222 protein-coding genes, 7 tRNA genes and 1 pseudogene (2 of these 230 running past the window's edge) are annotated in these 226,131 nt (G+C 70.0%); 126 read left to right on the top strand and 104 right to left on the bottom strand.

What is annotated here, in order from left to right; genetic code table 11:
- The 6 genes in view from IPM43_08585 to IPM43_08560 are tightly spaced (at most 56 nt apart) and all read left to right on the top strand, a layout consistent with a single transcriptional unit that may run on beyond the window.
- Positions 1 to 1,250, top strand: the 3' portion of a protein-coding gene (locus IPM43_08585; GenBank protein ID QQS23527.1) for a hypothetical protein. It extends 148 nt beyond the left edge of the window; the window shows 1,250 of its 1,398 coding nt (coding positions 149-1,398); the start codon falls outside the window, past its left edge; it ends in the stop codon at positions 1,248 to 1,250.
- A gap of 56 nt (positions 1,251 to 1,306) precedes the next feature.
- Complete coding sequence (locus IPM43_08580) at positions 1,307 to 3,076, top strand: type II/IV secretion system protein (protein ID QQS23526.1); 1,770 nt, start codon at positions 1,307 to 1,309, stop codon at positions 3,074 to 3,076.
- Positions 3,077 to 3,085: 9 nt separating this feature from the next.
- A complete protein-coding gene (locus IPM43_08575) occupies positions 3,086 to 4,297 on the top strand; it encodes a type II secretion system F family protein (protein QQS23525.1) in 1,212 nt (403 codons plus the stop codon).
- Positions 4,294 to 4,758: a type II secretion system protein gene (locus tag IPM43_08570; GenBank protein QQS23524.1), complete on the top strand. Its 465-nt coding sequence runs from the start codon at positions 4,294 to 4,296 to the stop codon at positions 4,756 to 4,758. The genes IPM43_08575 and IPM43_08570 overlap by 4 nt, the downstream gene beginning before the upstream one ends.
- Positions 4,751 to 5,884, top strand: coding sequence for a prepilin-type N-terminal cleavage/methylation domain-containing protein (locus tag IPM43_08565; GenBank protein ID QQS23523.1), 1,134 nt, complete (start codon positions 4,751 to 4,753; stop codon positions 5,882 to 5,884). The genes IPM43_08570 and IPM43_08565 overlap by 8 nt, the downstream gene beginning before the upstream one ends.
- A gap of 10 nt (positions 5,885 to 5,894) precedes the next feature.
- A complete protein-coding gene (locus IPM43_08560) occupies positions 5,895 to 7,358 on the top strand; it encodes a hypothetical protein (GenBank protein ID QQS23522.1) in 1,464 nt (487 codons plus the stop codon).
- 14 nt (positions 7,359 to 7,372) lie between these two features.
- On the opposite strand, the gene IPM43_08555 is transcribed toward IPM43_08560, so the two are convergent.
- Positions 7,373 to 8,134 (bottom strand): prepilin peptidase, encoded by a 762-nt coding sequence (locus tag IPM43_08555; protein QQS23521.1) that lies wholly within the window; start codon positions 8,132 to 8,134, stop codon positions 7,373 to 7,375.
- Positions 8,135 to 8,154: 20 nt separating this feature from the next.
- Here IPM43_08555 and IPM43_08550 point away from each other — a divergent pair, with 20 nt between their 5' ends.
- Both IPM43_08550 and IPM43_08545 read left to right on the top strand, forming a co-directional pair.
- Complete coding sequence (locus IPM43_08550; GenBank protein QQS23520.1) at positions 8,155 to 9,303, top strand: type IV pilus twitching motility protein PilT; 1,149 nt, start codon at positions 8,155 to 8,157, stop codon at positions 9,301 to 9,303.
- A gap of 27 nt (positions 9,304 to 9,330) precedes the next feature.
- A complete protein-coding gene (locus IPM43_08545) occupies positions 9,331 to 10,050 on the top strand; it encodes a DUF429 domain-containing protein (protein QQS23519.1) in 720 nt (239 codons plus the stop codon).
- A 128-nt stretch (positions 10,051 to 10,178) separates the two neighbouring features.
- Here the strand turns inward: IPM43_08545 and IPM43_08540 are convergent, their stop codons facing one another.
- Complete coding sequence (locus IPM43_08540; GenBank protein QQS23518.1) at positions 10,179 to 10,523, bottom strand: prepilin-type N-terminal cleavage/methylation domain-containing protein; 345 nt, start codon at positions 10,521 to 10,523, stop codon at positions 10,179 to 10,181.
- Between the two features lie 159 nt (positions 10,524 to 10,682).
- On the opposite strand from IPM43_08540, the gene IPM43_08535 reads away from it, so the two are divergent.
- A complete protein-coding gene (locus IPM43_08535; protein ID QQS23517.1) occupies positions 10,683 to 11,861 on the top strand; it encodes a class I SAM-dependent rRNA methyltransferase in 1,179 nt (392 codons plus the stop codon).
- 12 nt (positions 11,862 to 11,873) lie between these two features.
- Here the strand turns inward: IPM43_08535 and rsgA are convergent, their stop codons facing one another.
- The gene (gene rsgA, locus IPM43_08530) at positions 11,874 to 12,935 is read right to left on the bottom strand and encodes a ribosome small subunit-dependent GTPase A (GenBank protein QQS23516.1); all 1,062 of its coding nucleotides are present in this window, start codon (positions 12,933 to 12,935) and stop codon (positions 11,874 to 11,876) included.
- A gap of 122 nt (positions 12,936 to 13,057) precedes the next feature.
- Between rsgA and topA the strand changes: the two genes are divergently transcribed.
- The 6 genes from topA (at position 13,058) to IPM43_08500 (ending at position 19,926) form a co-directional block, all read left to right on the top strand.
- Entirely contained in the window at positions 13,058 to 15,754 is a 2,697-nt protein-coding gene (topA, locus tag IPM43_08525) for a type I DNA topoisomerase (GenBank protein ID QQS23515.1), read from the top strand.
- Positions 15,754 to 16,359, top strand: a complete 606-nt coding sequence (gene tmk, locus IPM43_08520; GenBank protein QQS23514.1) for a dTMP kinase — start codon at positions 15,754 to 15,756, stop codon at positions 16,357 to 16,359. Before topA ends, tmk begins: the two co-directional genes overlap by 1 nt.
- The gene (locus IPM43_08515) at positions 16,356 to 17,420 is read left to right on the top strand and encodes a hypothetical protein (protein ID QQS23513.1); all 1,065 of its coding nucleotides are present in this window, start codon (positions 16,356 to 16,358) and stop codon (positions 17,418 to 17,420) included. Before tmk ends, IPM43_08515 begins: the two co-directional genes overlap by 4 nt.
- Positions 17,421 to 17,482: 62 nt before the next feature.
- Positions 17,483 to 17,558 (top strand) — tRNA-Thr (locus IPM43_08510).
- A 20-nt stretch (positions 17,559 to 17,578) separates the two neighbouring features.
- A complete protein-coding gene (locus IPM43_08505) occupies positions 17,579 to 18,115 on the top strand; it encodes a DinB family protein (GenBank protein QQS23512.1) in 537 nt (178 codons plus the stop codon).
- A 32-nt stretch (positions 18,116 to 18,147) separates the two neighbouring features.
- Positions 18,148 to 19,926, top strand: a complete 1,779-nt coding sequence (locus tag IPM43_08500) for an ABC-F family ATP-binding cassette domain-containing protein (protein ID QQS23511.1) — start codon at positions 18,148 to 18,150, stop codon at positions 19,924 to 19,926.
- Positions 19,927 to 19,937: 11 nt separating this feature from the next.
- Here the strand turns inward: IPM43_08500 and IPM43_08495 are convergent, their stop codons facing one another.
- Positions 19,938 to 22,739, bottom strand: coding sequence for an adenylate/guanylate cyclase domain-containing protein (locus tag IPM43_08495; protein QQS23510.1), 2,802 nt, complete (start codon positions 22,737 to 22,739; stop codon positions 19,938 to 19,940).
- A gap of 57 nt (positions 22,740 to 22,796) precedes the next feature.
- Between IPM43_08495 and IPM43_08490 the strand changes: the two genes are divergently transcribed.
- Positions 22,797 to 23,948: a DUF2236 domain-containing protein gene (locus IPM43_08490; GenBank protein ID QQS23509.1), complete on the top strand. Its 1,152-nt coding sequence runs from the start codon at positions 22,797 to 22,799 to the stop codon at positions 23,946 to 23,948.
- 42 nt (positions 23,949 to 23,990) lie between these two features.
- On the top strand, positions 23,991 to 24,668 hold the full coding sequence (locus IPM43_08485; protein QQS23508.1) for a hypothetical protein: 678 nt from the start codon (positions 23,991 to 23,993) through the stop codon (positions 24,666 to 24,668).
- Here IPM43_08485 and IPM43_08480 read toward each other — a convergent pair.
- Positions 24,625 to 25,188: a two pore domain potassium channel family protein gene (locus IPM43_08480; protein ID QQS23507.1), complete on the bottom strand. Its 564-nt coding sequence runs from the start codon at positions 25,186 to 25,188 to the stop codon at positions 24,625 to 24,627. The two genes, IPM43_08485 and IPM43_08480, sit on opposite strands and share 44 nt — an antisense overlap.
- Positions 25,189 to 25,233: 45 nt before the next feature.
- Here IPM43_08480 and IPM43_08475 point away from each other — a divergent pair, with 45 nt between their 5' ends.
- From IPM43_08475 to IPM43_08420, 12 genes are all read left to right on the top strand, one after another.
- A complete protein-coding gene (locus tag IPM43_08475; GenBank protein QQS23506.1) occupies positions 25,234 to 26,769 on the top strand; it encodes an ATP-binding protein in 1,536 nt (511 codons plus the stop codon).
- A gap of 186 nt (positions 26,770 to 26,955) precedes the next feature.
- Complete coding sequence (locus IPM43_08470) at positions 26,956 to 27,483, top strand: MarR family transcriptional regulator (protein QQS23505.1); 528 nt, start codon at positions 26,956 to 26,958, stop codon at positions 27,481 to 27,483.
- 44 nt (positions 27,484 to 27,527) lie between these two features.
- The gene (locus IPM43_08465) at positions 27,528 to 28,106 is read left to right on the top strand and encodes a sigma-70 family RNA polymerase sigma factor (GenBank protein ID QQS26391.1); all 579 of its coding nucleotides are present in this window, start codon (positions 27,528 to 27,530) and stop codon (positions 28,104 to 28,106) included.
- Entirely contained in the window at positions 28,099 to 28,350 is a 252-nt protein-coding gene (locus tag IPM43_08460) for a zf-HC2 domain-containing protein (protein ID QQS23504.1), read from the top strand. Before IPM43_08465 ends, IPM43_08460 begins: the two co-directional genes overlap by 8 nt.
- 48 nt (positions 28,351 to 28,398) lie before the next feature.
- Entirely contained in the window at positions 28,399 to 28,554 is a 156-nt protein-coding gene (locus IPM43_08455) for a hypothetical protein (protein QQS23503.1), read from the top strand.
- A gap of 28 nt (positions 28,555 to 28,582) precedes the next feature.
- A complete protein-coding gene (locus IPM43_08450; GenBank protein QQS23502.1) occupies positions 28,583 to 29,665 on the top strand; it encodes a zinc-dependent metalloprotease in 1,083 nt (360 codons plus the stop codon).
- Complete coding sequence (gene tilS, locus IPM43_08445; GenBank protein ID QQS23501.1) at positions 29,662 to 30,612, top strand: tRNA lysidine(34) synthetase TilS; 951 nt, start codon at positions 29,662 to 29,664, stop codon at positions 30,610 to 30,612. Before IPM43_08450 ends, tilS begins: the two co-directional genes overlap by 4 nt.
- Before the next feature lie 11 nt (positions 30,613 to 30,623).
- Complete coding sequence (locus IPM43_08440; GenBank protein QQS23500.1) at positions 30,624 to 31,145, top strand: hypothetical protein; 522 nt, start codon at positions 30,624 to 30,626, stop codon at positions 31,143 to 31,145.
- Complete coding sequence (locus IPM43_08435; GenBank protein ID QQS23499.1) at positions 31,145 to 31,783, top strand: SIMPL domain-containing protein; 639 nt, start codon at positions 31,145 to 31,147, stop codon at positions 31,781 to 31,783. Before IPM43_08440 ends, IPM43_08435 begins: the two co-directional genes overlap by 1 nt.
- A 93-nt stretch (positions 31,784 to 31,876) precedes the next feature.
- On the top strand, positions 31,877 to 32,800 hold the full coding sequence (locus IPM43_08430; protein QQS23498.1) for an NAD-dependent epimerase/dehydratase family protein: 924 nt from the start codon (positions 31,877 to 31,879) through the stop codon (positions 32,798 to 32,800).
- Positions 32,800 to 33,576 (top strand): hypothetical protein, encoded by a 777-nt coding sequence (locus IPM43_08425; GenBank protein ID QQS23497.1) that lies wholly within the window; start codon positions 32,800 to 32,802, stop codon positions 33,574 to 33,576. The genes IPM43_08430 and IPM43_08425 overlap by 1 nt, the downstream gene beginning before the upstream one ends.
- Positions 33,577 to 33,599: 23 nt before the next feature.
- Positions 33,600 to 34,451 (top strand): alpha/beta fold hydrolase, encoded by an 852-nt coding sequence (locus IPM43_08420; protein ID QQS23496.1) that lies wholly within the window; start codon positions 33,600 to 33,602, stop codon positions 34,449 to 34,451.
- A 4-nt stretch (positions 34,452 to 34,455) separates the two neighbouring features.
- On the opposite strand, the gene IPM43_08415 is transcribed toward IPM43_08420, so the two are convergent.
- The gene (locus tag IPM43_08415; GenBank protein ID QQS23495.1) at positions 34,456 to 35,463 is read right to left on the bottom strand and encodes a polyprenyl synthetase family protein; all 1,008 of its coding nucleotides are present in this window, start codon (positions 35,461 to 35,463) and stop codon (positions 34,456 to 34,458) included.
- 106 nt (positions 35,464 to 35,569) lie between these two features.
- Here IPM43_08415 and IPM43_08410 point away from each other — a divergent pair, with 106 nt between their 5' ends.
- The 3 genes from IPM43_08410 to IPM43_08400 all read left to right on the top strand — a co-directional run bounded on the left by IPM43_08410 (position 35,570) and on the right by IPM43_08400 (position 40,993).
- Positions 35,570 to 38,146, top strand: coding sequence for an ATP-dependent Clp protease ATP-binding subunit (locus tag IPM43_08410; protein QQS23494.1), 2,577 nt, complete (start codon positions 35,570 to 35,572; stop codon positions 38,144 to 38,146).
- A gap of 89 nt (positions 38,147 to 38,235) precedes the next feature.
- Positions 38,236 to 39,303, top strand: coding sequence for an iron ABC transporter substrate-binding protein (locus IPM43_08405; protein ID QQS23493.1), 1,068 nt, complete (start codon positions 38,236 to 38,238; stop codon positions 39,301 to 39,303).
- A gap of 19 nt (positions 39,304 to 39,322) precedes the next feature.
- Entirely contained in the window at positions 39,323 to 40,993 is a 1,671-nt protein-coding gene (locus tag IPM43_08400; protein QQS26390.1) for an iron ABC transporter permease, read from the top strand.
- On the opposite strand, the gene IPM43_08395 is transcribed toward IPM43_08400, so the two are convergent.
- Positions 40,936 to 41,958 (bottom strand): ABC transporter ATP-binding protein, encoded by a 1,023-nt coding sequence (locus IPM43_08395; protein QQS26389.1) that lies wholly within the window; start codon positions 41,956 to 41,958, stop codon positions 40,936 to 40,938. The genes IPM43_08400 and IPM43_08395 overlap by 58 nt on opposite strands.
- A gap of 118 nt (positions 41,959 to 42,076) precedes the next feature.
- On the opposite strand from IPM43_08395, the gene IPM43_08390 reads away from it, so the two are divergent.
- Positions 42,077 to 42,862, top strand: a complete 786-nt coding sequence (locus IPM43_08390; protein QQS23492.1) for a hypothetical protein — start codon at positions 42,077 to 42,079, stop codon at positions 42,860 to 42,862.
- On the opposite strand, the gene IPM43_08385 is transcribed toward IPM43_08390, so the two are convergent.
- Positions 42,859 to 44,349: a catalase gene (locus IPM43_08385; GenBank protein QQS26388.1), complete on the bottom strand. Its 1,491-nt coding sequence runs from the start codon at positions 44,347 to 44,349 to the stop codon at positions 42,859 to 42,861. The genes IPM43_08390 and IPM43_08385 overlap by 4 nt on opposite strands.
- Before the next feature lie 59 nt (positions 44,350 to 44,408).
- Complete coding sequence (locus tag IPM43_08380; GenBank protein ID QQS26387.1) at positions 44,409 to 44,891, bottom strand: transcriptional repressor; 483 nt, start codon at positions 44,889 to 44,891, stop codon at positions 44,409 to 44,411.
- Positions 44,892 to 45,108: 217 nt separating this feature from the next.
- Between IPM43_08380 and radA the strand changes: the two genes are divergently transcribed.
- On the top strand, positions 45,109 to 46,500 hold the full coding sequence (radA, locus tag IPM43_08375; GenBank protein QQS23491.1) for a DNA repair protein RadA: 1,392 nt from the start codon (positions 45,109 to 45,111) through the stop codon (positions 46,498 to 46,500).
- Here the strand turns inward: radA and IPM43_08370 are convergent.
- On the bottom strand, positions 46,497 to 47,015 hold the full coding sequence (locus IPM43_08370) for a 2'-5' RNA ligase family protein (GenBank protein ID QQS23490.1): 519 nt from the start codon (positions 47,013 to 47,015) through the stop codon (positions 46,497 to 46,499). The two genes, radA and IPM43_08370, sit on opposite strands and share 4 nt — an antisense overlap.
- A 287-nt stretch (positions 47,016 to 47,302) precedes the next feature.
- Here IPM43_08370 and disA point away from each other — a divergent pair, with 287 nt between their 5' ends.
- Complete coding sequence (gene disA / locus IPM43_08365; GenBank protein QQS23489.1) at positions 47,303 to 48,391, top strand: DNA integrity scanning protein DisA; 1,089 nt, start codon at positions 47,303 to 47,305, stop codon at positions 48,389 to 48,391.
- Here disA and IPM43_08360 read toward each other — a convergent pair.
- From IPM43_08360 to IPM43_08315, 10 genes are read right to left on the bottom strand one after another with little or no spacing between them, the layout of a single operon-like run.
- The gene (locus IPM43_08360; GenBank protein QQS23488.1) at positions 48,348 to 51,287 is read right to left on the bottom strand and encodes a LysM peptidoglycan-binding domain-containing protein; all 2,940 of its coding nucleotides are present in this window, start codon (positions 51,285 to 51,287) and stop codon (positions 48,348 to 48,350) included. The genes disA and IPM43_08360 overlap by 44 nt on opposite strands.
- Positions 51,284 to 51,703 (bottom strand): hypothetical protein, encoded by a 420-nt coding sequence (locus IPM43_08355; protein QQS23487.1) that lies wholly within the window; start codon positions 51,701 to 51,703, stop codon positions 51,284 to 51,286. The genes IPM43_08360 and IPM43_08355 overlap by 4 nt, the downstream gene beginning before the upstream one ends.
- Complete coding sequence (locus IPM43_08350) at positions 51,700 to 52,152, bottom strand: pilus assembly protein (GenBank protein QQS23486.1); 453 nt, start codon at positions 52,150 to 52,152, stop codon at positions 51,700 to 51,702. The genes IPM43_08355 and IPM43_08350 overlap by 4 nt, the downstream gene beginning before the upstream one ends.
- Positions 52,149 to 52,541 (bottom strand): pilus assembly protein, encoded by a 393-nt coding sequence (locus tag IPM43_08345; protein ID QQS23485.1) that lies wholly within the window; start codon positions 52,539 to 52,541, stop codon positions 52,149 to 52,151. The genes IPM43_08350 and IPM43_08345 overlap by 4 nt, the downstream gene beginning before the upstream one ends.
- Positions 52,538 to 52,732 (bottom strand): hypothetical protein, encoded by a 195-nt coding sequence (locus IPM43_08340; GenBank protein ID QQS23484.1) that lies wholly within the window; start codon positions 52,730 to 52,732, stop codon positions 52,538 to 52,540. The genes IPM43_08345 and IPM43_08340 overlap by 4 nt, the downstream gene beginning before the upstream one ends.
- Before the next feature lie 46 nt (positions 52,733 to 52,778).
- Positions 52,779 to 53,645 carry a type II secretion system F family protein gene (locus IPM43_08335; GenBank protein QQS23483.1) on the bottom strand — a complete coding sequence of 289 codons (867 nt, stop codon included), beginning with the start codon at positions 53,643 to 53,645 and terminating at the stop codon, positions 52,779 to 52,781.
- Between the two features lie 2 nt (positions 53,646 to 53,647).
- The gene (locus tag IPM43_08330; GenBank protein ID QQS23482.1) at positions 53,648 to 54,526 is read right to left on the bottom strand and encodes a hypothetical protein; all 879 of its coding nucleotides are present in this window, start codon (positions 54,524 to 54,526) and stop codon (positions 53,648 to 53,650) included.
- Positions 54,523 to 55,833, bottom strand: coding sequence for a CpaF family protein (locus IPM43_08325; GenBank protein ID QQS23481.1), 1,311 nt, complete (start codon positions 55,831 to 55,833; stop codon positions 54,523 to 54,525). The genes IPM43_08330 and IPM43_08325 overlap by 4 nt, the downstream gene beginning before the upstream one ends.
- On the bottom strand, positions 55,833 to 56,561 hold the full coding sequence (locus IPM43_08320) for a hypothetical protein (GenBank protein QQS23480.1): 729 nt from the start codon (positions 56,559 to 56,561) through the stop codon (positions 55,833 to 55,835). Before IPM43_08320 ends, IPM43_08325 begins: the two co-directional genes overlap by 1 nt.
- A gap of 2 nt (positions 56,562 to 56,563) precedes the next feature.
- Positions 56,564 to 57,136 (bottom strand): SAF domain-containing protein, encoded by a 573-nt coding sequence (locus IPM43_08315; protein ID QQS23479.1) that lies wholly within the window; start codon positions 57,134 to 57,136, stop codon positions 56,564 to 56,566.
- Between the two features lie 317 nt (positions 57,137 to 57,453).
- On the opposite strand from IPM43_08315, the gene map reads away from it, so the two are divergent.
- Positions 57,454 to 58,446 (top strand): type I methionyl aminopeptidase, encoded by a 993-nt coding sequence (gene map, locus IPM43_08310; protein QQS23478.1) that lies wholly within the window; start codon positions 57,454 to 57,456, stop codon positions 58,444 to 58,446.
- A gap of 677 nt (positions 58,447 to 59,123) precedes the next feature.
- On the opposite strand, the gene IPM43_08305 is transcribed toward map, so the two are convergent.
- Positions 59,124 to 59,582: a hypothetical protein gene (locus IPM43_08305; protein QQS23477.1), complete on the bottom strand. Its 459-nt coding sequence runs from the start codon at positions 59,580 to 59,582 to the stop codon at positions 59,124 to 59,126.
- A 199-nt stretch (positions 59,583 to 59,781) separates the two neighbouring features.
- The gene (locus tag IPM43_08300; protein ID QQS23476.1) at positions 59,782 to 61,293 is read right to left on the bottom strand and encodes an N-6 DNA methylase; all 1,512 of its coding nucleotides are present in this window, start codon (positions 61,291 to 61,293) and stop codon (positions 59,782 to 59,784) included.
- A 37-nt stretch (positions 61,294 to 61,330) separates the two neighbouring features.
- Here IPM43_08300 and IPM43_08295 point away from each other — a divergent pair, with 37 nt between their 5' ends.
- Entirely contained in the window at positions 61,331 to 62,278 is a 948-nt protein-coding gene (locus IPM43_08295) for a type I pantothenate kinase (protein ID QQS23475.1), read from the top strand.
- Positions 62,279 to 62,323: 45 nt separating this feature from the next.
- Positions 62,324 to 63,064, top strand: coding sequence for a hypothetical protein (locus tag IPM43_08290; GenBank protein ID QQS23474.1), 741 nt, complete (start codon positions 62,324 to 62,326; stop codon positions 63,062 to 63,064).
- On the opposite strand, the gene IPM43_08285 is transcribed toward IPM43_08290, so the two are convergent.
- The 5 genes from IPM43_08285 to IPM43_08265 all read right to left on the bottom strand — a co-directional run bounded on the left by IPM43_08285 (position 63,036) and on the right by IPM43_08265 (position 65,249).
- Positions 63,036 to 63,752: an HAD family hydrolase gene (locus IPM43_08285; protein ID QQS23473.1), complete on the bottom strand. Its 717-nt coding sequence runs from the start codon at positions 63,750 to 63,752 to the stop codon at positions 63,036 to 63,038. The two genes, IPM43_08290 and IPM43_08285, sit on opposite strands and share 29 nt — an antisense overlap.
- On the bottom strand, positions 63,749 to 64,114 hold the full coding sequence (locus tag IPM43_08280; GenBank protein QQS23472.1) for a helix-turn-helix domain-containing protein: 366 nt from the start codon (positions 64,112 to 64,114) through the stop codon (positions 63,749 to 63,751). The genes IPM43_08285 and IPM43_08280 overlap by 4 nt, the downstream gene beginning before the upstream one ends.
- Positions 64,111 to 64,347, bottom strand: coding sequence for a hypothetical protein (locus IPM43_08275; GenBank protein ID QQS23471.1), 237 nt, complete (start codon positions 64,345 to 64,347; stop codon positions 64,111 to 64,113). The genes IPM43_08280 and IPM43_08275 overlap by 4 nt, the downstream gene beginning before the upstream one ends.
- Before the next feature lie 67 nt (positions 64,348 to 64,414).
- Positions 64,415 to 64,681, bottom strand: a complete 267-nt coding sequence (locus IPM43_08270; GenBank protein QQS23470.1) for a WXG100 family type VII secretion target — start codon at positions 64,679 to 64,681, stop codon at positions 64,415 to 64,417.
- Positions 64,682 to 64,721: 40 nt separating this feature from the next.
- A complete protein-coding gene (locus tag IPM43_08265) occupies positions 64,722 to 65,249 on the bottom strand; it encodes an NUDIX domain-containing protein (protein ID QQS23469.1) in 528 nt (175 codons plus the stop codon).
- A gap of 34 nt (positions 65,250 to 65,283) precedes the next feature.
- Here IPM43_08265 and IPM43_08260 point away from each other — a divergent pair, with 34 nt between their 5' ends.
- From IPM43_08260 to IPM43_08250, 3 genes are read left to right on the top strand one after another with little or no spacing between them, the layout of a single operon-like run.
- Positions 65,284 to 66,516 (top strand): amidohydrolase, encoded by a 1,233-nt coding sequence (locus IPM43_08260; protein ID QQS23468.1) that lies wholly within the window; start codon positions 65,284 to 65,286, stop codon positions 66,514 to 66,516.
- A 12-nt stretch (positions 66,517 to 66,528) separates the two neighbouring features.
- The gene (locus IPM43_08255; protein QQS23467.1) at positions 66,529 to 67,803 is read left to right on the top strand and encodes a CoA transferase; all 1,275 of its coding nucleotides are present in this window, start codon (positions 66,529 to 66,531) and stop codon (positions 67,801 to 67,803) included.
- A gap of 34 nt (positions 67,804 to 67,837) precedes the next feature.
- Positions 67,838 to 69,007, top strand: a complete 1,170-nt coding sequence (locus IPM43_08250; protein ID QQS23466.1) for an aminotransferase class V-fold PLP-dependent enzyme — start codon at positions 67,838 to 67,840, stop codon at positions 69,005 to 69,007.
- On the opposite strand, the gene IPM43_08245 is transcribed toward IPM43_08250, so the two are convergent.
- A complete protein-coding gene (locus IPM43_08245; GenBank protein ID QQS23465.1) occupies positions 68,995 to 70,290 on the bottom strand; it encodes a DUF222 domain-containing protein in 1,296 nt (431 codons plus the stop codon). The two genes, IPM43_08250 and IPM43_08245, sit on opposite strands and share 13 nt — an antisense overlap.
- A 95-nt stretch (positions 70,291 to 70,385) precedes the next feature.
- Between IPM43_08245 and IPM43_08240 the strand changes: the two genes are divergently transcribed.
- From IPM43_08240 to IPM43_08225, 4 genes are read left to right on the top strand one after another with little or no spacing between them, the layout of a single operon-like run.
- The gene (locus IPM43_08240) at positions 70,386 to 71,126 is read left to right on the top strand and encodes a CoA pyrophosphatase (GenBank protein QQS23464.1); all 741 of its coding nucleotides are present in this window, start codon (positions 70,386 to 70,388) and stop codon (positions 71,124 to 71,126) included.
- 39 nt (positions 71,127 to 71,165) lie between these two features.
- A complete protein-coding gene (gene msrB, locus IPM43_08235) occupies positions 71,166 to 71,579 on the top strand; it encodes a peptide-methionine (R)-S-oxide reductase MsrB (protein ID QQS23463.1) in 414 nt (137 codons plus the stop codon).
- Between the two features lie 5 nt (positions 71,580 to 71,584).
- Positions 71,585 to 72,487, top strand: a complete 903-nt coding sequence (locus IPM43_08230) for an MBL fold metallo-hydrolase (protein ID QQS26386.1) — start codon at positions 71,585 to 71,587, stop codon at positions 72,485 to 72,487.
- Positions 72,488 to 72,514: 27 nt separating this feature from the next.
- Complete coding sequence (locus tag IPM43_08225; protein QQS23462.1) at positions 72,515 to 73,024, top strand: hypothetical protein; 510 nt, start codon at positions 72,515 to 72,517, stop codon at positions 73,022 to 73,024.
- A 19-nt stretch (positions 73,025 to 73,043) separates the two neighbouring features.
- Here the strand turns inward: IPM43_08225 and IPM43_08220 are convergent, their stop codons facing one another.
- From IPM43_08220 to ccrA, 3 genes are read right to left on the bottom strand one after another with little or no spacing between them, the layout of a single operon-like run.
- The gene (locus IPM43_08220) at positions 73,044 to 74,303 is read right to left on the bottom strand and encodes an acyl-CoA dehydrogenase family protein (protein QQS23461.1); all 1,260 of its coding nucleotides are present in this window, start codon (positions 74,301 to 74,303) and stop codon (positions 73,044 to 73,046) included.
- Positions 74,304 to 74,331: 28 nt separating this feature from the next.
- Positions 74,332 to 74,730 carry a methylmalonyl-CoA epimerase gene (gene mce / locus IPM43_08215; protein ID QQS26385.1) on the bottom strand — a complete coding sequence of 133 codons (399 nt, stop codon included), beginning with the start codon at positions 74,728 to 74,730 and terminating at the stop codon, positions 74,332 to 74,334.
- Between the two features lie 50 nt (positions 74,731 to 74,780).
- Positions 74,781 to 76,115, bottom strand: a complete 1,335-nt coding sequence (gene ccrA / locus IPM43_08210) for a crotonyl-CoA carboxylase/reductase (protein QQS23460.1) — start codon at positions 76,113 to 76,115, stop codon at positions 74,781 to 74,783.
- Positions 76,116 to 76,191: 76 nt separating this feature from the next.
- On the opposite strand from ccrA, the gene IPM43_08205 reads away from it, so the two are divergent.
- Positions 76,192 to 77,373: an acetyl-CoA C-acetyltransferase gene (locus IPM43_08205; protein ID QQS23459.1), complete on the top strand. Its 1,182-nt coding sequence runs from the start codon at positions 76,192 to 76,194 to the stop codon at positions 77,371 to 77,373.
- A 189-nt stretch (positions 77,374 to 77,562) separates the two neighbouring features.
- Here IPM43_08205 and recR read toward each other — a convergent pair whose 3' ends face one another.
- Together recR and dnaX are read right to left on the bottom strand one after the other, a co-directional pair.
- Complete coding sequence (recR, locus tag IPM43_08200) at positions 77,563 to 78,171, bottom strand: recombination protein RecR (GenBank protein ID QQS23458.1); 609 nt, start codon at positions 78,169 to 78,171, stop codon at positions 77,563 to 77,565.
- Positions 78,168 to 79,955: a DNA polymerase III subunit gamma/tau gene (dnaX, locus tag IPM43_08195; GenBank protein QQS23457.1), complete on the bottom strand. Its 1,788-nt coding sequence runs from the start codon at positions 79,953 to 79,955 to the stop codon at positions 78,168 to 78,170. The genes recR and dnaX overlap by 4 nt, the downstream gene beginning before the upstream one ends.
- An 87-nt stretch (positions 79,956 to 80,042) precedes the next feature.
- On the opposite strand from dnaX, the gene IPM43_08190 reads away from it, so the two are divergent.
- On the top strand, positions 80,043 to 81,896 hold the full coding sequence (locus tag IPM43_08190; GenBank protein QQS23456.1) for a copper resistance protein CopC/CopD: 1,854 nt from the start codon (positions 80,043 to 80,045) through the stop codon (positions 81,894 to 81,896).
- Between the two features lie 28 nt (positions 81,897 to 81,924).
- On the opposite strand, the gene IPM43_08185 is transcribed toward IPM43_08190, so the two are convergent.
- Positions 81,925 to 83,010 (bottom strand): ATP-dependent DNA ligase, encoded by a 1,086-nt coding sequence (locus IPM43_08185; protein QQS23455.1) that lies wholly within the window; start codon positions 83,008 to 83,010, stop codon positions 81,925 to 81,927.
- A gap of 99 nt (positions 83,011 to 83,109) precedes the next feature.
- Between IPM43_08185 and IPM43_08180 the strand changes: the two genes are divergently transcribed.
- The 4 genes from IPM43_08180 (at position 83,110) to IPM43_08165 (ending at position 86,345) form a co-directional block, all read left to right on the top strand.
- A complete protein-coding gene (locus IPM43_08180; protein QQS23454.1) occupies positions 83,110 to 83,919 on the top strand; it encodes an SIMPL domain-containing protein in 810 nt (269 codons plus the stop codon).
- A 41-nt stretch (positions 83,920 to 83,960) separates the two neighbouring features.
- A complete protein-coding gene (locus tag IPM43_08175) occupies positions 83,961 to 85,502 on the top strand; it encodes an acyl-CoA carboxylase subunit beta (protein ID QQS26384.1) in 1,542 nt (513 codons plus the stop codon).
- 220 nt (positions 85,503 to 85,722) lie between these two features.
- The gene (locus IPM43_08170; protein QQS23453.1) at positions 85,723 to 86,157 is read left to right on the top strand and encodes an RDD family protein; all 435 of its coding nucleotides are present in this window, start codon (positions 85,723 to 85,725) and stop codon (positions 86,155 to 86,157) included.
- Between the two features lie 5 nt (positions 86,158 to 86,162).
- Complete coding sequence (locus tag IPM43_08165) at positions 86,163 to 86,345, top strand: hypothetical protein (GenBank protein QQS23452.1); 183 nt, start codon at positions 86,163 to 86,165, stop codon at positions 86,343 to 86,345.
- Positions 86,346 to 86,514: 169 nt separating this feature from the next.
- Here IPM43_08165 and IPM43_08160 read toward each other — a convergent pair whose 3' ends face one another.
- Positions 86,515 to 87,444 carry a nucleoside hydrolase gene (locus IPM43_08160; GenBank protein QQS23451.1) on the bottom strand — a complete coding sequence of 310 codons (930 nt, stop codon included), beginning with the start codon at positions 87,442 to 87,444 and terminating at the stop codon, positions 86,515 to 86,517.
- Positions 87,445 to 87,484: 40 nt separating this feature from the next.
- Here IPM43_08160 and IPM43_08155 point away from each other — a divergent pair, with 40 nt between their 5' ends.
- The 3 genes from IPM43_08155 (at position 87,485) to IPM43_08145 (ending at position 90,890) form a co-directional block, all read left to right on the top strand.
- Complete coding sequence (locus IPM43_08155) at positions 87,485 to 88,504, top strand: metallophosphoesterase (GenBank protein QQS23450.1); 1,020 nt, start codon at positions 87,485 to 87,487, stop codon at positions 88,502 to 88,504.
- A 122-nt stretch (positions 88,505 to 88,626) separates the two neighbouring features.
- Positions 88,627 to 89,742: an aminotransferase class I/II-fold pyridoxal phosphate-dependent enzyme gene (locus IPM43_08150; protein ID QQS26383.1), complete on the top strand. Its 1,116-nt coding sequence runs from the start codon at positions 88,627 to 88,629 to the stop codon at positions 89,740 to 89,742.
- Entirely contained in the window at positions 89,730 to 90,890 is a 1,161-nt protein-coding gene (locus IPM43_08145) for a CoA transferase (protein QQS23449.1), read from the top strand. The genes IPM43_08150 and IPM43_08145 overlap by 13 nt, the downstream gene beginning before the upstream one ends.
- Before the next feature lie 18 nt (positions 90,891 to 90,908).
- Here IPM43_08145 and msrA read toward each other — a convergent pair whose 3' ends face one another.
- The 4 genes from msrA to IPM43_08125 all read right to left on the bottom strand — a co-directional run bounded on the left by msrA (position 90,909) and on the right by IPM43_08125 (position 94,112).
- A complete protein-coding gene (msrA, locus tag IPM43_08140) occupies positions 90,909 to 91,565 on the bottom strand; it encodes a peptide-methionine (S)-S-oxide reductase MsrA (GenBank protein ID QQS23448.1) in 657 nt (218 codons plus the stop codon).
- A gap of 18 nt (positions 91,566 to 91,583) precedes the next feature.
- Positions 91,584 to 92,321: an ABC transporter permease gene (locus IPM43_08135; protein QQS26382.1), complete on the bottom strand. Its 738-nt coding sequence runs from the start codon at positions 92,319 to 92,321 to the stop codon at positions 91,584 to 91,586.
- Between the two features lie 71 nt (positions 92,322 to 92,392).
- Positions 92,393 to 93,175 (bottom strand): ABC transporter permease, encoded by a 783-nt coding sequence (locus IPM43_08130; protein QQS23447.1) that lies wholly within the window; start codon positions 93,173 to 93,175, stop codon positions 92,393 to 92,395.
- Positions 93,176 to 93,185: 10 nt separating this feature from the next.
- Positions 93,186 to 94,112 carry an ABC transporter ATP-binding protein gene (locus IPM43_08125; protein QQS23446.1) on the bottom strand — a complete coding sequence of 309 codons (927 nt, stop codon included), beginning with the start codon at positions 94,110 to 94,112 and terminating at the stop codon, positions 93,186 to 93,188.
- Between the two features lie 36 nt (positions 94,113 to 94,148).
- On the opposite strand from IPM43_08125, the gene IPM43_08120 reads away from it, so the two are divergent.
- Positions 94,149 to 94,688, top strand: a complete 540-nt coding sequence (locus IPM43_08120; protein ID QQS23445.1) for a GNAT family N-acetyltransferase — start codon at positions 94,149 to 94,151, stop codon at positions 94,686 to 94,688.
- Here the strand turns inward: IPM43_08120 and IPM43_08115 are convergent.
- The 4 genes from IPM43_08115 to IPM43_08100 are packed head-to-tail and all read right to left on the bottom strand — an operon-like array spanning position 94,676 to position 97,284.
- Positions 94,676 to 95,077: a type II toxin-antitoxin system VapC family toxin gene (locus tag IPM43_08115; protein ID QQS23444.1), complete on the bottom strand. Its 402-nt coding sequence runs from the start codon at positions 95,075 to 95,077 to the stop codon at positions 94,676 to 94,678. The genes IPM43_08120 and IPM43_08115 overlap by 13 nt on opposite strands.
- Before the next feature lie 3 nt (positions 95,078 to 95,080).
- Positions 95,081 to 95,317 carry a type II toxin-antitoxin system prevent-host-death family antitoxin gene (locus IPM43_08110; protein ID QQS23443.1) on the bottom strand — a complete coding sequence of 79 codons (237 nt, stop codon included), beginning with the start codon at positions 95,315 to 95,317 and terminating at the stop codon, positions 95,081 to 95,083.
- Between the two features lie 33 nt (positions 95,318 to 95,350).
- The gene (locus tag IPM43_08105) at positions 95,351 to 96,109 is read right to left on the bottom strand and encodes a carbon-nitrogen family hydrolase (protein ID QQS23442.1); all 759 of its coding nucleotides are present in this window, start codon (positions 96,107 to 96,109) and stop codon (positions 95,351 to 95,353) included.
- Entirely contained in the window at positions 96,109 to 97,284 is a 1,176-nt protein-coding gene (locus IPM43_08100; protein ID QQS23441.1) for a pyridoxal phosphate-dependent aminotransferase, read from the bottom strand. Before IPM43_08100 ends, IPM43_08105 begins: the two co-directional genes overlap by 1 nt.
- A gap of 26 nt (positions 97,285 to 97,310) precedes the next feature.
- Here IPM43_08100 and IPM43_08095 point away from each other — a divergent pair, with 26 nt between their 5' ends.
- Positions 97,311 to 98,444 carry a beta-lactamase family protein gene (locus tag IPM43_08095; protein ID QQS23440.1) on the top strand — a complete coding sequence of 378 codons (1,134 nt, stop codon included), beginning with the start codon at positions 97,311 to 97,313 and terminating at the stop codon, positions 98,442 to 98,444.
- Between the two features lies 1 nt (position 98,445).
- Here the strand turns inward: IPM43_08095 and IPM43_08090 are convergent, their stop codons facing one another.
- Both IPM43_08090 and IPM43_08085 read right to left on the bottom strand, forming a co-directional pair.
- Positions 98,446 to 99,855, bottom strand: a complete 1,410-nt coding sequence (locus IPM43_08090) for an MBL fold metallo-hydrolase (protein QQS23439.1) — start codon at positions 99,853 to 99,855, stop codon at positions 98,446 to 98,448.
- Complete coding sequence (locus IPM43_08085; protein ID QQS26381.1) at positions 99,852 to 100,850, bottom strand: zinc-binding alcohol dehydrogenase family protein; 999 nt, start codon at positions 100,848 to 100,850, stop codon at positions 99,852 to 99,854. The genes IPM43_08090 and IPM43_08085 overlap by 4 nt, the downstream gene beginning before the upstream one ends.
- Positions 100,851 to 101,015: 165 nt before the next feature.
- On the opposite strand from IPM43_08085, the gene IPM43_08080 reads away from it, so the two are divergent.
- Positions 101,016 to 102,863 (top strand): GNAT family N-acetyltransferase, encoded by a 1,848-nt coding sequence (locus IPM43_08080; GenBank protein ID QQS23438.1) that lies wholly within the window; start codon positions 101,016 to 101,018, stop codon positions 102,861 to 102,863.
- Here IPM43_08080 and deoA read toward each other — a convergent pair.
- From deoA to cdd, 3 genes are read right to left on the bottom strand one after another with little or no spacing between them, the layout of a single operon-like run.
- On the bottom strand, positions 102,860 to 104,200 hold the full coding sequence (gene deoA / locus IPM43_08075; protein QQS23437.1) for a thymidine phosphorylase: 1,341 nt from the start codon (positions 104,198 to 104,200) through the stop codon (positions 102,860 to 102,862). The two genes, IPM43_08080 and deoA, sit on opposite strands and share 4 nt — an antisense overlap.
- A gap of 22 nt (positions 104,201 to 104,222) precedes the next feature.
- Positions 104,223 to 104,996, bottom strand: a complete 774-nt coding sequence (deoC, locus tag IPM43_08070) for a deoxyribose-phosphate aldolase (GenBank protein QQS23436.1) — start codon at positions 104,994 to 104,996, stop codon at positions 104,223 to 104,225.
- On the bottom strand, positions 104,993 to 105,433 hold the full coding sequence (gene cdd, locus IPM43_08065; protein QQS23435.1) for a cytidine deaminase: 441 nt from the start codon (positions 105,431 to 105,433) through the stop codon (positions 104,993 to 104,995). The genes deoC and cdd overlap by 4 nt, the downstream gene beginning before the upstream one ends.
- Before the next feature lie 36 nt (positions 105,434 to 105,469).
- Between cdd and IPM43_08060 the strand changes: the two genes are divergently transcribed.
- From IPM43_08060 to IPM43_08045, 4 genes are all read left to right on the top strand, one after another.
- Positions 105,470 to 106,594: a hypothetical protein gene (locus IPM43_08060; GenBank protein ID QQS23434.1), complete on the top strand. Its 1,125-nt coding sequence runs from the start codon at positions 105,470 to 105,472 to the stop codon at positions 106,592 to 106,594.
- Positions 106,595 to 106,708: 114 nt separating this feature from the next.
- Positions 106,709 to 107,434, top strand: coding sequence for a 1-acyl-sn-glycerol-3-phosphate acyltransferase (locus tag IPM43_08055; GenBank protein QQS26380.1), 726 nt, complete (start codon positions 106,709 to 106,711; stop codon positions 107,432 to 107,434).
- A gap of 48 nt (positions 107,435 to 107,482) precedes the next feature.
- A complete protein-coding gene (locus tag IPM43_08050; protein ID QQS23433.1) occupies positions 107,483 to 108,463 on the top strand; it encodes an alpha/beta hydrolase in 981 nt (326 codons plus the stop codon).
- A gap of 82 nt (positions 108,464 to 108,545) precedes the next feature.
- A complete protein-coding gene (locus IPM43_08045; protein QQS23432.1) occupies positions 108,546 to 109,802 on the top strand; it encodes a DUF222 domain-containing protein in 1,257 nt (418 codons plus the stop codon).
- Here IPM43_08045 and IPM43_08040 read toward each other — a convergent pair.
- On the bottom strand, positions 109,799 to 109,996 hold the full coding sequence (locus IPM43_08040) for a DUF1918 domain-containing protein (protein ID QQS26379.1): 198 nt from the start codon (positions 109,994 to 109,996) through the stop codon (positions 109,799 to 109,801). The genes IPM43_08045 and IPM43_08040 overlap by 4 nt on opposite strands.
- A gap of 179 nt (positions 109,997 to 110,175) precedes the next feature.
- Between IPM43_08040 and IPM43_08035 the strand changes: the two genes are divergently transcribed.
- On the top strand, positions 110,176 to 110,694 hold the full coding sequence (locus IPM43_08035; GenBank protein ID QQS23431.1) for an Hsp20/alpha crystallin family protein: 519 nt from the start codon (positions 110,176 to 110,178) through the stop codon (positions 110,692 to 110,694).
- Between the two features lie 13 nt (positions 110,695 to 110,707).
- On the opposite strand, the gene IPM43_08030 is transcribed toward IPM43_08035, so the two are convergent.
- The 3 genes from IPM43_08030 to IPM43_08020 form a co-directional block, all read right to left on the bottom strand.
- A tRNA-Arg gene (locus IPM43_08030) sits at positions 110,708 to 110,783 on the bottom strand.
- A gap of 64 nt (positions 110,784 to 110,847) precedes the next feature.
- On the bottom strand, positions 110,848 to 111,819 hold the full coding sequence (locus IPM43_08025; protein QQS23430.1) for a LysM peptidoglycan-binding domain-containing protein: 972 nt from the start codon (positions 111,817 to 111,819) through the stop codon (positions 110,848 to 110,850).
- A 344-nt stretch (positions 111,820 to 112,163) separates the two neighbouring features.
- Positions 112,164 to 112,257: transfer RNA gene (locus IPM43_08020), tRNA-Ser, on the bottom strand.
- Between the two features lie 117 nt (positions 112,258 to 112,374).
- On the opposite strand from IPM43_08020, the gene IPM43_08015 reads away from it, so the two are divergent.
- The 6 genes from IPM43_08015 (at position 112,375) to IPM43_07990 (ending at position 119,896) form a co-directional block, all read left to right on the top strand.
- Positions 112,375 to 113,961, top strand: coding sequence for an ABC-F family ATP-binding cassette domain-containing protein (locus tag IPM43_08015; protein QQS23429.1), 1,587 nt, complete (start codon positions 112,375 to 112,377; stop codon positions 113,959 to 113,961).
- Between the two features lie 32 nt (positions 113,962 to 113,993).
- On the top strand, positions 113,994 to 115,367 hold the full coding sequence (locus tag IPM43_08010) for an alpha-L-fucosidase (GenBank protein QQS26266.1): 1,374 nt from the start codon (positions 113,994 to 113,996) through the stop codon (positions 115,365 to 115,367).
- Positions 115,368 to 115,384: 17 nt separating this feature from the next.
- Positions 115,385 to 116,749, top strand: a complete 1,365-nt coding sequence (locus tag IPM43_08005) for an alpha-L-fucosidase (GenBank protein QQS26265.1) — start codon at positions 115,385 to 115,387, stop codon at positions 116,747 to 116,749.
- 66 nt (positions 116,750 to 116,815) lie between these two features.
- Complete coding sequence (locus IPM43_08000; GenBank protein QQS26264.1) at positions 116,816 to 118,798, top strand: murein L,D-transpeptidase; 1,983 nt, start codon at positions 116,816 to 116,818, stop codon at positions 118,796 to 118,798.
- Positions 118,799 to 118,862: 64 nt separating this feature from the next.
- Complete coding sequence (locus IPM43_07995; GenBank protein QQS26263.1) at positions 118,863 to 119,771, top strand: cation transporter; 909 nt, start codon at positions 118,863 to 118,865, stop codon at positions 119,769 to 119,771.
- A gap of 40 nt (positions 119,772 to 119,811) precedes the next feature.
- Positions 119,812 to 119,896: transfer RNA gene (locus IPM43_07990), tRNA-Ser, on the top strand.
- Positions 119,897 to 120,037: 141 nt separating this feature from the next.
- Here the strand turns inward: IPM43_07990 and IPM43_07985 are convergent.
- The 3 genes from IPM43_07985 to IPM43_07975 all read right to left on the bottom strand — a co-directional run bounded on the left by IPM43_07985 (position 120,038) and on the right by IPM43_07975 (position 123,209).
- On the bottom strand, positions 120,038 to 121,207 hold the full coding sequence (locus tag IPM43_07985; protein QQS26262.1) for an ATP-binding protein: 1,170 nt from the start codon (positions 121,205 to 121,207) through the stop codon (positions 120,038 to 120,040).
- A 102-nt stretch (positions 121,208 to 121,309) separates the two neighbouring features.
- The gene (locus IPM43_07980) at positions 121,310 to 122,581 is read right to left on the bottom strand and encodes an ATP-binding protein (protein ID QQS26261.1); all 1,272 of its coding nucleotides are present in this window, start codon (positions 122,579 to 122,581) and stop codon (positions 121,310 to 121,312) included.
- 118 nt (positions 122,582 to 122,699) lie between these two features.
- Positions 122,700 to 123,209: a hypothetical protein gene (locus tag IPM43_07975; GenBank protein QQS26260.1), complete on the bottom strand. Its 510-nt coding sequence runs from the start codon at positions 123,207 to 123,209 to the stop codon at positions 122,700 to 122,702.
- Positions 123,210 to 123,389: 180 nt separating this feature from the next.
- Between IPM43_07975 and IPM43_07970 the strand changes: the two genes are divergently transcribed.
- The 5 genes from IPM43_07970 (at position 123,390) to IPM43_07950 (ending at position 128,791) form a co-directional block, all read left to right on the top strand.
- Entirely contained in the window at positions 123,390 to 124,790 is a 1,401-nt protein-coding gene (locus IPM43_07970; GenBank protein ID QQS26259.1) for an FAD-binding oxidoreductase, read from the top strand.
- Between the two features lie 79 nt (positions 124,791 to 124,869).
- Positions 124,870 to 126,288, top strand: coding sequence for a site-specific DNA-methyltransferase (locus tag IPM43_07965; GenBank protein ID QQS26258.1), 1,419 nt, complete (start codon positions 124,870 to 124,872; stop codon positions 126,286 to 126,288).
- A gap of 2 nt (positions 126,289 to 126,290) precedes the next feature.
- Complete coding sequence (locus IPM43_07960; protein ID QQS26257.1) at positions 126,291 to 127,292, top strand: hypothetical protein; 1,002 nt, start codon at positions 126,291 to 126,293, stop codon at positions 127,290 to 127,292.
- Positions 127,293 to 127,346: 54 nt separating this feature from the next.
- Complete coding sequence (locus tag IPM43_07955) at positions 127,347 to 128,255, top strand: diacylglycerol kinase (GenBank protein QQS26256.1); 909 nt, start codon at positions 127,347 to 127,349, stop codon at positions 128,253 to 128,255.
- Positions 128,252 to 128,791: a DinB family protein gene (locus tag IPM43_07950; protein ID QQS26255.1), complete on the top strand. Its 540-nt coding sequence runs from the start codon at positions 128,252 to 128,254 to the stop codon at positions 128,789 to 128,791. The genes IPM43_07955 and IPM43_07950 overlap by 4 nt, the downstream gene beginning before the upstream one ends.
- Before the next feature lie 27 nt (positions 128,792 to 128,818).
- Here the strand turns inward: IPM43_07950 and IPM43_07945 are convergent, their stop codons facing one another.
- Positions 128,819 to 129,814 carry a magnesium transporter gene (locus IPM43_07945; GenBank protein ID QQS26254.1) on the bottom strand — a complete coding sequence of 332 codons (996 nt, stop codon included), beginning with the start codon at positions 129,812 to 129,814 and terminating at the stop codon, positions 128,819 to 128,821.
- A 127-nt stretch (positions 129,815 to 129,941) separates the two neighbouring features.
- Here IPM43_07945 and IPM43_07940 point away from each other — a divergent pair, with 127 nt between their 5' ends.
- The 3 genes from IPM43_07940 to IPM43_07930 all read left to right on the top strand — a co-directional run bounded on the left by IPM43_07940 (position 129,942) and on the right by IPM43_07930 (position 131,501).
- Positions 129,942 to 130,532 (top strand): DinB family protein, encoded by a 591-nt coding sequence (locus tag IPM43_07940; GenBank protein QQS26253.1) that lies wholly within the window; start codon positions 129,942 to 129,944, stop codon positions 130,530 to 130,532.
- 82 nt (positions 130,533 to 130,614) lie between these two features.
- Positions 130,615 to 131,007, top strand: a complete 393-nt coding sequence (locus tag IPM43_07935; protein QQS26252.1) for an SHOCT domain-containing protein — start codon at positions 130,615 to 130,617, stop codon at positions 131,005 to 131,007.
- A gap of 41 nt (positions 131,008 to 131,048) precedes the next feature.
- Positions 131,049 to 131,501 (top strand): SRPBCC family protein, encoded by a 453-nt coding sequence (locus IPM43_07930; protein QQS26251.1) that lies wholly within the window; start codon positions 131,049 to 131,051, stop codon positions 131,499 to 131,501.
- 3 nt (positions 131,502 to 131,504) lie between these two features.
- Here IPM43_07930 and IPM43_07925 read toward each other — a convergent pair whose 3' ends face one another.
- Entirely contained in the window at positions 131,505 to 133,628 is a 2,124-nt protein-coding gene (locus tag IPM43_07925; protein ID QQS26250.1) for an acyltransferase, read from the bottom strand.
- A gap of 79 nt (positions 133,629 to 133,707) precedes the next feature.
- Between IPM43_07925 and IPM43_07920 the strand changes: the two genes are divergently transcribed.
- Positions 133,708 to 133,884, top strand: coding sequence for an antitoxin (locus tag IPM43_07920; protein ID QQS26249.1), 177 nt, complete (start codon positions 133,708 to 133,710; stop codon positions 133,882 to 133,884).
- 43 nt (positions 133,885 to 133,927) lie between these two features.
- On the opposite strand, the gene pheA is transcribed toward IPM43_07920, so the two are convergent.
- Positions 133,928 to 134,890 (bottom strand): prephenate dehydratase, encoded by a 963-nt coding sequence (gene pheA, locus IPM43_07915; protein QQS26248.1) that lies wholly within the window; start codon positions 134,888 to 134,890, stop codon positions 133,928 to 133,930.
- A gap of 153 nt (positions 134,891 to 135,043) precedes the next feature.
- On the opposite strand from pheA, the gene larB reads away from it, so the two are divergent.
- Positions 135,044 to 135,715 carry a nickel pincer cofactor biosynthesis protein LarB gene (larB, locus tag IPM43_07910; GenBank protein QQS26378.1) on the top strand — a complete coding sequence of 224 codons (672 nt, stop codon included), beginning with the start codon at positions 135,044 to 135,046 and terminating at the stop codon, positions 135,713 to 135,715.
- Entirely contained in the window at positions 135,712 to 136,905 is a 1,194-nt protein-coding gene (gene larC / locus IPM43_07905; GenBank protein ID QQS26247.1) for a nickel pincer cofactor biosynthesis protein LarC, read from the top strand. The genes larB and larC overlap by 4 nt, the downstream gene beginning before the upstream one ends.
- On the opposite strand, the gene IPM43_07900 is transcribed toward larC, so the two are convergent.
- Complete coding sequence (locus IPM43_07900) at positions 136,887 to 137,606, bottom strand: TlpA family protein disulfide reductase (GenBank protein ID QQS26246.1); 720 nt, start codon at positions 137,604 to 137,606, stop codon at positions 136,887 to 136,889. The genes larC and IPM43_07900 overlap by 19 nt on opposite strands.
- A gap of 5 nt (positions 137,607 to 137,611) precedes the next feature.
- Positions 137,612 to 138,160, bottom strand: coding sequence for a disulfide bond formation protein B (locus tag IPM43_07895; GenBank protein ID QQS26245.1), 549 nt, complete (start codon positions 138,158 to 138,160; stop codon positions 137,612 to 137,614).
- A gap of 40 nt (positions 138,161 to 138,200) precedes the next feature.
- Here IPM43_07895 and IPM43_07890 point away from each other — a divergent pair, with 40 nt between their 5' ends.
- The 4 genes from IPM43_07890 to IPM43_07875 all read left to right on the top strand — a co-directional run bounded on the left by IPM43_07890 (position 138,201) and on the right by IPM43_07875 (position 142,953).
- On the top strand, positions 138,201 to 139,898 hold the full coding sequence (locus tag IPM43_07890; GenBank protein ID QQS26244.1) for a hypothetical protein: 1,698 nt from the start codon (positions 138,201 to 138,203) through the stop codon (positions 139,896 to 139,898).
- Complete coding sequence (locus tag IPM43_07885; GenBank protein QQS26243.1) at positions 139,895 to 140,641, top strand: ABC transporter ATP-binding protein; 747 nt, start codon at positions 139,895 to 139,897, stop codon at positions 140,639 to 140,641. The genes IPM43_07890 and IPM43_07885 overlap by 4 nt, the downstream gene beginning before the upstream one ends.
- A gap of 10 nt (positions 140,642 to 140,651) precedes the next feature.
- Positions 140,652 to 141,299: a DUF2510 domain-containing protein gene (locus IPM43_07880; protein ID QQS26242.1), complete on the top strand. Its 648-nt coding sequence runs from the start codon at positions 140,652 to 140,654 to the stop codon at positions 141,297 to 141,299.
- 82 nt (positions 141,300 to 141,381) lie between these two features.
- Complete coding sequence (locus IPM43_07875; protein QQS26241.1) at positions 141,382 to 142,953, top strand: Rieske 2Fe-2S domain-containing protein; 1,572 nt, start codon at positions 141,382 to 141,384, stop codon at positions 142,951 to 142,953.
- A 15-nt stretch (positions 142,954 to 142,968) separates the two neighbouring features.
- On the opposite strand, the gene IPM43_07870 is transcribed toward IPM43_07875, so the two are convergent.
- A complete protein-coding gene (locus IPM43_07870) occupies positions 142,969 to 143,625 on the bottom strand; it encodes a murein L,D-transpeptidase (protein ID QQS26240.1) in 657 nt (218 codons plus the stop codon).
- A 4-nt stretch (positions 143,626 to 143,629) separates the two neighbouring features.
- Here IPM43_07870 and IPM43_07865 point away from each other — a divergent pair, with 4 nt between their 5' ends.
- Positions 143,630 to 143,809, top strand: a complete 180-nt coding sequence (locus IPM43_07865) for a hypothetical protein (GenBank protein ID QQS26239.1) — start codon at positions 143,630 to 143,632, stop codon at positions 143,807 to 143,809.
- A gap of 210 nt (positions 143,810 to 144,019) precedes the next feature.
- On the opposite strand, the gene gluQRS is transcribed toward IPM43_07865, so the two are convergent.
- Complete coding sequence (gluQRS, locus tag IPM43_07860) at positions 144,020 to 144,952, bottom strand: tRNA glutamyl-Q(34) synthetase GluQRS (GenBank protein ID QQS26238.1); 933 nt, start codon at positions 144,950 to 144,952, stop codon at positions 144,020 to 144,022.
- A gap of 109 nt (positions 144,953 to 145,061) precedes the next feature.
- Here gluQRS and IPM43_07855 point away from each other — a divergent pair, with 109 nt between their 5' ends.
- Both IPM43_07855 and IPM43_07850 read left to right on the top strand, forming a co-directional pair.
- Positions 145,062 to 147,074 carry an EAL domain-containing protein gene (locus IPM43_07855; GenBank protein QQS26237.1) on the top strand — a complete coding sequence of 671 codons (2,013 nt, stop codon included), beginning with the start codon at positions 145,062 to 145,064 and terminating at the stop codon, positions 147,072 to 147,074.
- Between the two features lie 114 nt (positions 147,075 to 147,188).
- On the top strand, positions 147,189 to 148,934 hold the full coding sequence (locus IPM43_07850) for an EAL domain-containing protein (GenBank protein QQS26236.1): 1,746 nt from the start codon (positions 147,189 to 147,191) through the stop codon (positions 148,932 to 148,934).
- Here IPM43_07850 and IPM43_07845 read toward each other — a convergent pair.
- A complete protein-coding gene (locus tag IPM43_07845) occupies positions 148,922 to 150,148 on the bottom strand; it encodes a hypothetical protein (protein QQS26235.1) in 1,227 nt (408 codons plus the stop codon). The two genes, IPM43_07850 and IPM43_07845, sit on opposite strands and share 13 nt — an antisense overlap.
- An 11-nt stretch (positions 150,149 to 150,159) precedes the next feature.
- Entirely contained in the window at positions 150,160 to 150,849 is a 690-nt protein-coding gene (locus tag IPM43_07840) for an HAD family phosphatase (GenBank protein ID QQS26234.1), read from the bottom strand.
- A gap of 86 nt (positions 150,850 to 150,935) precedes the next feature.
- On the opposite strand from IPM43_07840, the gene IPM43_07835 reads away from it, so the two are divergent.
- Entirely contained in the window at positions 150,936 to 152,588 is a 1,653-nt protein-coding gene (locus IPM43_07835) for an AMP-binding protein (protein ID QQS26233.1), read from the top strand.
- Between the two features lie 42 nt (positions 152,589 to 152,630).
- Here the strand turns inward: IPM43_07835 and IPM43_07830 are convergent, their stop codons facing one another.
- On the bottom strand, positions 152,631 to 153,659 hold the full coding sequence (locus IPM43_07830; protein ID QQS26232.1) for a hypothetical protein: 1,029 nt from the start codon (positions 153,657 to 153,659) through the stop codon (positions 152,631 to 152,633).
- Positions 153,660 to 153,846: 187 nt separating this feature from the next.
- Between IPM43_07830 and IPM43_07825 the strand changes: the two genes are divergently transcribed.
- The 3 genes from IPM43_07825 to IPM43_07815 are packed head-to-tail and all read left to right on the top strand — an operon-like array spanning position 153,847 to position 155,777.
- Entirely contained in the window at positions 153,847 to 154,221 is a 375-nt protein-coding gene (locus IPM43_07825; protein QQS26231.1) for a hypothetical protein, read from the top strand.
- 32 nt (positions 154,222 to 154,253) lie between these two features.
- Entirely contained in the window at positions 154,254 to 155,180 is a 927-nt protein-coding gene (locus IPM43_07820) for an alpha/beta hydrolase (protein QQS26230.1), read from the top strand.
- Positions 155,181 to 155,210: 30 nt separating this feature from the next.
- Positions 155,211 to 155,777 (top strand): dihydrofolate reductase family protein, encoded by a 567-nt coding sequence (locus IPM43_07815; protein ID QQS26229.1) that lies wholly within the window; start codon positions 155,211 to 155,213, stop codon positions 155,775 to 155,777.
- A gap of 65 nt (positions 155,778 to 155,842) precedes the next feature.
- On the opposite strand, the gene IPM43_07810 is transcribed toward IPM43_07815, so the two are convergent.
- Both IPM43_07810 and IPM43_07805 read right to left on the bottom strand, forming a co-directional pair.
- A complete protein-coding gene (locus tag IPM43_07810) occupies positions 155,843 to 156,214 on the bottom strand; it encodes a PIN domain nuclease (GenBank protein QQS26228.1) in 372 nt (123 codons plus the stop codon).
- Positions 156,215 to 156,265: 51 nt separating this feature from the next.
- Entirely contained in the window at positions 156,266 to 156,427 is a 162-nt protein-coding gene (locus IPM43_07805; GenBank protein ID QQS26227.1) for a hypothetical protein, read from the bottom strand.
- Between the two features lie 225 nt (positions 156,428 to 156,652).
- Here IPM43_07805 and IPM43_07800 point away from each other — a divergent pair, with 225 nt between their 5' ends.
- Both IPM43_07800 and IPM43_07795 read left to right on the top strand, forming a co-directional pair.
- A complete protein-coding gene (locus IPM43_07800; GenBank protein QQS26226.1) occupies positions 156,653 to 156,856 on the top strand; it encodes a hypothetical protein in 204 nt (67 codons plus the stop codon).
- Positions 156,856 to 158,013, top strand: coding sequence for an Arm DNA-binding domain-containing protein (locus IPM43_07795; protein ID QQS26225.1), 1,158 nt, complete (start codon positions 156,856 to 156,858; stop codon positions 158,011 to 158,013). The genes IPM43_07800 and IPM43_07795 overlap by 1 nt, the downstream gene beginning before the upstream one ends.
- A gap of 285 nt (positions 158,014 to 158,298) precedes the next feature.
- Here the strand turns inward: IPM43_07795 and IPM43_07790 are convergent, their stop codons facing one another.
- Together IPM43_07790 and IPM43_07785 are read right to left on the bottom strand one after the other, a co-directional pair.
- On the bottom strand, positions 158,299 to 161,181 hold the full coding sequence (locus IPM43_07790; GenBank protein QQS26224.1) for an AAA family ATPase: 2,883 nt from the start codon (positions 161,179 to 161,181) through the stop codon (positions 158,299 to 158,301).
- Positions 161,182 to 161,228: 47 nt separating this feature from the next.
- Positions 161,229 to 161,759 (bottom strand): OsmC family protein, encoded by a 531-nt coding sequence (locus IPM43_07785; protein QQS26223.1) that lies wholly within the window; start codon positions 161,757 to 161,759, stop codon positions 161,229 to 161,231.
- Positions 161,760 to 161,907: 148 nt separating this feature from the next.
- Here IPM43_07785 and IPM43_07780 point away from each other — a divergent pair, with 148 nt between their 5' ends.
- Positions 161,908 to 162,180, top strand: coding sequence for a hypothetical protein (locus IPM43_07780; GenBank protein QQS26222.1), 273 nt, complete (start codon positions 161,908 to 161,910; stop codon positions 162,178 to 162,180).
- Positions 162,181 to 162,240: 60 nt separating this feature from the next.
- A pseudogene (locus IPM43_07775) lies at positions 162,241 to 162,318 on the top strand (hypothetical protein).
- A 439-nt stretch (positions 162,319 to 162,757) separates the two neighbouring features.
- On the opposite strand, the gene IPM43_07770 reads toward IPM43_07775, so the two are convergent.
- Positions 162,758 to 162,840 (bottom strand) — tRNA-Leu (locus IPM43_07770).
- A gap of 155 nt (positions 162,841 to 162,995) precedes the next feature.
- On the opposite strand from IPM43_07770, the gene IPM43_07765 reads away from it, so the two are divergent.
- The 6 genes from IPM43_07765 (at position 162,996) to pknB (ending at position 170,408) form a co-directional block, all read left to right on the top strand.
- On the top strand, positions 162,996 to 163,622 hold the full coding sequence (locus IPM43_07765; protein ID QQS26221.1) for an FHA domain-containing protein: 627 nt from the start codon (positions 162,996 to 162,998) through the stop codon (positions 163,620 to 163,622).
- A 19-nt stretch (positions 163,623 to 163,641) separates the two neighbouring features.
- On the top strand, positions 163,642 to 164,148 hold the full coding sequence (locus IPM43_07760) for an FHA domain-containing protein (GenBank protein QQS26220.1): 507 nt from the start codon (positions 163,642 to 163,644) through the stop codon (positions 164,146 to 164,148).
- Complete coding sequence (locus tag IPM43_07755; GenBank protein QQS26219.1) at positions 164,148 to 165,335, top strand: Stp1/IreP family PP2C-type Ser/Thr phosphatase; 1,188 nt, start codon at positions 164,148 to 164,150, stop codon at positions 165,333 to 165,335. Before IPM43_07760 ends, IPM43_07755 begins: the two co-directional genes overlap by 1 nt.
- A complete protein-coding gene (locus tag IPM43_07750; protein ID QQS26218.1) occupies positions 165,332 to 166,744 on the top strand; it encodes an FtsW/RodA/SpoVE family cell cycle protein in 1,413 nt (470 codons plus the stop codon). The genes IPM43_07755 and IPM43_07750 overlap by 4 nt, the downstream gene beginning before the upstream one ends.
- Positions 166,741 to 168,225 (top strand): penicillin-binding protein 2, encoded by a 1,485-nt coding sequence (locus tag IPM43_07745; protein ID QQS26217.1) that lies wholly within the window; start codon positions 166,741 to 166,743, stop codon positions 168,223 to 168,225. Before IPM43_07750 ends, IPM43_07745 begins: the two co-directional genes overlap by 4 nt.
- A gap of 65 nt (positions 168,226 to 168,290) precedes the next feature.
- Positions 168,291 to 170,408, top strand: coding sequence for a Stk1 family PASTA domain-containing Ser/Thr kinase (gene pknB, locus IPM43_07740; protein QQS26216.1), 2,118 nt, complete (start codon positions 168,291 to 168,293; stop codon positions 170,406 to 170,408).
- A 10-nt stretch (positions 170,409 to 170,418) separates the two neighbouring features.
- On the opposite strand, the gene IPM43_07735 is transcribed toward pknB, so the two are convergent.
- The gene (locus IPM43_07735; GenBank protein QQS26215.1) at positions 170,419 to 171,012 is read right to left on the bottom strand and encodes an aminodeoxychorismate/anthranilate synthase component II; all 594 of its coding nucleotides are present in this window, start codon (positions 171,010 to 171,012) and stop codon (positions 170,419 to 170,421) included.
- Positions 171,013 to 171,130: 118 nt separating this feature from the next.
- Here IPM43_07735 and IPM43_07730 point away from each other — a divergent pair, with 118 nt between their 5' ends.
- Positions 171,131 to 171,463 carry a cell division protein CrgA gene (locus IPM43_07730; protein QQS26214.1) on the top strand — a complete coding sequence of 111 codons (333 nt, stop codon included), beginning with the start codon at positions 171,131 to 171,133 and terminating at the stop codon, positions 171,461 to 171,463.
- A 90-nt stretch (positions 171,464 to 171,553) separates the two neighbouring features.
- Here the strand turns inward: IPM43_07730 and IPM43_07725 are convergent, their stop codons facing one another.
- Complete coding sequence (locus tag IPM43_07725; GenBank protein ID QQS26213.1) at positions 171,554 to 171,817, bottom strand: hypothetical protein; 264 nt, start codon at positions 171,815 to 171,817, stop codon at positions 171,554 to 171,556.
- A gap of 173 nt (positions 171,818 to 171,990) precedes the next feature.
- Here IPM43_07725 and IPM43_07720 point away from each other — a divergent pair, with 173 nt between their 5' ends.
- Positions 171,991 to 172,968: a hypothetical protein gene (locus IPM43_07720; GenBank protein QQS26212.1), complete on the top strand. Its 978-nt coding sequence runs from the start codon at positions 171,991 to 171,993 to the stop codon at positions 172,966 to 172,968.
- A 161-nt stretch (positions 172,969 to 173,129) separates the two neighbouring features.
- On the opposite strand, the gene IPM43_07715 is transcribed toward IPM43_07720, so the two are convergent.
- The gene (locus IPM43_07715; protein ID QQS26211.1) at positions 173,130 to 174,299 is read right to left on the bottom strand and encodes an acetyl-CoA C-acyltransferase; all 1,170 of its coding nucleotides are present in this window, start codon (positions 174,297 to 174,299) and stop codon (positions 173,130 to 173,132) included.
- A 187-nt stretch (positions 174,300 to 174,486) separates the two neighbouring features.
- On the opposite strand from IPM43_07715, the gene IPM43_07710 reads away from it, so the two are divergent.
- Positions 174,487 to 176,307, top strand: coding sequence for a long-chain fatty acid--CoA ligase (locus tag IPM43_07710; GenBank protein QQS26210.1), 1,821 nt, complete (start codon positions 174,487 to 174,489; stop codon positions 176,305 to 176,307).
- A gap of 15 nt (positions 176,308 to 176,322) precedes the next feature.
- Here IPM43_07710 and IPM43_07705 read toward each other — a convergent pair whose 3' ends face one another.
- The 6 genes from IPM43_07705 to IPM43_07680 form a co-directional block, all read right to left on the bottom strand.
- The gene (locus IPM43_07705; GenBank protein ID QQS26209.1) at positions 176,323 to 176,769 is read right to left on the bottom strand and encodes a MarR family transcriptional regulator; all 447 of its coding nucleotides are present in this window, start codon (positions 176,767 to 176,769) and stop codon (positions 176,323 to 176,325) included.
- Position 176,770: 1 nt separating this feature from the next.
- Positions 176,771 to 178,003, bottom strand: a complete 1,233-nt coding sequence (locus tag IPM43_07700) for an aminotransferase class III-fold pyridoxal phosphate-dependent enzyme (GenBank protein QQS26208.1) — start codon at positions 178,001 to 178,003, stop codon at positions 176,771 to 176,773.
- 33 nt (positions 178,004 to 178,036) lie between these two features.
- Positions 178,037 to 178,588, bottom strand: a complete 552-nt coding sequence (locus IPM43_07695) for a VOC family protein (GenBank protein ID QQS26207.1) — start codon at positions 178,586 to 178,588, stop codon at positions 178,037 to 178,039.
- A 29-nt stretch (positions 178,589 to 178,617) separates the two neighbouring features.
- Entirely contained in the window at positions 178,618 to 179,439 is an 822-nt protein-coding gene (locus IPM43_07690; GenBank protein ID QQS26206.1) for a hypothetical protein, read from the bottom strand.
- A gap of 280 nt (positions 179,440 to 179,719) precedes the next feature.
- Complete coding sequence (locus IPM43_07685; GenBank protein QQS26377.1) at positions 179,720 to 180,949, bottom strand: FAD-dependent oxidoreductase; 1,230 nt, start codon at positions 180,947 to 180,949, stop codon at positions 179,720 to 179,722.
- Between the two features lie 2 nt (positions 180,950 to 180,951).
- Positions 180,952 to 182,235, bottom strand: a complete 1,284-nt coding sequence (locus IPM43_07680; GenBank protein QQS26205.1) for an aspartate aminotransferase family protein — start codon at positions 182,233 to 182,235, stop codon at positions 180,952 to 180,954.
- Positions 182,236 to 182,453: 218 nt separating this feature from the next.
- On the opposite strand from IPM43_07680, the gene IPM43_07675 reads away from it, so the two are divergent.
- From IPM43_07675 to IPM43_07665, 3 genes are read left to right on the top strand one after another with little or no spacing between them, the layout of a single operon-like run.
- Positions 182,454 to 182,849 carry a hypothetical protein gene (locus IPM43_07675; GenBank protein ID QQS26204.1) on the top strand — a complete coding sequence of 132 codons (396 nt, stop codon included), beginning with the start codon at positions 182,454 to 182,456 and terminating at the stop codon, positions 182,847 to 182,849.
- Between the two features lie 32 nt (positions 182,850 to 182,881).
- Entirely contained in the window at positions 182,882 to 183,598 is a 717-nt protein-coding gene (locus IPM43_07670) for a hypothetical protein (protein ID QQS26203.1), read from the top strand.
- Positions 183,595 to 184,377, top strand: coding sequence for a signal peptidase I (locus IPM43_07665; protein QQS26202.1), 783 nt, complete (start codon positions 183,595 to 183,597; stop codon positions 184,375 to 184,377). Before IPM43_07670 ends, IPM43_07665 begins: the two co-directional genes overlap by 4 nt.
- A gap of 95 nt (positions 184,378 to 184,472) precedes the next feature.
- Here IPM43_07665 and IPM43_07660 read toward each other — a convergent pair whose 3' ends face one another.
- Together IPM43_07660 and IPM43_07655 are read right to left on the bottom strand one after the other, a co-directional pair.
- Positions 184,473 to 185,129 carry a DUF4352 domain-containing protein gene (locus IPM43_07660; protein ID QQS26201.1) on the bottom strand — a complete coding sequence of 219 codons (657 nt, stop codon included), beginning with the start codon at positions 185,127 to 185,129 and terminating at the stop codon, positions 184,473 to 184,475.
- A gap of 151 nt (positions 185,130 to 185,280) precedes the next feature.
- Positions 185,281 to 185,354 (bottom strand) — tRNA-Ala (locus tag IPM43_07655).
- A 143-nt stretch (positions 185,355 to 185,497) separates the two neighbouring features.
- On the opposite strand from IPM43_07655, the gene IPM43_07650 reads away from it, so the two are divergent.
- A complete protein-coding gene (locus IPM43_07650; GenBank protein QQS26376.1) occupies positions 185,498 to 186,769 on the top strand; it encodes an LLM class flavin-dependent oxidoreductase in 1,272 nt (423 codons plus the stop codon).
- A gap of 24 nt (positions 186,770 to 186,793) precedes the next feature.
- On the opposite strand, the gene IPM43_07645 is transcribed toward IPM43_07650, so the two are convergent.
- Positions 186,794 to 186,988, bottom strand: a complete 195-nt coding sequence (locus tag IPM43_07645; protein ID QQS26200.1) for a hypothetical protein — start codon at positions 186,986 to 186,988, stop codon at positions 186,794 to 186,796.
- Between the two features lie 21 nt (positions 186,989 to 187,009).
- Between IPM43_07645 and IPM43_07640 the strand changes: the two genes are divergently transcribed.
- Genes IPM43_07640 through IPM43_07630 form a run of 3 tightly spaced genes read left to right on the top strand, consistent with a single transcriptional unit; the run spans position 187,010 to position 189,907 of the window.
- The gene (locus IPM43_07640; GenBank protein QQS26199.1) at positions 187,010 to 188,059 is read left to right on the top strand and encodes a TIGR03617 family F420-dependent LLM class oxidoreductase; all 1,050 of its coding nucleotides are present in this window, start codon (positions 187,010 to 187,012) and stop codon (positions 188,057 to 188,059) included.
- Positions 188,060 to 188,085: 26 nt separating this feature from the next.
- Positions 188,086 to 189,315 (top strand): magnesium transporter, encoded by a 1,230-nt coding sequence (locus tag IPM43_07635; protein ID QQS26198.1) that lies wholly within the window; start codon positions 188,086 to 188,088, stop codon positions 189,313 to 189,315.
- Between the two features lie 40 nt (positions 189,316 to 189,355).
- Positions 189,356 to 189,907, top strand: a complete 552-nt coding sequence (locus IPM43_07630; GenBank protein ID QQS26197.1) for a DUF1003 domain-containing protein — start codon at positions 189,356 to 189,358, stop codon at positions 189,905 to 189,907.
- Between the two features lie 121 nt (positions 189,908 to 190,028).
- Here IPM43_07630 and IPM43_07625 read toward each other — a convergent pair whose 3' ends face one another.
- From IPM43_07625 to dnaA, 11 genes are all read right to left on the bottom strand, one after another.
- On the bottom strand, positions 190,029 to 190,493 hold the full coding sequence (locus tag IPM43_07625; protein QQS26196.1) for a transcriptional repressor: 465 nt from the start codon (positions 190,491 to 190,493) through the stop codon (positions 190,029 to 190,031).
- On the bottom strand, positions 190,490 to 191,503 hold the full coding sequence (locus IPM43_07620) for a hypothetical protein (GenBank protein QQS26195.1): 1,014 nt from the start codon (positions 191,501 to 191,503) through the stop codon (positions 190,490 to 190,492). Before IPM43_07620 ends, IPM43_07625 begins: the two co-directional genes overlap by 4 nt.
- Before the next feature lie 145 nt (positions 191,504 to 191,648).
- Positions 191,649 to 191,722, bottom strand: a tRNA-Ile gene (locus IPM43_07615).
- 38 nt (positions 191,723 to 191,760) lie between these two features.
- Complete coding sequence (locus IPM43_07610; protein QQS26194.1) at positions 191,761 to 192,825, bottom strand: DUF3566 domain-containing protein; 1,065 nt, start codon at positions 192,823 to 192,825, stop codon at positions 191,761 to 191,763.
- A 62-nt stretch (positions 192,826 to 192,887) separates the two neighbouring features.
- The gene (locus tag IPM43_07605; protein QQS26193.1) at positions 192,888 to 193,205 is read right to left on the bottom strand and encodes a hypothetical protein; all 318 of its coding nucleotides are present in this window, start codon (positions 193,203 to 193,205) and stop codon (positions 192,888 to 192,890) included.
- Between the two features lie 7 nt (positions 193,206 to 193,212).
- On the bottom strand, positions 193,213 to 195,672 hold the full coding sequence (gene gyrA, locus IPM43_07600; protein QQS26192.1) for a DNA gyrase subunit A: 2,460 nt from the start codon (positions 195,670 to 195,672) through the stop codon (positions 193,213 to 193,215).
- A gap of 5 nt (positions 195,673 to 195,677) precedes the next feature.
- Entirely contained in the window at positions 195,678 to 197,636 is a 1,959-nt protein-coding gene (locus IPM43_07595) for a type IIA DNA topoisomerase subunit B (GenBank protein QQS26191.1), read from the bottom strand.
- A gap of 223 nt (positions 197,637 to 197,859) precedes the next feature.
- Positions 197,860 to 198,156: a DUF721 domain-containing protein gene (locus IPM43_07590; protein QQS26190.1), complete on the bottom strand. Its 297-nt coding sequence runs from the start codon at positions 198,154 to 198,156 to the stop codon at positions 197,860 to 197,862.
- On the bottom strand, positions 198,132 to 199,271 hold the full coding sequence (locus tag IPM43_07585) for a DNA replication/repair protein RecF (GenBank protein ID QQS26189.1): 1,140 nt from the start codon (positions 199,269 to 199,271) through the stop codon (positions 198,132 to 198,134). Before IPM43_07585 ends, IPM43_07590 begins: the two co-directional genes overlap by 25 nt.
- Before the next feature lie 25 nt (positions 199,272 to 199,296).
- Positions 199,297 to 200,391, bottom strand: coding sequence for a DNA polymerase III subunit beta (gene dnaN, locus IPM43_07580; protein ID QQS26188.1), 1,095 nt, complete (start codon positions 200,389 to 200,391; stop codon positions 199,297 to 199,299).
- Positions 200,392 to 200,649: 258 nt separating this feature from the next.
- Positions 200,650 to 202,068 carry a chromosomal replication initiator protein DnaA gene (dnaA, locus tag IPM43_07575; GenBank protein QQS26375.1) on the bottom strand — a complete coding sequence of 473 codons (1,419 nt, stop codon included), beginning with the start codon at positions 202,066 to 202,068 and terminating at the stop codon, positions 200,650 to 200,652.
- A gap of 312 nt (positions 202,069 to 202,380) precedes the next feature.
- Between dnaA and rpmH the strand changes: the two genes are divergently transcribed.
- The 8 genes from rpmH (at position 202,381) to IPM43_07535 (ending at position 207,703) form a co-directional block, all read left to right on the top strand.
- Complete coding sequence (gene rpmH, locus IPM43_07570; GenBank protein ID QQS26187.1) at positions 202,381 to 202,515, top strand: 50S ribosomal protein L34; 135 nt, start codon at positions 202,381 to 202,383, stop codon at positions 202,513 to 202,515.
- A 48-nt stretch (positions 202,516 to 202,563) separates the two neighbouring features.
- Complete coding sequence (locus IPM43_07565; protein QQS26186.1) at positions 202,564 to 202,872, top strand: ribonuclease P protein component; 309 nt, start codon at positions 202,564 to 202,566, stop codon at positions 202,870 to 202,872.
- The gene (gene yidD / locus IPM43_07560; protein ID QQS26185.1) at positions 202,872 to 203,147 is read left to right on the top strand and encodes a membrane protein insertion efficiency factor YidD; all 276 of its coding nucleotides are present in this window, start codon (positions 202,872 to 202,874) and stop codon (positions 203,145 to 203,147) included. Before IPM43_07565 ends, yidD begins: the two co-directional genes overlap by 1 nt.
- Positions 203,148 to 203,153: 6 nt before the next feature.
- On the top strand, positions 203,154 to 204,194 hold the full coding sequence (yidC, locus tag IPM43_07555; protein QQS26184.1) for a membrane protein insertase YidC: 1,041 nt from the start codon (positions 203,154 to 203,156) through the stop codon (positions 204,192 to 204,194).
- 46 nt (positions 204,195 to 204,240) lie between these two features.
- The gene (locus tag IPM43_07550; GenBank protein ID QQS26183.1) at positions 204,241 to 205,182 is read left to right on the top strand and encodes a Jag N-terminal domain-containing protein; all 942 of its coding nucleotides are present in this window, start codon (positions 204,241 to 204,243) and stop codon (positions 205,180 to 205,182) included.
- On the top strand, positions 205,172 to 205,726 hold the full coding sequence (locus IPM43_07545; protein ID QQS26182.1) for a class I SAM-dependent methyltransferase: 555 nt from the start codon (positions 205,172 to 205,174) through the stop codon (positions 205,724 to 205,726). The genes IPM43_07550 and IPM43_07545 overlap by 11 nt, the downstream gene beginning before the upstream one ends.
- Before the next feature lie 305 nt (positions 205,727 to 206,031).
- Complete coding sequence (locus IPM43_07540) at positions 206,032 to 206,808, top strand: ParA family protein (protein QQS26374.1); 777 nt, start codon at positions 206,032 to 206,034, stop codon at positions 206,806 to 206,808.
- Complete coding sequence (locus tag IPM43_07535; protein QQS26181.1) at positions 206,783 to 207,703, top strand: ParB/RepB/Spo0J family partition protein; 921 nt, start codon at positions 206,783 to 206,785, stop codon at positions 207,701 to 207,703. The genes IPM43_07540 and IPM43_07535 overlap by 26 nt, the downstream gene beginning before the upstream one ends.
- 196 nt (positions 207,704 to 207,899) lie before the next feature.
- Here IPM43_07535 and IPM43_07530 read toward each other — a convergent pair whose 3' ends face one another.
- The 10 genes from IPM43_07530 to IPM43_07485 all read right to left on the bottom strand — a co-directional run bounded on the left by IPM43_07530 (position 207,900) and on the right by IPM43_07485 (position 217,323).
- A complete protein-coding gene (locus IPM43_07530; GenBank protein QQS26180.1) occupies positions 207,900 to 208,778 on the bottom strand; it encodes a peptidoglycan-binding protein in 879 nt (292 codons plus the stop codon).
- A 119-nt stretch (positions 208,779 to 208,897) separates the two neighbouring features.
- Positions 208,898 to 209,236, bottom strand: coding sequence for a thioredoxin (gene trxA, locus IPM43_07525; protein QQS26179.1), 339 nt, complete (start codon positions 209,234 to 209,236; stop codon positions 208,898 to 208,900).
- Between the two features lie 51 nt (positions 209,237 to 209,287).
- Complete coding sequence (gene trxB, locus IPM43_07520; protein ID QQS26178.1) at positions 209,288 to 210,238, bottom strand: thioredoxin-disulfide reductase; 951 nt, start codon at positions 210,236 to 210,238, stop codon at positions 209,288 to 209,290.
- Between the two features lie 37 nt (positions 210,239 to 210,275).
- Positions 210,276 to 210,605, bottom strand: coding sequence for a hypothetical protein (locus IPM43_07515; protein ID QQS26177.1), 330 nt, complete (start codon positions 210,603 to 210,605; stop codon positions 210,276 to 210,278).
- Between the two features lie 29 nt (positions 210,606 to 210,634).
- On the bottom strand, positions 210,635 to 211,549 hold the full coding sequence (locus IPM43_07510; protein ID QQS26176.1) for a hypothetical protein: 915 nt from the start codon (positions 211,547 to 211,549) through the stop codon (positions 210,635 to 210,637).
- The gene (locus tag IPM43_07505) at positions 211,542 to 212,129 is read right to left on the bottom strand and encodes a sigma-70 family RNA polymerase sigma factor (protein QQS26175.1); all 588 of its coding nucleotides are present in this window, start codon (positions 212,127 to 212,129) and stop codon (positions 211,542 to 211,544) included. Before IPM43_07505 ends, IPM43_07510 begins: the two co-directional genes overlap by 8 nt.
- 22 nt (positions 212,130 to 212,151) lie before the next feature.
- Positions 212,152 to 213,768: a serine/threonine protein kinase gene (locus IPM43_07500; GenBank protein QQS26174.1), complete on the bottom strand. Its 1,617-nt coding sequence runs from the start codon at positions 213,766 to 213,768 to the stop codon at positions 212,152 to 212,154.
- Between the two features lie 130 nt (positions 213,769 to 213,898).
- Positions 213,899 to 214,732, bottom strand: coding sequence for a DegV family protein (locus IPM43_07495; protein ID QQS26173.1), 834 nt, complete (start codon positions 214,730 to 214,732; stop codon positions 213,899 to 213,901).
- Positions 214,729 to 216,888, bottom strand: a complete 2,160-nt coding sequence (locus IPM43_07490) for a hypothetical protein (protein QQS26172.1) — start codon at positions 216,886 to 216,888, stop codon at positions 214,729 to 214,731. Before IPM43_07490 ends, IPM43_07495 begins: the two co-directional genes overlap by 4 nt.
- A gap of 3 nt (positions 216,889 to 216,891) precedes the next feature.
- Positions 216,892 to 217,323, bottom strand: a complete 432-nt coding sequence (locus IPM43_07485; protein ID QQS26373.1) for a GNAT family N-acetyltransferase — start codon at positions 217,321 to 217,323, stop codon at positions 216,892 to 216,894.
- Between the two features lie 366 nt (positions 217,324 to 217,689).
- On the opposite strand from IPM43_07485, the gene IPM43_07480 reads away from it, so the two are divergent.
- The 3 genes from IPM43_07480 to IPM43_07470 are packed head-to-tail and all read left to right on the top strand — an operon-like array spanning position 217,690 to position 223,249.
- Positions 217,690 to 218,697, top strand: a complete 1,008-nt coding sequence (locus IPM43_07480) for a histone deacetylase (GenBank protein QQS26372.1) — start codon at positions 217,690 to 217,692, stop codon at positions 218,695 to 218,697.
- The gene (locus tag IPM43_07475) at positions 218,694 to 220,124 is read left to right on the top strand and encodes a CCA tRNA nucleotidyltransferase (GenBank protein QQS26171.1); all 1,431 of its coding nucleotides are present in this window, start codon (positions 218,694 to 218,696) and stop codon (positions 220,122 to 220,124) included. Before IPM43_07480 ends, IPM43_07475 begins: the two co-directional genes overlap by 4 nt.
- Before the next feature lie 56 nt (positions 220,125 to 220,180).
- Positions 220,181 to 223,249 (top strand): EAL domain-containing protein, encoded by a 3,069-nt coding sequence (locus IPM43_07470; GenBank protein ID QQS26170.1) that lies wholly within the window; start codon positions 220,181 to 220,183, stop codon positions 223,247 to 223,249.
- A gap of 13 nt (positions 223,250 to 223,262) precedes the next feature.
- On the opposite strand, the gene IPM43_07465 is transcribed toward IPM43_07470, so the two are convergent.
- On the bottom strand, positions 223,263 to 223,859 hold the full coding sequence (locus IPM43_07465) for a class I SAM-dependent methyltransferase (GenBank protein ID QQS26169.1): 597 nt from the start codon (positions 223,857 to 223,859) through the stop codon (positions 223,263 to 223,265).
- A gap of 59 nt (positions 223,860 to 223,918) precedes the next feature.
- On the opposite strand from IPM43_07465, the gene IPM43_07460 reads away from it, so the two are divergent.
- From IPM43_07460 to ssb, 5 genes are all read left to right on the top strand, one after another.
- The gene (locus IPM43_07460; protein ID QQS26168.1) at positions 223,919 to 224,335 is read left to right on the top strand and encodes a DUF5318 family protein; all 417 of its coding nucleotides are present in this window, start codon (positions 223,919 to 223,921) and stop codon (positions 224,333 to 224,335) included.
- A 31-nt stretch (positions 224,336 to 224,366) separates the two neighbouring features.
- The gene (locus tag IPM43_07455) at positions 224,367 to 224,987 is read left to right on the top strand and encodes a hypothetical protein (protein ID QQS26167.1); all 621 of its coding nucleotides are present in this window, start codon (positions 224,367 to 224,369) and stop codon (positions 224,985 to 224,987) included.
- Positions 224,984 to 225,571: a DUF192 domain-containing protein gene (locus tag IPM43_07450; GenBank protein QQS26166.1), complete on the top strand. Its 588-nt coding sequence runs from the start codon at positions 224,984 to 224,986 to the stop codon at positions 225,569 to 225,571. The genes IPM43_07455 and IPM43_07450 overlap by 4 nt, the downstream gene beginning before the upstream one ends.
- A 159-nt stretch (positions 225,572 to 225,730) precedes the next feature.
- Positions 225,731 to 226,060, top strand: coding sequence for a 30S ribosomal protein S6 (rpsF, locus tag IPM43_07445; GenBank protein QQS26371.1), 330 nt, complete (start codon positions 225,731 to 225,733; stop codon positions 226,058 to 226,060).
- Between the two features lie 33 nt (positions 226,061 to 226,093).
- Positions 226,094 to 226,131: the 5' portion of a single-stranded DNA-binding protein gene (gene ssb, locus IPM43_07440; protein QQS26165.1), read on the top strand. Its footprint extends 409 nt past the window's final position; only the first 38 of its 447 coding nucleotides appear in the window; it begins with the start codon at positions 226,094 to 226,096; the stop codon falls past the right edge of the window.

Below are 226,131 nucleotides of genomic sequence, written 5' to 3'. Positions count from 1 at the left end.
CGGCGATGGAGGAACAGCTCACCTCGTACTTCGCGGCGATGGCCGCGCAGGCGAATGCCGCCAGGCTCGCGGCCGAGACCGCCCGCAACGACGGCAAGGCCGACATGGACCAGCTCTCCGTGCAGCTGCGTGACCTGCTCGACAGGCTGGCGGACCAGCACGACGCCGAGCAGCGTTCGCTGCGCACCGCGCTCGACCAACGTCTCGCCGATTACGGCTCGCACCAGGACTGGCGCGTAACCGAGCTGGAAGCTCGGCTGGAGCGTCTCGCAGACGACATGACCCTCGGCCTCGACGCCCGAGTGGAGTCGGCGGCGCAGGCGCTGCAGCTTCGGCTCGACCAGGCGACTTCTGCGCTGACCAGCCGCGTCGCGGAGACCGAAGCTGCGGCCGCGCGGGCCGCCGAGCAGGACGTGGCGTTGAAGCGTCGCCTCGACGAGGCGACCTCGGCGATCGGCCAGCGCATCGAGGAGTCGCTCACCGCGTTGGCGGCGCGCATGGACGAGCGCAACGTGGCGCTGTCGAAGCGGATCGAGGAGAACACCGTTGCTCTGCAGCGCCAGCTCCAGCAGGCCGACGAGGTGCATGCGAAGGAGCTCGAGCGACTGAGCAACTCGTACGACGACCGCCTCAGCGCGCTGGAGCTGCGCGTCGGCGAGGAGGTCGGTACCCGCGTCGCTGCGCTGGAGGCGACCATCGGACGGGTGTCGAGCAGCGTCGACGAGGCGATGGTGTCGCTCTCCCAGCGTCTGGCCGACGCCGAGGCCTCCGCGATCGATTTCGAGGAGCGGCTGGCCAAGGTCACCGCGATCGCCGAGAAGGTCGACGAAGAGGCGATCGAGCAACTGAAGGAGAAGCTGTCCAACGCCATCGGCGAGGCCACGCTCGTGCGCATCGAGATGGACCGCCTGACAGAGAATCTCGACGAGCGCTTCGACCGCGTGCAAGTACGCATGGCCGAGGTCGAGTCCAAGGTGGCCGACAGCATGGACGTGTCCACCGCCGTGCAGCTCGAGCGACTCGAAGAGCTCGAGCGCGCCGTCGCCGAGCTCGACCCGTCGAGGCTCGTCGGTGGCCCGGACCCTGGTGCGCTGCGCGGTCCGCTGCTGCCGCCGCCCGGTCACGACGCCCGCACCAACCACCAGTTCCCCGCCCCCGACAGCACCCGGCCCGAGATCGACGCGGCCTCGGTCGAGGCGGCGAACAGCTACTACTCCACCGACGGCGAGATCAGCCTCACGTCGTGGTGACCGACCAACGCTGACCCCTCCCCACGCCCACATCCGAGCACGAAGGACCGACCTTCATGGCCCTCTTCCGAGCCAAGACCGACGACAGCGAAGCGGCAAGTGAACCTGCCGCCGCGTCCGAGGCTGTGCGCAACGAGGCAGATGCTGCCGAGTGCATGAAGGTCGGCCAGGCGCTCGTCGACGTCGGCGGCCTGACGGCCGAGACGCTCGCTACGGCGCTGCGCTCGGCCAACGGTGACCTACTCCAGTTCGTCGACATCGTGCTCGGCCGCTTCGGCGCCGGGCGCGCCGAAGTGGCGCAGGCCGTCGCCGTCGCGTTCGGGATGCCGGTCGCCGACACCCGCACCCTCCAGATCAACGCCGAGGTGCTGGGGGCGATCGACGAGAAGCTGATCCGCTCCCACATGGCGCTGCCGATCCACGACGACGGTGATGCCCTCGTCGTGCTGAGCCCGGCTCCTTCCCCTGCCCGGCGGGCAGCGGTGGAAGCCGCCGTCAAGCGCCCCGTGAAGTGGGTGGTCGCCGACCCCGCGACCGTGCGCACGCTGATCGACCGCAACCTGCGGGCAGACGCCGACATCGAGCGGCTGGTCAAGTCGTTCGAAAGCGTCGGCGACCAGAAGACCGTGACCACCGCCGCGGCCGAGGCAGCGCTCGACGACGCGGCGCCGGTCGTGCAGCTCGTCAACCAGGTGGTCGGACAGGCGCTGCGCGACAGGGCATCGGACATCCACATCGAGCCCCTCGACGACAAGCTCCGCGTCAGGTACCGCATCGACGGCCATCTCGTCGAGTCGTTCACCCTCCCCCTCGGCGTCCACGCCTCGCTGATCAGCCGCCTGAAGATCATGAGCGGGATGAACATCGTCGAGCGGCGCCGTCCCCAGGACGGGCAGTTCTCCACGTCGGTCGACGGCCGCGACGTCGACGTGCGCGTCGCGAGCGTCTCGACGGTGTTCGGCGAGAAGATCGTCATGCGACTGCTCGACAAGAACCGGTCGATGATCGGTCTGTCCGAGCTCGGCTTCCCCCGCGACACCTACCAGATGTATTCGAAGATGGTCCACGCCCCGTTCGGGATGGTCATCTGCGCCGGCCCGACCGGCGCCGGCAAGACGACGACGCTCTACGCGACCTTGCTCGAGATCAACTCCACCGGCAAGAACGTGACCACCGTCGAAGACCCGGTCGAGTACGTCTTCCCCGGCATCAACCAGGTGCAGACGAACGACCAGGCCGGCCTGACGTTCGCCACCGGCTTGAAGGCCCTCCTGCGCCAAGACCCCGACGTGATCCTCGTCGGCGAGATCCGTGACGCCGACACGGCGAGGATCGCCATCCAGTCCGCGCTCACCGGCCACTTCGTGCTGTCCTCGCTGCACGGCACCGACTCCGTCGCGGCCCTGCACCGCTTCTTGGACATGGGCATCGAGGCCTTCCTGATCGCCTCGTCCGTGGTCGGGGTGATCGGCCAGCGCTTGCTGCGCCGTGTGTGCGACTCCTGCAAGGAGCCGTACACGCCGAGCTCGGACGAGCTCGCCTTCTTCCGCCAGCACACCGGCGGCAGCGACAAGACCACCTTCTACCGCGGCGCCGGGTGCACCTACTGCGCCGGCACCGGCTACCGCGACCGCATCGGCGTCTACGAGCTGCTGCGGATCACGCCCGAGCTGCGCCGCCTGATCGTCGGTTGGGCGACCACCGAGGAGCTGCGCCGGCTGGCCGTCGCCCAAGGCATGCGCACGATGCTGCGCGAAGCGATGGCGCTCGTCGAGAGCGACGTGACGACCATTCCCGAAGTCATCCGAACCCTGTTCTCCGCGTAGGAGTCGCCAATGCCGAAGTTCGCGTACGCCGCCATCGATCCGAGTGGAGCCTCCATCGAGGGGATCACCAAGGCCGACACCATCGGCGAAGCGCGCACCGCGTTGATGGGGCTCAACTTGTATCCGGTGAAGATCGAAGAGCGCCGCGGCGCGCTGCAGTTCGAGCTCACCAAGGAGAAGGTGAAGAAGAAGGAGCTGATGCACTTCACGCGTCAGCTCGCCGTGTTCGTGAAGGCCGGCATTCCGATCACCACCGCCCTAGAGACGATCGGCGACGAGGTGTCGGACGTGGCGCTGCGCCGCACGATCAGCCACATGGTGGAGAGCCTGCGCAACGGCGGGACGCTCTCCAAGGCGGCTGCGGCTCACCCGGAGGCCTTCCCTCCGTATTACGTCGGCATCTTGCAGTCCGCGGAGATGACCGGACGTCTCGACGAGACGCTCGACCAGCTCGCCGACTACATCGACCGTGAGCTCGAAACGCGCTCCAAGGTGGTGTCGGCCCTGTCGTACCCCTGCATCGTCATGGCCCTCGCGGTGGTGACGGTGGTGATCCTCGCCGGCTATGTGCTGCCCCAGTTCAAGCCGCTGTTCGAGGAGCTGAACGCCGACCTGCCGCTACCCACTCGGATGCTCCTCGCCGTGGCGACGCTGTTCAGCGACCTGCTGATCATCCCCGTGATCTTCACCCTGTTGTTCTTCGCCACGCTCATCTGGCTGTTCAAGTTCCAGCGCGGCAGGCAGGTGAAGGACCGCCTTGTCCTGAAGCTGCCGATGATCAAGGGCATCGTCGAGTACGCGATCCTCGAACGCTTCTGCCGGATCCTCGGCGCGATGGTGCGTGCCGGTGTGCCGCTGCCCGACGGGATGCGGACCACCACCGAGGCGACGAGCAACGTCGTGTTCCGCGAACGGCTCGAGATCGCCCAAGCGGCGATGCTCGAAGGCGGCGGCTTCGCCAAGCCGCTCGCCGAGACCGACCTGTTCCCCGGCGCCGCCCGGCAGATGTTCAAGGTGGGCGAAGAGACAGGCACCTTGGAGGACCAGCTCGCAGTCGCTGGCGAGTACTTCAACCGCGAGCTCGAGTCGCGGATCAAGCGCTTCACGACGATGTTCGAACCGCTGATGATCGTCTTCGTCGGCGTGCTCGTCGGCTTCGTCGCCGTCGCTCTCGTCTCCGCGATGTACGGCGTGCTCGGCAACATGAAAGAAGTGCAGTGACGGAGACCCATCGCCGCGACGCGGGCATTTCGCTCGTCGAGGTGCTCGTCGCCATCGTGCTGCTCGGCTTCGCCGCGGCCGGGACGTTGTCGACCATGGCGATGGCGATGCGCGGTTCGGAGTGGCACCGCCAGCACGCCGCCGCTCAGGCATGGCTGCAGAACGCGAGCGACGCGGTCAACGCCACCCCGCGGATGCCGTGCACGTTCGGCGAGGCGGCGATGCGCAGCTTCTACGTGGGGGTGGCACGAGCCGTACCTCCGCCCAACAACTGGGCGACGTCGCAGATCAGCATCGAGCGCTCGATCGAGTTCTGGAACGGATACGACTACGGAGCCATCTGTTACGAGGAGATCGGCCTCAAGCTGCAGAAGGTGACGCTCACCGTGAAGAGCCCCGACCCCCCCTTCGAGATCATCAAGCAACTCGAGATGGTGAAGGGAGTGGACCAAGGTGAGTAAGCGTCATGACTCCGCCGCGTCCGGCTCACGGGGTGACCGCGGCTTCTCCCTCGTCGAGCTCGTCCTCGTCATCTCTGTCGTGGGTGTGATCGCGGGCACGATCATGGCCGGCGTCTCCGCGGTGCTCGGCAACGAGAAGAGCACGATGGCGAGGCTGTCCGAGCAGCGCACGATCCAGGGATTCGCCACCTGGTTGCCTGCCGACGTCGCCTCCACCCCTCCCGGTGGGCTCACCGTCGGCGGCAGCCCGGTGTGCGGATCGGGCGGCACCCAGGTGCTCGGCATGCAATGGTCGGAGAACGTCGACGGCTCGGTGACGACGTACCGCGTCAGCTACCAGGCCGTCGACGTCAACGGCGAGACGCACGTGCGGCGCCACGTGTGCGCCGGGGGCACGACCACGACGTCGACCCTGGCCACGGATCTGCCGGCGATGGGCGGAGGATGGACACCGACGTCACCACCGATCCAGATCTCCTACGACGCCGCCGCGCGGACGGTCACCGTCGTGCTCACCCAGCGCAACGGCGACACCGTGAGCCTGCGCGCAGACCAGTACAACCCCGCCGAGACGCTGCCCCCGCCACCGCCGCCGGTGGTGCTGCCCCCGCCCCCGCACACCGGCCCGGCGACGACGAGCACCACGACCCCTCCCACCACCACGACGACGTCGACGACGATCGCCCCGACGACCACCGTCGGCGGCCCGACGACCACCGATGGCGGCCCGACGACCACCGTCGAAGGAACGACGCTGCCGCCGACGACCACATTGGCACCGACGACGACGCTGCCGCCGACCACCACCACCACCATCCCCCCGTGCGCCGTGACGAGCTTGGTCGTGGTGCCCAATCCGGTGCAGAAGAAGTCGAACGACCAGTTGAAGGACAGCGCGACCGTGACGGTGACCACCACCGGACCGTGCGTCGGCCTGGTGCTGCGCTACACACCGGGCTCACCGGCGTTGAAGAACATCACCATGTCCGGCGGCCCGAACACCTGGACGGCAGTCCTGCCGAAGAACTCCGATCGCTGGTACGGCGTCGGCCCCCAGGAGCTGCGGGTGATGATGGGCACGCTCACCGTGCTGTGGTCCTACAACGCGTTCGAGATCACGCAGTGAGGGCGACGCCATGAAGACACTCAGGTCCCAGATTCACCGCCGGCGGCGCTCCGCTGAATCTCGCCGGCGCGACGAGGGGTTCGTGCTGCCGAGCGCGATCGTGCTCAGCGTCACGCTCGCGCTCGTCGCCTCGGCCGTCGCCGGGTACGCCGCGGTGTCGCTGCGCTACACCGTCGTCGTCGACCAGCGCGCCGACCGCCTGGCCGCGGCCGAGGGCGGGATGAGGTACGCGATCGAGAAGATGAAGCTGTTCCAGACGCTCTGCACCACCGGCGCCGCCGACGGCGACCTGTCCACTGCGGTGCCGCCGGTGTTGAACGGGGCGAACGTCACCGTCACCTGCCGGCGGATGGGCAACGGCGCGGCCGACATCCGCGGCTGGGCAGCGGTCGTCACCGGCGCCGGACTCGGTGCCGGCGGGAAGGGGCTGATCTCGCGCGGCTCCAACGCCACGCCGAAGACCTTCGGCGGCCCCGTCTACCTGTTCTCCCACACCGGCCTCGACCTGAGCGCGCCGATCGAGATCAAGAACGGAGACCTGTGGTTCAAGGCGGGGAGCTGCACCCCCACCCCAGTGGTCAGCGACTCCGACCTCCGCTTCACGCCGGCCTTCCTGCGCGGCCCGCTGTGCACGACGCTCACGTGGAAGGACCTGTTCCCCACGTCGCCGCCGCTGCCGCCGATGCCGACGGCGGTCAACCCGCCGTTCAACGACACGTTCGTACCCGGCTGCCGGGTGTTCTTCCCCGGCAAGTACACCACCGCACCCAACCTCGCCTCGGACAACTACTTCGTCTCCGGCGACTACTACTTCGAGAACGTCAACTTCGAGGTCAAGCAGGCCCAGATAGTGGGGGGCCAGTCCGGCGGACCCGCTTACGGTGACACGCCGTACATCCACTCGCCCGACTGCAGCAACGCTCCCCAGACGTCGCGCGACGTCTACGACGCCGAGGCCGCCAACGGCTTCTTCGGGGTGACGTTCGTGCTCGGCGGCAGCAGCAAGATCTACATCGACACCCAGGGCGAGATGGAGCTGTTCCGGCGCCGGCAGGGCAACGGCGTGGTGAGCGTGATCGCCGTCGACAGCGAGAACGCCACGGGTGGCTACCTGCCGAGCACGCACACGGCGACCGGCAGCGAGTGGCTGATCGACTCGAAGTCCGGCAACGGCCAGGACCTCGTGCTCCACGGCCAGGTCTACGCGCCCTACGGCAAGGTGAGGCTGAACAACATCACCAACTCGGCCAACGGCCAGATGCTCGGTGGTGTCGTCTCCGCGGTGCTCGACGTACAGGCCTCGGCGTCGGCGAGCAACTTCCTCATCCGCGTGGAGACCGACCCGACGACGTTCAAGCTGCTGCTCGTGTCGTCGGCCACCGACAGCAGGGGCGGGGTCACCCGCGTGCGCACCGTGGTCGACATGAACCCCGACTCCGGCGCGCTGGCGGTCAACTCGTGGCGGGTGGAGTAGCTCCGATGAGGTGGTCAGCGGCGGAGCAAGAAATCGATCAGGGCCTGGCCGACCAGGATCCCGACGATGCAACCGAGAGCGAGGAACGGGCCGAACGGAAGAGCGGTCTTGCGTCCGGCGCGCCCGGCGACGATCATCGCCAACCCGGCGACGGCGCCGAACAGGAACCCGAGGAAGAGCCCCACCGGCACGTGGCCGAGGCCGGTCCAGCCGAGGTACATGCCGAGCAACGGGCTGAGCCGCACGTCGCCGTCACCGAGGCCTCCCCGGCTCAGCAGGTAGAGCCCACCCATCAGCACGACGGCGAGGAGCGCACCGCCGGCGGCGGTGGCGATGCGCTCCGGTTCGCCCTCGACGAGTGCTGCGGCGGCGAGCAGCGGCGCGCCCAGCGCGATCGTGGTGTACGTGACCTCACGGGGCAGGCGCCTGGTGCGCAGGTCGATCCAGGTGAGCGCGACGAGCCCCGCGCCGAGCACGCAGTGAGCGGCGATGGTGACGATGCGCTCGAAGTTCGCCGCGAAGACGGCGAACACGACCGCGGTGGACAGCTCCACGATCAGCGGCTCGACGCCGATGGATGCCCGGCAGCGCCGGCAGCGGCCGCGCAGTGCCAGCCACGACAGCACGGGCACCAGGTCGAGCGGGCCGAGGCGCATGCCGCAAGCACCGCACGTCGAACCCGGTGCCACCACCGACGCACCGCGGGGCACCCGATCGACGACCACCGTCAGGAACGAACCGATGAACAGCCCGGCGACGAAGGCGAGCACCGGCACGAGCGGGAGGTTAGCTAGCGATGAAGTCACCGGACCGGAACCTGGTCACCTTGCTGCGCGCCACCGTCGCGAGCGGTGCATCCGACCTTCACCTGACGGTCGGGCGGCCACCGACGGCGCGGCGCGACGGCGTGCTGGTGCACTTCGAGAACGTCGGGCTCCTGACGAGCACCGAGATCGAGCGGATGGTGATGAGCCTGCTCGACGAGTTCAAGACGGCTGAACTGCACGAGCAGCACCAGGTGGACTTCTCGTTCGGCTTGGAGGGCATCGGGCGCTTCCGCGCGAACGCGTTCCGCCAGCGCGGCTCGTTCGCGCTCGCTCTGCGCGTCGTGCCGTTCCGCATCCGTTCCCTGCAAGAGCTCGGCGCACCCGCCGGCTGCGAGGTCCTGCTGAACCGGCCTTACGGTCTCGTCCTCGTCGTCGGCCCGACCGGCTCGGGCAAGAGCACCACCCTCGCCGCGATGATCGACGAGATCAACGCGAACAACCCGTGCCACATCCTCACCATCGAAGACCCGGTGGAGTTCTTGCACAACCACAAGATGGCGATGGTCAACCAGCGTGAGGTCGGCACCGACGTGCACACCTTCGAGGCCGGCCTGCGCAGCGCCCTTCGTGAGGACCCCGACGTCATCCTCCTCGGCGAGATGCGCGACCTCGAGTCGATCTCCATCGCTTTGACGCTGGCCGAGACCGGTCACCTGGTGTTCGCCACCTTGCACACCAACGACGCGTCCCAAGCGCTCGACCGCATCATCGACGTGTTCCCCTCGGAGCGGCGCGACCAGATCCAGATCCAGCTCGCCAGCTCGCTGCAGGGTGTGATCAGCCAACGGCTGATCCCGGTCGACGGCGGCGGGCGAGTGGCGGCGTACGAGGTGCTGATGGGCACCGACCCGGTGCGCAACCTCGTTCGCGAAGGCAAGAGCCGCCACCTGCGCAACGTGATCACGACGAGCCAGCAGGACGGGATGCAGACGATCGAGATGGATCTCGCGCGGCTGGTGGCTGCGGGCCTGATCGACCTCGAGGCGGCCTACAGCGTGAGCGCGTACCCGAAGGAGATCCTGGCGCACGCGACGACGATGCGCGCCGTGAGCCAGGCCCAGGCCACCGTCGACGCCGGGCAGATGGCGACGACCGGCGCCGGTACGCCGGCGGGCTAGCACCGCCGCCCTTCGAAGGAGCCTGCCGTGGCAATGACCCCCCGCCAGTACCAGTACCTCGGTGGTGTCGTCCCGTGTCCGGGAGGCTGGGTGGTGGTATCGGGGCGCCTGGCCGGGGTGACGATGGTCGTCGAAGAGGCGATGGTGCTGCCGAACCTGCTCGAGGTGCTCGACCACCGCCCGAAGTTCGACGCGGGTGCGATCTACGCCCCGATCGGCCTTGCCGACCAGCCCTGCTCGCGGTTCCGTCCGTGCGACGAGGAGGCCCGCCAGCTTCTCGGCTGGCCGCGCAGCGTCGGGATTCGCCCCGTGCCGTCCCGGGCCGCGCTGAACGCGCCGAGCCACGCCGCGGCACGGGAGCTGGAGCCGTGGCTGACGAACGACGACCTGCGGCGCTTCCCCCGCTACCGCGAGGTGGAGGACCTGTTCCAGCCGTTCCACCAACGGATGTGGGTGTCGGCTCACCCGGACCTGAGCTTCTACATGCTGAACGGCGACCGGCCGTTGAAGAGCTCGCCGTTCCACGGCGAGGGGATCGTCGAGCGGATCGAGTTGATCCGCGCCAAGGTGCCCGGCATCGAGGACCTGCTGAACGCCTCACCGCCAGAAGGCGCCGGCCAGATCCACATCGTGCAGGCCGCGGCGCTGCTGTGGACGGCGCGGCGCGGCGCCGGGCGGGCGATCAACCGCCTGCCGATGGACCCCACCTGGGATTCGAACGGCCTGCGCACCGAGCTCGTCCGCTGAGCCTCGGCTCGGTGTTGTCGCACTTCCCCGTCTGGTGCCTCGATCGATCCGAAAACGCGAAGAGGGGCCGACCCGATGGGCCGGCCCCTCTTCGTTGTCACTGTCGTTCAGAGATAACTGCCGTTACGTCAGGGGCAACTACCAGTCGCCACGCCGTTGGCGTCGATGCCCGTCACATAGCCGGCGTCCTTGGCGAGGAAGCCCGCCGTCACCATGGCGGCGACGCTGCCCGGGTAGCTGCCGTTCTGCGCGTAGTACGCCTGGGCAGCGGCCGTGACCGTCTGATGTTCTGCTTCGCAGGCGCTCTGGTCGCCACGGTCGGTGATACCACGGACCGCGAAGACGGTGACCGCCGACAAGATGCCGAGGATCACGATCACGATCAGCAGCTCGACCAGGGTGAATCCCTTGTCCCGCTTGGTTTCGACCTCGGTCGCGATGCCGGTCTCGTCAATCTCGATGTGGGTTTCCATGTGTGTGTGTTCCTTCCGCCTGTTCGTCCCACTTGACTTCCGCCTCGACCGGCACCAGACCGTCCGCTGCGTCGAAGGTGGTATCGGCCGGATTCGCGGCGGACTTGAGCAGAACTTCGCGGAAACTTTGCGAAGCGTCCGGCGGCGTACGGTGGCGCCGTGGAGGCTTCGATCACCCTGCGAACCGGGCGCGAGCGCAGCGTCTCCCGAGCACACCCGTGGATCTTCAGCGGATCGATCGCCGCAGTCGGCGGCGAGCCGGCACCAGGTGAGACGGTCGTGGTGCGTGCGGCGGACGGCACCTCACTCGGCCGAGCGGCGTACAACGCCGCGTCCAAGCTGCGGGCGCGGATGTGGACCACCGATCCCGGCCAGCGCGTCGACGCGGACTTCGTCAGGGGGCGCATCGAACGTGCCGTCGCGCGCCGCCGGCACGTCGTCTCCGGCACCGACGCGGTGCGTCTCGTGTACAGCGAGGCCGACGGCGTGCCAGGTGTCGTCGCCGACCGCTACGCCGACACCGTGGTGGTGCAGCTCACCACCGCCGCGGCCGACCTGTGGAGCGACGTCGTCCTCGACGCCCTCGCCGACCTGCCCGGGGTCGCGCGGGTGCACGAGCGCAGCGACACCGAGTCACGCCACCGCGAGGGCCTGCTCGACCGTGACGGTCCCCGCCGCGGCGACGCGCCGCCGGCCGAGATCATGATCTCCGAAGGCCCTTGGCGCTTCGCGGTGAACGTCGCCACCGGCCACAAGACCGGCTTCTACCTCGACCAGCGCCGAGCAAGGTCGTGCCTTGGCAGCTTGGCAGCCGGGCGCTCGGTGCTGAACGTGTTCGGCTACACCGGGGCGTTCACGGTGGTCGCGGCTGGCAGCGGCGCGACACGCGTGACCACGGTCGACTCGTCGGGGCCGGCCCTCGCGATGGCCCACCGCAACGCCGAGCTGAACGGGGTCGAGGTGGGCGAGCTGGTGGAGGCCGATGCGTTCTCCGAGCTGCGGCGCCTGCGCGACCGCGGGTCGAGCTTCGACCTGATCGTGCTCGACCCGCCCAAGCTCGCGCCGTCGCCGGCTCAGGTCTCCAAGGCCACCCGCGCCTACAAAGACCTCAACCTGCTCGCCGCCAAGCTGCTCAGCCCCGGCGGGATCCTGATGACGTTCTCGTGCTCGGGCGCGGTGTCCGCCGAGTTGTTCCAGAAGGTGGTCGCCGGCGCCGCCCTCGACGCCAGGCGCGAGCTGCGCATCGTGGAGCGGCTCGGCCAGCCCGGTGACCACCCGGTGCCCCTCCACTTTCCCGAGGCCGAGTACCTGACCGGGCTCGTGCTGCAGGCCGACTGAGCGAGCTCGGGTTCACGGCCGCGGACGCGGCCGGCGGAAGCCGCGGCGGTCTTCCACCTTCAGGCGGGCCCGCTGCTCGTCCTCGAGCGCGGCCTCCTCGGCGACCAGGCGCTCCATCGCGACGAGGCGTGTCGCGTCGAGCTCGCCCCGCTCGATCGCCCCACGCACCGCGCAACCCGGCTCCTGGTCGTGCTTGCAGTCGCGAAAGCGGCAGTCGTCGGTGAGGTCGAACACGTCGGCGAACGCCTGCTCGATGCCATGGCCGCTCGACCACAGGCTCACCGCCCGCAGACCGGGGGTGTCGATCAGCCACCCTCGCTGCACGCTCTCCGCCGCCGGCAAGCGCACGAGCTGGACCGCCGTCGTCGTGTGCCGGCCGCGCTGGTCGCCGGCGCGCACGTCGCTGACCAGTTGCACCTCGCCGCCGACGAGCTTGTTGACGATGGTGCTCTTGCCGACCCCGCTCGCCCCCAGCAGCGCGATGGTGCGGTTGCCCGCCGCGTAGGCACGCAGCTCTTCGAGGCCGTCGCCGCGCATGCCGCTGACGACGTGCACGGGCACTCCCGCGGCCACCGACGTGATCGCGGCGACGCTCTGCGCGACGAGAGCAGCGTCGTCGACGAGGTCGAGCTTGGTCAGCACGACCGCCGGGCGTGCCCCGCTGTCGAAGGCGAGGACGAGCTCGCGCTCCAGGCGTCGCTCGTTGGGGGGCGACACCAGCGCGTGGACGAGCAGCACGACGTCGATGTTGGCCGCGATGGTGTGCGCCTCGGCCCGCTGGCCTTCGAAGGACGCCCGGCGGACGAACGCGCTGCGGCGGGGCAGCACGCTCTCGACGCGCTCGCCGTCGCCGGACGGCACCACCCAGTCGCCCACCGCGACATCGGCGCCGATGTTGCGCAACCTGACCGGCTCGGCGCCGCGCGGCTCGCCCGAGTCGGGCGCGGCGAACCACACCGTGCTCCAGCCGCGGTCCAGCCGGGCGATCCGCCCGGGTGCACCCGGAGACCCCGCCGCGCGCCAGGCCGCGTCGGTGTGTTCGTCCCATCCGAGCGCGACCAGACCTGGCTCCATTTCGGCTCCGACGGTAGGGACGCGACGACGCACCGTCAACGTCGGCGAGGCACCCGCCACCGGACCGTGCGGCCGGGCGTGCCTTGACAACAGCCCGGCGAGTGTCGTAGCGAAGGAGGGGTATGCCCGGCAAGCCCCTAGTCATCGTCGAGTCGCCAGCGAAGGCGAAGACCATCGGCGCGTTCCTCGGAGGGGCCTACGACGTGCGGGCGTCGGTGGGTCACGTCGCCGACCTGCCGTCGAAGGGGCTCGCCGTCGACGTCGACAACCACTTCAAGCCCACTTACGAGCTCACCGACCGCGGCAAGCAGGTGATCAAGGAGCTGAAGGTGCTGCTGAAGGACGCCACCGAGCTGTTCCTCGCGACCGACGAGGACCGCGAGGGCGAGGCGATCAGCTGGCATCTGCTCGAAGCGCTGAAGCCGAAGGTTCCGGTCAAGCGGATGGTGTTCCACGAGATCAACAAGGCCGCGATCGACCACGCGGTGGCCAACCCGCGCGGCCTCGACGACGGCCTCGTCGACGCGGCCGAGACCCGCCGCATCCTCGACCGCCTATACGGGTACGAGGTCTCGCCGGTGCTGTGGCGTCGTGTCAACCGTGGCTTGTCCGCCGGGCGGGTGCAGAGCCCGACCGTGCGCCTGGTGGTGGAGCGCGAGCGCGAGCGGATCGCCTTCGTCGTGGCCGGCTACTGGGGCCTCGAGCTGCACACCGCCACGGCTCCCCCGTTCACGGCCAACCTCGTCACCCTCGACGGCACCCGCGTCGCCACCGGCAAGGACTTCACGAGCGACGGCCGGGCCGGCTCGAGCGTCACCGTGGTCGACGAGCGCCGCGCCCGAGGGCTGGCCGACGGCCTCGCCGGCGCCGAGTTCACGGTGCGCTCGGTGGAGGACAAGCCCTACCGCTCGTCGCCGAAGGCACCGTTCATGACGAGCACGCTCCAACAGGAGGGCAGCCGCAGGCTGCGCCTGTCCGCGGCCCAGGTGATGCGCGTCGCGCAGGGCCTGTACGAGCGTGGCTACATCACGTACATGCGCACCGACTCGGTGGAGCTGTCCGACGAAGCGCTCACCGCGGTCAGAGCCGAGGTGCAGCGGGCGTACGGAGCGTCGTTCCTGCCCGGGTCGCCAAGGCGCTATGCGAGCAAGGTGAAGAACGCGCAGGAGGCCCACGAGGCCATCCGGCCGACCACGCCGCTGCGCAGCCCCGACGCGGTTGCTGCCGAGCTGAACCGCCAGGAGCTCGCCCTCTACCGGCTGGTCTGGCAGCGCACACTCGCCTCGCAGATGGTCGACGCCACGGGGACGACGGTCAGCGTGCGCCTCGGCGCGACCTGCGGCCAGCCAGAAGCCGGGGTCGACTGCGAGTTCGCGGCCAGCGGCACGACGATCACCTTCGCCGGCTACCGCCAGGCGTACGTCGAGTCGAGCGACGACGACGCCGTCGACGGGACCGCCGCGGAGGCAGCCGAGCGGGAGGCGCTGCTGCCGCCGCTCGCCGTCGCCGATCCGGTGCCCGTCGAGTCGATCGAGCCGAGCGGCCACTCGACCAGCCCACCTGCGCGCTACACCGAGGCGTCGATCGTGAAGCGCCTGGAGGAGCTCGGCATCGGGCGACCCTCGACGTGGGCCTCGATCATCCAGACGGTGCAGGACCGCGGCTACGTGTGGAAGAAGGGCCAGGCGCTGGTGCCGACGTGGACGGCGTTCGCGGTGGTGGGCTTGATGGAGCAGCACTTCGGCGAGCTCGTCGACTACGAGTTCACCGCCCGGGTCGAAGAAGACCTCGACGCCATCGCCCGCAAGGAGCAGGCCAAGGAGCGCTGGCTCCACGAGTTCTACTTCGGTGACGTCGACCTGCCCGGTCTGAAGCGCCTGGTGGAGCAGAACCTGGGCGAGATCGACGCCGCTCAGGTGAACACGTTCCCGCTGGGGCTCGACCCCGAGACCGGTGCCGAGATCGTCGTCAAGCCGGGCAAGTTCGGGCCTTACGTGAAGCGCGGCGACGACACGGCGAGCGTGCCCGACGACATGGCCCCCGACGAGCTCACCGTCGACAAGGCCGTGGCGCTGCTCGCCCAGCCGAGCAGCGACGAGCCGATCGGCATGCTCGACGGGCTGCCGGTGTTCGCGAAGAGCGGGCGCTACGGGCCCTACGTCCAGTGGGGCACTGCCGATTCCCCGCCGCCCGGGTTCGACAAGCCGAAGATGTCGAGCCTGTTCAAGACGATGGTGCTCGAGCGCATGACGATGGACGAGGCCGAGGCACTGCTCAGCCTGCCGCGGACGCTCGGCGCCGATCCCGCCGACGGTGAAGAGGTGCTCGCCAACAACGGCCGCTACGGCCCTTACGTGGTGAAGGGCAAGGACTTCCGCTCGATCGACAACGAGGAGCGGCTGCTGACGATCACCCTCGACGAGGCGGTCGCCATCCTCGCTCAGCCCAAGGTGTACCGCCGCGACGGCAAGAACATGGCGGCGAAGGGGCCGCTGCGTGAGTTCGGCACCGACCCGGCAAGCGAGCGCCCGGTCGTCGCGAAGGACGGCAAGTTCGGCATCTACGTCACCGACGGCGAGACGAACGCGTCGCTCGGCAAGGGCGACCGGCTCGACGCGATGACGCCGGAGCGGGCGTTCGAGTTGCTCGCCATCCGCCGCGAGCAGATCGTCGCGAAAGGCGGTGCGCCGGCGAAGCGGGCGGGCTCGGCCCGCGCCGCGGCGAAGAAGTCGCCGGCGAAGAAGTCACCGGCGAGGAAGGCGGCGGCGAAGCGCTCGCCGGCCAAGCGTTCCGCGGCGAAGCGCTCTCCCGAGAGCTGATGCCGGGTCGGTACATCGCGCTGGAAGGGGTCGAGGGCTGCGGCAAGAGCACGCAGGCCGCACTGCTCGCCGCCGACCTCGGCGCGGTGCTCACCAGGGAGACCGGCGGCACGGCGATCGGCGACCGCATCCGCTCGGTGCTGCACGACCCCGGCAACGTGCACCTCGACCCGATCGCCGAGGCGCTGCTGATCGCGGGCGACCGCGCCCAGCACCGGGCCGAGGTGGTCGCGCCGGCCCTGGCCGCCGGGCGCGACGTGGTCAGCGACCGCAGCGTCTGGTCGAGCGTCGCCTACCAGGGCTACGGGCGTGAGCTGCCCGTCGACGTGGTGCGCGAGGTGAACGACTGGGCGCTCGCCGGGCGCTGGCCGGACCTCGTGGTGCTGCTCCGGCTCGCTCCCGACGACGTCGAACGGCGCCTCGCCGGGCGCAGCCTCGACCGCTTCGAGCGCGAGGACGCGGCGTTCTTCCAGCGGGTGGCGAGCGGTTTCGACGCTCTGGCCGCCGCCGACCCGCAGCACTGGATCGTCGTCGAGGCCGGCGGCACCGTCGACGAGGTGTTCGCCGAGCTCCGCCTCGCGGTGCGGGAGCGCCTTTCCCGATGAGCGCCGCGTGGAACGCCGTCGTCGGTCAGGCACATGCCGTCGCCGTGCTGCGCGGCGCGCTCACCCGCCCGGTACACGCCTACCTGTTCGTCGGGCCACCGGGCTGCACGAAGAGCCAGGCGGCGAGAGCCTTCGCGGCGTCGCTGCTGCACCCCGAGACGGGGGTCGAAGACGCCGACGACGCCGGCGACCGCGACGCGCGCCTCGCCGCCAGCGGCGAGCACCCCGACGTGACCGAGGTGCAGCGCGTGGGCGCGGCGATCTCCGTCGACCAGGCGCGCGAGATCGTCAAGCTCGCGCACCGTTCCCCGGTCGAGGCGGAGCGCAAGGTGCTGATCCTGCACGAGTTCCACCTGCTGCAGGCCGAGGCCGCGGCGGTGCTGCTGAAGACGGTCGAGGAGCCGCCGCCGTCGACCACCTTCCTCGTGCTCGCCGAGGACGTGCCTCCCGAGCTGGTCACGATCGCCTCTCGCTGTGTCCGCGTGGATTTCCGCGCGATCCCCGACGCGCTGGTCGAGGCCGCCCTCGTGCGGGAGGGGGTGGAACCGGCGGCCGCGGCCGACGCGGCCCGCTCCTGCGGCGGCGACCTCGACCGCGCCCGCCTGCTGGCCGCCGACCCGCACCTGGTGCACCGGCGGCGTACGTTCGCCGAGCTGCCCCGCCGACTCGACGGCACCGGGGCGACGGTGCACGCCGTCACCGCCGAGGTGCTCGGCTTGATCGACGAGGCGATGGGCCCGCTCGTCGAGAGCCAGGCCGAGGAGGCCGCGCGGCTGGAGGAGCGCGTGAAGGCAGCCGGTGAGCGTGGCAGCGGCCGCAAGGAGCTGGAGGAGCGCCACAAGCGCGAACGCCGGCGGTTCCGCACCGACGAGCTGAGGTCCGGCCTCGCCCTCGTCGCCGCCACGTACCGCGACGCGCTCGTCGAGCAGCCCGGACACCGCCCCGACGCGTACGTGCATGCCGTGCACGACCTGCACCAGGTGATCGAGGCCCTCGACCGCAACCCGAACGAGGTGCTCCAACTGCAGCACCTGCTGCTGAGCCTGCCGTCGCTCGCCTGAGCCTGCACCCCGTTCGTGCTTGCCCCGAGCGCAGGGCGGCCCGCTACCATCTTCGACTCGCCGCCCAGATAGCTCAGTCGGCAGAGCAACGCACTCGTAATGCGTAGGTCGTGGGTTCAATTCCCACTCTGGGCTCCAGAACGCCGGAATGGAGGGGGATGCCCGAAGAGTCCGAGGGTGACCTCGCCGAGACGGTGTTCAGCGCTCCAGACCCCGATGGCATGCGTGCCGGTTGGGCCGCGTTGCGTGAGGCGCGGGCGGCCATGGTCGACCGGGCACGACGGCTCCCCGACGAGGACCTGCACGCATCGGTCGACGGCGAGTGGTCCTTCGTCCAGACACTGCGGCACCTGCTGTTCGGGACGGACAAGTGGTTCGCGGTACCGATCCTCGGCCAAGCGGGATTCCATCCGCTCGGCCTGCCCAACAGCGGGTCCGCGGACTTCCCCTGGCCGGGCCTCGACGACGACGCGTCGCCGTCGCTGGCCGAGGTCCTCGCCGCACGCGCCGATCAGACGACACGTCTCGGTGACTACCTCTCGTCCCTGACCGAAGGCGATCTCACGAGAACCGTCGACGTGCTCGAGAACGGTCCCCACCTGGTGCGCGACTGCATCTCGACCGTGCTGGAGGAGGAGTACTGGCACCTCGGCTACGCCGACCGAGACCTCGCCCATCTCGAAGCCCGCAGGTGAGCAGGCAACGACGGCGGCCGTAGCGTCGTGGCGTGATCTGTGTCGACCTCGCCGATGTGACGGTGACGCAACCGGACAAGGTGCTGTTCGCCGATCTCTCGGTGACCGTGGCCAGCGGTGATCGCGTGGCCGTGGTCGGGGTCAACGGTTCTGGCAAGACGACGCTGCTTCGGTTGATGACCGGCGCGCTGGCGCCCGATGCCGGCGCCGTGCGCTTCGGCCGGGGTGTGCGGATCGCGTCGCTCGAACAGGACCCGGTACTGCCGCCCGGCACGGTGGGCGACTTCCTCGGCGACTCGTGGGAGGTGGCGGCGGTGGCCACGCGGCTCGGCGTGCAGCCGCTCCTCGATCGACGAACCGACGAGCTGTCGGGCGGGCAGGCCAAGCGGGTGGCGCTCGCCCGCGTGCTGGCCGAGGACGAGCACGGCGATCACGACATGGTCGTGCTGGATGAGCCGACCAACCACCTCGACCTCGAGGCGATCGAGTGGCTCGAGGCGCGCCTGGTGGTGATGACCTCGGCGCTCGTGCTCGTCACCCACGACCGCCACGCGCTCGATCGGCTGACGAGCGCTGTCGGGCCGAGCAAGGTGGTCGAGCTCGACGGCGGACGGTGCTTCGTGCATCAGGCGGCGGCGGGGTCGAGTGCCTACGCCACGTACCTCGAGGCGCGCGCCGAGCGCATCGAGCGCGAGGCGCAGGAGGAGTCGACGCGCAAGATCCTCGCCCGCAAGGAGCTCGCCTGGCTGCGCCGGGGCGCTCCGGCACGATCGACCAAACCGAAGGCCCGCCTGCGCTCCGCTCGCGAGATCGTCGCTGGCGGGCCGGCGCCGGCCGGCGTTCGCGATCAGGGCCTGCAGCTGGGTGGCGGCACGACTCGGCTCGGCAACCAGGTCGTCGAGCTGGAAGGCGTGGCCCAGCGGTTCACCACGGCAGACGGCGCGACGCTGACGGTGTTCGAGAACGTCGATCTCCTGATCGAACCCGGAGCGCGGCTGGCGGTGGTCGGCCCGAACGGGTCGGGAAAGACGACGCTGCTCGACATCGTCGCCGGTCGGGCCGTACCGGCAGCGGGCACGGTGACCCGCGGCAAGACGGTCGTGGTCGGGTTCGCCGACCAGCACGCTGGAGATCTCGACCCCGACGCGATCGTCCGCAAGCTGGTTGCCGGGCCGTACCGCGAGCCAGATCACCGTGACCGGGCGCTGCTGGAACGGTTCTGGTTCGACACGACGGCGCAGTACGCGCCGGTGCGGATGCTGTCGGGAGGGGAGCGTCGGCGCCTGCAACTGGTGATGGTGCTGGCCACCGAGCCCAACCTGTTGATCCTCGACGAGCCGACCAACGACCTCGACCTCGACACGCTGCGATCGCTCGAGGCGTACCTCGACGACTGGCCGGGAGCGCTCGTCGTCGCCAGCCACGACCGGGCGTTCCTCGATCGCGTCGCCGACCACGTGTTGGCGATCGACCCCGAGGGTGCGGTGCGCAGGGTGCCCGGCGGGGTCTCGGGGTGGCTCGCCGAGCGGGCGTCGCCGCGCTCCCCGGCCAAGCGACCGTCGGCTGTGCCCGCGGCGGCGGGACGGGTGGCCAAGGGGCGCAGCGGGCCGAGCCCGTCGACGATCGGGCGGCAACTGCGCGAGACCGAGCAGGCGATGGCCAAGGCGCAAGCGCGAGTGGACCGGCTCAGCGAGCGTCTGGCGGCGACGACCGAGCACGGCGAGCTCGTCACCCTCGGCACCGAACTCGCCGCCGCCCACGCCGACCTCGACGCCCTCGAGTCCCGCTGGCTCACCCTCGCCGACCACTAGCGCGGTCGGTGTCATGTCGCCGCGCTGATGCGCAGCCCGGCCACCGCGGATTGGAGCGCTTCTTGCACGTAGCGCCCCCGCTCGGCGTGGTCCATGGCGGCGCCGACCACCATCAGCTCGTCGAGCTCGTCGGCGCCGATCCGCTCGCGCAACGTGTTCAATGCCTCGGCGATGCGCCGGGCATCCCCCGGCGACGGCGGGAGACTGAGTTGCGCCTTGCGCTCCGCACCGAACAGCACCGCGGCGGCCCTGTACTGCCCCGAGCGCATCAGAGCCAGGGCCACCTTGCGGGCGACGTACCAGTGAACAGGTGTGGATCCGCCCCGATGCCAGTACTCCCAACGATCCCGCAGGTAGACGAGCTCGTCGAGCGCGGACCTCGACCTGTCGTGGACCCCGAGCGCGCTGGATTCAGCGGACACCTCGTTGAGCGTCGACCCGGCCGCGCGGGCGAGCTCGGCCGAGCGGGAGAAGCAGCGCAGGGCGCGCGCCGGGTCTGGCGCCATCGCTGCGGTTCCGAGCGCCCACAGCGCGGTCGAGAGCGCGGTCGGATTGCCGAGGCTCTCGGCGAGCTCGACCGCGTGTTCGCCGGCTGCCGTCCCTTCGGGTCTGAGGAGGAGGGCCTTCGCGAAGGCGACCTGTCCGGAGATGAGCGCTGTGCGGAAGGCGTCGCCGTCGGCCTCGGCGATCTCACGACAGCGCTCGTATCTCGCGAGCTGCTGCTCGGGTTGAGAGCGGAACGCGGCGATCAAGCCGTGGGCGAACTCCGGCAGGTAGCACGCCGTCGCGGATGCGGCGGAGTCGAGGGCTGCGAGATGACGCTCCGCCTGCGACCAGTCTCCCTTCACCCAGGCGAGCATGGCCGCGACGGCGGTCGCGTCGGCCCACTCCGGCGAATCCGGCGCTCCCTCGGCCGCGAGCGCGGCCGCTGCCCAGTCGCCGATCTCGGGGCGGAGCGAGAAGAACGCGTACTCGAACAGGGTGACCGGCAGGCGCAGTGCACCGTCTACGTCGCCCGCGTCGAGCAGCAGACCGTGGGCGGCACGGAGGTTGTTCAGCTCGGCGCCGACTGCGTCGCGCCAGTAGGCCTCCTCGCGACCACGGACTCCGGCGCGAGCAGCGCCGGCGAACTCGACCCAGTGTGCGACGAAGCGCTGCTCCACCGCTTGCCGCTGCCCGCCGACGTCGAGGCGCAGGCGGCCGAACTCGCGCATCATGTCGAACATCCGATAGGGGGAGCTACTCCCGACATCGGCGACGAGCATCGAGTGGTCGACGAGCTCGTCGACGCGGTCGACGACGTCGGCCGCCTCCACGGTGCCACCTGTGGCGACGCTCTCCGCGGCGGCGAGGTCGAAGCTGGCGGGGAACACCGCGAGCCGGTCGAAGACCTCGCGCGCCGCCGGTGTCAACAGGTCGTACGACCACTCGAGGACGCGGGTCATGCTCTGGTGACGGTCGTCGTCGTGGCGCCGGCTCGAATCGAGAAGGCGGAAGCGGTCCGTGAGCCGGGTGAGGATCTGCGACGCCCCGAGCGAGCGAGCCTTGGACGCGGCGAGCTCGATCGCCAAGGGCACTCCGTCGAGTCGGCGGCAGATCTCCGCCACAGTCTCGAGGGTTGCGGCATCTGCCTCGAACGTGCCCGACGCGGCACGGGCCCGCTCGACGAAGAGCCGCACCGCCGCCGACGGCCCGCCCGACGACCCGCCCGACGACTGCGCATCGACGGCGAGTGGCTCGAGCATCACCACTTGTTCGGCGGCCAGCCCGATCGGGACGAGGCTCGTCGCGAGGAACCGGACGCGGCCGCAGCGCTGGAGCAGCGTGCGCACGAGGCGGGCCACCTCGGCCACGACGTGCTCGCAGTTGTCGAGCACGACCAGGGCTTCGCGGTCGACATAGCTGTCGATCACGCCGTCCAGCGGGTCCCGGTTGGGGGTAGCCATCACGTCGAGGGCAGACGAGAGCGTGTGCACGACGGAGTCGGCGCTGCCCGCCGGGGCGAGGTCCACCCACCACACCCCGTCGACGCACCGGGACCGGATCGTTGTGGCGACCTCGACCGCCAGCCGGGTCTTGCCCACGCCGCCGGTACCGACGATCGTCACCAGTCGGTCGGCCTCCAACAGCCCTACGACGCGGTCGATCTCGGCCTGCCGGCCGATCATCGCCGCCATCGGAACCGGCACGAACCCGGTCTGCTCGCTCGGTGCTGCGGCCTGACGCGGGAAGTCGACCTGCAGCCCGCTGCACTGCACTTGGGTCGGATGCTCGGTGCGGGCGACACCTTTCAGCGCGACGGCGCCGATCTCCGTCAACCGGCGGCCGTGACGCAGGCCAGCCTCGGACGCGAGTCGCGATGACACCTCCGACACGAGGATCTGTCCACCGCAGGCGACACCCATCAGCCGTGCCGCGTGGGTGACCGCCATGCCGAAGTAGTCGCCGGCTCTCGAATCTGCCTCGCCGGTGTGGATGCCCATCCGCACGACGAGCGGCACTGCTCCCGCGGTGTCCCACTCCGTGCCGCTGAGCGCGAGCTGCGCGGCGACCGATGCGTCGATGGCGTCGACGACGCTGCCGAACACGGCCATCACCCCGTCGCCGGTGTGCTTCACGACCGTGCCGTGCCACCGGCGGATGATCTCGTGCAACAACTCGTCGTGGCGGGCCAGGGAGACCCGCATCGAGGCCGGTGCGGCATCCCAATGGCGACTGCTGTCGACGATGTCGGTGAACAGGAACGTCAACGCGGCGGCGGACGGTTCCGCCGCCCCGTCGGAGAGGGCCGCTCCACCATCAGGATCAGCCACGAAGATGGAGAGTACGTCGTGAATCGGACATCGGTCGAGCGATGAGAGGATGCTGCGATGGTGCCGAGCGATGCAGAGCTGGAAGCGCTGCGTCTCGTCGGCGACCCGCTCGCCGACGACGTGGTCGGCGCACTGTTCCGTAAAGGCGAGATCAGGCGAGTCAACGAGCTGATGCGCGCGCTCGTCGAGAACGGCGCGCCGGTACCGGCCGGGCTTCCCGAGGAGGTGCGCGACTACCTCGCCCGCGACCCACTGCCCGCCGACGTCGATCGGGCACGCATCGAACGGTCCGAGAGGTTTTTCCAGGTGTGGGGGATGCAGATCTCGATGTCGCTGTTCTGCGCGTCGCTGCCGTCGGCATACGCGGCCGCGAAGGGCGTCAAGGTGCTGTTCGAGACGGCCAGGCTCCAGACCGACACGCGGCGGCGCATCTTCGAGACGGGGCAGTTCCTGATGGACGTCATGGCCCCCGGCGGGCTCGGTCCTGGCGGGGCAGGGGTCCGTTCCGCTCAACGGGTGAGGTTGATGCACGCCGCCGTGCGTCACCTCCTGCTGGCCGACGGCAACTGGGACGAAGCCAAGTGGGGTCTCCCGATCAACCAGGAGGATCTCGCCGGCACGCTGCTGTCGTTCTCCTACGTACCGATCGAGCCGCTCGCCCGGCTGGGCATCGCGGTCAGCCGGTCGGAGCAGGAGGACTACCTCTACACCTGGAGCGTGATCGGCGAGATGCTCGGCGTCCGAACGCATGTGCGCCCGACGACGGTCGAGGATGCGACCGCGCTGGTGACGGCGATCCGCCGGCGGCAGTACGACTCCTCGCCGGAGGGCATCGCGATGACCGACGCCCTGGTCACGACGATGGAGCAGATGACCCCGCACCTCGGGTCGCGACCGGGTCGACCGGCGCACGTGCGCGGGCTCGGGCGGCTGGTGCCGGTGATGATCCGCCACCTGATCGGCGACGACGTCGCGAACATGGTCGCCGTGCCCCCCGGGCGGCCCGGCTGGTTTCGGCTGCTCGAACCTCTGCTCGGGCTGCTGCGCCTCGTCGAGTCCGACATCGAGCACGATGCCCATGTGAAGCGGATGATCGAACCGTTCGCCCGTGCCGTCCTGCTCGGGATGTTCGACCACGAGCGCGGCGGAACGCGCCCACCGTTCGCCATTCCCGACGAGCTCGCGCGCACGTGGGAGTTGTCCTCGTGACCACCGCCTCCAGCTTGTCGCCGAGGCGATAGGACCCCGCCCGTGCCGTACTCGAACTGGGAGACCTTCTGGTACGTCGGTGGCTTCTTGATGTGGGCACCGGCGTACGTGGCCGTCGTGCTCATCGCCGTGCGCCACCGATACCTGGAGATCCCGATCCTCGCGGCGACGTCGAACGTGACCTGGGAGTTCATGTGGGGCTTCGTGTTCACCCAGGACATGGGACCGGGGCTGCAGACGATCTACCGCGGCGCCTTCATCCTCGACCTGTTCATCTTGTTCAACGTGTTCCGCTACGGCGCGAAGCAGACGACCGCACCGGCGCTCAAGCAACATCACGTCCTGCTCGTCGTGCTCTTGCTGATCGGCTGGGGTCTCTTCTTCTGGTCGCTGCGGGATTCCGGCTACGACCTGCCCCTCGGGAGCGTGTCCGCCTACCTCGACAACCTGCTGATGTCGGGGTTGTACATCTGGTTCCTGCTCACCCGGATCGAACCGCACGGCCTGTCGTTCACCGTGGCGTGGTCGAAGGGCCTAGGGACAGGCATGGTGACCGTCTTCGTGTTCTTGCGCTATCCCGACAACTCGTTCGTGATCACGCTCGCGCTCATGGTCGGTGCGCTGGACCTCGCATACATCACGATGCTCGGCCTGCAGAAGCTCCGCGGCCGGCGGATCAGCCGGCATGCACTGATTGGACCCGCTGACGGGCCGCGCTGATGATCAACTTGATGACGGCACCTACCACCACCACGTTGAACAGCATCTGCACCATCACTGCAATCCGGGCCCCGTCAGTGCGCGCGTAGATGTCGCCGTAACCGGTGGTGGTCAAGGTCGTCATCGTGAAGTACAGCGCCCCGGTCGGTTCGAGCGGTTCGCTGAACGCATTCACGTCACGCGCCGACAGGCAGAGGAACGCCGTCGCGAACACGCAGACCATGAACGACACTGCGACGGTCAAGGCTTCGAACCCGCGCACGATGGGGTACTTCGAGTGCTGGATCCCGCGAAGCTGCCAGACGACTACGGCCGCGATTGCCACAGCAGCGACGAGGGCGCGAATCCCGATCCCTCCCGGCTGCGACGAGCTCACCGGCAGCACGTGGTACGCCACGGCGATCACCGTCACCTGTGCCATGGTGCGCACCAGACTGATCGCCACGAATCGCCAGAATTCGCTCGAATCGAACTCGCCGAGCCCGTGGCCAACCGCCCGCGCGTCGGGTGTGTTCGTCACCCGACCAGCATGGCAGGCTCGACGAGTCGACGCACAGGAGGCCATATGGATGAGCACGAGGTGCTGCGGCTTCGCCGTGAGCTCTACGGCCGTTTGCCGGTAGCCGCGGTCGGCTACTCGGCCGACGGGCGCCACGTCAACTTCGCCGGGCCGGTCGAGCTCGGGCTGCGCGTCGGCGACCTCGCCGTAGTCGAGCGTGTCGACGACTCGTCTGTGGTGGTGCAGGTGCACGACGCGGAGACCGTTGAGCGTGAAGGAGCGCAGGTAGATCTCGCCACCGAGCATGGCGGTCAGTTCGACTCGATGCGGGCCCGGTTACGCCTACGCGCGGTGAATGGCGATGCGGTGGTACTCGGACGGCTGGCGGGCGAGACGTACGAACCAGTCGCGTCCGTCGATGCCTTCGGTGAGTGCGCGATCCGTTCCGCCACGGCCGCCGAGGTCGGCGTCATCGCCACCGCAACCGACGCCGGGATGGACACCATGGAGATCGGCTCGTGGCGTCAGGCGCCGACGGTGCCAGCGCGCCTGCGCAGCAAAGGCTTCGCCCGGCACACCTTCATGTGCGGGCAGTCGGGCTCGGGCAAGACCTACACGACGGGAGTGCTGTTCGAGCGCCTCCTTGCCGCCACGACGCTGCCGATCGTCGTGCTCGACCCCAACTCCGACCACGTCTTGCTCGGCGACATGCGCGACCACGACGACCCGTCGCCGGCAGGGCAGCGCTACCGCGCGGTGGCCGGCGACGTCCGCACCGTGCGCAGCCGGGGTCACGACGCCAGCTACACGCTGTGTGCCGACTTCAGCGACCTACCGATCGGCATCCAGGCGCATCTGTTGCGGCTCCACCCCCTGCGCGACCTCGAGGGCTACGCCGCCCTGCGGCAGGTGAGGGCCAGGCTGACGGCTCCGTACTCGGTCGCCGACGTCGCGTCGGCCGCTGCCGCAGACGTAGAGACCGCGCCGCTGGCGTTGCGCATCGAGAACCTGGGCATCGACGAGTGGACCCTCTGGCGCCGGCCCGGCGAGATCTCGCTCAGCTCCGTCGGGCTGCGCGACGAGCGCTGCGTCGTCGTCGATCTCGGCAGCCTGCCCGAGCCCGACTCGCGCACCGCTGTCGCCTTCGTCATGCTCGCCAACCGGTGGTCCCACCGGCACGAGCGCCGGCCCTCACTGATCGCCATCGACGAAGCCCACAACATCCTCCCCGCCGTCACCGACGACGCGCTGCTCGCGGCGACCAACGACCTCGGCGTGTTGATCGCCGGCGAAGGCCGCAAGTTCGGCCTGCACCTGTTCGTGGCCACGCAGCGACCGGACAAGGTGCACCCGAACGTCGTGTCGCAGTGCGACAACCTGGTGCTGATGCGCATGAACGGCCAGGCCGACGTCGAAGACCTGGTCGGCGTGTTCTCCCATGTGCCCGCCGGCCTGCTTCGCCAGGCCAGCGGGTTCGGGCTGGGCCAGGCACTCGTCGCCGGTCCGATCTCGCCGCTTCCCCAACTCGTGCAGATCGGCAATCGCCTCACCGCCGAGGGCGGCGCCGACGTACCGACGACGTGGACCAACCCACCAACCTGACTCCCTGACCCCCTGACTCCCTGACCCCCTGACCCCCTGACCCAAACCGCAGCTTCCGCGCCAATGTGTCAACGAACCTGCGCCAGACGCAGGTATCGCGCCAGATTGGCGCGAGGGCCGCGGTTTTAGGCGGGCGAGGGCCGCGGCTTCAGGCGGGCGATGGGTCGTTTGTATTGTGCAACTGCCATGTCGGACGCCAGCACGACTCCGCGATCGGCGGTCGACCTCGCCGACCCCGCCCAGTTCGAGTTGGCGCTTCGCGTCGGTTACGCATGGAGGGAGATGCGCCGCGGCGCGGCCGCCGGGGCGTTGCGTGACCACTTCTTCGGCGTCGGCGCCGAAGCCCTCGAACCCGGCCAGATGGACGCCCTCGACCTGCTCGTCCAGCGGACGTGGCGCATGGGCGACCTCGCCGACGCGCTGCACATCGACCCCTCCAGCGCCACGCGGGCGGTGCAGCGACTTGCGCGTGCGGGGCTCGTCGAGCGATTCGCGGACCCCGACGACAGGCGGGTGGTGGTGGTGTCGGTGACCGACGCCGGACGCAGCCGCCACGAGAGCGCGGCGGCTCGACGCACGAGCGCACTCGCTCGGATCCTCGCGGAGTACGAGACCGACGAGCTGGGCACACTCGTCGACATGATGGAGCGCTTCGTAGCTGCCCTGGAGCATCTCGTCGCCGAGCTGGGTGCCGACAAGTCCGTCGAAGCGTAGGGTCCTCGGTCGTGGCAGAACGCGCGACGTTCCAGGCCGAGGCGATGCAGTACGCGCCCCAGCTCTACTCCGCCGCGTTGCGGATGACGCGCAACTCGGCCGACGCCGAGGACCTCGTGCAGGAGACCTTCTTGAAGGCCTACCGCAGCTTCCACACCTTCGCAGAGGGCTCCAACCTGCGCGCCTGGCTCTACAGGATCCTCACCAACACCTTCATCAACACGTATCGCTCCAAGCAGCGCCGCCCCGACGAGAGCGACATCGCCGACATCGAGGACCTCTACCTGTACCGCCGCCTGCCGGCGATGGAGTCCGCGATCGCCAGCCGCAGCGCGGAGGACCAGCTCTTCGACCTGTTCACCGACGGCGAGGTGAAGGGCGCGCTCGAGGCGCTCCCGGAGAACTTCCGCCTGCCTGTACTGCTCGCCGACGTCGAGGGTTTCTCCTACAAGGAGATCGCCGAGATGCTCGACATCCCGATCGGCACCGTGATGAGTCGACTGCATCGGGGAAGAAAGGCGATGCAGAAGTCGTTGTTCGACTACGGACGGGCCAAAGGGCTCGTCGACGACGAACACGCCTCGGTCCCTGCCGACGCGACGAGGGAGCCCTCCGGTGGCTGACTGCAACGAGACGCTCCACGAGCTCCACGCATTCCTCGACGACGAGCTGACCACCGACACGCGCCAGGCGATCGAGCACCACCTGAACGGCTGCACGGACTGCCTGCAGGCGTTCGACTTCCATGCCGAGCTGAAGCTCGTCATCCGCCAGAAGTGCCACGAAGACGCGATGCCCCCGGAGCTGGTCGCCAAGCTGGAGCGCTGCTTCGACACCGACTTCGACCTCGACGGCGAGATCGGGTGACGCCCCGGGGAGTGGGTGGGCGCTCGATCAGGTGGGTACGATCGGCACATGCTCGGCTTGCTCGCTGCGAACGTGTGGCACTGGTGGATCGGCGTCGGACTCTCGGCGTTGTTGATCCTCACGGTCGTCGGCCTCGGCGCCAGTTACCTGAGGTCGGTCTCCGCCACGCGCTACCCGGGCAAGCGGCACCACGGCGAGGGCTGAGCGCGCGCTAGCGCGCACCAAAGGCGAGATGGCCAGCCCCGACCTGCCCTCGCCGATCGACTGGGCTCTTGCCGAGCGGGTCGCCATCCGCGTCAGCTCCCGCTCGCCGGCACCGACCACCGACCTGCCCACCGATGCCGACCTGGCCGGCGTCGTCGCCGAGGCCGAAGAGCTCGTCGCGGCCGAGACCGGTCTGCGCCCGCCCACCCCGGCGCACATCTCGGTGATCGACCGACCGGAGTGGATCCGAGCGAACCTGGCGTCGTTCCGGCGCCTTCTCGAGCCCACCTTCGAGCACTGGATCGACACGTTCGCCAAGCGCCGACCCGACAAGCCGGCACCGCGCCCGGGTGGGGCCACCGCCCGCATCGCGGCGATCGAGCTGGGGGCGATGCTCGGCTGGGTGTCGGGCCGCGTGCTCGGCCAGTACGACCTGCTCGTCGCCGGTGACACGGTCGACGGACAAGACGCGGTGTACCTCGTCGCTCCCAACATGGCGATGCTGGAGCAGAAGTTCGGGTTCGACCGCGAGCAGTTCCGCTTCTGGGTCGCGCTGCACGAGTTGACCCACCGCGCCCAGTTCCGCGGCGTGCCGTGGATGCACGACTACTACCAGGGTCTGGTGAAGGAGGCGCTGGCCGCGGCCAACCCCGACCCCGGTCACCTCGCCCGGTCGTTGCGCGACGCGGCGCGTGACCCTGCGGCGGCGAAGGCCCGTCTCGACGAAGGCGGCGCGCTGGCCCTCGTCGCCACGCCCGAACAGCGCGAGTTGCTCGGGCGCATCGGCGGGCTGATGGCGCTGCTCGAAGGCCACGGTGACCAGACGATGGACCGCGCCGCCAGCCGCGAGCGTCTGCCCGAGGCTCCCCGATTCGCGCTCGTGCTGCGTGAGCGGCGCAAGCGGGCGACGCCGGTCGCCCGGCTGGTGCAGCGCCTCATCGGCCTCGAAGCCAAGCTCAACCAGTACGCCGCCGGTGCCCGCTTCCTCGACGCGATCGAGACGGTCGAGGGCCGCGGCGCGGTCGAGCTCTGCTGGCAGGCGCCGCAGAACCTGCCGACGCTCGACGAGGTGAAAGACCCCGGGCTCTGGCTGCAGCGAGTCGCCTGGTGAGCACGGTGGGCACGGCGAGCATCGCTTTCGACGTGGGCGACTCGCTGCTCGCCCGCTGCAACTTCCCACCGCCGGGCACCGCCGTCACCTGCGCCGTGTCGGGAGGCGCCGACTCGATGGCGCTGCTCGTCCTCGCCGTCCACGCCCGATGCCAGGTGGAGGCGGTGCACGTCGACCACGGCCTGCGCCCCGGAGGCGAGGCCGAGGCCGCAGCCGTCCGGCGCGTCGCCACCGGGCTCGGGGCGGCGTTTCGCGCCGAGCGAGTCGACGTCGGCGCCGGGCCGAACCTAGAGGCGCGTGCCCGCGCCGCGCGATACGCCGTGCTGCCGCCCGGCGTCCTGACTGGCCACACCGCCGACGACCAGGCGGAGACGGTGCTGATCAACGTCTTGCGCGGCGCGGGTCTCGACGGTCTGGCCGGCATCCGGGCGAGCAGGCCCGCAGGCCCGAGCCGCCCGCTGCTCGCCCTGCGCCGGTCCGAGACGCGCGGGCTGTGCGCGCACATGGGCATCGTGGCCGTGGACGACCCCTCCAACGACGACCGGTCGCTCCTGCGCAACCGGATCCGCCACGAGCTGCTCCCGCTGCTGTCGACGGCCGCCAACCGTGACCTCGTCCCGGTGCTGGCGCGCCAGGCGGCATTGGCGGCCGACGAGGCCGATCTGCTCGACGACCTCGCCGCCGCGCTCGACCCCACCGATGCCCGCGCGTTGGTCGACGCCCCTGCCCCCCTGGCCAGGCGCGCGGTTCGTGGCTGGTTGCGCGCCGTGCAAGGTGGCGGCCTACCGCCGGATTCGGCCAGCGTCGAGCGCGTGCTGGCGGTCGCTCGCGGCGACCGCCTGGCGACCGAAGTGGCCGGCGGGTGGCGGGTGCGCCGGTCGGCACAGCGGCTCTCGCTCGTTCCGCCGCCTCCGGAGGCGAGGCCCATTGGCCTTCGCAGCGAGTAGATTTCCTCGCTGTGCCTCCGAAGCTGCGTGGGAAGTGGGCCCTCGGAATCACCCCCCGCAACTTCACCTGGATCCTGAAGGACAAGCTCGCCGTCTGCGAGCGACCCGGCGGGTACGGCGGCAACCACCGCCGCGTCCGGCGCCAGGAGGAGATCATCTGGCTGCGTGAGGGTGGCTTCGGAGTGGTGATCTCGATCATCCCTGCCCCCCACAACCTGCACAACTACGACGAGCTGTCGATGCCCTATCGCCACCGTCCCTTCGACGCGGAACACGTCGACGAGTGGTTGAAGGCGTTCTACGCGGAGCTGGCCGAACTGCTCGACCAGCATGTGAAGGTCGTCGTCCACGGCGAGGAGGTGGGCGACCGGATCATGGGGATCATGGGCGGCTACATCCGCTGGTCGGGCCTCGTCGACGACCCCAGCAAGGCCATCACCATCACCGAGCGCCTGGCCGGACACCAGCTCGATCCCTTCGCCCGCGGCGTGATCCTGCGCGCCCACACCCTGCGCCAGCGAGGGCGGGGCTGATGGCCACGGTCACCGTCGTCGGCTCGGCCACCGCCACCGTGCGACCCGACCGCGTCGTCGCCCGCCTGCAGCTGAGCAGTCTCGCCGCCCAGCCCGCCGACGCGATCGACGCCGTCGCCGCCAGCTCGCGCCGGCTCGAGGCGCTGCTCGCCGACCTCGGCATCGCGGCCGAGGCCTCCGCCACGAGCGGCATCGAGATCGGCGAGGAGTGGCAGCACCGTCGTGACGAGAACGTCCTCGTCGGCTACCGGGCGAGCGTCCGGGTGGCGGTGACGGTGACCGATCTGGAAGTGCTCGGACGCCTGGTGCGTGATGCTGTCGCGCACGTCGGTGCCCAGGTCCAGGGCCTCGACTGGAGCGTCGACGCCACCAACCCGGTGCGCCGTGAGCTGCTCGGCCAGGCAGCGGTCGACGCCCGCGCCCGGGCCGACGCCTACGCGACGGCGCTCGGGCTCACCGTGAGCGCCGTCGATGCCGTCAGCGAACTGCCGCTCTCCGCTCCTCCCGAGCCGATGCCCCGGGGCGGCGCGGCGTTCGCGATGAAGATGGCGTCGGCCGAGATGGACCAGCTCGCCACCAGTCCCGGGCAGGTCGAGATAACTGCAAGGGTGCACGTGAGGTTCAACGTCTTGCCGTGAATCGTGCCCGGCGGGTGCCCGCGCAGTAGCGTTTCGGTTGTGGCAGGAAGGCGGGTACTGGTCAGTGGTGCGGGGGGCCAGCTCGGCTCTCTCGTGACGTCGCTGCTCGAGGCCGAACCGTGGGTGGGCGAGATCGCCGGCATCGACGTCGACCCTCCGCGGCGGCGCCTGCGCAAGGCGGCGTTCCACCGGATCGACCCCCACGATCGCCACAAGGTGGTCGAGGTCGTCACCGCGTTCAACCCCCACGTGCTCGTCCACCTCTCCGTGTGGGAGCCCGACGCCCGCGCCAGCCCCGCCAGCGCGAAGCATCTCACCGACGCCAGCGCAGTCGGCGTCCTCGGCGGAGCCGCCGAGTGCCCGGCGCTCGAGCACATCGTCGTGCGCTCCGGCATCGAGCTCTACGGCCGCAGCCGCGACAGCCTCACCCGCCCGGCCGAAGACGCGCCCATCCGGCCGACGACGATGTTCGGCGAGATGGTCGCGAACATCGAGCACGTCGCTGCCGACGCGGCCAGCAGGGCCGGTGTCGCGCTCACCGCACTGCGCCTCGCGCCGGTGCTCGGGCCGCATGTACCGAGCCCCCTTGGACGCCTGCTGCGGCTGCCGGTGGTGCCGTTCAGCCTGCTCGCCGACCCGGCGTTCGCAGTGGTGCTCGAAGCCGACGCGGCGCACGCCTTCGTGAGGGCGGCCAAGGACACCGTCGACGGACCGCTCAACATCGTCGGACCGGGCGCGATCACCGCGCTCCAGGCGATCGTGCGCGGACGGCGCATCCCGCTGCCCCTCTTCGGACCGGAGTGGGAGATCACCCGTCGGTTGACCCACGCCCTCGGCGCCCCCGTGCCCGAGCACGTGATGGAGGCGCTGCACCGCGGCCGCCTCGCCGACGGCGAGCGCTGCAAGCAGGTGCTCGGCTGGTCGCCGCCGACGACCACCAGCCAGATCATCGATCGGCTCTACGAGTGGCCGAGCATCGTGCGCGTGCCGCCCCAGCACCAGTGGGAGGTGGCGTGATGGCGAGCACGAACAGCTCGGCCCGACCCACGAGGCGGCGCAACCCGCGCCCGGCTCGCACTGCCGGCACGACCTCGCCCGCCCAGGCCAACGTCGTCGCGCTGTCGGTGGCCGAACCGGAGCTGCTGCCGCTGGCGATGCACCGGATCACAGCGCGGTTCGAGGTGGACGACTGGGGGCGCGACCCCGAGCTGGTGCGCATCTTGGGCGGCGTCGCCGGCCTCCGCTGGCACCCGACCGTCGGCGGAGTGAGGCACCTGCCCGCCCATGCCGGGGCGTTGCTCGTCACGAACGCCCGCCGCTACGCGCTCACCCCTTTGCTCGTCGCCTGGTCGGTGGGACTCGCCACCAAGCGACCGGTGCGCTTCGTCGGCCGTCCCGACGTCGCCCCGGCAGGACCGCTGCTGCGACGCCTGGGCGGGCTGCTCGACCAACCACTCGAGGTCCAGGCGGCGCTGCGCGACGGTGAGCTGGTCGTAGTCGGAACCGAGCCCTCGCGCAGCTCCCGCCAGGCGGGGATCGTGCCGGTCGAGCATGTCGGTGCGGCGCTGAAGGCCGGCGTCGGGATCTACCCCGTTGCCGCGCTCAGCTCACCCTTCATGCGCCGCAGCCGCGTCGAGGTGGGCACGCTCGTGCGTGAACGGCTGAAGCGGCGCGGCCCGCTTGCCGAGGTGGAGCTGGCCGAACACGCGCAACATCGATTGCAGCAGCGCCTCGACGAGATCGGCGGCCTCCAGGGAATAGAGAAGTTCCTCGATCTGCGACGCGAGGGCTAGGGAGAGAGAAGGACACCACCGACATGGCCTACGCACGTGCAGAAGACGGCACCCGGCTGCACTACAAGGTCGTCGGGCGCAAGAGCGGCCAGCCGGTGCTCTTGATCCAAGGCCTCGGCGCCGACAAGTCCGGATGGATCCTGCAGCGCCTGGCGCTGGCCCCCTTCTACCGGGTGATCGCCCACGACAACCGCGGCGCTGGTCGCAGCGACAAGCCGTTCGGCACGTACACCCTCGAGCAGATGGCCGACGACGCGATGGCGGTGCTCGACCACGCCGGCATCGAGACCGCTCACGTCGTCGGGGCATCGATGGGCGGGGCGATCAGCCAGCTCGTCGCGTACAAGTACCCAGAGCGGGTCCGCTCGCTGACGCTCGCCTGCACCGCGTGCCGCAATCACGCCTGGCGGCGCGACCTGCTGTCGTCGTGGGGCTCGATCGCCGCCGAGCGCGGCATGGGCGAGCTCGCCAACCAGGCCGGTCGCTGGGTGATCGGACCGCGCTCGTTCCGCCGCCTGTTCCCCGCCGTCGGCTGGTTGGGGCCGATCGCGCTCAGCCGTCCGAGCCACGGCTTCGTCGCCCAGGTGCGCGCGATCCTGTCGGCCGACGAGTCGCTCGCCGCCGAGCTCGCCACGTTCGACAAGCCGACGCTCGTCATCGTCGGCAACCAGGACATCCTCACCCCCCGCGGTGACTCCGAGGAGATCGCCGAGCGCATCCCGACCGCCGAGCTCGTGGTGCTGTCCGGCGCCGCCCACGGCTTGATGATCGAGCACGGGTCGACGTTCAACAAGGTGTTGCTCGACTTCCTCGGACGAGCCTCCAAGGCCTGGAACGCCCGTGAGGCCGCGGCCGAGATGACCGAGGTCGCGTAGGGGCTCAGCCCCAGACGGTGGCGAGCAGCGCGGCGGGGGCGTCGCGCAACGCGTCGGTGGCCGGGCCGGGCGGCAGCTCGGCACAGAGCTCCTCGGCCCTCTGCACGTAAGTGCCGGCGGTCTCGACGGCGGAGGCGACGCCGTGGTTGCTGCGCACGATGCCGAGCACCTTCTCGCGCTCGGCGGCTTCGAGCGGCTTGCCGAGCAGATCGCCGAGCTCGTCGGCGGCGGCACCGCCCTCGGCGAGCGTACGCAGCACCGGCAGCGTGTAGACGCCCTCGACCATGTCGTGGCCGGCTGGCTTGCCGAGGCGCTCGTCGCTCGCGGTGACGTCGAGGATGTCGTCGACGATCTGGAACACCATCCCGTAGGCGTCGCCGTAGCGCGTCAGCACCTCGATCAACGGGCGATCGAGGCCGGCGACGATGCCGCCGATGCGGGCCGACGTGGCGTAGAGCGACGCCGTCTTGCCCCCGATCGAGGTGATGTAGCTGAGCTCGCTGCGGGTCACGTCGTAGGTGTGGCGCAGCTCTTCGATCTGCCCCTCGCACAGGCGGCCGATGGTGCGCGCGAGGAGCACCGCTACCTCGGTGCCGAGCGAGGCGGCGATCTCGGAGGCCTTGCTGAGCAAGAAGTCGCCGGCGAGGATCGCCTGCAGGTTGCCCCACTTCGCGTTCACCGTGTCGACTCCGCGGCGCACATCGGCCTCGTCCATCACGTCGTCGTGATAGAGCGACCCGAGGTGCACCAGCTCACAAGCGACCCCGCCTTGGACCGCGTCCTCGACGATGCCGAGCCGCGCTGGCGCACCGTGGCCGCCGTCGGCCATCGCCACCTGGGAGGCGACGACCGCGACCATCGGCCGCAGACGCTTGCCACCGGCGACGATGAGGTGGGAGGCGATCTCGGTGAGGTACGGATCGTCGGTCTGCACCGCGGCCCGCAGCGCCTCTTCCACGAGCTCGAGCTCCGCGCCGGCACGCGTCCGATCGGTGAGCGGCGAGCTGGACATCGCCGGCCAGGTTACGCGGTGGGGCGCCAGGGTTAACACCTCCGCCCGGGGGTAGAGTGACGTCACCCTCTCCGTCTACATCCGCCCCTTTCCGGAAAGGATGGGCATGTTCGAACGCTTCACGGATCGAGCCCGCAGGGTCGTGGTGCTCGCGCAGGAAGAGGCGCGTCTGCTCAACCACTCCTACATCGGCACCGAGCACATCCTGCTCGGGCTGATCCACGAGGGAGAGGGCGTCGCCGCAAAGGCCTTGGAGAGCCTCGGCATCTCGCTCGAGGCCGTGCGCGCCCAGGTGGAAGAGATCATCGGCCAGGGCGGCTCGTCGCCGTCCGGGCACATCCCGTTCACCCCGCGAGCGAAGAAGGTGCTCGAGCTGTCGCTGCGCGAGGCGCTACAGCTCGGTCACAACTACATCGGCACCGAGCACATCCTGCTCGGGCTGATCCGCGAAGGCGAAGGCGTCGCCGCGCAGGTACTCGTCAAGCTCGGCGCCGACCTGTCGCGCGTGCGCCAGCAGGTCATCCAGCTGCTCTCCGGCTACCAGGGGCCGCCGGCCAAGGGCGAGACGCAGGGTGCTGCGTCGGGCCCGGGCGCCGGTCCCGAGCGCTCCGGCAAGGGCGAAGAGGGCGATAAGGGCGGCAGCCAGATCCTCGACCAGTTCGGGCGCAACCTCACCCAGCTCGCCCGCGAGAAGAAGCTCGACCCCGTCATCGGGCGTACGCGCGAGATGGAGCGCGTGATGCAGATCCTCTCCCGGCGCACCAAGAACAACCCGGTGCTGATCGGTGAGCCCGGCGTCGGCAAGACCGCCATCGTCGAGGGCCTCGCGCAGAAGATCGTCGCCGACGACGTGCCCGACACGTTGCGCAACAAGCAGCTCTACACGCTCGACCTCGGCGCGCTCGTCGCCGGGTCGCGCTACCGCGGCGACTTCGAGGAGCGCCTGAAGAAGGTGCTGAAAGAGATCAAGACCCGCGGCGACATCATCTTGTTCATCGACGAGATCCACACGCTCGTCGGGGCCGGTGCGGCCGAGGGCGCAATCGACGCCGCGAGCATCTTGAAGCCGATGCTCGCCCGCGGCGAGCTGCAGACCGTCGGGGCGACCACGCTCGACGAGTACCGCAAGCACCTCGAAAAGGACGCCGCGCTCGAGCGCCGCTTCCAGCCGGTGAAGGTCGACGAGCCGACGCTCGCCCACACGATCGAGATCCTGAAGGGCATCCGCGAGAAGTACGAGGCCCATCACCGGGTGACGATCACCGACCAGGCCCTCGTCGCCGCCGCGAACCTCGCCGATCGCTACATCAGCGACCGCCACCTGCCCGACAAGGCGATCGACCTCATCGACGAGGCAGGTAGCCGGCTGCGGATCAAGCGCATGCAGACCCCGCCCGACCTGAAAGACATCGAGAGCCGCCTCACCGAGGTGCAAGAGGCCAAGAAGCGCGCCGTCGAGGAGCAGCAGTACGAACAGGCGGGCCAGCTGCGCGACACCGAGAAGCAGCTGCTCGAGGAAAAGGGCCGCAAGGAGCAAGAGGTCAAGGCCAAGGGCGTCGACCTGTTCGACGAGGTCGACGAAGAGGCCATCGCCGAGGTGCTCTCCATCTGGACGGGCATCCCCGTCTACAAGCTCACCGAGGAAGAGACCCAAAAGCTGCTCAACATGGAGTCCGAGCTCCACAAGCGGATCATCGGCCAGCAGGACGCGATCAAGGCCGTCTCCCAGAGCATCCGGCGCACCCGGGCCGGGCTGAAGGACCCCAAGCGCCCGAGTGGGTCGTTCATCTTCCTCGGCCCGACCGGCGTCGGCAAGACCGAGCTCGCGAAGACGCTCGCCGAGTTCCTCTTCGGCGACGACGACGCGCTGATCACGCTCGACATGAGCGAGTACATGGAAAAGCACACCGTCAGCCGCCTGGTGGGCTCGCCCCCCGGCTACGTCGGCTACGAAGAGGGCGGCCAGCTCACCGAGGCGGTGCGCCGCAAGCCGTTCAGCGTCGTGCTGTTCGACGAGATCGAAAAGGCCCATCCCGACGTGTTCAACACGTTGCTCCAGATCCTGGAAGAGGGCCGCCTCACCGACAGCCAGGGACGCACCGTAGACTTCCGCAACACGGTGCTGATCATGACCTCCAACCTCGGCAGCCAAGACCTGCGCAAGGCGAACGTCGGCTTCACGAAGGTCGACGAGGCGATGAGCTACGCGCGCATGCGTGACAAGGTGATGGACGCGCTGAAGATCCACTTCCGCCCCGAGTTCATCAACCGCATCGACGAGGTCATCGTCTTCCACGAGCTCGCCCGGGAAGAGGTCGTCGAGATGGTCGACCTCATGATCAAGCGCCTCGTCGGCCAACTCGAGGCCCAAGGTCTCGGCATCGAGCTCACCCAGGCGGCCAAGCTGCTGCTGGCCGAGCGGGGCTACGACCCCCAGCTCGGGGCCAGGCCGCTGCGGCGCGCGATCCAGCGCATGGTCGAAGACGCGCTCAGCGAGCGGATCCTGTACAAGCAGTTCCGCGCCGGCGAGATCGTGGTCGTCGACGTCGAGGACGACCCCGACCGCCCCGGCGAGCAGCGGCTCGCGTTCCGCTCGGTGGAGGGCTTCAAGCCCCCCGCCGGTGTCGACCTCGCCGGTGCCGGCTCCGGCAACGCCACCGAGACCGAGACGCCGACCGAGTAGGTCCGACGTCTCGCGGCATTTGACAGCAGGCTCACTGGTCTTCCATTGTTAGGATTCCCTAACACCGACCGACAGGAGCCTCACCTCAGATGCGACGGCCCCCGAGACCGATCTTCGCGGCGCCCATCCTGCTCGCGCTCGCCGGCCTGCTGGCGGCGTGCGGTTCCGACGACGGTTCTACCACCGACACCGGACCGACGACCGGGCCGACGACCGGGCCGATCGAGGGCGCCGGCAAGCTGACCATCTACTCGGGCCGCGGCGAGGATCTCGTCCAGCCGATCATCGACCGCTTCACCGAGGTGACCGGCATCGAGACCGAGGTGCGTTACGGCGACTCGGCCGAGATGCTGCTGCTGATCCAGGAGGAGGGCGAGAACTCGCCCGCCGACGTCTACTACTCCCAGGGCGCCGGATTCCTGGGTGAGCTATCGGCCAATGGTGATCTCGCGCAGCTCGACGACGAGCTCCTCGCCGAAGTGCCCGAGGCTCTCCGTTCACCTGCGGGCGACTGGGTGGGGCTGTCCGGGCGTGCCCGGGTCGTCGTCTACAACACCGGCGAGCTCACCGAGGACGACGTGCCGGATTCGATCCTCGACCTCGTCGACCCCGAGTGGGAGGGACGCATCGGCTGGGCCCCGACGAACGCGTCGTTCCAGGACTTCGTCACCGCGCTGCGCGCGCTCGAGGGCGAGGACGCCGCGCGGTCGTGGCTGGAGGGCATCATCGCCAACGGCGCGGTGCCCTACGAGAACAACGTCGCCATCGTGGAAGCTGTCGCCGCCGGCGAGATCTCGGTCGGGCTGGTCAACCACTACTACCTCTACCGCTTCCTGGCCGAAGACGCCGACTACCCCGCCGCGAACAAGTACTTCGCCGACGGCGACCCCGGCGCGCTCGTCAACATCGCCGGCGCCGGGGTGCTCGCCACCACCGACCAGCCCGACGCGGCGGGCGCTTTGCTCGACTTCCTGCTCTCCCCGGAGGCCCAGGAGTACTTCGCGCAAGAGACGTTCGAGATCCCCGTCGTGGAAGGCACGCCGACGGCGGCGGAGCTGCCGACCCTCGACTCGCTGACCCTGCCGGAGTTCGACCTGAACCTGCTCGCCGACCTCGAGGGCACGATCGAGCTGCTCACCGACCTCGGCGCGCTGTGACGCCGGTGAGACCGGTGAGATTCGGGTGACCGCAACGACCGCGTCGCGGGCGCGGTCCTCCACGGTTCAGGCCGACACCGCGCTGGTCGGCTTGCTCGGCCTGCTCGTCGGTGCGGCGGCGGCGCTGCCGCTCGGCTACCTCGTCTGGCGAGCGTTCGAGTTCGGCTGGGACGAGACGCGCGCCGTTCTCGTCTCCGCGCGGACGTGGAAGCTCCTCGCGAACACGCTGCGTCTCGCCGTCGCCGTCACCGCCGCGGCCGTCGCGATCTCGCTTCCCCTTGCATGGCTGACGACGCGCACCGACGTCGCCGGCCGGCGCGCGTTCGTGATCCTCACCGCCTTGCCGCTCGCCATCCCTACCTACGTGGGGAGCTTCGCGATGATCGGCGCGCTCGGACCGCGGGGGATGGTCCAGGGTTGGCTGGAGCCCCTCGGTGTGGAGCGGGTGCCTTCGATCTACGGCTTCTGGGGCGCGTTCGCGGTGCTGACGCTGTTCACGTACCCGTACGTGCTGCTGCCCGTGCGCGCCGCCTACCGCAACCTGGACCCGAGCCTCGAAGAGGCCAGCCGCACCCTAGGGCGAGGTTCGTTCACGACGTTCCTGCGCGTCGTCGTGCCCCAGCTCCGCCCGTCGATCGTCGCCGGGTCGCTGCTCGTCGGTCTCTACACGCTGTCGGACTTCGGGGCGGTGTCGATGCTGCGCTACGACACGTTCACCCGCGCCATCTACACCCAGTACCGCGGGGCGCTGAACCGCGGCTCGGCGGCAGTGCTCGGGCTCGTGCTCGTCACCTTGACGATCGCCGTCTTGACCGCCGAGCAGCGCTTCCGGGGCCGCGAGCACGTCCATCGCTTGCACGGCGGCGGCGCCCGCACCCCCGCGATCGTGCACCTCGGCCGCTGGCGGTGGGTGGCGTCGACGGCATGTGGGCTGCTGGTCGTCGCCGCTCTAGTGGTGCCGATGACGGTGATCGGCTACTGGCTCTGGCGCGGGGCCCAGGCGGGCGAGGCAGTGCTGCCCGGCTGGTCGCTCGTCACCAACAGCCTGCTCGCCTCAGCGCTCGGTGCCGTCGTCAGCGTGCTCGCCGCGTGGCCCGTGGCACTGCTCGCTGTGCGCCATCCGGGCCGCCTGGCACGCGTCGTGGAACGGCTGTCGTGGGCCGGGCACGCGCTGCCCGGCATCGTCGTCGCGCTCGCTCTCGTGTTCTTCGGCGCTCAGCGCGTCCCCTTCGCGTACCAGACACTCGGCATGCTCGTCTTCGCGTACATGATCCTGTTCCTGCCGCATGCTGTCGGGCCGATGCGCGCGTCGCTGCTGCAGGTCACACCGTCGCTGGAAGAGGCATCGCGCCTGCTCGGCTCTGGCCCGGCGACCACGTTCTGGCGCGTCGTCGTACCCCTCACCCGCCCCGGCGTGGTGGCCGGCGCGGCACTCGTGTTCCTCACCTGCATGAAAGAGCTGCCGGCCACACTGCTCCTCGCGCCGACCGAGTTCGACACGCTCGCGACACGCGTGTGGACGGCCTCGTCGGAGGGGTTCTTGGCCCGCGCGGCGTCCCCCGCGCTCGCCCTCGTGCTGCTGTCCTCGCTGCCGATGGCGGTGCTGGTGCTGCGTGAGAACGAGCGGCGCGCTCAGGTGGACGCGAACGCGACGGAGCCCGAGCCGTCGGCGCTCACCCCGACGCGCTGACCGCGGCGCACCTGCGGAGGCCCTGGGGCCCGGCTGGCCAGGCGGGAGTCGTCGTCGAGCACGACGATCGCGACGTGGTCGTGGCCGTAGTACTCGACGAGCTCGACGTTGCCGACGCCGCCGTTGCCGTCGGCCGTGGCGTGCACGGCGACCTGTTCCGGGCGCACGAGAACCTCGACCGGGCCGAAGTGCTCTTCGCGCAACGTGAGATCGCCGAACCAGGTGGAGGCGACCAAGCCGTGCGCAGTCGCGGCCACGAAGTTCGCCTCGCCGACGAAGTCCGCCACCCATCGCGTCGCGGGCGCGGTGTACACCGCGGCCGGTGTCGCGTGCTGCTCGATCACCCCCGCGCGCATCACCGCCACGCGGTCGCCGAGCACGAAGGCCTCCTGCTGGTCGTGGGTGACGAACACGGTCGTGACGCCGAGCTCGCTCAGCAGGCGGTGGACCTCGGTGCGCACCTGCACCCGCAGCGCGGAGTCGAGGTTGGAGAACGGCTCGTCGAGCAGGATCGCCTGCGGGCGCGGGGCGAGCGCCCTCGCGAGCGCGACGCGTTGCTGCTGGCCGCCCGAGAGCGTCGACGGCATCCGCGGCCCGAGCCTGCCGAGGCCGACCATCTCGAGTGCCTCTGCCACGCGGGTCGACCGGCGCTCGTCACGGCTCAGCCCGTAGCCGACGTTCTCGGCCACCGTCATGTGCGGGAACAACGCCCAGTCCTGGAACACCATGCCGATGTTGCGTTCCTCGGGGCGCACGTGCACGCCGGGCCCGCTGACGAGCGTGCCGTCGATCGAGATCGATCCGGAGTGGATGCGCTCCAACCCGGCGACGGAGCGCAACAACGTCGTCTTGCCGCAGCCACTCGGGCCGAGCAGGGCGACCGTCTCGCAGGGCTCTACGTCTAGGGAGACCTCGTGCAGCACGTCGACGGCGCCGAAGCGCTTGTCGACACCGCGGATCTCGATGCGGCCCGAGCCTCGCTCCACCGGCTCAGGCTAACGGTGCCCGATCTGGGAAGATCGTGCCCGCATGGGTGCCCGGCTTTCACGCAGCTCTCCGCGCGCGCTCCCACGGCGAGCGGCCTTGGCCGCAGTGCTGGTCGCGGTCGTCGTCCCCTTTCTCGGCGCGTGCCGTGTCGATGTCGCCGTCGACGTCGTCGTCGACGAGGCGGGAGCCGGCACGGTCACCGTGACCGTCACGGCCGACGCCGACGTCGTCGCCGCGGCACCCCTTCTGGCAGAGGACCTGCGCACCGAAGACCTGGTCGCCGCCGGCTGGGAGGTCGACGGCCCGAGCCCGAGCGCCGACGGAGGCTTGGAGGTGATCCTGACCACCGACTTCGCTTCGCCCGAAGAGGCGAACGTCGCGCTCGCCCAGCTCTCCGGGCCTGGCGGCCCGTTCGTCGATCCCGTGCTCAGCCGGCTGGTCGAGGGACGAGGGGTGACGTACAGCCTCGACGGCAGCCTCGCGCTGCCGAACGGGCTCGAGGCCTTCGTCGACGCCGAGGTGGTGTCGCTGGTCGGCGGTGTTCCGTACGCCGAGGCGCTCGCCGACCGGGGGCTCACCCTCGAAGAGGCGGTAGGGGTCTCCTTGACGGTCTCTCTGCCCGGAGAAGTGCGCAAGACCACCGCCGTCGAGCAGGACGGCCTGCTCCACTGGACGGTGGCCACCGACGGGTCCGCGCAGTCGCTCGTCACGAGCAGCGTCGACGAGGGCCCGAGCGACTCGTGGGGTCTCCTCGCCACCGGCGCGCTCGTAGCAGCGGTGGCCTGGCTGGTGCTGGCCGGGGCGTTCGTCGCCTATGTGGTGAGGGCCCGCCGGCAGCGATCCACTCGCCGCCGCACGGGCACTCCACTTACGCGCGACTAGTCCTCGACGAGGATCGCGGACGCGGTGACGCCCTCGTCCATGCCGGGCAGCGCCGGAGCATCGGCGGCGGCGCGCACCTTGTCCTCGATGCGCTTGCCGATCGTCTCGTCGACGTTGCGCCAGTACTTGAACGCACGCTCGCGGACGTCGGGGCGGACGGTCTCGAGCGTCCCGGCGACGGTGTCGACGAAGCGGTCACGCTGAGCGTCGTCGAACACCTCACGCACGAGGATCCCGGCCTGGGTCCAGTCGTCGTCTTCGGCGTGGAGCACGTACGCCTGGCGCACCATCTCGCCGTCGGCCTCCCAACCCTCGGCCACCGGCCCTTCGAGGTCGGCGAATCCCCGCCCGAAGCTGTTCGGCGCATAGACCGGTGCCGCACCGCTGTGGTCGAAGGCCATGTTGCCGTCGAACATGTACGGATCGGGAGCACCGTTGACCGGCTTGTTCACCGGGAGCTGGTGGAAGTTCGTGCCGATGCGGGCACGGTGGGCGTCGGCGTAGGCGAAGACCCTCCCGAGCAGCATCTTGTCCGGCGAGAAGCCGATGCCGGGCACGACGTTGCTCGGCGCGAACGCGGCCTGCTCGATCTGCGCGAAGAAGTTCTCCGGGTTCTCGTTCAAGGTCATCGTGCCCACCGGGATCAGCGGGTAGTCCGAGTGCGGCCACACCTTGGTGAGATCGAACGGGTTGTAGCGGTAGGTCTTCGCCTCGTCGTAGGGCATCACCTGCACCGACAACTTCCAGCTCGGGAAGTCGCCGCGGGCGATCGCGTCGAACAGGTCGCGGCGGTGGAAGTCGGCGTCGGCTCCGGCGATGCGTTCGGCCTCCTCGCTCGTCACGCTCTGCACACCCTGGTTCGTGTGGAAGTGGTACTTCACCCAGAACCTCTCGCCCGCCGCGTTGACCCACATGTAGGTGTGTGAGCCGTAGCCGTTCATGTGCCGCCACGTCCGGGGCAAACCGCGGTCGCCCATCAGGTACGTGACCTGGTGCGCCGATTCGGGGGTGTGCGACCAGAAGTCCCACTGCATGGTTCCGTCGCGCAGCCCGGAGTCGGGGAGCCGCTTCTGCGAGCGGATGAAGTGCGGGAACTTCATCGGGTCACGCAGGAAGAAGACCGGCGTGTTGTTGCCGACGAGGTCGTAGTTGCCCTCCGACGTGTAGAACTTGAGCGAGAACCCGCGCACGTCGCGCCAGGTGTCCGGTGAGCCGAGCTCGCCGGCGACGGTGGAGAAGCGAAGCAGCAACCGGGTGTTCACTCCCGGCTGGAACAGCGCCGCCTTGGTGTAGCGGCTGACGTCTTCGGTGACCTCGAACGTGCCGAATGCGCCGGAACCCTTCGCGTGCGGGCGCCGCTCCGGGACGTTCTCGCGGTTGAAGTGGGCCAGGGTCTCGACGAGGTGGACGTCGTGCAGCAGCAGCGGCCCGTTCGGCGAGATGCTGAGGCTGTTGCGGTCGCTCTCGGACGGCGCGCCGTTGGACATCGCCGATCCCGTCGGTGAAGACCCTTCGTAGATGAGCTCGTTGCTGTCGTTGGACACGATCACTCCTTCGATTCGGTTGGTTCGGGCTTGTCGGTTGATTCGGGCTCGTCGGTCGGCTGAGGCTGGTCGGTCGGCTGAGCGTGCTGACACGAGGGGCACAGGCCCCAGTAGATGACGTCGGCCTCGTCGATGACGTAGCCGTGGGAGTCGGCCGGCGTGAGGCACGGCACCTGGCCGACCGCGCAGTCGACGTCGGCCATAGCTCCGCAGACTCGGCAGGTCACATGGTGGTGGTTGTCGCCGACTCGCGTCTCGTAGCGCGCCGGTGAGCCGGCCGGGGCAATGCGCCGCAGCAGCCCCTCCGCGCTGAACAGCGCCAGCGTGTCGTACACCGCCTGGGTCGACACGGTCCCGAGGCGCTCACGCACCGCGCGCGCCACGGCGTCGGCATCGCTGTGCGGGCGCTCGGCGACGGCGCTCAGCACCGCCAGCCGGGGAGCCGTCACCCTGATCCCGAGCTCGAGCAGTCGCGCCCGGCCCACATCGGGGTCCGCGAAGGCGTCAGGTGCCACGGAAACCACGAGACGACCCTACGCCCTTTATTGGAATCAGTCAAATTCTTGGATTCATCCACACCGACCGGGCAGCCCCCCCAACTTCTCGGTCGGATTTGTGACACATAGCGCGACTCATCCGACCGAGAACGCGAGGGGGGACAGCACGCCTTCGTGTCACACCCGCCGCGTAGGGTCGAGAGCCATGGGTGCTGCAGGTGCTGCCAAGAGCGTGAAGTTCGTCCACAGATGTACCGAATGCTCGGCGGCACACCCGAAGTGGGCCGGGCGGTGTCCGGCATGTGGGGCCTGGAACAGCCTCGTCGAAGATGTCGAGGTGCCCGCCGCGGCGGGCACCTCCAGCACGGCCGCGGCACCCGCCCGCCAGATCAGCGACGTCGACGCCGACGTCGCGCAGGCTCAACCGAGCGGCATCGGAGAGCTCGACCGCGTGCTCGGCGGCGGTCTCGTGCCCGGGTCGGTGACCCTGCTGGGGGGCGAGCCGGGCATCGGCAAGAGCACGCTGCTGCTGCAGCTCCTCGCGTGGTGGCCGGGGCGTGCCCTGTACGTGTCCGCCGAGGAGAGCGCCCAGCAGGTGCGCCTGCGCGCCGAGCGCTTGAGCGCGGTGCGCGACGACCTCTGGGTGCTGGCCGAGACCGATCTCGGGCGCATCGTCGCGGCGATCGACGAGCTCGCGCCGTCGCTCGTCATCGTCGACAGCATCCAGACGGTCGCCGACGCCAGCCTCGGGTCGTCGCCGGGCACGGTTGTGCAGGTGCGCGGCTGTGCGCAACAGCTGGTACAGGTGGCCAAGCTGCGCCACCTGCCGATCGTGCTGGTCGGCCATGTCACCAAGGACGGCTCTCTGGCGGGCCCACGCGCGCTCGAACACGTCGTCGACACCGTGCTCGCGTTCGAGGGCGAGCGCCACCACTCCTTGCGCCTGCTGCGCGCCACCAAGCACCGCTACGGCCCCACCGACGATCTGGGGTTGTTCGAGATGCGTCCTCGCGGGCTGCAGGGGGTTCCCGACGCGAGTTGGCTCTTCCTCGCCGACCGCCACCAGGGGGTGCCCGGCAGCGTCGTCGTGCCGACCCTCGACGGCCAGCGCCCGCTGCTGCTCGAGGTCCAGGCGCTCACCAACCTGACGACGAACGCGGTCCCCCCGCGGCGAACAGCCCTTGGCCTCGACCCCGGGCGTCTCGCGCTGCTGCTCGCCGTGCTCGAGCGCCGCGCCGGCATGCCCGTCGGCGCGCACGAGGTCTACACCTCCGTCGTCGGCGGGGTGCGCCTCACCGAGCCAGGAGCCGACCTCGGCCTCTGCTGCGCCATCGTCTCGGCGATCAGTGACCGTCCGCTGCCCGCGGATCTGGTGATCTTCGGCGAGGTCGGCCTCGCCGGGGAGCTGCGCCAGGTGACGCACAGCGCGAGGAGGCTCGCCGAAGCCGCCCGGCTGGGCTTCACGCGAGCGCTCGTGCCGGCGAGTGCCCCCGACGGCATCGCCGGCATCCACCTCGAGCGCGCCACCACCCTCGCCGAGGCCCTCTCCGCCGCGGGGCTGGCGAGGGTCCAGGGGACCCCGCCGCCGAGGTACTAGCCGCCAAGTGGGGCCTCGGCCACCACCTGCCACTCCTGGTGCTCGTCCTCGGCCAGCACGGTGACGTGGGTGACGGTGTGCACGATCGGCGCCATCGCGCCCAGCGCGGCGAGCGCCTCCCGCAAGGGCTGCGGCGCCAGTCCGAAGGCGACGGTGAGGTGGGGCTTGACCAGCTCGACGGGCACCTCCCCGGCGTACGGCGGATGGTCCGGGAAGCGCTCGGTCAGCTCACGCGTGAGCGCGAGGAACGGCTCGGACGGATCCGGCTCCAGGTAGAGCAAGCGCTCGGCGAAGACCCCGGTGCGCCAGAAGGTGACCTCGAACACCGGGCGCCGCACCACGGTCGCGGCCACCGTGGCGAGCAACGCTTCGCCGAGCGGGGGCATCGCGAACGGATAGAGCACGGTCACATGGGCGGGCACGCTGCGTGGGGCCACCAACTCACCCAGCGCGCGCCACGGCGCCACCACCGCCTCGGCTTCGGGCACGACGACCACGAGGGCTGACCGTCTCACCCCGCGAGCCTACGAAACGGCTGCATCGTCGCATCCAACGGCGATGTTTGGGACCTTGGTCCCTGTCGTCAGATCGTTCGTGTCCGTACGATCTCGTCACCCACGGACGTGGAGAGGTGCTCGATCCGGCCCAGCCCCCTTGGCCCCGAGCACCGAAGCGTTGGTGTCAGCGAGCCGGACCGGGGAGGGGATCGGCTCGCTGACCCACGCGCCCGGGCACCGACACCGATGCCGCCCCACCCGTGTCCTCACCGGAGCTGGTCCTGGCCGTCCTCTAGACTCCCGTCGTGCACGGGCGTACCCTTTCCGTCGAGCGCAACGAGCTGTGGCTCGCCGCGTTGTCGAAGGTGGCCCCCGGCACTCGCCTGCGTGACGGCCTCGACCGCATCGTGAGGGCGAAGATGGGTGCGCTCGTGGTGCTCGGCGACGACCCCGACGTGCTCGCCATCTGCTCGGGTGGCTTCTTGCTAGACGCGCCGTTCACCCCTCAGCGCCTCTCGGAGCTGGCCAAGATGGACGGGGCGATCATCCTCGCCGCCGACGGCCAGCGCATCGCCCGGGCCAACGTGCACCTCGTGCCCGACCCGAGCGTCCCGACGAGCGAGACGGGTACCCGGCACCGCACCGCCGAGCGCGTCGCCCGCTCCATCCGCGTGCCGGTGGTGAGCGTCAGCGAGGAGATGAGCGTCATCGCCGTCTACGTCGCCGAGACCAAGCACCAGCTGCAAGAGGTCGGCAGGCTGCTCGACCGCGCGAACCAGGCCCTCCAGACCCTGGAGCGCTATCGGGCCCGGCTCGACGACGCGATGGCGAACCTCACCACGCTCGAGCTCGAAGACGTCGTCACCTTGCGCGACGTGGCCACGGTCATCCAGCGCGCCGAGATGGTGCACCGCATCGCAGATGAGATCGAGACGATGATCGTCGAGCTCGGCGTCGACGCCCGGCTGCTGCGCCTGCAGCTCGACGAGGTGTACAGCGACGTCGCCCCCGATCTCGACCTGGTGATCAAGGACTACCTCAGCCCCGGCTGCGAACGCACCGTGCCCGAAGTGCTCACGTCTCTCGCGGTGCTCGACGACGACGACGTGCTCGAGCTGCGCAAGGCTGCCGCCACTTTGCAGCTCCCCTGCGGCACCGCCGACCTCGACCACCCCCTGTCGCCGCGCGGTGAGCGCCTGCTCAACCGGGTGCCGCGGCTCGGCAAGGGAGTGGCCGCGGCCGTGGCCGAGCACTTCGGCGATCTGTCCAAGCTGCTGCGGGCGACGGTTGGCGACCTGTGCAAGGTGGACGGCGTCAACGAGGTGCGCGCCGTCGCCATCAAGGACGCGCTCAGCCGGTTGACGGAGGAGTCGATCCTCGATCAGTACAGCTGAGCAGCTGGCGACGAAGCCGCACGAGCTTCGGGCTGGCCTCGCTGTCACCCCAGGGATCGACGAGCGAGCGCTCGTACTCGGCCCACACCGCCCGCACGCCGGCGTAGTCCCCGGCCGCGCCGTGGGCCTGCATCCGCAACCCGACCAGCTCCTCGTGACCGGGCAGCACCGCCAAACCCTGCCCCGTGGCCCAGAACACCCCTTCGATGTCGCCGCGCTCGAGGCAGCGTGAAGCCAGCTCTGTCGCCGCGCTCACCACGAGCAGCACCAGCTCCGACGTCAGCCCGGAGGTGTCCGGCCAGAGGAAGCCGGTGCCACTGAACACCTGTCCCCTGACGAGCGCGAGGCCCTCGCGCAGCTCGGCGACGGCTTCGTCTCCGCTCGCCGCCCGAGCCCGGCGAAGACGCGCCCGCAGCAACTCGACGTCGGAGACCACGAGCGGGTGCAGCGGGAGCTGGTCAGTCAACGTGCGTCCGATCCACTCCTCTCCCGGAGGCGGGGCGACCGAACGGGCCAGCGACCGCCTGGCGTCGGAGACGACGTTCGCGAACGTCGCGTCGCGCACGTCGAGGTCCCACAGCGCAGTGCGCGCGCCGGAGCGGGTGGCGCGCTCGCGGTGCAGCCCGAGCCAGGCGACGAGCTCGAGCGCCTTCGATCGCTCGAACACCGCGGCCCGACCCGTCGACGCGACGACCTCGAGCGGCCCGAGCACGCGGATGAGCAGTTCCCACGCGGGCACGGGCTCGCTGCGGGCCGGCGGGGCATCCTCTTCGACCAGTGATTCGCTGCGCGCCTCGTCGAGCAGTTGCTCGATCGCGTCGGCCTCTTCGATCTCCAGCCCCACCGGGAAGAGCTCGATCCCGAACGGGTCGAGCGTCCAGACGTCGCCAGCGCCGACGTGCAGCAGCGCTCCACCCTCCACGCCGGGCACGTCGGTGACCACCGCCACCCCCGCACCCCCGCCGGCCGCGATCGCGCTGAGCATTTGGACCTCCCCGGCGCCCACGTCACCGCGCCGCAGGACGACGATGGTCGGTTCCCACGCTTCGGCCCCACTCGCCGCCCGAGCGGTGAACGTGGAGCCGGAGTGCCCGAGCCTGGCACCGAGCCCGCTGGTGCAGGCGGCGGCGAGCTCCACCGCCTCGTCGACGCTCTCGACCACCTGCCAGGCGCGCCCCCCGCGCCAGCGTGCGGCGCCACCGGCAGTGCCGACGAGCGAGGCCGACAGCGAGAACGGTGACAGCGCGAGACCGAGCGCGACCGCGCGCAGGATCGGCGCGGTGTCGTCGTCGTCACCCTCGATGCGCAGCACTCCCACGGCCTCGACGTCGAGGTAGACCTCACCCGCGGAGCTGCGCCCGACATGGGCGAGGGCCTGGCAGGGCATCGCCCGGTCACCGCCGAGGACGGCAAGCTCCTCCACCGTCACGCCCGCAGGTAGCTCCCACGACCGCTCGCCGGTCGCCCGCCACGGTGGCGGCGCTTCGACAGCACGATCGAGGTGGATCTCGATCGCCCCCGTCGGGGCGACGATGGCGAGCAACACCCGGGCACCTTCGAGACCGAGCTGACCAGGCGGTGCCAGGCGTCCGGCCGCAGCGCGCAGCGCAAGGTCGAGCCGGACGAGCTGTTCGGAGCGTTCCAGCGCCCGCAACGCCAGCTCGGTCTGTTCGGCTGTGCTGCTCGGGGCGGGAAGGCGCGTATGGGCCGGGGCCGAGCGCAGCCGGCGACGGCGGCTGAGCTCGACCATCACCATCGCTCCGGAGGCGACGAGGGCGGCGCCGGCGAGCCCACGGCCCTCACGAGACGACGCCGGCAGCGCCACGACGACGGCGCACTCGTCGTCGGGCACGGTCGCCGACGGCGGCACCGCCGACGCGGGCTCCCCCTGCGGCGGCGCCAACGTGGCGAGAGCCGGCGTCTGCGGCGGTTCCGGGGGCACCACCTCGACCGCGTCGACCACTTCCACCTGGGCGAACGCGTCGTGCGCGGCGACGACGCGTCTCGGTGCGACGACGGTGGTGGTCGGCATCTCCAACCGCCACCCGGGGAGGATCAGGTTCGGGTCCTCGAACACCCGCCCGTCGAAGCTGTCTCCCCCGTTCACTTCCCAGATCTCGGGCCAGGCAACGGCGTCGCCCAGGGTCTCCCGCGCGATCGCGCTCAGCGTGTCACCGGGTTCCACGGTCACCACGGGAGCCGCCGGCAGTAGTACCAGCCATCCGGGCTCCACCGACTCGGCGGCGGCATCGAGGACGACACCGGGGGCAACCTCACGCCCGACGTTCAGCTCGTGGATCTCCCGCCACCGGGCACCGTCTTCGAACAGGGTCTCCGCGAGTCCCCACCACGAGTCGTGCTGGCGGACCGTCCATCCGATCGTGGTCGTCCCTCCCGTTCCGCCGTCTTGGACCACCGCTCCTTGCTCGGGCACCGTCCACGGTGCACCGAACACCAATTCCTCGCGCCCGCCTGTCGGAGCCGAGTCGGGCATCAACCGCGCCAGCACCTCCGACACGGACGCCGCGTCGGCTGCGGCGCCGCGGGTCGCGACTCCCCCGAGCAACGAGAGACTGGAGACGAGCAACGCCGCCAACCGTTGCGTTCCCGCCCCGAGCACGAGGACACGCGGCACCTCACGGCCGCGGCGAACGTGCCACATCTCGACCAAGAGGCTCACCACCAGCCGCGCCCACGCCACCCACAGCAGCGCGGCAAGTACGGCGACGACGACGCCGGCGTCGATCCGACCATCGCGCAGCGAGTCGACCGCACCGGACGGGTTCGGCATCGTGTCCGGCCACGGGGCGCCCGCCACGCGAACCAGCAGTAGGGGGATGCCGAACACGACGAACGCGAGTGCGACGAGCGCCACCAACCCCCGCAAGCGCCTCACGGGACACCCGCCGCGTCGGAGTACGGCTCTGCGGAGCGCGTCGCGGTGACGCGGCGCTCGCCGACGCCTGCCAGGCGGAGCAGCGTCGGATGGAACACCATCACCACGGTCACCGTCACCGTCGTCGCGGAGACGACCACGTCGCCCGCCAGCCCGTGGGACCCCAAGTACCGGTCGACGGCACGGCGCGCCCGTGCCGGGTCGAGCATCCGCGCGCCCGAGCGCAGCCCGGACACCTCCTGGGCACCGACGCGCGCGGCGTTCTCGGCGTGATCGGCGGCAGCGATGCGGGACGCGACGAGTCGCCCACCGTCGACGGCGAGCGCGGCGCACAACACGAAGGCGACGACGAGACAGACGACGAACGCGGTCACCGTGCCCTCGTCTCGTGGGTGAAGCGAGGCTCGCTCGGTCACGGCTCGCCTCGATAGCGATCGATCGCCTCGGTGGACGACGCGGTGACCACCTGACCGGAGGCCGCCAGCGGAGCCAGACCGTCCACCGGCACCCGGCAGGTGACGGTCACGGTGACCGCCGGCGCCGACGCCCCTCCCGCCGTCGTCACGACCGACGCGCCAGTGCACGGCACACCGCTCGCCGCGAGGTCGTCGAGCGCCGCACGGCGGGCGGCGGCGGCCATCGCCGGGCGACTCACCAGTGATGCGGCTCGCGCTCCCTGGTCGGCAGCGTGGCGGACCTGCTCCACCGTCTGTCCTGCACGTCCGGCGAGCACGATCAACAGCACCATCAGCACCAGGGCGGGAGCGAGCAGTACCAGTTCGGTGCTGACACTGCCCGTGTCCGATCTCTTCGACTTCCACGTCCGTATGTGGGCGCGGGCGCCGGCGGAACGGCAGGTCGTCACCGCTCGGCCTCCGTCGTGAAGCGCTCCTTCGGTTCGCGGGCCGTGCGGCCCACCGAGGTCGGGAAGAACGGCACGATGCGAGGTACCCGCACCTCCACCGTCACGCTCACCACCGACGCGTCGACGAAGGCCTCGGGTGAGGAGGCCAGCTCTCCGCCGAGTTCGTCGACGAGACGGCGCGCGGAGTCGGCGGCCGCGGCCGGCGTCCCCTGCACCGTCGAGCCGACGCTCGCGCCCTCGCCCGCCCCCGCCGCGGCGACGTGGGCGGCGTGGAAGTACACCGTCACCTGCACCGCGAGGAGCAGCAGCAGCATGACGACCGGCACGAGGATCACGAGCTGCGTGGTCGACTCGCCCCGATCGGTGGGCGCGTCGACGGTGCGACTCATCCGAGATCCAGGTCGTTCGCCTTGTCGGTGACCTTGCTGGTGATGATCACGCCGACCGCGATCGCGAGCGCGATCAGCGCCGCGGCCAGCACGACCGTCGTCGCGCTGATCTCACCGCGGTCGCGGTCGGCCTCGGCCGAAGCCGCGAGCCGGATGCGGTAGTAGAGCCAGAGCTGCTGGAACGTCGTCATCGGGTTCTCTCCTTAGGTGTTGGTCGGTCATCAGGTGTTGGTTGGGTCATCCGAAGCCTTCGAGGACGAGGTGCATCGCCGGGTAGCCGAGCAGCGCGAGAAAACCGAGGAACAACATCACCGTCGGCAAGCTCATCTGCTCGGTTGCGGCGTTGGCCTCGGCCTCGGCGCGGGCGAGCTGGGCAGCTCGCATCGCCGACGCCTTCGCGGTGAGCGTCGCGGTCACCCGCGCGCCTTGCTCGCCCGCGAGCTGCACGGTGGAGGCGATCTCGACCAGTTCGTCGACAGCGATCTCCTCGCCGAGCGCGGCGAGGCCTTGCCACGGGGAACGCCGAGTGGTGCGAGCGACGGTGAGCGCGTCGCGGATGCGCTGGAAGGTCCACGAATCACCCGCTTCGGCCGCCGCCGTGAGCGCGGTCTCCGTACCCGTGCCGCCGGCGAGCAACACCGCGACGAGGTCGAGGTAGCTCGACAGCGAGGTGACCACTGCCTGGCGGCGGGCCGCGGCCTGGGAGCGCACCGTCAGCTCCGGCAACCAGTATCCGACCGGCACCGCGACCAGGGCAGCCACGATCGCCGGGCCTGCGGCCCCGTGCACCCCGGCGGCAGTGACGGCTACGGCGACGAGCAGCACCAGCGTGCCGAAGACGACTGCTACGCCCAGGCGCTCCACCGCGTGGCGCTCGGGTGAGCGGTCGAGCACGGCGAGGTCATGGGCGCGCCTGCCCAACCCGGCACCGGCGACCTTGCCCACCAGTCGCTGCCACGGTGACGACGACACCGACTCCGAGGCGGCCAAACGCGGCCGCTCGATGCCGGCGATGAGCGCGACGAGGGGCCTCTCCGGTCCGAAGAACGCGCGCCCGACGAGCGCGAGGCCGATGCCCATCGCGGTCCCGACGAGCAGCGCCATGGTCATCGATCGACTCCGGTCGACACCTGCGCCCGGAGCTCGGGCCTGCCCACCACGAAGCGCTCGGGAACCGCCACCCTCCCCACTCGCTCGAAAAGCACGAAGGCCGCGGCGAAGGTGGCGAGCACCCCAGCCAGCACCACCTGGCCGGCAGGTTCGTCGTAGGGCGCCAGGTACTCGCGGTCGAGCACCATCAGCCCGAGTACGAACACGACGACGACGACCGCGATGATCCGCACCGCGCTGCGCGTCCTTGCGCGCCCGACCCAGACGCGGGTGCGCATCGAAGCGTCGTCGCGCGCGGCGGTGGCCAACTCGCCGAGCAGCCCGACCAGGTCCCGAGCCTGGTGCTCGGAAGCGACGACCAGCGCGGCCACGACGAAGTCGGCAAGGGGGTGGTCGACGTCGTCGGCCAGACGCCGCAGCGCCGTCGGCAGGGGCTCGTACCCGACGCGCGAGGCGAGCGACCCGACAGCACCCGCCAGCGGTGCCGGAGCCAGCGGCGCTGTGGCGACGATCGCCTGCTCCAGGCCGGCCGCGCCGGCGATCGTGTCGCGCAACTGCTCTGTCCAGCCGGCGATCGCCTCGACGACGGCCAGCTCGCGGCGGTGACGGCCTGCGGCGCGCAGCGCGGCCGGCACGCTCCACGCGAGCACACCGACGGCTACGGCGGCCACCGGCCAGCCGGTGAGCGACAGGGTGAGGATGAAGCCGAGCAGCGCTGCCGCGGATCGCGCGAGCAGCAGGTCTACCCGGGCGGTGGTGGAGTACAGAGCCCGTGCTCGCGTCCCGAGCACCGGTCGCCCCGCCAGCCCGAGCCAGGCAACGAATGCACCGATGCCGATCAAGCCCCCGACCGAAGCAGCGAGAAGAGGTCTCATCGACGCCCCCACCGCCGCGCGTCGGCGAAGGCGTCGGCATCGAAGCCGTGGCGCTCCAGCAAGGCGACCGTGCCCTGGCGCAACGGGTAGCCCGGCATCGCCCCACCTCCCGGGTGCGGGCGCACGACCTCGTTCGACACGATGCGGGCGCCGTCGGAGTCCACCACCTCGCGCACGCTCGTCACCCGGCGCAGCCCGTCGACCTGCTCCAGGTGGACGACGAAGTGGACGGCGTTCGCGACGAGCAGGTTGACCGTCTCCACCGGCAGGCCGGTGCCCGCCATCGCCACGTAGGCCGCGAGCTTGGGAAACACCGACGCGGTGGAGTCGGCGTGCATCGTGCACATCGACCCGTCGTTGCCCTGGCTCATCGCCATCAGCATCGAGAACGCCTCGGCGCCCCTCACCTCGCCGACGATCACCCGGTCGGGGTCCATCCGCAACGCCATGCGGGCGAGCTCGGCGATCGGGACCTCGCCCCTGCCCTCGGTGTTCGGAGGACGGGCCTGCAACGCGTCGTGGTCCGGGTGCAGGTCGGCGAAGCGCTCGATGCCCAGCTCGTACGAGTCCTCGATGGTGACGATCCGCTCCCCTCGGGGGACCTCGTTCATCAGCCCGCGCAGCAACGTCGTCTTGCCGGTGCCCGTACCACCGGCGACGATCAGGTTCCGCCGCGCCTTGACGGCGGCGGCGAGCAGCGAGGCCAGTGGCGGATCGACCATCTCGCGCCGGACCAGCTCTTCGAGCGACGACAGCTCGAAACGGTGCTTGCGCACGACGACCGTCGGGTGCGACGAAACCTCCATCGCCGCGAAGAGCCGTGAGCCGTCGGGAAGCTGCAGGTTGAGCTCCGGGTGGGCGGTGTCGAAGCGGCGCTCGCTGCGCCCGAGCCTCGTCGCGACGAGCCGCACCAGCTGGACCAGCTCGTCGTCGCTGCGCACGACGGGCTCCATCTCCCGGCGGCTCCCGTCACGCAGCTTCACCCAGGCCGAGGCGGTGCCCCGGACGTGGATGTCGGTGATGTCCGCGTCGTCGAGCATCGGCTGGATGCGACCGAGGCCGAGCACCGCGGCAAGCACCGAATCGATCACGTCGCGCTCGTCGGCCGACTCGAGCGGAGCCTTCCCGAGTGCGATCGTCTCGGCCGCGTGCGACTCGAGCTCACGCACCGCCACGGCGCGGGCGAGCTGGCGCTCGTCGTCGGTGGCGAGGCCGAGTTGGCCGGAGCGGCGTCGGCGCACGCGTTCGGTCGCCAACGCGTCGGCCACCGTCGAGGCCACACGCTCGACGAGTGCCGGCGAACCCATCAGCGCTCCGCCGCGGCAGGTTCACGCGCCTCGGCGGCATCCGCGCCACGATCGGCGGTGGCATCCGGGGCGATATCTGCGGCGAGATCGGCGGCGAGGCGCCGGACCGCCCGCCGCCTGGCACGGGCGCTGCCGCGCCCGGCTCCGATCGCGGCGACCACCGGCCACGGGAGTGCATCGGCCACCTCACGCGGTGCGTAGGCACCGCGCACCAGCACCACCTCGACGCCGCCGAGTGCCGTGAGCAGCTCGCGGCGGTGGACCAGCGCCACCACGTCCTCGGCTTCGGCGCGTACGACCACCAGCCGCCGGTGTGCCGCCCGAACGATCGCGGCCGCCGGGCTACCCGGCCGCAGGCGGCCGACGTCGGCGATCACATCGTGGGCCCGGCACGTCACGCACCAGTTCGCCAACGGTTCGGCCGCGCCGCGCAGGAGTGCCTGCACCTGATCGGCACCGGGATGGCTCGGCACGACGACCACGCCGGCGGAACTCCGCTGCGCGAACCGCCACAGTGCATCCTCGGGGACCTCACCACCCTTGCGGCACGCGGCACCGAGGTCGGTGAGCCCCGGCCTGACGCCGAGCTCGAGCCGAGCCGCGAGGCGCCCCCCGTCCGGGTCGGCCTCGACCACGACGCACTCGCGCGGCCACTGCGCGGCGAGTGCGGTGCAGAGCGTCGTCACACCGGGTGATCCACCGATCGAGCCGACAGCGACGAGCACCATGTTCAGCTCCCCACCCCGAGCAGCCGCACGTCCTCCGCCGCCGCCACGAGCGCCGCCTCGTCGAGGGACAGCCGCAGCGTGACCACGGTGTCGTTGCCGAGCTCTCCCGGCGCGATGACGTCCCACACCACAGCCACCCTCGGGCGCAGGTCGGCTCGAGACTGCGCCTCGCCGGTGTCGGCCCTCACCACGACGACACGCACCGAGTCGCCCGCGACCAGTCCGGGCGGGACCTCCCCGGGCGCGAGGGCCACCGCGACGAGTCCGTCACCCGTGGTCAGCGGGGCGACGGCGCTGACCAGTGCCGGCGACCACGGCGTGCCGACGCCGACATCAACTACGGCAACCGTGCCCACCAACGACGCCGCATCGCTGCTCGCGACCAGCTCCACCTCCTGGCCGCCGGACACCTCGACGATGGCGAGATCGTCGGCGGTCACAACCGCGCCACGGGGCACGTCGCGCGCGGCCACGACGACGCCACGTCCACTGGTGACGGACTGCTGCCAGACGACCGCAGCCAGCGCCGAGCCGGCGACGAGGAGCACGCCGACGACGAGCTCGGGTAGCCGCACTTTGCGGCGCGGCGCCGCCGCGCCGGGCCCACCTCTTGAACTACTGCTTGCCCTGCTGCTGGTCGTACTGCCAGCAGGACTGCTTCTGGTATTGCGCCCGAGCACGCCGATCGACAGATGCTCCGCCACGCATCCTCCTCCCCGCCCGCGAACGGGAGTCCCCGCCCTGGTCGATCGATCGCGACCCCCTCTGCCGGAGGGACGACCGGGTTCCCTGGCCCGGTCGCAAGGTATGTGTGCGCCGGCAGTCTGTGACCGGCGCGCCTTGACGATGAATGGGCCGAATGGCCCATCGGGAGCCGTAGCCTGGATGCCACATGCGTGCCTCCCCGACGCCCCCCGCAGTGCTACCCCAGGCGAACGAACCGTGCTGGTGCGGCAGCGGGCGCAAGTACAAGCGCTGCCACAAGCCGACCGAGGGACGCGTGCTGCCCGGGGTGGTGTCGCCGATGCTGGCGGTGCCCGAGGGCATCGAGCGGCCTTCGTACGCCGACTCCGGCGTCGTCGCCCGCTGGGCGGAGCCGCGGGTGAAGTCCGAGGACGTGATCGAGCGCATGCGCGACACGTCGCGCATCGCGGCCGAGGTGTTGCGTCTGGCCGGTGAGTACGTCCGCCCGGGCATCACCACCGACGAGCTCGATCGCTACGTGCACCAGCTCTACATCGAGCGTGGCTCCTACCCGAGCACGGTCAACTACCACGGCTATCCGAAGAGCATCTGCACCTCTGTCAACGAGGTGATCTGCCACGGCATCCCCGACAGCCGGGTGCTGCTCGAAGGCGACATCGTCAACATCGACGTCACCGCCTACAAGCACGGGGTGCACGGCGACACGAACGCCACCTTCTTCGTGGGCGAGGTCGATCCCGCCAGCCGCAAGCTGGTGGCGGTCACCGAGGAGTGCATGTGGTACGGCATCGAGGCAGTCCGCCCGGGCCGGCCGCTGGCCGACATCGGCAAGGCGATCGAGACTCACGCCAAGGCACACCGCTACGGCGTCGTGAGGGCGTTCATCGGCCACGGCATCGGCGAGCAGTTCCACACCGACATCCAAGTGCTGCACTACTACGACGCGCGATCGACCATGGTCATGCGCCCGGGGATGACGTTCACGATCGAGCCGATGATCGCCGCCGGCACGTGGCAGCACCGGATGTGGGACGACGACTGGACCGCGGTCACCGCCGACGGCAAGCGCACGGCCCAGTTCGAGCACACCGTGCTCGTCACCGACGACGGCGTCGACGTGCTCACCGCCGGGGAGGGAGCCGTCTCCCCAGTCGCTCCCTGGCAGCGCTCCGGCGCCTGATCTCGGCCGTCCACCACGCGACGACCGCTGCCGCCTCACCTACGTGGGGTTGCAGGCCGTAGGCGCGGGTCACCTCGACCCCGCACTCCTCGACGCATCCAGCGCGCAACGCCCGCGCCGCCCGATCGAGCTGCGTCAGCCAGGTGCAGCGGGAGTCACGGCGTCACGGCGCGAAGGGTCCCCTGACCTTGCTTTGATAGCCATAGACGCAGTCGTCGGCGGGCACGCAGAAGCCACCTTTAAACCAGTAAGACCTGTGCACTGACGTACGGCCATAGCCCGAACATAATGGCGACCAATAGACCCTAACCCAGATATCGGCTGTAGTGGAATTCACGTCCGAAGCCCAGGCGCATTCAACGCCATAACTCCGAAGGCTCAAGGATGCTACGAGCCGATCAGCGTCGACGGGCGATGGGCTCCCTCCCGGAGGACAGTATGCGGATGACGCTACAGATGTGCCATTGTGTGCATATGTGTTGGTATTGACCGCCTGCTGGCATCGGTAACCGTAGACATTCGAACCACCAGAGCCAAACGCGCCGTTGTCGATCACGGTCCAGTCGTACCCGACCCAGCCTGGCCCGCCAGCGAGCACCCTCGCTGTCGAACCGACAGTGATCGCGAACAGAAGTGCGACGCCACACTTAATCGTCGACCTCGAGGTCCATCGCATCTCAGCCAGCTCCCTGCGCGGGCTCAAACCGCAGACTCGTTAGCACATGGTTCTCGACCACCGCAGTCCTGACTCCCACTGCAGTGACACCGTCCGCAGCAAGAATGGCTTCCACGTTCGGTCGGACCGAATGGTAGTAATCCTGCTTCCGGATGAATCCAATTACTGTATCTGAGCCATTCGGATCAAGCACCGGAATTAGATCCGGTGCCGCATGCTCCTCGCGCTCAATCTCGCCCTCCGGAACTTCTGGTATGACTCCGTATGTAAGACCAGTTGGGCCGACTCTAAATCCATTCTCGGTCATTGCGACGAAATGTTGAAAGTTGATGCGCTCGCCGGGCCGAACGATCTGATCCACCAGCACATACTCGTAACCAAGATCATCAATGAGGACTTCCGTCGCTTCGGACGCTTGTCCTTCGGGCAGGGCGGACCTCTTCAACTCCGTGACAGTCACCGGGGGACCCGAGATTCTGCCACTTCCGACGTCCGGCTGCGACGCGCAGGAAAGCACAACCGTTACAGACGTCGCGGCGACCAACCTCGAGCAACGCAGCCTCGAAGACATCGGAAGCAACCTCCCTCCTACGACACTCAAGCGCGTATCCCAACACGGTCAAGCGGCAGAAGCAAGAGCATCCGTGCGGTTCCCGTGCTCACCGCCGGGGAGGGAGCCGTCTCACCAGTCGCTCCCTGGCAGCGCTCCGGCGCCTGATCTCGGCCGTCCACCACGAGACGACCGCTGCCGCCTCACCTACGTGGGGTTGCAGGCCGTAGGCGCGGGTCACCTCGACCCCACACTCCTCGACGCATTCAGCGCGCAAGGCCCGCGTCGCCCGATCGAGCTCACCGGCAGGCCACGGGAGCTGGCCGAGAGTGCTCACGCTCACGCGTACCGCGCTGGCGGCAAGTCCACTGCCGGCACCGCGTGCCGCGACCCAAGCGCTCGCCACCGGCGAGGTGAGCACCGCGGCGACCGGCCACAAGTCCTGTCCGTCCAGGGGAACGGCGGTGATCACGGGGACGCCCGGCAGCCACGCTCCTGCGGGATCGGCGACCGCTTCGAGCACCCGCGTCTGCGTGGCGACGAGGACCTTGCCCACCAACTTGCGCGCCGCCCAGGCCGACATGCGCTCGTCGAGGAGTGACAGATCGACGACCGGGCACAGGAACTGGCGCTTGGCGAAGCGCACCGGGACCTCGCCCCACATGCAGGAGCCGGGATCGATCAGCCCGGAAGTCACGAGGCGGGGCGCATCGTCGTCGGGACCCTCACGCTCACGCACCGCCTTGGTCAACGCGTAGTACTCGTCGCGGAAGTTCGCGTTCAGCGCCGCATGGTCGACGAGCTCGCCGCACTCGGCCAGGTCGCCGAGCGGGGGCACGCCGAGCGCGTCCGCGACCCACTTCCCCCAATGCTCCACGGCCGACGCCACCGAGCGGGCCAGCGGGTCGGCCGGCGCGAAGTCCGGGCCGACGGTACGCGGCACCTCTTCCGCCGCCGCGCCGCCGTTCTCGAACCCGAGCGCGCAAGTGCGCACCGCCGCGTCGAACACCGGCGAGGGCGACCACCACAGCCAGCGCAGCTCGGCGCGGCTGCGCACGTCACGGCGCACGGGTGCCGCGTCGCGCGACGACAGCACCGACAGCGGCAACACGAGCCCGACTCGGCCGCCGCGCTCGCGGGCCAGCCGCGCGGCAAGCGCCAGGAACTCGACCGCGGCATTCGCGTACGGCCCGCCGCCGTGCCGGCTCGCGCCGCCGCGGGTTGTCGCCGCGGCGAGCTGCGACAAGAAAGGCGGGTTGCCGACGACGACGTCGAACCGCTGCCGGCCCCACTGCCGCGTGAGGGCGTCGTCTGGGAACACGGTCGCGTCCTCGCCGCGCAGCGCGCGCCGGGCCGCCTGCACCGCACCCCGGTCGACGTCCACACCGACCAGCACGGGCACCCCGCCGAGCGAGCGCACCCGGCGGGCGGCGCTGAGCAAGAACCTGCCGTCGCCGCAGGCCGGATCCAGCACGGACACCCGCTCGCCCCCGAGAGGGACAGCCGGGATCGCCGCCGCGACCACGTGGTCGACGAGCGTCGGCGGGGTGTACCAGGCGCCCAGGCGGCGACGGCGCTCGGCGGCGTCGACGGACGAGCTCGGTCCCGGCTCAGACGGCATGGGCGCTCTCTAGCACCCGCGACCTAGGGTTCGCGCCGTGCCCGCCGCCCACGAGTGCGACAGCCGGTTCCAGGTGTTCCTGCGCGAGGAGTGGGCGGCACTCCGCGCGGCCACGCCGCTGACCCTGGAAGACGACGACCTCGATCGGCTGCGGGGCATCGCCGAGCGCGTCGACCTCGACGAGGTCACCGCGATCTACCTGCCCCTCACCCGCCTGCTGAACCTGTACGTCAAGGCCACCCAGAACCTGCACCAGGTCGCGGTGACGTTCCTCGGCACCATGGCGCCGAAGGTGCCGTACGTCATCGGGATCGCCGGCAGCGTCGCGGTGGGCAAGAGCACGTTCGCCCGCATCCTGCAGGCACTGCTCGCGAGGTGGCCCGACCACCCGAAGGTCGACCTCGTCACCACCGACGGGTTCTTGTACCCGAACGCCGTGCTCGAAGAGCGCGGGATCATGAATCGCAAGGGCTTCCCGGAGAGCTACGACACGCGTCGACTGCTCGACTTCCTCCGCCGGTTGAAGAGCGGCGAGGACTGCGTGACGGCTCCCGTCTACAGCCACGTCGTCTACGACATCGTCTCCGATGCCGAGGTCACCGTGCGCCGCCCGGACATCTGCATCATCGAGGGCCTGAACGTGTTGCAGGTGGGTTCGTCGTCGCCGGGCGACTCGACCGAGTTCGTCAGCGACTACTTCGACTTCTCGATCTTCATCGACGCCGACGAGCACCACATCGAGCGGTGGTACGTCGACCGTTTCCTACAGCTGCGCGAGACCGTGTTCCAGGACTCCTCCAGCTTCTTCAGCTTCTACGCCGATCTCAGCCACGACGAAGCGGTGGAGACGGCGAGGGGCATCTGGCGGGCGATCAACGGCAAGAACCTGCGCGAGAACATCCAGCCCACCCGCGGACGGGCATCGCTCGTGCTGCGCAAGGGCGCAGACCACCACGTCTCCGAGGTGCAGCTGCGCAAGCTCTGAGCGCTTGCCGACCCGTGCCGTCCGTCGGGCGCGAAGATCGCTTCCATGAACAGACCACAAGTCGTCGCGCGCTCGATCTCGGCTCTCTTCGCCCTCGTCGTGCTCGGCGCGTGCGGTGGCGACGACGCCGACGGCCCGGTGGCGAGCGAGCCGGCGGCGACAACGACCGAATCTCCGACGACCGAGCCCCCGACGACCGAACCGGCTTCGACGACCGAACCGGCTTCGACGACCGAGGTGAGCGCGCCCACCACCGACGACGCGCCGACGACGACCTCGCGGACCCGGTTGTGGGCCGAGGTCGAGCCGCCGGCCGTCAACCCGCAAGGCGGGGGCAGCACCGACCCGATCGACCCGGCGTGGCTGGAGGAGAGCGGCGAGACGCTGGGCACGGACGTGGCCGACGGGGTGTACTGGGCGAAGCTGGTCGGACCGCTGGAGGGCGTCGGCGGACGAGGGCTCTCCCTGGACTTCTCCCAGGCCTTCTTCGGCGAGGCGTGCTACGAGCAGTTCGGCTCGGGTGACGACGCGTGCATGAACGACTACGACGTGCTCGCCGACCCTCACGGCGAGTTCCCCGCCTGGATCGACCAGCTCCAGTACGTCACGGTGACCAACCTCCCGGGCGTGAGCTACCTGATCGACGGTGAGGAGCTGTTCGCGCTCGCGAGCGGAGAGCCGCCTTCGGCGGGCGCCCCCGACGGTTGGGTGCTGACGGCACTTCCGTACCTGGCCACCGTGAGTGGCGGTGCGGTGGTCAGCCTGGACCAGGTCTGGTTGCCCTGAGCCAGCCGGGCAGTTCGGCCAGCGCCGACAGCTCGACGAACGCATCGCCGTCGTTCGGGCCTCTGTCGACGTGCTCCAGCTCCCACAGCAGCGGGTAGGGCACGTGCACGGCGTGCCCGCCCAACGCGAGTACGGGGAGGCAGTCGCTCTTCAGCGAGTTACCGACCATGCAGAACCGCTCCGGCCGGACACCGAGCTCGCCGATCACCCGCGCGTACGTGGCCGGGTCCTTCTCGAGCACGATCTCGACGTGGGCGAAGTGGTGTTGCAGGCCGCTCGTCGAGACCTTGCGCGTCTGGTGGATGAGGTCGCCCTTCGTGATCAGCACCAGCCGATGATCCTCGGCCACCGCCTCCAGCACCTCGGGCACGTCGTCGAGCAGGCGAACGGGCTCGAGCAGCAGGTCACGGGCGGTCTCCAGCAGCGCCTCGACCACCGACGAGGGGACGCCGTGCTGGGTGATCGTGAGCGCGGCCTCGATCATCGACAACCCGAACGCCTTCACGCCGTAGCCGTACACCGCGAGGTTCGCCCGCTCCGTCGCGGTGAGCGCCGCCATCACGTCGACGCCGTGGGGTGCGTAGGGCGTGACGAGTTGCACGAACCGCTCCTCGCCGCGCCGGAAGCCGTCCTCTGAGTGCCACAAGGTGTCGTCGGCGTCGAACGCCACCACGTCGAAACCGCTCATCGATGGATCGCGTTCAGGTAGTTGTAGACGGTGATCCGGCTGACGCCCATCGCGTCGGCCACGTCTTCCACCGCGCGGCGAAGGATGAACGCCCCGCGATCGTCGAGTAGGCGGATGGCCTGCTGCTTGCGCTCACGGCTCAGCTCCGGGAGGCTCCCACCGAGCTCCCGCTCGACGGCATCGATCAGCCGGTCAAGCGCGCCGTGCAGGGCGGGCAGGCGCACCGCGGCGACCACCTCTCCCTCCCACAGCAGCGGGATGTCCGCCGGATCGCGCTGGTCAGCCGGTACGAGTGTGCTGCCGGTGGCCGCGAGCAGGGGCTCGACCGCGGCGAGCAGGGGATGGTCCGACTTCGGGCTCATCCGGGCACCAGCGCGGAGTGGACGCTGACATGCGTCGCGCCGTTGGCGTAAGAGGCGTCGAGGAGCGCCTGCACGGAGCGGCCGGCGTCGGCCACGGCGACGTCGAACGACGAGCCGAACGGGCCGAAGTCGACGACGATGCCGAGGGCCTCGACGGCCCGCACCGCGGCAAGCACGTGCTGGCCCGGTCGACCCTCCACGAACGGTTCCACCGTGAACTCGACGTGCAACACCGGGCCAGCGTACGCGGCGAGGCCCACCGCCCAAACGGCCGACGGGCCCTTGCCCGGCGACCTGGCTTCAGACGCCCATCACCCTGCGCAGCTCCTGCCCCCGGGCGACGCAGTCGCGCCCGGCTGCGTCGAACGCCTCGGTGAGCCGGCTCATCGCCTGGCGGAACGAGCCCTGCCATTCGGCCTCGAACCGGTCACGGGCGGGGCCCATCCACGTGGTGCCGCCGAGCACACCCCCGACGGCGGCCACGATCCCGTCGACGGCCTCGCGTTGGCGCTGCAAGGTGGTGCCGAGGTGTTCGAGCTGGTCTGGGTTCGCGCCGTAGAGGCTCATCGGGTTCCTCCCGTTCCTGCCGGGCCGGGATGGCGCGGCGTCACCCGGTGTGTGGGCGAAAGCCGGGCAGGAGCGGCAGCAGCAGCGCCGTGCTGTCCGGCAGGAACCGCTCACGCCGCAGCAGTGCCCCGAGACCGGCGCTGTCGACGAAGTGGGCCTGCAGCACCTCGCCGTCGGCGAAGTGGAACGGCCCGTCGTGCACGACGCGAAAGCAGCGTCCGACGAGGGCGACGGTGGCATCCTCGAAGCCCCGGACGACTCCACCGTCGATCGCCTCCGGGGCAACCCCGACCACACCGACCTCCTCGGCCAGCTCACGCACGGCCGCGTCCTCCCACGACTCACCGGCGGCGACCACCCCACCGACGGCGCAGTCCCACCAGCCGGGCCAGACGTCCTTCTCGTGGCTGCGCTGGTGCACGAGCAGGCGGCCGTCACGGGAGACGACGGCGACGAACACCGCCCTGTGCCGCAGCCGTTCGGCGCGCATCCGCGCCCTGCTGACCACGTCGACCACCCGACCGTCGGCGTCGACCACCTCTACCGGTTCGTCCGCTGCGTCTGCCACCACGGCCCCTCCCTAGCACCACCTACGATGCGGCATGGCTGAAATGGAAGACGGCACCGACATCTCGACGCTGGCCGAGGAGTCCCGCGACCTGCTCGACGACGCGGTGGCGATGCGGCGCGTGCTGCACCAGTGGCCCGAGCTGGGCAACGATCTGCCGATCACCCGCGAGCAGGTGCTCGGCTCGCTGGAGGGGCTGCCGCTAGAGGTGACCCTGCACGACTCCACCTCCGGGATCGTGGCCGTGCTCGACGGCGCGGCGCCGGGGCCGACGATCCTGCTGCGCGGCGACATGGACGCGCTGGAGATGCCCGAGGACACCGGGCTCGAGTACGGCTCGAAGGTGGACGGGTCGATGCACGCCTGCGGGCACGACACGCACACCGCGATGCTCGCCGGGGCCGCGCGGCTGCTGTCGACGCACCGCGACCAGCTCGCCGGTCGGGTGCTGTTCATGTTCCAGCCGGGCGAGGAGGGCCACCACGGCGCGAAGTTCATGCTCGAAGAGGGCCTGCTCGACGTGCCGGCCCTCGCCGACGGCTCGCCCTCCCCGGTCGACGCCGCCTTCGCGTTGCACATCACGTCGTCCCTGCCGACGGGTTGGGTGGCGACGAAGGGCGGCCCGGTGATGGCGTCGAGCGACCGTCTCACCATCCGCCTCAGCGGCAAGGGCGGGCATGCGAGCGAGCCCCACCGCACCCTCGACCCGATCCCGGTCGCGTGTGAGGTGGTGCAGGCGCTGCAGACGATGGTCACCCGCCGCATCGACGTCTTCGATCCGGCGGTCGTCACCGTCGCCCGCATCACGGCCGGGACGACCTCGAACGTGATCCCCGAGTCGGCGCTCATCGAGGGCACCATTCGCGCGGTCAGCGAGTCCACCCGGCGCAAGGTGCACGACGGCATCAGACGCGTCGCCGAAGGCATCGCCGCCGCGCACGAGATCGAGGTCGAGGTCGAGGTCGTCGACGGTTACCCGGTCACCTCGAACAACTCCGACTTCGCGACGTTCGCGAGCTCGGTCGCCGGGGAGCTGATCGGCGCCGGACAGGTGGTGCAGCTCCCCCACCCGGTGATGGGGGCGGAGGACTTCAGCTACGTGCTCGACCGGGTGCCGGGCACGATGATGTTCCTCGGCGGTACGCCGCACGGCCGCGACCCGTCCACCGCTCCGCCCAACCATTCCAACCGCGTCACCTTCGACGAGTCGGCGATGGCCACGGGCATCTCGATCTACACCGCGGTCGCCCTCCGCCACTTGCAGTAGAGGCCGAACCCCGTGGACGAACCGCCGGCCGCAGCAGCGGGCGCGCCCGCCGGCAGGCCGCTCGAGGGCGTGCGCGTGCTCGACTTCACCCGGGTCCTGTCGGGCCCGCATGCGACTCGGATGATGGCCGACCTCGGCGCGGACGTCGTCAAGGTGGAGCCCCCCGCCGGCGACCTGACCCGCTTCTCCAACCCGCGGGTGGGCTCGCTCGCCACGTACTTCATCCAGCAGAACGTCGGCAAGCGCAACATCAGCCTCGACCTGTCCCGCGAAGAAGCTGTCGGGCTGCTCCACCGGCTGGCCGAACGCTGCGACGTGCTGGTCGAGAACTTCCGTCCCGGGGTGATGGAACGCATGGGGCTCGGCTACGCGGCGCTGACCGCCGACAACCCGCGCCTCGTCTACGCGTCGATCAGCGGCTACGGCGCCACCGGCCCCTGGGTGCACCGGCGCGCTTACGCGCCGGTCGTCGGGGCCGAGACCGGCGTGACGCGCATGCAAGGTGACGCGCGCGGCCACGGCGGCGGCGGGCGCGGCCACTACTCCAACGATCCCTTGTCCCATGCCGACGTCTACGCCTCGTTGGAGTGCATCACCGCCGTGCTGGCCGCGCTCTACATGCGCGAGCGCACCGGGCGTGGCCAGCACATCGACGTTTCGATGGCACAGACGATGCTCTACGTGAACGAACACGTCCACGACCAACTCTTCGACGGCGACGTCCCGCCGGACTGGATCCGCAGCTTCCAGCCCGGCGACTACCCGGTGCTGACCGTGGCCGACGGGACGACAGTGGTGATCTCCGGGCACCCCGCCGAGCGCGGCACCTTCGACCGCTTCGTGGCCGCGATCGGCAGACCCGAGCTGGCCGACGAGCCGCGCTTTGCCGACGTACCCACCCGACTCGCGCACCTCGACGAGCTGCTCGCCGAGCTGCAGGCGTCGGCGACCACGTTCGCTTCCGCCGACGAGCTCGAGGCGAGCCTGGCTGAGCAGGGGCTGGCGATGGGGGTGCTGCGCAGCGTGCGTGAGCTGGCCGACAGCACCTGGGCCGCCGAGCGCGGGTCGATCGTCGAGGTGAGCGACCGCAGCGGCGGTCACGTTCGCGTCCCTGCCGCCCCGTGGCGCTTCAGCGAGGGATTGGTCGGCGTGCGCGGCGAGCCGAAGTACCGCGGGGAGGACAACCGCGAGGTGCTCTCCGAGCTGCTCGGGCTCGACGAGACCGAGCTCGACCGGCTTGAGGAAGCCGGCGTGCTCACCAGCCGCGTCCCACCGCCGCCCGCCTGAACCCGCGGCGGTGACGCTCGGCCAGACTGCACATGTGCCGATCAGCCGCGACGACGCCGCCGCCCTCGACGCCGACGATCCCCTCGCTCCTTGGCGCGACGAGTTCTTGGTGCCCGACGCGCAGCTGATCTACCTGGACGGGAACTCGCTCGGCAGGCCACCACGGCGCAGCGTGGAGCGCATCGAACGAGTGCTGCGCGACGAGTGGGCGGGCGAGCTGATCGCAGGCTGGCATCACTGGTTGCACGAACCGTCACGAGTCGGCGAGATGCTCGCTCCGCTGATCGGCGCCCGTCCCGGCGAAGTCGTGGTCCACGATTCCACCACCGTCAACCTGTACCAGCTGGTCCACGCCGGCCTGGCGATGCATCCCGAGCGACGCACGGTGCTCGTCGCCGACGGGGAGTTCCCCACCGATCGCTATGTGGTCCACGGCGTTGCCGCGGCCACCGGGCACCGGGTGGGCGATCTGTCCGAGGGCCTGCACGACGACGTCGCGCTCGTCGTGCGCTCGCTCGTCGACTACCGCACCGCGGAGCTGGCCGACCTGGCCGGGTTCACCGCCTCGGCCCGCGCGGCGGGTGCGACCGTGCTGTGGGACCTGTCCCACGCCGCCGGCGCAGTGGAGCTCGATCTTCATGGCGCCGGCGCAGAGCTGGCCGTCGGCTGCACGTACAAGTACCTCAACGGAGGCCCAGGATCACCGGCGTGGAGCTACGTCGCCGCCCACCTGCAGCCCGTGCTCGACCAGCCGATGTGGGGCTGGTTCGCCCAGCAGGATCAGTTCGAGATGGAGCGCCCGTTCGATCCCCATCCCGACATTCGGCGGTTGCTGCTCGGCACGCCGGCGATCCTGTCGCTCGCTGGTGCCGAAGGAGGAATCGCCCTCACGGCAGAGGTCGGCATGCCCGCGATCGCCGCCAAGGGCCGCGCGCTGACGGGCCTGCTGCTGGAGCTCTGCGACGAGCTGGGGTTGCCGACGTCGACCCCGCGTGACGCATACCGCCGCGGAGCTCACGTCGCCGTGCTCCACCCTCGGGCGGGCGAACTCGTGCAACGCCTCGCCTCCGAGCGCAACATCGTCGCCGACTACCGGCCTCCCGATGTGATCCGTCTCGGTTGCAGCGCACTCACCACCAGGTACGTCGACGTGTGGGACGCAGCCCACGCCGTCGCCGAAGCCGGACGAGGTCACTTGCCATAGCCATCGCCGTCTCCGTCGTTGTCGTCGTCCTTCGCTTCTTCGTTGGCTGCGTCTTCGGCGGCTTGTGCTTGTTGGTTGCGCCAGCGGATGAGGGCGCGGAGGCGGTCGAGGTCGTCGATCGGTCTCACGGGTTGGGGTTTGACCTGGTGGTGGTCGCTGACGTCGGGGTGGCGGTTGTGGAAGGCGCACAGCAGTCGTCCGTTGAACTGGCTGGTCGGCCCGCCGTCGCGCCAGGGCGTGATGTGGTCGACGTCGCAACGCTCGACGCTCTGGTAGCAGCCGGAGGAGTGTTGGCAGCGGCGGTCGCGGACTTCGATCGCGCGCCGTAAAGCCCCGGTGAAGCGGCGTTTGTGGGTGACGGCGATGACGGTGGTCTTACCGTCGAAGATCACCGATTCCACCAGTGCGTCGTTGACCAGTCCGGCTGCTTGGCCGGGGGTGATCACCGTGCCGTTGGACAACTCACACATGTGCCGCAGTGTTTCGTCGCCGACGAGCACGGTGATCAGTGGTCGTTGGCGGCCGGTCTTGGACGCGGCTGAGCGTTTGGCCATCTCCACCAACGCCGCCGCCCGCCGCTGCGTGACGGTTCTCACCGTCAACGAAGCCTTGTCGGCCAGCAGCAACTGCCGTTCCAATCTCTGTAGTTCGTTGGTGAACACCGCGCCCGATATCGCGTCGAGTTGGCCGTTGATCACCACGGTGCCGTCCAAGGTCGCGGACGCGTGCAACGTGTTCGCGCTCACATTGCGTTCGGCTTCCTCCTCCGCGGCGGCGGCGTCGGCGCGTTGACGCCAGTACCTGACCAGCCGTTCAGCGTCTTGGAACGGCAACCGCGCGCATTGATCGACCAGCCATTCCTCGCTGTCGGTGAACGCGGCCTGGCAGGGTTCCTTGCGCGCCCTGGCGAACAAGTACACGTGATCCAGGGACAGCCGACCAGCCTCGATCCCCGCGGCAACACGAGACATCACCGCGAGATCCCGCGCCCTGGCGATTTCCACCCTGGCCGAGTGCGTTGACGTGTTCGTCTCCCGGGCGAGGCGGTGGGCGGGGCTGCGCGACCCGTCGCCGGCCCACACCCCCCGCGTATCCCAGCGCCAAACGACAGCGGCGCGGGCCACCCCCAACCGCGCCGTGCAGCGCTGCACGGCGATCGTCAACGCGTGCAGCCTGTCGTCAGACAGAGCGACGAGGTCGAGCCGAGAGAGGGCATCGACACCGGCGTTCAAAGCTGCCAGCGCCTGTTCCTCGACCCCTACAACCCCGGTTACGGGTTCCATCAGCCCAGTATACGAACATATGTTCGTATCGTCAACCCTACAAGGAAGGAATCCGCGATCCGCCGTCGGCCGGGCAGGCGCGCCAGACTCGGCCCGTGAGCCGCGCCCCGCAACCTGTCGCCCACGACACCGGGCTGCGGGAGCGCATCGTGCAACACCTCACCGCTCACGAGCGGCGTTCGCACCCGCTGGAGGGCCGCCGTCACGCCGCGGTGGCGATCGTCGTCGTCGACAGCGACGCCGATGCCGACGACCACGACCCGGCCGAGCTCGGCGAGGACCCGCTCCACATGGTGCCCGGCGACACCAGCGGCCTCGACGGGCGCATGGTCGGGGTCACCGGAGGTGCGGCGTTCGTGCTCTGCCGCCGGTCCGCCAGCATGAACAGCCACGCCGCGCAGTGGGCCCTGCCCGGCGGCCGGCTCGACCCCGGCGAGTCCCCGCAGCAGGCCGCGCTGCGGGAGCTGGACGAGGAGCTCGGCCTGGCGCTGCCCGTCGAGGCGGTGCTCGGCTGTCTGGACGACTACCCGACCAGATCGGGCTACGTGATCACACCGGTCGTGGTGTGGGCCGAGGGCCACGTGGTGCTGACGCCCCACCCGGGCGAGGTGGCCCACGCCTACCGCATCGGCCTGCACGAGCTGGTGAGGGACGACTCACCGCGTTTCGTCACCATCCCCGAGAGCGACCGACCGGTGGTGCAGGTCCCCCTCGGCGGCGACCTCATCCATGCTCCGACCGGAGCAGTGCTGGTGCAGTTCCGTTGGGTGGCACTCGAAGGCCGCCTCGGCGAGCGCGTCGATCACCTGGAGCAACCCGTCTTCGCCTGGCGCTGACCCGTAGGCGGGCGCGTTCGAGCACGCCAGAATGGGGCGATGGCAGACCAGGCGCTCCCCTCCGACGACGAACGGCGTGACCGCCTCACCCCGCTGCAGTACCAGGTCACCCAGCACGCCGGCACCGAGGCGCCGTTCACCGGCGAGTACTGGGACGCCTGGGACCCCGGCACCTATCGCTGCATCGTTTGCGACGAGGCGCTCTTCGAGAGCGAGACCAAGTTCGACGCCGGGTGTGGCTGGCCGAGCTTCTGGGAGGCGCTCGACCCCTCCAAGGTGGAGCTCACCGTCGACCGCTCCCACGGGATGGTCCGCACCGAGGTCACCTGTGCCCGCTGCGGTGCCCACCTCGGTCATGTGTTCCCCGACGGGCCGGCCCCCACCGGCGACCGGTTCTGCATCAACTCCGCCTCACTCCACCTCGCGCGCGCTCAGACCGACGAGCAGAGTTGAGCGCCATCGCCGACTGGACTGGTGACGAGCGGCGCCTGACGAGCGCGGTCAGCCTGCTGCCCGGCGCCGACAACGGCGCCTACCCGTCGGGCAACACCCTCTACGTGCGCGGTGCGGGCGAATCGGTGGTGATCGATCCTTCGATCACGGTCGTCGCGCGCGGCGGCCTGCCGAACCGGGTCGACGCGGTGCTCAACAGCCACAGCCACGAGGACCACGTCGCCGGCAACGGGTTGTTTCCCCGCGCCCGTGTCCACGTCCACGACGCCGACCTGCCCGGCGTGCGCAGTCTCGACGGCTTGATGGACGTCTACGGCCTCGCCGGCGAGGCCCGCGAGGCGTTCGCGGCCGTCGTCGTCGACCAGTTCCACTTCGCCCCCCGGCCCGACGCGCAGGGCTTCACCGACGGCCACGTCTTCGACCTCGGCGGGGTGACGGTGGAGGCCGTCCACCTGCCCGGGCACACGAGGGGCCACAGCGGGTTTCGCATCTCGGGGGGCGTGTTCTTCCTCTCGGACATCGACCTCACCGGCTTCGGGCCCTACTACGGCGACGCGTGGAGCGACCTCGAGGACTTCGAGGCCAGCCTCGGGAAGGTGCGTGACGAGGAGGCCGACTGGTACGTCACGTTCCACCACAAGGGCGTGATCGGGAGCCGAGAGACGTTCGTGCAGATGATCGACGCGTTCACGGCCGTGATCGGGCGCCGCCACGAGGCGATGCTCGACTTCCTCGGCGAGCCTCACACGCTGGAAGAGATGGTGCGGCACCGCTTCGTCTACCGGCCCCACGTCGAACACGTCTTCGCGGACTCGGTCGAACGCCGCAGCGCTCGGTTGCACCTGCAGCGCATGATCGGCCGCGGCGAGGCGGCCGAGGTGTCCAGTGGTGTGTACCGGCGAACCTGACCCAACCCCAGGTCTACCCTCGCGGTGATGGCCGCCGACCCGCCGCCCGACAACCCCGACACCGCCGAGGCCGACACCGCCGAGGCCGAGCTGCATCGGCGGCTCGCGATCGACGCCAACAACTCGGTGTGGGAGCTGCTCGGTGGCGAGGGCCGCCCCGTCGGCGCAGCCGCCGACGAGCTGCTCGAGCGTGCGTACGCCGCCGCGTATCACTGGCGCCGCGCCGCCCGCCGGGGGCCGGAGAACGCGGCGCGGGCGTCGTGGCTGCTGTCGAGGGTCCATGCCGTGCTCGGCCACGGTGACCTCGCGCTCCACCATGCCGATCGCTCTGCAGCAGCCGTCGCAGCCGGCGGACTGGTCGACTTCGACCTCGCTTACGCCCACGAGGCGCGCGCTCGCAGCCTCGCCTGTCTCGGCCGCCTCGACGACGCCGCCGCCGAGCGCGCAGCGGCGGGTGCAGTGCCGATCGCCGACGACGAGGACCGCGCGATCTTCGAGTCCGACCTGGCCGCCGAGCCGTGGTTCGGGTCCGCGTGATCGCTGCCTGAGTCGACCCTCAGCCGCGGCCACCCCCAGGGGCGATCGTGCTTGCGCCGTCGGTGCGGAAGGCGGGATCGTGACGGCGCAGCTCGGCCCGGGCGATGGTCATCTTGTGCACCTCGTCGGGTCCGTCCGCGAGGCGCAGCGTGCGGATCCCGGCGTACATCGCGGCCAGGGGGAAGTCCTGGCTGACGCCACCTCCGCCGTGCACCTGGATCGCGCGGTCGATGATCCGCAGCGCCACGTTGGGTGCGGCCACCTTGATCGCGGCGATCTCCGTACGCGCACCCTTGTTGCCCACGGTGTCCATCAGCCAGGCCGTCTTCAGCGTCAGCAGCCTGATCATCTCCAGCTCGATGCGCGCCTCGGCAATCCAGTCCTGGATGTTGGAGCGGTCGGCGAGCCGCTTGCCGAACGTGGTGCGTTGTAGCGCCCGCTGGCAGGTCAGCTCGAGGGCCCGCTCGGCGGCACCGATCGTGCGCATGCAGTGGTGGATGCGGCCGGGGCCGAGGCGGGCCTGGCTGATCATGAAGCCGTCGCCCTCCTGCGCGATCAGGTTCGACGCCGGCACGCGCACGTTGTCGAAGACCGTCTCGGCATGGCCCTCGTTGTCGGTGTAGCCGAACACCGACAAGTTGCGCGCCACCGTGACGCCGGGGGTGTCGATCGGCACCAGGATCTGGCTCTGCTGGCGGTGAGGGGAGGCACCGGGGTCGGTCTTGCCCATCACGATCATGATCCTGCAGTTCTTGTGGAACGCGTTCGAGGTCCACCACTTGCGGCCGTTCAGCACGTAGTGGTCGCCGTCACGCTCGATCCGCAGCGAGATGTTCGTCGCGTCGGAGGAAGCCACGTCTGGCTCGGTCATCCCGAAGGCAGACCTGATCTCGCCGTCGAGCAGCGGCCGCAGCCACACGTCCTGCTGCTCGGGAGTGCCGAACATCGTCAGCACCTCCATGTTGCCGGTGTCGGGTGCCGAGCAGTTGCAGGCCTCCGACGCGATCGTCGAGCGGCCCATGATCTCGGCCAGCGGCGCGTAGTCGAGGTTGCTGAAGCCTTCACCCCACCAGCCGGCATGGGGCTGGAACAGGTTCCACAGCCCGCGCCGGCGCGCCTCGGCCTTCAGGGTCTCCATGATCGGCGGGTAGAAGTGCGGGTCGCCGGAGTCGTGCACCTGCTGCTCGTGGACGGACTCGTTCGGGTAGACCCATTCGTCCATGAACGCGAGGAGCTTCTCGCGGTACTCGAGGCAGCGGTCGGAAAAGGCGAAGTCCATGCACGCGGACCGTAGTCCGGCGCGCCGGTCACTCCTCGACGAGCTCGATCAGCGTGCCGAAGCTGCCCTTCGGGTGGATGAAGGCCACGGTCGTCCCCCGACTACCCGGCCGCGGCGCCTTGTCGATCGGCGTGGCTCCGGCGGCGACCATTGCCGCCAATGCTTCGGCGCAGTCGGCGACCCGGTACCCGATGTGGTGCAGTCCCTCGCCACGCTTCTCGATCGCCTTGGCCACCGGGCTGTCCTCACGGGTCGGGGTGAGCAACTGGACGTAGCTCTCGGCCACCTTCAAGAGGGCCTCCTCGACGCCGTCGGATTCGACCACCTCGCGGTGGTCGACCTCGGCACCAAAGGCCCGCTGGTAGTAGTCGATCGCCGCTTCGAGGTCGCGTACGGCGATGGCGACGTGGTCGATCTCGGTCAGCAGCATGGGCATATCCTGCCCGCGCCGAAGAGGGAGCGGGCAAGCCGTCCGGGTCAGGCGCGGCGGAACCGGCGCAGGTTGTCCTCGCCGACCTTGGCCCGCAGCTCGGGGTCGTCAATGCCGAGGCCCTCGCCCGGAGCCAGGCAGAGCACGGCGAGCTTGCCCTCGTGCATGTTGTGGTGCACCTGGTACGCGGCCTCGCCGGTCTGGTCGAGGGGGAACACCTGCGACAACACCGGGTGGATCATGCCCTTCGAGATCAGCCGGTTCGCCTCCCAGGCCTCGCGGTAGTTGGCGAAGTGGCTGCCGATCAGCCGCTTCAGGCGCATCCAGAAGTGGCGGTTGTCGAACTCGAGCATGAACCCGCTCGTCGCCGCGCACGTGACGACCGTGCCGCCGCGCTTCGCGACGTACATCGACGCGCCGAACGTGGAGCGGCCCGGGTGCTCGAAGACGATGTCGGGGTCCTCGCCCACCAGGGCGCGGATGTCCTTGCCGAGTCGCCGCCACTCCTTCTCGTCGTGCACCCCGTTCTCGTCGTAGAAGTTGTAGCCGGCCGAGCGGCGGTCGATGATCGCCTCTACGCCCATGTTGCGCAGGATCTGGGCCTTGTCCTCACTCGACACCACGCACACGGGGATGCCGCCGCCGTTCAACACGTACTGGGTGGCGTACGCGCCGATCCCGCCCGTGGCGCCCCAGATCAGCACGACGTCGCCCTGCTTCATCGACGCGGCGTTGGGTGACACCAGCATGCGGTAGCTCGTCGAGTTGCACAGCGCGTTGACCGCGGCCTCTTCCCATGACAGGTGCGCGGGCTTGGGCATCAGCTGGTTGGCCTTCACGATCGCCATGTCGGCAAGACCGCCGAAGTTCGTCTCGTAGCCCCAGATGCGCTGGTTCGCGGCCATCATCGAGTCGTCGTGGGCGGTCGGGTCCTGGTCGTCGACGTGGTTGCAGTGCACGGTCACCCGGTCGCCCGGCTTCCAGTTGCGCACCGCGGAGCCCACCTTCAGCACCACTCCGGCGGCGTCACTGCCGATCACCTGGTACGGCTGCGCGTGGCGCTTGGCCCACTCGCTCTCGCGGGCGAGGCGCTCCATCGGGCCGAACGTGTCGACCGGCTCGAAGATGCTCGACCACACCGTGTTGAAGTTGATGCTCGACGCCATCACCGCGACGTAGGCCTCGTCGGGGGCGATCTCGGGCGTCGGGACGTCGCCGACGTGGATGCTGCGGCGGGGGTCCTTCTGGTCGGAGGTGAGGCCCTCGAACATCTTGATCTCGGACTTCAAGACGTGCGCCCCGCGATAGCTCTCGGGGACTGCGAGGGCGGCGAACTCCTCGCTGGACGCGCCTGCCTGGATGGCCTCGAGGACGTGCTGCATGGGCGCCGACGTTACCGCGCGGTAGGTTCGCCCACCTAGGCTGTCGGAGTCGGAGCTTGCCCAGGAGGAGCGCAAAATGGCTGGTTCGTACATCGTCGCCGGAGCCCGTACGCCGATCGGCAAGATGAGTGGGGCACTCGCCCCGTTCAGCGCCGCCGACCTCGGCGGCTTCGCGATCAAGGCGGCGCTAGAGCGCGCCGGTGTCTCCCCCGAAGAGGTGGAGCACGTCTTCATGGGCCAGGTGCTGATGGCCGGCCAGGGTCAGGTCCCGAGCCGTCAGGCGGCGGTCAAGGCCGGCATCCCGATGAGCGTGCCGTCCGTGAACGTCAACAAGGTGTGCCTCTCGGGGCTCAATTCGATCTATCTCGCCAACCAGATGATCATGGCCGGTGAGGCCGACATCGTCGTGGCCGGCGGTATGGAGTCGATGACGAACGCGCCCTACATCGCCGCCGGGGCCCGAGCCGGGTTCCGCTACGGACACACCGAGTTGCAGGACGCGATCATCGCCGACGGTCTGTGGTGCGCGTTCGACAACTGCGCGATGGGTCTCGGTACCGAGCGCTACGCGGCCGGCAACATCAGCCGCCAGGCGCAAGACGAGGCCGCCGTGGCCTCCCACGAGCGTGCCGCGAACGCCATCAAGGACGGACGCTTCGCCGACGAGATCGTCCCGGTGGCGATCCCCCAGCGCAAGGGTGAGCCGATCCTCGTCGAGACCGACGAGGGCGTGCGCCCGGGCACGACGCTCGAGAGCCTCGGGGGGCTTCGCCCGGCGTTCGACAAGGAAGGCACGATCACCGCCGGCAACGCGTCGCAGATCTCCGACGGCGGTTCGGCGATCGTGATGATGAGCGAGCGCGCGGTGCAGAGCCGCGGCGTCAGCCCGCTCGGGCGCTTCGTCGGCTACGGGATGGTCGCCGGGCCGGACTCGGCCTCACTGCTGCACCAGCCGAGCGCGGCCATCCGCAAGGCGCTGTCGCGCGCGGGGCGCGAGCAGAGCGAGATCGCCCTCTACGAGATCAACGAGGCGTTCGCCGCGGTCGGCATCGCGTCGATGGCTGATCTCGGCGTCACCGACGAGGTGGTCAACGTAAACGGGGGCGCAATCGCACTCGGCCACCCGATCGGCATGAGCGGCAACCGTCTGGCGCTGACGGTGCTGCACGAACTGCGCCGCCGGGGCGGCGGGCTCGCCGCAGCGGCGCTGTGCGGGGGCGGCGGGCAGGGCGACGCGCTCTTGGTGGAGACGGTCTGAAATCTGTGGTTGACATTCATCCGTCATCTTTGTAATGTAACCGCAACAGATAGCACCGCTTCGGTGGTGCCATCGGAACACACGGGGTACCACCTCTGGAGCTGGCTCATCCGCCCGCTGCCAGTTGCAGGGGCGGTACCCCTTGTGCCGTTTTCGGCCCCGCTTTGGCCGTAGCTCTCGCTGTAGGTATCAGGCTTCGAGCTCCCGGCGCGCTTCGAGCGCCCGCCCGAGGGTCAGCTCGTCGGCGTACTCGAGGTCGCCCCCCACCGGCAGCCCACTCGCGATGCGGGTCACCCTCAGCCCGAGCGGCTTCAGCAGCCGTGCCAGGTACATCGCGGTGACCTCGCCCTCGGTGTTCGGGTTGGTGCAGATGATCACCTCTTGCACGACTTCGTCGCGCAGGCGCTTGACCAACTCGGCGACCTTCAGGTGCTCGGGGCCGATCCCTTCGAGCGGGTTCATCGCCCCGAGCAGCACGTGGTAGCGCCCGCGGAACTCGCCGGTCTTTTCGATCGCGACGATGTCACGGCTCTCCTCGACGACACAGAGCATCGTCGGGTCACGGCGGTCGTCGGCACAGATCGGGCACAGCTCGGCGTCGGCGACGTTGAAGCACTCGACGCAGAAGCGCACCTTGGCCTTGGCCTCGCTGATCGCGTGGGCGAGACGCTCGGCGTCGTCGACGGGGATCTTCAACAGGTGGAACGCGATGCGCTGAGCCGACTTCGGCCCGATGCCCGGCAGGCGGCCGAGCTCGTCGATCAGCGCTTGTACGGGCGCGGTGTAGGTGGTGTTCACCGACCGTCCTCGTCGATCACTTCGGACCCGGGGAACGCCTGCGCCAAGCGGTCGAGCGGGCTGACGACCGGCACGCTCGGGGCGTCGAGCAGCTCGGAGGGGTCGACGTCTTCGTCGTCGACGACGGTCTGACCCGGCTGGGTCGCAGAAGCTGGCGACGTGCCGGAGGCCGTGGACGAGTCGTCGACTTCGAGCACCACGGTCACGGCCGTACCGGCCACCTTCGCCAAGGCCTCTTCGACCTCGCCGCGGTGGCGCTCGGCCCGCGCCCGGTGATGCTCGTTCGGGAACGAGATCTTCAGCGCGCCGTCGTGCAGACCACCGACATGGCCCGCCGCGTACAACGCCCGGACCAACGGCTTCAGCGCGGTGAGCACGTCGGTGCCCCACATCGCGACGGCTCGCGCGGGATCGGCACCCACCTGCTGCGACGGCGGCGACGTCGGCGAAGGCCCCTGCGCGGGCGCGGGCGGGGCGCCAGGTACCGACGGCTCGGGGCGCTCGATCGGCTCCGAGTACTCGGCAGGCTCGGTCTGCTCGGAGCGCTCGGCAGGTTTGGTCTGCTCGACGGGCACCGGGCGCGGGATGGAGCCGGTGACGTCTCGGCCCGAGCGTGAGCCGAGGAGGGCCCGACCCGTGGTGGGGTCGCGTTCGGCTGCGGGACTCGCCGGCGCGGCGCTCATCTGCGCGACGGCGCGCTCGAGCTGCTCGATTCGATGGAGCAGGGCTTCGACTCCCGTCTCGAGCTCACGGTGGGTGAGCCGCACCAGCGCCACCTCGACGAGCACTCGCGGGTCGGGTGCGTGACGGACCTCGAGCAACACCTCGCCGAGGGTCTCCATCGCCTTGACAAGCTGGCCGGCGCCGAGGCGGCGGGCCTGCTCGGCCACCTGCTCGGCCCGAGCCTCGGTGAGCTGCAGCAGTTCGGGGGCCATCAGAGCAAGGAAGCAGTCACGCATGTGACGCACCAGGTCCTCGGCCAAGGTGCGCGCGTCACGGCCCTGCTGCACGGCGTGGGCGACAGCCGCGAGCACGCGGCCGGTGTCGGACTCGATCAAGGCCTCGATGAACTCGTCGACGGGCGTCGCCTCGTCGAGCAAGCCCTCCGACATAGCCGCGAGCTCGAGTGCCGACAGCGCGTCGCGTGCCGATCCCGCGCCTTGGCGCAGTACCGCCTGCACCATCTCGTCGTCGATCGGGATTCCGGCGTCTTCGGCCACCCACCGCACGTGGGCCTCTAGCTCGTCGATCGGCAACAAGTGGAACTGCAGGTGCTGGGTACGGCTGCGGATGGTCTCGAGCACCTTCTGCGGGTCGGTCGTGGCGAGCACGAACACGACATGTGGCGGCGGTTCCTCGAGCGTCTTCAACAGCGCCGCCGAAGCGGCCTTGGAGAGCATGTGGACCTCGTCGAGGATGTACACCTTGTGCCTGCCCGGCGTGCCGAGCGAAGCGCGGTCGACGAGGTCGCGGATGTTCTCGACGCCGTTGTTCGACGCCGCGTCGAGCTCGAACACGTCGTAGCTGTTGCCGGCCTCGACCGCGAGGCAGGACGCACACTGGCAGCACGGCTCGCCGTCTTCTGGGTGCTCGCAGTTCAACACCTTGGCGAGGATGCGTGCCGAGGTGGTCTTGCCCGTGCCTCGCGGACCGGAGAACAGGTACGCCTGCCCCTCGCGGTGGTTGCGGACGGCGTTGCGCAGCGCCCGTACCACGTGCTCTTGCCCCTTCACCTCGGCGAAGCGACGTGGCCGGTAGCGGCGATAGAGCGACTGGACGGCCATTGCGACGAGCCTACCCAGGGGGTGACGCGGGGCCCGGGGCGTGGTGTCGTCACCTCGCCACGGTGGCTGGCTAGCTTGGGTCGACACATGCCCCACGACTCCGCCGTCCCGAGGCGTCTGGCCGCCGCGATCGGCGGGCTGGCCGCCGGGCTCGCCTTCTTCGCGCTCAGTTTCGCAGCAGCGTCGGCGGCCACGGAGACCACCCTCGAAAGCTCGAGTCCCGCAGCCGACGAGCAGGTGGCGACGTCACCGACCCAGCTGCAGCTCGTCTTCAACGAGCCGGTGCCGATCGAAACCGTCGTCGAGGTGGTGTGCGGCGGGCAACCGGCACCGCTCGGGCCCTCGCGGATCGAGGCCGACCAGCGCACGGTCACCGTGCCGGTGATCTCGGCATTGCCGAAGGGGACGTGCAACGTGCTCTGGCAGGTCCCTCAGGTGGACGGCTCGGCGAACCAGGGCAACTACAGCTTCGACATCCTCGCCGACTCCGTCCCCGTCACCGACGCCAGCGCGCCGGGTTCGACCGACTCGAACGACTCGACCGACTCAACGGACTCCACCGATCCCGAAGCCGGCACCGACACCGACACCGAGGCAGGTGGCACCGCCTCCGAGCCGCCGCGCGTGGGCGGCCTGCTCGCGCTGTCCCGCCTGGTCACCTACGTCGCCCTCGCTGCGCTGTTCGGCGGTCTCGTGCTCATCACGACGTCGTGGCCAGAAGGCGTCGACTACCTGATCACACTGAGGTTCATCCGCCTGGCTTGGTTCCTGGCGCTCGCCGGAACCCTCGGCACCGTCGTCTTCATGACAGCTCGCGTCACCGGTGAAAGCGTCGGGTCATCGCTCAGCCCGGCGGCCTGGGGAGACCTGATCGACTCGACGGACGGCAAGGTGCTGCTCGCCAGACTCGCGCTGGTGGCCGCCTCCGGCTGGGTGGCGATGCGACCCGAGCGCGTGCTCGATCCGGCCTCGCAGCTGCTCGCTCTTGGCATCCCGGGACTCGCCGTGGCCACTCTCGGCGTGAGCCACACCGACGCCAAGCTCGCCGCAGCCGGCGTGCTGGCCGGCATCGTCCACGCGTTGGCGGTGAGCGTGTGGTTCGGTGGGCTGTTGCTGCTCAGCCGCGTCGTGCTCGTCGGCCCCGGTGAGGAAGACCTGGTGCACGCCGTGCGCGGCTACAGCCGCAGCTCGGTCACGTTGCTCGTCATCGCGCTCGTCACGGGCCTGTTCCAGGTCTTCCGTCTGGACGGCGGTGCCCTGCTCTCCAGCACCCACGGTCGCCTGGTGGTGCTGAAGGTGGCCGGTGTGGCGGCGATGACGTACGTGGGCACCGTCTTTCGCCACTTCGTCCTCAGCCGCCTCGCGCGCCACGACCACCTCGACGAGCGGACCGCTTTCCGCCTGCGCCGCGCTGTCGGAACCGAAGCCCTCATCGGGTTGATCGTGCTCGCCCTCACCTCGTGGCTCGTCGCCACCCGACCGGCGAACATCGATCCCCCGGGCACCGACCGCACCGACTACGCCTACGTCAGCGAGCGCTCCGCGGGCGAGCTCGCCGTGCGGCTGCTCGTGCACCCCGCCCGCGTGGGAACGAACCAGGTGCGCCTGGAGCTGTTCGAGCCGCCCACCGGGGTGAGCGGGCTCACCGTGCGCTTCAACCCCCCGGTGTCCTCGACCGGCGTGTCGGCCGTGGTGCTCACGGTGCCCCTCGACGGCGCCGGTGCCGCGCTGTTGCCGCTCGACCAGGGCATCCCGCTCGGGACGGCCGGGACGTGGACGGTAGAGGTGAGCGCCGACGGCCCGAACGGCCGCCTGCCGACGGCGACCTTCGCGATGGGGATCTCCGCAGACGCCGGGTCCACCACCACCTCCAGCTCCTCGATACCTGGCTCGTCGGTGGTCCCGCTGCAGACGACCAGCTCCTCGTCCGCGCCACCGTGACCTTCGGCCACGACAGCGCGCGAGACCTCTAGGCGAACACTTCGTCGAAGGGCACCGGCTCGGCGACGTCGAGCTGGTCGTAAGTGCAGCTCTGCGGGGTGCGGTCCGGGCGCCACCGGACGAGCGTCACGCCGTGGCGGAAGCGGCCGTTCTGCAGTTGGCCGAAGGTCACCTCGACCACCCGCTCGATGCGCACCGGTACCCAGCTCGGGTCCTTCCCCTTGCCCGCGGTCCAGCGGCTCGGCGCGCCCGGCATCCGTGCCGATTCCTGGGCGACCGCGTCGGCCCACTCCCGCCACGGGTGGTTCGTGAGCGCATCCTGCGTGAGCGGGGTCATCTCGGCCAGCAGCTCGGCACGGTAGGTCGTGGTGAACGCGGCGGTGACCCCGACGTGGTGCAGCTGTCCGGCGTCGTCGTACAGCCCGAGCAGCAACGAGCCGACCCCGCGGCCGTCCTTGTGGATGCGGTAGCCGGCGACCACGCACTCGGCGGTGCGCTGGTGCTTCACCTTCACCATCGTGCGCTTATCGGGGGTGTAGGGCAGGTCGAGTCGCTTGGCGACGACGCCGTCCAGCCCGGCACCCTCGAAGCGCTCGAACCAGCCGCGCGCGAGGTTCGGGTCGGCGGTGATCGGCGTGCGGTGGATCGGCGACTCCGCCTGGCCGAGGACGTCGTCGAGGCGGGCGCGCCGTTCGGCGAACGGCGCGGCCATCAGCGAGCCACCCGGCGCGGCCAACATGTCGAACGCGACGAACGACGCCGGCGTCTCCGCGGCCAACCGGCGCACCCTCGACTCGGCCGGATGGATGCGCTGTAGCAGGGCGTCGAAGTCGAGCCCCCCGTGGGCAGCGGGGATGACGATCTCGCCGTCGACCACCGCGCCAGAAGGCAGCGCGGCGGCCAGCGGAGCGAGCAGCTCGGGGAAGTAGCGGTTGAACGGGCGCTCGTTGCGGCTGCTCAGCTCGACCTCGGGCTCACCGTCGCCGTCACCGCGGAACACGATGCATCTGAAGCCGTCCCACTTCGGCTCGTAGACCCATTGGTCGCCTTCGGGAACCACCTCGGCGAGCTTGGCCAGCATCGGCGCGATCGGCGGCCGCACGGAGAGCACCATCGCCCCAGCCTGTCACGGGAACCCGGGAGGCCGCGGCGGCGTCCAAGGGGTTGCACCGTCTCTGGTGCACCGAAGTCGGATCCGCGAGGAGGATGCGCGATGGCAACCGCACGCTGGGTGGGATTGGTGGTAGGTGGTGTTGCGCTCGGCGCCGCCGCGGTCGGCATCGTCGCCGCCGTCGACGACGGGCCGGAATCGAGCGACGCCTCGACGCCGGCCACCGCAGGGGCGAACCAGGTGGCCGAAAGCCCTGCCGGCACGGGAGACTCGGGCGACAGCACGAGCCGTCCGCTGCGCACGATCACCGTCAGCGGGGTCGGCACGGCGACGGGCACCCCGGACACCGCGCGGGTCTGGCTCGGGGTCGAGGTGCAGGCGTCGTCCGCGAACGAGGCCCTCGACGGCGCGAACGAGAAGGCCGCCGCGTTGCTCGCCGTACTCGAAGGCTCGGGCATCGAAGCCGCCGACGTGCAGACGTCGAACGTTTCGCTGTACCCGCGCTACGACAACAACGGCCGCAACATCCTCGGCTACGTCGCGTCGAACGATCTCACGGTCGTGGTGCGTGATCTCGACCGCCTCGGTGGTGTGCTCGACGCCGCCGCCGGGCTGATCGGCAACGAGATCCGCTTCGGAGGGATCTCGCTGTACGTCGACGACACCGACGCCCTGGAGAGCGAGGCCCGGGGGGCTGCCGTAGCCGACGCCCGCGCAGCTGCCGACGAGTACGCCACCGCGGCCGGCGTCGAGCTCGGCCAGGTGATCTCGATCTCGGAGGTCTCCACACCGACGCCGAGCCCGATCTTCGTGGACGAGGCCGCGGGGGCGGACAGCGCGGAGTCCGTGCCGATCGCGGCCGGCAGCCAGGAGTACTCGATGACGATCACCGTCGTCTACGAGATCGCCTGAGGGCAGGAGTAGCGTCGGGCGACGTGAGTGGCACGAACCCGATGCACGAAAAGCTCGAGGATCTGCGCCAGCGCAAGGAGCAGGCGTTCAACGCCGGCTCCGCGCGCGCAGTCGAGCGCCAGCACGCCAAGGGCAAGCTGCTCGCCCGGGAGCGGATCGAGTACCTGCTCGACCCCGACAGCTTCCACGAGCTCGACCTGCTCGCGCGGCACAGGGCGCATGCCGCCGGCCTGGAGGAGCGGCCATACACCGACGGCGTGCTCACCGGGTGGGGCACGGTCGAGGGCCGCAAGGTGTTCGTCTTCTCGCAGGACTTCACCGTGTTCGGCGGCGCCCTCGGCGAGGTGTTCGCCGAGAAGATCCACAAGCTGATGGACCTCGCGCTGAAGGTCGGCGCACCGGTCGTCGGCCTGAACGACGGCGCCGGCGCGCGCATCCAAGAAGGCGTCGTGTCGCTCGCCAGCTACGGCGGCATCTTCTACCGCAACGTGCTGTCGTCGGGCGTCGTCCCGCAGATCTCGGTGATCCTCGGCCCGTGTGCCGGCGGCGCCGTCTACTCGCCGGCGATGACCGACTTCATCTTCATGGTGCGCGAGTCGAGCCACATGTTCATCACCGGTCCCGACGTGGTGAAGACCGTCACCGGCGAAGAGGTCACGCTCGAAGAGCTGGGCGGCGCGATGAGCCACGCGTCGAAGAGCGGCGTCGCCACGTTCGTGTCGGCCGACGAGAAGGCCTGCCTCGACGACGTCCGCTACCTGCTCTCGTTCCTGCCCCAGAACAACCTCGACGTGCCCCCGACGGTGGCCACCGACGACGACCCGGACCGGCTCTGCGAAGACCTCCGCGAAATCCTGCCCCCCTCGGCGAACCAGCCGTACGACATGAAGAAGGTCATCGCCTCGGTGGTCGACGACGGTGACTTCTTCGAGTACTTCCCCCACTGGGCGAAGAACATCGTGTGCGGATTCTCCCGCCTGAACGGCGAGACGGTCGGCATCGTCGGCAACCAGCCGATGGTGCTGGCCGGCGTGCTCGACATCGAGAGCTCGGAGAAGGCGGCGCGCTTCGTGCGTTCCTGCGACGCGTTCAACGTGCCGCTGCTCACGTTCGTCGACGTACCCGGCTTCCTGCCCGGAGTCGACCAGGAGTACGGCGGGATCATCCGCCACGGCGCCAAGCTGTTGTACGCGTACTGCGAGTCGACCGTGCCGCGCATCCAGGTGATCACCCGCAAGGCCTACGGCGGCGCGTACGTGGTGATGAACTCGAAGTCGATCGGCGCCGACCTCGCCTACGCGTGGCCCACCGCCGAGCTAGCGGTGATGGGCCCGCAGGGGGCGGTCGAGATCGTCTACCGCCGTGAGCTGCAACAAGCGGCCGACCCCATCGCCCGGCGGGCCGAGCTCGTCAACGAGTACACCGAGCGGTACGCCAACCCGTACGCCGCGGCCGAGCGGGGCTACGTCGACGACGTCATCGACCCCGCCGAGACCCGCCGCAAGGTGATCGCCGGGTTCGAGATGCTGCGCACCAAGCGCGAGGAGCTGCCGCGCCGCAAGCACGGCAACATGCCCCTGTAGGTGCACGCATCTGGGAGACTCGTCCCGTGACGAACTTGCCGCCGCCTCCGCCCGACGGAGGGTTCCCCCTGCTCCGCCTCCCGGCTACGGCGCGCCGCCTTCTGGCTACGGTGCCCCCCCGCCTCCCGGCTACGGATCGCCGCCCTATGGCTACGGGACGCCTGCTCCGCCTGCCGGCGGTGCCGAGCTGGCCGGTTTCGGCGCGCGCCTCCTCGGCTACGTGCTCGACAGCATCCTGTACGGCTTGCTGGCGGCGGTGTTCCTGGTGCCCGCCTTCGTGCTCGGCGTGCGCTCGCTCGACGACTGCGACTGGCGCGGCGACGAGATCGAGTGCCGGTCGGGCGACATCAACGGCGGGCTACTCCTCGCTGCCGTGGCCCTCTGGCTGCTCGCCATCGTCGTCGTGGCAGTCCTCTACATCCGAGCACTCGGACGCACAGGCCAGACCTGGGGCAAGCGCATCGCCGGAGTCAAGGTGGTGTCGAGCGACACCGGGCAGCCGATCGGCATCGGACGAGCCGTCGGGCGCACGTTCTTCGCCGGGTTCATCTCGGCCAACCTCTGCTACCTCGGCTACTTGTGGATGCTGTGGCAGCCCCAGAAGCAGACCTGGCACGACATGGTCGTCAGCAGCGTCGTCATCCGGCAGCGGTGACGTCGATGGACGTCCTTCCGGTACCGACCGACGAGGAGGCGGCGGTGATCACCGCCGCGATCGAGGCAGCCTGGCCGCGGTCGGTCGTCGTCGCCGCCGCACCCCGGATCGAGCGCGAGTCGGTGTGGCGGTTCAGCGGCCGCTGGTGGGCCAAGCCCATCGCCGCCCGCCGCGAACGCCCCTTCTGACCCCACCAGGACTCCGCCAGAACCCCGACTGGACTCCGGCCGGACTCCAACTGAGTCGCAATCTCGACATCGAACCGCAGCTCTCGCGCCAATCTGGCGCGATACCTGCGGCTGGAGTAGTTCCGTTGACAGATTGGCGCGATACCTGCGGTTTTCGGGTGGGGGTCAGTCAGGTGAGCGATGACTTGAGCAGGTCGAGGAAGCGGTCGCGGTCGGCGGCGGTCACGACGTGCGCGTTCGGCTGCTGACCGGTGAACCCGAGCAGGTCGATCACCACCATCCCCTCGGTCAGCGGGCTCTCGGTCTCGACGGCGCAGTGCAGGTGGCGCACATCGGTCGCGATCTCGGGATCGATCGCGATCGCCATCGCGATCGGGTCGGGCAGGTCGAAGCCGGCGAGCTTCGTCTGGTCGTGGCAGAACGCGGCGACGGCCACCTGGATGTCCATGCAGAACCGGGCGAGGGGGGTGTCGAGGGCACGGATCTCGTCGGCCTCCGCCTCGTCGATGACCGCGAACCGCCGGGAGATGTCCCAGCCGACGAACGTGATCGGCAGGCCGCCGGCGAGCACCACCTCGACCGCGTGGGGGTCGACCCACATGTTGAACTCGGCCACCGGGGTCATGTTGCCGACGTGGTCGGCCACCGCCCCCATCACCACGCACCTGCGCACCTTTGCCGCGAGCGACGGGTCACGCTGTAGGGCAAGGGCGACGTTGGTGAGCGGCCCGAGGGTGACGAGCGTCAGCTCACCGGCGTGAGCGTCCGCGGCGGCGAGGAGGGCGTCGACGGCGTGTCCCGGCGTGGGACTGCGCCCGCCGAGCGGCAGGCCGATGTCGCCCATCCCGTCGCTCCCGTGCACCACCTCGGCCGTACGTAACGTGCGCACCAGCGGCCGCTCGGCGCCGGCGTACACCGGCACGGTCGAGTCGCACAGTTCCAGCGTGTACAGCGCGTTCTGCACGGCCTGGTCGAGCGGTACGTTGCCCGCGACCACACCGATGCCGACCACCTCGACGTCGGCATTGCGCAACGCCATCACCAGAGCGACCGCGTCGTCGCTCGCGGTATCGGTGTCGACGAAGAACGGGCGGGCCATGAGGCAGCGCACTGTACCGCCGGCAGTTACCGTGATCGCCGTGACTGCGCCCGAGGGATTCCGCGTCGACGTGACGACGGTGGCCGACGATCTCGTCGTGCTGCACGCGGGCACCGAAGTGCGCCGCTACCAGGGCCTTGCCCCCGGCAGCGAGCACGACCTCGACGGTGTCGTCGTGCGCACGGCGACCACGCCCGGCGGCGAGCTGCTGTGCCGCTTCGCGACGGTCAACGACGTGCACTTCGGGGAGGTGGAGTGCGGCCGCATCGACGACCACCCGATCGGGCCGATCCTGCGCGCGGCACCGGGCGAAGAGCCGTACCCCGAGACGATGAACCGCTCCGCGGTGGCCGAGATCACCGAGCTGGCCCCGCAAGCGGTGTTCGTGAAGGGCGACCTCACCAACGACGGCACCGACGAGCAGTTCGCCGCGTTCGAGGCGTGCTACCGGAACGCGTTCGGCGAACGCCTGCACGTCGTGCGCGGCAACCACGACTCCTACGAGGGCCAGCAGCGCTACCACGGCGACACGCGCGTCGACCTTCCCGGCGTCACCATCGCGCTGCTGGACACCGCGATCCCGACCGAGACCACGGGCACGATCCGTCCCGAGCAGACCGCTTGGCTCGACGAGCTCGCCGCGTCGGCGGACCGGCCGGTAGTCGTGATGGGCCACCACCAGCAATGGGTCGGTGGCGAGCGCAGCGACGACTACTTCGGGCTGCATCCCGACGCCAGCGACGCGCTCACCGAGGTCGTCGCGCGGCGAGCCAGCATCGTCGCGTACACGGCCGGCCACACGCATCGCCACCGCGTGAGGCCGATGGCTTGTGGCGTGCCGAGCGTCGAGATCGGCTGCGTGAAGGACTTCCCCGGCACGTGGGCCGAGTACCGCGTGTACGAAGGCGGGATCATGCAGGTGGTGCACCGCATCTCCAGCCCCGAGGCGTTGGCGTGGAGCGAGCGCTGCCGTGGGCTGTACAGCGACTTCGGCATCGACTACCAGACGTACGCGCTCGGCTCGCTCGACCAGCGCTGCTTCACGATCCCGCGGCGCTGAAACCGCGGGGGCAAGGTCCCGGCACGAAGCGCTGATCTACCCTCGTCACCGTGAACCCGAACGGTGGGCGACACATCGGCGCAGAGGCGCTGCGGGCAGCTCGGGTGCCGCCGTTCCACGCGATGGCGATGGCCCGATTGGCGAGCGAGCACGAGGCGAGTGGCCGACGGGTGCTGCACCTCGAGGTCGGCCAGCCGGCCACGCCCGCACCGTCGCTCGCCCGCCGAGCCGCCGTGGAGGCGATCGAGTCCGAGAACGCCCTCGGCTACACGAACGCTCCCGGGCTCCAGTCGCTGCGCAGGCGCATTGCGGCGCACTATGCCGAGCGTTACTCCGCTGCAGTCGACGCGGAAGCGGTACAGGTCGTCGCCGGTGCCTCGGCCGGGTTCACGCTCGCCTTCTTGGCCTGCTTCGACGCCGGCCAGCGCGTCGGGGTGGTCGAGCCCGGTTACCCCTGCTACCGCAACACGCTGATCGCGCTCGGCATCGAGGCAGTGCCGGTACCCGTCGGTGCGCCGACGCGGTGGGCGCCGACGGCCGAGCTGCTCGACGACGCCGGCCACCTCGACGGACTAATCGTCGCCTCGCCCTCCAACCCGACGGGCACGGTGCTGGACGATGCCGCGCTCTCGGCGCTGGTGCTGTACTGCGATCAGCGCGGCATCCGCCTGATCGCCGACGAGATCTACCACGGGATCACGTACGGCGGCCCTGCCCCCTCGGTGCTCTCCCACACCGCCGACGCGGTGGTGATCAACAGCTTCTCGAAGTACTACTCGATGACCGGCTGGCGGCTCGGGTGGATGGTCGTGCCCGACGGGCTGCACGACGCGGTCGAGCGGCTGCAGCAGAACTTGTTCATCTGCGCTCCCCACGTCAGCCAGGTCGCCGGGCTCGCGGCGTTCGAGTGCCGCGCCGAGCTGGACGCCCACGTCGAGCGCTACGCCCGCCACCGCCGGCTCCTGATCGACGGGCTCGCGGCGGCGGGCATCGCCGACATCGCCGAAGCCGACGGCGCGTTCTACGTGTACGCCGACGTCGCTGCCGTACTGGCGGCGCGAGGCGTCGACACGTCGATGGCGCTGTGCCGCACCTGGCTGGACGAGCTCGGCGTGGCGAGCACGCCCGGGCTCGACTTCGACCTCGCCCGCGGCAACGACTTCGTGCGCTTCTCCTACGCCGGTGATCCCGCCGACATCGCGCAGGCCTGCACCCTCCTCGGCGGATGGCTGGCGTGAACGACCGCTCGGGCGGGCCGGAGTCGAAGCCACCGCTCGCCGGCATGCACGTGATCGATCTGTCGACGGTGCTCGCCGGCCCCAACGCCGCGCGCTACCTGGCCGACTTCGGCGCCGACGTGGTGAAGGTGGAGCGCCCCGAGGGCGACAGCCTGCGCAACATGGCCTGGCGCGACCCACGCGACGGCACCGGGCTGTGGTGGAAGCTGGTCAACAGGGGCAAGCGCACCATCGCGCTCGACCTGAAGGACGAGGCCGATCGTGAGCTGTTGCTCGGCCTCGTCGACGACGCCGACGTGCTGATCGAGAACTTCCGTCCCGGCGCGCTCGAACGCCTCGGCCTCGCCCCCGACGTGCTGCTCGCGCGGCGCCCGTCACTGGTGATCACGCGCGTCAGCGGCTTCGGCCAGACCGGGCCGTATGCGTCACGGCCGGGCTTCGCCACCATCGCCGAATCGATGAGCGGTCTGGCCGCGCTGAGCGGGGAGCCGGACGGGCAGCCTCTGCTGCCCCCGATCGCCCTGACCGACGAGGTGACCGGCATCGTCGCCGCCTTCGCGACGATGGTCGCCCTGCACAGCGGCGTCGGCCAGGTTGTCGACGTCAGCCTGCTGGAGAGCATGTTCCAGATCATGGGACCACTCGTCTCGCTGTACGCCGTCACCGGCGAGCAGCAGCCGCGTCTCGGCGCCGGCCTGCCCTACACGGTGCCGCGCGGCACCTACCGCTGCGCTGACGGCCGCTGGGTCGGCATCTCGACTTCGTCGGACTCGGTTGCCGAGCGGGTGATGCGCGTGCTCGGGGTGCAAGGCGACTTGCGGTTCACGACGTTCGCCGCGCGAACCGCGAACCGCGAACCGTTGGAGCAGCTCACCATCTCGTGGTGCGCAGCTCGCTCGAGCACCGACGTCGTCGCGGCCTTCGAGGCTGCGGAAGCGGCGATCGGGCCGGTGATGGACATGGCCGACATCGCTGCCGACCCGCACTACGCGGCGCGCGACGCGATCGTCGACGTCGGTGGCACCCCGATGCAGGGCTTGATCGCCAAGCTCTCGGCCACCCCCGGTGTCCTGCGCTTCGCGGGGCGCCCGATCGACGCCGACGGCGCCGAGATCCGGGCGTCGGGATGGGGCCACTCGGCCCGCTGAGCGGCCCGGCAGGTGGTGCTACTGCTCGCCGCCTACGCCGACCGGGCAGGAGACGCCCGTGCCGCCGAGGCCGCAGTAGCCGTTGGGGTTCTTGCCCAGGTACTGCTGGTGGTACGGCTCAGCGTAGAAGAAGGTGCCGAGCGGGGCGATCTCGGTGCTGATCTCGCCGTAGCCGGCCTGGCGCAGCTGCTCCGCGTAACGGTCGCGGCTCGCCTCGGCGGCGGCGCGCTGGGCATCGTCGGCGAAGTAGATGCCGCTGCGGTACTGCGTGCCGACGTCGTTGCCCTGGCGCATCCCCTGCGTCGGGTCGTGGTGCTCCCAGAACACCCGCAGCAGCTCGTCGTAGCCGACGCGTGAGGGGTCGAACGCGACGAGCACCGCCTCCGCGTGGCCGGTGCGCCCTGTACAGGTCTCTTCGTAGGTGGGGTTCGGCGTGAACCCGCCGGCGTAGCCGACAGCGGTGGAGTAGACGCCCGGAAGCTGCCAGAAGACGCGCTCGGCGCCCCAGAAGCAGCCCATCGCGAACACCGCGGTCTCGATCCCCGCCGGCCACGGGCCCTGCAACGGCGCGTCGAGCACGAAGTGCTCCACCGGCACCGGCATCGTCTGGTCGGTTCGCCCTGCCAGCGCGGTGTCAGCGGTGACCATCTCCACGTGCTTGCGTCCGAAAACCATGGCCCCAGGCTAGGACCGCTACTTGAGCAGCAATGCGTCGATGCGCCGGGCGGCGACGGTCAGCCCGGCGAAGGCGAGGGCAACGAGCACCGCGACGTGCAGGAACATCGCCCACGTCGGCTCGCCGAGGCTGAACCCGCGCACCAGCGCGACCCCGTGGTAGAGCGGGCTGAACTGCAGCAGCCACCCCCAGCCCCCGTAGCTGGCCACCGGGTAGAACGTGGCCGAGAACAGGAAGAGCGGCAACGTCACCGTCGGCACGTACTCGAAGTCGGACCAGGTCCGCATGAACGTCGTCGCCGCCATGCCCACCGAAGCGAACGCGAACCCGATCAGCACGCACGCCGGCAGGGTGAACACCACGAGCGGCGACGGCGCCATCCCGAGGGCGACGAGGCACACGAGGAACGCCGTCGAGTACAGCATCCCGCGCAGCACGGCCCAGCCGATCTCGCCGAGGGCGACGTCCGCGGAACCCATCGGGGTGGCCAGCACCGCCTCGTACAGCTTCGCTTGCTTCAACTTGAAGAACACGTTCATCGTCGAGTCGTACACCGCGCCGTTCATCGCCGATGCCGCCATCAGTGCCGGCGCGACGAACTCTGCGTATGGGATCGTCCGCCCGGCGAACTCGACGTCGCCGACGAGCTTGCCGAAGCCGATGCGGATCGAGAACAGGTAGAAGAGCGGCTCGAAGAAGCCCGACACGAGGATCAGCCACGTGCGTCGGTAGACCATGACGCTGCGCTCGACCATCCGCTGCGGCCTGCGCGCGGCACGCCAGATCGGTGGCGTGATCCGTGTGATCGCGACTGTCGAGGCGGCGTTCACGTATGCAGCTTCCGACCGAAGGCCGCGTACGCCGCGGCCCAGCCGAGTGCGATGTAGGCGCCGAGCACGCCGAAGTGCACCGCGGCTTCGACACCGCCGAGCGTGTGCAGCGAGGCGCCGCGGCACAGCTCGACGCCGTGCCACAGCGGCGTCACGTACGCGATCGGACGCAGCCCGGCAGGGAGCTGCTCGATCGGGTAGAAGGCACCGCCGAACAAGAACAGCGGGGTGACGATGAAGCGCTGGATGGCCGGGAACGAGATGTCGCTCTCGCGCGTCGCCGCCCAAGCGGCGATCGGGAGCGCGAACGAGAGCCCGGTGAGCACTGCCGCCGGCACGCCGACGACGAGCCCGATCGAACGCGTTTCGGACATCAGCGCGAGCACGGTGGCAACTGCGATCGAGCTGAGCAGCAGCCGCGTGGCCCACCACAGCACCTGACCACCCAGCACGTCGCCGATGCCGAGGGGTGTGGCCGCCTGGCTCTCGTAGCCCCGGTTCCACTTGAAGCCGTCCATCACCGGCCACGACGCCTCACTGCTGCCGATCAGCATCGCCGTCGTCGCCAGCAGGCCGGGCGCGAGGAAGGCGACGTACGGAAGGTCGCCGAGCACCGCCTCGGAGGACTCGTTCGCGTTGATCAGCGAGCCGACACCCGCACCCATCGCGAGCATGAACGCCAGCGGCTGCAGGAACGAGGAGGGCAACTGGCTGCGCCAGATGCGCTTGTAGAGCGCGAGGTGGCTCTCCCACACACGCACGGTCGCCGGTGTGCTCATCGTGGACCCCTCACTCCACCAACGAGCGCCCGGTCAGGTGCAAGAACACGTCTTCGAGGGTGCTGCGCCGCACGAGCGCGCTCTCCGGCTCGGCGCCTCGCCCGTGAGCCTCGGCCAACACCGCGTCGCCGTCGTGCGCGTACACGAGCACCCGGTCGGGCAGCTCTTCCTGGCGCTCACCGAGGCCGCCGAGCATCGGCGCCCAGTCGCCGTTGGTGCCGGCGGGGAAGCGCAGCTCGAGCACCTCGCGGGTGGAGTAGCGCTCGATCAAGCTGCGCGGTGAGCCCTCGGCCACGATGCGCCCGGCGTCCATCACCACCAACCGGTCGCAGAGCTGTTCGGCCTCGTCCATGTAGTGAGTGGTGAGCACGAGCGTGACACCCTGCTGCTTCAGCCTGTACAGGCGGTCCCACAAGATGTGGCGGGCCTGGGGGTCGAGGCCCGTCGTCGGCTCGTCGAGCAGCAGCAGCTCGGGTTCGTTGATCAGCGAGCGGGCGATGGTCAGCCGACGTTTCATGCCCCCCGACAACGGGTCGACGCGGCTCTCCGCGCGCTCGGTGAGCTGCACGAAGTCGAGCAGCTCCGCCGCCCGGCGCCGGCACTCGGCCCGGGGGATGTCGAAGTAGCGCCCGTAGATGACGAGGTTCTCGGTGAGCGTCAGCTCGGAGTCGAGGTTGTCGGTCTGGGGCACCACCCCCATCCGGGCGCGGATCTCGCGGCCGTGGCGTGTCGGGTCCTGGTCGAAGACGCGCAGCGTGCCACTCGTCGGCGGCGACACGCATCCGATCATGCGCATCGTGCTGCTCTTGCCGGCACCGTTCGGGCCGAGGAAGCCGAACGCCTCTCCCTGCTGCACGTCGAAGTCGACGCCGTCGACGGCGGTGAAGTCCCCGAACTGCTTCACCAAGCCGCGCGCGTGGATCAGGGGGGTGGCCATCGACGCCACGGTACCGGCCCGTTACCGTGCATTTCGATGGAGTTCGGCGACCGGCCCGAAGTCGTGGTGCGCGACCTGACCGAGGCCGATTTCGGCGCCGTGCATGCCCTCAACCAGGCGAACGTCCCGGCCGTCGGCGACGCGACGCGCCAGCTGCTGAGCGACATCGTCGACGAGTCGCTGCACGCGCTGGTCGCGGCGGTGCCCGACCCGTCCGGGCAGGCAGGCAGCGAGGTGGCCGGCTTCTGCCTGGTCATCGCCCCCGGCGCCGACTACGGGAGCGTCAACTTCAGGTGGTTCACCGAGCGCTACCGCGAGTTCGTGTACCTCGACCGCGTCGCCGTCGACGCGCGGTTCCGCGGCAGGGGCATCGGAGCTGCGCTCTACGCCGAGGTGGAACGGCGCTCGGCAGGGAGGGAGTGGTTCACGCTCGAGGTGAACCTGCGCCCCCGCAACGACGGCTCGCTCGCCTTCCACGAACGCCTCGGCTTCACCGAGGTCGGCCAGCAGGAGACGCCGGGGGGGTTCCTCGTCAGCCTGCAGGCGAGACCGATCGACGGCGGTCAGGCAGGATGAGGGATCGCCACCAGTTCGAGACCCTCGATGCCTGCGTAGTCACGCGGGTTGCAGGTGTACAGCGGGAGGTGGTTGGCGATGGCCGTCGCGGCGATGAGCGCATCGAACGCCCGCGCCGACGGCTTGCGCCCGGAGCGACGCAGCGCTGCGGCGACGCCGCCGAAGGTACGCGCGGCCGCCGCGTCGAACGGCAGCGGTTCGAACGCCGCCTCGACCTCCTGAAGCCGGGCCTGACGGGCAGCACGCTCTCTGCTGCTCGTCGCCACGAGGGGACCGACCGACAGCTCGGCAAGCGTCACCGCGGTGATCACCGGCTCGGACGGGAGGTCGTCGGCGTCGAGGTGCTCGAGCAGGATGATCGCGTTCGTGTCGAGGATCCCTGCCGCCATGGCTCAGATGCTCTGGTCGATGACGGCGTCGACATCGGTGCGGAAGCGCTTGGGGTCGACGTGAGGCAGCCGCCGGAACCGCTCCAGGAGCGCTTCGGCCGACAGCCGGCCGCCAGGTAGGGGTCGAAGCTCGGCCACGGGCTTGCCATCGCGAGTCACCGTGATGCGCTCCCCCGCAAGCACGCGGTCGAGCACCTCGCCGCCCTTGTTCCGCAGCTCCCGAACCGTCGCCTCAGCCACGACGTGACTGTATCACCCGTGAGACATGAATGATCAGCGGCGGTCGGGCAGGAACCTGAACTTGTCGCGCACGCTCGCGACGTGTTCGGCCGTGACGTCGGCGGTGAGGATCGTCTCGGTGCGGGCGGCGGTGGCAAGCAGTTCACCGAGGGGGTCGACGATGCGGCTGTCGCCGGTGTAGTCGAGGCCGCCTCCAGAGCCCACCCGGTTGCAGCCGACGACGTACGCCTGGTTCTCGATCGCCCGGGCCTGCAGCAGCGCCTGCCAGTGCAGGCGACGGCTCTCCGGCCAGTTGGCAGGCACCAGGTAGACGTCGGTGTCCGCGGCGAGCTGCCAGAACTCGTCGGCGAAGCGGAGGTCGTAGCAGACGAACAGGCTGACGCGCAGCCCTTCGACATCGACCGTCACCAGCTGGTCGCCGGCGCGGAAGTGCTCGTGCTCGCCGGCGAACGTGAACGGGTGGATCTTGCGGTACCGGTGCAAGGTGCCGTCGGGCGCGGCGAGCACGAAGCTGTTGTACGGCCGCGGGTCGTCGCCGGGGGGCACCTCGGGGCACGAGCCGCCGATCCACAGCCCGTGCTCGCGGGCCTGGTCGCGCAGGAACTGCGCGGAGGGCCCGTCCTCGGGCTCGGCGATCTGGCCGCCGACGGAGAAGCCGGTGGAGAACATCTCGGTCAGCAGGACGAGACGCGCCCCGAGATCGGCCGCGCCGGCAACCATCGGCGCGAGGTGCTCGAAGTTCGCGGCGCGGTCGTCCCAGCGCGTGTCGTGCTGGATCGCAGCGATGCGCATCAGGCCAGCGCCTTCAGGCGGGACACGGCCTCGTCGATCAGCTCGTGACGCTTGCAGAACGCGAACCGCACCAGGTGGCGGCCCTCCGCCTGGTAAGCCCGGTCGTAGAAGACGACGTTCGGCACGCCGACCACACCGCAGCTCTCCGGGAGCCGGCGGCAGAACGCGAACCCGTCCCCGTCGGGGGCGAGCGGGCGGATGTCGACGGTGACGAAGTAGGTGCCCTGGGGCTCGAACACGACGAATCCGGCCTCGTCGAGCCCGCGCACCAGGCGGTCGCGCTTCGACTGCAGATCGGCGGCGAGCTCCCCGAAGTAGGCGTCGGGCAGCTTCAGACCCGCGGCGATCGCCGGCTGGAACGGCCCCGCCGAGACGTACGTGAGGAACTGCTTGGTCGTTCGCGCAGCGGCGACAAGCGCTGCCGGGCCGCAGATCCAACCGACCTTCCACCCCGTAGTGTTGAAGGTCTTGCCGCCGCTCGAGATGACGAGGGTGCGCTCACGCATGCCGGGCAGCGTGGCGAGGGGCACGTGGCGCACGCCGTCGAAGGTGATGTGCTCGTACACCTCGTCGGTTACGACGATCAGGTCGTGCTCCACCGCCAGGTCGGCTACCGCCTGCAGCTCGTCCGTGGACAGCACCGAGCCCGTCGGGTTGTGGGGGCTGTTGAGCAGGATCAGCTTCGTCTTCGGAGTGATCGCCGCGCGCAGCTCGTCGGGGTCGAGCGCGTACGCGGGCGGCCGCAAGGTGACCGGCCGGGTGAGCGCACCCGCGAGCGCGATGCACGCCTGGTAGCTGTCGTACATCGGCTGCAGCAGGACGACCTCGTCACCGGTGTCGAGCAGGCCGAGCAACGCGCCCGCCAGTGCCTCGGTGGCGCCGGTGGTGACGAGCACCTCGGTGTCGGCGTCGTAGGTGAGGCCGTAGAAGCGCTGCTGGTGCTCGCAGATGGCCTCGCGCAGCACCGGCACGCCGATGCCGGGCGGGTACTGGTTCTGGCCTTCGGAGATGGCGGCGATGGCGGCGTCGAGCACCTCGCGCGGGCCGTCGTAGTCGGGGAATCCCTGGCCGAGGTTGACCGCACCCGTCGAGGCGGCGAGCGCGGACATCTCGGCGAAGATCGTCGTGCCGAAGCCCTGCAGCTTGGCGGTGAGGTGAGGCGCGCGCAGCGACATCGCGATGCGAGCGTACTGTCGCGCCGATGACAGAGATCCACGGGTTCTGCAGCGACCGCTTCTCCGCCGTGCGCGACGCCTTCCACGCCAACTTCGAGTTCCAAGGCGACGTCGGCGCGAGCGTCGCGATCACCCTCGACGGCGAGCTCGTCGTCGACATCTGGGGCGGGCACACCACCCCCGAGCGCACGACGGAATGGCAAGAGGACACCCTCGTCAACGTGTGGTCGACGACGAAGACGATGGCTGCGCTGTGCATGCTGGTGCTCGCCGACCGTGGCCAGATCGACCTCGACGCCCCGGTCGCGAAGTACTGGCCGGAGTTCGCGGCGAACGGCAAGGACGGGGTGCTCGTGCGTCACGTGATGGCCCACACCGCGGGGTTGTCGGGCTGGGAACAGCCGATGGCCACGACCGACCTATTCGACTGGGAGCTCGCCACGTCACGGCTCGCCGCACAGGCTCCGTGGTGGGAACCCGGCACGCAGAGCGGCTACCACGCCATCACCCAGGGCTACTTGGAGGGTGAGATCTTGCGCCGGGTCACCGGGACCAGCCTGGGGAAGTTCTTCGCGGCCGAGATCGCCGGCCCGCTCGGCGCCGACTTCTACATCGGGCTGCCCGAGTCCGAGGACCACCGCGTCGCCCCGGTGATCCCGCCCGCGCAGGCGCTTCCGCCCGAGATCGACCCGGAGAGCGTCGCCTGGCGCAGCTTCTCCAACCCGATGATGAGCGCCGAGATGGCCCTCGAGCCGGGATGGCGGCGGGCCGAGATCCCTGCGGCGAACGGCCAGGGCAACGCGCGCTCGGTGGCCACCGTCCAATCGGTGATCGCCGGCGGGGGTGAGGCCCGCGGCGTACGGCTGCTGTCGGAGGCCACCGTGGCCCGGATCTTCGAGGAGCAGTCGTTCGCCACCGACCTCGTGCTCGGCCTGCCGGTGCGCCTCGGCATCGGTTACGGCCTGAACTCGTCGGCCACGCCGCTCAGCCCCAACGAGAGGACATGTTTCTGGGGCGGCTGGGGCGGCTCGATCGTGGTCAACGACCTCGACGCCAAGATGACCGTCGCTTACATGATGAACCGCATGGGCGACGGCACCCTCGGCGACCTGCGCGGCGCCGCGATCGTGTTCGCGGCCCACGCCTCGCTCGCCGGCTGAACTACAACCGCACCAGCTCGTCGTGCTTGGCCACGACCGCCGTCCAGTCCAGCTCACCCTCGATGCGGTCGTGCAGCGCCCTCGCCGCCGCGTGTTCGCCGTGCACGATGAACACCCCTCGCGGCGGGCGCTCGGCCGTCCGCAACCACGCGACGAGCTCGGCTGCGTCGGCGTGCACGGAGAACGAGGGCAGCGACGCCACCTCGGCGCGCACCCTCACGTACTGGCCGAAGATCTTCAGCTCGCGGGCACCGTCGACGAGAGCCCTCCCCCGCGTGCCCTCGGCCTGGAAGCCGACGAGGACGACGCTGTTCGCCGGATCGGACAGGAAGCGGGCCAGGTGGTGCACCACCCGGCCACCAGCGGCCATTCCCGAGGCGGAGACGATGATCTTCGGTTCGGCCGAGGCCGTCACCCGCTTCGACGCCTCGGGGTCGAACACCTCGGTCACGCGGTCCTCTAGGAACGGCGTCGGGTCGTCGAGGATCTCCGGGCGCAGCTCGTCCGAGCGCGCGGCGATCGCTTCGCGATAGACGCCGAGCGCGGCCAGCGCCATCGGGCTGTCCACGTAGACCGGCACCGGCGGTAGCTCTCCTTCGTCGTGGAGACGGCCGAGGTGGTGCAACAGCACCTCGGTGCGGTCCACCGCGAACGCCGGGATGACCACCGTGCCGCCGCGGTCGACGGTGCGACGCAGCACGTCGCGCAGCTCGGTGAGCGCGTGCTGCTCATCGTGCAGTCGGTCGCCGTAGGTGGACTCGACGACGATCCAGTCGGTGTCGCCGATCGGCTCCGGCGGCAGCAGCAGCGGATGGGAAGGACGGCCGAGGTCACCGCTGAACGTGATCGTCGTGTCGCCGATCTGTACACGCGCGATCGACGAGCCGAGGATGTGCCCCGCCCGCAACAACTCGACCGTCACCCCTTGCGCCACCTCGCGCCTCGTGTGCAACGGCAGCTCGCGCAGCAGCCCGAGCGACTCGATCGCCTCCTGCTCGGTGTACAGCGGAAGCGCCGGGCGGTGTTTGGACCACCCGTAGCGGTTGGCGTGCCCGGCCTCCTCCTCCGACAGATGGCCGGAGTCGGGCAGCACGATCGACGCGAGCTCGATGCTCGCGTCCGTGGCGTGGACGTCACCCGCGAAGCCGTCATGATGCAGCCGCGGCAGGTAGCCACAGTGGTCGAGGTGGGCGTGCGTGAGCACGACCGCGTCCACCGTGGCGGCGTGGACGCCGAGCGGCTCCCAGTTGCGCAGGCGCAGCTCCTTACTGCCTTGGAACAGCCCGGCGTCGACGAGCACCGCGCTGCCGTCGAGCTCCAGCAGCAGCTTGCTGCCGGTCACGGTGCCCGCCGCGCCGAGAAAGCGCAGGCTCGGAACCTGGCGGGGGCGTGACAAGCCGGGCGTCGTCATCGCCCCACCTTCAGCACGACGGCTCCGGACACGTGGCCGGCGGCCAGCCGGTCGAGCGCCTCGTTGGCGTCGTCGAGCGCCAGCACGTCGACCTCGGGCCTTACGCCGATCTCGTCGGCGAGGCGCAGCATCTCGCGCACGTCGTCACGGGTGACGTTGGCCACCGAGCGCAGGCTGCGTTCCCACCACAGCGAGTCGTAGCGCAGCTCGGGGACCCGGTCGAGGTGGATGGCGTTGATCGCCACCGTGCCACCCCGGTCGACGGCTTCGAGCGCGCGCACCACCACCTCACCCGCAGGCGCGAACGTGATCGCGGCGTCCAGCGGGGCGGGCGGCACCTCGTCGTAGCTACCCGCCCACACCGCCCCCAGCCGCCGCGCACGCTGCTGCTCGCGCTCGGAGCGGGTGGCCACGAACACGTCCCATCCCCAGTGGCAGGCGATCTGGATGACGAGGGTGGCCGATGCCCCGAACCCGTAGAGGCCGAGTCGTCCGCCGCGACCCGGCCCCACTCCGGCCACGCCGAGCGACCGGTACCCGATCGCTCCGCCGCACAGCAGCGGTGCCACGGCCAGGTCGTCGAAGCTGTCCGGCAGCCGGTGGGCGAACGCGGCGTCGACCGTGAGGTGCGTGGCAAAGCCACCGTCGCGGTCCCACCCGGTGAACCGCGCCGCCACGCACAGGTTCTCCCGCCCACTGGTGCAGAACCGGCACGTCCCGCACGTGCCGGCGATCCACGCCACGCCGACACGGTCGCCGCGGTCCCAGCCGCTCACTCCCTCGCCGGCCTCCACCACGACGCCGGCCACCTGGTGCCCGGGTACCACCGGCAGGTGGCGAGCGGCGAGATCGCCTCGGCACAGCTGCAGGTCGGTGCGGCACACACCGCAAGCGGTCACCGCGACGAGGAGCTCGCCCTCGCCGGCTCTCGGCGGGGTGCGTTCCTCCGCCAGCAATGCCCGGGTGGTGCCGACGCTCTGGCGGTCGAGCACCATCGCTCGCCCGATCGGCAGCGCCGAACCGGCGGGTGCAGCCTTGGCGGACATCGGCCTCCTCTCCCTGGCCCTACCCAGGTAACGGCACGAACTCCTTGCCGCCAAGGGTCGAACGACCCCTCCGCCAGAGGTCGCCCCAGCCCGAAAGCCCGTACGCTCTCGGTCGTGACTGCGTGGGACGTCGATGCACTGCTCGCCGACGGACAGGCGGTGCGGATCCGCCCGATCCTGCCCTCCGACGCCGAGGAGCTGGCGCAATTCCACTCCGAGCTCAGCGTCGAGAGCCGGCTGATGCGGTTCTTCACACCGCTGCCCCGGCTGACACCGGAGATGGTGACCAAGTTCACCAACGTCGACGGCGTCGACCGGGTCGCGCTCGTCGCCGAATCGGCCGACCGCATCGTGGCCGTCGGCCGGTACGACCGCGACCCCGACGATCCGAGCGCGGCCGAGGTGGCCTTCACCGTCGCCGATGCGATGCAGGGTCGCGGCCTCGGCACGTTGTTGCTCGAGCACCTCGGCGTGATCGCCGCCGAGCACGGGATCGATCGCTTCACCGCCGAGACGCTCGTCGACAACCGCAACATGCTGGCCGTGTTCGCCGGGGCCGGGTTCCAGGTGAAGAAGCGGCTCGACGGCGGTGTGTTCGGCGTGTCGTTCGGCATTCTGCCGACGAACGAGTCCGAGGCGCTGCGCGCCGAGCGTGACCACCGAGCGACCGTGGCCAGCATCGCCGGATTGCTCCACCCGCGTGTGGTGGCCGTGGTCGGCGACGAGACCAGCGCCGTGGCAGCTCGGGCAACGCTCACCGCCGGCGGATTCACGGGCGCGGTGCTCGCCGACCCGGCCGACAGCGCAGGCGAGGTCGACCTCGTCGTCGCCACCGGCACCGCCGACGTCGTCGACTCGGTCGTTGACGCCGCCGCGGCCGGGGAGGCAACCGCGGTGCTGCTCCTCGACCCGCGCCCCGCCGACGCCGAGCCGCCGATGCGCGAGCTGGTCCGCTTCGCGCGCCGACACGGCATGCGCGTCGTCGGTCCCGACGCGACCGGCATCGCCAACACCGATCCGGCCGTCGCACTGCACCTGTTGCCCGGGCGTCAACCGCTAACGGCCGGTGACATCGGGGTGTTCGCGAACCCGCGCTCGAACGCCGAAGAGGTGCTCGACGGGATCGAACGGCGCAGCCTCGGGGTGTCGGCGTTCGTCGGGCCCGGTGAGAAGGCCGACGTGTCGGGCAACGACCTGCTCGAGCACTTCGTCGAGGACGAGCGCACCAAGGTGATCGTGCTCGCGGTCGGTTCGTTCGGGAACCCGCGGCGATTCGCGCGGCTGGCCAAGCGCGTCGGCCAGGTGAAGCCGATCGTCCTCCTCGCTCCGCCGTCGCCCGAGCTCAGCGCGCTCTGCCGGCAGAGCGCAGCCGTGCAGGCGGAGTCGGTGGATGAGCTGCTCGACGCCGCCGCCGACCTCGCCGCGGGCACCCGCCACTGGGCTCCCCCGCCGCGCAGCGTCGAGGTCTCCCCCGACGGGCTCGACCCGGCCCTGACGGGAGCCGCGCTCGAGGCCGCACTCGCCGAGTTGCCCGAGGGCGGCGAGCTGACCGAGCATCAGGTGGTGGCGGTCCTCGCCGCAGCCGGCATCCCCGTCGCCGAGGAGGGGCTACCCCTCGACGCACCCGGGTTGCGGGTAGAGGGGCGCGAGGACGCCGCCTTCGGACCGGTGATCGAGGTCGCTTCGCCGATGGGCGGCGAGCCGATGGTGGCCATCGCCCCGCTCTCCGACGTCGAGCTGACCGGGATGGTGACTGCTGTGTGCGGTCCCTCGGGCGCCCAGGCAGACCGATTGGGAGACGTTCTCGCCCGCGTCGGTTGGCTGATGGGCCTGCACGCCGAGATCGATTCGATGCGCGTCGTCTTCGCCCTCGACGGTGAGCGCGTAGCGGTGGCCAGCGCTTCGGCCACGGTGCGGCCCAGCCCCGACGCTCCGCTGCAGATCGTGCGTCACCTCACCTAACGACGGGTCTTCGCACCGCCTTGGGCGCGCCCGACCAGGCGCTCGCCGACCGCCGGGCGAAGCTGCGGCGCCTGGCGGCCGACGCGGTACGCGGCCCGCACCGCCGTCGAAGCCCGCTGCGCGGCCGCGTCGTTGCGCGCGTGGACCACGGCGAGCGGGCGCTCGGGGCCGACGGCGTCGCCCACTTCGGCCAGCTCGGTCAGGCCGACTGCGTGGTCGACGTCGTCTTGGGGCCGGGTGCGCCCCCCGCCGAGCTCCACTACTGCCATACCCACCGCGCGCGCGTCGACGCCGGCGACCACGCCGGCGCGCTCCGGAAGCACCTCCACCATCACCTTTGCCCGTTCGAGGTGCGACCACGGCTTCTCCACCAGATCGCGCGGGCCGCCGAGGGCGTGCACCATGCGGGCGAACCGCTCGGTCGCGTCACCGGAGTCGAGCGCGCGCTGGAGCTGGCTGCGGGCTGCGCGGCGTCCAGCAGCGAGGCGCCCGAGCAGCAACATCTCGACACCGAGGGCGAGCACCACCTCGTGCAGGCGTCCGGGCCGGCTGGCACCCGTCAAGTAGTCGATCGCCGCCACCACCTCGAGCGCGTTGCCGGCGACGGGCGCGAGCGGCTGGTCCATGTCGGTGAGCAACGCCGTCGTCGGCAGGCCGGCACCGGCGGCGACGTCGGCGATGCTCCGCGCGAGAGCCCGCGCGTCGTCGTGGTCGGTCATGAACGCGCCGCTGCCGAACTTCACGTCCATCGCCAGCCCGTCGAGCCCGGCGGCGAGCTTCTTCGAGAGGATCGAAGCGGTGATCAGGGGGATGCTCTCCACCGTCGCGGTGACGTCGCGGATGGCGTACAGCCGCTTGTCGGCCGGGGCGAGGTCGGACGTCTGACCGATCACTGCGCACCCCACCTTCGCGACCACCTTGCGGAACTCGGCCATGCTCGGCGCGGCCCTGTACCCGGGGATGCTCTCGAACTTGTCGTAGGTGCCGCCGGTGTGGCCGAGACCGCGGCCCGAGATCATCGGCACGTACCCGCCGCAGGCGGCGACCATCGGGGCCAGCATCAAGCTGACGGTGTCACCGACGCCGCCGGTGGAGTGCTTGTCCAGCACTGGGCCGTCGAGCTTCCAGGAGAGCTGCGACCCGCTGGCGGTCATCGCACGGGTTAGCGCCACCCGCTCGCCGACGTCCATGCCCTGGAAGAAGACCGCCATCGCAAAGGCCGCGGCCTGGCCCTCGGTGACCTCACCGCTGACGAGGCCGCCCACGAACGCCTCGATGTCGGCCGCGTCGAGCGGGCGGCCGTCGCGCTTGGTCCGGATCAGCTCTTGGGGCAGCACACTGCCTCCTCTCCCCGGCTCGTCAATACGACGCCGGCTCGCCCTCGTCGTTCGGCGCCAGCCCCTCGATCGCCGCCTCGAGCGCGTCAAGCAGCCCGCTCGCGCCGAACCGGAACGTCGCCGGACATGCCCAATGGGGGCCCATGATCTCGTCGGCCAGCCCGAGGTACACCGCCGCGTCGGAGACGGTCCGGATCCCCCCGGAAGGCTTGAACCCCACCGGCCGGCCGCTGGCGCGGATCACCTGCAGCATCGTGGCCGCCGCGGCCGGGCTGGCCGACTGCTCGGTCTTGCCGGTGCTCGTCTTCACGAAGTCGGCGCCCTGCTCGATGGCGAGCTCGGCGGCCGCGGCGATCTCGCGCTGGTTCGGGTAGGCGCCCGTCTCCAGGATCACCTTCAGCAGTGCCGGAGGTCGCGCTTGCGCCCGTACCGCGGCGACCATCTCGGCGGCGGCTTGGCGACGCCCGGAGAGGAAAGCCCGATATGGCAGCACGAGGTCGATCTCGTCGGCGCCGGCACCCAACGCGGCGGCGGTCTCGGCGACGGTGCCGGCCACGTCGGTGCCGCCTTCGGGGAAGTTGACGACCGTGGCGACACGTACGCCGGTGCCGGCGAGCAGACGGGCGCACTGCTCGACGAACGCCGGCCACACGCACACCGCCGCGGTGGAGCCATGCGGGCCGAACGCCGCCCTCGCGCACAGCGCGTCGATCCCCGCCGGGGTGCTGTCGCCGAGGTCGGTCAGGTCGATCAGCGCCAGTGCCCGCCTGGCCACGGCGGCCGATTCGTCGTTCACGACACGAAACCCTCGAGCTGCTCGGGCCCGAACGAATCAGGTAGCAGCTCGTCCATCGTGTACGAGAGGCGGATGCCCTCCGGTCCGGCGGCGTAGATCCGCGTCAGCGGTGTGGCGAACTCGCGGATCTTCTGGCGGCATCCTCCGCAGCTCGTGCTCGTGGTCGGCCCATCGCACACGGTCAGCACCGCCACGATCTCGCGCTCGCCGCCGGCGACCATCGCCGAGATGGCGCCCGCCTCGGCGCACACCCCCTGCGGGTAGGCGGCGTTCTCCACGTTGCAGCACGCGTAGACCGCGCCCGACGGGGTGAGGATGGCGGCGCCGACTGGGAAGTGCGAGTACGGCGAGTACGAGTGCCGCTGGGCCGCCAGCGCCGCCGCGAGCAAGCGGTCGATCTGGTCGGTCTCGCGGGGCGTCGTCACTGGGCCAACCATACGTCCGGGCGCCGTCGGCACCGTACGCTGAACCCGGTGGACGATTCATCGACCGTCGACGATTACCAGAAGGCGGGGCTGTACGACCCTGACGCGCCGGGGTCGGCCGACCGCCTCGCCCTGCTCGAGTACCTGACGGAGATCGGCTTCGGCATCGACGAGATGCGCACCGCGGCCACCACGGCGAGTCTCCACGCGATGCCGGTCGACTCCTTGCGTGCCCGCCGCACTGTCCTCACCACGAAAGACATGGCCGAGCGGACGGGTCTCGACGTCGAACAGCTCATCGAAGTGCGCCGTGCCGCAGGCCTGGCCCCGGTCGGACCCGACGTAGCGGTCTACGAAGAAGCCGACGTCGACGCCTTCGCGACACTGATCCGGGCCTCGAAGCTGTTCTCGTGGAGCGCGCTGATGCAGCTCCTGCGGGTGGTCGGCTCGTCTGCGGCGAGGATCGCCGACGCCGCCAACGCGCTGTTCCTCCACGACGTCGAGAACCCGATGCGCACTGCGGGGGCAGGAGAGCTAGAGCTCGCCAAGCAAGGGGCCGAGGCGATGGAGCTGGCCGATGGTCTCACCTCGGTGTTCAGCCTGTACACCCGCCTGCACCTCGGCCAGGCCGTCTCACGCTCGCGGCAGGCGGCAGCGCCCGCCGGGCCGAGCCCGACGGTGTGGATGGCGGTGGGCTTCGTCGACCTCGTCGGCTTCACCCCGAAGGCATCCGAGCTCGATCCCGCCGGCCTGGCCGACCTCGTCGCCCGGTTCGAGGCCACCGCTCACGACCTGATCACCGACCTCGGGGGACGGCTCGTCAAGCTGATCGGCGACGAGGTGATGTTCGTCGCCGTCGAGGCGAGCACCGGCTGCGACATCGCCGTCGCCCTCCTGCAGACGTTCGGCGCCTCCCCTGCGCTGACGCCGCGCGGCGGGCTCGCGTACGGACCGGTGCTGGCCCGCAGCGGCGACTACTACGGGCCGACTGTCAACCTCGCGTCCCGCCTCACCGACGCGGCCGTGCCGGGTGAGGTCCTGGCCACGCCCGAGGTGTCGCTCGCCGCAGCCACGCACCACAGGGTCGAGGCAGCAGGGAGGCGCCAGCTGAAGGGGTTCGCCGAACCGGTCGCCGTCGTGTCGCTCACCGCCGAGCCGCTGACCCTCGCCTAGAGGCGCCACGCGCACGAGTGGGCCGGTTCTGCCCGGCCGCGCGAAAGTGGCGCGGTGGATGCGTCTGACAGCGATCGGCCCTCGCGGCGACAGCGGCTTCGCGGGGGGATGCTCATCCGTTCCGTGCTCTCGATCTGGAGCTGGTTTGTGCTCGGCGTCGTCGTCTTGTTGTGGCTGCCGATGGTGGCGATCGTGCGCCTGGTCACCGCACCCTTCGATCCCGGCAGGTACGCAGCCGGCTTGCTGTTCCGCAAGTTGGCGGTCGCGCACCAGACGCTCACCCCGCTGTGGCACTTCAAGGTGACCGGAAAGGTGCCCTCAGACCCGCGACGCCCGTACGTCGTCGTCGCCAACCACGAGAGCTTCGTCGACATCTTGCTCATCTCCCACCTACCGATGGAGATGAAGTGGCTGAGCAAGATCGAGATGTTCAAGATCCCTGTCGTCGGTTGGATGATGCGCCTAGCCGGCGACATCCCGCTGCTCCGGGGAGACCGGGAGAGCGGCGTCGAAGCCCTGCGCCAATGTCGCGACAGGCTCGACAAGCGTGTCTCGGTGATGGTCTTTCCCGAGGGCACGCGGGCCCCCGACGGCGAGGTGAAGGCGTTCAAGGACGGTGCGTTCAAGCTGGCCATCGATGCCGGTGTGCCGATCCTGCCGCTCGCCGTGCATGGCACGAAGACCGCGTTGCGCAAACACGACTGGCGCCTCGGCGACGCCACAGCCGAGGTGCGCGTGCTCGAACCGGTCAGCACGGAGGGCCTCGGGACGCACGACGTCGGCGAGTTGCGCGACAAGGTGCGTGAACGCATCCTCGCCGAGCTGGCCACGATGCGCTGAGCAGGGACCGCTGCGGCGTACGTTGTGTGAAAAGGGGGGTGGTGTCCCATGTTGCAGGCAACCATCGAGGTTCCCGAGACGTCGCCGGAACCGACTTCGGCAGAACCGGCCAAGTGGCGCCCGGAGCCGCCACAGCACATCCCGCGCGGTTCGAAGATCGTGCTGCGCAAGCGCGGCACGACGTTCGTCCGCACGATCAAGGGACCACCCGGCGCCCCGGTGGTGCTGCTCCTCCACGGCTGGGCAGCGACGGCGGCATTGAACTGGCACCAGGCGTTCGAACCGCTCTCGGACCACTTCCGCGTGATCGCTCCCGACCTGCGCGGCCATGGCCGCGGCATTCGCAGCCGGCGGCGCTTCACCCTCGCCGACTGCGCGGACGACGTGGCGGCGACGCTCGACGCGCTCGACACCGGCCCGGTGATCGCCGTCGGGTACTCGATGGGCGGCCCCGTGGCGCAGCTGCTGTGGAAGCGGCATCGCGAGATGGTCAACGGCCTCGTCCTTTGCGCCACGGGAGCCGACTTCTTCCCCGGCAACCGCGCTAGGTACACGTTCGCGGCGACGACGCAGATCCTGGCCGGCACCACCCGGGCGGGTGCATTGGTGGGCGGGTGGATCCCGGCGGGGATCGCCCGGCGGGTGCTCAACGTCACCCCACCGCGCGGCGGCGACGCGAAGATGGTCGACTGGGCGCGCCGTGAGATGTCCCGGCACAGCTTCCGTCTGATGCTCGAAGCGGGCCAGGCGATCGCCACCTATTCGTCGAAGGGCTGGATCCACGACATCGACATCCCCACGTCGGTTCTCGTCACCACCAAGGACGCGGCCATCCAGCCGGCAGCTCAGTTCCGGATGGCCTCGGCGATCCCGCACAGCCACGTGAACCTGATCGAAGACGGCCACACCGCGTGCATGATGCCCGGTTTCGGCCGCAAGCTCACCGACGCCTGCATCGACACCCAACGCCGGGTCGAGGCCCACGCCGATGGGCACTGGCCGGTGCCGCTCACCGACGCCCCGCACTGACCCGCATTCGATCTCCCAGACTCAAGAACCATTTCGCGTTCGGGGTTGTGGCACGAACATACGTTCGTATAGGCTTGGGTTTGTGGAAAGGGTCACCGGGGTTGCAAGGCCCGAGTTCGAGGCGCTGAGCGCCGATGTCGACGCCCTGAGCCAGCTGGATCCAGACGGCCTCGCCGATGCCGAGCTGGACGATCTGGTCGTCGCGATGGCGCGGCTGAGAGCCCGCTTGGGCGTGGTCGCAGCGCGATGGACGCACCGTTGGGACGCCCGCGGGGTGTGGACCGCGGACGGGTCGCGCAGCCCCGCCCACCGCCTGGCGCGGGAGACGAACACCTCTACGCACTCGGCGCGGGTGGAGATCGCGAGGGCGCGGGATCTTGCCGTGATGACGAAGACCGCCGCGGCGATCGAGGCCGGTCGGTTGTCGTTGGATCACGTGTACCTGTTCGCCAAGGCGCGCAAGGAACCCTGCCAAGCGGCGTTCGCCGACAGTGAGCAATGGCTCGTCGATCAATGCGCCCGGTTGCCGTTCCCCGACGCCGAACGGCTGGTCAAGTACTGGCGTCAACGCGCCGACGCCGCGGCGGCCGAGGAGGAGGCCGAACGCAATGTGAGCGCGAACGCGTTGCACGCGTCCGCGACGTTGGATGGCACGGTGGTGATCAACGGCCAGCTCGACGCGGTGTCGGGGGCGGTGTTCACCAACGAGCTCAACCGCCTGGAGCGCCAGTTGCTGCTGGCCGACAAGGCGCAACTGGTGGTGAGAACCGCGACGCAGCGGCGGGCGGCGGCGTTGGTGGAGATGGCCAAACGATCAGCCGCGTCCAAGACCGGCCGCCAACGCCCACTTGTCACCGTGCTCGTCGGCGACGAGACGTTGCGGCACATGTGTGAGTTGTCCAACGGCACGGTGATCACCCCCGGCCAAGCAGCCGGACTGGTCAACGACGCACTGGTCGAATCGGTGATCTTCGACAACAAGACCACCGTCATCGCCATCACCCACAAACGACGCTTCACCGGCGCCCTACGCCGCGCGATCGAAGTCCGCGACCGCCGCTGCCAACACACCTCCGGCTGCTACCAGACCGTCGAACGCTGCGACGTCGATCACATCGTGCCGTACAGCGAGCAAGGCGAAACCAGCCAGTTCAACGGGAGGCTGCTGTGCGCCTTCCACAACCGCCACCCCGACGTCAGCGACCACCACCAGGTCAAACCCCAACCCGTGAGACCGATCGACGACCTCGACCGACTCCGCGCCCTCATCCGCTGGCGCAACCAACACCGACCCGACGACGACGGAGACGACGCCGCGGGCCGGCCGCCGGAGAGCTAGTCGCGACCGGCGCCGGGGTGCACCGTGTGCGTCGTCGGGCCGGGGTAGAACACCGACTCGTGCCCGTCGTCCCAGCGGACCCGGTAGTGCACCGCCTCACCAGTGCCGATCACCTCGAGCACCTCGCCCTTGCGCGGCGGGTGGCCGAGCTCCATGTGGTCGACCACGACCTGGTCACCGACCTTGGCATGGATGTCCATCGAGGAACCTCCCGGGCTGGTGGCGAACAACTAGTGCCATGTTCATCTTCGCGTAGACCCCGGCGCTGGCGGTAGGGACGTTTCTCCCTCACCGGCGACGGAAATCAGTACTTGCATCGAGGGGCCATCGGCGCGAAGAGTCGCGTGGATACGTAACGAGGGAGGTGTGTGCGATGGCGACGCAGAAGAAGGGAACGAGCGGGAGCACCCCCGTCCCGACCGAGAAGGCACCCGCTGTCCGGGCGCTGCCGAATTCGGCGGTCGTGCGTGAGCGCTGGCCGTGGTTCATCCGGGACATGATCGGCCGTGAGCTGTGGCCGTTGCTCGGTGAGAACCTGCGGCTGCCAGGTTTGTTGGAGGACGTCGCGGTCGAAGAGGTGGTGAGGGACGGCGCGTGGATCGTGCGGGCCGAGGCACCCGGCATCGACCCGGCCAAGGACGCCGACATCACGGTGCACGACGGCTTGCTGACCTTGAAGATCGAGCGCCGGCAGGAGTCGTCGGAGGAGAGCGGATCGACGAAGCGCTCCGAGTTCCGCTACGGCTCGTTCGAGCGCACGGTGGCACTGCCCAAGGGCGTCGACGAGGCCGCGATCAGGGCCTCGTACACGAACGGCATCCTGGAGATCAAGGTGCCGCTACCGAAGAAGGCCGCTGCACCAAAGGGCACCAAGGTCCCGATCACAAGCTGACCAGGTAATTGGTTGGCGCGCTGGGAGGGAGTCGAACCCCCAACCGCTTGATCCGTAGTCAAGTGCTCTATCCATTGAGCTACCAGCGCCTGGTTGTGCGGAGCGGCAGTCTAGGCGTCGGGTCCTGCGAACGAAACCCGGCGCGGGCCGCCGCTAGCCGCCCCAGGGGCCCCAGCTGTTGCCGGAGCGCTGGTACAACATGTAGGCGGCCTTGGAGTTGAGCCACGGGTCGAGCAGGTCGCTCGAGCTGTACACCCCCACCTCGTCGAGCCAGCTCTTGTGGACGTTCCAGTAGATCTGGAACAGGCCGTAGCAGCACCAGCCGTTGTACACCCACGGCTTCCAGTTGCTCTCCCGCCAGGCGATGTCGATCGCCTTCTGCTCCTGGTCGTCGGGCCACACGTAGCGGATGATGTCCTTCACCTCGTCGGCGGTGTAGCTGGTCGGAGGCTCGGTCGTCGACGGTGGATCGGTGGTCGGCGGGGCGGCAGTCGTCGGAGGTGCCTGCGTGGTCGGCGGCGCCGTAGGCGCCGGCGTCCCCGGCGGCTGCGTGGTGGCGGGCGGCGGGGGCACCGGGTAGCGGGCTCCCGCGGGCAGGCAGAGCACGTCGCCGGGGTACAGCGCGTCGGAGAGGGAGACGCCGTTCGCGGTGGCCAGCTCGTAGCCGGACACCTCGGCCCGCTCGGCGATGCCGAGCCAGTAATCGCCGGCGACGACGACGTAAGTGAGCGAGCAGGTGTCGTCGCGCTCGGCCTCAGCCTGCTGCGGCACCGCCACCTCGGCAACCGCGTCGATGGAGGGGGCGGCGGCGGGCGTGGCACGAGCGAGGTCCTCGACCGCGCCAGCAGCCTCGGCCGGGGTCGACCCGGCGGCGGCCTGCGCGTCGGTGCCCGCCGCGGCGGCGGCTTCGGTGGGGACGACGGCCGCGGCGTCAGACGTCGGCGTCGACGCCGCTCCAGCAGGATGCACGATGGCGATCGCGCCACCGGCGGACTCGGCGCTGACGGCGCTGCTCGATCCCCGTAGTGCGGCGGCAACCGGCGCGACCAGCACGCCGACGAGGACGATGATGCCGACCCTGGTCCACAGCGGATCACGCTGGCGGGGGGCGATGGCGACGGGCACGGCCCCGGCGGACCCACCATGGGCCCGGGGCCGTCGAACCGGCGTCGTCAGGTCTTCGTACATGAACGTTGGTCCCTCTTTCGCTCGGGCGGTGCCACCACCACCCGGGACGAATCGAGCACGAGGCGATGCGCAAGAGCTGCCTCGTCACGCTGAACGAGGGACTTGTCTACTCCGGTCGTCATACAAATGCAACACGTCCGTCAGCGAAGCGACATGGCGCGCCTTCCCTCGACGATCGGTCTCCCCGCGTTCTCGGTCGGATTTGTGACACATAGCGCGACTCATCCGACCGAGAACGAAGGGGCACGACGGGGGGTTGCCGGTGTCTCGCCACACGGCAATGGCGGAGAGGGTGGGATTTGAACCCACGGACCGCATTTCGGCGGTCAACGTCTTAGCAGGACGTCCCGTTCAACCTGGCTCCGGCACCTCTCCAGATGCACCGGCGGAGTGTAGCGAGCCACCGATCCGGCGCCATCGGGATCGCCCCGCCCCGGTGCGCCCGTAACTCGCCCGCCTGCGGCGCCCGCTGTTGCCTAGCCTGCCATCCCCGTGGGTTCGATCCAGGTGAGCCATGTCGGCTGGCGCCGCCCGGGAGGGGCGGAGCTGCTGCGCGACGTCAGCTTCACCGTCGGCAACGGCGACCGAGCTGCGCTCGTCGGCGCGAACGGCGTCGGCAAGTCCACCCTCTTGCGCCTGGTTGCCGGAGAGCTAAGCCCCACGTCGGGAACCATCTCGGTCGACGGTCACGTCGGCGTCATGCGCCAGCTCGTCGGCACCGCCGGCGCGACACCCGACGCCCCCTCGACGGTGCGCGGGCTCTTCGTGTCCCTCGCCCCCGAACGGATCAAGATCGCCGCCGCCCGCCTGAGCGCCGCCGAAGCGGTCGCCGCCACCGAACCGATGGCCTACGCCGACGCCCTCGCCGCATGGGGCGACGTCGGCGGCTACGACCACGAGGTCTTCTGGGACGCCTGCGCCACCCGCGCGACGGGCACCGCCTTCCGCGACGTCGCCGACCGCCCGTTGCGCAAGTTCTCCGGCGGCGAGCAGAAGCGGCTGGCCCTCGAGGTGTTGCTGCGCGGCGAGTTCGACGTGCTGTTGCTGGACGAACCGGACAACTTCTTGGACGTCCCGGCCAAGCGATGGCTGGAGGCCGAACTGGCGGCGACGGCGAAGACCGTGCTCTACGTGAGCCACGATCGTGAGCTGCTGGCAGCCACGGCGACGAGGGTGATCACGGTCGAGGCGAGTGGGGCGTGGACCCACGGCGGCGGGTTCGCCGGCTACCACGACGCTCGCCAGGCGCACCTCGAACGCCGCGAGCACAACCTGTCCCTCTACGAGGACGAGCGCTCGCGGCTGGAGGGCATCGTCATCGAGATGCGCAGGCGGGCAAAGATCTCCGACGGCTTCGCACCGAAGCTGAAGGCCGCCGAGAGCAAGCTGCGCCAGTTCCTCGACAAGAACGAGAAGCCTTCGACGGTGCGCGAGCAGCGGGTGGAGATGCGCCTGCGCGGCGCCCGCACCGGCAAGCGGGCGATCGCCGTCGAGCAACTCAGCATGCACGGCCTCACCGACGCCTTCGACGCCGAGATCTGGTACGGCGAGCGGGTGGCCGTGCTCGGCGGCAACGGTGTCGGCAAGAGCCACTTCCTGCGGATGCTCGACGGCGACGACACCGTCGCCCACGACGGTTCGGTGAGGCTCGGCGCCGGCGTGGTGCCTGGCCTCTTCCACCAGAGCCACGAGCATCCGACGTGGATCGGGCACACGCTGACCGACATCCTCCACCGTCACGATGTGGTGCGCGGGCCGGGCATGGCGATGCTGCGCCGGTACGAGTTGCAGGGTTGCGCCGACCAGCCGTTCGAGACGCTCTCGGGTGGTCAGCAGGCTCGGTTCCAGATCTTGCTGCTCGAGCTCTCCGGTGCCACGTTGCTGCTGCTCGACGAGCCGACCGACAACCTCGACCTCGTCTCCGCCGAGGCTCTCGAAGCCGGACTCGCCGGCTTCAAGGGCACCGTCGTCGCCGTCACCCACGATCGCTGGTTCCTGCGCGGCTTCGACCGCTTCTTGGTGTTCGAGGACGACTGCTCGGTCTCCGACCACCTGGAGCGCCCCGCCGCCTGGTGCTGAACGGTCGCTCTCTCGGCAGTACCTTCCCGCCGATGGCAGACCCCTCGGCGGAGCAGGCGGCAATGCTGGCGCAGATGCAGGCTCGATCGCTGCCGGAGTGGTTCCCCGACGCCAAGCTCGGCATCTTCGTCCACTGGACCGCGGCCACCGTGCCGGCGTTCGCTCCGCTGACCGACGACCCGTTCGCGCTCGGCCGCGAGCATGGCTGGGAGTACGCGATCGCGAACTCCCCTTACGTCGAGTGGTACCAGAACTCGCTGGCGATCGAGGGCTCGCCGGTGCAGCGCCATCACGCCGAACACTGGCCCGGCGTCACCTACGACGACTTCGTGGCCCGCTTCGTCGAGGCGAACGAGCACTGGCAGCCGGAGACCTGGGGCGATCTCTTCGCATCTGCCGGTGCGCGCTACGTGGTGTTCGTCACCAAGCACCACGACGGGGTCACGCTGTGGCCGAGCCGCACTCCGAACCCGCACAAGGCCGCGTGGTCTACGCGGCGCGACTGCGTCAGCGAGCTCGCCGCCGAGGTCCGCACGCGCGGGCTGCGCTTCGGCGTCTACTACTCGGGCGGACTCGACTGGACCTTCGGCGGCCTGCCGATGACCTCGGTGGGGACGATGATCGCCGCCATCCCGCAGACGGAGGAGTACTGCGCGTACGCCGACGCGCACTGGCGCGAGCTGATCGAGCTCGTCGACCCGGACGTGTTGTGGAACGACATCGCCTACCCGTCGAAGGCGAACCCGTTCCGGCTGTTCGCCGACTTCTACCGCGCAAAGCCCGACGGCGTGGTCAACGACCGCTTCGACGTCTTCGGGGTGCAGGCGGGGACGGCGCACGCCGACTTCGTCACCCCGGAGTACTCCTCTGCCGAGGACACCCCGACGCGGATGTTCGAGGTGACGAGGGGGATCGGCCGCAGCTTCGGCTACAACGCGTGGGAGGGAGAGGCCGACTACCTGGATCCCGACGAACTGGTGCGGATGTTCGTCGACATCGTCGCCCGCGGCGGCAACCTGTTGCTGAACGTCGGGCCGACCGCCACCGGTGAGATCCCCACCGCTCAGGCACGACGGCTGCAAGCGCTCGGCTGGTGGCTGGCCGTCAACGGCGAGGCGATCTACGCCACCCGGCCTTGGACCCGTGTGGCGGGCACCACCGCCGACGGCCACGACGTGCGATACACCTCGTCGGGCGAGCGCGTGTTCGCGATCGTGCTCGGCACTCCCCCGACCCGTGAGGTGGAGCTCGACGTGCGACCCGCAACCGGCGCCACCGTGCGCGTGCTCGGAGACCGCGTCGACGCCGAGTGGGTGCCCACCGACCGCGGCTGCCGGGTGACGCTGCCCGTGCCGCTCGCCCCCGCACCCGCCCACACGTTCGCCGTCGACCGCGTAGCCGGCTGAGCATTACGTTGCCGCCGATGAGGGGCGAGGGCGCGGTGGACCTGAGGGCGATGAAGGCCAGACCGGTGCCGGAGTGGTTCCCCGACGCCAAGCTCGGCATCTTCGTCACCTGGACCCCGGCCACCGTGCCGGCGTTCGCTCCGCTCACCGACGACCCGTTCGCCTTGGCGAGTGCGCACGGTTGGGAACACGCCCTCGCCAACACTCCCTACGTCGAGTGGTACCAGAACTCGCTCGCCATCGAGGGCTCACCGGTGCAGCGCCATCACGGCGAGCACTGGCCCGGCGTCACCTACGACGACTTCGTGGCCCGCTTCGTAGAGGCGACCGAGCACTGGCAGCCGGCCGATTGGGGCGAGCTCTTCCACACCTGCGGTGCCCGCTACGTCGTGTTGATCACCAAGCACCACGACGGCGTGACGCTGTGGCCGAGCCGCACACCGAACCCGTACCGAACGGGCTGGTCTACGCGGCGCGACTGCGTCAGCGAGCTCGCCGCCGAAGTTCGCGGCCGCGGTATGCGCTTCGGCGTCTACTACTCGGGGGGACTCGACTGGACGTTCGGTGGCCCACCGATCACGTCGGTCGAAGCGATGATCGCCGCCATCCCGCAGTCGGAGGAGTACTGCGCGTACGCCGACGCGCACTGGCGCGAGCTGATCGAGCTCGTGCACCCCGACATGCTCTGGAACGACATCGCCTACCCGACCGCAGCGGACGCGCCCCAGCTGTTCGCCGACTTCTACCGCGCGAACCCCGACGGCGTGGTCAACGACCGCTTCGATCTTCTCGGCGTTCACGCCGGCCTCGCCCACGCGGACTTCGTCACCCCCGAGTACTCCTCCACCGCCGAGACGCCGAAGCGGATGTTCGAGGTGTGCAGAGGGATCGGTCGCAGCTTCGGCTACAACGCGTGGGAAGACGAGGACGACTACCTCGACCCCGACGAGCTGGTGCGGATGTTCGTCGACATCGTCGCCCGCGGCGGCAACCTGTTGCTCGACGTCGGGCCGACCGCCACCGGCGAGATCCCGACCGCCCAGGTGCGTCGCCTGCAGGCCCTCGGCTGGTGGCTGGCCACCAACGGCGAGGCGATCTACGCCACCCGGCCGTGGACGCGCTCGTCGGGTACCACCACCGAAGGGCTCGACGTGCGATACACGTCCTCGGGTGAGCGCGTGTTCGCGATCCTGCTCGGCACTCCCCCGACACGCGAGGTGGAGCTCGACGTGCGACCCGCAACCGGCGCCACCGTGCGCGTGCTCGGAGACCGTGTCGACGCCGATTGGGTGCCCACCGACCGCGGCTGCCGGGTGACGCTGCCCGTGCCACTTGCCGCCGCTCCCGCCCACACGTTCGCCATCGAGCGCGTCGCCGGCTGAGGCCCGCCCGGGTCGCCGCTCGCGTGCCCTCCCCACCAGCTCTTTTCCGCGTTAGCGTTGCACCTCGTGCGGACCCCCTTCTCGCTAGCACTCGCCGGAGTCGTCCTGTTCACCGGCGGGGCGCTGACCGCTCCTGCGGCCTCCGCGGCGACGCCGGCCGCAGCACCCCCGGTAGCGGCGACCGCGACTGCGGCCCCGGCCGCGTACAACCCCCTCGCCACCTCTCGACGTCTCGTCGACACGCGCCGCACGGCCCCCCTCGGCCCCGGCGGCAGCATCACCGTGCAAGTGACCGGCGCCGCGCCGCTTGCTCCCGCCGGATCGACGGCGGCAGTTCTGAACGTCACCGTGGTCGGCCCCGCGGGTGCCGGCTTCTGGACCGTCTGGCCGCACGGCAAGACCCGTCCGGAGGCCTCGAACCTCAACATCGACGAGCTGCAGATGCTGAGCGGCGCCTCGCTCGCCGTGCCCAACCTGGTCACGGTGCCGCTCCCGACCGCGGGGGCGGTCGACGTCTACTCCTCCGCCGGTGGTCAGGTGATCGTCGACCTGCTCGGCTACTACGCCCCGGCCGCGAGCGCAGGACCGGGTCGGTTCCAGCCGCTGGCCTCGCCAAAGCGCGTCCTCGACACACGCGCCGGTGCCCTGGTAGGCGCCAACTCCAAGCGAGAGGTGCGCATCCCCGGTGCCGCCGGCGCCAGCGCCGTCGCGCTGAACGTCACCGCCGTCTCCGTCACACCCGGCTTCTGGCAGCTCTACCCCGCCGGGTCGCCGGCCCCCGAGACGTCGAACCTCAACTCGCCCCCCGGCTGGGGCGCCGTCGTCGCGAACCAGGTGATCGTGCCCGTCGACGCCGACGGCGACCTGGTGGTGTGGTCGCAATCGGGCGGCCATCTGATCATCGACCTCATCGGCACGTACACCGGGGCCACGGCGCCCGTCACCAGCGGAGGGCTGTTCGTCGCCGCGGCGACACCGACGCGCGTGCTCGACACCCGAGTGCCTTCGCTCAACCCGCTGCCCGGCGACACCCGCCCGCTTCCGGGCTGGTCGCTCGAGGTCGGTGTCGCCTCGAGCCCCGTGATCGCCGGCGCGTCGGCGTCGGCAGTGGTGCTGAACGTCACCATCAACGAAGCGCTCCTGCAGGGATACGTGGCCGTCACCACGGCCGGCGCGAATCCACCCTCGGCCACCGACCGGCCCACCTCCACGCTCAACGTCCAACGCTCCGCCCAGACCGTGGCGAACCACGCCATCGTGCCCGTGTCGAGCCGCGGTTTCGACGTGTACACCCAAGGCGGCGGTCACCTCATTGCCGACCTCGCCGGGTACTTCACCGGCGGGGCCGCCTCGGCACAGCACGGCCAGCGCACCAACGTCGACCCGACGCCGGCGGGGTGCATCGGCTACCCGAAGATGGCCGTCGGCCAGGTGGTGTTGGGGTCGAGCGCCGACGCCGTCCGTCGCGTGCAGGTACGCCTGCTCGAGCTCGGCTTCTGGCACCTCGGCGCCGACGGCGGGTATGGGCTCAGCACCACACAGGCGGTGATGGCGTTCCAGAAGTGGAAGGGCCTGCCGGCGACCACAGTCGTCGACGACGCCACCGCGGCGGCCCTGACCACCAGCCTCTGCCGGCCCCGCCCCGGGCGCACGGACGGCGACTGGTTCGAAGTGGACAAGCGCAAGCAGATCGCGTACGTCATCCGCGGCGGCCAGGCGCTGTACATCTTCAACGTCTCCACCGGCAACGGCTTGACCTACGACGAGGAAGACCAGAAGAACGCCGGGTCGCGGGTGATCGGTACGGCGGTGACGCCGAACGGCGAGTTCCGCACGTACCGCGAGCACGACGTCGCCCGGTACGAGGGCAGCCTCGGCACGCTCTACCGGCCGAAGTTCGTCGTCGGCGGGGTCGCCGTGCACGGAGCCAGCAAGGTGCCCAACTACCCCGCCTCGCACGGCTGCATCCGCGTCGCCAACCCGGTGATGGACCTCATCTGGGGAGCGAACCTGCTGCCGCTGCGTTCACGGGTCTGGATCCACGAGTAGACGAGGGGGCTCGCGGGTGGGTGCCGACCACGGTCACTCCGAGGGCCATAGCCACGCTCACGGCATGTCGCTGGCACGCGCCGGCGAGCGGCACCGCACCCGGCTGACGATCGCGTTCGCCCTCATCGCCACGTTCTTCGTGGTGGAGGCCGTCGCCGGGGTGCTCACGAACTCGCTCGCGCTCCTCTCCGACGCCGGCCACATGCTCACCGACGTCATCGGGCTCGGCATGGCGTTGGCCGCCATCCAGCTCGCCACCCGTCACGCCCTCGCGGCCCGAGAGCGTGACGACCCGAGCAGCCACACGTTCGGGCTCTACCGGCTGGAGATCCTCGCCGCCTTCGTGAACTCCTTGCTCCTGATCGGTGTCGCCGCGTACGTGCTCGTCGAGGCGGTGAGGCGCCTGGCCGACGAACCCGAGGTGCTCGGCGGGCCGATGCTGATCGTCGCCGTGCTCGGCCTGGCCGTCAACCTGGTCGCGTTCGTGTTGCTGCGCGACGGCGCGAACGAGTCGCTGAACGTCGAGGGCGCGTACCTCGAGGTGGTCGCCGACACGATCGGGTCGCTCGGCGTGATCGTCGCGGCGCTCGGGATGAAGGTGTTCGGGTGGGGATGGATCGACCCCGTGATCGGCGCGCTGATCGGGCTGTGGATCCTGCCGCGCGCGTGGCGCCTGGGCCGCCAGGCGGTGCGCATCTTGTTGCAGTCCGCTCCCCCGCACGTCGACATCGCCCGGATGCGCGATGACCTGCTCGCCATCCCCGGTGTGGCCGACGTGCACGACCTGCACGTGTGGACGCTGACGTCGGAGATGGAGTCGGTATCGGCGCACCTGGTGACGAGCGGCTCGGTCGACCACCACGGAGTGCTCGACCAGGCGCGGGTCCTGATGGCCGAGACCTACGGCATCGAGCACGGCACGTTCCAGGTGGAGCCGGACTCGCACACAGGCTGCACCGACGTCGACTGGTGACGCCGCGCCACGAGACGGCCGGCTCGCTAGCCTCGCCGCCGGAACGGTGGCAGAGCGGACAAATGCACCCGCCTTGAAAGCGGGAGGCCCGCAAGGGCCCGGGGGTTCGAATCCCTCCCGTTCCGCTGCTGAGGTAGTTCGGCACCAAGCTGGGCTGAGTCGAGAAAGGGCTCGCCCCACGGGCCGGCACTTCACGGCCGACGATCTCCGCGTGGCGGACGCCGTGGCGGTCGGCTCTACTGTTCTCGGCAATCGAGCGCGTCCACTCAACCATCGCCTGCCACGGTGGACGGGGCTGCGCCCGGGGGCAGCCCGCGTTGGGCGTCTATCGCGACGTGCTCGCGCAGGTAGTCGCGCAGGTACGGCATGGTGAAGGTGACTCGCCCATGGCCGGCTGGCTCGATCAGCTCGGCCGCGATCAATCGCAAGCGGTACTGGCTGGCGTAGTTGGCGTCGACGTCGAGCCGGGACGCGATGTCGCTCATCTTCGACGGCCCGTCGTCTTGCGCCATTGCCAGCAGGAACGTGCGGGACACGCCCGGGAGATCGGCAAGGGCCGGTTCGTGGACCAGCGCCCCCAGACGCCGGCGAGCGGCGACGATGCCTGCTTCGACATCTTCCTCGGTGATGTCGCGGTGGCGAGGCTGCCGACGCCAGATGTGGTAGCCGACGAGCTGGATCAGGAACGGATAGCCACCGGTCGCCTCGGCTGCGCGCACCGCGAGCTCGGGCGAGATCCGACGCTCGGCGCTTTCGATCGGCTCGACGATCGCGGTCGCCACGTCGGCGAACGCGACGGCGCCGAGCGAGTGTCGGTCGGCCCGGCGCAGGAACGTCAGCACGTCGTCGTTCAACAACGCGCTCACGGCCGACGGCAACCCGGCACCGACGAAAGCGATCTCGCGCTCTTCGCGCACGAGGTGTTGCAGCACCGTCGCCACTTCTCTCAGCTCGGCCACCACCTGGTGGTGCAGCTCGTCGAGCGTCAGCAGTAGCCCCGTACCGGTGCCTGCCAAGAGGTCACACGCGGCGGTGAGCTGCGTGCGCAGCGCGGGCGCAGTCGGGTGCTGTTCGGTGCGCTCCCACGTCGCGCCGCCGAGCCCCAACGGTGCGGTGACGCCGGTGATCCTGGTCGTCACACCGTCCGGGTCGATCTCGGCAAGCAGTGCCGGTAGGTGCTCGACGACGAGCCGGTTCACCAACCCGGCAGTGGCGGTCTCGGAGATCACGCGCCATCCCTGCTGGCGGGCGAGGTCCTCCACCTCGTTCAGCATCACGGTCTTGCCGGTTCCCCGCGCCCCCGTGTAGAGCGTCATGCGTCCGGGAGCGCCCGGCCCGTCCTCGAGGGCCGCGGCGAACTCGTCGAGCAGGTCCGACCGACCAGCCAAGCGTGGTGGTGAGACGCCGAACGTCGGAGTGAACGGGTTCCTCGTCACGACGGCACGTTACTCCAGCCAGGAGTTAGAGCTTGTTAGATCTGTTAGAGATCGTTAGATCGCGTGCACGAAGGCGTTGCCACGCGAAGCGGAATCCCCCGGCTACCGGAGCGCTGAGGCCCAGACTGCGCTGAGCGGTGCAGCACCGATCCGGTCATCGAGCTCGACGACCGCTTGGCCGGAGTGGAGCACCATTCCGCCGGCGAAGTTCTTCCCGAGCTCATCGCGCAGCCAGAGGAGGTGTCGAGCGTCTTCGCGGGTCGGAGCGGTGCCGGCTTTGAACTCGATCGCGAAGAGGCGGCCGCGTCCGAGGTCGACCACCAGGTCGACCTCGTGGCGACCACCCTCGACGCGCATGTGGTGCATCGCACGCCTCGGTGACGCTGCCGCGAGTTCTGCGCGGAACTGCATCACGGCGAACGCGTCGAACCAGCGGCCGCGTAGGTCGCTGTCGCGGATGATCTCGTCGTAGGTCACGTCGGCGGCTGCCGCGGCGAGCGCAGTGTCGACGAGGTACCGCTTGCCTGCCTTCGTCAGCCGCTTGAGGCGGTTCGAGGCCCACGCCGGGACGATGTCGAGGACTGCGAGGTTGGTGAGCGCTCGGTCGTAGGCGACGGCGGTCTTGGCGTTGACATCGGCGTCGCGGATCAGTGACGCCGCGGACGGTTGGCCGGCGAGGTTCAGCGCAAGCGTCGTGAGGTAGCGCCGGAGACGCACCGGATCTCGCGATGCACCGATCGACGTCACATCGCGGGTGACAAGGTCGTCGAGGTAGCTGTCGTACCACAGGCGCCGCTGTCGGGCGGTGCGCTCGGTGAAGGCGAGATCGGGGAACGAGCCGCGACTCGCAAGCCCGATGTACGCGTCGATGTCGAGCGGGGGAGGCCGCGTGGGGACAGCATCGAGCCAGCCATCTGCGAGACGTGTCACGAGGTCGTCGCCCGTGATGTCCCCGTTGACCTCGCGCTCGCTCAATGGATGCATCGGCAGACGCATGACTCGCCCTGTGCCCGCCCATGTGTCCAGCTCGGTCGTCGCGCGGATGCTCCCAGTGAGGAGGAACTGCCCAGGCGAGCGGTCACGGTCGACTGCACGTTTCACGGCGGCGAGCACCTCGGGCACCTCTTGCCATTCGTCGAGCAGGAGTGGGCGGCTCGCCCGGCGCAGTGCAGCGTCCGGATCCGCGCGGTACGTCGCGGCCACGTCGGGGATGTCGAGGCGGTCGATCTGGGCGACGAAGCGAGCAGCCGTCGTCGTCTTGCCCGTGGCCCTGGGCCCGACCAGCATCACCGCAGCGAAAGCGGAGAATGCGTCGAGGACGGCCGCATCGATCAGCCGGGGGCGATAGGCGTTGGCGTTGGGGTCGGCACTCACGATGTCACCCTACGCAATTCACGCACCGCTCAGTGCCAGATTCATGCAGATGACACTACCTTGATTCTGCTCGTTCAAATCCCATGCTCACGCGCCAGGATCTGCAAACATCCGCCGGTCAGGCGTAGGCGTGGGACTTGTACATGTCGCGTTCGCGATCTACGTCGAAGCGACGGGTCAAGCCCAGCGACTCGATCGTCGCGATCTGGTGGTCGAGGTGCTCGTTGGTCATGATCGCTGCGCGCCCGAACGACCAGACGTCGCGGAGCCAGCCCAGCACCGCGTCGAGCAGGATGCGCTCGAACCCGGCCTCCCAGGTGGAGGGACGAACCCAGAACCACACAGTGGCGTCGACCGACGACAGGTCGGTGCCGTCGTGGCTCATCACCTCGGCTGACCGGTACATGCGGTCATCGCCCGGCAGCAGGTAGATGCAGCCGAGCACCTGCGATTCCTCGGCGTTCATGACGGTGTACGTGTATCGAGTCCCGCCGCGATGCTCGTCGTCCATCTGCACCAGGTCCTCGAGGTTGTCCTCGACCGAGAAGTCCGGAGGTGGATACGGAGGGTCCTGCTCCCAGTGGTACAGGAACTCGCGGCTCGCCATCACCGCTTCATGATCGAGCACCGCGTCGGACGGTACGAGCGGCCGGACGACGAACCCGTCCCCGGTGAATCCGTCCGCTGGCTCGACCCCACGCTCCCGGAAGCTCACTCCCGGATCCTCGCATTCGGAATCGGCATCCATCTGAGCGGGTACCTTGCATGACGACTCGTCCGCTGGGGGGCACGCGTCGAAGGGGGAATCATGTCTCATCAGACCTTCATGGGAGTTGAGCTCCGGGGATTCACCGGTGTCCTGCTTCAGCCGGGCGACGACGGATACGACGATGCCCGACGTGTCTTCAACGGGATGATCGACCGCTCGCCATCGGGTATCGCCCGGTGCTCGACCGTCGACGACGTGATTGCTGTCGTGAACCACGCTCGTGAGCACGGTCATCCGCTGTCGATCTACGGCGGGGGGCATGGCATCACTGGCGCCGCGGTCGTCGACGCAGGGATGTGCCTCGACATGCGCGGTATGCGGAAGATCACCGTCGATCCCGTTGCACGAACGGCAAGGGTCGAAGGCGGTGCCACCTGGGGCGAAGTCGACGCGGCCACTCAGCAGCACGGCCTGGCCGTCACCGGCGGACGGGTGTCGAGCACCGGCGTGGCCGGCCTCACCCTCGGCAGTGGAAGTGGCTGGCTCGAACGTGCCTTCGGATACGTCTGCGACAACCTCGTCGAGGCCGAGGTGGTCACCGCCGACGGCCGTGCCGTGACGGCGTCGGACGACGAAAACCCGGATCTGTTCTGGGGGCTTCGTGGCGGAGGCGGCAACTTCGGTGTCGTCACGGCGTTCACCTTCCGTCTGCATCCCTTGGGCCCGATCGTGCTCGGCGGGATGCTGCTGTTCCCAGCAGCCGTGGCCGCCGAGCTGGTGCGCTTCTATCGCGACTTCATGGCCGCGGCGCCGGATGCCGTCGGCACCGGATTGGCCTTCATCACCGCCCCTCACGAGGAGTTTGTTCCCGAGCCGGCGCGCGGGCAACCGGTCGTCGGCGTGGTCTGCTGCTACGCCGGGTCGGTCGACGACGGCGAGCAGGCGCTGCGACCGCTGCGCGAGCTGCCGTACCTCGCCGCCGACATGGTCGCCCCGATGCCCTACGTCGCATTGCAGCAGCTGCTCGACCCACCGAACCCGAAGGGCATGCAGAACTACTGGACCGCCGACTTCTTGGCTGAGTTGCCCGACGATGCCGTCGACACGCTGGTCGAGCACGCCACGCGCCCCGTGTCGCCGATGACGCAGATCCTCCTCGTCCCGGGAGGCGGCGCTATCGCGCGCGTCGACGAGGAGGCAACCGCGTTCGGGCAGCGCTCGGCGCCGTGGAACACCCACTACCTGTCGCTCTGGGCCGACCCGGCCGACAACGACCGGAACATCAGCTACACCAGGGCGCTGGCCACGGCGATGAAGCCGTGGTCGACCGGCCGGGTGTATCTGAACTACATCGGCGACGAAGGTCCCGGCCGCGTCGAGGCCGCGTTCGGTCCGGAGAAGTTCGCGCGGCTGACGGAGCTGAAGCGCGTCTGGGACCCGACGAACCTGTTCCGGCACAACCAGAACATCCCGCCGCACAGCACCAGCACCCCTCCCTGATCGAGCAGCCGGGCTGCGCGCGTACGTTCGATCCTGTTCGACTTTTCGGCTACGCTCGGGAGTCATCGAGGAGGGGAAGTTGAGGGAACGACGAAAGACGACCACCTCCAACTTCGGCGTGAGCGCCCGGGAGGCCCACGACTCGACGCCGTTCTACGAGCGGTTTCGTGAGCCAGAGCTCTCCGACGACGAAGACGTCCCGCCGCCGTTGCCGGTTGACGAGCCCTTCGTTCACGGCGATGCGCGACACATGGATCGCATCGCCGACGGATCGGTAGCGCTCGTCGTCACGTCGCCGCCCTACTTCGCCGGCAAGCAGTACGAGGAGGAGCTCGAGCGAGAGGGCATACCCGCTTCCTACCTCGAGTACCTCGAGATGCTGACCGACGTCTTCGCCGAGTGCGTGCGCAAGCTCGAGCCCGGAGGCCGTATCGCCGTGAATGTGGCCAACCTCGGCCGCAGGCCATATCGAAGCCTGTCGGCCGACGTGATCCGCATCCTCGAACACGACCTCGGTCTGCTGCTTCGCGGGGAGCTCATCTGGCAAAAGGGTGAGGGCGCCAGCGGTTCGTGCGCCTGGGGCTCCTTCCGCAGCGCGGCCAATCCGGTGCTGCGCGACATCAGCGAGCGCGTCATCGTGGCCAGCAAGGGGCGATTCGACCGTGCTCGCTCCGTGAAGCAGCGCGCCGCAGAAGGCCTGCCCCACGAGAGCACGCTGATGACCGAGGACTTCATGGCCATGACCTTGGACATCTGGTCGATCCCCCCTGAGAGTGCGCGCCGGGTCGGCCACCCCGCACCGTTCCCCGTGGAGTTGCCCGAGCAGCTCATCCGCCTCTACACGTTCAAGGACGATCTCGTGCTCGACCCGTTCATGGGAAGTGGGTCGGCACTCGTCGCGGCCGCCCGTCTCGGACGGCGCTACGTCGGCTACGACCTCGATGTCACCTACGTCGAGATCGCTCGCCGCCGCGTTCAGGAAGCACTGGAACCGAGCGATGACGTCGAGGACTTCCAGAGTCGAGCGACGCAGGAAGGCCAGGCCGCGCAGAAGCTCGCCGAGCGGCTCATCGAAGAGGCCGGGTTCACGATCGCGGAGCGCAATCGACGCATCCGCAAGACCGGCGTCACCGTGAACTTCGTTGCCACCGACGCTGACGGGGCAACCTGGTTCTTCGACGTGCCGGGCGCGTTCACGAGTCACCGCGGTGGCCTGCTGCGCACCGACACCGTGTGGAAGTCGCTCGGACGTGCGTATGCGCTGAAGGGCGTTCGCGGCGAGGTGCCGCTGGTCTTCTTGACCAGTCACCTTCCGAAACGGCCGAGTGAGGGCGACACCGCCCTTCGCGCGGCCGGGCCCGACGCGTTCTTCGATGCGATCGAGATGCTCTCGCCGGACAGCCTCGAACGGCTCGAGCGCTACGCGAAGGGTGGGTTCACGAACAGCCCGCAACCGGGGTTCTGGACCGCTCAAGACCTCGTCCGAAGAAACCCATAGGGATGCCGGTCGGACTCACCGAGATCACCGAGATCGCCACCGCGCTCGGAATGCTGTCACCGAGTCTCGACAGCGCGATGGCACATCGGCCATTCCAACTCATCAACGTGTCTGACGACGTCTGGGAGCAGCTTCGCGAGCTGCACAAGAGCGCCGAGCACGCCGCTTCGTTTCGCACGGCCTTCGACAACGGGCGAGCGTTCTTGACCGCCGCGGACGGTCTCCGTGGTCGGCCGCCCCTCCGGGTCGAATGGAAGGGGCCCCACCGCCCGCCTGGCGACGACGTGATCCCGGCTGACCTCCGCGTCGACCACGTCTTCCTGATCAGCTGCAAGTACCTGTCCAAGGTGCTCTTGAACCCCGGCCCACCGCGCTTGTTCGACCGACTGCTCGTCGGTGAGGAGCGGTCGACGGTGAACTGGTTCGCCGAGACTGCGCCCGACGAGTTCCAAGCTCTGTATACGGCGGCGAGCTCCCACACGGCACTGCCGGGTCTGCCCTCGTCCGTCGGCGACCTGAGGCGCGAGCAGCAGCGTGCGCTCAAGACAGCGCTGAACTCTCGAGCCTGGCCGCAGCCCTTGCAGCTGCCCTGGGCCAACCTCTGCAGCGCGGTGGCGCTGGAGTCGGCACGGCGATGGCAGTCGGCGATGTCGGGCTCACGTGACAACTTGCGTCTCCTCTGGCGGATGCTGCGCGTCACCACCGCCACCTACTTCGTGCTCGGCACCGACAAGACGGCTCACCTCCGGCTGCGGATCGACTCGGCGTGGGACTGGATCCAGAGCTACGAGCTGCGCGCCTTCGAGGTGGCCGCGCGCCACGCCGGCCAGCCGGAGGTCGCGTGGCAGGCGACGGTCAGGCGTCGGTCCGATGGCCATGACCTGGCGGTGACGGGCCACGTCGAGATTCGTTGGAGCCACGGTCGCTTTCTCGGCTTCCCCGAGTCCAAGGTGTATCTCGATACTCGTCACAACGACGTGCCCGGCTACAACCTGCTGATCTAGCTCGAGGTGGAGCGTGTTCAGGTGTCGTTGGCGCTCGTCGGTAGGGTCGCTGCGATGAAGGTGGCCGTCATCGCACACCCCGGCAAGGTCGGAGATCGCGCTGGCGCGAAGTCGATGGTCGGCGACCTGGCGAAGGCTCATGGCCACGGCGCTCCACGCTGGATGGAGACGAGCGCCGAAGACCCGGGACCCGGCCAGGCACGAGAGGCCCTCGCGGACGGCGCCGATCTCGTGTTGGTGTGGGGTGGTGACGGCACGATGATCGGCGTGGCCGGCGCGCTGGCGGGCTCCGGAGTGCCGCTCGGCATCATCCCCGGAGGCACGGGGAACCTGCTGGCCCGCAATCTCGGCATCCCGCTCGACGCGCGTGGGGCCGTCGGTGTTGCGCTGTCCGGGCGCAACCAGACGATCGACATGCTCGAAGTCGACCTCGGCAGCGGTGAGCGCCGGCTGAGTGCCGTGATGTGCGGCGCCGGGTGGGACGCCGAGATGATGGCGGCGCCGGAGGCCCGCAAGCGTCGGCTGGGGTGGGGCGCCTACGCCATCGAAGGTGTGCGCAGCATGGCGTCGAAGCCGATGAAGCTGTGCATCTCCGTCGACGGCGGCCCCGAGCAGCGCCTGTCCGGCCGGACGGTGCTTGTGGCCAACGTGGGCATGCTCGTGGCCGGGCTGGTGCTGGTGCCCGATGCCCAGCCCGACGACGGTCTGCTCGACGTGCTTGTGATCGACCCGTCGTCGCCGATCGACTGGCTGCGGACCACCGCGGGGATCATCACGCGCACCGGCGCAGATACCGACCCCTCGCGGGTTCGGTTCCGCGGCCGCACGGTGCAGATCTCTACCGGCCACGTCCGCAAGCGCCAGATCGACGGCGACCTCGTTGCGCCGGGGGCCCGCCTCGACGTGCGAGTTCGACCCGCGGCGCTCGTCGTACGCATCCCCGGCAAAGGAGGCACAGAATGACCGAAGTGGACGAACATGGGCGTCCGGAGCCGCCGCCGGCCGGCGACGAGATCGAGACGATCGTCGGGTTCTTGGAGTACCAGCGGGCGACGCTCGCGTGGAAGTGCTCGGGTCTGGACGGCGCGGGGCTCAGCTCGACCGTCGGCGTGTCGTCGATGACGCTCGGTGGGTTGTTGAAGCACATGGCGTGGGTGGAGGACTACTGGTTCTCACGGCGGTTGCTCGGCAGAGACCCCGCTGCGCCGTGGGACACAGTCGACTGGAGCTCGGATCCGGATTGGGAGTGGCACTCCGCCGCGACCGACCCGCCCGAGCACCTACTCGCCCTCTGGGAGGCGAACGTCGCCAGTTCGCGCGCGGCCACCGCCGAGGCGCTCGCGGACGGGGGCGTCGAACGGCTCGCGGCCAAGCCGTGGCCGAACGGAGAGTCGCCGAGCCTGCGCTGGATCCTCGTGCACATGATCGAGGAGTACGCCCGCCACAACGGACACGCCGATCTACTCCGCGAGGCCGTCGACGGGTCCACCGGGGAGTAGCGGCCAGGGTGGGCGCCGCGGACCCGATCAGAGCGCCAGCTCGGACATGATCACGAAGTAGATGAGGATCGAAGCGAGGTCCTGGACGACCGTGGCGAGCGGCCCGGCGCCGAACGCAGGGTCGAGCCCGAAGTGGTCGAGCAGCGCGGGCAGCGCCATGGCGACGACGGTTGCCACCGAACATGCCGCGAGCAGCGCGAGGCCGACGGCGACGATGACGTTCGGTTCACCCCAGATGAGGAGCGCGACCGGCACGAACACGGCCGCCATGACGAGCCCCGTCAACACGCCGGTGATCACCTCTCTCCCGAGGATGCGCTTCACCGGGATGCCGACCGAGAGCCCTCTGATGACGACCGTCTCGGTCTGCGTGCCGACGGCGTCTGCCAGGTAGACGACGGCAGGGACGAACATCGCGAGCAGCACCGTGTCGGCGAGCTGGTCTTCGTACGCGCCGACGATCGAGGCCGCGACCATGGCCCCGGCCAGGCCGACCAGCAACCACGGTAAGCGGTGCCACAGGCGCCATCGGACTGCCTCCTCGGTGGCCGACCTCACCTCTGCCGCCCGGTGCAGCACGCCACTCATGCGGGACAGGTCCTCCTCGTGCTCCTCCACCAGCACGGCGAGGATGCGATCCGGGGGTATCAGCCCGACGAAGCGCCCCAGCTCGTCGACGACCGCCAGACTCGACTCCCCGTGCTGCACCATCTGCCACGCGGCGATCTCCTGATCGACGTCATGGCTGACGACCGGCGGTGACGGATCCATCAAACCCGACAGCAGCTCACCCTCGGCGGCGGCGAGCAGACTCTCGATCGAGACCAGGCCGAGCAGGCGCTCGCCGTCCAGGATGGCGACGTCGGCCGCGCTTTCGAAGCTCTGCTCGCAGAGACGCCGGCGCACATCGCCCGCCGTGTCGTTCGCAGCAGCCATCGGAATCCGGCGCGTGACGTGCTCGAGTGCTGTGTCGAGGAAGGGGCGGGGGACCTCAGGTGGCGCTGGCAATCGATCTGGTCCCATGCGGTCGGTTGTCGCGCCCGCAGCTGGTCTCTGCCAGGGGCCAAGGTCCGCCGCCCGATCGGCGCCGGGGTTCTCGGCGTAGCCGCTTCCGGCATCGCTGCCCCTGGGGCGGTGACAGGATGAGCGCATGCCCGCCGCGGACCCTAAGGCTGAGCTTCATCGCTACCTACGGGTGGGTCGTGAGGCGTTGCTGTGGAAGCTCGACGGGCTCTCCGAGTACGACGTACGCCGCCCGCTCGTACCGACAGGCACCAACCTGCTCGGGCTCGTCAAGCACGTGGCCAGCGTGGAGCTCGGCTACTTCGGCGAGACGTTCGGTCGGCCCTCTGGCATTGCGATGCCGTGGTTCGCTCCAGACGCAGAGCCCAACGCCGACATGTGGGCCACCGCGGACGAGTCCCGCGACCAGATCGTCGGTCTGTACCGCGATGCCGCCGCACACTCCGACGCCACGATCGCCGCTTTCGGGCTGGACGCCATCGGCCACGTGCCGTGGTGGCCGGCCGGCAGTGACGAGGTGACGCTGCACACCGTCCTCGTCCACGTCGTCGCCGAGACCCACCGGCACGCGGGCCGCGCCGACATCGTGCGCGAGCTGATCGACGGATCCGCCGGGCTGCGGGCCGACAACGACAACATGGCACCCGGCGACGCGCCGTGGTGGGAGGCCTATCGACAGAGGCTGGAACGCTCCGCCGAAATCGCCGGGCGCGGCTGAAGCGCAGCTCGTTCAACCCAGTTGAACATATAGTGACGTCGGGCGGCGTCCCGTCGCGCCATGTTTCGAAAGGGTCAAACAAATGTTGTCAACTGAATGGGGCGTCGGTCAGATGCTCTGGACGATGCTCTACTTCTTCCTGCTCTTCATGTGGATCATGCTGCTGATCCGCGTGGTTTCCGACATCTTCCGCTCGAAGATGTCCGGTCTGGCCAAGGTGCTGTGGCTGTTGTTCGTGATCGTGCTGCCGTTCCTCGGCGTGTTCGCGTACATCATCGTGCGCGGCCGGGCGATGGCCGAAAACGACATGCAGGCCGCTCAGGCCCAGGAGCAGGCATTCCGCTCCTACGTGCAGTCGGCAGCAGGCACATCGGCCAGCCCGGCCGACGAGCTGGCCCGCCTTGCCGACCTGCGTGACCGTGGCGTCATCGACGCCAACGAGTTCGCCGCGCTGAAGGCGAAGGTGGTCAGCTGAGCCTCGGCTCCAAAGAGTTGCCACGCCGCACCCTCGAGTGGATGGCCACGGCCCCGGTCGTGATCACCGCCACTCGGGAGGTGCCGGCTGGCGCCGATGCGGTGTTCGCCGTGGTCGCCGACCACGAGCACTGGCCGGAGTGGTTCCCGAGGGTGCAGCGCGTGCAGCTGACCGGTCAGGCCACCGGAGTCGGCGGGCAGCGGCGGGTGAGCGTCGGTGGCGTAACCCTCGACGAGGTGTTCATCGGGTGGGAGCCCGACCGCCTCTTCGCCTTCACGGTCACGGACACGTCCCGGCGGCTGGTGAAGTCGATGGCCGAGTCGGTGCGGATCGAACCCCTCGGTGACGACCGCTGCCGGGTCACCTACACCCAGGCGATCGAGCCGACGGGGTGGACCCGGCCGCTGATCGCGATCGCCCGGCCGCAGGTCCGCAAGGCACTCGCCGGCGCGCTCGACAACCTCGCCGAACGCGCCCAAAGCGCCACACGCTGACCGTCAGCGCGTCGCCAGCCTGCCTGCAGCGACGTCGTCCACCTGGGCGATCATCCACGCCGCGACATCCTCACGGCTGCCGTCGAGGTGGGCGCCGTCGGGGCGGAAGTCCTCGTCGAGAGGACCGTCCGGCCAGCTGTTCGCGAACTCGTCGAACGGCACGAGCACGACACGCGGGTCGTTCGCGGCCAGATCTTCGAGCAGCACGTTCATCCTTTCGATGCTCTCCGGGCGGTTGATGAACCAGCCGTCGCCGTCGTCGAAGTCGCCGGTCTCGCGTTCGACCACGTGGAAGGGCACCTGCACGAACCATCCGACGCGCGCGCCCGTGCCGGCGACGATGTCGACGAACGCCCGCTGGTGCTCGGCGATGAACGCGTCGTGGAGGGGGTCTCCGAGCGAGCGCCACACACCGTCTCCGAGGTCGTGCTGCTGTAGGTCGAGTCCCATCGAGACGACGAGGACGACGTCGGGCCGGTAGGCCTGCACCGCTGAATTCAGGTCGGCGAGCCAGTTCGGGCAAACGTCAGTCTCGATCTTGCCCATGTTCCACACCCGGCTCGCGCCCGACGTAGTGCCGCAGTTCGTACCCGACCAGAACTTGAACTGCCACGGCAGCGCTTCGGGGTGCTTGTCGAGCCAGATCGACGACGTGAAGCCATTCGAGTCGCCGACCAACAGCACGCGTTGCACGTCGATCGGGAGCGAGTCGGCTCCGGGTGGGGCGGCAGTGGGGGCGACGGCCGGAGCGGTGGTGGGGGCGACGCTCGCCCCCGGAGAGGTGCTGGCGCTCGGTTCCGGCGCCGCAGTGGTTGGCGATGCCGGCACGGTGACGTCGTCGAGGAAGTCATCCTGGGACTGCTCGATCGCCTCGGTGTCGACGAACGGCCGGTTACGACCGGCCCCCGGGGCGAGCACGCCCGCGACGGCGACCGCAGAGGCGATCACCAAGCCCGCATACAACCGTGGCGTCGTCCTCCACCGCCTCGAGCGCTGCACCGCGTCTTCGACGAGCAGGAACATCGCCACCCCGGCCGCCACCGCGACGAAGAGCTTCAGCAGAGCTTCTTTCCAGCCGACCGGCCCCGGCCGATCGAGGAGGAGGTAGATCGGCCAGTGCAGTAGGTAGACGCTGTAGCTCATCCGGCCCAGCTCGGACACCGGCCGCCACGAGAGAACGTGGCGGGGCGCACTTCGCCGACGGGTGGTGACGAACGTCGTGATCAGCACCACCGAGCAGACGGCGTTCACAAATACGAGAAGCGGGAAGAGGTGGCCGGAGTAGAACCCGACCCGCCACCAGAGCACGAGTTGCACCAGCCAGACGGCGGTGACGACGGCGGTGCCGGCGCGCGAGCCGAGGCGATCGGCGAGGCCGGCTCGGCGCTCGGGTGAGCTCAGCCAGATCGCGAGGAGCACGCCGGAGAGGAACTCGGCCGCGCGCACGTCGGTCCCGTAGTACACCCGGCTGCGGTTCGCGTCGTAGACCGCTCCGAGGCAGAAGCTGACGACAGTCGCCGCGCCGAGCACCCAGGTGGCAACGGTGAGCCGCCGCCGCCCGATCCAGATCAGTCCCAGCAGCAGCGCCGGGAGCACGATGTAGAACTGCTCTTCGATCGCGAGCGACCAGAAGTGCTGCACGGGCGAGCCGGCATTGAAGATCGTGTCGTAGCCCTGCTTCTTCGCGACGAGCGCCCAGTTGTGCCAGTACGTGAGGCTCGAGACGATGTCGATCGTCGGCAACGGGCGACCGGTGATCCACCACACGGTCGAGATCAGGGCGATCGACACCGTCGCCGCCGGCAACAACCGCCGGATGCGCCGCGCGTAGAAGCGGCCGAAGCGCACGGTTCCATCGCGCTCGATGCCGCGCAGTAGGCCCGTGGCGATCAGGTAACCCGAGAGGGTGAAGAACATCGACACGGCGAGCACCCCGGCGAGCGAGGGCCACCAACCCGACAGGATGCCGAGGTGCCCGACGAGCACGAACACGGTGCCGAGCCCGCGCAGACCGTCGAGTGGTCGATTCCGGGTGTCCGCTCCGGTGGGGTTCGGGGCGACGACATGATCCGCGCCCGGCCGGACGGCGGGGCTCGACGACACATCGACATCGACCCGCGCGCTCAACACCGACCTCCTCGGCTACACATGGTAAGCCGCTCCTGCCAGACTGGTGATGGCACCCCAAGGAAAAGGACGGGTCAGCATGGGTCTAATGGACAAGATCAAGGGAATGTTCAAAGGCAAGGGCGCTCAGGTCAACCAGGGAATCGACAAGGCGGCCGACGCCGTCCAGTCGAAGACTCCCGACTCGGTGGACAAGCACGTCGAGACGGCCGCGGAGAAGGCGAAGGACATCGTCGACAAGATCGACGGACCCTGAACTCGGCCACGCTCGACCGAAGTGTCGAGCGGTCTAGACCGATCTAAGGACGGATGGACTCGCGCAGCGCGCGGACCCAGTCGTCGGCCATGCGCCACCGCACGTCGGCTGTTTCGCGTGCGGTGTGCGCCTGGTCACCCGCGGCGGGATACGAGCCGAGGAACTTCACCCCACCCTGCTTGGTGTGCAGATCGCGCAACGCGTCCGCAACGAGCTCGTCGGCGATGTGGCCCTCGGCGTAGATCACGAAGCAGTAGTCGCCGAGGCCGCCGGCTTTGGTCGGCCGGCTGAGCAGGTTCGACAGGTTCACCCGCCGGGCGGCGAACTCCTGCAGGATCGAGATCAGGCTGCCTGGTTCGTCCGCGCTCTGATAGACGACGAGGGCGGTCCGGTCGTGCCCCGTCGGCGGCGGGATCGTGTCCCGGCCGACCAGCACGAACCGTGTCTGGTTGCCCGTGTGATCGGCGATGTCGGCGGCAATCACCTCGAGCCCGTAGACACGCGCCGCGGCGCGTGGCGCGATCGCGGCCGCTCCGGGGTCGGCTTCCGCAGCCACGATGCGCGCCGCCTCGGCGGTGGAGTTGGCCGCTCGCAACTCGGTCCCGGGAAGCTCACGGCGCAGGTAGTGGTGGCACTGCGCAGAGGCGACGGGGATCGACCACACCGTCTTCACGTCGGCCAGCTTCGAACCCGGGTGCGCCAGCAGGCAGTGCTCGATGTCGAGCACGACCTCACGCTGGATCAGCAACTCGTGGTCGAAGGCGAGGGCGTCTTGGGTGAAGTTGACCGTCCCTTCGATCGAGTTCTCGATCGGCACGAAGCCCAGGTCCAGGTCCCCGGCCTCGACCGCGTCGAGCACGTCGGGAACCGTCGGAAACGGCACCAGCTCGCTGGTGGCGAGGTCCTCCTGGCTGTGGAGCGCCTGTTCGGTGAACGTGCCGAACGGGCCGAGGAAGCCCACCCGCAAGGGCGCGGGATCGGCTGGGGCATCGTCGGTGGAGCTCACGGGCGGTAAGGCTAGGTCTCGCGCTCGCCCATGCGTCCCTGCCACGCGGCTGACAGCATGGGGGGCGTGGAGAGAGAAAGCCTGCGTGAGCTGCTCAGCGACCTGGAGGCGGGCAGGGTGAACGCCGAGGCGGCATTCGCCCGACTCTGCCGCCTGCCCTTCGCCGAGGTCGGCGACTCACTGGTCGACCATCACCGGTCGTTGCGCCAGGGGATGCCAGAAGCGGTCTACGGCCCGGGAAAGTCGCCGGAGCAATGCGTGCGCATCGTCGGGGAGCTGCTCACCCACGGTGAAGGACCGGTGCTGCTGACGCGCGCCGACACCGACCAGCGCAAGGCGGTCGTCGCCGAACACGGCGAAGGTGAGGAGCGAGGCACGTCCTTGCTGTGGCGCCGCCCGGAGCCCTACCGCGACGCGCGGGTGCTGGTGGTCAGCGCCGGCACCGCCGACGTGCCTGTGGTCGACGAGTGCACGCTCACCCTCGAAGCCCACGGCTTCGCACCCGATCGGCTCACCGACGTGGGCGTCGCCGGCCTGCACCGGGTGCTCGCGCATCTCGACCGGATCACCACCGCCGACGCGGTCGTGGTCGTCGCCGGGATGGAGGGGGCGTTGGCGAGCGTCGTCGGCGGCCTCACCGCTACCCCTGTGGTGGCCGTGCCGACCAGTGTCGGCTACGGCTCCGGCCTCGACGGCGTCACGGCACTGCTCGCGATGCACGCGAGCTGTGCGAGCGGCGTGACCGTCGTCGGCATCGACAACGGGTTCGGCGCGGCGTGCGCAATCGCCCGGATGCTGCCCCCCACCGCTCGGCGGACAGCATGAGCCGCGTCGCCTGGTTCAACTGCTTCGCGGGGACGGCGGGAGACATGACGCTCGGCGCACTCGTCGACGCCGGGGCCGATCCGGCGGCGGTCGCGCAGATGCTCGGGGGGATCGGCCTCGACGGGTACTCGCTGACCTTCGAGACCGGCGGACGCGGCGGCATCGGCACCACCCAGGCGATCGTTTCCGTCCGCGGCGTGCAGCACCACCACCGTCCCTGGCGCGACGTGCGCGAGTTGCTCCAGCGTGGCGACCTTCCCCCGCGGGTACGGCAGCGCAGTCTGGCCGTGTACGGCGCGCTGGCCGAGGTGGAGGCGGGCATCCATCGCTCCCGCGTCGAAGACGTGGAGCTGCACGAGGTGGGTGCCGTCGACGCCATCGTCGACATCGTCGGCTCGTGCGCCGCGCTCGAGGTGCTCGGCATCGACCGCGTCTTCTGTAGCCCGATCGCGCTCGGTCATGGAACGGTCGCGGCCGCGCACGGCGACCTGCCGGTCCCGGCCCCTGCGGTGGTCTCCCTGCTGGCCCGGGTGCGCGCCCCCGCGCACGGCATCGACGACCGCCACGAGCTCGCCACGCCGACGGGCGTTGCCCTGATGACCGTGCTGAGCGAGTCGTTCGGGCAGATGCCCCAACTCGACGAAGTGACGAGCGTGGGCTACGGAGCGGGCGCGCTCGACCTGCCGGCGCGGCCGAACGTGGTGCAGGTCGTCGTCGGCGAGATGTCGGCGGTGAAGCGCCACGCGCCCTCGCCCGGCGTACCCGCGCGCCTGCTCGAGGCGAACATCGACGACGTCAGCGGCGAGGTCGTCGCGCACACTGTCGCCGCGCTGCTCGAGGCAGGAGCGTTCGACGCTTGGGCGACGCCGATCGTGATGAAGAAGGGCAGGCCGGCGACGACGCTCCACGTGCTGTGCGATCCGCTCCGCGCGGACGCGCTCGCCGCCGTGCTCGTGTCCGAGACCGGCACCCTGGGACTGCGCGGGATCACCGTGGAGCGTTGGCCCCAGGCACGTTCGGAGACGACCCTCGACCTCGACGGTTGCGCGGTTCGGGTCAAGCTGTCCCCGGGTCGGGTGAAGGTGGAACACGACGACGCGCTCGCCGCGTCACGTGCGCTCGGCCTGCCTCTGCGTGAGGTGATCGCCCGCGCCGAAGCGCTGGCCCGGGCTCAGCCGCCGAGCGACTGAGCGATCAACTGCTCCAACTGGTCGCTCGAGACCTCGCCCGACACGCGCGCGGCGACGTTGCCCTCGGCGTCGAGGATGACGAGGAACGGGAATCCGCTGACCCCGTAGGCCAGCCCGGCTGACGAAGCCTCGTCGTCGGCGAGCACCGGCCACGGCCAGAGCTCGTCCTCCAACCATTCAGAAGGCGGGTAGTTCGGACGCTCGTCGTCGGTTCCCGTTGCCACAGCCGTCACCTGCAGATCAGCGGGAACACCTCCCTGTTCGTGCCAGTCGACCAGCACGGGCACCTCGTCTTGGCAGTGGGGACACCAGTGGGCAAGGAAGACGAGCAGGCGCGGCCCGCCTTCGCCGGGCGTGATCTCGACGGGTGTGCCGTCGAACGACGATCCGCTGAGCGTCGGCGCGAGAGTGCCCACCGCCGGGTCGTTAGCCGGGTCGGCGAGTGCTTCCAGCGGGTCGCCGGTGATCGTCACCGCCTGGGTCTCGCCGGGTTCGGAGCCTGGCGCCGTGCTGGCATCGCTGCCGTTCGTCGGCGTCGTGGTGTCGGACCCGCCGTCGCCGTCGTCGCCGCCGGCGAGGATGGCGAACAGCAGCGCGACGACCGCGACGAGAGCGACGACCGCCCCGATCACCCACGGCGTGCGGCTCTTGCTCTTCGGCGGCGCCGAGGGTCGGGCGGGGATGCGGCTGGGTCCGGACATGGGGCTCAGTCCTCCAGGGGGCTAGAGAGCGATGGGAAGCGGATCACAGTCAACGCGATGATCGCCGCGAACCCGCACGCGGCCATGAACGCGAGCGTGACGAACCCGAACGTCTCGAACCAGACGTCGGTGCACGACGGGCCGACCTGGCAGGCACCTTCGCCGAGGGATGGCAGGCGTTCGATCAGGTAGTGGTAGACGGCGACGGCGAGACCGATCGTGGCAACGGGCACGACGTACCAGCCGACGCGGCGGTCACGGCGGACGGCGGCAACGAGCAGGATGACCGACAGCGGGTACATCGCGATGCGCTGGTACCAGCAGAGCTGGCAGGGCACGTAGTTGGCCACCTCGCTGAAGTAGAGGCTGCCCACCGTGCACGTGGCGGCGACGAGGAACGCCAGCCACAGCGACGAGCCCTGCACCGCGCGACCGGTCTCGGCCACGGCCGCGCTGTTGCCGGCGAAGAGGCGCGCGAAGACGTAGAGGACCGTGCCGGCGAGGGCGAAGAACGCGAGCACGGAGAAGAACACCTCGAACGACTCGACGTCCATCCCTGCAAGTGTGGCCCAGCGAGGCGCGAGGATGCAGGCCGTGAGCGGATTCGTGACCAAGGTCCCAGGGCACGAGGTGCCGAGGGGGTCGAGCATCGGCGGGCTGGGCGCGGTTCACGAACTGCGCCGCACCCGCCGGCGCAACCGCCTCGCGGACCTGGAGTGGTTCGAGGCCCTCTACCGCGTGTACATCGCGGCGTTCGTGGGCGGAGGCACGATTCTCTTCCTGGCCGGGTTCGTCGAAGACGTCGAGGTGAGCGCGACCACGGCCGACGACGTCCTCCATGCCGGCCCGGCGTGGCTCGGCCTGGTCGCCGCCGTCGCCTTCGCGCTCGGCGTGCGCGGTGGCGCGAACGGGGGCCCGCTGTCGCTCGAGGCAGCCGACGTCAGCCACGTGCTGCTCGCCCCTGTCGATCGTCGACGGGCACTGCTCGGACCTGCCGTGCAGCGGGTGCGCAGCCTGCTCTTCGCAGGCGCGGTCACCGGCGCCGCCGTCGGCGTGCTCGCCGACCGCCGGCTCCCGGGCACCGGTGCCGCGTGGGCGCTCGCCGGAGCGGGGTTCGGTGCGACGGTGGCCGCGCTCTACGCGGGAGGCGCCTTGGCGGTGCACGGGATGCGGCTGCGACGCTGGCTGGCCACCCTCGTCGCCGGTGCGGCGGTGCTGTGGCAGGTGGCGGCGGCGTTGACGGCCGCTCGGCGAGCGGGCGAGGGCGTCCGCGTGCCCGGCCCAGCCGACGTCGACGGCAGCCTGGCCCTCTGGGCGATGCGGGTGCGGTGGGTCGACCTCGTCGCCCCGTTGAGGGCGATCGCGCTGATCGGCATCGGCCTGGCGCTGCTCGGCGGGTTCTCGCTGGAGGCGCTCGCCAGGCGCAGCGCTCTCGTCAGCCAACTGCGCTTCGCCGTCACCCTGCAGGACCTGCGCACGGTGATGCTGCTTCGACGCCAGCTCAGCCAGGAGCGCACCCGCACCAGACCGTGGTTCCGCCTCGCGCGGCAAGGTGGTTCGCCGGCCACCTGGAGACGGTCATGGCACAGCCTGCTGCGCTTCCCCGCGGCACGCGTCGTACGCCTCGCCGTGCTGACGGCGGTCGCCGCCGCTTGCCAGGTGGCGGCGTTCCGGGGCACCACCGCCGCAGTCGTCGGCACCGGCCTCGCGTTGTTCGTGCTCGGCCTCGAGCTGGCTGAACCGCTGTCGCAGGAGATCGACCAGCCCGACCGCGCCGAGTCGCTCCCCGTGCAGCGCGGCGTGGTCCACCTGCGGCTGCTTGCCGCGCCGGCCCTCTCGGCCGCGGCGTTCGCCGTAGTCGGCGCAGCGGTGGTCTTCGCGTTGGAGCCGGGCACCACGACTCTCGCCGTGATCGCCGTGCTGGCGCTGCCGGTGACGCTCGCCGGCGCGGCAGGCGCGATCGTCAACATCGTGTCCGGCGCACCCGACCCCTACGTGGAGACCGCAGAGCGCAACCTGATGCCGCCCGAGGTCGCCGGTACGGCGACGATGGTGAAGGCCGCGTGGCCGCTCGCGCTGTCGATCGCCGGATCACTACCGGTGCTCGCCGTCCGAGCTGCGTACGAGGACGGCCAGCAGCCCGTTGCAGCCGCGCTGCGCACCGCTATCGGTGCCGTGCTGCTCGTCGCGGCGATCCTCACTTGGGTGCGGTTCCGCGACGACGCCAGACGCTGGTGGCGCTCGCACCTCGACCAGGCCCGTCACGCGGGCGCGGGTGGTGCACGGCGATGAGCCGCCATCCGCAGAAGCCCGAACGCGACGCGCGTCCCGCCGCGGCCCTGGAAGCGATCGACCTGACGAAGGACTACGGGGACGGCCCCGCGCTCGCCCCGCTGAGCCTGCGGGTGGAGCCGGGCGAACAAGTTGCGCTCGTCGGGCACAACGGGTCGGGCAAGACGACCCTGCTGCGGATGGCGGCCGGGCTGCTGGAACCCTCCGGTGGGCGCGCCACCGTGTTCGGCGAGGCCGCAGGCACGCTGCCGGCTCGGCGCAGGGTCGCCTACCTGTCCGATCAGCCGACCTTCTACGACGACCTGTCCGTGTGGGAGCACCTCGAGTACGTGGCCCGCATGCACGGAGTCGAGGAGTGGGACGAGCTCGCCGCCGAGCTGCTCGGACACGTCGGGCTGTACGAGCGAGCCGACGATCTGCCCAACCGCTTCAGCCGCGGGCTGAGGCAGAAGGCCGCGATCGTGCTCGCTTTCGTTCGGCCCTTCGATCTGTTGCTCGTCGACGAGCCCTTCGTCGGCCTCGACGCCGGCGGGCGCGACGCCTTGCTCGGCCTCCTCGCCCAGGCCGGGGCGGACGGCGCGACGCTCGTCGTCGCGACCCACGACCTCTCCTACGTCGACCACGTCGATCGCCTGGTGGCCCTACGCGACGGGGTTGTCGTCCACGACGGTCCAGGTGGAACGTCCGACGCGCAGTCACTCGTACGGTCAGAGCGAGACGAGGAGTTCGACGCGGACGGCTAACGTCACCGCCATGTTCGAGTACGTCACCGTCAGCTCCTCGTCCTACGACCCTGCCGGCCTGGCCACCAAGCTCACCGAGAAGTCGGCAGAGGGGTGGGAGGTGGTGGCCATCGTGCCTGCCGGCGGTGACGTCACCGCGTTCTGCCGCCGGGCACTCGGCACGCCGCAGTCCGAGTCGTCGTTCGGTGCGGCCGACACCGGTGCAGTGGTGGAGTCGGCCGAACCGGAGTCGGCCGAACCGTCCACCCCGGACTACGGCTGGGCGCCCGAGCCGGTGACCGTGCCCGCGGCTGGCGAATCCGTGCTCGGTCCCGACGAGGCCAGCGACACCGCCGAGGTGATTCCGGCCGAGCCGGTGATCGAGCCCGCCGGCTGGGGCGTGGCACCGGAGCCCGCGCCTGCGGCCGAAGAGGCTTCGACCCCCGAGCCCCACGTCAGCACGCTCGCCCCTCAGCCCGAACCGGCCGCGCCGGTCATCGAGCCCGTTCCCGCACCGGCCCCCGCCCCGGCTCCTGCGCCGGCGTCGGCACCCGCAGTTCCCGCGGGCTGGTACGCCGACCCTGCGGGCCGCTACGAGCTGCGCTACTGGGACGGCGGGCAGTGGACCGAGCACGTCGCGCGCGGCGGCGCCCAGTACACCGACCCTCCGGTCGCCTGAGCACGAAGTTCCCCGCCCACGACGACGGGCGCGGACTTAGGACCCTGATCCCCGGGATGGCGCGTCGGTAGCGTCCCGAAGCGTGCGCGCCACCTCCATCGGTCATGCCGGCATCCTCATCGAGACGCGTCAGGGCTCGATCGTCTGCGACCCGTGGTTCAACCCCGCCTTCTTCGGTTCGTGGTTCGTATTCCCCCGCAACGACCGCTTGCCCGAACGGGTCGCGAAGGCGATCCGGCGGCCGACGTTCCTGTACATCTCCCATCTGCACGGCGACCACCTCGACGAGGACTGGCTGCGCGCCAACATGGCACTCGACGTGCCGGTGCTGCTCCCCGGCTACCCGACGCGGGAGATGGAGCGGCGCATCCGCGGGCTCGGGTTCACCGAGATCATCCGCACCACCGACGGCGAGGAGATCGACCTCGGTGACGGCCTGACGGTCGCGATCCACGTCGAGACCTCGATCACCGACGGGCCGGCGGGGGACTCGGCGCTCGTCGTGAGCGACGGCGAGACACGCCTCGTCAACCAGAACGACTGCCGCACGAGCGACCTCGAAGCCCTCGCCGCCCACGGGCCGGTTGACCTCCACTGGCTGCAGTTCTCGGGTGCGATCTGGTACCCGATGGTGTACGACGAGCCGCCCGCGCGGATGCGTGAGCTGGTCGACGTGAAGGTGGACAGCCAGTTCGCGAGAGCGATGCGCTACGTCGAGTCGATCGACGCCCGCTACGTCGTGCCCTCCGCCGGGCCCCCGTGCTTCCTCGACCCGGAGTTGTTCGGCTTCAACGTGATCACCGGCGATGAGCTATCGATCTTCCCCGACCAGCGAGAGTTCCTGCGGCGACTGCGTGAGGCCGGACGCGACCGCGGTGTGCTGAACGTGCCCGGCACCGCGATCGACGTCACACCGACCGACCTCGTCGTGACGCACCCGATGCCCGATGCCGAGGTGGCCGCGATCTTCGAGCAGAAGGAGTCGTACCTGCGCAGCTACCAGGCGGACTGGACTCCGTGGCTGGAGCAGCACCGGGCGACGTGGAAGCACACCACCACCGACCTGCTCGACACCCTCGCCGCGTGGTGGGAACCGCTGCTCGCGATGGCGCCCACACTGCGCCGCGCGGTGGGCGCGCCGTGCCTGCTGCGTGCAATCGGTGAGGCGCCCGGCGAGACCGTCGAGGTGCTGATCGACTTCCCTGCTGGCGAGGTTCGCGCCTACGCCGGCGAAGAAGTCGGCTTCCGCTTCGAGATCGCGCGCCCGCTCGTCGAGACCGTGGCCGCGGCGAAGGCCGTCGACTGGAGCGACAAGCTGTTCTTGTCGTGCCGCTTCCGCGCTTGGCGCGAGGGGCCGTACAACGAGTTCCTCTACAACTTCTTCAAGTCTCTGTCGGTGGAGCGGATGCGCCGCACCGAGGCCGAGGCCCGCCGGAAGCTCGAGCCGCCGAGCGACGACGACCTCGAAGAGATCGAGCTCGGCGACTACGTGGTCGAGCGGTATTGCCCTCACCGGCGGGCAGACCTGTCGGTCTTCGGAGAGATCGACTGTGACCACCTGGTGTGCACCCTGCACGGGTGGACGTTCGATCTGCGCGACGGACGCTGTCTCACCGCGGCCGACCGCAACCTGCGCGTGCGTCCGAAGGCCTGACCGCCCGGTCCCGATTCAGACCCCGGGGTGCACCCACACGGGGATGCGCATCGGCAGCAGGTTCACGGCCCAGATGAAGTCCATCGCCGGCACGCTCACCCGCACGCAGCCATGTGAAGCGGGGTAGTTGGGGATGCTGTTCGAGCCGTGCACGGCAATGCCGCCGTTGAAGTACTTGGGGCGGTAGATCTCGCCGAGATCTCCCTCCCACCAACCCTCCGGGCGCTCACGGTTCACGTGGAACAGGCCGTTGTCGGTGACGCTGTCGCCTACCTCGACCTTCGTCGGGTCGTTCTTGTTGACCTCGATGTAGGGCTTCTCCGACCCGGTGGAGGTGTTGAACACCCACAAGGTGATGCCGTTGTGCACGACGAAGAGGAGCTGGCGCGCCTTGTCGACCTCGACCATCGTCCCCGAGTCGACGTGGGCACGTGCCCGCTCGGTGATCGCCGAGAGGAACTCGGCAGTGAGGCCGTCGACCGAACCAGTCGCCTCGAGGCCGACGTACTTCTGGAAGGCCATCACAGCCTGACGGGTGGTGAGCCCGTAGTCGCCGTCGTAGCCCTGGAGCCAGAACCCGAGCTCGATCAAGCGGAGCTGGATGCGGGTGGTCTCCGCACCGTCGCTCGTGCCGACAGCGACCAAGGGCGCGCCGAGCGCGGGGACGGGCACGAGGTTGCGCGGCAGAGTCGTCGTCGGAGCAGGCGCCGTGGTGGTGGTGGCGATCGTCGTCGTCGGTGCATCGGTGGTGGTCGTCCGCGGCACCCTGGTGGACGACGTCGAATCAGCCGCCGCCGTGGACGGGACCGTCGTGCTCGACACCGGTCGGCTCGTCGAGTCGTCGGTCGGCGCCTGAGTCGGCCGGGACGGCCCAGAGGAAGCGTCCGCGTCGCCGTTGTTCGTCAGCTCGCAGCCCGCGACGAGTGGCAGCGCCCCGAGGGCTAGCAGCGCAGCGAGGGAGGTGCGTCGTGTCAGCGGCATCGTGGAGGTCGGCTAGTTGGGTCTGGTGACTCTGCGTAGCCGCCGAGAGTCTACCCGTGAGCACTCCGACCACTCCGGCGCGTCGTCACGGCGACGTCCACGTCCACGGTGCCCGGGGCAGCCGTTCCGGGTCGAACGAGGCCACCAGCTCCTGTGGCGAGCACGGTGTGCGCACCTCACCCCAACCGAGCGAACGAGCAAGGATCGCGACGACCTCTTGCGCGGTGACCCCTCGCGCGGCGAGCGCCGCGAGGGTGACGGCGCCGTGGCGCTTGGCCAGCCGCAATCCGTCGGCTCCGACCACGAGCGGCACGTGCATGTAGGCGGGGGTGGGCAGGCCGAGCAGCCGCTGCAGATGCACCTGTCGCGGCGTCGTGGCCAGCAGGTCGTCACCGCGGACGACCTCGGTGATCCCCTGGGCCGCATCGTCGACCACGACCGCCAGGTTGTACGCGGGCACGCCGTCGTTGCGGCGCACGACGACGTCGTCGACGACAGCGCTCAGGTCGCCGGCGAGTTGATCGTGGACGGTGACGACGGCGCCACTTGCGTGGAGGCGCAGCGCCGACGGCCGTCCGCTGCGCGCCAACTCGGATCGCTCAGCGGGGCTCAACCTGGCGCAAGTGCCGGGGTATGCGCCTTCGGAAGGCACGCCGTGTGGTGCCCGTGCCGCTTCCCTGATCTCGCGGCGAGAGCAGAAGCACGGGTAGCAGAGCCCACGCTGCTGCAGATCGTCGATGGCGGCCTCGTAGAGGTGGAAGCGCTGGCTCTGGCGCACGACTTCGCCGTCCCAGTCCAATCCGAGAGCCGTCAGGTCGCGTAGTTGGGCCTGCTCGTGGGCAGGGTTCGCAGTGACCCGGTCGAGATCTTCCATCCGCACCACGAACCGGCCGCCGCTTGCTCGGGCCGACACCCACGCCACGAGCGCGGTGCGCAGGTTGCCGAGGTGCAGTTCACCCGTCGGCGAGGGGGCGAACCGCCCAGTCGGCGTCGGAGCCGGTCCTCGCTGATCGGGCACGGTTCCAGTGTGCCCAAGCGCACCGCGCCACCGGGCGATCGTCAAGCATCCGTCACGATCCGTGTGCCATCGTCAAGGACCTGGTCGAGGCGCCGATATCGACATCGTGGTGGGTGCAGACCTGGCGGAGGAAGAGGTCGATCCCGCGGATTTCGCCGCGGAGGACGACTATGTGGAGGCCGGCGCACTCGACAGCACGGTCCGCCAACTGAAGAGCGGCTCGTACGCCCTGGCGCCGACCGTAATCCTGATGTCGATCGCCTTTGCCGGACGAGTCGAGGCTCGAAACCTGATCGCCTGGGTAGCGGCGGGCATCCTCGCCCAGATCCTCACGGCGTGGGTGACCGCGCGGTACCGCCAGCGCGCGTCGACCGGCGAACGGGGGGGTACGTGGTGGCCAGGGCTCCACGCCGCCGCCTTCGCCATGGCAGCCGTGTGGGGCGCCGCGCCGCTGCTGCCGGACGCCACCGACACCGCGCTGCTGGTGGCATTCGTGCTGTTCCCCTTCGGCGCCATGGCGTTCAACGTCCTCCAGTGCGCGGCGGTGCGGTCGCTGTTCCTCACCTACCAGATCACCGCGGTCGCGGTGTTCGAGTTGGCGCTGCTGCTCGGCGATACGCGCGAGTCGATCGCCGTTGCCGTCGCCGCGCTGGTCTGGTTCGTCCTCACCGTCACGTTCCACAACTTCGTCCTCGATGCTGCGATCACCGCATTGCACCTGCGCTGGCGCACGGCTGAGCTCGTCGGCAACTTGGAACGCGAGCGCGAGCTACTCGCCGAGGCGAACTCGCTGCTCGCCCACCAGACGATCCACGATTCGCTGACCGGGCTGCACAACCGTCGCGGCACGATGGAGGCGCTGGAGCGCACGATCGAGGAGCACCGCGCCATCGGCACCCAGGTCGGCGTGCTGTACCTGGACCTCGACCGGTTCAAGAGCGTGAACGACTCCCTCGGCCACCGTGCCGGAGACAACTTGCTCGAGGTCGTCGCGCGCCGGCTGGAGCGCGCGGTTCCGAGCGACGCCACTGCCGGGCGCCTCGGAGGTGACGAGCTCGTCGTGATCCTGCCCGGCATGCAGGACCGCGAAACCCTCGTCGAGCTCGCCGCTCGGATTCGTCGGGTCATCGCCGAGCCGCTGCAGCTCGACGGGCGCGAAATCGCCGTATCGGCGAGTGTCGGTGTGGCGACCGGCCCAGAGGAAGCGGAGACGGCGGCAGACCTGCTGCGCCACGCGAACACGGCGCTGCACCGCGCGAAGGAGCGCGGGCGAGACCGGATCGAGGTGTTCGACACGCTCCTGCGTGCAGAGGTCGACAGGAAGATCGCGAGCGAGCGGGCGTTGCGCCGCGCGATCGACAGCGCCGACGTCGTGCCGTTCTTCCAACCGGAGCTCGACGCGGTGAGTGGGCGGATCGTCGGGGCCGAGATCCTCGCCCGCTGGGTACGCCGGGACGGCACGGTCGCCCATGCCACCGAGCTGCTCTCCATGGCCCAGGACGCCACCACCCTCGAGCGGCTGACCGAGGCGGTGATGCAGCAAGCGCGCCCGGTCGTTCGCCGCCTGGCCGCACTCGGGCTCCCGAGCGGGTTCCGCTTCCGGATCAACCTCCCCCAGCGCACGAGCCCTCGTGCCTGGCGGGACGAGCGAATCGAGTCCTTCCTCGCCGGCCTCGATCCGATGATGGTCACGCTCGACGTGTGCGAGGCCGCCGTCTTCGGCGATCTCACCCACGCCGCGGGCAGGCTCGCCTCGCTGCGCACGCGCGGCGTGCGGATCTGCCTCGAAGACGCCGGGCGTGGCCTCGGGTCGTTGTCGCTGCTGCGATCGCTCCCCCTCGACGAGGTGCGCATCGACCGCGTCGCGATCGACGCGCTGGAATCCCACCCCCACGACCGGGCGCTGGTGCGGGCCGTCATCGGGCTCGCCCATGAGCTCGGCCTCGGCGTGTCGGCAGACGGGGTCGAGACCGGGGCGCAGGCCGACGTGCTGCTGGCGCTCGGGTGCACTCGCCACCAGGGTCACCTGCACGCGGCGGCGATGCCGGGAGCATCGCTCGAGCAGTACCTGCTCGACCACGTGATGCAGGGCCCGTCCAGCCATCACGATCCACTGTCGTGATCGCGCCGCAGTCAAGAACCACCTCGGAACTGCCGATGATCAGTTCACCTTGGCGGAGGAGGTGAAGATCGACATGCACGAACCGACCCGATCGGGCACGAACGGCCCGCAACGATGACCGAACCGACCGCACCCTCCAACGGCGGCGGCGTCCAGCAGATCGAGCTGGAGCGCGACCGGCTGAAGGTGGCGTTCGACACTGCCGCCACGGCGATGCTCGCCGTCGATCTGGCGGGCAGGGTGACCACCGCCAACCCCGAGGCGGAGCGCCTGCTCGGGGTCGTCGGCTCGATCGTCGGCCAGCCGCTCTCCGCCGTGCTCCACCTCGTCATGCGGTCCGACGTCACGGGTACATCGGTGATCCGAGCCGAATGGATGACCGAGGCGCTCACCGGAGGCGGTTGGGCGGGAGTCGACCTCACGGCGAGCGGCCCGACCGGGCGCACGTTCCCGACCGACTGCACCGTGGTGCCGTTCCACGCCGGCGGGCGAACCGCGGGCGCGGTCGTCGTGCTGACCGACAACACCGAGCGTGAAGCGGCCCGGGCTCGCCTGTCGTGGCAGGCCACCCACGACGCGCTCACCGGGTTGCCGAACCGGGCCCTGCTGCTCGAACGGTTGGACAAAGCGTTGCAGGACGCCCGCAGAGGCGGGACCTGGCCGGCATTGCTGTTCCTCGATCTCGACCGGTTCAAGAACGTGAACGACTCGCTCGGTCATCGTGCAGGCGACAAGTTGCTGGTCCTCGCCGCCGACCGCATCGCCCATGTGCTGCGCGCCGGCGACACCGTCGCCCGCATGGGCGGCGACGAGTTCGTCGTGATGTGCGACGAGCTGTCGGGGCCGGCCGAGGCGCGCAGTTCGGCCGAGCGCGTGCGCAAGGTGCTGGCCCAGCCCTTTGATCTCGACGGCGAGGAGGCGCTCGTATCGAGCTCGATCGGGGTGGTCATGGGCGACGCCGCGTACACATCGGCCGACGAGCTGCTGCGTGACGCGGACATCGCCATGTATCGAGCCAAGGACCGCGGGCGAAACCGCGTCGAGATGTTCGATGCCGACCTGCGTCAGCACGTCAACCACCGGGTGTCGCTCGAGCGAGGGCTGCGCCATGCCGTCGAGCACGACGAGATCGCCGTGGTGTATCAGCCGATCGTGCGGGTCTCCGACGGGCTGCTCGTCGGATTCGAAGCGCTGATGCGCTGGAACCATCCGACGGAGGGCGAGATCGCCCCCGAGATCTTCCTCCCCCTGGCCGAGGAGACCGGCGTGATCGGCGCGCTCGGTGAATGGGTGCTCGACGTCGCTTGTCGGGATGCGGTGTCGTGGCAGGACGCCCGTGGCACGGAGCTCAACGTCCACGTCAACATCTCCGGACGCCAGCTCGCCTCGCCGCAGCTGCTCGCCCACATCTCCGAGGTGACGCAGCGGCACCGGCTACCGCCTGCGGCGCTCACGCTGGAGGTCACCGAGAGCGCACTGCTCGACGAGCCGGAGCTGGCGATGGAGCGCCTCGTCGCCCTCGCCTCGATCGGGGTCGGGCTCGCGATCGACGACTTCGGCACCGGCTACTCCTCGCTCGCCTATCTGCGAACGTTCCCGCTCTGCGTCGTGAAGATCGACAAGGCGTTCGTGTCCGGGATGCCGACGTCGACGCAGGACCGCCGCATCGTGCACGCGATCATCGACCTGTCACACGGCCTCGGCTACGACGTCATCGCCGAGGGGGTCGAACACGACGGTGAGCTCGTCGCGCTGCAGGAGCTCGGTTGCGACATGGCCCAAGGCTGGCTCTTCGGACATCCGCTGTCGCCGGCCGAGGCGTTGCTCGTCGCGGCGGCCGCCACCGCTCAGTCGTTCTGAACCGGAGCGACGGTGCTCGACGCACCGGGTCCGTCGACAGTTGCCGGCCGGGCCAGTTCGGCGAGCTCCACCCACACGTCTTCGTCGTCGTATCCGAGCGCCCAGAGCGATGCACCGCCGAGATCGGCTCGGCGCGCGATGTCGACCCGTGCCCGCGCGCCGCTCGCATCGACGTAGTGCACTTCACGTAGCTGTCTGCACGACGTCGACCCGTCGTCCAACTCGAGGGTGTAGGTGAAGCTCCACTCGCCGGTCAGCTCGTCGTAGACGGGGGTCACCGAACGGAGCTCGATCAGCTCGTCGACGTTGCGCGCGGTGACCGTGGTTCGCCCGACATCCTCGCCCTCCGGGCAGGTGCCCGTCGTGGACACCGGCCAGTTGTAGCCGTAGAGGGGCACGCCGAGCACGAGCTTGTCGGGGGTACCCGACGCGTCGATGGCGCCGTCGACGACGCGCCCCACCCACTGGAGAGGGGCGATCGGTCCTGGCTGGTCGAAGGAGTGGTCGTACGCCATCACCCGCACGTAGTCGACGAGCGGCGCGATCGCCGCGTAGTCGTACACCCAGTACCCGCTGTCCGGGCCGGTGCCGGCGTCGTAGACGGGGGGCACGCTGACCACCAGCGTGCGGTCCCCGAGTGCTGCCGCGAGCTCGCGCACGAACGTGACCCAGTTGGGCCTGGTCTCCGCCCACGAATCGCGCTCGTCGGCGAACGCGAACTGCTCGTAGTTCACGTCCACGCCGTCGAACGATCCCTCCTCGACGAAGTCGACGATCGCACCGACGTGGGCCCGTCGAGTGACGGGGTCGGCGAGGATCTCCGCCATCGCCCCGGCGGGCGTCGCGTCGCGGATCGACGGGACGACCTCCGCTCCGGCATCGCGGGCGGCGTCTACGAGCGAGGCCATCTCGTCCACGGACGCGTTCGGGTCGAGGGCGATCGTGGACGCTCCGGTCACCTGGTATCCGAACGGCGAGACCTGGCGGAGCAGATCGCCGTGGTCGGCCAGCACGTCGAGGGAGTCTTGGATGGTCCAGTAGGGCGCCCAGGCATCGAGGGGCACATCCGGGGGTGGCTGCTCGTCGCCGGAGCGCACCACGGCAAAGACCGTCGCCGCGACGACTGCCACGGCGGCTGTGGCGAAGAGCAGCGCGCGCCGGCGACGGACCGCGACGCTCGGCCGCACGGGAGCCGAGCCGCTCTCTTCTTCCACCGCGTCGCTCGTCACAGAACCTCGGCCGGGCTCGTCGCGGCGGTGATCCGACGGATGGTTGCCAGGTCGACCTCGGTCAGCGAGGTGAACCGCCAACGCCCGGGAGACTCCGGCACGTCGACGACGTTCGGGACGACGACGACGGTGCAGCCCGCCGACTCCGCAGACGCGGCACCTGTCGGTGAGTCCTCGATCGCGATGCAGGCCGTTGCCGGTACGCCGAGCGCGGCGGCCGCGGCGAGGTACGGCTCCGGGTGGGGTTTGCCGTTCGCCACCTCGTCGCCGGTGATGGTCACCGCGAAGCTGCCGGCCGGCAGGGCCGACACCACCGCATCGGCGAGACGGCGCCACGACATGGTGACGAGGGCACACGGCACGCGTGCCGCGGCCAACTCGGCCAGCAGCGCCAGGGCACCGGGGCGCCAGGGCACCGCGTTGGCGATGCTCTGCATCACGGCGTCGAGCATCTGCTCCACGATCACCCGCGGCTCCAGTTGCACGCCGCCGTTCGCTCGGATGTAGGCGGCCGCGTCGAGCAGGTCAAACCCGACGATCGCGCGCGCGTCTTCGTGCGACCACGTGCCGCCGTGAGCGGCGACGATCTGGTGTTCGGCGGCGATCCACGCCGGTTCGGTATCGACGAGGGTGCCGTCCAGATCCCACAGGACGCCAGCAGGTACCGCGTTCGGCTCGCTCGGCATGGCTGCATCTTCGCGGACGGTGCCGTCCGAACCCGATCGGCACGGGGCGTACGATCGGCGCACCAATCGACTTTGGGGGTACAGCCATGTCGGTTCACTCGTCTGCCGAACCGTCTTACGACGCCGGCTCCACCGAAGTCGCGCTGCTCGAACAGACCATCGACGAGAGCCTGCGCGGCGCCGTCGCCCGACGAGGTGGCCACGAAGCGCTGGTCGTACGCCACCAGGGCATCCGTTGGACCTACGACGAACTGGACGCACGCGTCGACGACCTGGCTCGCGCACTGCTGGCGAGCGGGATGGAGGCGGGCGACCGCGTCGGGCTCTGGTCGCCGAACAGGTCCGAGTGGGTCGTCGCCCAGTTCGCGACCGCCCGCATCGGCGTGATCATGGTGTGCGTCAATCCCGCGTACCGCACGTCGGAGCTGGAGTTCGTGCTCAACCAGTCCGGCTGCAAGATGCTGCTCGCCGCCCCCACCTTCAAGACGAGCGACTACCGGGCGATGTGGGACGAGGTGAGCGAGCGGTGCCCGGGAGTGGAGCAGGCGGTGTTCTTCGACACCGACGAGTGGAGCGCACTGGTCGCCCGCGCACCCGAGGTTGACGACGCGACGCTGCTGGCGCGGACGCGCTCGCTCGGCAACCACGACCCGATCAACATCCAGTACACATCCGGCACCACCGGCCTGCCGAAGGGTGCCACCCTCACCCACCGCAACATCTTGAACAACGGCTTCTTCGTCGGCGAGGCGTGCGGGTTCACCGAGAACGACCGGGTGTGCATCCCGGTGCCCTTCTACCACTGCTTCGGGATGGTCATGGGCAACCTCGGGTGCGTGTCGCACGGGGCGACGATGGTCGTGCCGAACGACGCGTTCGAGCCGATCTCGGTGCTCGAGACGGTGCAGGCGGAGCGCTGCAGCGTGTTGTACGGCGTGCCGACGATGTTCATCGCCGAGCTGTCGGTTCCCGACTTCGACACCTACGACCTCACGTCGCTGCGCACGGGGATCATGGCCGGCTCTCCGTGCCCGGTCGAGGTGATGAAGCAAGTGATCGACCGGATGCACATGAACGAGGTGACGATCGCGTACGGCATGACCGAGACCTCGCCCGTGTCCACGCAGACCGGTCCCGACGACTCGATCGACCAGCGCGTCGGCAGCGTCGGCAGGGTGCACCCCCACGTCGAGATCCGCATCGCCGACCCGGAGACGGACGCGACGGTGCCCCGCGGCACCGCCGGGGAGTTCCAGACACGCGGCTACTCGGTGATGCGCGGCTACTGGGAGGAGCCCGACAAGACGGCACGGGCGATCGACGCCGAGGGCTGGATGCACACCGGGGACTTGGCGGTGATGGATGCCGATGGTTACGTCAACATCACCGGGCGCATCAAGGACCTGATCATCCGCGGCGGCGAGAACGTGTCGCCGCGCGAGATCGAGGAGTTCCTGTACGGCCATCCGGAGGTCGTCGAGGTGCAGGTGGTCGGTGTACCCGATCCGCGTCTCGGCGAAGAGGTATGCGCGCTAGTGCGCGCGACCCCGGGATCGACGCTCGACACCGCTGCCGTCCGCGAGTTCTGCGAGGGCCGCATCGCCCACTACAAGGTGCCCCGCTACGTGCTCCGCGTCGACGAGTTCCCGATGACCGTCACCGGCAAGATCCAGAAGTACAAGCTGCGCGACACCGCTACGGAGCGACTCGGCCTCCACGGGCTCGGCCCGACCGCATGACGGCAGGACGGCCATGACGGCCATGACGGCAGCACGGCCGTACTACGGCAGCGCCGCCGCGCAGCCTCCGCTCCACTCGCCGGTGCAGTCGTAGCGCTCGTCGACCGTGGTGACGACGCCGGCCGGGAACTCGACGGTGGCGACGGTGACCACCCACTTCGGTGCGAGGTCGGTGATCGGCACCGCCACCACCTGGCCGCCCTCGACGTTGACGATCACCTCGCCGTCCGCGTCGGGAGAGCCGTTACCCCAGTGCTCCACCAGCACCGTGTACGTAATCGGCTCCGGGTTCGTCAGGATGATGTTCTCCGGGCCGAACGAGCCGGTGTCGTCGATGTCCTTCACCGGGTCGTCAGAGGCATCACCGAGCACACCCCAGTCCGGCGAGCTGCCGATGCAGGTGGTCCAGGTGCAGTCGTTCGAGTAGGAACCGTCGTCGGTGCGGTCGTTGATCGCACCGCCTTCACGCACGAGGTGCAGCTCGAAGTCGTCGCCGAGGTCATCCCAGGTGAGGGTCACCCGCAGGGACGCCGACGTGCAGGCACCGGTCGCCGGTCGAAGCACGGCGCCCGAAGACCCAGCGTCGTTCTCCCACGCCAGCTTCACGGTCTGCTCCCCGCAGAAGAGCGGCACGGTGACCGCGAAGCTGCCATCGGTCTCGGTCGGCACCCGCCCGCCGAGCGAATGCCCGCTGGCGTCCTCGACGAAGAACGTGCCGGTGCCCTCGGTACCGGACACAGTGCCGGCAAGCGTCAGCGTGGTGGCCTCACCCACGTCTGGGGTGAAGTCCGTGATCCCCGAGACCTCGGTGCACCCATCGCACTCCACGAGACCCGGCTCGGAGGCGTCCGGCAGCGGGTCGCTGAGCCCGCTGACAGCTGTGTCGCCGGTCGTGTCCTCGGTCGTGTGGTCGGTCGTGTCGTCGGTCGAGTCGTCGGTCGTGGCCTGAGTCGTGTCCTCGGTCGTGGCCTGAGTCGTGTCCTCGGTCGTGGCATCGGGGTCGGTGCCGCCGATCTGATCCGACGAACTACAGCCGGTGACCAAGGCCACTGCCGCCAAGGCTGCCGCCACGGCAAACAAGGCAGAAGAGACGGTGGGTGCGCGGCGCGGTGACATGGCGCCTCCTTCGACGGACGGACGAACGCCGCCCGAGTCGTGTTCCGGCTCAACGGTGCGCCGCGCCCGCGCGCGGGTGTAGAGCCAAAGGTCCACGGCAACTCCCGTGTTTGCGCCGCTCCCGCCGCGGGAATGCCCGCACATGTTCGCTCTCCTGCGCAAGGTCGCCCGTCCGTTCACCCGGACTGCGCTCATCGCCTTCACCTGGTCCCACCGCCACGAGGTGCTGCGCTGGGGGCGTTCCTTCTGGCTGGAACTGCGCCGCGGTCCGCTCGACCTGAACCGCCTCTACAGGCTCGGGCGCGTGCTGTGGCACATCAGCGCCGACGAGACGCTCGCCGGGGCGAAGCAGCTTCGAATCGTGCGCATCGACGGCGACTCGGTGGTGCTGGACACCGAGCCCGGCTGGCGGGGCACCCCTCGGCTGGTGATGAGACTCCACGAAGTAGGCGGCGTGAATCGCATCGTCGACTCCGTCGGCCGCGAGTTGTCGCCGGCGATCGCCGCGGTTGCCTGAACGCAGGCGCCCCACCTGGCACCATCTATCAGGTGTTGTTCTCCCCGATTCGCCAGACGATCGAGTTCGACCACGGCGCCGACCATCTCGTCGGCGATCTCTTCCTGCCCCAGACCGCGAGCGATGCGCGCCCCGTGCCCGCCGTGGTGCTCGTCGCCGGCTCGGGCCCCGGCAGCCGAAGGTGGGAAGACATCGGCGAGCGGTTCACCGCAGCTGGGTTGGCGGTGTACTCGTACGACAAGCCCGGTGTCGGCGAGTCGAGTGGCGACTGGACCAGACAGACCATCTTCGATCGCGCGGCGGAGACGCGTGGCGCCGTCACCGCCGTGGGGGCGGTGCCTGGTGTGGACGCAGGCAAGGTGGCGCTCTTCGGCGGTAGCCAGGGCGGCTGGGTCGCCCCCCTCGCGGCGGCCGGTTCCGAGATCGCCGCGGTGTGCTTCTTCTCCGGCCCGGGCGTGACGGTTGCGGAGAACGAGCAGTGGCAGATCGAGCATCGCGGTCGCGCGGAGGGCTACAGCGAGGACGAGATCGCCGCCGCGCTCGCCCTGTTCCAGCGGCTGGTGCAGCGCTTGCGCGCCGGAGACGATGCTCACGACATCATCGCCTCCGAGACCGCGGCGCTCGGCGAACCGTGGAGCCGGATCGTCGAGATCGCGAGCGTGGAGGAGCTGAACTTCTTCGCCGGGATCGCGGACTACGACCCGGTCGCGGCCCTCGAAGCGCTGCGCTGCCCGCTGCTCGCCGTATACGGCAGTGCCGACGTGTACGTACCCGTGCAGGCGAGCATCGCCGCATTGGAGGCGGCATTCGCCCGATCTGGGCACACCGAGCACGAGATCGTGATCTTTGACGGCGCCGACCACGGCATCCGCACACCCGATCCGCAGACGGGCCAGCCAAGGCGTGCACCGGGCTTCTTCGAGCTCGTCGTCACCTGGCTGTGCCGAGTCCTCCGGTAGACACCGCCGAGCGCAAGAGAAGGAGGGGTGATGCGGAAACTCGTCTACGCGGCGATCATGTCACTCGACGGCTTCATCGAAGACGAGGACGGCCGCTTCGACTGGGCGGTACCCGACGCCGAGGTCCACGCGTTCGTGAATGCCCTCGAGGCGTCCATCGGAACCCACCTGTACGGCCGCAGGATGTACGAGACGATGGCCGTTTGGCAGACGGCCGAAGACGACCCCAGCCTCACGGCCGCCGAAGCGGCCTACGCCGCGCAATGGCAGGCGCTGGACAAGATCGTGTACTCCCGCACGCTCGACGACGTGTGGACGCCGCGCACTCGGCTGGAGCGCACCTTCGACGCCGAGGCCGTCGTTCGACTGAAGCAGGATGCAGGTTCCGACATCAGCGTCAGTGGACCCGGCCTGGCCGAACACGCCTTCCGCGCCCGGCTCGTCGACGAGATCCACCTCTTCGCCATCCCGGTCGTCGTCGGCGGAGGCAAGCCGGGCATCCCTCGCGGAGTCAAGCTGGATCTCGAGTTGCTCGCCGAGCGCCGCTTCGCCAACGGCGTCGTCCACGCGCACTACCGCGTTGTCAACGTCCAGTAGGCGTTCCCCATGTTTCTTGAGGTGGCAGGACTGTGCACTGCGAACTCAACTACCAACGGAGCCGGTCAGCTCCGAAGTGTCTCAAGCAGGAGGCCGGGCGTAGCCCGGAATACTCCGTCGTTCGACACGAGAGGCACGCCCAGTCGGATCGCCGTCGAGGCGATCCACCGGTCGGCGTCGTGCTCTCGCTGATGGAGTGCGTGACCGATTCGTGCGCAGGCAGCCCTGAGCTCGGAGTACGTCCGGATCAAGTCGTCACCGGAGTGGACGACCTCGGCGCCGGCGATCGCTGTCTCGAGCCGCGAGATCCGGATCGTTCCCCAGCCCCGTAGCAGCGCTCCGTACCGCAGCTCAGCGACCGTCTGGAAAGAGATGAGTTCGACGCGGCCCACCAACAGAGCTTCATAGCGGCGAGCCAACAGCGAGTCGGGGATCAAGCGGGCACTGAAGACGTCGGTGTCAACGACGACAGGGCCGCGAGCCACGGTTCAGCTGAGCACTGCGTCGAGGAACGCGTCGGCTTCCTCAGCGGTGAGATCGTCGATCACATGCTCGCCGTAGGCAGGGTGCGGCCTGGCGCGGCGTAGCAACTCCTCGACAGGAAGCTCAAGGCTCTCGTTCGCGCTGGGCTTTGGTTGCGGGGTCGGCATCTCGCCGGCCAGGTTACCGCAGGCATCCAGCAGGTCATCGGGGCCGGTGCAGCGCAAGTAAGTTCCGGGGCGGTGGGAGGATGAGCCACGAGGTCGCGCTGATCAGCGATGGCAAGGGGTCGGCCGTGATCGGGCACTCCGACGATGTTGCGCGATTCCTTGCCGCCGGAGGGGCAACGCCGTCACACCCATACCGGCGCCAGCGGTCGAGCCTTCTTCGTCAGCTTGACCCCGCCACGCAGCAAGCGGGAGAAGCCATCGGTCTCGCCCTCGGACCTCCCCGACCGGCTCGCCGCGCTCGGGACGAGCCGCTCGAGAGCGCTGCTGCGCCAGGCCTTCGGCGACTTTACCGCAGCCGGCGACGTCCTGGAGCGACTCGCCGATGCGATCCGGTCCCTCGACGCGGCAGCCGAGGAGGAGACCGTCTAATGAGCGTGCCCCGACGCGATGCGAGCAACGGCACCTGGTGGTTCGTCGTCGACCTCCCGGCCGGCGGCGACGGCGAGCGGCGCCAGGCCAAGCGGCGCGGGATCCGGACCAAGGCCGAGGCCCAGGCGGCGCTCGACGAGCTCCGCGTCGGTGTTCGCCGCGGCACCTACGTCGCGCCAGGCCGCCAGACCTTCGGCCAGTTCCTCGTCGACGACTGGCTCCCGGCCATCCGCTCGACGATCCAACCGTCGACCTTCGAGTCCTACAGCCGGAACATCCGCCTCCACGTCGTCCCGGCCCTCGGCGGCGTGCCGCTCCAGCAGATCGACGCCGGGATGCTCAACCGGTTCTACGCCGACCTCCTCGACCACGGCCGCAAGAACGGACAGCCAGGCGGACTCTCAGCTCGCACCGTCCGCTACATCCACTCCATCGTCGGCCGGGCGCTCCGGGAGGCCACCGCGTGGGACCGGCTCGTGCGCAACGTCGCGCCGTCCGCACAGCCGCCGGGCACCGCCCAGGCCCGGTCACCCGAGATGAAGGTGTGGGACGCACCGACGCTCACCCGGTTCCTCGACCTCGTGCACGAGGATCGTCACCAGCCCGCCTGGCTGTTCCTCGCCACAACAGGATGCCGGCGAGGCGAGGCCCTCGGGGTCCGCTGGAACGACGTCGACCTCGACACGGGCCAACGTCGTCCTGCTCCAGACCGCCTCGGCGATCGAGCACAAGCTGGTCCTCGCTCCACGGACCAAGAGCCACAAGCCCCGCCCCATCGAGATCGACCGAGCGACGATCGCTGCGGTCCGAGCGGTCCGGAAGCGCCAGGCCCAGGAACGGCTTCTGCTCGGGCCGGACTACCAGGATCACGACCTCGTCTTCGCCCGTCCCGACGGCCGGCCGCAGCACCCCGAGCACTTCTCCAACGCCTTCGAACGTCGCGTCGCCCGGTACCGGCTACCGCGGATCCGCCTGCACGACCTCCGGCACACGTGGGCGACCCTGGCGCTTCAGGCCGGCGTCGACATCAAGATCGTCTCCGAGCGCCTCGGCCACGCGAGCACCAAGATCACCTGGGACATCTACCAGCACGTAACGCCGACGATGCAGGCCGACGCCGCCGAGACGGTCGCGCGACTCACTTCGGCGCTGACTGAACTGCACTGTCCCTGAGTCGTTCTCTCTCTCCAGGGGACTGGTGCGTCAAGCCACAGCAGGCTCCGCGTACGAATCCGTGGCGGCCACGGATGTGCATGGCGGGGTCGCTGTGGATGATCGGCGCTATGGAAGCCATTGAGGAGCAGACAGGTGCGTCGCTCGACGACGGAGCGCCGAGGTCCTGGCAGGACGTCCCTGAGCTCGACCTCTCGGCCGGCTCGAGTGTGAGCACGACCGGTGAAGGCTTCCCCGTGCAGCCAGCACCGGGAGGCATCGCCTCGCTGCTAGCCGGCGAGGCCGTACATCTCCACGTCGCGGCCGATGATTGCAGCACCGGTGCAGCTGGCAAGCTCCCGGGCTTCGTCGACAAGGCGGCGAACCTCGCTCGAGCCCGCTCCCTGACGGCGTCGGCATTCGGCGAGCCGGACGAGCTCGCGCCCGAGGAACACAGGTGTTTTCCGGCGGCGGCTGGCGGCGATGGCTCCCTCAGCGGCGATGGCGGCGCCGTCGACGTCGCCCATGGTGAGCGAGGCTTGACTGATCGCGAGGTCGATCGGCATGCCCACGGTCACGCTGAAGTCAGCGAGCAGGCCCGAGAGGGGTTGGAGGTGAGCGACCAGCTGGCTCGCGGCGTCGGCATCACGGGTCTGTTCGGCGGCATCGCAGAAGTAGGCGATCGTCGCCGGCCGAACCCAGTTTCGTTGGACACCCTTGAACCCGGCGTCGGCCCATCGGCGCAGGATCCGCCGAGCATCGTCGACGCGATCGGCTTGCCCGTACGCAACGGCGAGGCATCCCTCGTACGCCGCGGTGAAGCCCGGGTTGGCGGCGACCGCGGTCTCGAGGACGTCGATCATCTCGGGCAGGCGTCCTTGGGCGTAGCGGATGGCGAGGAGCAGCGGTCCGACGAGGCCGTTCGGGTCGGTCGAGGCGTCATAGGCGGCGGCGTACAGCTGCCCGAAGGCTTCCTCGGCGCAACGCAGGTCCCCAAGGAGCAGCTGCCGCGTAGCCTGTTGCAGCCCGAGGGTGAGGCGGGGGTAGGCGACGGGTCGGCTCGCCAGCATCGCGGCGACGCGGTCGACGTCGTCGCCGTAACCCGCGAGATCCCCGGCCTCGCGGGCTGACCACGCGCGGGTCATCGTGCCGATGATGACCAGGATCGGCTCGTGGTGCTGCTGGCCGAGGGCGATGAGCTCTTCGGCGACCTGGCGTCGTTGGTCGGGCCGTCCCGGCTCGATCCCGAAGAACCGATTGGCGAGGAGCACGTGACCGAGGGTGACCGGGTCATCGAGCGAGCGGGCCATCGCCAGCGCCTCCCGCGCGAGTTCGTAACCACGCTCAGAGTCTCGGCCAGCACCGATACCGCTTCCCAGCAACGCCAGTATCCGGGCGCGCGGCGCGGACGCCTCCGGGCCGAGCCGCTCCAAGGCCTGCTCGGCGATCGCTTCGAACTCCGGGTCGACGGCGCCGGGTCTCCGCGACGAGCCGTACTGCACCATGGCCTCGGCGATCTCCACCAGCTGCCCCCCGGATCCGTCGCGGAGCGCCAGGCGGCCGGCGTCGCTCAGTACGAGACGCCCATCCGGGTCGCCCGCGTGGGTGAGGGCGCTCCCGAGGCGAATGGTCACGTCGAGACGAAGGTGATGGTCGTGCTCGTCGGCGAGGTCGAGGAGCCCGAGCGCAACGCGGTAGTGGCTCGAGGCCTCGTCGAAACCGAGCGCCTGCTCGGCCAGCCTGCCGGCACGGAGCGAGTAGTCGATCGCCGTGCGCGCGTCGGTCAGGGGCGCCGCGTCGCGCGCGTGGCGGGCCAGGTCGGCGACGACGTCGTCGGTGTCCCCGCGCCGCTCGAGGGCGACGAAGGCCTGATGGTGCCGTCGTCGACGATCGTGGGGCGGAAGCGACTCGTACAGCCAGGCCTGGAAGAGGGCGTGCACGAAGCGGAAGCGGGCCGGCCGCCCTGGTGTCGAGGCGACGAGGCCGGCCGCCTCCCCGGCTTCGAGCGCCGACACGACATCGCTCACGCCCCAGTCGAGGCACGCGGCGAGGAAGCCCGCGTCGAACTCTGCGCCGATCACCGCCGCGGCATTGACGACGTCCACCGTTGAAGGGTCGAGACGCGCGCAACGATCGCCGAGCAGCGCGGCGATGGACGGTCCGCCGGCCGAAGTGCCCGATCGCAGGCGTTCGCGGACCAGCAGGGCGTTCCCACCGGTTTCGGCGAGCACACGCGACGCGTCGAGCCCGCTGACGTCGCCCTCCAGCAGAGCGCCGATCGCATCCTCGTCGAGACCGCCGAGCGCGATGTGTTCGACGTTGGCAAGTCGGAGGAGCTCGCCGAACAAGGTGACCAGGGCGTCGTCTCGTTCGGGGGCCGTGTCGCGGGAGGTGACGATGACCAGCATCGGGCAGCGGCCGCCGACGCGTGCGATGTGCAGCACGGCGTCACGCGTCGAACGGCTGGCCCAGTGGACGTCCTCGACGATGAGTATCAGCGGTCGGGTGCGGGAGGCGCGGCTGAAGTAGCCGTGGAGCTCGGCGAGCGCCCCGGCCTTCTCGTCGAGCGGGTCGACATCTTCGCCCGGCTCGGCGAGGTCGAGCCGGCGACCCAGCTCGGGCGCCACACGGGCGAGCGTGGGTCCTGCCGCCCCGATCCAGTCCAGCCAGGCCGGATCGCCCGGCTGGGTCGCATCGTCGACCAGCACCTGGGCGAAGGGTTGGAAGGGCGCCTGGGTGCCCGCGTAGCAGGAACCCAGCACGACGCGGCCCTCGCCGCTCGCCTCGACGGCGAACTCCGCGACCAGGCGTGACTTGCCGATGCCGGCCTCTCCGGTGACCAACGCCACCATGAGCTGGGGTTGCATCGCCCGCCGCCACAGCTCGGCAAGCCGCTCCTGCTCGTGGCCGCGCCCGACGAACGTCTCCTTGTCGGCGAGGAGCTCCACAGGTCCGGGCACAGACGGCTGGGCAGGTGTCGCCCCCAGGAGGTCGGGCGCACGGCGCGCCAGCTCCCGCCGACTCGACTCCCCGACCTTGCGCAAGATCGCGGACACGTGCGACTCGACGGTCCGGACCGACACGAAGCAACGGGCCGCGATCTCGGCGTTGGTGAGGTGCTCGCCGACGGCGGCGAGGATCTCGGACTCGCGTCGCGTGAGCGCGGCGGGCATCGACGCCGATCCTTCCACCTCATCGACGCGTGCGCCCGCTCCCGCGGTCATCGCGACGGTGTCGGGTCCGAGCCTGCGCGCGTCGCCATCGTCGTCGTCACCGCGGTGACGGTCGAGAACATGGCGAGCACCGGGCAGTGGGTCTCGACGGCGTGGTGCAGGCGCCGGTAGTCCTCCTCGGGGGCCGATCCACCCACGGCGACATGGATCTGCACGGAGCTCGCGCCGGGCGCGACGTCGGGATCGAAGCCGAGGAAGCCCCGTAGATCGGCCTCGCCGCGCACTTCGACCTTGACGGAGTCGATCGGTATGCCGAGCAGCTCCGACCAGTACCGGTAGGTGATCGTCGCGCACGACGCCAGCGCCGCCAGCGCGTACTGGACCGGCGAGGGCGCGGCCCCGCCGCCGCCGGCTGCCCGGGGCTCGTCCGCCATGAACGCGTACCCGCCGGCTTGGATCTGCACGAGGGTGGCGTCACGGAGCTCGGCGCGGACGACGCTCGCGGTCCGGGCGAGCTCGGGATGCTGGCTGAAGAGCACTTGGGCGTCGTCGAGCACCTGCCTGATGGCTGCGGTCATGAGCGAGATCGTCCGGCGCGATCGACTCGCCGTCATCCGTGGTGACCACGGATCCTCGGTGAGCCAGGAATCCGTGCCTGGCCCGGATGGCGCCGCCTCTCGAACAGCAGATCCTCGTCACACAACCCCAACGAAGAGGAGAACCACCATGGCCACCGCAACCATCACCGCATCGCAGGGTCGTCGGATGCCGACGATCATCCTGAGCGCGACGTTCGGTCTCGCCTTGGGCGCCGGCGCGACAGCGGTAACCTTCGCGGCGCTCGATGACGTGTCCCGGGCGAACCCGAGCACCCCTTCAGAGTCCGTCTCAACTGTCCCTGCAGCGCCGAAGACCGTCGTGGGTACCGGCGGCTCGTTCGGCTCGGCTGATACCGCCGAGCGCTGGCTGCTCTCGGAGAACCCGCCGAGCGACGGCTAGGTGCATGTTCGCACCAGGCCCTGCTGATGGGCCTCCGGGTCGTGGTCCTGGGGGGCCGGGATCGGCGGCCTTGCCGCTGGCCTTCGCTTGGCCCGGACCGGGCACCACGTCGACATCCTCGATCGGGACCCCGCACCGCCTGATGACATGGCGTCGGCGTTCGACGGGTGGGATCGCCGGAGCGTCACCCAGTGGCAGCAGTACCACGTGTTCCGGGCTCGCGCTCGCGTCGAGCTCGCCCCCGAGCGCACGCCTGGGATACACGTGCGCCCGCTGACTGTCGTCGGATCGCTGCTCCACGACGATCGGAGGCGTGAGGTCGTCGGCGTCGAGACGTCCGACGGCACTCGTGTCGAAGCCGACGTCGTCGTGGACTGCGGCGGACGCCGATCACCGGTGGCGGGGTGGGTGACCGCCGCCGGCTACCAGCGCGAACCAGCCACGCGGATGAGCTGCGGGATCGCCTACGACACCCGCTACTACGAGCTCGTCGGCGGCCGCGATGCACCGAGGCTCGGTCGCGGCGGGTACGTGCGACGTCGGTGCCCTGACCAGCGCATTCACCGTGTGGGTCCTGTGGGCGAGGGGGGACTTGAACCCCCACGTTCTTGCGAACACTGGCACCTGAAGCCAGCGCGTCTGCCATTCCGCCACTCGCCCGAGTGGAGTGCACACGGTACCAACTCGCCGCGCGGCGCCCAACACCAGCTTCTGTCGGGCGGAGGGCCACCTCGCCGCGGCCAACGCGGCGCAGGCCCCCACTAGCCTCGGGGGCTTCTGTGGGTTTGCAGCAGTTCGAGAACCGATTAGAGCGTATGGTCGAGGGCGTGTTCAGCCGCGCCTTTCGCTCCAGCGTGCGCCCGATCGAGCTCGGGCGCCGGCTTGTCCGTGAGATGGACGAGCACCGCTCCGTCGACGTGAAGGGACGCCGCATCGTCCCGAACCACTTCGTGTTCCATCTCAGCTCCCAAGACCACGCTGGCTTCGCCGACATCGACGAGGCGCTGCTCATCGAGCTCTGCGAGGCGGCGCGGGAGTACGCCCGCGACGAGGGCTACCACTTCATGGGCCCGGTCACCGTCGAGCTACAGGTGAACATGGCACTGAAGCCGGGGCGCTTCGAGATCGACTCGACGATGCGCGAAGGAGGCGGCGGCGCGGGAGCAGGCAGCCTGGTGATGCCTTCTGGCGAGCGCGTGACGCTCGGCGACAACGTGGTCTCCTTTGGCCGCCATCCCGACTGCACGATCGTGCTCAACGACCCGAACGTCAGCCGGCGCCACGCCGAAGTGCGCCCCGTCGGGACGGGCTTCATCGTCGCCGACCTCGGCTCGACCAACGGCACGAAGATCAACGGGCTGCGCATCGACGGCGAGCGCCCCCTCCACGACGGCGACATCTTGAGCCTCGGTACCACGCACGTGCGGTTCGAGGCGTCCTGAGCGGGGGACCCGGCCGCCGATGAGCGACCAGCTACTCGACATCTTGAAGTACGCGCTCCTGGCGCTGCTCTACCTTTTCTTCGCCCGCGTGCTGTGGGCGGTGTGGAGCGAGGTCCGCACCCCCACCGCGCAGAGCGCCGGTCGGCCCGTAGGGCCCGGCGCCGGTCGCGCCGCCGCGGTAGGAACGCCTCCCGCGCAGGCCCATCGGGACAAGCCGCCCAAGGGCCGCCGCGGCGACGTCGCGCGCCTCACGGTGATCGAGCCCAGGGCGCGCAAGGGCCAGCGACACTCCCTCGCCGAAGAGCTGACGATCGGCCGGGCGCCGGGTTGCTCGCTGTCGCTCGCCGACGACACGTTCGCCAGCCAGATCCACGCCCGCGTCTACCGCTCCGACGGATCGGCATGGGTGGACGATCTCGGCTCGACCAACGGCACGTACGTGAACGGCAACCGCATCCGCCAGGCGACACGCCTGCACCCGGGTGACCGCGTGCAGGTCGGCGGCACCGTGCTGGAGGCCGGCTGATGCTCGAGCTGCGTTGGGGGGCCGCCACCCACGAGGGCCTGGTGCGCGACATGAACGAGGACGCCTTCTTGGCCGAACCAGGCATGTACGTGGTCGCCGACGGCATGGGCGGGCACTCCGCGGGCGAGGTGGCGAGCGCTATCGCGGTCGACTCGTTGCGTCGGGGGATGGAGCACGGCTACCGCCGGATGGACGACGTCACCGTCGCGATCCGCATCGCGAACGCCACCATCAGAGCCGAGGCCGGTGCCAGCGCGGATCGCGCGGGCATGGGCACCACGCTCACCGCGCTGGTGGTGCTCGACGAGGAAGAGCACGTGCTTGCGCTCGCGAACGTCGGCGACTCACGCACGTACCGCCGGCGAGCGGGTCGGCTCAGCAGGCTGACGATCGACCACAGCTACGTGCAAGAGCTGGTCCAGGAAGGCCAGATCACGCTCGAAGAAGCGCGGCTGCACCCCCGGCGCAACATCGTCACCCGGGCCCTCGGCATCGACCCGCGGGTGAAGGTCGACACGTGGACGATCACCGCCGCCACCGGCGACCGGTACGTGCTGTGCAGTGACGGGCTCGTCGACGAGGTTCCGGACCACGAGATCGCCGAACTTCTTGCCGGGGTGTCCGACCCGCAGGCTGCGGCCGACCAGCTCGTGGCGATGGCGAACCGTCACGGAGGGCGCGACAACGTCACCGTCGTCGTCGTCGATGTAGCCGCCGGCGCCGATCCGGCAACGCTTCCCGACGACGGCCCCGGCGAGCCGCGCTGGGCAGAAGGCATCGCCGAGCCGGCGCATTGGGCCGACGACGACTCGACGCAGCCCGCTGCCGACGACGCCACCGAACTGATCGAGGGTGTGCCCGCCGACGACACCGCGCTGCTCCCCGTCGTTCATCCCAGCCGATCACCGGACGCCGACGAGGCCGCCGCGCCGGCACGCGCGCGTCGCCGGTTCGGTCTCGGCGCGTTCCTCTTCTGGTTCGTCGCGGCGGCGATCCTCACCGTCGCCGTCGTCGTCGCCCTGGTCGCGCTGCGCGGCGACGGGGACGACCCCGCGCCGAGCACGACCAGCTCCACCTCGACCGCGCCCACCACATCGACCTCGTCGAGCACGTCGAGCACCTCCACGACACCGGGCGCGACGTCGGCGCCGGGCACGACCGCACCTCCCGGCACCACGACACCATGAGCGTGGTGAGCTTCACCGCCCACCGACGCTCGGCCGAGCTGGGGCTGGTGGTGATGGCCGGGGTGATCACGGGCGGGGCCTACGTGCTCGCCTCGCTCGGCCAGAACTCGGTGATCCCGCCGATCATCCTGCCGTTCCTCGGAGTGGTGCTCGGCCTGCTCGTGGTCGCGCACCTTGCCGTACGTTTCCTCGCTCCCGGCGCCGACCCGACGATGCTGCCGCTCGCCGCGGTGCTCCACGGCCTCGGGTACGTGATGCTCGCACGCCTGTCCGAGCGTCTGGCCGGGCTGCAGGCGGTGTGGAGCTTCGTCTCCGTCGGTGCGTTCGTGGCCGTGCTGCTGGTCGTGCAGCGCGTCAACGACCTGGCGCGGTACAAGTGGACGTTCCTCGCCACCGGTGCCGGGCTGCTGGTGCTGCCGATGCTGCCCGGCATCGGCTTCAGCTCCGGCGGCGCTCGCATCTGGGTGAGCGTCGGGCCGGTGAACTTCCAGCCGGGCGAGTTCGCGAAGCTCGCCCTGGCGCTGTTCTTCGCCGGCTACCTGGCCGAGCGTCGAGAGCTGATCGCCGCCGGCACTTGGCGGGTCGGCCCGTTCAACCTGCCCGAGCCGCGCCACCTGCTGCCGATCCTGCTCGCGTGGGGCTTCTCGGTGATGGTGATGGTCGGCCAGCGCGACCTCGGCTCGTCGCTGCTGTTCTTCAGCTTGTTCGTGGTGATGATGTGGGTCGCCACCGAGAAGGCCAGCTACCTCGTCCTCGGCTTCGGGATGTTCGCCGTCGGGGCGGTGATCGCCTACCAGATGTTCTCCCACGTGCAGGACCGGGTGGCGATCTGGATCGACCCGTGGGCCGACTACGAGGACAAGGGGTACCAGATCGCGCAGGCGATGTTCGCCCTCGCCGACGGCGGCATCACCGGCACCGGCCTCGGCCTCGGCGACCCGGGACGCATCCCCGCGGTGAAGAACGACTTCATCTTCGCGGCCATCGGCGAGGAGCTCGGCCTGCTCGGCGCGACCGGCGTGCTGATGGCGTTCCTGTTGCTCGTCGGCGCCGGCCTGCGGACGGCGGTGCGCACAGACCGACCGTTCGAGAAGCTGCTCGCCGTCGGCCTGACCACGATCGTCGGTGTGCAGGCGTTCATCATCGTCGGCGGGGTGATCCGCGTCGTGCCGCTCACCGGGATCACGCTCCCGTTCACCAGCTACGGCGGTTCGAGCCTGCTCGCCAACTACATGTTGCTCGCGCTGCTCGTGCGCATCTCCCACGCCAGCTCCGTCCGGCTCGGCGAGGTTCCCGACGCGCCGACACTCGGCGAGCGCTGGGCGGCGCGGCGTCTGGTGCGCGCCGCGCGCCGCGCGCACCCCGACGGCGACGACCCGACGCTCTTCGCCCCGGAGCGAGCCCGGTGAACGCTCGCATCCGCCACCTCGCGCTGGGGTTGATGGTGTGCTACGTCGCGCTGTTCGTGCAGCTGAACGTGCTGCAGGTGGCCAGGCAGGAAGAGCTCGACGCTCACATCCTCAACAACCGCCAGACGGTGCGTGACTTCAACCGTCCCCGCGGCGAGATCGTCACCGCCGACGGCGTGGTCGTCGCGATGTCGGAGCCGACCGAGACCGGCAGCGAGTTCGCGTTCCAGCGTCTCTACCCCACCGGCGACCTGTTCGCGAACGTCAGCGGCTACTACACGTTCAACTACGGCTCCACGAGGCTCGAGCGCACGCAGAACGACGTGCTCAGCGGTCGCACCGCCGCGCAGCGGCTGAAGGGGCTGTCGACGCTCTTCACCGGCGACGACACCAGCGGCTCCGTGCAGCTCACCATGCACAGCGGCCTGCAACAGCTCGCGAAGGACGCCCTCGGCGCGCGGGAAGGCAGTGCTGTGGTGCTCGACCCGCGCACCGGCAAGGTGCTCGCGATGTGGAGCTACCCGACGTTCGACCCGAACCTCGTCGCGGTGCACGACAGCGAGCTCGCCGGCGACGTGCTCGAGTTCTTGAACGCCGCCCCGGGAAAGCCGATGCTCTCCAACGCGTATCAGGAGCGCTACATGCCGGGCTCCACCTTCAAGGTCGTCACCGCCGCGACCGCGCTCGACGCCGGGCTGATCGACCTGTCCAGCTCCTGGCCCGACGAGGTGGAGTGGGTGCCGCCGCAGACGAACGACCCGATCCAGAACTACGGCCGCACGCTCTGCGGCGGCGACCTGGCCGAGGTGTTCCGCCGGTCGTGCAACATCCCGTTCGCGAAGACCGCCGTCGAGCTCGGTGCGTCCACGATGGTCGCGGGGACGAAGGCCTTCGGCATCGGCGAGCCGATCCCGATCGACCTCCCGAACCCCGCGGCGAGCACGTTCGGTGAGGTGTCGGACTTCGTCGACCGGGTGCCGCTGCTCGCCATCGGTGGCTTCGGCCAGGGAGACACGGCGATGGTGCCGCTGCACATGGCGATGATCGCCGGCGCCATCGCGAACGGCGGGGTGATGATGCAGCCCTACGTGGTCGACACCACGCTCGACCACGGGGGTCACGTGCTCGACCACACCGAGCCCACGGTCTGGAAGCAACCGATGACGAAGGAGACGTCGCTGATCCTCACCGGTTTGATGGTCCAGGTCGTCAACGAGGGCACCGCGAGCTGCTGCATGACGCTCGCGAACGGCATCCAGGCAGCGGCCAAGACGGGCACCGCGCAGCTGAACGCCGCCGGCGAGGAGGAGCGCTCACACGCTTGGATCATCGCCTTCGCCCCCGCGGAAGCACCGCAGTTCGCGGTGGCCGTGATGCTGAAGGGGACCGACGCCGAGATCTCCGCCGGCACCGGTGGGGCGCTGGCCGGGCCGATCGCGAAGCAGCTCCTCGACTACGCGCTCGCCAACCTGCCCGGCTGACGCCTGTTCCGCCGCGCGCCCTGACGCCAGGGGCGCGGGCCGGCTGGGTAACCTGCGCCCGCACTATGTCGGGCGGTGATCGCACGATTCTGAACGACCGCTACGAGGTACAGCAGCGGATCGGGCGCGGCGGCATGGCCGACGTGTTCTTGGCGCGCGACCTGCTGCTCGACCGGCCGGTGGCGATCAAGGTGCTGTTCCCCGAGTTCGCCACCGACCCTGCGTTCGTCGAGCGATTCCGCCGCGAGGCCCAGTCGGCAGCGAACCTGAACCACCCGAACATCGTCGGCGTCTACGACTGGGGCCGCAGCGGTAGCACCTACTTCATGGCGATGGAGTACGTGCAGGGCCGCACGCTCGCCGACATCTTGCGCGTCAACAAGACCCTGAGCGCCCAGCAGGCGTCCGAGGTGGCGATGGAGGTGGCCGCCGCGCTCGGCTTCGCCCATCGCAACGGTGTCGTCCACCGAGACATCAAGCCCGCCAACATCCTCATCGGCTCCGGCGGCCAGGTGAAGGTCGCCGACTTCGGCATCGCCCGCGCGCTCGGTTCGGCGGTCGAGTCCAACCTCACCCAGGCGGGCGCGGTGATGGGAACGGCGACGTACTTCTCGCCCGAGCAGGCCCAGGGTGCCCAGCCCGACCCGCGTAGCGACCTCTACTCGCTCGGCATCGTGTTATACGAGATGGTCGGCGGCCGCCCGCCGTTCAGCGGCGAGAACCCGGTGGCCATCGCCTACAAGCAGGTTCACGACGCGCCCCAACCGCTCAACCAGCTGGCCCCCGACGTGGCCCGGCCGTTCGAGGCGATCGTGGCCAAGCTGCTCGCCAAGAACCCCGATGTGCGCTACCCGACGGCCGAGGCGTTGCGCGACGACCTGCGCCGCTTTCGCGAGGGCCAGCCGGTGCAGGCGCTCGTCGCCTTGGCCTCACGCGGCGGCACCCCGTCGGGTGGAGCCACGCGGCCGATCGGCGCCGCGGCCGCCGGCGCCGCGGCAGGCGGGATCGCCGCCACCACCGCGATGCCCCAGGTCGGATCGACAACGGCGATGCCGCGCACGACGATCCTCACCGCTCCAGGCACGCAAGGCCCGCACGGTTACGACGAGAACCTCTCCGGCCAGTACTTCGAACCCCGCCGCAGCCGCACGGGAACCGTGCTCACCGTGCTCGTCGCCCTGCTCGCGATCGGTGCTCTTGTCGCCGGCGGGATCATCTTGTACCGGACCCTGACGAAGGAAGAAGAGACCGCCCCGCCGATCGTGCTCGAAGACCTCACCGACATGCTCCTTGCCGACGCGGTCGCGATCCTGGAGAGAGACGGGCTCGAATACGAGCCGATCGACGAGGTGAACGAGACCGTCGGCGAGAACGTCGTCTGGGGCCAGGATCCAGGCCCTGGCACCGAACTGCAGCCCGGAGACCTGGTGCGGCTCACGTACAACCCTGCCAAGGCGCCGGTGAGCGTCCCCCCGCTCAAAGGCATGACGCTCGAAGATGCACAGGCGGCGCTGCTCGATCTGGGCCTGATCGTGGGCGAGGTCACCCCGCGGGTGGACGCCTCGGCCCCGGAGAACACGATCATCGACTCCACCCCGCGCGCCGGCGAGCAGATCCTGCCCGGAGGCATCGTCGACCTCGTGGTCAGCGAAGGCAGCGGGGTGGCATCCGTCCCGAACGTCGCCGGCCAGACCGAGGCCGCGGCCACGACCTTGTTGCAGGGAGAGCCCTACCGCCTGGTGGTCACCCGCGCCGAGGAGCCGAGCGACGACGTCGAGGCCGGCCGCGTGATCCGCACCGACCCTCCGATCGGGTCCGACGTCAACATCGGATCGGGCATCCGCATCGTCGTGTCGACGGGCCGTGCGCTGGTCGCCGTGCCCCCGGTGACCGGGCTCACCGAATCGCAGGCCCGCTCGCAGCTCAGCGCCGCGCCGCGCAACTTCAACGTGGACGTCAGCTACGTCAACGTGCCCTTCGGCGATTCGAACGACGGCCGGGTGATCTCCCAAGATCCAAGTCGCGGGGTCGAGATCGCTCCGGAGAGCACAGTGCGGATCACGGTCGGCAGAGCGGTCGCGCCGCCCACCACCTTGCCCCCTCCGGTGACCACCGCCCCACCGACTTCACCGCCTTCCGTGCCTGCCACCACTGCGGCCCCCGGGACGACGACGACTCCATAGCCGCCCCGGGTCATCCCTTTCGGGTACCAGCGCGGCGGTCGAGCAGGTTCGCGAGCAGGTCGTGACCCGACGTGGTCAGGATGCTCTCCGGGTGGAACTGCACTCCCTCCACGTCGAGCTCACGGTGGCGAAGACCCATGATCGTGCCGTCGGCCGATTCGGCGGTGATCTCCAAGCAGGCGGGAAGCGAGTCGCGATCGACGACGAGGGAGTGGTAGCGGGTGGCCTCCAGCGGCGACGGCAACCCCTCGAAAACTCCGACTCCGCGATGGGTGATCCAGCTCGTCTTGCCGTGCATCAGCTCGGGCGCCCGCACCACGTGTCCTCCGTAGACGTGTCCGATCGCCTGCAAACCGAGGCACACCCCGAACACCGGCACGCCCTGCTCGGCGCAGGCCAGGACCAGGTCGCAGATGATGCCTGCGTCCTCCGGCCTGCCCGGACCCGGTGAGAGCAAGACGACGTCAGGTGCCAACGCGAGCGCCTCGTCGACGCCGAGCGCGTCGTTGCGGTAGACGATCGGCGCCGCGCCGAGCTCGCCGAGGTACTGCACCAGGTTGTAGACGAAGCTGTCGTAGCTGTCGATCACCAGCACCTTGGTCATCGCGCCTGCCCTCTCCTCACCGACGTCCCTGCCCAGGTCCCTGCCCACGCACCCTCAGCTTCGCACCGCTCGGCGCGATCGCCCCACATCGTTGCGGCCCGCCTACACTGCCGTACCCGTGGCACCTCCGAAGCGCAAGTCCAGCGGGCGCACGACGCCGAAGGGCACCCGACCCGGGTCATCCCACTCGACGGTGGGCGGACCGCACCACGTGGACAAGTCCGAGCACGGCGTCGTCGCGTCGTCGCGCTACACACCGCCGGTGCCGACGTACATGAAGGAAAGCCCGCGGTGGGTGCCGGTGCTGATGTTCGCGCTGTTGCTCCTCGGCGCCCTCGTGATCCTGCTCTTCTACCTAGGTTGGGTGCCTGGGGACCGCAGCAACTGGTATCTCATCGGCGGCCTGGTGATGATCCTCGGCGGCCTGTACACGGCGACGAAATACCATTAGGACCAGCGGGTTTCCTGCTCCGTCGCCTTTGTCCACAGCCTGGGGACAACCCTGTCGATAATCACAGAGGTGTAACTCTCGTCACTTCGTTCACTCGATCGGCGTGAGGAGATCCATGTCCTCCTGGCAGTGACGCGGCGGCTCGGGGTCTTCCTCGGCGGCGAGTGTCATCTTCAGCTCCAGCCCGCACACACTGCAGCGGTAGCGCACGTCGACCTTGCGCATCTCCCCCGCCGGCGGGGGCTGCGGCAGCGGCTGGGTCATGCTGCGCAGCAGCCCGACGCCGACGCGCCACAGGACGAAGAACAGCACCACCGCGCCGAGCCACCAAACGATCGTCGAGAGGGCGGGCACCCGCGCAGGCTAGCGATGACCACGTTCCTCGGCCCTGCGCGGCTCGCGCTGGTCGATCTCGCCCGGCCCGGCCACCCCGGAAGTGCGATATCTCATGACAGACGGGTGCACTGACATATCGCACTTCCACCTCTGCGTTGGCGTCGGCGGCGGGGTCGGTAGCGTGCGGCGACATGCCCGCCAGCGCCGTGAGCGCCGCGGCGGAGCTCGCGGCCCTTCGCCTCGGCGTCACGACGAGACACCTGGCCGCCTCGGTCGGACTCAGCCCCCGCGATGTGCGAAGAGCGCTCGAACAGGGCTACCTGTGCGAGCCGATCCCCGGCGTGCTCTCCTTCCCCGACCGCACGCCCCATCACTGGCACCACCGTCTCTCGACGGTGACCGCAGCCGGCGGCGACCACGCCGTCGTCTCCCACCGCGCCGCCGCGCGGATTCATCGCTTCGATGGCTTCACCGAGGCGCCGATCGAGGTCACGACGCAGCGGCCGCGCCGGCTGATGCTGCCTCGCGACTTCGCAGACGTCGTCACCCACCAGGCGTGCAGCCTCGAGCCAGTCGACATCGTCGAGATGATGGGCCTGCGCGTCACGTCGGTGGCCCGCACGATGGCCGACATCGGCAGCGTCGTCGGCCGCGATGCCGTGTGGCGGGCACTCATCGGGGTGCAGCGCGCCAACGTCAGCCCCCGCTGGCTCTACCAGACGGCTGTGCGACTACACCGGCCGGGACAGGCGGGCACCGGGCGTCTGCTCGGCGCGCTTCGCCGTTGGCAGCAAGAAGGCGTCATGCCCGACAGCTGGATGGAAGAGCTGCTGCACCGGATCGTCGCCGACGAGTCACTCGGCCCGGTCGTACGCCAGTGCCCGATCACCGACCAGTGCGGTCGGGTCATCGCCCGTGCAGACATCGGTTTTCCCGAGGTGCGCCTGGGGCTCGAAGGCCACAGCCGCGAGTTCCACTTCGGCCCCGATGCCGGCGCCCTCGACGAGGACCGCGACCTGCGCTGCGCCCAGCAAGGCTGGGAGCTGCTGTACCTCGGCTGGTACGCCACCCGGCGGCCCGCCGACGTCCATGCGATCGTGCGTGACGTCGTGCAAGCTCGGGCGGCATCGTCGCGAAGTGCGATATCTCAGGACAGACGGGTGCTCTGACATATCGCACTTGCCACCCCGCCGGGCCCGGTCGTCGCGAAGTGCGATATCTCAAGACAGACGGGTGCTCTGACATATCGCACTTCCACCCGGCCCGACCGACCCGACCCGACCCGGTTCCACCAAACCCGGCCCGGCTGGCCAACCGAGCGGCCGGAAGGTCAGCCGAGGCGTTCGATGATCGTGGCGTTGGCCATGCCGCCGCCCTCACACATCGTCTGCAGGCCGTAGCGACCGCCGACGCGCTCGAGCTCGTGCAGCAGAGTGGTCATGAGCCGCGCGCCCGAGCAGCCGAGCGGGTGTCCGAGGGCGATCGCCCCGCCGTTCGGGTTCACCTTGGCCATGTCGGGGTGCAGTTCCTTCTCCCAGGCGAGCACCACCGATGCGAACGCCTCGTTGATCTCCACCGCGTCCATCTGGTCGATGCTCAGCCCCGAGCGCTCCAGCACCCTGTGAGTGGCGGGGATCGGTGCGGTCAGCATCAGCCGCGGATCGTCCCCGGCGAGAGCGAAGTCGACGAAGCGCGCCCGCGGCCGCAGCCCGAGCGACGCGGCGCGCTCCTCGCTCATGATCAAGAGCGCCGAGGCACCATCGGTGATCTGCGAGGAGTTGCCGGCGGTCACCCGCCCGCCCTCCTCCGCCGGTCGGAAGGAAGGCTTCAGCGCGCCCAACTTCTCGAGTGAGGTCTCACGCAGACCCTCGTCGGTCGTCATCTGCGCACCCTCGGAATCACGTACCGGCAGGATCTCCCGCTCGAAGCGCCCCTCGGCAGTGGCCTTGGCCGCGAGCGTCTGCGACCGCAGACCGAACTCGTCCATGTCGTCACGGCTGATGTCCCACTTGTCGGCGATCATCTCCGCCGAGATGCCCTGCGGCACGAGACCGCCCTCCGGGGCGTAGCGGGCGCCCACTCGCGGCCCGAAGGGAAACCCGAACTTGCCGTCGACCATCGAGGCGCCCATCGGCACGCGTGTCATCACCTCGACGCCGGCGGCAACCACCACGTCGTATGCGCCCGCGATCACACCCTGCGCCGCGAAGTGGGCGGCCTGCTGGGACGAGCCGCACTGGCGGTCGACGGTCGTGCCCGGCACGTGCTCGGGCCAGCCGGCTGCAAGCACTGCGTTGCGGGCGACGTTGACAGCCTGCTCGCCGACCTGCATCACACAGCCCATGATCACGTCCTCGACGAGCGCCGGGTCCACACCCGCACGGTCGACGAGTGCCTGCAACACCTCGCCGGCAAGGTCGACAGGGTGCCAGTCCTTCAGCTTCCCGTTGCGCCTGCCGAGCGGGGTGCGGACAGCGTCGATGATGACAGCGGTGGCCATGTGATGACTCCTTCGAGCGGCGCAAACGATGCGTGGTCGAGCGAGTCTGGCGGCGCGCCGTGCCCGCACGCCACTTGGAGAGGGGTACCACCCTCGAAAGCGCGATCGTGACGACCGGGTGCTGGCCGCCTGACAGAATCGCGCTCACACTCGTTCGTCCTTCGACGTCACATCCGGGGAGATCACCATGTCGAGAGCCACCATCAACGAGATCGACGCGATGGTCGCCGGCCAAACGGCGCCGAAGCAGTTCCTGGAGCTGGTCGCGGCGCATGGCTCGAGTCCGGCCCTGCACACGATGAAGCCCGACGGAGGCTGGAACCGCTGGACGCTCGACGACTACGCGGCGCTAGTCGCTCGGGCCGCCGCCGGGATGCAGTCCATCGGCGTGAGGCCGGGCGAGCGGGTGCTGCTGATGATGCGCAACCGGCCCGACTTCCACTGGTTCGACACGGCGGCGCAGTTCGTCCGGGCGACGCCGGTGAGCATCTACAACTCGTCCTCACCGGAGGAGGTCCAGTACCTCGCCAGCCACGCAGAGGCCGAGGTCGCGATCGTGGAGGACGCCGGCTTCCTGGAGCGCATCCTGAAGGTGCGCGACGAGCTGCCCGCGCTGAAGCACCTGTTCGTGATCGAGCCGCCTGCCGACGGCCCGCTGCCCGAGGGGGCGCGCCTCGCGTCCGAACTGCTCGATCAGGGAAGCGCCGACCTGCGGGCGCTCGCCGACGCCACCGAGCCCAGCGACATCGCCACGCTGATCTACACGAGCGGCACCACCGGGCCGCCGAAGGGCGTGATGATCAGCCAGTACAACGTCGTCTACACCGTCGAGCAGCTGAAGCAGTGCATCGCCTTCGACGACTACGTCGGCAAGCGCGGCGTCTCGTACCTGCCGATGGCCCACATCGCCGAGCGGATGATGGGGCTCTACCAGGCGATGATCCTCGGCTACAGCATCTACTGCTGCCCCGACGCGGCCCAGCTCACCGCTCACCTGAAGGAGATCCACCCGGAGATCATGTTCGGGGTCCCCCGGGTGTGGGAGAAGATGTACAACGGCGTCAACGCCGCGCTGGCCGCGAACCCCGAGACCAAGGCGAAGTTCGACGAGGCAGTGGCCGCGGCCCTGGGGATCAAGGCGGCCGAGATCGACGGCTCCGTCACCGACGAGCAGCGTGAGACGTGGGCCTTCCTCGACTCCGTCGCGTTCGCGAACGTGCGTGGGCTGGTCGGCCTCGACGCGCTCGAAGTCGGTGTCACCGGCGCGGCGCCGATCCCGCGCAGCATCCTCGAGTGGTTCAACGCGATCGGTGTGCCGCTCTCGGAGATCTACGGGATGAGCGAGTCGAGCGGCCCGATGACATGGAGCCCGATGCGCAACAAGCCGGGCTTCGTCGGAGAGGCGATCCCGGCCTGCGAGGTGAAGGTGGCCGACGACGGCGAGGTGATCTGCCGCGGCGGGAACGTCTTCCAGGGCTACTTGAAGCAGCCCGACAAGACGGCCGAGACGATCATCGACGGATGGCTGCACTCCGGAGACATCGGCGAGATCGACGACGAGGGCTATCTGCGCATCGTCGACCGCAAGAAGGAGCTGATCATCACCTCGGGCGGCAAGAACATCAGCCCCGCCAACCTCGAGGCCGAGCTGAAGACCATCCCGCTCATCGGCCAGGCCGCGGTCATCGGCGACAACCGCAAGTTCGTCTCGGCGGTGCTGGTGCTAGACCCCGAGGCCGCTCACGTGTGGGCGGCCGCGCACGACAAGCACGAGTCCACGCTGACCGAGCTGGCCACCGATGCCGAGGTGATCGCCGAGATCCAGTCCGGGGTCGACGAGGTGAACACCCACTTCGCCCAGGTCGAGCAGATCAAGAAGTTCACCCTGGTCGGCGAGGAGTGGCTGCCCGACAGCGACATGCTCACCCCCACGTCGAAGCTGAAGCGCCGCGGGGTGAACGCCCGCTACGCGGCAGAGATCGAAGCGATGTACGCCGGCCTCGACTGACGCGAGGCTCAGCCTTCAGCTCCTTTGTGGCGGCAGCTTGCCGAGCAAGCGCCACAGCGCGGTGACGTCGGTCTCGGTCAGGTGGGCCGCGAACTCGCGCTGCACCGCCCGCCGGTAGGCGACGTTCGCGTCGCGCCACACCAAGCGTCCGTCGCGCGTCAGGCTGACCTGCACCGAGCGGGCATCGTCGTCGGGACCCGCTTGATGGCGCAGGACGTACCCCCGGGTCACCAGGCTGTCGATGCGTCGGGAGAGACTGGAGGGCACCGCGGAGAGCGCCTCGGTGATCTCGCGCACGCGCAGCGGTCGGGTGGCCTTCGCGAGCACGGTGAGCAGCTCGAACTGGGGCAGGGACAGGTTGAACTCGTATGCCAGCTCGTGTTCCACCCGTCGCGAGACGAGATCGGCCGCCGTGCTGAACGTGCGCCACACGGCCACCCGCTCGGCGTCGAGTCGCGGCATCTCAGGCGGTGGCCTTCATCGCGTTGGCGAAGACCTCGAGTGCCAAGTCGATCTCGGCTTCGGTGACGACGAGGGGCGGCATCCAACGCAGGCACGTGCCGTAGGTGCCCGCGTTCATGAGGATCAGCTTGCCCTCGCGCAGGCAATGCTGCTGTACGGCGGCGACCCGCGCGGCGTCGTCGAACTCGGTGCCCACCATCAGGCCGAGGCCACGCACCTGCACGATGCCACCGTGCTGCCCTCCGATGGCCCGCAGACCCTCCATCAGCTGTGCGCCGCGAGCCTGCACCGCCTCCATGAAACCGGGCTCGCGCAGCACCTCGATGGTGGCCAGGGCTGCCGCGCAGGCGATGGGGTTGCCGCCGTACGTGCCCCCGTGGCTGCCCGTTGGCCAGCGGTCATCGAGCTCGCGCCGCGTGCCGAGCGCGGAGAACGGGAACCCCGACGCGATGCCCTTGGCCATGCAGATGATGTCGGGCTCGACCCCGTAGTGGTCGACAGCGAACATCTTGCCGGTGCGGCCGAAGCCGCTTTGCACCTCGTCGGCGATGAACAAGATGCCATGTCGCCGGCACCGCTCGATCAGGCCCTCGAGGAAGGCGGGCGGCGCCGGGACGTACCCGCCTTCGCCCAGCACCGGCTCGAGGATCATCGCCGCGGTCTCGTCGGGAGCGGTCATCGACTTCAGCAGATGGTCGAGCCCGTGCAACGCCTGCTCCACCTCGGCTCGCTGGTCTGGCGCGAGCGGGTTCGGGAACGGGGCGACGAACACCCCCGACGGCAGCGGGCTGTGCCCCGAGCGATAGCCCGTCTTGGACGTCGTCATCGCCATCGCCAGGTGCGTGCGACCGTGGAAGCTGCCGGAGAACACGACGACGTTGGGGCGCTTGGTGGCCTGCTTGGCCAGCTTCACCGCCGCCTCGGTGATCTCGGCACCGGAGTTCGCGTAGAAGAACGTGTCGATGCTCGGTGGGGTGATCTCGGCGAGCGCCGCCCCCAGAGGCTCGAGCAGGTCGTGGCGGTAGACGTTCACCTGGGCGTGGACGAACCGCTCGGCCTGGGCAGCGATCGCCGCGGTCACCTTGGGATGCGAGTGACCCGTGGACACGACAGCGATGCCGGCGGAGAAGTCGAGGTACTCCTCCCCGTCGACGGTTGTCACCCAAGACCCACGCCCCGACGCAACCTGCAGGTCGGTGACCGAGAACCACACGTTCGACAGGTGCGACGTCATGAGCGCCAGCCTACGCCTGGCGCGAATGGGGCGTCAGCGGCGGACGAACAGCTCGTCGAACGTCGGGTCGAAGCGCCGACCGAGGTCGGCGAGCTCGGTCTCGAAGTACTGGCGCCGGGTCTCCGGGACCTCCGCCAGCGCGATGACGGTGCCCGGGTGATCCTCGGTGAGGTATGTGCGGAAGCGGCCGCGGTTGTCGATGCGGCCCGAGGTCCACTGCTCCCAACCCATCTCCGCCGCGAGCTCTTCGGCACGTGCGAGATCGGGCGGCCAGAAGCCGAGGTGGTGCATTCCCCCCTCGCCCTGGGTGCGCTCGACGAAGTCGAGAAACGCCGAGGGATGGTCGTCGTGCTGAGCCAGTAGTTGCATTTGCAATGATCCGAGTTGAGCCGTGGCAAGGGTGATGTCGACAGCGCCGCGCGCCGTGCCCAGGTGCTCGTACTCGCTGACCGTGACGTGCTCCTCGAGCAGCCAGGGTCCGACGCCCATCGTGCGTGCCCAATGGGCGACGTGTGCCTGAAGCCGTTCAGGGGGGACGACGTACCCGATGTGACGGACCTCACCGAAGGCGGCGACCGGGTTCATCGCCCGAGATCGTACGCCGGTCTCCGAACTCAGCCAGGGAGGGGGCGACGGCGAGCGAGCACCGTCATCACCAACCCGACCGCGCCGAGGAGCACCGCCGACGAGGCGAGCTCGGTCGGCTCCACCAGGTCGATGGCTACCTGCGACTCGGCCGCGTCGCCCACCAAGTAGGCCGTCGGCAGGACGGCTGCACCGACGAAGATCCCCGCGCCGAGGCGCGACCGCGCCGCCGACGCCAGAGTCAGCATGACCAGCTCCCCGGCGACCACCGAGGAGAGCGCGAGCCGGGCCACCGGGCCGAGGCCCCCCGCCGAGTCGATGATCGCCTGTCGCCGCCATGCACCGAGCACCACCACCGCGGCGAGCCCGAGCGGTGTGGCCCAGATCGGCAGTCGGGTGACGCGGCGACCGGTGCGCAGTCCGGTCAGCGCGCAAAGGAGCGGCGCGACCGCGACGACGGACGCGAAGGTGGCGAGCACCGAGCCGACTTCCCAGAACACCTCGTGACTGCCGTCGCCGAGCACCGCTGCTGCAGCTCGCAGGTGGATCAACGGGATTCCCGACGCCGCGGCGGCGAGGAACCCGATCCCCCAGCCGCTCGGCAGGCGCGCTACGAACAGCGCGCCGAGCGTCACCAGGCCGACGAGGACGAGGGTGAAGCCGGCGCTCGGATCGTCGCTCAAGCTACGGGTCAAGCCGTCGACGGTGGCGAACGGGAGCGACGCCGCGGCGACCGCGACGCTGCCGGCGACGACGGCCGACACCACAGCCACCGCGGTGAGGTCATCGGTGACCGCCTGGTACACGTCTCCCCGACCGGGCAGCACGGCGGTCCGCAGGGTGCGCACCACGGTGCGCTGGTGGTGATGGCCGTCGGGCCGGTGCCACGGCTCCGCGCCCTCGATCCCGGTGCAGGGCTCACATGCCGCGTACGGCGAAACCAGCGGCCGCCCACACGACGCACAGCGCGCGGCCTCGACGCCGAAGGAGGAGTCGACGAGCAGATGAGGTGTCGCGCCGTCCGTCGAGGAGCCAGCGTCCGTGGTGTCTATGCAGTTGTTTCGGCCCGGTCGAGCATGCGCTTGAGCGGCACCTGCACCCTTCTGGCGTTCTTGACACCCACGTTTCCGTTCAACCACCAAGGGTGGCGGCGAGGGCAAGGGCGTCCTCCCACGAGGCACGCTCGGCGAGCAGCTTGCGGAATGGCATCACCAGTCGCGGCATGCTCACGCCGAGGGCCGCGGTGAGCAGGCCACCGCGCCCGTACAGGGCGGTGAACCGGCGCATCACCGGGTCGCCGGCGACGATCCTGACCTCGTCTCCGGGCTCGGCCCGGCCGAGGAACTGGATGCGGGCCTCGAACTGGTCGCTCCAGAAGAAGGGGACCGTGGCATAGGGGACGGCCTCACCCCGTGTCGCCATCATGTACAGGTTCCGTGCTGCGGCCTCACCCTGCTCGGCGGCGTTCGTCCAGTGTTCGATGCGCACCTCGGCGCGGAGCAGGTCGTTCGTCCACCGCGCGACGTCCCCGGCGGCGTAGATCCCCGGAACACCGGCGTTCAGCGTCTCGTCGCACACCACCCCGTCGTTCAGGGTGAGGCCGCTGTCGGCGAGCCAGCCGGTGTTCGGCGCGACGCCGATGCCTACAAGCACGACGTCCGCGGGCACTAGCTCGCCGTCGGCGAGGCGTACGCCGACCACTGCACCTCGGTCGTCACCCACAAGTTGCCCGACGGCGACGTCGCAGCGCAGCCGGACGCCGTTGTCGCCGTGCACCGCGGCCGCGGCGGACCCCATCGCCGCGCCGAGACCGCGAATCATCGGAGCGGATGCTCCTTCGAGCACGGTCACCTCGTTGCCCAAGCGCCGTGCCGTGGCCGCGACCTCGAGCCCGATGAACCCGGCGCCGATGACGACCACCTGTGCCGTGCCGGGCTGCAGCGCGCGGCCAAGAGCCAGCGAGTCGTCGAGCGTGCGCAGCGTGTGGACCCCGGTGAGTGAGGGTTGGCCGGGGAGTTCGCGTGGGGACGCGCCGGTGGCGATCACGAGCCCGTCGAAGTCGACCCGGGTCCCGTCGGCAAGGACGAGTTCGCGCCGCGTGACGTCGAGGCCGCTCGCGCGCACCCCGAGCATCCACTCCACGCCGAGCGAGTCGAGGTCAACCTGCTTGCGCAGCGCGATCCGATCCGGGCCCAACTCGCCGGCGAGGAGCCTCTTCGACAGCGGCGGGCGGTCGTAGGGCTGGTGCGGCTCGGCGCCGACGATCGTGACCTGGCCGCCGAAGCCCTCCTGGCGCAGGGTTTCGGCCGCCCGCAGCCCGGCGAGCGAGGCACCGACGATCGCGACGTGGTCGAGGCGCACGGTCACACCGTGCCGGTAGAGCGCACGGCCTCGTCGATGGACTCCCGCAACACCACGGCCATCGTGTCGATCTCGGACTCCGTAACGGTGAACGGACAGCCGAACATGACGGCGTCGTGCACGGGGCCCGATCCCGCCGGGTAGTACCAGACGTCTCGGCGCAGCCCGGCGGCGACCACCTGCGAGGCCAGCCTGGCCGTGACCGGGAACTGCTCCCCGGTGTCACGGTCGAGTGCGAGCTGCACGCCTACGAACAGGCCGCGGCCGCGGATGTCGGCGACGTGGCGGTGGTCGCCGAGCTCCTCACGCAGTCGCTGCTGGAGCAGCGCGCCCATCGCGGCACTGCGCTCGACGAGTTGCTCCCCTTCGAGTATGTCGAGGACCGCCTCGGCCCCGGCACATGCCGCGTCACTGCCGCTGTAGGTGAAGAACATGAACCCGCCCATCGCCTGGAGCGGCTCGACGACGTCGGCTCTGGTGGCGACCATGCCGATCGGTACGTAGCCACCGCCCAGCCCCTTGCCGCCGACGACGACATCGGGCTGGAACGGGAAGTGCTCGTGGCCGAAGCGCCGACCGGTGCGCCCGAAGCCGGTCATCACCTCGTCGGCGATCAGCAAGATGTCGTGTTCCTTGCACACCCTCGTCACGGTGGACCAGTAGTGGTCGTCGGCGACAAGACAACCGCCCGATGCGCCTGTGATCGGCTCGGCGATGAACCCGGCGATCGTGCTCGGGTCCTCCTGCTCGATCACCTTCACCACCGCGTCGGCGTCGTCCCACGGCACTTTCGGGAAGTCGAGGAGCATGGGTTCGAACCCGGCTTGTCTCCCGGAATGGCTGGCGGCGGCGATCGTCCCGAGGGTCATCCCGTGGTAGCTCGGGTGGCGGCCGACGATCTTCCACCTCTCGGGGCGGCCTTTGGAGAGCTGATACGCCCGGGCGAGGCGCACCGCGGAGTCGGTCGACTCGCTGCCCCCGCTCGTGAAGAACAGCTGCGTGAAGCCTGGTGGCAACCAGCGCTCGACCAGGCGGTCGCGCAGCGCCAGACGGTGAGGCGTGGGCCAGATCGGCACCACATACCCCGCGGTCGCCATCGCGTCGTGGACACGGTCCGCGACCTCGCGCCTGCCGTGGCCGACGTTGGCCACGATCGCTCCGCCGGCGGCGTCGAGGATCCGTCGTCCGTCAGCGGTGAACAGGTAAGAGCCCTGCCCGCCGACCACCAGCGGGCCCGCGACCTGCCCAGGCACGAAAGAGAACCGGTTCAGGTCAGCGGCCGTCATCTGAGCAGGATTCTCGCACCCGGAGACCCCACTTCTGAGCCAGATTCACGGTGAGTGGCGCTCGGTGGCTGTGTACCACGTGGGGTGGTGTGGAGCGCGAAAAACGGCCGCTTCGGTGCGAAATTTCCCTCAAGTCCGCGCCCCGGTTTGACGATCCCGATCCGGTGCCCAAGGGCGGGTACCTGCCCCAGTGCGGGAATCTAGGAGGGAACAACACAATGAGTCTGATCCGTAGAGGGTCAATCGCCGTGCTCGGCGGCATCGCCGTCGCGGGCACGGTAGGGGCGGCGGCGGCCAGCCTCGGCGGATTGAGCTCCAGCTCACTCGGCTCCGACGACGCCATCGTCGCGTCCTGTGACTCCGACGGCATCGTCGTCGCGTACACGACGGCGTGGGACGCCACCGACCAGCGTTACGAGGTCTCGGCGGTGTCGTTCTCGTCGGTCGCCGCGGCCTGCAACGGCCTCGCCTACTCGGTGACGTTGTCGGACGGTTCGACCGCTCTCGCTACGGCCAGCGGCACGGTGTCGCTGTCAAGCGGCGCGTTCTCGGCAGCAGTGAGCGGCGTCGCTGCCACTGCGGTCGCCGGTACTTCACTCGTCATCTCGGGCTGATGTAGCACGCACAGACCCCGGGCTCCCACCGCATGTCCCCCAACCTTCGGACGACGAGCATTCTGCGACCCTTCGCGGCCGCACTCGTGCTCGTCATGGCCTCCGTGGTGGTGGTTCATGCGGTGGGGCTCGGAGGGCTCCACGCCCGGTCGCTCGGGTCGTGGCAGGGAGCGGCACCTTCGACGCCAACCGTGCTCACCTGCGACCGCTTCAACCTCTCCGCACCTACCGGAACGGCGATCAACGGGCGCCCCGTGCGCTCGGTGGCGTCGTGCGGGACGTTCACGTGGGCGACGCACTCGGGCACGTGGTCGATCAGCAGCGGCCGCGCCGGTGCGTCGGGGACGAACGCCACGGCAACGCTGCCGACCACTAGCGCCAGCATCACCGTCGACGCAGAGATGACCGGCCTCGCGTCTGGTCGCATCGGCGGACTCGCGCTGTCGCACGGCGGGACTGGTGGGCGTTACCTCGCCGGCGTCGTCAACGGTCTGACACAGGTCCAGCTGCGTTTGTACAACGGCAGCGCGATCTCGACCCTCGCCACGGCCACGACCACCCTCGCCTCCACCATCCAACTGCGGGTGAGGCGTAGCGCCAGCACGGTCACCATCTCCGTCAACGGCACGGTGCGGCTCACGTACACACTGACCGCCGCGAACCTGACGACGCTGGGGTCGGGCACCCGGGCGGGTCTCTACGCTTCGAACAACTCTCTGCGGTTCACAGACTTCGTGGCGACGCCATGAGCTGGAGACGGGCGGTCTCGTACATCTCCACCCTCGGCGCCGTCGCCGCGCTCGTGTGGTTCTGGCCCGCAAGCCTTGGCGGCGCTACCCGGGCAGTGATGGTCGCCGGCGAGTCGATGGAGCCGAGCTACCACCTCGGCGATCTCGTCGTCGCTCGCGAGCGGAGCGATTTCTCAGTCGGTGACGTCGTGGTGTTCCAAGTGGCCGACGGCGCGGGCGAGGGCGAGCTCGTGATCCACCGCATCGTCGCCGTGCGCGACGACGGCAGCTTCGTGACGAAGGGCGACAACCGCGCGGTCGCCGACCAGTTCCACGTGACCGCCGACGACATCGTCGGCGAGCCCGTGCTGCGCATCCCCTGGGGCGGGCACCTGATCGCCCTGATGCGTCAGGGTTGGTTCCTCGCCGCGGTCAGCGGCGTGCTCACCGCGCTCTTGCTCTGGCCGCGGGGTCGATCGAAGCAGGTTGAGGCAGCACCTGAGGAGGTCGCCGACGACGGACCTGCTCCGGCCATCGGTCTGGCGCTACTGGACGATCCGAGCGTCGTGGCCGAGGCCGAGGCCTGGCTAGCCGAGCAGCTCGCGCAGCACCCGATGGGGATCCTTCGCGACGACCTCGACGCCGCCGGCAGCGCCGGCCAGCTCGAAGAGGTGCGCGATCACCTGTTCCACGGCGATGAAGTCGAGCTCACCGCGGAGTTCCACCACCTGTTCGTGACCACGCCGGACGGAGGACACGATCGGCGACACCGAGTGCTTGAGGTAGGACAGCAGGTGTAAGCGAAGTCCGCGCCGCTCACCCGATCGATACGTTCGGGACCGGTCGCAGCAGACACGTGGCGGCTGTAGTGACGCTCATGTCGGGTGGAGTGGGGTCAGAGTGTGAAGGTGACGCCTTTGGCGGTGAGGGATCCCTTGACGTGAAGCTGGAGACCTGTCGACTCGTTCGGCACCTCGAACACCGCCCAGCCTCGGCGGTTCGACCCCGCAGGGATCTCGCCGTCGAGCTGCGGAAGGTCGACGCCGGCGAAGGCGACGTTCCAGTGTTGGCCGAGTGAGTCGACGATCTCCAAGAGCATGAGCGTGGAAAAAGTCTCCGTCTCGTCGCTCTTGTTGACGACGTCGAGTTCGACGGCCACGAACTTGCGGCCGTCAGCTGGGCGCTCGAACTGGTTGGTCGACACGAACGGGTTCTGGACGGAAGCCAGCGTGACGTCGAGATCGGCCGTGTCGTCGGTGCCACCGACACCGAGTATCGCTGCTTCGATTGGCAGCGAGTTCGGTTCCGCGGCATCGTCGGCTTCGTCGTCAGGCGACGTCACCGAACCGATCGCACCGACCACGCCAACCACGACCAGCAGTCCGAGGAGCACCCACGGCCAACGGCGCTTCTTCTTCAGCTTGTAGCCCTTCGGCGGCTGGAAACGCGGCTGCTGATACGCCTGAACCTGGTGGTATGCCAGGTGCTGGTGTGCTTGCTGAGGCGGAAGGTTCGGGCCGGGAGGCGGAGGTGGTGGCAATGCGTTGCTCATCGACGTTCGTCCTGTCGTATCGATCGGGACGCTTCGAGCCCGATCCCGGATTCGGTATCGGCTTGAATCGACAGCGCCTTGAAGTTCCGATCTGAGCGATGGAAGGCGAAGGACTCGACGCGATCGTCACCGGGCTATTCGACGGGCGGAGTGGAGACGATGGGACTCGAACCCACGACCCCCTGCTTGCAAAGCAGGTGCTCTAGCCAGCTGAGCTACGTCCCCTAGAAGGGCAGCGTCAATCTAGCGAGAGCCTCGTCGGCTTCCGAGCCGACGCGAGAGCGAAGCGGCTCCTAGGGTCGGGCCCCATGACGCAGACGCATCTCGGCGACGGCAACGGCTCAGACGCTGGCCACGGGCCGAGCCCCATCGGACGGGTGCAGTTCGGCGCCTTCCTCGCCCCCCACCACCCCGTCGGTGAACACCCGACGCTCCAGATCCAGCGTGACCTCGACTTCGCCGCGCATCTCGACCGTTTGGGATTCGAGGAGTTCTGGTGCGGTGAGCACCACTCCAGCGGGTGGGAGACGATCGCCTCCCCGGAGATGTTCCTCGCCGCTGCCGGCCAGCGCACGTCCACGATCCGCCTCGGCACCGGTGTGGTCTCGCTGCCGTATCACCACCCGTTCAACGTCGCCCAGCGCATCGTGCAGCTCGACCACATGACCCGCGGCCGGGCGATCTTCGGCACCGGCCCAGGGGCGCTGCCTTCCGACGCCCGCACGCTCGGCATCGACCCGCTGCTCCAGCGCGACCGGCAGGACGAGGCGATGGGCGTGATCCTGCGCCTACTGCGCGGCGAGCCGCGGTTCAGCCACGAGAGCGACTGGTTCACCTTGAACGACGCCGAGCTGCAGCTCCTTCCCCTGCAGGAGCAGATCGAGGTGGCCACCGCGTCGAGCATCTCGCCGTCGGGGATGCAGCTAGCGGGCAAGTACGGGTGCGGCGTGCTCTCGATCGCGTCGACGTCGACCGACGGCATCCAGGCGCTACCCACCCAGTGGGGTTTCGCCGAGGAGGCCGCCGCGGCTCACGGCCAGACCGTCGACCGGCGCAAGTGGCGGGTGCTGATCGCCTTCCACCTGGCCGAGTCGCGCGAGCAGGCGCGAGCCGAGGCGGTTCACGGCCTGCATAGGTGGCACAACGAGTACAACGTGTGGACCCTCGGGCGCCCCGGCGCCCAGCACGTAGCCGACCCCTGGGAGCTGCTCGACCAGGTGACCGCCACGGGCGCGAGCGGGGCTGGGGCGGCCGTCGTCGGCACCCCCGACGAGCTCGTCACCACGATCCGCCGTCTACAGGAGATCACCGGCGGGTTCGGGGTGGTGCTCGGCTTCGCCCACGACTGGGCCAACCGCGAGGCGACGTTGCGCTCGTGGGAGCTGCTCGCGAGGTACGTCGTACCCGAGATCAACGGCTACACACGCGGTCTGTGGAACTCGATGCAGTACCTGCACGACAACCAGTCCGAGCTGATGGCCGGAGCCGGCGCGGCGGTGATGCAGAAGATCCTCGCCCACGAGGGCGCGGCGAAGGCGATGGCGACGACGATGCAACAGATGGCCAGCCAGGCCGAGGCCGCGAACGAGCGCGCGAGCACGTTCCGCCCCGGTGGCGGCCTGCCCACCGACGACAGCTGAACCCCGAGCCGACCCGCCGAGTCGCTAGTCGTCGTCGCTGAAGGCGACCGCGTTCGGGGTGACGTTCATCTTCGGCTCGTACTCGGCCACCTCGACGTGGCGGGCCTCGATGCCGACGGTCGCGCGCAGTTCCTCGCGACAGGTGATGCACGGTCCGTAGAAGCGGGCCTCGACGAGGTTCTGGCAGCGAGGGCAGGTGAAGGCGGGCACGGCGCCCATCGTGCCACCTACGCTGCCGTCGTGCGCGTCGACGTGATGACCTTCCCGGGCAAGCTCTCCGAGATGGGCGCCTTCGCCCACGACGCCCAAAGCGCGGGCTTCGACGGGCTGGTGTTCACCGAGGGCGGGCGAACCGCGTACCTCTCCGCCGCCGCGGCGGCGCTCGGCGCGCCCGGGCTGCACATCTCCACCGGGGTCGCCGTGGCGTTCCCGCGCAGCCCGATGGTGACGGCCTCTACCGCATGGGAGCTGCAGGAGGCGACCGGGGGCCATTTCCGCCTCGGACTTGGCACCCAGGTGCGCGCCCATGTCGTGCGCCGGTACAGCGCACCGTTCGACCCGCCCGGCCCACGCCTGCGCGACTACGTGCAGGCGGTCAAGGCCTGCTTCGCCGGCTTCCGTGGCGAGCCGCTCGACCACCACGGCACCTTCTACGAGCTCACGTTCCTGTCACCGCAATGGAGCCCGGGTGCGATCGACTACCCCGATCCGTTCGTCGACATCGCCGCCGTCAACCCGTGGATGCTGCGCATGGCCGGCCAGGTGGCCGACGGCGTTCACGTGCACCCGATCGGCGAGCCGGGCTACCTCCGCCGCACGGTGGTGCCGAACGTCGAGGCTGGTGCCCTCGAAGCGGGCAGGGAGGAGGCCGAGATCGCCCTCATCGTGCCGGTGATGACCATCGTCGGCGACAGCGAGGCCGAGCGCGCCCACGACCGCGAGCACCTGCGGATGATGATCTCGTTCTATGCAAGTACACCGAACTACGCGTTCATCTGGGACGAGGCTGGTTTCGAGGGAACGACCTCGCGGGTGAGGGAGCGCCAGAAGGCGGGGGACTTCGCCGGGATGGCGGCGCAGATCACCGACGCCCATCTCGAGGCGTTCACCACCGAGGCGACGTGGGACGACCTCGCGGCGGCGCTCACCACGAAGTACCGCGGCCTCGCCACACGCTTGGTGCTGTACAACGCGAGTCAGGAACACGGCCGCGACCGCGAGCGCTTCGCGCGCTACGGCGAGGTGGCTCGCCAAGTGCGAGCGCTGACCGCAGCCTTGCCCGGGACCTAGTCAGGGCACGGGGGTAGCCTCCACGCGTGGCCGGCGATCTCATCTACGCGTTCCGGGTGATGCGCCTGCCGCTGCTCGACGCCGGTGGGGCCGCGATCGGGCGCCTCGAAGACGTCGTCGTCGTCCCCGGGCGGGTGGGCAGCGCCCCCCGCGTGGTCGGCTTCGTCGCCACCAGCCAGCGCCGGCGGATCTTCGTCAACGCGGGCCGCATCGCGGAGCTCGACAGCGACGGCGCCCGGCTGCGCTCGTGGGACCTCGACCTCAACCCGTTCAAGCCGAAGCCGGGCGAGCTGCTGCTCGGCGTCGACATCATCGACGCGCGCGTCGGCGACGAGAAGGTCAGCGACGTCGCTCTGCGCGGCGCGGGCGACGGCCGGGCGATGTGGTGGGAGGTCTCCCACGTACGCCTCGCCAAGCGCACCGCGCTGCGACGCCGGCCGAGCGTGCGCCTCGTCGAGTGGACCGAGGTGCCCCACCTGTTCGCGGCGCGCACCGAGATGGCCGCCGAGGCCGTCAGGCTGCGCGACCTGCACCCCTCCGACGTCGCCGCGGCGGTGCGCGCTCTGCCCCTCACCCAACGCCGCCAGCTCGCCGAGGCGATGGACGACGAACGCCTCGCCGATCTGCTCGAGGAGCTTCCGGAGGCAGAGCAGCTCCGCCTCATCGAGGGTCTCGATCTGGACCGCCTGATCGGCGTGCTCGACGAGATGGAGTACGACGACCTGGCCGACCTGCTCGCCGAGATGCCCGGCGAGCAGAGGACGCTGATCCTCGAGGCGATGGACGACGAAGAGGCAGACGTGGTGCGGCGCCTGCTCGCATACGAAGAGGGCACCGCCGGCGGGCTGATGACGCCGGAGTTCATCGTGCTCGGACCGACGGCAACCGTCGCTGCGGCCCTGGCCGCGATCCGCGACCCGACCTGGCTGGTGTCGATCGCCACCCAGGTGTTCGTGTGCCAGCCGCCGTATAAACCACCCACCGGCCCCTACCTCGGTGTGGTTCACTTCCAGCGGCTCCTGCGTGAGCCGCCGAGCATGGAGCTCGGGCGCTGCCTGGAGCACGAGCCGACGCTCACCCCCGACGTCGCCGACCACGAGGTTGCCGAGCGGCTGGCGTCGTACAACCTGCTCGCGATCGGTGTGTGCGACGAGGCCGGTCGCCTGCTCGGCGCGATCACCGTCGACGACGTGCTCGACCGCACTCTGCCGACCGGTTGGCGACAACGCCGCCGCCAGAGCAGCCCATCCACCTGAACAAGGATCCAGCCAACGCCAGCGCGAAAGGAGGTGCACGATGAAGCGACGCGAAGACCTGACCACGCCGCGCCAGCGACGCCGACTCGGCGTGCACTACGACCCCAACGCGTTCGGGCAGTTCTCCGAAGGCATCGCCCGCTACCTCGGCACCGCCCGCTACCTCGTGTTCCAGACGGGGGTGATCGTCGTCTGGATCACCTGGAACCTCGTCGTCCCCGACTCGTGGCGCTTCGACCCCTGGGGCCGAGGGCTGGTGCTGCTCACCCTGGTGCTCTCGCTCCAGGCGTCTTACGCCGCGCCGCTCATCCTGCTCGCCCAGAACCGCCAGGAAGAGCGCGACCGGGGGCAGTCCGAGCTGGACCGCCGGGTCGCCGAGCGCACCCAGGCCGACACGCAGTTCCTCGCCCGCGAGATCGCCGGCGTGCGCATCGCGCTTGCCGACGTCGTCACCTCAGAAGACCTGAAGGAGCACCTTCCCGATTCCCGTGACGGCGGCCAAGGCGATCGTCTGGTGGCCGAGATCGAGCGGCTGACAGCGGCGGTCGAGCGCCTTCACTCCCGCCTCGAGGAGCCCCACCGGCAGACCTGACCGCCCCCGATCGCCCGGCCGGGCGGGCCGGAAGTGCGATATCTCAGAGCACCCGTCTGTCACGACATATCGCACTTCGCGCGGCCCGGGCGGAAGTGCGATATCTCAGTGCACCCGTCTGTCACGACATATCGCACTTCGCGGGAGAGGCGCCCGGGCACTGCGCGCAGCGGCCGACGAGGTCGAGGCGGTGGTGCGTGACGACGAAGCCCTCCGCGGCCGCCATCGAGGCGAGCGCTCCGCTCAGCACGGCCTCGACGTCGTGGGGCACGACGATGTCACGCACCGCACCGCACTCCGCGCAGATGAGGTGGTGGTGGTGACCGGTCAGCTCCTCGGCCAACTCGAAGCACGCCCACTCCCCCGTCGTGATCACCTTCGTCACCACTCCGGAGCGCTCCAGCACGTCGAGGTTGCGGTACACCGAGCTCTGCGCCAGCCCCCGACCGGCGTGCAGGATCTCCGGGATCGGCAACGGGTGCTCCGCTCCGGACAGCACCTCGACGAGCAGGCGCCTGGCAGCGGTGTACCGGTGGCCGTCCCGGCCGAGGCGCCGGGCGGCGACAGCGTGCACTTCTTCGGTCATTGCTCGGGCTCGGCGAACTCCATCACGTCGATCCCCCTCGCCCGCACGTCGTCGAGCAGCTCCCGCTGGGGCAATCGCTGCTCCCCCAGGCACACCACGCCCGGCCCGGCCCCCGCGCAGCCGTCGACGACGAACGCGGCCATCGTCGCCGCCACTGCCGCGGTGGTGACCGCCGCCCGCTCGGCCGCACCGGCCACCTCGGTCCGGCGGGCCTCGCCGGCGTAACCACGGACCTCGACCCGGAGCCCTCCGATGCCCCCTTCGGAGTGCGGGGGCGTCAGCATCGGCAGGCGGGCGGTGAGCCGGTCCCGCCGAGTCGCAGACACCCGCGCGCTGATCCGGACCACGTCCGGAAACGCGCGCAGCAGCACGATCGGGTCGACGAGCTCTGCGCGATAGCAGTCGCGACCACCGATCGGTTCGGGGAACCAGCACAGCTCACGCCCGCTGCCGCCGGCACGGCGCAGCCACTGCCCGTCGTGCCAACCAAGCGCCGTGCCGCCGAGGATGCGGTGGTGCTGGCGCGCGCACGACGGCCCACCCGTGCCGTGCACCGCCACGTGCAACTCGTCGACGGAGTCGAGCCGAGAGGCCAGCTCGGCAGCGATCAGACCCGACAGCCCGGGGGAGCTCGCGGCGCCGACGACGAGGCACGCCCCATGGGCCGCCGCGAGGTCGTCCAGCTCGAGCAGTTCGGTGACGTCCGCGAGGTCGTCGGAGGTGGACACGACGTGTACACCGCGCCGCAAGAACCGCTCGGCCAGCGCCAGGTGGGGGGCCGGATGGGCGAGGACGACGAGGTCGACGAGGTCCAGCTCGTCGGGCGTGACCGCTGCGAGAGGCAGATCGCGCCCGAGCGCGGCGGTCAGCCCCGGACGCAGCTCGCTGACCGGCAGCGGGCCGACTGCGGGGGCGAGCTGGCGGGCAACGCGAGCACCCACCGCCCCCAGGCCGACGAGTCCGATGCGGCCCCGGGGAACGCGCACCGCCGGAAGCGGTTCGTGTGACACGGCGGGAACGCTCACCGCGGCCGGGACAGCTCGCGCCAGCCGCCGCGCTGGGGCGGAACCCCGCCGCGTCCGCGTAGCCGCAGAGTGCCGGCGATGATGCCGGCCATGGAAAGCGCCATCAGCGCCCGACGCAAGGTCTTCACCGTGGGGCTAGCAAGAATCGAACTTGCGACCTCATCCTTATCAGGGATGCGCTCTAACCGACTGAGCTATAGCCCCGGGGGCCGGCTCACGATATCGGCCATGGGGCGAGTAGCTCAACCGTCCTCCGCGGCGGACACGATCCACGGGTCCACGCCGGGATCGTCGACCGCGTCAGGCTCCTCGAACCCGGCGTCGGCGGCGGGGATGGCTGCTTCGGCCACTGCTGCGGTCGAAGGCACCGCTTGGTCGCCCCCGTCGGCCACCACCGCCGTCGCACTCGTCACCGGCTCGACCCGCTGCGGGGCAGGGCGCAGCCAGCGTCGGGCGGGGATCGCGACCAGCTCCTCTTCGAGCACGGTCACCCGGATCCCGCCGACCAAGTCGGTGACGAGGTTGAACGTCGCCGCCGCGAGCACGGCCAGACCGGTGAGGCCGACCACGGCGAACAGCCCGATGATCCAGGCGGCGTGGAAGATCTCCCCGCCGTTGAACTCGAACGTCTCCCAGCCGAAGCTCTCCATGAAGCGCTCGACGTTGTCGACCGTCCCGGTCGCGTGGGCGACGTTCCAGAGAAGCACCCCGGACAGCATCGTCGTCGCGTAGCCGACGAGGTTGAACATGAGGGCGATCTTGAACACCCCCCACGGGTCGACGTAGCGGATCACCCTCGTCACCCGCCGCACGCGCGCCCTACGGGGCAACTGCAGCTGACGCCGTGGCGCGGCCGGGCGTGGTGGCGCTTCGGTGGCGACGCCGGGTGGGGTGGTTCCGCCGCCGGTCGTCGGCTGGGCGATCTCGCCAGCTTCTCCGCTGCGGTCGGTCTCGCCGTCGGGCACGACCGCGGGCACGATGACGAGCGGCTCGGGTTCGGCACGGGCGCTCACCCGGGCCGCGCCACGGGTGCCGCCAGCCCCGACCACCACCGCCGCCGGTCGGGAAGGTTCGTTCACCCATCCCGGAACGGTCGGGTCGTCGCCATTGCCGGACCCGGTCGGCTCGGCGACCGTGGTCACCGCCCGGCGGCTGGGGCGGGGAATCCCTCCGGACGCGTCGGCGATGCCCGGGTCGGGCCGGCGGGGCCGAGCCGCGTCGCGATCGGTGCTGATCCCCGAACGACGACGGCGCGGGCGCTGGGGCGCCGGTACGGCGCCGGGCCCGTCGTCGTGCAGGTCGGCCATCGTGAACGAGCGTAGAGCACCGCCTGGCGCCCCCGTAGGGCACCCCCGCGACGCCCGCGTGTCTACGGAGACGTGCTGGCGCGCGCTGTGGCGCGCCGGCCGTGCACTTCGACGGTGACGATCACGTCGCCCCCGACGGAGCTCACGCTGACGAGCACCGCGCCGTTCGCAGCCGCGACCCGCTCGGCCTCACCCGCACCCGACGCCGCACCCGCGAGGGCAGCGGCGTCAGCGGCATGCTGAGCCGCTGCGTCGTCGACGGCGCCGCCCGCGACATGGCCGAGCGCGACGGTGAGCGCCGCGGCGACAGCGACCAGCCCGACGACGAGCACGGAAGCCTGGCCGGCATCGGCGGTCGGGACGAGACGGGCGCGCCGCACGCTCTGCTCAGTCTTCGTCGTCGTCGCTCGCGAGGATCGCCGCGACCGAGGCCACCGTCTGGCCCTCGTCGAGGCTCATCACCCGCACGCCCGTGGCTTCGCGTCCCTGGCTCGAGATCTGGCGCACCGACATCCGGATGGTCACCCCACCGGAGGACACGGCGACGATCTCGTCGTCGAGACCCACCATGAACGCGGCCACCACGTGGCCCTTCTTGCCCGTCAGCTTGATGCCGATCACACCTTGGCCACCGCGGCCCTGGCGGTTGAAGCGGTCGAGCTGGGTGCGCTTGCCGTACCCGGCCTCGGTGACCATCAAGATCGCGGTGTCGTCCTTCGCCACGTCGACAGACACGAGCTCGTCACCGGCTCTCAGCCTCATCCCCCGCACGCCGGCCGCGGCCCGCCCCATGGGGCGCACCTCGTCCTCGGAGAAGCGGATGGTGGTGCCCATGCGCGACACCATGAAGATGTCGTCGGTGCCGCTCGTCTCGATCACCCGCACCAGCTCGTCGCCGTCACGCAGGTTGAGCGCGATCAGGCCGTCGCGGCGACCGTTGTCGTACTCGTTGAACGCGGTCTTCTTCACCGTGCCCTGGCGCGTGGCGAAGAACAGGTAGCGCTCCCCTGCGAAGTCGCGGGTGTCGATGATCGCCTGGATCGTCTCGCCGGGCTGCAGCGGCAGCAGGTTGACGATCGGCATCCCCTTCGCCGTGCGCTCTCGCTCGGGGATGTCCATCGCCCGCAGCCGGTAGACCCGGCCCCGGTTGGAGAAGAACAGCAGGTAGGCGTGCGCCGTGGTGAAGATCACGTGGCGCACGAGGTCGTCGGTCTTCAGCTTGGCGCCACTGACCCCGCGTCCGCCGCGCCCCTGGTTCTTGAACGAACCGGCGGACACGGACTTGACGTACTGCGCCTCGGTCATCACGACGACGAGCTCTTTGTCCTCGACGAGGTCTTCGATGGCCATGTCGCCGGTGTCGTGGGTGAGCTTGCACACCCGCGGCTTCGCGAAGGATTCCTTGATCGCGAGGATCTCGTCTTTGATCACCGTGCGCAGCTTGGCGTCGTCGGCCAGGATCGACTGCAGCTCGGCGATGCGCTCGCGCACGTCGGCGATCTCGGTCTCGATGTCGATCCGGCTGAGCCGCGTGAGCTGGCGCAGCTGCATGTCGAGGATGTCGATCGCCTGGATCTCGGAGAACTCGAACGGCGGCGACATCAGCGCTTCCTTCGCGGCGCCCGCGTCGTCGCTCGCGCGGATGACGGCGATGATCTGGTCGATGACGTCGAGCGCCTTCAGCCGCCCCTCGAGGACGTGCTCGCGCCGCTGCGCCTTGTCGAGGCGGAACTGCGAGCGGCGCTGGATGACCTCGACCTGGTGCCGCACGTAGCCGACGAGCGCGTCACGCAGGTTGACCAGCCGGGGCACGCTGTCGACCAGCGCGACCATGTTGATCGCGAAGCTCGTCTGCAGCTGGGTCATCTTGAACAAGTTGTTGAGCACCACGTTCGCGTTGGCGTCGCGCTTCAACGTGATGAGCAGGTTCGTCTTTCCGCCGGCGGAGTTGTCGTTGACGTCGGCGATGCCCTCGAGGTCGCCGCCGTCGACGAGGTCTTGGATGCGGGCAGCGATGGCCGAGCAGCTCGTCTGATAGGGCAGCTCGGAGACGACGATCTGCATCCCGCCGCGCTTGGCCTCGACGATCTCTGCCGAGGCGCGCATCTTCACGCTCCCCCGGCCGGTGCGGTAGGCGTCGATGATGCCCGCCCGGCCGAGGATCGAGCCCCCGGTCGGGAAGTCGGGGCCCTTCACGAACTGCATCAGGTCGTCCGGGGTCGCATCGGGGTTGTCGATGAGATGGACGACGGCGTCGATCACTTCGCCCAGGTTGTGGGGCGGGATGTTGGTCGCCATGCCGACCGCGATCCCCTGGCTGCCGTTGACGAGCAGGTTCGGGAACCGCGCCGGCAGCACCTTCGGCTCCTCGGTGGTGCCGTCGTAGTTCGGCACCATGTCGACGGTGTCCTCGTCGATGTCGGCGAGGAGCTGCATCGCGAGCGGGTGCAGGCGCGACTCGGTGTAGCGCTCGGCCGCCGGACCGAAGTCGGGGCTGCCGTAGTTGCCGTGGAAGTCGATCAGCGGGTGGCGCAGCGAGAACGGCTGGGCCATGCGCACCAAAGCGTCGTAGATGGCCGAGTTGCCGTGGGGGTGGTAGCGGGCCATGGTGTCGCCCGTGACTCGGGCGCACTTCACGAACGGGCGGTCGGGGCGGAACCCCTGTTGCTCCATGTCCCAGATGATTCGGCGGTGCACCGGCTTCAGCCCGTCGCGCACGTCGGGCAGCGCGCGCGCCATGATCACCGACATCGCGTAGTCGAGGAAGCTGCGCTCCATCTCGTCGTGGAGCTGGATCGGCTGGACGGGCTCGTGGCCTTCGTCGGGGGTGATCGGTGTGTCGCTCATCTGCTCTAGAAGTCGAGGTTCTTCACGTCGCGGGCGTTGGTGGTGATGAAGTTCTTGCGGCTCTCCACGTCGTCACCCATGAGCACGCTCGTCACCTCGTCGGCGAGGGCGGCCTCTTCGAGGGTGACCTGCAGCAGGGTGCGGGTGGAGCGGTCCATGGTGGTGGACTTCAGCTCTTCCCAGTCCATCTCGCCGAGGCCCTTCAGGCGGGCGAACTCCTTCTTGTGGTTCGGGCGCTCGGCCATGAACCTGGCCTTCGCGCCGTCGTCTTTCAGGTACACCTTCTCCTTGCCGATCTCGGTCGAGTAGAGCGGCGGCTGGGCGATGTACACGTAGCCGGCCTCGACCAGTTGGCGCATCTGGCGGAAGAAGAACGTGAGCAACAGGGTGCGGATGTGGCTGCCGTCGACGTCGGCGTCGCAGAGCGCGATCACCTTGTGGTAGCGGGCCCGGCCGGCGTCGAACTCCTCGCCCACCCCGCCGCCGATGGCGGTGATCAGCGCCTGGATCTCGTTGTTCTTCAGCATCTTGTCGAGCCGCGCCCGCTCGACGTTCAAGATCTTGCCGCGGATCGGCAGGATCGCCTGCGTGCGCGGGTCGCGGGCGTCGACGGCGGTGCCGCCCGCGGAGTCGCCCTCGACGATGAACAGCTCGCTCTCGTCGGGGTTGCCGCTGGAGCAGTCCTTCAGCTTGTCCGGCATGCCGGCACCGGACAGCGCCGTCTTGCGGCGCACCGCGTTGCGGGCGTTCTTCGCGGCGACCCGGGCCTGCGCGGCGGCGGCGGCCTTCTTGACCACCTTGTTCGCCTCGGTGGGGTTCTCCTCGAGCCATTCGACCAGGCGCTCGTTGGTGGCCTTCTGCACGAACGAGCGCATCGGCACGTTGCCGAGCTTGGCCTTGGTCTGGCCCTCGAACTGGGGGTCGCGCAGCTTGACCGCGACGATCGCGGTGATGCCTTCGCGGATGTCCTCGCCGAGGAGGTTGTCGTCTTTCTCCTTCAGCAGGTTCTTGGCCCGCGCGTACTTGTTGACCACCGACGTGAGGGCGGTCTTGAAGCCTTCGACGTGCATGCCACCCTCGGTGGTGGAGATGCCGTTCGCGTAGCCGTGGATGCCCTCGTGGTAGCCGGTGTTCCACTGCATCGCGATGTCGAGCTGCATGCCCTCGGCGGCCTCGTCGTCTTCGTAGCTGCACACCTTCGAAAAGAGCGGCTCCTTCGTGGCGTTCAGATGCTTCACGAAGTCGACGATGCCGCCCTTGTACTGGAAGGTCTGCGTCTGCTCACGCTCGGCGCGCTCGTCGGTGAACACGATCTCGAGACCCCGGTTCAAGAAGGCCATCGTCTGCAGGCGCTCGAGCACCGTGCGCGCGACGAACTCGGTGCCCTCGGCCATGAAGATCGTCGGATCGGGCCAGAACACGACGGTGGTGCCGGTGGCGCGTCCCCTCGCCGGGGTGGCGCCGACGTCTTCGAGCTTGCCCTGGGGCTTACCGCCCTTCGCGTACTCCTGGCGGAATCGCCGCCCGCCGCGGTCGATCTCGATCACGAACCGCTCGGACAACGCATTGACCACGCTGACGCCCACGCCGTGGAGCCCGCCGGACACCTTGTATCCCTCGCCGCCGAACTTGCCGCCGGCGTGGAGCACGGTGACGACGACCTCGGCCGCGCTCTTGCCCTTGTGCGGGCCGGTGGGATAGGGGTCGACCGGGATGCCCCGGCCGTTGTCGTCGACCCGGCAGCCGCCGTCGGCGAGCAGCGTGATCCCGATGCGGGTGCAGTACCCGGCCATCGCCTCGTCGACGGAGTTGTCGACGACCTCCCAGATGAGGTGGTGCAACCCGGCGAGGCCCGTGGATCCGATGTACATCCCCGGCCGCTTGCGCACCGGATCGAGGCCCTCGAGGACCTGGATGTCCTTCGCGCCGTAGTCGGCGGAGGGCTTGCGGTGATCAGTGGACACACACACCTCGATGGGCTGGTTTGGATCGCGACGGCAGAAGCTCGGCGGTGGGGGCACTGGGCGGCCGGACACGGAACGCCCCGGCCGCGACGGTGGGGGCGAACGCTCGGGACACAGCCACGGCAGCGAGAACCACGATGCCTGAATCCTACCAGCGGGGTGTGGCATCGCCCCGGGATCGCGGCCCTCGAGAGACGATCGGAACGCCGCCCCGGGCGCCGGCTCAGCGGCGCCGGACGCGTACGTCGAGCGAGTCCACCGCCAGGCCTCCCTCGCCGCGCAACCGGGCGATCAGGTCGTGCTCCATGAAGCGCAGCTGGGTGGCCCAACCCGGTTCGTCGACGTCGACCACCAGGCGTCCTTCGTCGAGCTTCACCGGGCGGGCGTGCCCCGCGATCTGGTCGCCGACCAGCTCGGCCCACCTGCCGAACACCGTCGCGGTGGTACGCCGGTCGCCGCCGCGCAACGAGCGCATCACGGCCTCGAGGCCCTCGGTCAGCGGTCGGAAGTCGTCGGCCAAGTGCCCATTCCAGCATCGTCGTCGGCGACCGCGCCACCCTCGACGTGCACCACCCGGTCCGGGTGGGCCGTCGCCGGCAACGCGCCGGCGGTGGTGATCACCACCTGGCAGCCCGGGAGGTGCCCGAGCAGCGCTGCCGCCCGATCGGGGTCGAGCTCGGACAAGACGTCGTCGAGCACGAGCAAGGGCGGCGTTCCGGTGCGCTCGGCCACCAGGCGGTGTGCCCCGAGGCGCAGCGCCAAGGCCAAGGAACGCTGCTCGCCCTGGCTGGCATGGGTCCGCCCGGGCAGACCGCCGAGCACCAGCTCGATGTCGTCGCGGTGGGGGCCGACGGTGGAGACCCCCCGCCGCAAGTCGTCGCCGCGGGCCGCCAGCAGTGCTGCGGCGAGGCCGCCCGGGCGCCACGGCGGGTCGTAGACCAGCTCCACCGCCACCGGCTTGCCGGCGAGCTGCGCGTAGGACTCGACCACGTGCGGCGTCATCCGCTCGACCAGGGCGGCGCGTGCGCGGCCGAGCTGCTCGCCGAGCTCGGCGAGCTTGGCATCCCACACGTCGAGGGTGATCTCGACGTCCTCGGCCAGGCTGCGCCCGGACCGCGCACCGGCGCCGGCCTGCTTCAGCAGCGTGTTCCGCTGGCGGAGCACCCGTTCCAGCTCGAGGCGCAAGGCGTCGTGCTTGGGAGCAAGCGCGACGAGCACGTCGTCGGCGAACCGGCGTCGTTCGCCCGGGCCGCCCTTCACCAGCGCGAGGTCGTCGGGGCTGAACACGGTCACCCTGACCACGCCGAGCAGTTCCCTCGCGCGGCCGAGCCGCTGCCTGTTGACCAGCACCCGGCTGCGCCCCGACCGGGCGATCTCCGCCTCGACGAGCAGCTCGCGTCCGTCGTCGTGGCGCACCGTGGCCCTGACGATCGCCTGCTCGGCGCCGACGCGCACCAGGGCGTCGGGGTTCACGCCGCGAAAGCTCTCCAGCGTGGCCAGGTAGGCGAGTGCCTCGGCGAGGTTGGTCTTGCCCTGGCCGTTGCGTCCGACGACCGCCGTAGTGCCCTTGGCCAGGGCGAATCTCGCCGACGCGTAGTTGCGGAAGTCGACGAGCTCTAGCTGTTCGACGATCACCAGGACATCGCGCGCTGTCGCTGCCCTACGGGACGCGCACCGGCATCAGCAGGTACAAGAAGTCGGGTCGTCCCGCGCCACGCACGACGGCGGGCTTCAACGCGTCGAGCGTCTCGAGCGTCACCTCGTCGGCGCCAGCGGCCTCGACGCCGGCGGCGAGGTAGTCGGGATTGAACGCCACGGTCAGCTCGCTGCCTTCGAGATGGGCGTCGATCTCTTCGCTCGCGTTGCCGACGTCGGCGGCCACCGCGCTCAGCCGTACGCCGTCGGAGGAGAGCTGCAGGCGCAGCGGCGTGGCGTCGCGGGCGAGGATCTTGACCCGGCGGATGGCCTCCATCAGGTCGTCGCGGCCGACGGTGAGCTTGTTCGGGTACGTCTGCGGGATGAGCTGGCGGTAGTTCGGGAACTCGCCCTCGATGAGACGGGTGGTGAGACGGGTGGCGCCGACCTCGAAGGTGGCATCGCGCTCGCCGAGGCGCAAGGTGAGCTCACCGTCGTGGCCGAGCAGCCGCTGCAGCTCGGCGAGGGCCCGCGACGGCACCAGCACCTTCTGCCCTTCGGCCAGCACGTGTTCGCCGGGAAGATCGCGCACGGCGAGGCGGTAGCTGTCGGTGGCGACCAGGCGCAAGCCGTCCGACTCGGCGGCGAGAAGGACGCCGGTCAGGATCGGGCGGGCCTCGTCGGTGCTCGCCGCGCGCACCACCTGTCCGAGCGCCACGCCGAGGTCGGCCGCGGACAGCGTGACCGCGTTGTCGGCCGGCGTGGTGAGGCGCGGGTAGTCGTCGGCGGTGAACGGACGGACGCTGAACTGCGAACGGCCACCGCTGATCGACACGTCGTCTTGATCGGAGGACACCTCGACCGAGCCCACCGGCAGGCTGCGCACGATGTCGCTGACCAGCCTCGCGGGTAGGACCGCGACACCGTCGGACTCTCCCCCGACGGTGACCTCGAGCCGGATCGTCAGGTCGAGGTCGGTGCCGGTGACGCTCAGTTGGTCGTCATTGAGCTCGAGACGCACTCCGGAGAGCACGGGGAGCGTCCCGGTGCGCCCCGTAGCTGCCCGGGCGGCGGTGCCGAGCGCTTCCGCGAGCACATCTCGTTCACAACGAAACTTCACAGCGACGCCTTTCCCCAACGAATGATGTGCGAAGAGATAGTGGAAGTAATAGGTGCTGTGGATTGTGGACAGCACCTCGATTGCCCAGCGTAGAGGGGACAGGACCCCGCGCGGTGTTGTCCCCAGTCGACACAGGGGCACCGCCCCGACGAGGTGACGCGGTGGACAACGAGGAGTACTCCACCGCGCGGGGGCGCTTCTCCACAACCCCGTCCACACCGTCGACGACGGAACGTGTGCTCGGCCCGGACATCTGCTCTAGCCCACCTTCAGGCCGGTGATCAGGTCGGTCACCTGGTCGTAGATCTGCTTGCGTTCCTTCATCAGGCGCTGGATCTTGTCGACCGCGTGGATGACGGTGGTGTGGTCGCGCCCGCCGAAGAGCCGCGCGATCGCCGGGTACGACAAGTCGGTGAGCTCGCGGAACGCGTACATCGCGATCTGGCGAGCGGTGACGAGGGGCCGTTGGCGGCTCTTCCCCCGCAACGCATCGACGGGGAAGCCGAGCTTGGTGGCCATCTCCGCGAGCAACTCCTCGTCGGTGCGCACCTTGGGCTTGGTGTCCGACAGCAGGTCCGACAGCAGTTGCTCCGCAAGGGGCACGTTGACGAGGACGCGGTTGAGGCTGGAGTAGGCACTGACCCGGATCAGCGCCCCTTCGAGCTCGCGGATGTTCGAGGTGATGTGGGTGGCGATGAACTCGAGCACCTCGGGACCCATCGGCGTCGGCTCTCGCTCGGCCTTGTTGCGCAAGATGGCGAGGCGAGTCTCGAGGTCGGGCGGCTGGATGTCGGTGATCAAGCCCCACTTGAACCGCCCGCGGAGGCGTTCTTCCAGCGTGGGCATCGCGTCGGGCACCCGGTCGGAGGAGATCACGATCTGCTTGTTCGCGCCGTGGAGGGAGTTGAAGGTGTGGAAGAACTCGCCCTGCAAGCCCTCCTTGCCCTCCATGAACTGGATGTCGTCGATCAAGAGCACGTCGATCTCGCGGTAGCGACGCTTGAAGCTGGCGATCGTGTCGTCGCGGATGCCGTTCACGTACTCGTTCATGAACGCTTCCGTCGTGACGTAACGCACCTGGTAGTGGGCGTAGTTCTGGCGCACGTAGTGGCCGATCGCGTGCAGCAGGTGCGTCTTGCCGAGCCCGGCCGAGCCGTAGATGAAGAGCGGGTTGTACGAGCGTGCCGGGGTCTCGGCGACGCGCTGGGCCGCAGCCAGCGCGAACTGGTTGGACGAGCCCTTCACGAAGGTCTCGAACGTGTAGCGGGGGTTCAATCCCGCGTGGTGGCTCGCGAGGCTGTGGCGCTGGGCCTCCTCGGTGGCGTCGGACGAGTCGACCGCCGCGCGCGAAGCTTGCTCTCCCGTACCGACGACCGGGTCGCCATCGCGGGCATGGTCGAGATGTTCGGTCGGGGCCCCTTGAGGTCCGTCGGACGCGACGTCGAACGCGCTGCGCACCTCGACCTGCAGCTCCCTGCCGGAGGCACCGATCTCGTCGAGCGCGTCGCGAACGAGGGGCAGGTAGCGAGAAAGGATCTTGTCGCGCACGGTCGAGCTCGGCACCGCGATGCGCAGCTCGCCGTCGTCGCTCGCGACCGGACGGGCGTCTTGGAAGGTGGAGAACCACACGGCCTCGGAGACCTGGGCCCGGAGCAGCTGGCAGGCTGCCGTCCACATCGGCTCGACGTCGCTCACCAGCACCTCCTCCGTGGCGTCAACTGAGCGTCCACAACGATGTCCACAAGGTGTGGACAGCCGAATCGGTCCGTCTCCGACCCAGGGAGCGTGCGCACGGTAGCACCTCCGCAGCGGTGCGCGAACCCGAGCGCGTCGGGCGAGTTGCCGTGACCGCTCCCGCGCCTTAGCCTGGGTCGATGGCCCGGACGCGCGAGCGGCGGGGCCGCGGTGTGTAAGGCTCGCGCCGCTCATAGGTCGTGACGTCTCGCCCACCCACGCTCGGGCGATCGTCTGGTTCCCCAGGAGGTCGGCGTGAAGCGCACGTACCAGCCCAACAACTTGCGCCGTGCCAAGAAGCATGGCTTCCGTCACCGGATGAGCACCAGCGCCGGACGGGCGGTGCTGAAGAACCGCCGGCTGAAGGGCCGCAAGCGGCTCTCGGCTTGATCGAACCCCTTGATCGAACCACTCCGTGGACGGCACAGCTTCGAGCGCTTGCAGCACGAGGGAACACGTGTTCGCTCCGGGCTGCTCTCGGTGACGATGCTGCCCGCTGCCGCTGAGGGCGCGCGCTCACGCCAGGTCGCATACGCGATCGGTAGGCACGTCGGCAATGCCGTCGTGCGCAATCGGCTCCGCCGCCAACTGCGTGCGCTCATGCGCGCCCGGGCCGAGGCCCTCGCCCCCGGCGCCTATCTGGTCGCTTGCTCCCCGAGAGCCAGAGGGTCTTCGTCGACGGAGCTCGCCCGAGACCTCGATCGGGCGATGGCCAAGTTGTCCCTCACCTCGACGGCTGGCCGGTGATGCGCGCCCTTCTGCTGCGCGCCATCGCGTGGTACCAGCGCGCCATGGAGGGCAGGCCCTCACCGTGCCGGTTCACGCCGTCGTGCTCGCAGTACGCGGCTGAGGCGATCGAGGTGCACGGCGCGGCGAGGGGTTCGTGGCTGGCCACCCGCAGGTTGGCCCGCTGCCGGCCGTTCGGGCGCAGCGGGTGGGACCCCGTACCCGAGCGGCGTGCCCCGATCGACGAGGCCCCCTCGAGGGCCGCCACCGCCGTGAACCACCAGGTAGAAGGATGATCTGACGTGTTCCAAGCCGCCGCCTGGCTGATCAGCCAGTTCTACGAGTTGACCAACAACTATGCCGTCGCGATCGCCCTGGTGGCGGTGGTGATCATGGTGCTGCTCACCCCGCTCACGCTGAAGAGCACCAAGGGCATGCTCGAGATGCAGCGTCTGCAACCCGAGATGCGCCGGCTGCAGACGCAGTACCGAGGCGACCGCCAAAAGCTCAACGAAGAGATGATGAAGCTCTACCAGGAGCACAAGGTGAACCCCTTGGCTTCCTGCCTGCCGCTGCTCGCGCAGATGCCGATCTTCATCGTCATGTTCCGGGTCATCCACGGCCTGACGACGCTGAACGCCGACGGGACCCGCTTCGACCCGCGCTACATCTCCAAGTCGTCCAGCCTCTACCGCGACCTGGTCAGCGCCGATCCGCCGGAGATGCTGGCATTCGGGCTCGACCTCGCTCGCCGGCCCTTCGAGGTGATGCGCGACGACCCCTTCCCCCAAGGGGTCATCTACGGCCTGCTCGTCGTGTTGCTGGCTGCGCTGTACTTCGTGCAGCAGCGGATGATCGCCTCACGCACCACCTCGGCGACGATGTCTCCGGCGCAGCAGAAGCTGATGCAGTACCTGCCGGTGTTCTTCGCCGTGTTCCAGCTGTTCTTCCCGGTCGGTCTCGTCATCTACTACGTGTCCCAGACCGTGGTGCGCATCCTGCAGCAGGCCTACATCACGAGGCGCTTCTACCACGGCGACCATTCCCTCGGCCGCCAGGCCCAGGCGGCGAGCGCCCACGCGCGCGAGCTGGCCAAGAAGGACGGCGGCGGGGGCGGGCTGCTCGGCCAGATGAAGCAAGATCCTGCGGCGCCGAAGTCCGACAAGGCCGATCGACGCCAACCGAACGCTCCGGCCACGGGCAGCGCCCCGGCGGCGTCGAAGCGCACGACGCCTCCGAAGAACCGTCCTACCCCGGCCAAGAACCGCCCCACCCCGCCGTCGCGCCCGGGGACCGGATCGAGCCGGGCCCATCCGAGCCCCCCCGGCAAGAAGCAGAAGTAGTCGCCGGTACCGGCACGAGCGAAAGCAGACGAAGAACATGCAGTGGGTGGAGACGACCGCACGCACGGTGGAGGAAGCAAAGGCGCTGGCCCTCGACCAGCTGGGTGTCGCCGAGGACGAGGCCGAGTTCGAGATCCTCGACGAACCGCGCCCGGGGCTGTTCGGCCGGGTGCGTGGTGAGGCGCGAGTTCGCGCCCGCGTGCGCCCGACCCAGCCTCGTCAGAAGGAACGCCGTGCGCCCCGGCGCCGTGGTGGCCGAGACGCCGAAACTGGAGAGGGTGCAGACGCTGCGGTGACCGCCGCGGCCGCCCGGTCCGGCGATGACGAGGCACCCGAGGCCCGCGAGCCCAAGCCCCGCAAGGCGGCCCCGAAGAAGGCCGGCCGAAGCGCACCAGCGCGAGAGGCTGAGCCTGCGTCGGATGTCGAAGACGCCAAACCGAAGAGCCCCCGGGGTGCACGCCGCCCCGGCGAGCGCAAGGACAAGGAGCCCACAGTGAGCGAACCTGGCGCCAGCGCGGACGCGCCGAGCCGAGACGAGGTAGCCGCGGAGGCGGAGCGGTTCCTGGCCGGGCTGGTCACCGCGTTCGGGCTGGAGTGCAGTGTCACCCGCTCCGTCGACGGCGACGAGATCGAGATCGACGTCGACGGCGACGACCTCGGCCTGCTGATCGGGCCGAGGGGTTCCACCCTGCTCGCCATCCAAGACGTCGCGCGGGTCGCCAGCCAACGGCGGCTCGGCGATCACGAGACCCGCCTGCGCATCGACGTCGCCGGCTACCGCGCGAAGCGCCGCGAGGCGCTCACCCGCTTCGCCAACGAGCAGGCCGACGAGGTGATCGCCACCGGTACCACCCGCGTGCTCGAGGCGATGCCCTCGGCCGATCGCAAGGTGGTCCACGACGCACTCGCCGAGCGGGAGGGGATCCTCACCCTGTCCGAGGGCGAGGATCCCAACCGGCGGGTGGTCATCTCCCGCCGTGACGCCTGACCCTGACGCGCTGTTGATCGAGGTGCTGGGCGAAGCCCAGCGCGTCGGAATGCTGGGTGGGAGGCCGATCCCGGCGATGATCGATCACGCGTCGGCGTTCGTCGACGCCTTGCCCGCCGGCGAGTTGGAGGTGGTCGACCTCGGCTCGGGAGGTGGTCTGCCCGGCCTGGTCGTGGCCGCGCACCGTCTGGACGTGCGCCTGACGATGGTCGACCGCCGGGCGAAGCGGACCGACTTCTGTCGCCGCGCGGTGTCGCGCCTCGGCCTCCAGGATCGGGTCACGGTGGTCACCGACGACATCGCTCGCCTAGTCGCCGACCCCACCTGGCAGTCCCGCTTCGACGCCGCGATCTGCCGCGGCCTCGGCCCTCCGGCAACCACCGCCCGCTTGGCGTCTGCCCTGGTGAGAGCGGGCGGACTGGTGGTCGTCAGTGAACCTCCGCCTGGCTCCCCCGCCCGCTGGGACCCCGCCGAGCTGGACGCCGCAGGCCTGCGCGGTCCGGGCGCCGCGAACGAACGGGTCGCCGTCTTCGTCCGCGTCTAGTGGCCTCCGCCGATGTTCCACGTGGAACATCGCCCGACCGCGAATCACGATCGAAGAGCCCACATGTTCCACGTGGAACATCGATTCGGCGGTGGATCACAGTCCCGGCCGAGCCGAGCCGGTACGATGCGGCCGAGCGTCCGACCGTTCCGTGCGTCGGTCCCGAAGCGCCGCAGGAGGCACCCTCGGAGATGTCGTCGTCCTACGCGCCTATCGACGATTCGCAACCAGGCGGTGCTCATCCCCCGCCGGGGCCCGGCGAGACCGCCGAGCCCGTCGACCAAGACTCCCTGCCTGCTCGCCCGCTGCCGCGGGTGATCGCGGTGGCGAACCAAAAAGGTGGGGTCGGCAAGACGACCACAGCGGTCAACCTCGGAGCCTGCTTGGCCGAGCTCGGCTACCGAACCCTCATCGTCGACCTCGATCCGCAGGGCAACGCGTCGACCGGAGTGGGGATCGAGACACGCGGCATCGAGACGTCGATGTACCACGTGATCATGCACGACGCCCCGCTGGAGAACTGCATCGAGCCCGCTTCGGTGAAGAACCTCTTCGTCGCCCCGGCCAGCTTGGATCTCGCCGGCGCCGAGATCGAGCTCGTTCCTGCGTTCAGTCGGGAGACCCGGCTGAAGCGGGCACTCGACAGCGTGCTCGACGACTACGACTTCGTGCTGATCGACTGCCCGCCCTCGCTTGGGCTGCTGACGGTCAACGGTCTCGGTGCCGCCCGAGAGGTGCTGGTGCCCATCCAGTGTGAGTACTACGCGCTGGAGGGCCTCGGCCAGCTGCTGCGCAACGTCGATCTGGTGCGGCGCAACCTCAACCCCGATCTCGAGGTGTCGACGATCGTGTGCGTGATGTACGACGCCCGGACCAAGCTCTCCGACCAGGTGGTGAGTGAGGTGCGCGAGCACTTTGGGGACAAGGTGTGCAAGACGGTGATCCCGCGCAACATCAGGTTGTCTGAGGCGCCGTCACACGGGGAGCCGATCATCGTGTACGACCCGATGTCTCGGGGTGCAGTGGCCTATCGACAGGTTGCCAAGGAGGTCAGCCGTGGTGCGGCGCGCCGGACTGGGTAAGGGGCTCGGGGCCCTCATCCCGAGCGATATCGCGGGCGCGAGCGGCGTCACCCAGCTCATCGACATCCCGGTGGGGGAGATCGAGCCGAACCCGAACCAACCCCGAGTGCACTTCGACGAGGCGTCGCTAGAGGAACTCGCCGCGTCGATCCGTGAGCTCGGAGTCCTCCAGCCGGTGCTCGTGCGTGCGGTAGACACCGAGCGCTACCAGCTGATCGCCGGGGAGCGTCGATGGCGAGCGGCGCGCCGTGCTGGCCTGGCGACCGTTCCGGCCTTGCTGCGTGAGTCAGACGATCTGACCTCGGTGGAACAGGCGCTCGTCGAGAACCTGCACCGCCAAGACCTCGGCCCGCTCGAGGAGGCCGCCGCCTACCAGCAGCTGCTCGAGGACTTCGAGCTGACCCACGAGCAGGTGGCCACGCGCGTCGGCAAGAGCCGCAGCTCGGTGACGAACTCGTTGCGTCTGCTGTCCCTACCGGCGGTGATCCAGCACCTGCTCGCGGACGGGCGGCTCAGCGCCGGCCACGCGAAGGCGTTGCTCGCCACTCCCGACCGGGCGTTCCAGGAGCATCTCGCGCGGAAGGCCTCCGCGGAGGGTTGGTCGGTGCGCGCCGTCGAAGACGCCATCCGAGCTCGCGGCGGCGAAGCCGAAGCCACCGATGAGGGCCAGGCCGGCGCGGCCGACTCCGGTGCGGGGCGGGAGCGATCGCGCGCTCAGCCGCTGCGGCCACCGGGTTTACTCGAGCTGGAAGAGCTGCTCGCCGAGCACCTGGCGACGAAGGTGTCCGTGACGATGGCCGGCCGGCGTGGCCGGGTGCAGATCGAGTTTGCCGATCTCGAGGACCTGGAGCGCATCTACCGGATGATGACCGAGCCGCCCCTCGACGCGGCCTGATCTCGAGACTCGCCCAGCTCGCCCACAACGCCGCTCACCGTGCCGGGGACGGCTCAAGTTCGGGTATCGGTGCAGGTCAGAGCGGGTTTCTTGCCCGATCCTCTCTACCTCCAGATGAGGTTCCTCACAGTGTGGGGACAAAGATGTGGACAAACCATCGACGTCTACTCGCCCTCGACTCTTCAGCGAGGAGAGTTCAGCGCCCCGACGCCTTGGGGGGTTCGGGCACCAGCGCCTGAGCGGCGGCGCCCGTCCACGCGATCACTGCGTCGAGCAGCGCCGCCCCGATCTCGGGGGTGTGGTCGAGGACGTGGCGTACAGGTCCGAGAGCGCAGAGCACCGCCGGCATGCGGGTCTCCCGCAGCACAGGAAGGCGCATGCCGATCACCTCAGCCGGTGAGGCCAGATCGACATTGACGAACGCACGTTCGATCTGACGAGCGAGAAGGCGCCCGCCGATGGACGAGAACGAGGGGATGGCGAAGTACGAGATCGTGCAGATCGGCTCGGCGTGAGGTTCCACCCCGAGGTAGACGTCGGCGCCGAACAGGTTGGCCATCGCCGCGTGCGTGTGCGGATCGGGTTCGTCGGCGAGGACCACGTGGGCTCCTCGCGACCGCAGCTGCTTGGCCAGGCCGCGGCTGAGCGAACCGAGACCACCGAGCTGGCCGAGCACGACACGCAGGTCGGTCAGGCCACTGCGCGGCACGCGCAGTGCCTCGACCTCGCGGATCGTCGGCAACCCGGGGCCGCTGCCGGACTGGCGGGCCAGACCGTGCAGCAACGCCACCGTCCGGCGCCCGCAGACCCCGTCGGGTTCCAGCCCGCAGTTGGTCTGCAACTCGCGCAACGCGCGCTCGGTTCGCCGGCCGAAGATCCCGTCCGGTCGACCGCAATCGAATCCGAGACGGCCGAGGAGCAGCTGCAGTTCGACCACGTCGTCGCCGCGCGTGTTCGGCGAATGCAGGTGCAACAAGCGGTCACCGAGGCGCCAACCGGCCTCGACGAGGGTCGACCAGGTGTGCTCGTCGCAGGTGCCTGTCGAATGCAGGCCTCTCGCCGCCTGGAAGGACACGACCGCGTCGCGGGTGCGCGCGCAGTACCGGCCTGCTTCGGCGCCGAGAGCCGGCAGGTAGCCCGCCGCAGCGAGGCGACGTTGAAGATCACGTACCGCCTCGCCGCTGTGGCCAGGCGTCAGCGGGAAGATGGCAGGAACTCCTCAAGCTCCTGCAACAGCTGTCCCTTGCCCTTGGCACCGACGAGGCGCTTGCGCATCTCACCACCGTGGAAGACGAGCAGCGTCGGGATGCTCATCACGTTGTAGCGCATCGCGATCTCGCCGTGATCGTCGACGTTCAGCTTGGCGACGCGCAGCTTGCCCTCGTGCTCCTGCGCGATCTCGGCCAGGATCGGGGCGATCATCTTGCAGGGGCCGCACCATTCAGCCCAGAAGTCGACGATGACGGGTAGATCAGATGAGTTGACCGTCTCGTCGAAGGTGGTTGCGGTGAGCGCCGCGATTCCGTCGGCCATGTTTCTGGGGTCCTTTCGGGCGGGACATTGAGACTACCGGGGTGGCTCGATTCAGCCGTGGCGTGACTCGAGCCAGCGCTCGGCGTCGATCGCGGCCATGCACCCGGAACCGGCGGCCGTGATCGCCTGGCGGTACACGTGGTCCCTCACGTCGCCACAGGCGAAGACGCCGGGGATGTTCGTGTACGTGGAGTCGGGCCGGGTGATCAGGTAGCCCGAGTCCTCCATGTCGAGGACGCCCTTGAAGACGTCGGTGTTGGGGCGGTGGCCGATCGCGATGAACAGCCCGGCCACGGCCAGCGTCTGCGACGCTCCGGACACGGTGTCGCGCAGGTGCAGGCCCTCGAGCTGGTCGGTGCCGATCAGGTCGGTGACGACGGTGTTCCAGCGCATCACGATCTTCGGATTGGTGAAGGCGCGGTCCTGCATGATCTTCGACGCCCGCAGCTCGTCACGGCGGTGGATGAGCGTGACCTTGTCGGCGAACTTGGTGAGGAACAGCGCCTCTTCGATGGCGGAGTCACCACCGCCGACGACGGCGATCTCCTTGCCGCGGAAGAAAAAGCCGTCACAAGTGGCACACGTCGACAACCCGTGGCCGATCAGGCGTTGTTCGGCCTCGAGGCCGAGCATGAGGCTCTGCGCGCCGGCGGCGACGATGACCGCGTCGGCGGGGTACACCTCGTCACGCACGTGCACCCGCAGCGGTTGGCCCGTGAAGTCGACCTTGGTCGCCTTGGCGGTGAGGAACTCGGCGCCAAAGCGCGCCGCCTGCTCCTTGAACCGGCTCATCAGCTCCGGGCCGAGGATGCCCTCTGGAAACCCGGGGAAGTTCTCCACCTCCGTGGTCAGCATCAGCTGCCCGCCGGGCTGGTCAGAGGTGCTCGAAGGCTCACCTTCGATCACGAGCGGCGCGAGGTTGGCCCGGGCGGCGTAGATGGCGGCGGTGAGCCCAGCCGGACCGGAGCCGATGATGACGAGTCGGCGATGGTGATCGCTCACGTGGATCTCCGTTTCGTCCGCGGCATCTCCGCGGTGTTCAGACGGTCGCCGAAGGAGTGTGGCGCTTGGTCATGCAGATCGCACCCGCCAGGGTCAAGATCCCGCCCACGATCAGGTACGACAGCCACACCGCGGTGTCGTGGTCGAACGGCCATTCGAGCGCGGCCTGCAGCCCTCGGGTCAACGCGACCAGCAACAACACGATGGCGGGGAGCCCCACGATCGCGCCGAGGAGACCGAACACCACGGCTCTGGCGGCGACGACGATGTGCGAGGTCGTGCGATCACGGACCGTGGTCACCAGTCGCTCGACGGTGTCGGCGGTGCTCTTGGCCCAGTGCGGATCGGAGAGCGGGTTCCCGGCCATGGCGCGAGAGGCTAGCGAAATGAGACGGCCTATGGAGCCGTCGACGCCACCACTGCGCAGCCTTCGACCGCGTAGGCGTAGACCTCACCGGTCACGTCGTCACGAAGGATGGTCACGTCGATGCCCGCGTACTCCGCCGCCTGCGCGAGGAGCTCGTCGGGACCGGCATCGGCGCAGGGAACGCTCGCCGCCACCGTGTCGTCGATCTCGGTCGGAACCGCCCAGGCCGCGAACCAGGCGAGCTCGATCTCGTCGGCGAGCTGCACCGGCTCACCGGCTGGCGGCATCGGGAACGGCTCGCTGAAGGTGCCATCGGTGGCAGCTGGGGCCGCGGTCGCCGACGGGTCGAAGTCACCCGGCGCGTCTTCGTCGGCACCGTCGGCGGCCCGATCGGAGTCGCTCGCGGCGTCGGCCGTCGCTGCAGTGGTGTCGTCTGCGCCGCCGACGGCCTGGTCGCCCGAGGCGAGCGAGGGCGTGCCGAAGACCTCTGCCGTGGCCAACTCGTCTTCGGTCGCGGCGGTCGTTGCGTTGCCGGCCACCTTCGACGCGGAGTCGTCGGAGCTCTGTTGGCCGAGCATGCCGGCGACTCCGACGGTGAGCAGCCCCGCGGCGGCGATCGCTCCCGCCCACGCGAGGCGACGGCGCCAGCGGAGCGCACCGAGGGGGATCAGCGGCGCGTGATGCTCGGCGGGTGCCGGGGCGAGGCGTTGGGGGGCGGCCACCTCGGCGTCGAACACGTCGAGTGCCGCCCGTACCACCTGCTCGGCGACGGCGGGCTGCATGGCGGGGACCTCGGCCAGCTCCCTGCGCAGGGCCCGCAGCACCGCGACCTCGGCCGTGAGGCCGGGGTCGGCGGCGACGAGCGCGGCCAGCTCTGTGGGCAGGTCGGAATCGACGGCCCGGCTGACGAGCTGCTCAGCGGAGGGGAGAGGGGCGTCAGTCATGATCGTCGGTTGGACGCAGCTGGCCTGCTGTCTGGTTCCCGAGGGCATCGGCGAGCTGGGCGCGGCCGCGGGCGATGCGTGAACGAACCGTGCCCGGGGGCACGCCGAGGATCTCGGCGATCTCGGCGTAGTCCAGGTCGGCGACGTCTCGCAGCACCACCGCTACGCGGTACTCCTCGCGCAGGGCGCCGAGCGCGGGTACCAGCCTGTCGCGATCGTCGAACGCGTCTGCGTCCGCTTCGGCGCCGGGATCTGCCGGCTCGGTGCGCCCACTCGACCAGTCGGCGGGGTCGCGAACGAGCTGGGGCCGGCGCTGCCGGCGGCGGAGCTCATCGAGCGCGGCGTTCGTCGCCACGCGGTACACCCAGGTGCCGAACGCCGAACGGCCGTCGAAGCGCGGCAGCCCGCGGACGATGGCGATGAGGGCTTCTTGGGTGGCGTCGGCGGCGTCGGCCTCGTTGCCGAGCAAACGCCGGCACACGGCGTGCACACGGGGGAGGTGCCGCCGCAGAAGCTCGTCTGCGGCGCCTCGGTCGCCAGCACACGCCGCGGATACGAGGTGCGCGTCGTCTGCTGGCATGGCGATGGAGCGAGCGTAATCCCTACGGCGCAGGGGTCACCTGGATGCCCGAGATGCGTCCGCGGTAGGGGTGGTCTTCGCTGCAGCCTTCGTCGGGGCCGAGCTCACGCAGCAGTGCCAGCACGTAGCGCACCGGCCCCGCCGAGGTGGCGAGCAGCTGGCCGGGCTCGGTCGAGTAGTCGGTGGCCAGCTCTGCTCCCCACCCTTCGATCGAGTCGGGGATCGCGTCGGAGGCGGTGTGGATCTGCAGGCTCCACGGTGCACTCGTGACGTCGACGGCGATCTGGGCCACGGTCGGCTCGCTGAGCTCGAGCACCACGCCCACCCCACCTTTGGCGCCGAGGTACTGCGACTCGTAGCAAAGCGTCGACCAGCCGGTGGAGGAGTCGCCGTCGAGGACGCGCTGCACCTGTTCGTCGTTCTCCTCGCCGTCGCCGTCGGGATCGAACGCGGTGGCGCCGATCACCGTCAGGCCGACGGGCGCCGGCCCCGCAGCAGAGGAGTCGCCGGCCACGCTGTCACCGGTCGTCGCGCCGGGACCTCCCGGGATGGTGGTGGCGGCGGGATCGCCGCTGTCCCTCGCGATGGACGCCCAGAGGAGCAGCCCGGCGACGAGCGCGGCGAGCATCAGCCCGCCGACCACGTACAACGACGGACCCCAGCGTTGCTGCAGGCCACGCGCGGGCACACCGCGGCGGGTGTCACCCGAGGGCGGTGTCGAGTCGCGCGCCGGCCTGCGCGCCGCGGCCGCGGCGGGTGTGGCCTGACTGTCCGCGGTGGCGCTCCCCGGCGGACGGATGAACCGCGTCGGGGTGCGGGTGCCCGTCGGCGTGGCCGCGTCGTTCGCACCCTCGCCTGGCGGGGGCGGCCCGACCGAACGATCGAGACCTCGCTGGAGCGCGGCCTTCACCTCGGCGCCGGTCGCGTAGCGGTCGGCAGGCTCACGCGCGAGAAGCCGGTGGACCACCTCGGTCAACCCACGCGGCAGCGTCGGGCGCAGTCGCGTCAGGTCGGTCGGGTCGCGCTGCAGCCTCGAAAGGGCGGTGTCGGCGTCGCTCTCGCCGAGAAACGGCACACGCCCGGCGAGGCACTCGTACATCACGAGACCGAGCGAGTACAGATCGGCCCGGCCGTCCAAGCGCCGCCCGCGCACCTGCTCGGGCGAGAGGTACTTCGCGGTTCCCATCATGACGTTCTCGCTGGTGAGATCGCCGTCGCTGGTGTCGAGCGCCTTCGCGATGCCGAAGTCGGTGAGCAGCACCAGCCCGTCGGGCGTGACGAGCACGTTTGCCGGCTTCACGTCGCGGTGCACGAGCCCGGCCTGGTGGGCGGCGTCGAGCGCGGCCGCGACCGCGCACCCGATGTGCACCGTGAGCTCTGGTGACAGCCGGCGCTGCTCGTCGAGCAACTGGCGCAGTGATTTGCCGCGGACGAACTGCATCACCACGGCCTGGCGGCCGGCGTCTTCCACCGCGTCGTAGACGGCGACGATGTTCGGGTGGGTCAGGCTGGCGACGGCAACCGCTTCACGGCGGAAGCGCTCGGCGACGACAGGGTCGGCCGCGAGCGCAGGCTTCAAGATCTTCACCGCCACCTGCCGCGCGAGGGCGGTGTCGGTGGCCAGCCACACCTCGGCCATGCCGCCGGACGCGAAGCGACGCTCGAGTCGGTACCGGCCCGCGAGCAGGGCCGGCGGGGGAGGGGCGGGGTGGGTGGTGGATACGGCCTCCGACGCTAGTGGCGCCTAGGGCCTCACTCCGGGCAATCGATCAGCGTGTCTGGAACGCGACGCCGATCGTGCCGCGTCCGGCGTGCGTGCCGATCACCGCGCCGATCTCTCCGACGACGATCTCACCCGAGTGAACCACCTTCAGCCTCTCGACGAACTCGTCGGCGTCGTCGCAGGCGGCATGCAGCACGGCGAGGTTCTCGATGCTGGAGTACTCGGCCACCTTGTCCACCAAGAAGGCGAGTGCCTTGGCGCGGGTGCGCTGCCTGCCGCCCTCGGCCACCTCGCCGTCGCGCACCTCGATGATCGGCTTGATCGACAGCACCGAGGCGACGAGGGCCTTCGCGCCGCCGATGCGGCCGCCCTTCTTCAGGTTGTCGAGGGTGTCGAGGGCGCCCCACACCTTGGTGCGTGAGGCGAGCGCGTGGGCCAGCGCTTCGACCTCGTCGAGCGACGCGCCCTCACGGGCCCGCCGGGCGCAGGCGACGGCGATCATGCCGAGACCCATCGACACCGAGCGACTGTCGACCGTGCGCACCGGCACCTCCGCAGAAACCGCGGCGGAGGCGAGCTCCGCGCTCTGCAGCGTGGCCGACAGCGCGCCCGACAGCGACACGACGACGATTCCCGACGCGCCCTCGGCGGCGAGTCGGCGCATCGACGACTCGAAACGGCCCGGCGACGGCGCTGCCGTGGCGGGGAGCTCCGGTGAGGTCGCGCAGCGGGCCCAGAACTCGGCCGTGGACAGCTCTTCCCGATCGACGAACTCCTCGTCGCCGAAGCGGATGTAGAGCGGGACGACGTCGATGCCGAGCTCGTCGGCTACGGCTTGGGGCAGGTCGCAGCCGCTGTCGGTGACGATGCGGACGGTCATGGCTGGGGAAGGGTAGCCCCGGTGGCGGGGTGGCGCCCGACCGCCGAACCGGTCGCGCTCTCGCGCTTCGAGCGCCGGCGCATGCGCCAGTGGTGCGCCCACCACGTGGCGAGGACGAGCAGGGCCGCTCCCGAGGCGAGCTGGCCGAGACCGGTGAGCGCGTTGACGCTCGCGGTGAGCTCCACCGGGGGGCCGAGCACCAGGTCGCCGACGGGTGTGACCAGCTCCACCGTGACCGGGAACTGACCGTTCGTACGCGCTTCGACCGGTACCGAGACCCGGGTCAGCTCGCCGGGCGGGAACACCTCGGTCTGCTGGCCTTCGGGGAAGCGCAGCTTGGCGCTGGTCAACCGCACGAGTGCGCGCAGCTCGGTGTCACCGTCGTTCCGGATGCCGACGACGAGGTCGGACTGGCGACCGCCGAGCGTGAACCGGGTGGCTTCGGGCAGCACGAGCGCGGCACGCAGCTCCTCGGCGTCGGCGTCGATGGCGCTCGTCAGCAACGCCCGCTCCTCGGGCGTCCACGCCTGGGCGGGCAACACGTCGAGCACGGCGGCCCACGTCTCGGGTCGCGGGTCGCCGCTCGGGAGCATGCTGGCGAGGGCGGTGACCTGATGGCGGTAGCGCTCGATGTCGAAGCGCAGCAGGGACAGGTCGGGCCCGGCCTCGGCGGGGAGCTCGAACGTCAGCGGCTGACCGTCTTCCAGAACCCCGGAGGTGGTGGCGATGGCGGTGGAGAGCGAGATCAGCGAGAACCGGTCGGTGCCCTCCAACAGTCCGATGAGGACGGCCATGACGGCAGGGTCCGGTGGCGCGGTGTCCTCGGTGGCGATCACGAGGGAGCGGTCGTTCAACGGCTCGAGGCGCGCCACGATGTCGCCGCGGATGACCGCGAGCTCGGCGTACAGGCGGTACGCGGCGAGCGCCGGCTCGTCGGTCGGCTGGGAGAGATGCTCGGCCAAGCGCAGGTCGATGTCGGTCGCCGACATCGGCGAGCCGCTCGGGATCTGCAACAGGAACTGCCGGGTGGTGTCGGCGAAGATCGGAGCCCCGTCGTCGGTGTCGAGCTGGGTCTGCGGGGTCAGCACCGCGGCGCGCATGCCGAGGTCGCGCAGGAGTTCGGCGCCTCCGCCGTCGACCGGCGAGTCGGCGATCCACACCGTGCGGCGGGGGACGATGCCGGGGAGCGCCTCGGCGATGGCGTCTTCGCCGAGGCGGAGCTGGTCGGTGTAGATCTCCGCCATGCCCGCACGCTGCGCGGCCGAGGGATCGAGCTCGATATAGGTGTTGGCCAGGACTTCCAGCCCGGCGCCGGCCGCGCGCAGGCGCTGGACCAGCTCCTCGTCGGCGGGTTGCCCGCTCGACGCCATGCCTCTCAGCAGCTCCGGGCGCAGCGACGCCGTGACCGGCATGCCCGGGAAGCTCTCGAGCAGTTGCACCAAGCTGAGCAGCTGCTCCCGCGCCGGGTCGGGCACGGAGAGCGTGCCGTCGGGGCGCCTGGCCGGGCCGCCGTCGACCGACGCGACGATGCTCAACCGCAGCGGGTCGGCGGGCGGGTTCTCGGCCGGGTCGGCACTTTCGGCCTCCTCGCGCTCGACGAACGTGATCACCTGGTCGAGGGGGTCCTCGTCCTCGCCCTCGTCCTCGCCCTCGGTGAGCAACAGCTCCACCGGGTACACGCCCGCCTCGGTCAGCCGCAGAGCCTCGATGGTGCGCTCGTCGAGCTCGAGCGCGACGGACAGCTCGAACGGCACCGGCTCCGTCGCCGAGGCTCCCGCCGGTGGGAGAAGGGGCAGCTCCACGTAGTCGTAGACGGAGCCCAGCTCGCCGCGCAGAGCACGATCGAAGGCGAACCGGTCGGCCACCGGGTCGTAAGCCCGAACGATCACCGACCAGCTCTCGGCGGCGAGGTCGGCGCCGGCCGGGTCGACCTCGACGTGGAAGCGGATCGTCGTCCCGGGCTCGGCCGGGATGCGCATCGTCTGTTCGACGAGGCGCAGCACCGGCGAGCCGGTGGTGAGCTGGTCGGCCCCGGCTTCGACGGCGTCGGCCGGCTGGCGTGCGGGCGGCGCGCTGGTGTGCGCGCGGGAGACCGGCAGCACGAGCCCGCCTGCGGCGACGAACACGGCGGCGAGCGCGGCGGCTCTGGTGCGCACCTCTCACCCGGCCAGGGCGAGCACGACGAGCTCGGAGTCGACAGGCTCGAAGCCGAGGGCGGCGTAGAGGGCGAGCGCGGCGAGATTGTCGCGGTGTGTGTTCACCATCACCGTCTCGACGTGCCAGCGGCGCAGCCAGCGCAAGGCGTCGACGACGAGAGCCCTCCCGAGGCCCTCCCGCTGGTGGTCGGGCAGCACCGCGAGGCGTTGGACGAAGCCGCGCCGACGGCTCCGCCCGGTGATCGCGTATCCACTCGGCTCGCCGTGGCGGTCGAGGGCGAAGCGCGTCCGGTGGGTGGGGGTCGCCGCCTGGGCGTCTTCGATTCCGGCCGGGTCGAGGCCCCACTCCTCGCCGAAGGCCGCCTGGTCGATGGCGGCCGCGGTGACTACGTCGCCGCCGCGCAACGCCCGCCGGCGCGTGCCGACTCGGCCCAACTCGACGCGCGCGAGATCTGCTTGGAGCAGGGTGAGCCGTTGGACCGGCACGAACCCGGCAAGCTCGAACCGCCTCGCCGTGGACGCGGCCAGCGCGCCCGTGCGGATCTCGTCGAAGCCGAGATCGGCCAGGTGCGCCAGCCATTCACGCAGCGCCCCTGCGGGCGGCGCGACGGTGTGGTCGAAGAGCACGAGCTGGGCCGTCGTGGGGCGTCCGGGCCACGCGCGCACCTTCGCCTCGGCCCTGCCCGCGCTCAGCACGAGGCCGCACGCGGGAAGCCTGGCCGCGCCCGGACCGGGCGCTGTACCGGGGGGCGGAGGTGCCGTCGTCACTGAGGCGCGACGGTAGCGTCAGCGACGGTGACGGTGCTCTTCACGACCCACGAGGCCTTCTTGGACCACCTGACGGGCCCGTTCCACCCCGAGCGCCCCGAGCGCCTGGGTGCAGTGGTCGACGCATCGCGCGCGGCCGGCGTCGCGGACGCGTTGGTGCCTCTCGTCCCCGAGCCCGCCGAGCGTGCCGATCTCGAACGTGTGCACTCCGCTTCCCACATCGACGCCGTCGAGCGCACGATCGCCGCTGGCGGCGGCCGCCTCGACCCCGACACGGTCGCGTCCCCCGGCTCGTGGAACGCGGCGCTGCTCGCGGCCGGCGCGGGGTTGAGTGCCGCGCGGGCCTTGGAGCGCGGTGAGGCCGACGCGGCGTTCTGCGCAGTGCGCCCGCCCGGGCACCACGCCACTCCCGGCCAGGCTATGGGCTTCTGCCTCTTCTCCAACGTCGCCGTCGTCGCCGCCTGGCTCGCGGAGCGCGGCGAGAGGGTGGCCGTCGTCGACTACGACGCTCACCACGGCAACGGCACCCAGGACGCGTTCTACGGCGACCCGCGGGTGCTGTACGTCTCGCTGCACCAGTGGCCGCTGTACCCGGGCACGGGCTCCGCGCGCGAGATGGGCGAGGGCGCGGGTTTCGGCGCCACGCTCAACGTGCCGATGCCGGCAGGCAGCACCGGCGACGCGTACCTCGGGGCGATGGACCGCCTAGTGCTGCCGGTGATCTCCGATTTCGAGCCGACCTGGCTCGTCGTCTCCGCCGGGTTCGACGCGCATCGCGCCGACCCGCTGACCGACCTCGGTCTTTCGAGTGGGGACTTCGCGCTCATCACCCGGCGGTTGCTGGCGACTGTGCGGCCCGGTCGGAGGCTGGTCGTGCTCGAGGGCGGCTACGACCTCGACGCCCTGCGTGACTCGACGGCCGCGGTGCTCGCCGAGCTCGCCGGCGTCGGTCACGATCCCGAGCCGCCGACGAGCGGCGGGCCGGGACACACCTCGGTCGACGCCGTGCGGGCCAGGTGGGCCGAGGCCGGCCTGTTGTGACGCCGCCGCGCTTCGCCCCCGTCCTCGCCGAGCTCGCACCGCTTGCCGAGCGCTTCCGCGCCGGTGGTCACCGCCTGTTCCTCGTCGGTGGCACGGTGCGCGACCTGATCGTCGGGCGCGAGGCGGGGCCAGCCGACTTCGACTTCGACGCCACCACCGACGCCCGACCGGAGGAGATCAAGCGGCTGCTCGCCGGCTGGGCAGACGCGATCTGGACCCAGGGCGAGCGCTTCGGCACGATCGGCGCGAAGCGCGGCGAGCGCACCTACGAGATCACCACGCACCGTGCCGAGGCGTACCACGCCGACTCCCGCAAGCCCGACGTCGAGTTCGCCGACGAGATCGACGCCGACCTGTCCCGGCGCGACTTCACCGTGAACGCGATGGCGTTGGAGCTGACGTCGGACTCGCCGGAGCTGGTCGATCCCTTCGGCGGAGCAGTCGACCTGGCCACCGGCACCCTGCGCACGCCGCTCTCGCCCCAAGTGAGCTTCGGCGACGACCCGCTGCGCATGATGCGTGCAGCTCGCTTCGTCGCCGGGAGCGGGCTGACCCCGGTGCCCGAGCTCGTCGACGCCGTGCACGAGATGAGTGCCCGACTGTCGATCGTCTCCGCCGAACGCATCCGTGACGAGCTCGACAAGCTGATCACCGTGCCGAGTCCGGCGCCCGGACTGTGGTTCTGCGTCGACACCGGTCTTGCCGACCAGTTCCTGCCCGAGCTGCCCGCGATGCGCCTCGAGCACGATCCGATCCACCGCCACAAGGACGTGCTCACCCACACGCTGGCCGTGGTCGAGAACGTGCGACCGCCGAACGAGCAGCCTCCCGGCCGGCCCGAGTTCGACTTCCGCATCACGCGCTTGGCCGCCCTGTTGCACGACATCGGCAAACCGCGCACGCGGGGCTACCTGCCCGGCAAGGGCACCACCTTCCACCACCACGATGCGGTCGGCGCGCGCCTGGCCCGCAAGCGGCTCACCGAGCTGCGCTACTCGAACGACGACGTCGATGCCGTCACCTCCCTCGTCGAGCTGCACTTGCGGTTCCACACGTACTCGATGGGTTGGACCGACAGTGCCGTGCGGCGCTACGTGCGCGACGCCGGCCCGTACCTCGCCGAGCTGAACGTGCTGACCCGCTGCGACTGCACCACGCGCAACGCGAAGAAGGCGGTGATGCTTGCCGAGCGCATGGACGATCTGGAGGCGCGCATCGACGCGCTCGCGGAGCGTGAGGAGCTGGCCGCGATCCGTCCCGAGCTGGACGGCCGTGAGGTGATGGCCGCGCTCGGCATCGGGCCCGGGCCGGTGGTCGGTGAGGCGCTCGCGCACCTGCTGGAGATCCGCCTCGAAGAGGGTCCGGTCGGTGACGAAGAGATCCGCCGTCGTCTCGAAAAGTGGTGGCACGACCGCTCTGCGGGGTAGTAGATTGGCGCCCACCTCGCGGCGGACCAGCGTCTCTCGCGAGACGGGAAGTGACGATGGCGGAAGGATCGGGCGAGTCAGTCGAAGTCGACGCGTACCCACGCGCAGGACCGGCTGGGGAGGCGACGTGGCGTCCTCGCGTCGTTTCTGGGGTCGCGTGGGGCATCGGCCTCGCGCTCCTGGCCGCGCTGTTGCACGCCTGGCCGTGGCTGCGCGTCGGGGGCGACATCTGGAGCTGGAACACCGAGATCAACGTGATCGAGATCGTCCTGCCGACGACGGCGACGGCGATGCTCGCGTGGCGGTGGTGGACCGATCGCACGCTCGGCTGGCTGTTGCTGACGGTCGGCACCGGATGCTGGGCTCTCGGGCAGTTGGGCTGGACGGTGCTCGAGCTGATCGGCAGCACCGCTTCACCTTCGCTGAACGACGCGTTCTTCGTCGTCTGGCCGATCCTCACTTGCATCGGACTGGTGCAGCTCGGGATCGACCGTTCCCGGCGCGGGGCTCAGCTCGTGCTGATCGCGGAGGCGATGCTCGTTGCCGTCGGGGCCGGCTTCGTCGTATGGGTGCTCTTCCTGCTGCCGGGGATCGAAGAGACCGGCCCGGCGTCGATCATCGAACAGGTGCTGCTCGCCTACCTGCCGATGTCGAGCCTGGTGGTCGCCGCCACCGCGCTGTTGCTGCGGATGGGATCGAGCTCGCCGGCCCTCACCGCTGCATGCCTCGGAGCGCTGTCCAACGCCGTGGCGGATGCGATCTTGTCGAGCGACCTCGACCAGCGCCGCCTGCTTACGTACTTCGGTGCCCACATCGGGTGGCTGCTCGGCTTCGTGTTGATGGGCGCGGCCTCGCGGCTGCCGCTCGCTCCCCCGCGCAGCGTGTCGGTACGACCGACGAAGGCACGGTTGCTGCTCGTCTGGATGCCGGCTGCAGCGGCCCTGCTGGTGGCCGCTTATCACCTCGGTCCCGGTGGCGGTGAGCTCGACCCCGTATCGGTCGGGTTGACGGTCACGGGGGCGATGCTCATCGTCGTCGTGCAGGTGGTCGGGTGGCGAGAGGTCGGCCGGATGTCGGTGCAGCTCGAGGAGAACTACCGCCAGCTCGCGGACACCGAGCACGAGCTGCGCTCGGTCGTCGACAGCATCGCCGACACGGTCGTCGTCATCGGTCTCGACGCGCGGATCCGCAGCGTCAACCTCCAGGCGGAGGAGCTCTTGAAGATGGGCGCGCCCGAACTGGTCGGGCGCCACTTCGGCAGCCTGATCCCGCACAGCGCGCGCGCGCAGGTGGCCGAGGTGTGGCAGCGCGTCCTCGATGGTGCCGCCCAGCTGGACAAACCGGTCTTCCCGGTGGTGACCGGCACCGGCACGGTGCTGCACGTCGAGGCGAACGCTGCGCTCGACCGCGTGCAGCGCGAGCGCGTCGTGCTGACGTTGCGCGACGTCACCGACCGGGTCGAGGCGCAGACCGCGCTCCAGCGTGCGCAGGAGAGGTTCCGGGTGGCGTTCCACTCGGCACCGACGGGCATGGCCATCGTGCGTCCCGAGGACGGGATGCTGGTGGAGGTCAACGACCGCTTCGCCGAGATCTTCCGCCAGCGGGCGGACGAACTGACCGGCACCCCGATGGGACGGCTGTTGCATCCCGACGAGCAGCCGATCACGACCGAGGCCAGCATCGAGCGGCGCTTCGTGCGCAGCAACGGCACCGTGCTCTGGGCAGCATCGTCGCTCGCGGTGACGGAGGACACCTTCGGTCAGCCGATGCTGATCGTGCACGTCCAAGACGTCACCAACCAGAAGGCGGCGGCCGAGCAGCTCAGTTGGTCGGCGACCCACGACGAGGTGACCGGGCTCGCCAACCGAGCACATTTCCTGGAGCACCTCCAGCGCGCCGCCGATTCGCCGGGCCCGACCGGGTTGGCGGTGCTGTTCTTGGACCTCGACCGCTTCAAGGTGGTGAACGACAGCCTCGGCCATGCCACCGGCGACGATCTGCTGCGGGTGATGGCGGCCAGGCTGCGGGCCGCCGTGCGCGACGGCGACGTGGTGGCGCGCTTTGGCGGTGACGAGTTCACCGTGCTGTTGCGCGACGTCGACCCGGCGCTCGCCGCCGAGGTGGCCGAACGGATTCGCTCCAGCCTCTCGTTGCCGGTGACGCTCGGGGACGCCGAGCTGGACGTGTCCGCGAGCGTGGGGGTCGTCATCGTCTCGCCCCAGATGCTGCAGGACCAGACGATGGACGCCGACGACCTGGTGCGTGACGCGGACGCCGCGATGTATCGGGCGAAGGACCACGGACGCAACCGGGTCGAGCACTTCACCCCGGAGACGCGGGTGGCAACTCTGCACCTGCTGCACACCGGCAACGAGCTGCGCCACGGCATCGAACGCGGCGAGATCGTGCCCTACTACCAGCCGATCATCGATCTCGCGAGCGGGCGCCTGAAGGGCTACGAGGTCGTCGCCAGGTGGCGCCACCCCGAGCGGGGGCTGTTGCTGCCCGCCGAGTTCCTCGGCGTCGCGGAGGACAGGGGGCTGATCGGCCCGCTCGGCGAAGCGGTGATGCGCGCTGCGCTGGCCCAGCTCGCCAGGTGGCGCAACGAGCTGCCCCAGCTCGGGCCGTTGACGATCGGGGTGAACCTCTCAGCACGCCAGCTCGGTGACCGGCGGCTCGTCGACACGATCGGGCAGGCACTCGCCGAGACCGGTGTCCCCGCCGACTGCCTGTGGCTCGAGCTCACCGAGACGGCGCTGATGTCCGACGTCCGCTCGGCCACCGTCGCGCTGCGTGAGCTGCGCGGCCTCGGCCTGCACCTGGCCGTCGACGACTTCGGCACCGGCTACTCCTCCCTCACGTACCTGAAGCGCTTCCCCGTAGAGGCGTTGAAGGTCGACCGCAGCTTCGTCGCCGGGCTCGGCCTGGACCCCGACGACTCGACGATCGTCGAGGCAGTCGTGCGCCTCGGCAGCTCGCTCGGGCTCGCGACCATCGCCGAGGGCGTCGAGACCCCGCTGCAGCTTGGCCACCTGCGCGACATGGGCTGCGAGCAGGCCCAGGGCTTCCTGTTCGGCAGGCCGCGACCGGCGTCGATGCTGGAGCCCTTCGCGGCGACCTACTGAGCGTGCTGGTGCGCTACACCCCGAGCTTGCGGGCGCGCAGCAGCAGCACGGACGGGACCATCGGCGAGGCCTCGTCGACGGCATCGAGCTCGTGCAGCACGTCGACCCGGAAGTCCGTGCGCGACAGCGCCATGAACAACTGGCCGATGGTGCGCGTGCCCTCGCTGCCGTATCCGCGGCGAAGGACCACCTCGGCCCCGTCGAGCATCGCTCTCACCGGATGGGTCTGCGCGACGATCAGCGGGGCGCTCGGCTTCAGCACGCGGTGCACCTGGCGCAACGTTCGGGCCAGGTCGTCGATCTCGCCCAGGTGGTGCAGGCAGAGCGCGAGGTCGACGGAGGCGGACGTGAGGAAGCCGAGATCGGCGAAGTCGGCCTGGTGGCACTCCACGCGCACCTCGTGACGCTCGGCCTCGGCGCGTGCCCTGGCGATCCTCTCCGCGGAGGGGTCGACGACGATCGACTTCGCTCCGGCGAGGGCGAGGGTGACGGCGTTGGACGGCTCCGACACACCGAGCTCGAGGGCGCGCTTCGCGCCCACTTCGCCGCAGAGCCGCAGCTCGGAGTCGTTGGCCACATGGGCGCCGAAGGTCACCGGGGTCACGCTCATGGCCGCCAGTGTGGTGCGCGTCGCGGGGCGCGGCGCGGATCATCGCTAGCCTCGCGGCGATGACGTTCTCGTCCGGGTCGCTGCGTGGTGGCGGAGGGCGAGGAGTCGTCGACCACAGGCTGGCTCGGCGCGCTCTGCTGAACGAGTACCGCCGCGGCCGGCTCAGCCAGGATCAGGTGTGCGACGCTCATCCCGAGCTGGTCCGTGCCGCGAAGGCACTCGGCAAGCGCACCAACACCGTCTGTCCGATCTGCGCCGAGGAAGACCTGCGCCTCGTCACGTACGTGTTCGGGCCGAGGCTGCCCAAGCACGGCCGCTGCGTGTCGACCACGGCCGAGCTCGCCGCCTTCCATCGCCGCTCCGAGGAGTACTCCGCCTACGTCGTCGAGGCCTGCTGCTCGTGCCGCTGGCACCACCTTCTGCGCGTGTTGCCCCTCGGTGGACGCCGTGCCCGTACCGAGCGCGCAGCTCGCTGAGCCTCGGCGAACGATCGCAGGAGTCTGACGGATGGTGTCTGGATCGAGGATGTCCGGGTCGAAGAGGTCGTGGCTGCCGCACGAGGTGGCCCAGCGCCTTCGCCGGGAGATGCTGCTCGGCCTGCTGCTGGTGGTCGTCTCCCTGGCCGTCATCGTCGTGATCGCCCTGCTCACCGACCCGGTCACCTGGCAGATCGGCGAGAACGGCAGCGCCTCGTTGAGCGACGGCACACCGTGTGAGCTGTTCCGTGTCGCCGAGGTAGACGCCGAGCCCGGGTTCGGTGCCACGATGCTCGACTGCGGCCCGCGTGCTGCCACCTCGACGTCGGTCCTCGTGCAGCAGCTCTTCAGCGCGGCCGGTGCAGCCGGGGCGTTGCTGCTCGTCGGCAGCTCGGTCGCCCGGTTCCTCGCTCGGCGCATGCCGCACGAGACCCTCGCCGTACCGGCGTTGGCCGTCGGGGCCGTGGCGGGCGTGGCGCTCGTCTGGTGGGGGCTGCGCGCTCGTGGCCAACACCTCGTCTACGAGGTGGCCGATGGTGTGATCACCTCCTCGGTGCTCGCCGGCGACCCCGGCTTCTCCGGCCGCGATGCCGCCGTGGCGGCTGGGTTCGGCCTCGTCGCGGCGAGCCTGGTGCGCATCGTGCGCCCATGAGCCGCGAGCTGCGCCACGCCCGCAGCTCCGGGCTCGGCCGGCTGGTGGCGCGCGGCGCGGCGATCGGGCTCGGGGCGGTGGCCACGCTCGGTCCGCTCGCGAGCTGCGCGAGCTCCGCAGGCGACGGCGCAGCCTCCGTGAACACGCCGGCTGTTCGCGTCACGACCACTGTTGGCGAAGACGTGACGCCTTCTGGGTTCGCACGTGTAGACGCCACCATCACGACGACCGACGGCGCGCGACGAACCGTTTGCCTGTGGCTCGCCGACGACGACACCTCACGCGCGGAGGGCCTCCAGTCGGTCACCTCGCTCGGGGAGTGCCCGGGGATGGCGTTCGTCTTCGCCGCTCCCGTCGAGCACCGTTTCTGGATGCGTGACACCTTGATCCCGCTGACGATCACCTTCTGGGACGAAGCCGGGGGATGGGTCTCCGCGGCCGACATGGTGCCCTGCCCGCCCGCCGCCGCCGACTGCCCGCGCACCGCGGCCGCCGGCCCCTACCAGGTGGCGGTGGAGGTGCCCGCCGGTGAGGCCGACGAGCTCGGGCTGGTGCGGGGCAGCCGGCTCGAACTGGAGCTGTAGGCGCAGCCGTAGCTGTAGCACCCCTTTGCGATGCTCGTCGGCAGTGGCAGGCAAGTCACCTGCCGCTACACTCGCCCGGTCCAGATCAGCCCTGCCCCCGCCGGGGGCCCCGGCCGGGTGAGCATCCCGGTCGTGTCCGAAGGGAGGTGCACGCAGAACATGCGTGCTTACGAGCTCATGGTCATCATCCGCGGCGCCCTCGACGAGGCCGACGCGCAGAAGTGGGTCACCACGGTCACCCAAGGCATCACCTCGGCCGGTGGCACCGTCCACGGCAAGCCCGACTGGTGGGGCAAGCGTCGCTTCGCCTACGCGATCGACCACCAAGAAGAGGGCTATTACGTGGTGATCGAGCTCCTGGCCGAGGGCGGCGCGCTCGACGGTCTCGAGCGGTCACTGCGCATCGCGGACGACATCGTCCGCCACAAGCTGATCCGCTTGCCCGATGCCGAGGCCGAGCGCCGCGGCATGGCCAGCACCGCGGCCTGAGCGCCGCACCGTTCCCGGGAGGAACAACCCGCCATGGCTGCAAACACCATCACCGTCGTCGGCAACCTCAC

This window comes from Actinomycetota bacterium (genome assembly GCA_016700055.1).
Classification (GTDB): domain Bacteria; phylum Actinomycetota; class Acidimicrobiia; order Acidimicrobiales; family Ilumatobacteraceae; genus Kalu-18.
Note: the sequence above shows the minus strand (reverse complement) of the source record. Positions and strands in the feature narration are given on the sequence as shown.

What these genes read in the sequence shown, in the direction of transcription:
- IPM43_07750 (QQS26218.1), top strand. Translation starts at nt 165,332, where the DNA reads ATGAGCGTGGTGAGCTTCACCGCCCACCGACGCTCGGCCGAGCTGGGG.
- IPM43_08035 (QQS23431.1), top strand. Translation starts at nt 110,176, where the DNA reads ATGGCGACGCAGAAGAAGGGAACGAGCGGGAGCACCCCCGTCCCGACC.
- rpsF (QQS26371.1), top strand. Translation starts at nt 225,731, where the DNA reads ATGCGTGCTTACGAGCTCATGGTCATCATCCGCGGCGCCCTCGACGAG.
- IPM43_07835 (QQS26233.1), top strand. Translation starts at nt 150,936, where the DNA reads ATGTCGGTTCACTCGTCTGCCGAACCGTCTTACGACGCCGGCTCCACC.
- dnaX (QQS23457.1), bottom strand. Translation starts at nt 79,955, where the DNA reads ATGGCCGTCCAGTCGCTCTATCGCCGCTACCGGCCACGTCGCTTCGCC.
- IPM43_08245 (QQS23465.1), bottom strand. Translation starts at nt 70,290, where the DNA reads ATGGAACCCGTAACCGGGGTTGTAGGGGTCGAGGAACAGGCGCTGGCA.
- IPM43_07885 (QQS26243.1), top strand. Translation starts at nt 139,895, where the DNA reads ATGAGCCGCCATCCGCAGAAGCCCGAACGCGACGCGCGTCCCGCCGCG.
- IPM43_08435 (QQS23499.1), top strand. Translation starts at nt 31,145, where the DNA reads ATGGCCACGGTCACCGTCGTCGGCTCGGCCACCGCCACCGTGCGACCC.
- IPM43_08090 (QQS23439.1), bottom strand. Translation starts at nt 99,855, where the DNA reads ATGACGACGCCCGGCTTGTCACGCCCCCGCCAGGTTCCGAGCCTGCGC.
- IPM43_07900 (QQS26246.1), bottom strand. Translation starts at nt 137,606, where the DNA reads ATGTCCGGACCCAGCCGCATCCCCGCCCGACCCTCGGCGCCGCCGAAG.
- IPM43_08405 (QQS23493.1), top strand. Translation starts at nt 38,236, where the DNA reads ATGCGACGGCCCCCGAGACCGATCTTCGCGGCGCCCATCCTGCTCGCG.
- ccrA (QQS23460.1), bottom strand. Translation starts at nt 76,115, where the DNA reads ATGCAGCACGTCCTCGAGGCCATCCAGGCAGGCGCGTCCAGCGAGGAG.
- IPM43_07630 (QQS26197.1), top strand. Translation starts at nt 189,356, where the DNA reads ATGAAGCGACGCGAAGACCTGACCACGCCGCGCCAGCGACGCCGACTC.
- IPM43_07760 (QQS26220.1), top strand. Translation starts at nt 163,642, where the DNA reads ATGAGCGACCAGCTACTCGACATCTTGAAGTACGCGCTCCTGGCGCTG.
- IPM43_07785 (QQS26223.1), bottom strand. Translation starts at nt 161,759, where the DNA reads ATGACCGCAGCCATCAGGCAGGTGCTCGACGACGCCCAAGTGCTCTTC.
- IPM43_08330 (QQS23482.1), bottom strand. Translation starts at nt 54,526, where the DNA reads ATGAGACCTCTTCTCGCTGCTTCGGTCGGGGGCTTGATCGGCATCGGT.
- tmk (QQS23514.1), top strand. Translation starts at nt 15,754, where the DNA reads ATGCCGGGTCGGTACATCGCGCTGGAAGGGGTCGAGGGCTGCGGCAAG.
- IPM43_07705 (QQS26209.1), bottom strand. Translation starts at nt 176,769, where the DNA reads ATGCCGCGACTCGACGCCGAGCGGGTGGCCGTGTGGCGCACGTTCAGC.
- IPM43_07510 (QQS26176.1), bottom strand. Translation starts at nt 211,549, where the DNA reads ATGACTGACGCCCCTCTCCCCTCCGCTGAGCAGCTCGTCAGCCGGGCC.
- IPM43_07460 (QQS26168.1), top strand. Translation starts at nt 223,919, where the DNA reads ATGACGTTCTCGTCCGGGTCGCTGCGTGGTGGCGGAGGGCGAGGAGTC.
- IPM43_07955 (QQS26256.1), top strand. Translation starts at nt 127,347, where the DNA reads ATGAAGGTGGCCGTCATCGCACACCCCGGCAAGGTCGGAGATCGCGCT.
- radA (QQS23491.1), top strand. Translation starts at nt 45,109, where the DNA reads ATGGGTGCTGCAGGTGCTGCCAAGAGCGTGAAGTTCGTCCACAGATGT.
- IPM43_07950 (QQS26255.1), top strand. Translation starts at nt 128,252, where the DNA reads ATGACCGAAGTGGACGAACATGGGCGTCCGGAGCCGCCGCCGGCCGGC.
- IPM43_07815 (QQS26229.1), top strand. Translation starts at nt 155,211, where the DNA reads ATGCGGAAACTCGTCTACGCGGCGATCATGTCACTCGACGGCTTCATC.
- IPM43_08385 (QQS26388.1), bottom strand. Translation starts at nt 44,349, where the DNA reads ATGTCCAACGGCGCGCCGTCCGAGAGCGACCGCAACAGCCTCAGCATC.
- IPM43_08515 (QQS23513.1), top strand. Translation starts at nt 16,356, where the DNA reads ATGAGCGCCGCGTGGAACGCCGTCGTCGGTCAGGCACATGCCGTCGCC.
- IPM43_08465 (QQS26391.1), top strand. Translation starts at nt 27,528, where the DNA reads ATGCAGTACGCGCCCCAGCTCTACTCCGCCGCGTTGCGGATGACGCGC.
- IPM43_08125 (QQS23446.1), bottom strand. Translation starts at nt 94,112, where the DNA reads ATGGCCACCCCCCTGATCCACGCGCGCGGCTTGGTGAAGCAGTTCGGG.
- IPM43_08580 (QQS23526.1), top strand. Translation starts at nt 1,307, where the DNA reads ATGGCCCTCTTCCGAGCCAAGACCGACGACAGCGAAGCGGCAAGTGAA.
- IPM43_07935 (QQS26252.1), top strand. Translation starts at nt 130,615, where the DNA reads ATGTTGTCAACTGAATGGGGCGTCGGTCAGATGCTCTGGACGATGCTC.
- IPM43_08185 (QQS23455.1), bottom strand. Translation starts at nt 83,010, where the DNA reads ATGGTGCTCTCCGTGCGGCCGCCGATCGCGCCGATGCTGGCCAAGCTC.
- IPM43_07495 (QQS26173.1), bottom strand. Translation starts at nt 214,732, where the DNA reads ATGACCGTCCGCATCGTCACCGACAGCGGCTGCGACCTGCCCCAAGCC.
- cdd (QQS23435.1), bottom strand. Translation starts at nt 105,433, where the DNA reads ATGGTTGGCCCAGTGACGACGCCCCGCGAGACCGACCAGATCGACCGC.
- IPM43_07945 (QQS26254.1), bottom strand. Translation starts at nt 129,814, where the DNA reads ATGGGACCAGATCGATTGCCAGCGCCACCTGAGGTCCCCCGCCCCTTC.
- IPM43_07710 (QQS26210.1), top strand. Translation starts at nt 174,487, where the DNA reads ATGTCGAGAGCCACCATCAACGAGATCGACGCGATGGTCGCCGGCCAA.
- IPM43_07625 (QQS26196.1), bottom strand. Translation starts at nt 190,493, where the DNA reads ATGACCGAAGAAGTGCACGCTGTCGCCGCCCGGCGCCTCGGCCGGGAC.
- msrB (QQS23463.1), top strand. Translation starts at nt 71,166, where the DNA reads ATGGCAGACCAGGCGCTCCCCTCCGACGACGAACGGCGTGACCGCCTC.
- IPM43_07610 (QQS26194.1), bottom strand. Translation starts at nt 192,825, where the DNA reads ATGGCCGACCTGCACGACGACGGGCCCGGCGCCGTACCGGCGCCCCAG.
- IPM43_08540 (QQS23518.1), bottom strand. Translation starts at nt 10,523, where the DNA reads ATGGAAACCCACATCGAGATTGACGAGACCGGCATCGCGACCGAGGTC.
- IPM43_08100 (QQS23441.1), bottom strand. Translation starts at nt 97,284, where the DNA reads ATGTCGCTGCGCGCGCCTCACCTCACCGCCAAGCTGCAGGGCTTCGGC.
- IPM43_08145 (QQS23449.1), top strand. Translation starts at nt 89,730, where the DNA reads ATGGCTGGCGTGAACGACCGCTCGGGCGGGCCGGAGTCGAAGCCACCG.
- msrA (QQS23448.1), bottom strand. Translation starts at nt 91,565, where the DNA reads ATGGTTTTCGGACGCAAGCACGTGGAGATGGTCACCGCTGACACCGCG.
- IPM43_08095 (QQS23440.1), top strand. Translation starts at nt 97,311, where the DNA reads ATGACAGAGATCCACGGGTTCTGCAGCGACCGCTTCTCCGCCGTGCGC.
- IPM43_08325 (QQS23481.1), bottom strand. Translation starts at nt 55,833, where the DNA reads ATGGGTTCGCCGGCACTCGTCGAGCGTGTGGCCTCGACGGTGGCCGAC.
- IPM43_07695 (QQS26207.1), bottom strand. Translation starts at nt 178,588, where the DNA reads ATGAACCCGGTCGCCGCCTTCGGTGAGGTCCGTCACATCGGGTACGTC.
- IPM43_08560 (QQS23522.1), top strand. Translation starts at nt 5,895, where the DNA reads ATGAAGACACTCAGGTCCCAGATTCACCGCCGGCGGCGCTCCGCTGAA.
- IPM43_07505 (QQS26175.1), bottom strand. Translation starts at nt 212,129, where the DNA reads ATGCCAGCAGACGACGCGCACCTCGTATCCGCGGCGTGTGCTGGCGAC.
- IPM43_08285 (QQS23473.1), bottom strand. Translation starts at nt 63,752, where the DNA reads ATGAGCGGTTTCGACGTGGTGGCGTTCGACGCCGACGACACCTTGTGG.
- IPM43_08340 (QQS23484.1), bottom strand. Translation starts at nt 52,732, where the DNA reads ATGACGACGTTCCAGCAGCTCTGGCTCTACTACCGCATCCGGCTCGCG.
- IPM43_07880 (QQS26242.1), top strand. Translation starts at nt 140,652, where the DNA reads ATGTTCGAGTACGTCACCGTCAGCTCCTCGTCCTACGACCCTGCCGGC.
- IPM43_08290 (QQS23474.1), top strand. Translation starts at nt 62,324, where the DNA reads ATGAACAGACCACAAGTCGTCGCGCGCTCGATCTCGGCTCTCTTCGCC.
- IPM43_08420 (QQS23496.1), top strand. Translation starts at nt 33,600, where the DNA reads ATGGCCTACGCACGTGCAGAAGACGGCACCCGGCTGCACTACAAGGTC.
- pknB (QQS26216.1), top strand. Translation starts at nt 168,291, where the DNA reads ATGTCGGGCGGTGATCGCACGATTCTGAACGACCGCTACGAGGTACAG.
- IPM43_08505 (QQS23512.1), top strand. Translation starts at nt 17,579, where the DNA reads ATGCCCGAAGAGTCCGAGGGTGACCTCGCCGAGACGGTGTTCAGCGCT.
- IPM43_07645 (QQS26200.1), bottom strand. Translation starts at nt 186,988, where the DNA reads ATGGGCGCCGTGCCCGCCTTCACCTGCCCTCGCTGCCAGAACCTCGTC.
- IPM43_07470 (QQS26170.1), top strand. Translation starts at nt 220,181, where the DNA reads ATGGCGGAAGGATCGGGCGAGTCAGTCGAAGTCGACGCGTACCCACGC.
- larC (QQS26247.1), top strand. Translation starts at nt 135,712, where the DNA reads ATGAGCCGCGTCGCCTGGTTCAACTGCTTCGCGGGGACGGCGGGAGAC.
- IPM43_08205 (QQS23459.1), top strand. Translation starts at nt 76,192, where the DNA reads ATGGCTGGTTCGTACATCGTCGCCGGAGCCCGTACGCCGATCGGCAAG.
- IPM43_08280 (QQS23472.1), bottom strand. Translation starts at nt 64,114, where the DNA reads ATGAGCCCGAAGTCGGACCATCCCCTGCTCGCCGCGGTCGAGCCCCTG.
- IPM43_07665 (QQS26202.1), top strand. Translation starts at nt 183,595, where the DNA reads ATGAGCTGGAGACGGGCGGTCTCGTACATCTCCACCCTCGGCGCCGTC.
- IPM43_08150 (QQS26383.1), top strand. Translation starts at nt 88,627, where the DNA reads ATGGCGATGGCCCGATTGGCGAGCGAGCACGAGGCGAGTGGCCGACGG.
- IPM43_07995 (QQS26263.1), top strand. Translation starts at nt 118,863, where the DNA reads ATGTCGCTGGCACGCGCCGGCGAGCGGCACCGCACCCGGCTGACGATC.
- IPM43_08105 (QQS23442.1), bottom strand. Translation starts at nt 96,109, where the DNA reads ATGCGCATCGCTGCGATCCAGCACGACACGCGCTGGGACGACCGCGCC.
- IPM43_08475 (QQS23506.1), top strand. Translation starts at nt 25,234, where the DNA reads ATGGATGAGCACGAGGTGCTGCGGCTTCGCCGTGAGCTCTACGGCCGT.
- IPM43_08225 (QQS23462.1), top strand. Translation starts at nt 72,515, where the DNA reads ATGGCCGCCGACCCGCCGCCCGACAACCCCGACACCGCCGAGGCCGAC.
- IPM43_08550 (QQS23520.1), top strand. Translation starts at nt 8,155, where the DNA reads ATGAAGTCACCGGACCGGAACCTGGTCACCTTGCTGCGCGCCACCGTC.
- IPM43_07720 (QQS26212.1), top strand. Translation starts at nt 171,991, where the DNA reads ATGCCCGCCAGCGCCGTGAGCGCCGCGGCGGAGCTCGCGGCCCTTCGC.
- IPM43_08130 (QQS23447.1), bottom strand. Translation starts at nt 93,175, where the DNA reads ATGAGCACACCGGCGACCGTGCGTGTGTGGGAGAGCCACCTCGCGCTC.
- IPM43_08410 (QQS23494.1), top strand. Translation starts at nt 35,570, where the DNA reads ATGTTCGAACGCTTCACGGATCGAGCCCGCAGGGTCGTGGTGCTCGCG.
- IPM43_07675 (QQS26204.1), top strand. Translation starts at nt 182,454, where the DNA reads ATGAGTCTGATCCGTAGAGGGTCAATCGCCGTGCTCGGCGGCATCGCC.
- IPM43_08050 (QQS23433.1), top strand. Translation starts at nt 107,483, where the DNA reads ATGTTGCAGGCAACCATCGAGGTTCCCGAGACGTCGCCGGAACCGACT.
- IPM43_08180 (QQS23454.1), top strand. Translation starts at nt 83,110, where the DNA reads ATGGCAACCGCACGCTGGGTGGGATTGGTGGTAGGTGGTGTTGCGCTC.
- yidD (QQS26185.1), top strand. Translation starts at nt 202,872, where the DNA reads ATGCGCGCCCTTCTGCTGCGCGCCATCGCGTGGTACCAGCGCGCCATG.
- IPM43_07825 (QQS26231.1), top strand. Translation starts at nt 153,847, where the DNA reads ATGTTCGCTCTCCTGCGCAAGGTCGCCCGTCCGTTCACCCGGACTGCG.
- IPM43_08120 (QQS23445.1), top strand. Translation starts at nt 94,149, where the DNA reads ATGGAGTTCGGCGACCGGCCCGAAGTCGTGGTGCGCGACCTGACCGAG.
- IPM43_07780 (QQS26222.1), top strand. Translation starts at nt 161,908, where the DNA reads ATGGCCACCGCAACCATCACCGCATCGCAGGGTCGTCGGATGCCGACG.
- IPM43_08190 (QQS23456.1), top strand. Translation starts at nt 80,043, where the DNA reads ATGCCCCACGACTCCGCCGTCCCGAGGCGTCTGGCCGCCGCGATCGGC.
- IPM43_08005 (QQS26265.1), top strand. Translation starts at nt 115,385, where the DNA reads ATGAGGGGCGAGGGCGCGGTGGACCTGAGGGCGATGAAGGCCAGACCG.
- IPM43_08345 (QQS23485.1), bottom strand. Translation starts at nt 52,541, where the DNA reads ATGAGTCGCACCGTCGACGCGCCCACCGATCGGGGCGAGTCGACCACG.
- IPM43_07765 (QQS26221.1), top strand. Translation starts at nt 162,996, where the DNA reads ATGGTCGAGGGCGTGTTCAGCCGCGCCTTTCGCTCCAGCGTGCGCCCG.
- IPM43_07940 (QQS26253.1), top strand. Translation starts at nt 129,942, where the DNA reads ATGCCCGCCGCGGACCCTAAGGCTGAGCTTCATCGCTACCTACGGGTG.
- IPM43_08450 (QQS23502.1), top strand. Translation starts at nt 28,583, where the DNA reads ATGGCCAGCCCCGACCTGCCCTCGCCGATCGACTGGGCTCTTGCCGAG.
- IPM43_07450 (QQS26166.1), top strand. Translation starts at nt 224,984, where the DNA reads ATGAGCCGCGAGCTGCGCCACGCCCGCAGCTCCGGGCTCGGCCGGCTG.
- IPM43_07850 (QQS26236.1), top strand. Translation starts at nt 147,189, where the DNA reads ATGACCGAACCGACCGCACCCTCCAACGGCGGCGGCGTCCAGCAGATC.
- topA (QQS23515.1), top strand. Translation starts at nt 13,058, where the DNA reads ATGCCCGGCAAGCCCCTAGTCATCGTCGAGTCGCCAGCGAAGGCGAAG.
- IPM43_07660 (QQS26201.1), bottom strand. Translation starts at nt 185,129, where the DNA reads ATGAGCAACGCATTGCCACCACCTCCGCCTCCCGGCCCGAACCTTCCG.
- IPM43_08175 (QQS26384.1), top strand. Translation starts at nt 83,961, where the DNA reads ATGCACGAAAAGCTCGAGGATCTGCGCCAGCGCAAGGAGCAGGCGTTC.
- IPM43_08085 (QQS26381.1), bottom strand. Translation starts at nt 100,850, where the DNA reads ATGGTGCTCGACCGCCAGAGCGTCGGCACCACCCGGGCATTGCTGGCG.
- IPM43_07500 (QQS26174.1), bottom strand. Translation starts at nt 213,768, where the DNA reads ATGGCCGAGGTGTGGCTGGCCACCGACACCGCCCTCGCGCGGCAGGTG.
- IPM43_08160 (QQS23451.1), bottom strand. Translation starts at nt 87,444, where the DNA reads ATGGCCCGCCCGTTCTTCGTCGACACCGATACCGCGAGCGACGACGCG.
- IPM43_07970 (QQS26259.1), top strand. Translation starts at nt 123,390, where the DNA reads ATGTCTCATCAGACCTTCATGGGAGTTGAGCTCCGGGGATTCACCGGT.
- IPM43_08270 (QQS23470.1), bottom strand. Translation starts at nt 64,681, where the DNA reads ATGAGCCTCTACGGCGCGAACCCAGACCAGCTCGAACACCTCGGCACC.
- IPM43_08220 (QQS23461.1), bottom strand. Translation starts at nt 74,303, where the DNA reads ATGGACTTCGCCTTTTCCGACCGCTGCCTCGAGTACCGCGAGAAGCTC.
- IPM43_08320 (QQS23480.1), bottom strand. Translation starts at nt 56,561, where the DNA reads ATGGTGCTCGTCGCTGTCGGCTCGATCGGTGGATCACCCGGTGTGACG.
- IPM43_08415 (QQS23495.1), bottom strand. Translation starts at nt 35,463, where the DNA reads ATGTCCAGCTCGCCGCTCACCGATCGGACGCGTGCCGGCGCGGAGCTC.
- map (QQS23478.1), top strand. Translation starts at nt 57,454, where the DNA reads ATGCGTGCCTCCCCGACGCCCCCCGCAGTGCTACCCCAGGCGAACGAA.
- IPM43_08425 (QQS23497.1), top strand. Translation starts at nt 32,800, where the DNA reads ATGGCGAGCACGAACAGCTCGGCCCGACCCACGAGGCGGCGCAACCCG.
- IPM43_07895 (QQS26245.1), bottom strand. Translation starts at nt 138,160, where the DNA reads ATGGACGTCGAGTCGTTCGAGGTGTTCTTCTCCGTGCTCGCGTTCTTC.
- dnaA (QQS26375.1), bottom strand. Translation starts at nt 202,068, where the DNA reads ATGTGGACGGCAGCCTGCCAGCTGCTCCGGGCCCAGGTCTCCGAGGCC.
- IPM43_08010 (QQS26266.1), top strand. Translation starts at nt 113,994, where the DNA reads ATGGCAGACCCCTCGGCGGAGCAGGCGGCAATGCTGGCGCAGATGCAG.
- IPM43_08455 (QQS23503.1), top strand. Translation starts at nt 28,399, where the DNA reads ATGCTCGGCTTGCTCGCTGCGAACGTGTGGCACTGGTGGATCGGCGTC.
- IPM43_08115 (QQS23444.1), bottom strand. Translation starts at nt 95,077, where the DNA reads ATGGCGGCAGGGATCCTCGACACGAACGCGATCATCCTGCTCGAGCAC.
- IPM43_08165 (QQS23452.1), top strand. Translation starts at nt 86,163, where the DNA reads ATGGACGTCCTTCCGGTACCGACCGACGAGGAGGCGGCGGTGATCACC.
- IPM43_07930 (QQS26251.1), top strand. Translation starts at nt 131,049, where the DNA reads ATGGCCACGGCCCCGGTCGTGATCACCGCCACTCGGGAGGTGCCGGCT.
- IPM43_07680 (QQS26205.1), bottom strand. Translation starts at nt 182,235, where the DNA reads ATGACGGCCGCTGACCTGAACCGGTTCTCTTTCGTGCCTGGGCAGGTC.
- gyrA (QQS26192.1), bottom strand. Translation starts at nt 195,672, where the DNA reads ATGAGCGACACACCGATCACCCCCGACGAAGGCCACGAGCCCGTCCAG.
- IPM43_07805 (QQS26227.1), bottom strand. Translation starts at nt 156,427, where the DNA reads ATGCCGACCCCGCAACCAAAGCCCAGCGCGAACGAGAGCCTTGAGCTT.
- IPM43_07455 (QQS26167.1), top strand. Translation starts at nt 224,367, where the DNA reads ATGGTGTCTGGATCGAGGATGTCCGGGTCGAAGAGGTCGTGGCTGCCG.
- IPM43_08260 (QQS23468.1), top strand. Translation starts at nt 65,284, where the DNA reads ATGGCTGAAATGGAAGACGGCACCGACATCTCGACGCTGGCCGAGGAG.
- IPM43_07795 (QQS26225.1), top strand. Translation starts at nt 156,856, where the DNA reads ATGAGCGTGCCCCGACGCGATGCGAGCAACGGCACCTGGTGGTTCGTC.
- IPM43_07920 (QQS26249.1), top strand. Translation starts at nt 133,708, where the DNA reads ATGGGTCTAATGGACAAGATCAAGGGAATGTTCAAAGGCAAGGGCGCT.
- IPM43_07960 (QQS26257.1), top strand. Translation starts at nt 126,291, where the DNA reads ATGCCGGTCGGACTCACCGAGATCACCGAGATCGCCACCGCGCTCGGA.
- IPM43_07840 (QQS26234.1), bottom strand. Translation starts at nt 150,849, where the DNA reads ATGCCGAGCGAGCCGAACGCGGTACCTGCTGGCGTCCTGTGGGATCTG.
- IPM43_08335 (QQS23483.1), bottom strand. Translation starts at nt 53,645, where the DNA reads ATGGCGCTGCTCGTCGGGACCGCGATGGGCATCGGCCTCGCGCTCGTC.
- IPM43_08470 (QQS23505.1), top strand. Translation starts at nt 26,956, where the DNA reads ATGTCGGACGCCAGCACGACTCCGCGATCGGCGGTCGACCTCGCCGAC.
- IPM43_07755 (QQS26219.1), top strand. Translation starts at nt 164,148, where the DNA reads ATGCTCGAGCTGCGTTGGGGGGCCGCCACCCACGAGGGCCTGGTGCGC.
- IPM43_08490 (QQS23509.1), top strand. Translation starts at nt 22,797, where the DNA reads ATGGTGCCGAGCGATGCAGAGCTGGAAGCGCTGCGTCTCGTCGGCGAC.
- IPM43_08300 (QQS23476.1), bottom strand. Translation starts at nt 61,293, where the DNA reads ATGCCGTCTGAGCCGGGACCGAGCTCGTCCGTCGACGCCGCCGAGCGC.
- trxA (QQS26179.1), bottom strand. Translation starts at nt 209,236, where the DNA reads ATGGCCGACGGAATCGCGGCGCTCACCGCAACCACCTTCGACGAGACG.
- IPM43_08575 (QQS23525.1), top strand. Translation starts at nt 3,086, where the DNA reads ATGCCGAAGTTCGCGTACGCCGCCATCGATCCGAGTGGAGCCTCCATC.
- IPM43_07735 (QQS26215.1), bottom strand. Translation starts at nt 171,012, where the DNA reads ATGACCAAGGTGCTGGTGATCGACAGCTACGACAGCTTCGTCTACAAC.
- IPM43_07515 (QQS26177.1), bottom strand. Translation starts at nt 210,605, where the DNA reads ATGGCCGGGAACCCGCTCTCCGATCCGCACTGGGCCAAGAGCACCGCC.
- IPM43_07790 (QQS26224.1), bottom strand. Translation starts at nt 161,181, where the DNA reads ATGCCCGCCGCGCTCACGCGACGCGAGTCCGAGATCCTCGCCGCCGTC.
- IPM43_07670 (QQS26203.1), top strand. Translation starts at nt 182,882, where the DNA reads ATGTCCCCCAACCTTCGGACGACGAGCATTCTGCGACCCTTCGCGGCC.
- IPM43_07715 (QQS26211.1), bottom strand. Translation starts at nt 174,299, where the DNA reads ATGGCCACCGCTGTCATCATCGACGCTGTCCGCACCCCGCTCGGCAGG.
- IPM43_08135 (QQS26382.1), bottom strand. Translation starts at nt 92,321, where the DNA reads ATGGTCGAGCGCAGCGTCATGGTCTACCGACGCACGTGGCTGATCCTC.
- IPM43_07465 (QQS26169.1), bottom strand. Translation starts at nt 223,859, where the DNA reads ATGAGCGTGACCCCGGTGACCTTCGGCGCCCATGTGGCCAACGACTCC.
- IPM43_07700 (QQS26208.1), bottom strand. Translation starts at nt 178,003, where the DNA reads ATGACGTCGCACCTGTCGAACGTGTGGTTCTCGGTCACCGACCTGCAG.
- rsgA (QQS23516.1), bottom strand. Translation starts at nt 12,935, where the DNA reads ATGGAGCCAGGTCTGGTCGCGCTCGGATGGGACGAACACACCGACGCG.